This window comes from Flavobacterium davisii, from assembly GCF_042182265.1.
GTDB lineage: Bacteria > Bacteroidota > Bacteroidia > Flavobacteriales > Flavobacteriaceae > Flavobacterium > Flavobacterium davisii.
In genome coordinates, this window is the sequence record NZ_CP097869.1 from 3,168,255 (window position 1) to 3,398,940 (window position 230,686).

Below are 230,686 nucleotides of genomic sequence, written 5' to 3' on the forward strand. Positions count from 1 at the left end.
TTAATTTTTCATCTTCATAAATGTTTTGCTGGGTAGATAAATCAATTATCTTTTTACCATCTACGTAAACGGTATCTTTATCAAAAATACCTATAGCAGGTTTGAATTTTTTAATTTTACCTTCATCATTTGTATATTTCACCTGTAACACCTCTGTTACCTGTAATAAGCTAGGTACATTTCCTTTTACTTCTCCTCTTCTTACCCCATTAGCATACACAATACAAGCAGCACAAATAATACCCATAACTTTTTGAGAATCGGCTCCACCGTGACCTAATGAAAAAGCGGCTGAGGATAATAGTTGTAATTTTTTATACAAATTACCTTCTTTCATTGCCGTATTATTTTTACCTACAACTAATTCAAAAATGATAAAAATCAAGACAAATGAAGATAATAAAACACCTATAATCCAAATCATAATTGGCTTAATATCAAAAATATCTTTATAAGCCCAAGTCATATAAACTGTAAATAGGGTTAATAGGATATAACACGACAATTTTATAAAGAAATTTCTTTGAATTGTCATGAGTGTAATGATAAAAGAGATAACACCACCAATAATAGGTGCTAAAACAATAAACATTAAGGGTTTTGTAATTTCCTCTAATTTTAGCACATCAAAACCAGCATGTGCCACAGCAGCGCCTGCAAATCCACCAATAAGGGTGTGTGATGATGACGAAGGTATTCCTAACCACCAAGTTAGTAAATTCCATACTGTAGCTGCTAATAAGCCTGATAAAATTACCCATAAGTCAATAACTGAGTTATCTACTGTTTTGGCTACTGTATTACCTACACTCATATCAAAAACCCAATAAGCAGCGAAATTAAAAATTGCAGCCCATATTACAGCTTGGGTTGGCGACAATACTTTTGTTGAAACTACTGTAGCTATTGAATTGGCCGCATCATGAAAACCGTTGACCAAGTCGAAGCCCATAGCTACAACAATTATTATAATTAATAAAGCAAATTCCATTTTAAAAATATAATTTAGAGCGCTATTAAGCGTGTTTAACAGAAATTGCTTCTAAAGTTCTAGATACATCCTTACATTTATCTGTTGCTTTATGCAAAGCATATAACACTTCTTTGTATTTAATAATGTTAATAACATCTGTTTCATTTTCAAATAATTCAGCAACAGCTTTGTCAAAAACCAAATCTGCTTTACTTTCTAATTTATTGATTTTTTTAACAGCACTATTAATTTTGTCTAAATTCTTTAAATCTTTCAATTCTAATACAGCACTATTAATATGAGTACACGCTTCTAGAGTTATTTCCGTTAATTTACGAATAGACTTATTTATCTTAATCACATTATACAAATTCATACGATTAGAAGCTGTATAAATATTATTAGCTACCTCTGTAATCGTAGTAATCAACATGTGAATATCTTCACGATCAAAAGGAGTAATAAAATTTCTACTTAACTCTATATTCATTTTATGATTCACATTTTCAATATCCGCTACTAACTGCTCTACTTGTTTGTAGTAATTAGTTCTGTTTTCCATTTCGCTTTTCCCTATATTTACGGCTTCATGTAAATTTTCAGATAAAGCAAGTAAATCAGCTGTTGCTTTATTAAATAAAGGATAAAAAGTTGTGTCCTTTGGTGAAAAGAATTTTAGTACGTCTCTAAATGCCATTTTTAATCAATTTAATTTCAGATGCGAAAATACCCCCTATATGTTAAGTTAATGTTAAGTCAAGATCAATTGCATATTAATTCTGTTAACAGTCCTTTAACGCTTTTTAAAATAGTTAAAACAGATTTTGTAATTTAGCGCACCGAAATTAAACAATACACTATGGATTTAAACTTTAATAAAAACGAAGATCATAACAGACTTTTATTATCTGAATTAAAACAGCGTTTAGCAAAAGTAAAATTAGGAGGAGGAGAAAAGCGTATTGCTAAACTTCATGCTGAAGGCAAAATGACTGCACGAGAAAGAATTGATTATTTATTAGATAAAGAAGCCACATCAATTGAAATAGGAGCTTTTGTTGGGGAAGGTATGTATAAAGAACATGGTGGTTGTCCTTCTGGAGGAGTTATTGTAAAAGTAGGATATATACAAGGAAAACAATGTATCGTGGTGGCTAATGATGCTACTGTAAAAGCAGGTGCTTGGTTTCCTATTACTGCCAAAAAAAACTTACGAGCACAAGAAATAGCAATGGAAAATAGACTTCCTATTATTTATCTTGTAGACTCCGCTGGTGTATATTTACCAATGCAAGATGAAATTTTTCCAGATAAAGAACATTTTGGTCGTATTTTTCGTAACAATGCCTTAATGAGCAGTATGGGAATAACGCAAATAGCTGCCGTAATGGGAAGCTGTGTTGCAGGTGGTGCTTACTTACCTATTATGAGTGACGAAGCCTTAATTGTTGATAAAACAGGTAGTATATTTTTAGCTGGTAGCTATTTAGTAAAAGCAGCAATTGGTGAAACAATTGATAACGAAACATTAGGAGGTGCTACTACCCATTGTGAAATTTCTGGTGTAACCGATTTTAAAGCCAAAGATGATAAAGACGCATTGGATAGAATTAAAAGTATTGTAGGCAAAATGGGCAACTTTGATAAGGCAGGATATAACCGAATCAAACCTGAAAAACCTACTTTAGATCCAAATGAAATTTTTGGCATTCTACCAAAATCACGCGCTGAACAATATGATATGATGGAAATCATTAAACGTTTAGTTGACAACTCTGAATTTGATGAATACAAAGCAGGTTATGGTCAAACCATCATTACGGGGTATGCGCGTATTGATGGCTGGGCAGTAGGCATTGTAGCGAATCAACGCTTAATAGCTAAAACTACAGGAGCCAAGACTAAACCTAGCGAAATGCAATTCGGAGGCGTTATATACTCTGATAGTGCCGATAAAGCAACTCGTTTTATAGCTAATTGCAATCAAAAAAAGATCCCTTTAGTATTCATGCACGATGTAACAGGCTTTATGGTCGGTTCTAAATCTGAACATGGGGGAATTATCAAAGACGGTGCTAAAATGGTAAATGCTGTATCCAACTCTGTAGTACCCAAATTTACTATAGTAGTAGGCAATTCTTATGGCGCTGGTAACTATGCTATGTGTGGAAAAGCTTACGACCCTAGATTAATATTTGCTTGGCCAAGCGCTGAATTAGCTGTTATGGGAGGAGCGCAAGCAGCTAAAGTATTAATGCAAATAGAAGCTGCTTCTTTAAAAGCAAAAGGCGAAGAAATTACGCCTGAAAAAGAAGAAGAATTATTTAATAAAATCAAATCACGTTACGACGAACAAGTTTCTCCTTATTATGCTGCTTCACGTTTATGGACAGATGCTATTGTAGATCCACTTGAAACTCGTACTTGGATTTCTATGGGAATAGAAGCCGCTAATCACGCTCCTATAGAAAAACCTTTTAATTTAGGCGTGATTCAGGTTTAGTTAATAACAACTATTTCTTTAAATCATTTATAGTTTATTTAAAATATTCGATAATAAATTATTTTTTATTAAAGCTCATAAAAATCTACCTTTACGCGGTAGATTTTTTTATTATGAGAAAATACATTTTATTTTTATTCCTTTTTTTAAAAATTCAACCTATATCCGCACAGTTAACTGTAGCCAAAGAGCAATATACTCATCGTGACTCTTTACAAGGAGGATTACGAACAGAACGCATCTGTTTTGATGTACAACGTTATGATCTAAACATCAACATTAATATTGATAAAAAATTAATAATAGGTTATAATGATATTACTTTTAAAGTAGTAAATAATACATCAAAAATTCAAATTGATTTATTTGAAAATATGAAAATAGATAGTATTCTTTATCATAATCAAAGGCTTCATTATACACGGGATGAAATAGCTACTTTCATTCATTTCCCTAATACACTTTCAAAAGGAAGTATTCATAAAATTAAGTTTTACTATTCAGGAAATCCTACTCTTGCTAAAAGAGCTCCTTGGGATGGAGGCTTTACTTTTACCCAAGATCCTAACCACAAACCTTGGGTAGCCGTTAGTTGTCAAGGATTTGGAGCCAGTTCTTGGTATCCTGTAAAAGATTCACAAAGTGATGAACCAGACCTAGGTATATCTATTAAAGTAGCTGTTCCAAACGGATTAATGAATGTATCTAATGGACGATTCATTGGAAGTGAAGATCTAAAAAATGGGTATACTCGCTGGGATTGGGAAGTTAAAAATCCTATTAACACTTATGATATCACTGTTAATATTGGAGATTATGTTTTAATTGAAGATTATCATAAAGGCTTAGACCTAAAATATTATGTACTTCGAAATAATGAAACAAAAGCACGAAAACACTTTGAAGAAGTAAAACCTATGCTAGATTGTTTTCAATCAAAATTTGGTCCATATCCTTTTAAAGAAGACAGTTACAAATTAGTAGAAACTCCTTACTTAGGAATGGAACACCAAAGTGCAATAGCATACGGAAACAAATATAAAAAAGGATATCAAGGGAGGGATTTATCAGGAACTGGTATTGGTCTTTTATTTGACTACATAACAATACATGAAACAGGACATGAATGGTTTGGCAATAGTATAACCAGCAAGGACATAGCTGATATGTGGATACACGAAGCCTTTACTATGTATTCAGAAGTAGCTTTTATAGAGTGTTTATATGGATATGAAAAAGCACTTGATTATTGTGAAGGCCTGCGCATAAATATAGCGCATGATCGCCCTATAATAGGTTCTTTTGGCGTAAATAAGGAAGGGAGTGGCGATATGTACTACAAAGGTGCTAACATGTTAAATACACTCCGCCATGTTATAGGTAAAGACAAATGGTGGGATATTTTATTAAAGTTCTCTACAAAATATAAAAAACAAATTATTGAAGGGAAAACGGTTATTGATTTTTTTAATAACGAATCAAAAATGAATTTAACGCCTATATTCAATCAGTATCTAAAGTACGTAACAATTCCTGTTTTAGAAATTCAAAAAAAAGAAGAAAAATTTGAAATTAGATGGGTTACCGAAGAACCTAATTTTGAAATGCCAATAGAATTGTTTATTAAAAATCAAAAATACACAATGCTTGTTTCCAATAATTGGAAATTAATACCTTTTCATATAAAAGAAATAAATGATATTAAACCTAATAAAAAATCATTTTACATAAAATACACTCCATAAAAACAAAACAATACATTGATTTTTAGTATATTAGCTTAAAATATTTAAATTTATAGCTATGGGAACTGTAAAAAATTTGAATAAGTGGGCAAATGCACACACTTATTACTCATTAGATTTATTGAGAATTTTTATAGGTGTTTTTTTATTTATGAAAGGTGTTTCTTTTATGACAAATACCGTTTATTACACGCAATTAACAGAACCGATTAAAAATTTTGGTGGCGGGATGTTAATTGTGCATTATGTTATGGCTGCTCATATAGTCGGTGGAATTATGATTGTGTTTGGATTGTTAACTCGCTGGTCAATAATGGCACAAGTTCCTATATTAATAGGCGCATTCTTGGTAAACTTTATTGATGAAATGAATTATACAAATCTGATTTTGTCTTTTCTCTTATTATCTATTTGTACTTTCTTTCTTTTTTATGGAAGTGGTAAGCACTCCGCTGATTATTATTTTAAAATGGGACAATGATAACTTAAACCCAGATTCCGCATTAGACTTCGTTGTGAAACAAAATTTTTCAATAAATTCAAGTAGTCACAGAAAATTTAGAAGATGAAATAGTCAACTATTACGATGAATAAAATTGGAGTACGTGCTTAAATTGGAAGAAAAATAAAGTGAAATAGATTTTTAATACGTAATCCGAGTAAAAAAAGGACACTATCTCTTTACATACTCTAAAAAAGTAATTAGTCCTAAATTAGTTCATATAAAAATGGCTTAAGTTTAAAAAATTAAACTTAAGCCACAATTTACTAAATCTCATCACTAGTAAATGTAATAAAACTTTTCTTTTTGTAAGGACGAATAATTAAACGTCCTTCTCGATCAAAACGGATGTAATTATAAACCCAATTTAAAAAAACAACCGCTTTATTTTTAAATCCAATCAATGAAAACAAGTGCACAAACATCCATACAAACCAAGCAAAAACACCATTAAAATGGTATTTAGGCAAGTCTACAACAGCTAAATTCCTACCAATAGTTGCCATAGAGCCTTTATCATCATACACAAAAGCTTTCATAGATTTATTTTGTTGTAAATTAAGTAGATTATCTGCTAATAAATTTCCTTGTTGTATGGCAGGTTGTGCCATCATAGGATGTCCTTGTGGATACAGTTCATTTTCCACAGAAGCAATGTCTCCTATGGCAAAAATATTTTCAAATCCTTTTACTTGATTAAACTCATTCACTCTTATTCGTTTCACTCCTTTGACAACAGATTCTTCGGGCAAACCATGTATACAAGCTCCTTGAACCCCTGCCGTCCAAATAACAGTACCTGCATCTAAAACAAGATCTGTATTTGTAGTAATCGTTCGCCCATCATAATTCGTTACACGTACATTTTTCCAGATTTTAACCCCTAATTCTTTCAAAAATTTTTCAGACGCTACTGATGATTTTTCCGTCATAGTATTCAAAATTCTATCACCACTTTGTATCAAATGAATTTGCATCTTTTGTACATCTAAATCTGGATAATCTTTTTGAAAAATTGCTTTTTTCATCTCAGCTAAAGCTCCCGCTAACTCAACACCTGTAGGTCCTCCCCCTACTAAAACAAAATTCATCAAAGCATTCCTTTCAGTTTCATCCTTTGTTAAAACAGCTTCTTCAAAATTTTCAAGAATTAAACTACGAATATTAAGTGACTGTGGAATGGTTTTCATGGACATTGAATTGCGTTCTATTTCCTTATTTTCAAAATAATTGGTTTTAGATCCAGTAGCAATAACTAAATAATCATAATGTATATCCCCTATTTCTGATAAAACTTTTTGATGTTTAGTATCAATCTCTTTTACGGTAGTTAATCTAAAATAAAAATCTGAACATCCTTGAATAACTTTACGGATAGGATATGCTATGGAACCTGCTTCTAATCCTCCTGTAGCAACCTGATACAATAAAGGTTGGAATGTATGATGATTATGCTTATCAATCAGTACAACTTGAAATTTTTTATTTTTTAGTTTCTTGGCTAAAGCAATACCAGCAAAACCACCTCCAATTATAACAACTCTTTTTTTTGAACTTTGTGGAATATTCATTAGTTAAAGGACTTGACGTTTTAAAGTTTTAAAATTAAGAAATATCTCCATAAAAAAATTATTATTACTATAAAGTGATTTAAACTTTTTCAATTGACTCCAAAAATGATTTTTCTGCCTCCAATTAAAAAAATTAAAACGCTTCTATAATCTCAAATTACACTTTTAAAACAACTTTGAATCTAAAAAAGTACCTCATATTTTGTCCTAATTACAGGAAAATACATCTGCAATAAAAATTTATTATCCTTTTATCTTCTTTCCTTTTTCTTTTTCTTCAAAAAGTCTGTCCCATAATCTGGAATAATCTACTTTTTACGTACTCTAATAACTTTTTAAAGCTCACTTATTTTCTATTTTGTAAAGTATGTAATATTTTAGCCTCTTAAAAAAAAATATTTTGAGAGTCACAAAAAAAATAAATATTGATCCTATAACGATCAAAAAAAAACTATTATACTGGGCAGAAAATTTCCGTGAAGTAGCTTATCTAAAAAGCAATGACTATCCACAACAATATAGTTCTTATGACTTAATTGTTGCTGTAGATGCTTTTACTTCCCTAAAAACAGATTATATTAATGCTTTTGATGATTTAAAACAATATCAACAACAAACCAATGATTGGCTATTTGGTTACTTAGCTTACGACCTAAAAAATGATATTGAATCGCTAGATTCTAAAAATCATGATGGATTAAACTTTTCCGATTTATTTTTTTTTCAGCCTAAAAAAATATTTTTCTTAAAAGGGAACGAACTAGAAATTGCTTATTTAAATATGTGTGATGATGAAATTGATTCCGATCTTGAAGAAATTTTAGAAAAACGAAAAACGAAAAACGAAACTCAAAAATCTGAAATTATAATCCAACAACGTATTTCAAGGGAGCATTATATAAAAAAAGTGAATCAAATGTTGACTCATATCCATAGAGGCGATCTCTATGAAGCTAACTTTTGTATGGAATTTTATGCTGAAAACGGTAAAATCATTCCTTCACAAGTTTTTCAAGAATTAAATAAAATTTCGAAACCGCCTTTTGCTTGTTTTTTTAAAAATCATATCCATTATTTACTATCTGCTTCTCCTGAGCGTTATATAAGGAAAGAAAATCAAAAAGTCATCAGCCAACCTATTAAAGGAACTTCTAAACGATTTGAAGATCTCATTTTAGATACAAATTCTAAAACTGAATTAGAACAAAATCCTAAAGAACGGTCTGAAAATATTATGATAGTAGATTTAGTTCGAAATGATTTAGCTCAAACAGCTATAAAGGGCTCTGTACAAGTAGAAGAATTATGTACCATTTATTCTTTTAAACAAGTACACCAAATGATATCAACAGTTGTTTCTGAAGTAAAAAGCACAACTAATCCAGTTGACATCATAAAAACTACTTTCCCTATGGGAAGTATGACGGGTGCTCCTAAAATTTCAGCTATGCAAATTATAGAGGAATTAGAAGAAACTAAAAGAGGTTTGTACAGTGGAGCTGTAGGCTACTTTACTCCTTCTGGTAATTTTGATTTTAATGTGGTTATTCGTAGTATTTTATACAATTCTGACAATCAGTATCTTTCTTTTTCTGTAGGCAGTGCTATTACCGCATTATCTGACCCTGAACAAGAATATGAAGAATGTTTATTAAAGGCTAAAGCCATGCGTGAGGTATTAAGCTGAGACACAAGATTATTCCAAAAAATTAGATAAAAAATATTTTTAAGTTTCATATCTCATTCTTAAATTACATTCACCTTTATAATTTTTATCATTAAACAATGAATTATATTACTTTCTTATTTCTGTATCGGATCCAACGAAACTTAAAAAAGGTATTTACATCTTAGTTTGGATTTTTTAAATAATTTCAATCCTATGAAAACTCCTTTTTATTACAAATAAAGTTAATTTTACAAGATGCTGACACAATTACGCAATCATATTCATCAAAATCTTTCCTTTTTAAATGGTAAACATTTACTTTTAGCTGTTAGCGGTGGCATTGATAGTATTGTTTTATTAGATTTATTTTCAAAGTTAAACTTACAAATAGCTATTGCACATTGTAATTTCCAATTAAGAGGTGATGAAAGTAATAAGGACGAAGAATTTGTAAAATTTAAGAGTCAAAAATTAAAAATTAAAAGTTTTATTAAAAATTTTGAAACGCAAATATATGCGAACGACAATAAACTCTCTATTCAACAAGCAGCACGTGAATTACGCTATAATTGGTTTTATGAATTATTAAACACGCAAGGATTTGATTATTTACTAACCGCGCATCATTTAGATGATTCATTAGAAACATTTTTAATCAATTTTACCCGTGGAACAGGTATTGAAGGACTAACAGGAATTCCTGAAATAAACGACAAAATTGTACGTCCTTTATTAATTTTTTCTCGTGAAGAAATTGAAAAATACGCAACAGAAAATAAAATTCAATGGAGAGAAGATGCAAGTAATGCTTCCGACAAATATTTCCGAAATAAAATCAGGCATCATGTTGTTCCAATCCTAAAGGAATTAAATACAAATCTATTAGGTTCTTTTCAGAATACGCTTAAAAATTTACATCAAACAGAATCTTTAGCAAATGATTCTATTAAAAAGGAATTCGATAAAATAGCCATTAAAAAGGAAAATAATATTTATTTTGATATTTTAAAATTACAATCTTTATCTAACTATAAGGCTTATTTATACGAATGGCTCAAATTATACGAATTTCAAGATTGGGGTGCTATTTATGATTTAGTAGAAAATCAATCGGGTAAACAAATTTTGTCCGATCATTACCGATTAATAAAAGATAGAAATATTCTTATACTAACTGCAAAACAAACACCCTCAACTTTAGAGTTCCTTATTTCTAATGAAACTGATTACATTGTAAACCCAATAAAATTGCGTTTTTGTAACTCAGGTTACAATACAATACCTACAAAATCTTCTATTTTTGTAGATAGGGAAACGTTAAAGTTTCCTTTAAAAATTAGAAAATGGCAAGAAGGTGATTATTTTTACCCTTCTGGAATGAATGGTAAAAAAAAAGTGAGTAAATACTTTAAAGATGAAAAATTTTCATTAATTGATAAAGAAAACACTTGGCTTTTACTTTCGGACAATAGAATTGTTTGGATCATCAATCATAGAGCAGATAATCGTTTCATAGCCCATTCCGAAACAAAGAATATAGTAAACATAATTTTCACAAAATGAAAAAATTATTAGCCTTTTTATTTTTTTTAAGCTCCTTAGGAGTTCATAGTCAAATACTAAATCCAGTAAGTTGGAAAACGAGTGTACAAAAAAAGTCAGAAACTGAATTTACCATTACTTTTGATGCAAAAATAGAGCCTCATTGGCATCTTTTTTCTCAATTTACACCTGATGGAGGCTCATTACCAACCATTTTTTCCTTTAAAAATGCAAAAGGAAACTACCTATTAGTTGGTAAAACTTCTGAAAGTACTTACAAAAAAGTGTATAGCGAGGTTTTTGAGGTAGATGAATATTTATTTGAAAATAAAGCACAATTCAAACAAACAATAAAACTTACAAATCCCAAAAACAGTAATATAAAAGTATACGTTGAATATCAAGTATGTAAAGAAGCTTGTATACAACAAGACAAAACATTTGATATTCAATTACCCCTAACAAGTACTCCAGAAGAAGTAGCTAATAACGAAGAAGCTAAAAAAGATACTACTTCAAAAGTAATTGCTGTTCCTTTAATTACAAAAGAAAACAAACCTGTAAATATTGATATAAAAAACGATTCGAATACAAAAAATGAAGAACAAGACAAAAGTCTTTGGACTATCTTCTTATTAGCATTTTTAGGTGGATTTGCTGCTCTATTAATGCCTTGTATCTTTCCGATGATACCAATGACGGTAAGTTTTTTTACAAAACAAAGCAAAACAAAAGCAGAGGGTATAAGAAATGCTATTTTATACGGATTATCTATCATCGTTATTTATGTCATCTTAGGCTCACTAATAACCGGTCTTTTTGGTGCTGAAGCCTTAAATGAATTATCAACAAGTGTTTGGTTTAATTTAATATTCTTCGGTTTATTAATTGTATTTGCTCTTTCATTTTTAGGAGCATTTGAAATTGTTTTGCCTAGCTCTTGGGCTACAAAATTAGATTCACAAGCGGATAAAGGAGGAATATTAGGAATTGTATTCATGGCCTTAGCACTTGCTGTTGTTTCTTTTTCTTGTACAGGTCCTATTGTCGGAACCTTATTAGTAGAGTCTGCAACAAAAGGAGGAATAGCTCCTATTATTGGTATGTTTGGTTTTTCCTTAGCTATTGCACTTCCCTTTATGCTTTTTGCTATGTTCCCTGGATGGTTAAATACCTTACCTAAATCAGGAGGATGGTTAAATACCGTAAAAGTTTCTTTAGGCTTTTTAGAATTAGCTTTTGCTTTTAAATTTTTATCTAATGCAGATCTAGTATTACAAAAACATCTATTAGAAAGAGAATTATTTCTAGCTATTTGGATTGCTATTTTTGGCGCTTGGGCTTTATACTTATTTGGAAAATATATGCTTCCGCATGACTATGAAAAAGCTGACAAAATTGGTATTGGAAGACTCATAATGGCTATTGTAGTTACTTCATTTACTTTTTATATGATTCCTGGATTATGGGGAGCTCCTCTTAAAATTTTAAGTGGATTAACACCTCCTTTAAATTATGCCGAAAGTACAAATGGAGTGGGTTCTTCTACCTCTAATACAAAATCAGAACTACCAGAACACGCCCATTATGGTCCACATAATATCATTACTTTTGATGATTATGAAATAGGTTTAGCATACGCAAAACAAGTTAACAAACCTGTTCTTTTAGATTTTACAGGAGATGCTTGTGCTAATTGTAGAAAAATGGAAGATAATGTATGGTCTAATTCTGAAGTATTGTCTATCTTAAAAGAAAAAGTTGTAGTTGTTTCTTTAGTATGTGATAGAAAAATTGAATTACCAAAAGAACAACAATACATTTCAAAAGCTACAGGTAAAGAAATTGTAACAATTGGTAATAAATGGAGTGATTTTCAAATTACCAGATACAAAAGTAATTCCCAACCGCTTTATGTAGTTCTAGATTCAGATGGAAATGATTTATCTAAACCAATTGGTTTTACAGGTATTGATGAATATAAATCTTGGTTAGAAAACGGTATTAAAAATTTCAAATAATATCATTATGAATCCCCAATTAATAGAAAATCATTTAAAGGAGTATTTAAAATCACTCTCTTTTTTAAGTGAAGATGAAATTAATTGGGGATCTTCTTTTTTTAATATTAGGAATCTAAAAAAATCTGATTTTTTTATCCAACAAAACCAACCTTGTTTACTTTTGGGTTTTATTGTCAAAGGAATGGTTAAAGCTTATTCAATAGACATTGAAGGTAAGGAAAATATTTATTGCTTTGGTATCGAAAATGATTTTATAACGATCTTAAATAGTTTTCAAAATAAAACGCTTGCTACAAAAAACATACAAGCAGTAGAAGATAGCTTATTACTTACCATTACTTCTCAAAACTTAAATCTTCTTATTCAAAAAAATCCTAATTGGCAAAAAGTTACGCAACATATAATACAAAAAGAATATCTAGAAAAAGAGCGTTTTTTACAATTATTCCATCATCAATCCGCCAATTTAAAATTTCACAATCTCATTAAATTTTATCCATTCCTTCTTGGCCGGGCTAAAACAGAAGATATTGCTTCTTTTATAGGTATTACTACACGTACATTAAATAGAGCTAAGCATGATTTTTATCAAAAAGAATAAGACAAATGTCTTATTTTACTATTCATCCCTTTTCTATTTTTGTTGTATAAAATAATAGATTTTTTTAAAAAATATTAAAAGTTTACACAATGAAAAAAATAGCACCTGATGTATTTCATATTCCTCTATTACCTAGAAATAGTGTAAATTGCTACTTTATAGAAGGTATTTTAATAGATGCTGGTATAAAAAGTTCTTTTTTAAAAATTAAAAAGGCAACTAAAAAAATACCTATTCATGCCCATGCTTTAACACACGCACATCCAGATCATCAAGGTGCCTCTCAATTAATTTGTGACACATTGAATATCCCGCTATATTGTCATGCTAAGGAAGTACCAAGAGTTGAGTCTGGATTGGTAACCAAAGATTATCCTTCTCCTCAAAATATTATTTCGCTATTACAACAAAAATTCTGGGCTGGAAAAGGGATAAAAGTAAATAAAACACTTCAAGAAGGAGACACTCTAGGAGAATTTAAAGTAATCGAAACACCAGGTCACTCTGAGGGTCATATAGTCTTTTTTAGAGAAAAAGATGGGGTTTTGATTGCTGGCGATATAGCTACTAATATGAATTTAATTACAACAAAAACAGGATTACATTTACCTCCTTCCTTATTTACTGCTAAGCCTAAAGAAAATCTCAATTCTCTAAAAAGAATAGCAGAACTTAATCCTCGTATTTTGTGTTTCGGACATGGTTCTGTACTCTATAATCACAATAAAGAATTTGAAAAATTTGTAACAAAGGAATTTGAAAGACATTTATCTATTTAGGGACTCCTAAAAAACTCACCGAACGTAAATTAGTTTCAATTTTCACCCAAAATCTTCAACTTTAGTAGTTTAAAATCGTGAATTTATCGCCTTCCAAATTTTGGCTAAAATGTAAAAAGGCTTCCAAATGGAAGCTCAATGATCAAACACCATATTATCTCGTATAGAACAATTTTAGCTGAGTTAGATAGAATTACGCATTAGAAAAAATAAATTTTATAATTTACTGAAATAAAAGGGATTATTTTTTTGCTAATTCTAGATGTGTTTTTTGAAAATCTCTAATGCGTAATTTGGATTTAAGTTTTCCGAGAACCTTTTAATTTATTGAAAAAATTGCTTCTAAACGAGGTCTAATACAGAATCTGGAGTTAATATTTACGATATAAATAGTAAAACAATAGGACTATTTTTTCTCTATTGTTTTACTATTATTAGAAACTCTTAAGATGTTAAATTTTGCTTTAAAACCTGTAGCCAATCCCCATTTATCTCCCATAATAATTTTTGATTGAGCATCTGTAAACAAAAATTCGCCTGTATTGGGTGTAAAAACACCTTCGTTTAAAGCTTCTATTTCTATATGATTAATACCTTCTACTAGATAAATTATAATTTTTTTTCTAAATCCTTCTAATTCTAAATAATCGGTCACGCTTTTACCATTTACCCAAACACGAACCTGATCTCCATCAATTTCTCCAAAATCACGATAATTTAAAGTGATTGTTTCTGAATCTATAGTAAAATCGCCAAAATATTGATGCTTTCTAAATTCTTTCGGATCTAGTACGCCTTCTTTAATTTGAGGATTTAATTTATTATTCATTTTTTCTGCATATTGCTTTCCTAAATCTAAATCACTCCCGCCTCCAAGCATTTCCATTTCTTTATCCATTTTAGGTGGATCGTATTTTTTAGGCGGAACTTTAAATAGTTTTGGTTCAAAAGGTTTATTCAGCGAATATTGTGGTGCCATTTCTTCTTGTCCTCTATTCTTATTCGGTTCAGGAATATCTATTCTTGGTATTTTAAGAGAAGGCAATCGTTTACCATCATGCTGTGCTTGCAACTTGAAAGATAAAAAAATTATAATTATAAAGATTTGATATCGCATCATAAGGAGGTCAAAATTATTCTTTTTGAAAATTATACTTTTGAAAATTATACTTTTGAAAATTATACTTTTTAAGCTATTTTATTAAGGTAGCTGTTTGGCTTCTTCCCAAAAAACATCCATTTCTCTTAATGTCATATCTGAAAGGTTTTTACCTAATGATTGCGCTTTTTGCTCTAAATAAGTAAAGCGTTTAATAAATTTTTTATTCGTTCTTTCTAGTGCATCTTCAGGATTTACATTCAAAAATCGTGCATAATTAACCATTGAAAAGATAACATCTCCAAACTCTGCTTCTATTTTATCTTGGTTCTTTTTTTCTATTTCCTCTTGTAGTTCTTGCAATTCTTCTTGTACTTTGTTCCATACTTGATGTGGTTCTTCCCAATCAAAACCAACTCCTTTTACCTTATCTTGTATTCTACTGGCTTTTACCATAGCGGGTAATGATTTAGGAACTCCTTCTAAAACTGATTTTTTTCCTTCTTCTAATTTAAGTTTTTCCCAATTTTTTTTTACTTCTTCTTCATTTGCTACTTGTACGTTTCCATAAATATGAGGATGTCTATGAATTAGTTTGTCACAAATAGCATTCGTTACATCTGCTATATCAAAATGATTGGTTTCGCTTCCTATTTTAGAATAAAAAACGATATGAAGTAATAAATCACCTAGTTCATTTTTAATTTCATTTAAATCATTATCTAATATAGCCTCTCCTAATTCATACGTTTCTTCTATAGTCAAATGACGCAAGCTTTCTAATGTTTGTTTTTTATCCCATGGACATTTTTCTCTAAGTTCATCCATAATATCCAATAAACGATTAAAAGCTTGTAGTTGTTCTGAACGTGTATTCATATCGTTTTTTTATAAAATAATAGGTTTACTAAATAACAAAAAATCCTGCATTTGTAGATCAAATACAGGACTTATATTTTTGTTAAAATTAAAACTGACTATTCTTCAGATTTTGTTTTTTTTGTTGCTCTTGGTTTTTTGGGCTTTTCTTCTTTTTCTCCAGCAGTTTCCTCTTTTTTAGCTTTGGTCGCTCTCGTTTTTTTTGGTTTTTCTTCTACTGTTGTTTCCTCTACTGTTGTTTCCTCTACTGTTGTTTCCTCTACTGTTGTTTCCTCTACTGTTGTTCCTTCTACTGTTGTTTCTTCTACTGTTGTTTCTTCTGCTAAAACCACTAATCCTTTAGCCTGTAATATATTATACCAATTCAATATTTTTTTCACATCAGAAGGGTATACTCTATCTTGGTCATAATCTGGTAAAACTGCGCCAAAATAGGCTAATAAAGCAGCCTTATCATCTTTTAATCGAGGGGCTTCACCACCATTTTCTTTTTTAGCAATGGCACTCATTACATCTACTAACGGTTTTTCTTCCGTGTAAGTGTACACTGAAATTTCAGATAATAGACTTACATTACTTTGCATACCTACTGTTACTTTTTTACCATCGACTAATGATTCTGCTACGAAACCAGTTCTTGTTTGCATTTTTAGAGCATATAAACCTGGTTTTCCTGAAATGGCTAATATTCTTTCTAAATTCATTTTATTAAATTATTTTCATTACTCCACGACTGGGAGAACAATTAATTACTTTTATTTTATTTTGGCAAAACGCATACGGTAATCAGGTCGAGCCTTTCCTTCCATAATGTTTTGTAATTTCTTTTTGATCAAGGTCTTTTTTAAGGTTGAAATTTTATCTGTAAATAAAACGCCTTCTATATGATCGTATTCATGTTGAATTACACGTGCTACTAATCCATCATATATTTCTGTTTTCTTTTCAAAATTTTCATCAAAATATTCAATCGTAATTTTTTCATTTCGATATACATCTTCACGAACATCTGGAATACTTAAACAACCTTCATTAAAGGCCCATTCTTCTCCTTCTTCCTTTAATATTTTGGCATTAATAAAAGTTCTTTTAAATCCTTTTAATAATGTAGCTTCTTCTTTAGATAAGTCTTCAGTATCACTAAATGGTTCTGTATCTACAATAAACAAACGGATGGCTAAACCTACCTGTGGAGCTGCTAATCCTACGCCGTGTGCCTTGTACATGGTTTCGTACATATTAGCTATTATTTCTTTCAAATTAGGATAATCCTTTGAAATATTTTCACCTACTTTTCGTAACACAGGATCTCCGTAACCTACAATTGGATATATCATTCTACTATTTTTTCAAAATAAATTGGGGTATGCAAAAGTACAAATACTTTTAAATATTTAATTTTAAAACTTCATTTGTTTTTTGACGAATTTCTTTTGTCATTTGAGGGTTTTTATTTAGCTCTTGACCATAAGAAGGTATCATCTCTTTCAGCTTTGTTTTCCAAGCATCACTTTTCATTTTTTCAGGAAAGCATTTTTCGAGTAGTTCAATCATAATTGAGGTAGCTGTTGACGCCCCTGGAGAAGCTCCTAACAACACAGACAAAGAACCATCTTGAGCAGCTACTACTTCTGTTCCAAATTCAAGAACTCCATTTCCATTTTTATCTTTTTTTATAACTTGTACTCGCTGTCCTGCGGTTTCTAATACCCAATCTTCTTTTTTTGCAGATGGAACATATTCTTTTAAGGCTTTCATTCTATCATTGGTCGATTGAAAAACTTGTTCGATTAAATATTTCGTTAGGGGTATATTTTTAATTCCTGCTTGTAACATAGGTTTGATATTATCAACCTCTATAGATGAAATTAAATCAAAATAGGAACCGTTTTTTAAAAATTTTGTTGAAAAACCTGCGTACGGACCAAATAATAATTCTTTCTTACCATTTATTACACGTGTATCTATATGAGGAACCGACATAGGCGGTGCTCCTACTGAAGCTTTACCATATACTTTTACATCATGTTTTTTAATTACTTCTTCATTCGTACATTTCAACCATTGTCCACTTACTGGAAAACCTCCATATCCTTGTCCTTCGGGAATATTTGCTTTTTCTAATAATAATAATGAACCTCCTCCAGCTCCAATAAATACGAATGGCGTATAAAGTCTTTTCTTTTCTTTAGAAGTTAGATCTGTTATTTTTAAACGCCATTTACCGTCTTCTTTTTTGCGTAATTTTTTAACTTCATGGTTAAAATGAATACTTACCCCTTGTAAGGTTTCTAAATATTTAAAGATATTTTTTGTTAAGGCACCAAAATTAACATCGGTTCCATACTTCATGGTTGTACAAGCTATATCTGCATTATTTTTTCGTCCTTCCATTACTAATGGAGCCCATTGTTTAATAATTTCTGGATCTTCTGAATATTCCATTTCTTTGAACAGCTCATATTTTTGTAAGGCTTCAAAACGTTTACGTAAGTAAGAAACATTTTCTTTTCCCCACACAAAACTCAAATGAGGAACAGATTTTATAAAAGACTCTGGATTATTAAGAAGTCCTTTTTCAACCAAATAGGCCCATAACTGACGAGACACCTCAAAAGCTTCTGAAATTTTCACTGCTTTTTTTACATCTACCGTTCCATTTTCTAGTTCGGGAGTATAATTAAGCTCGCAAAATGCGGCGTGCCCCGTTCCTGCATTATTCCATGCGTCAGAACTTTCAGCTGCTGCCACATCTAAACGTTCAAAAATTTGAATTCTAATATCAGGTTGTAATTCCTTTAATAACAAACCTAAGGTAGCGCTCATAATTCCAGCGCCAATTAACACTACATCTGTTTCTTGATTTTGAGTTGCTGTTGCCATTTTAGTAATTTGTGATGCAAAGATACATCGTAAAAGTATTATTTTTTACATTTTTTTAGGTAACGAATTAATTCTACAAAAATTGTAAAGAATGTTAAATCATTTTTCTAGTTAAATAATCTTTGAGCATAATTGTTGCTGAAATTTCATCTATTAACGCTTTATTTTGACGTTGCTTTTTTTTGAGTCCACTATCAATCATAGTCTGAAAAGCCATTTTAGAGGTAAAACGTTCATCTACTCGGACTATTTTCATCTCTGGAAATTGGTGACAAAACTTTTGAACAAAAACTTCTACTAATGGCGCACTTTCTGAAGGTTGTCCATTCATTTGTTTGGGATCTCCAATCAAAACTTTTACTACTTTTTCCTTTTCAAAATAAGTTTTCAAAAAATCTAACACTTCTGTAGACGCTACTGTAGTAAGTCCCGACGCTATAATTTGAAAATCATCCGTTACAGCAATACCTGTACGTTTTATCCCGTAATCTATCGCTAAAATTCTTGACATGAATTAAAATTTCAACAAAAATAGCTAAAACTTTGATTTTTGCTTTGCTTCAAATCATTTATCTTTGCTCAAAATAAAAATCAAATGCAAAATTTACAGAATATAATAGAAAAAGCTTGGGAAGATCGTTCTTTATTACAAGAAGAAGCAACACAAACAGCCATTAGAGATGTAGTAAATTTACTTGACGCAGGGACATTAAGAGTGGCTGAACCTATTTCTGACGGATGGCAGGTAAACGAATGGGTAAAAAAAGCCGTTGTAATGTATTTCCCTATTCAAAAAATGGAAACTTTTGAGGTAGGTATTTTTGAATACCATGATAAAATGCCTCTAAAAAAGAATTATGCAGAAAAAGGGATTCGAGTGGTTCCTAATGCTGTTGCAAGACACGGCGCTTATATTTCATCTGGGGTAATTATGATGCCTTCTTATATAAATATAGGAGCGTATGTAGATGCTGGTACAATGGTAGATACGTGGGCTACAGTAGGAAGTTGTGCTCAAATAGGAAAAGATGTTCATCTTAGTGGTGGTGTTGGTATTGGTGGGGTGTTAGAACCTTTACAAGCTGCTCCTGTAATTATTGAAGATGGTGCTTTTATCGGTTCTCGTTGTATTGTCGTAGAAGGTGTTAGAGTAGAAAAAGAAGCTGTTTTAGGCGCTAATGTTTGCCTTACTGCTTCTACTAAAATAATCGATGTAACAGGCTCAGAGCCTGTGGAATACAAAGGAGTTGTTCCTGCCAGAAGTGTTGTTATACCAGGCAGTTATGCTAAAAAATTTGAAGCAGGTGAATATCAAGTCCCTTGTGCATTAATCATCGGAAAACGCAAAGCTTCTACTGATTTAAAAACTTCTTTAAATGACGCTTTAAGAGAATATAACGTAGCGGTATAACTTCTACTAAAAGTTAAAAACATTCAATAAATGAAAATAGGATACGAAGCTAAACGCGTATTTCATAATAGAACAGGTTTAGGAAATTATAGCAGGGATTGTGTTCGAATCCTTGCTACTTTTTTTTCAGAAAATCAGTATTTTTTATATAATCCTAAAAAAGCAAAAACACCTTTATTTAATATTAAAAGGAGTAATGTTCTGGAAAAACTTCCTTCTTCTGGCTTTTATAAAAAATTTTATAACGTATGGAGACAATTTGGAATTATTTCTGATCTTAAAAAAGATAATATCCAATTATTTCATGGTCTTTCGGGTGAGCTACCTAATGGTTTACATAAAAACGGTATTAAAAGTATTGTAACAATACATGACTTAATTTTTGTAAGATATCCTGAATTGTACTCTTTTTTTGATCGAAAAATTCATTTTTACAAATTTAAAAAGGCTGCTGAACAAGCTGATCTTGTCATTGCTATAAGTGAACAAACTAAAAAGGATATTATTCATTTTTTAAACATTCCTGAATCTAAAATTAAAGTAATATATCAGGGATGTCAAGATGTTTTCAAAAAAAAATATACTACTGAATTACAAGAAAAAGTTTTAAATAAATTCAATCTACCTAATCAATTTGTTCTAAATGTAGGTACTTTAGAAACAAGAAAAAATGCACTCAATATTGTAAAGGCTATAAAAGATATAGATACCCATTTAGTACTTATAGGCAAAGAAACTCCTTATACGAAAGAAATTCATCATTATATAAGTAAACACCAAATTCAACATAAAGTTAGTTTTTTAAAAGATGTGAGTAATGAAGAATTAGCTATTCTTTATCAGTTGGCAACTGTTTTTGTATACCCTTCTATTTTTGAAGGATTTGGAATTCCTATTATTGAAGCTCTTTTTTCAAAAACGCCTATCATTACAACTAATTCGGGCGTTTTCCCTGAAGCTGGAGGGCCTAATAGCTTATATATCAATCCTCATGATCCAGAGGAAATAAAAGAAAAAATTCAATGGATATTAAATAATCCTAAGGAAGCAGAATTTATTTCTACAAAAGGTTTTGAATATGTTCAGCAATTTACAGACGAAGTAATCGCAAAGAATTTAATGAATTGTTATCAATCTTTATTTTGATGTAAGTCGTACAGTTTTGTGTACTTTAAAAAACTTCCAAAGGCAGAAAACATGCTCCATACAAAACCTTCGTAACCATTTAAAATATTACATTGAATAAAATACACTCTAATAAATTGAAAAGGGAACAGAATAAAAGGTTTCAACAACGAAGCCTTCTTTCCTTTTTCATAAAGGAGCTCCCCACTTAACAATGAGTACTTTACTTGTTTTTGTACAGCAGTAGAAACATCAAAGACTGTATAATGCAGCATTTCATTAAACAAAATCCCTAACGATCCTTCTACTTTTATAACTTCATGAACTCTATCAGGTGTAAAACTTCCTTTCGATTTATTAAACAATCTTAAAATGGGTTTTTTATTTTCATTTCCATATTGAAATACTTTATTTAAAAAAACATGAGTTCTAGGTATTAAAAATCCGTTTTTAGAAGATTTTTCTAAATCTAATTCTTTAATTTCATTTATTAATTCATCTGAAAGTACTTCATCTGCATCTAATGATAATACCCATGTATGAGTCGTTTGCTCAAGGGCAAATTGTTTTTGTTTTCCAAAATTTTCGAATTTATTATAGATTACTTTAGCCCCATATTCTTTACAAATAGCAACCGTATTATCAGAACTCCCTGAATCTATAACTAATATTTCACTAGCCCAGTATAATTTTTCTAAACATTTAGCTATTATCTTTTCTTCATTAAAAGTTATGATAAAAACAGATATATTCATTACTTATTTAATTGTTGCTACAAATTCTTTAACTGTTCCAAATAATTTATTTTCTTTTTTAAAATAGAAAATAAAATCATCTAATCGTTTTACTAGTGGATCACCACTATTTTTTACAACATAATTTGGAAAGTTAAACTTTTCTGGCTGATTTAAATCTGTAAATTCCCAAGGGTGTAAATAAATATTTAGATAACCATCTTTTTTATAAGTCCAATTAGCTAAAAATTGGTAAAGCCACATTGGTAAGTTATGAAAAGATAACCAAAATAATGGAAATCGCACCCAAGGGCTTACTGAGGCTGGAATTTGCAAAACTTGATCTTGATAAAAATATTTTCTTGGTTTATCTAGATTATTATAACGTCCTGGTAAGAATGTTGGATTTATGGATGAATTATAGATATAACCTGCTTTTTGAATTTCTTTTTCATCCACTGGATACATACGAGGCATCCGAAACCCTATCACTTCTTTACCTGTTAATTCTTCTAATTTATCTTTTGATTCTTTCAGATGCTTTACTTCAAAATCTGTATGATAATAATTATGTGAGGCTATTTCATGTCCTGATTGAATAATACGATTTATAACCGATTTTGCATTCATGGCAAAAGTAGCAGTTGAAAAAAAGGTAGCTTTAATCTGATGTTTGTCTAACAAATCTAAAATTTTATTTGTTCCATCAATAGAAATAGACATTTGTTCTTCAAAAGAAATTTTTTTACCATATTCAAAGGGCATATCAAACTCTTCGATATCAAAACTTAATAAAATCATACTTAATTTTTATAATTGGTATCACGAATTAAATAATTAGGTCTTGCTTTAGACTGCATAAATAATTTACCTACATAAATTCCTATAATTCCTAAAACAATTAGATTTAATCCTCCAAAAAAGACAACTGTACTAATAAGAGAAGCCCAACCAGAAATTACATGTCCGTGATAAATGCTAAACAAGATGTAAACAAGATAGCCTATAAAGGATACTAAAGTGATGAATAGACCTAAAAGCACAGCTAAATACAATGGACGTGTACTAAATGAGGTGATACCTTGTAATGCAAAACGCAACATTTTTTTCACTGTATATTTACTTTCTCCTGCAAATCGTTTTGCTGGTTGAAAAGTAATTCCGTATTGTCTAAAACCAAGCCAATTTATCAAACCTCTAATAAATAATTCATTTTCAGAAAAACTGGAAAAAACTTTTGCTACACGTTGATCCATTAGTCTAAAATCAGCTGTACCTGGTTCAAATTTTACTTCTGAAAGATAATTCATTAAGTTGTAAAATCCACGAGAAGTTTTTTTCTTAAATAAAGACAAATTTTCATCTTCTTCTCTAATGGTATATACCACATCAAATCCCTCCTCCCATTTGGCTAATAACTGAGGTAATAATTCTGGTGGATGTTGCATATCTCCATCCATTGTTATGATAGCATCTACTGTATCTACTACTGTATCTACTCCTGCTTTTAGTGCATTTTGATGTCCGAAATTTTTAGATAATTCAACATAAAACAGTCTACTATCTTGTTCTGCTAACTCTTTTAATGTAGACAATGTTAAATCTTTACTTCCATCATCTACAAAAAGCAAACTATATTGATAATCAAGAGTAGCAAAAACCCTATGTAAAGAATCAATCATAATTTTTATATTTCCCACTTCATTATAAGCGGGAATTACTACGGCTATTTTTTTCTTTTCACTAGTCATTTTCTAAACTTATATGATGATTATTAGTATTTATAACTAACATTTCATAAACAATTTTTAGCCAAACTAGCACACATGGTAGGGCTTTTAAAGCATAAGGGTTAATATACTTTTCTCTAACAAATTTTGGAAATAGATCCGTTGGTGAAAAGCTGGTTAATAGCATAGCCAAAACAAACAAAAAACAATCTGTTTTAGTCATAGTCTTTCCTTTTAATACAAACCAAATTGCGACTCCAAAAAACGCTATAATATAGGTCGGTGATTCTGATCCTGAACTAAATATTACCGTAAATATTAAAACAGAAGCTAATAAAAGTAATTGAAAATTTCGATCTTTAAACATTGACCACCTTAAATAAGGTAATCCAAAAAGCACAATCCCTATTCCTAAAAAAGGCAAATTAGACCATTCAGCATGTCCTGAAATACGTCTAAACATTCCCATTACAGATATATCTTGTCTAGAATTAAACGAGGCATTTTCGCTATTTTTTACCACTAATCTTTCAAACCACTCAATATATGAATGACAAATGAATTGGGGAGATGAAATCAGCATAGGTAATATAAATAAGACCAGACTCCATAAAATAAGTCCTGCTATAAATTTGGGTTTATTTTTTATAAAAAAGAAGAAAGCCAATCCAACAATGCCATAAAGTTTTATAAAAATACCTAGAATTATACAAAAAGCAGCCGAAAGTTCTTTTTTTTCAATAATAAAAACATAAGTAAGAATTATTAATGCTGTCATAATAGGATTAAATTGTAATCCTAAGTTGGATGTAATAAATTCATTTAAACAAATCCATAAAATCAAATTAATTTTTTGTGTTTTTAGTGGTAGTTTAAAAACAGCCCATATAAGTAAAAAAGCATTAAAACAATTCCATAATACAATACCAATAGCATCTGGTAAAACAGCAAATGGGGCTATAAACAAGCTAAATATTGGTCCATAATGATTATGATCAAAATATAAGTTGGGATACTCCGCATATAAAGATTGTTTTTCTAATGTATGCCAAAAAACATTTTTAAAGATTAAATAATTGTTGTAGCTCCCTCTTGCAAATTGTTTTATAGCTGAAACTGCTGAAATAATAATCCAAATGATGGCTATATTTTTTGGATTTTGAAAAAAACTAACTTTGAAAATATTTTTTATCTTTTCAACCATTTTTCTTTGAACTTTTTCTTTGTAATTATCTTTTTTTGAAAGGCAGATGTATGATATACTAATTTTTCAAAAACTTCTTGTTTTGTTTTGCCATAAAGAATAGCGTATTCTTCACTTATGATTTCTAGTTGATCTTGTCTTGGAGTAATTCTCTCCATATTTTTCATTCTTTGATCAAAACTCATATTTGCATGAAATTTCATTCTATTTAAATCTACAAGATAAAAACTATATCCTCCCGTATCATTTTTTTTGATTAATGTATTACCTGGTGAATGATCTAAAAACTCTATTCCTTCGCTATGGAGTAAAAAAGTAAACTTTGTAAATTCTTTTAAAATTCTTACATGATCTGATTCCTCTATTGATAAATCTAACAGATCTCTAAAAAGATAATCATATTTTATATGTTCACAAACATAATAACTATCTTTCAGGGTAAACCACGAAAAATTCTCAAAATAACCTACAGGAAAAGGAGTTCCTATTCCTTTTTGTGCTAAAAGATGAGCATATTCATAGGAACGTCTTGCTTTTGATTTCCTGAAAAACTTATATACAACTCCATTAAACAATGATGGAACTTTAAAAATTTTAACATTCAAGACTTTTCCTTCATGGGAAATAATTTTTATTTGATTTCTTGTTCCTATTGTAAAATCGGTTCCTCTTTCTTTTAACTGCAATAACAGGTCTTGAATTTTTCTTTTCATGAAACAACTTTTATTAAAGGCAAAAATAACTTAAAATAAATATCTTTACACCTTTTATTAGAATAAAATGAATCAAAAAATTTGCGTTATTAGTTTTGATCACTGGAATTATGATCATCATATTGTTACTGAACTAAAAAAATTGGGTCATGAAAGTCATCATATAAAAATTGGAAATTTAAAACACAAAAATTTTTTTGAGCGATTAAAAAACACTTTCTCTAAAGTTTTTTTAGGCAAAAATCCTAAAATAAAAAAACGCCAAGACTATATTATATCCAGATTAGAGGAATTAGGAAAACAGGATCAAATTTTAGTCATAAATCCAGAACTTATAGCTCCTGAATATCATCTAAAAATAAAAAAATTCACTAATCTCTATTTAGCATATCTATATGATAGTATAGAAAGAAATCCTATTAATCATTTATCTCTTGATCTTTTTGATAAAATATATTCTTTTGATAGTACTAATTGCAAAGAATATCGTTTTATCAAAACATCTAATTATATTTATACAACAGAAAAAAACGCAACAAAAAACAAAATTCAAGATTTTATTTATATTGGTTCAATTGACGAACGAATTGATCTATTAAATGAAATAGGTGAAATTTTAAAAAGAAAAAAACTCTCATTTACTTTTTATAGTATTGGTAAAAAATCTTGGTTTTTCAATCTTAAGAAAAAATATAGGGGACATTATTCTAATATTACCTTTAGAAAAAAACGTTTTAGTCAAGCTGAAACGTTAGATTTATACCAAAAAAGTTCTGTTATAGTAGATGTTATCCGAAAAAACCAGAGCGGTTTAAGTTTTAGAATTTTTGAAGCATTAGGACTTGAGAAAAAAATAATTACGAATAACCCTTCTATAGTGAAATATGATTTATTTAAAATCAATAATATCTTTTATTTAAAAAACTTAAATGAACTTGATAATATTGAAGTATTTCTTCATTCGGAAACAAGAATTGATGAATCAATCATGAAAAATTACCAACTAACTAGTTGGGTGCAAAACATTTTTTCTTTGTGATTAGGGTATACTAAAAATCAAACCTTTTTTCTAAGAAATGTTTATACAAAAACTATATTATGATAGTACCTAAATAGTCTAATAAAAAAAGAGGCTGTTAAAAAAGTAAACAGCCTCTTTTTTATTTAATAAATTACCATTTAATAATAACACTTCCCCAAGTAAAACCAGAGCCAAAAGCTGCTAAAACAACTGTATCTCCTTCTTTTATTTTACCTTGTTCCCAAGCTTCTGTTAACGCAATAGGAATAGAAGCGGCTGTCGTATTTCCATACTCCATAATATTATTATATACTTGATCATCCGTCAGTTGAAACTTTTGCTGAATAAACTGAGAAATACGCAAATTAGCTTGATGAGGAATTAACATATCTATATCCGAAACCTCTAAATTATTTGTCTTTAATCCTTCCATGATTACTTCACTAAAACGAACTACTGCATTCTTAAATACAAATTGTCCGTTCATATAAGGAAAATAACTTTCATCATCTGGATTATTATCTGCCATTATATCTGTTACCCAACGTTTTCCCATACCAGGCGCAATAAGAGCTAATTCTTCTGCATATTGCCCCTCAGAATGCAAATGAGTGGATAAGATTCCTTTTGACAGATCTTCTTCACGTGTTAAAATGGCTGCTCCTGCCCCATCTCCAAAAATAACAGATACTCCACGTCCACGAGTAGTCATATCTAAACCTCTGGAATGAACCTCTGAACCAATAACCAATACATTTTTGTACATTCCTGTTTTAATGTATTGATCAGCTATAGAAATAGCGTATACAAAACCTGAACATTGATTTCGTACATCTAATGCTCCGATTGTTTTTAATCCCAAATCACGCTGTACTAGCACTCCTGGTCCTGGAAAATAATAATCTGGACTTAAAGTTGCAAAAATCAGAAAATCTATATCATCTTTACTGATCCCTGCTCTTTCTATTGCTATCTCAGCCGCTTTTACTCCCATTGAAGTAGTTGTTTCTTCAGGACTATTTACATGGCGTCTTCTTTTTATTCCTGTTCTTTCTTGGATCCACTCATCATTGGTATCCATAATTTTAGATAAATCGTCATTGGTTACCACATTTTCTGGAACATAATAACCTAATCCTGAAATTCTAGAATGATACATACTTAAAATTTTAGTTAAAAACCAGTCAACAAAGTTAACTGAACTTACAGTATTAACAAAATTTAGAGCTCTTTTTTTACAAATCAATAATTTTTAGAAAAACCAAACACTCAACATCAAATTAAACAGATTGTCGCATTATTTTTTATTCCATATTTCTCATAAAAATTTATCTTTATTGGATATTTGTATCTGAATATCTTTTCCTTTTTTAAATTATAATTCTATATTTTAAAACATGAACTATATTATAATTTGTGCCATTACATTTGTGGGAGCTGGCTTAACCCTTTTTTCAGGTTTCGGATTGGGAACTATTCTATTTCCTATTTTTGGCTTGTTTTTTCCTGTTGAAATAGCAATAACTTTAACCGCTATTGTTCATCTTTTAAATAATATTTTCAAATTTTTCTTGTTTAGAAAAAATGCAGATAGAGCTATCGTCTTAAAATTTGGTTTACCTGCTTTCATATTTTCTTTTTTGGGTGCCTTTTTATTAAATTTTTTAACAGATCAAAACGATTTATTAGAATATAATTTAGCAAACAAGGTTTTTAAGATTACTTTATTGAAGGTATTGATCGGATTTTTACTTATTTTATTTGCTTTATTTGATGTTATTCCTAAACTAAAAAAAATAGAATTTAATAGAAAATACTTAAGTTTCGGGGGTGCTTTGAGTGGTTTTTTTGGAGGGCTTTCTGGACACCAAGGAGCTTTACGTAGTGCTTTTTTAATTAGAGCAGGTTTAACAAAGGAATCATTTATTGCAACTGGAGTAGTAATAGCTTTTTTTATAGATATATCCAGAATAAGTATTTATCTTTCTAGAATCATAAACGATCCCTCTAATTTAGATTTTAAACTGATTACAATCGCAACTTTATCTGCTTTTGTTGGGGTTTATTTTGGCAATAAAATATTAAAAAAGACTACACTAGTTTTTATTCAACAAGTAGTAGCCTTTCTACTTTTTATTTATGGCATCAGCCTTATAGTAGGTATTATATAAGTACTTCTAAAGCTACATCTAATTGGAGCTCTAAAATATCTCTATGTTCAAAAAAAATAGGTCGCCCATTAAACGCTGCTTTTATTAAATAATACCCTCCTTTATAATAACATTGTTTAACTGTTGCTTTTAGTTGCCCTTCTTCTGAAACTCTTAATTGATGAGGATACAATAGAATGGTTTCTGACAATCCATTTCTATTGATTACTAGCTCATTAACTTCTCCAAATAGAGACGCTACATATTTATTTTTAGGATGGGTATAAATTTCTTTAGACGGAGCCTTTACTACTAACTCGCCTCCTCTTAAAACGAGTGTTTCATCAGCAAAAGCTAATGCGTCTGTACTATCGTGTGTTGCTATAATTACGGTAATACCTTTCGATTTTAAATAAGCAAACAAGTTACGTCTTAATGCGTTTTTCCTAAAATTATCAATATGGCTAAAGGGCTCGTCTAAAAGTAATACTTCGGGTTCTAGAGCTAAAACTCTAGCTAAGGCAACACGCTGTTGTTGCCCCCCACTTAGCTCGCTTACTTTACGTCGTGAAAAATCCCCCATTTCTACTATATCTAATAGTTCTTGAATACGCAAGCGTTTGATTGCTAATAATTGATTAGATAAGAACTTGCCTACGCTTTCAGATACCGTTTCATAAGGCATTAATCCAAAATCTTGAGCCATATATTTCATAAATGGCATCCCTGGAACCAAATTTTGCTTAGGTCCTATAATCGGCTTTTCATTCCAAAAAAGATTTCCTTCATTTACATCATACAATCCGTAGATCAATTTTAATAAAGTACTTTTTCCACAGCCGCTTTCGCCAATTAATGCTATATTTTGTCCTTTTTGAACCTCAAAATTTATGGCCTTAATAATTGGGGTATCCGTATATCCGAATGAAATATTTTTTACTTGAAGCATTTTATCAAATTAGGGTCACAAAAATAACAAGAATATCCAAGAAGCAAATATTTTTTAACCATAAATAATAAGATTCTATTATGATATAAAAAGAAAAATTGATACAAAATAGCTCTTTTTTCAAAATCCTAATGATAAATTTCAAAAAAAAGGATGGAAAGAATTGATTTTAAAAACAATCAAAAGGATATAATTGTTTCAATTATAAATTTTAATAATTCTGATTTTTGGCGTTATATAGTAAATAAAAATTTCTATGGCATTTTTATTTTTGAAAATGACACCCCTTCTTCTATATTATTTGAAAGTGTACAACATGAAATAACTTTAAATTCTATCTTATTTTTTTATCCTTATCAAAAATTAGAGTTTATTTCAAATCTTTCGGGTAAGTTACTTTTATTTCATCCTAATTATTTTTGTTTAGACGTACAGGCGAAAGAATATGGATGCCAGGGAGTTATTTTTCAAAATATATTACAAACTCGTATAATGCAACTTTCCACTCATGATCTTTACAAAATAATTCATCAATTTAGTTTAATTGAAGAAGAAATACAGCATTCTTCTATTGGAACTTATTTTTTAATCTTAAATTATATAAGCATTTTACTTCTTTTATGCCTAAGAATTATTACTTCTCAAAAAAAAACTTTATTAGATACAGATATGAGTCGTCTTAAAATTTTAATGGATGAATATATAACCTCTCAACATCAACCTAATTTTTATGCTCAAAAACTTAATATAACAACTAGAGAATTAAATTTTCTTATAAAATCTAGAACGGGCAAAACGACTCAAAAAGCTATTCATGAAAAATTAATTGCATTAGCTAAGAGCAAACTTTTTAATTCTAATTTGAGTGTTAAAGAAATTGCTTACGAATTAGGTTTTGAAGATCCTTTCTATTTTAGTCGTATTTTCAAACAACATACCCTTGTTTCTCCAAAAGATTTCCGAATAAACTTAAAACAAAATCATATTGATGATTTTCAGATCAAGATTTAGTTTTTTTATCCATATTTATGTTTTTCCATCTATTCTTTGGACATTAGAATGTAAGTAGTTTTGCTTTTAATATGTTAAACCAAATTTAATTAACAATGAAATCAAAACTATTACAATTTGCGCTTTTTAGTAGCTTTGGCATTTTGAGTTTATTCTCTTGTGAAAAAGATAATGCTTCTGCACCAATAGTAAATCCTACAATTCAAAACGAGTTTATAGGAACATGGGACAAACAAGATACCGTAAGAATTTCGTTTACTCAAGACGGAAAATTTACAGCACAACGATGGATTGGCTATGATAAATCTTACGCTAATAACTTTGCCGTAGAAGGAGAGTATATTACTACAAACGGAGAAGTTACAATTAACGTAAAAAAATCAAATCTAGCTCATTTATGGTCAAATCAAAAATTAGAAAAAATTATCTTAAAAACAGAATTAGCTTCAGACAAACAAACAGTAAAAGTTAAATCTGTTACAATATACCCTACCAATTTGGATGTAAAAGATGCCGTAATTAAAAGATTATCTAATTCATTTAAAAAGAATTTAGATCCTAAAACCGCTCTTCCTATTGAATTATTAACATTAACGGATATTGCCACCTACCAACCCATCAACTTACCTAATATCAAACCGTGGACTTACAAAACAGGAGAATTTAATTTTACATTCAATAATTATCAATTAGGCATTCCTACGACCGATCAAACAACCGTTAATTTACCTTTTTCTCCAATGGGACAACACTTACATTTAATTATAGATGATGCGCCTTATTTGGGTGTATCAAGTACCCCTTTTAAATATAATTTAGCCGATGGTGAACATACTATTGCAATTGCTCCAGGGCGTTCCTATCATGAAATATACAAAAATCCAGAAGCAATTATTACAACAAAAAGTACGATTATGAATGGAGATGAAATTTTAAGAGTAAACATTAGCAATCAGCCTCATATTTTTGCTAGTAGACCAAGAGGTACTTATTCTTTAACAGATGCTAAAAAACTTTTGATTGATTATATTTTAACAGAGGCTTCTAAAATAAATATTGATTCTAAAAAATATACTGTTAGAATTACAATTAATCAAACTCCTTTTTTAAATGAAAAATGGGTTCCAAAAGTTTTGGAAGGATTGGCCAGACTAGGAACGCATCAACTAATTTTAGATTTATATGATTTAGAAAATAAAAAAATTATTTCTACTAAAAAATCTGAATTTTTCATTCAGTAAAAAAAGACTGAGGGCGTCTAATAAGATGGTTATCTTACATTTCGACTAGTAGGAGATTTCACATAATTTTGATAATGTGATTTCTTCTATTGTCGAAGCAACAAACTAAACGTTGATTTACTTCTTTTCAGACAACCTCAGCCTTTCCTATCTTTTTACTGTCCTGATTCATTTTTAGCCTCTTGAATCATCTTTTGATTAGCAGTAATAGCAAATTCAACACGACGATTTTGAGCACGACCAGCATCTGTATCATTACTTGCTAATGGATCGGCTTCTCCCATACCTGTTGTAATAAAACGAGCTCCATTTAATCCTTTAGAAGCTAAATAATTCTTTACTGATTTAGCGCGATCATCTGATAATTTAAGATTATATTCATCAGAACCTTTACTATCCGTATAACCATAAATTTTAATATCTGTATCCGCATATTCTTTGAAAACAGGTACTAATTTATCTAAATTTGATTTTGCCTTGGCTGTTAAAGTCGCTTTGTTAAAATCAAAATTAACAGCATTTTCTCCTAAAGTTAATTTAATACCTTCTCCTACTCTTTCTACTTGCGCTCCGGGTAATGATTCACTAATCTTACGTGCTTGTCTGTCCATCTTATTTCCAATAACTCCTCCAGCTACACCTCCAATAACACCACCTAAAACAGCTCCTAAAGCACTATTCCCACCTTTTCCTATATTATTTCCTAAAACACCTCCTAAAACAGCTCCAGCTACAGTTCCGATTGCCGCACCCCTTTGTGTATTATTTGTATTTTTAATTGCCTCACAACTTGTCATCCCACTAATTAAAAAAGCTCCTGACATGGTATATATTGCTATTTTTTTCATCTTTTTATAACTTTTATTTTTTTCTAAAATGGTAAACGACCTTACCTCCACTATTTCCAACTTGTACTTTGCTAGTCAAATCAAATGCGTTTTCTGTTACATTTGAAACAATCAAGATATATCCTGAAGTTACTTTTCTTGGTTTTTCCCCTTCTTTAATAAACTTCAAAACCATTTGGTTCTCATCTGTTACATACCATTTAATATCAGAAGCATAAGAAGAACAACCCGCTTTTTTTAATGTCATGTTTCCCGAATCGTTATTGGACACCAAATGCCACTCACTCCCTTCAAAACATTTTGCATCAGCAATTTCAAAAGAAGTTACTTTAAAATACTCAGAACCTGCATATTCTACTCCACTAACTACCCAATCTCCCTTTAAAGCTACTTGTGTTTTTCTATTTACACTTGTAGTAACCAATGATTGTTTAGGTTTACAGGAAACCATGACCCCTAACATAGCAGCCATTAAAACTAGTTTTTTCATTTTATTTTGATTTTTTACGTTTGCCAACAAGGCAAATTTAATACCAATTTAGTAATTTTTTAGTAGAAAATCTACTACACAAACCGTCAATTTGTCAGATTTTAAGAATTGGTATTCTATTTGAAAAGGAATAAACTATTAAATTTAAATTTCAATAACATTATGACAACAGGAAAAATTAATGTTTCAGTAGAAAACATCTTTCCCTTAATCAAAAAGTTTTTATATAGCGATCACGAAATTTTTTTACGTGAGTTAGTTTCAAATGCTACAGATGCTACTTTAAAACTAAAGCATTTAACCAGCATTGGCGAAGCTAAAGTAGAATACGGCCACCCTATTATAGAAATTAAAATTGATAAAGAGGCTAAAAAGCTTCATATCATTGACCAGGGGTTAGGAATGACTGCTGAAGAAGTAGAAAAATACATTAATCAAATTGCTTTTTCGGGAGCGGAGGAGTTTTTAGAAAAATACAAAGATTCTGCCAAAGAATCAGGTGTAATTGGTCATTTTGGATTAGGTTTTTATTCTGCTTTCATGGTGGCTAATAAGGTAGAAATTATTACCAAATCTTTTAAAGAAGAATCGGCTGCTCATTGGACTTGTGATGGAAGTCCTGAATTTACTTTAGAGCCTCATAATAAAATGGAAAGAGGAACTGAAATTATTCTTCATATTGCGGATGATTCTGTTGAGTTTTTGGAGGAATTCAAAATTCGCGAATTATTAACAAAATACAACAAGTTTATGCCAATTCCCATCAAATTTGGTACTAAACAAGAAGCCTTACCGAAACCCGAAGATGCCCCTGAAGATTACAAAACAGAATACGTAGAAGTTGATAATTTTATTAACAATACGAATCCTGCATGGACAAAACAACCTTCAGAATTAACGGATGAGGATTACAAAAGCTTCTACCGCGAATTATATCCTATGAATTTTGAAGATCCTTTATTCAATATTCATTTAAATGTAGATTACCCGTTTAACTTAACAGGTATTTTATATTTCCCTAAATTATCTTCAGATTTACAAATACAAAAAGACAAAATTCAATTATACCAAAATCAAGTATTTGTAACAGATAATGTAGAGGGTATTGTTCCTGAATTTTTAATGATGCTAAAAGGAGTTGTTGACTCTCCAGACATTCCTCTAAACGTATCACGTTCGTATCTACAAGCCGATGGTAATGTAAAGAAAATTTCAAACTATATTACACGTAAAGTTTCAGATAAATTAAAATCTTTATTTAATGAAAATCGTGAGGATTTTGAAAAAAAATGGAATGACATTAAAGTAGTTTTAGAATACGGAATGTTATCTGAGGCCAAATTTTATGAAAAAGCGGGTGATTTTGTATTATATCCAACAACGGATAATAAATTTTACACATTAACCGAATTAAAAGAAGCATTAAAAGAAACACAAACTGACAAAGATGGTAAATTGGTCGTTCTTTATGCTTCTAACAAAGAAACACAACATAGTTATATTGATATTGCAAAAGAAAAAGGTTATCAAGTGGTATTGTTAGACTCTCCTATTGTTTCTCACTTGATTCAAAAATTAGAGGCTGATAATGAAAATGTAACCTTTACTCGTGTAGATGCGGATCATATAGACAAATTAATTCAAAAAGAAGACACTGCGATTTCAAAATTATCTGATGAAGAAAAGGATAAATTAAAAATCACAATTGAAACGGTGGTTCCTAAAGAAAACTATACTGTTCAAATGGAAGCTCTTGACAGCAATTCGGCTCCTTTTATGATTACACAACCAGAATTCATGCGTCGTATGAAAGAAATGAGTCAAACTGGCGGCGGCGGTATGTTTGGAATGGGTAATTTTCCAGAAATGTATAATTTAGTGGTAAATACCAACTCTGATTTAGCTTCTTCTATATTAAATAGTGATGAAAGCGAACAAAAGGACTTGGTAAAACAAGCTTTAGATATAGCTAAGTTATCACAAGGTTTATTAAAAGGAGAAGAATTAACTTCATTTGTAAAACGAAGTTTTGAAGCTTTAAAATAAATAGCAAGAAAAACAAAAGCCTGATTTCATCAGGCTTTTGTTTTTAATTATTTTCTTTTTACATTAACTGCAGCTAATCCTTTAGGTGTGCGCTCAACCTCAAAAACTACTACATCATTCTCTCTTACACGTTGTGTTAAACCTGTAGTATGAACGAATATTTCTTGTCCATCATTAGAAGTAATAAATCCAAAACCTTTTGTTTCATTAAAAAACTTTACTGTACCTTCTTGCATTTCTATTTATATTTAATTAATAATTACGACATGTGTGGCTCTAAAACCTTTAGGTGTTGTTTCTTTTTTAAAACTTACCCTTATATTCTTTTTAAATTTGGTATTAGTCCCTTCAAAATGAAATAATAAATTATCTCTGGTTTCATCTTCAGTAATAAATCCAAAACCTGTTTCTTTTATAAAAGTAACAAGACCTGTAGAAAAATCTTTTTTTATTCTACTAAAGTCCTTTTCTCCATTTTCATTATTTTTTTCTGTTTCAATAACTTGCAAATGAGGTGGTGTTGAGGTTAAATTTCCATTTTTATCAACATACACAAACATTTCTTCTAAAGATTTTCCTTTATTATTATTGACTTTTCGCTCGTTTCTTCTGAGCTCTTTATCTTGTTGTTTTTTTATTTTTTTCTTATTATTTTCTTTTTTCGAATAAGAATCTGCCATATATATCTAGGTTTACTTGTATTATTAACTATAAATTAATCACACAACAATAATTACACAATGTTATTACTGTAAAAATTATAATTAGTAATTAAAAAATAGGTTTTAAAAAAATGGCAGCTGGAAAGTAATTACTGAGGAAGTTAAAAACTACTAAAACAGAAAATCAAAAAGCAGTAACCTTTAAATTAAAGGGCAAATGTACGATAAAAAAACGATTTTGATCTAAAAAACTAAAAATCAATATATTTTATTTTCTATCTATGATGAAGGTATCCTAACTCGAATAGGCAAAGTAAATCACATGGTACTGATAATGTGACTTTTCCTCTCGTCGAAGTAACAGATTAAACATTGAATTTTGACTTTTCAAACATCTTCATTCCACTATAAGGATATACTCCAATCTACTAAGAAACAATAATCAGAAATCATTCCTTTTTACTTACAATAAGCTGTGGCTTTTTTATGATAATCTGAATAATATTGAAAAATTTTGTTTTACAACGAAGTCTAATCCCGAATCTGGGATAATAACAGATAAATTATTTTCATTTTTGAGAAAAATTAGAATACAAGAAATTGAAAATAAAACAAAAATCTTAACCAGAAAACTACCGCAAAAAATTAAATAGAAAGTTTTTTTTAGTAAATTTGACCGAGTCTATTTTAAAATTAAAATAGATCAATTATTTTTCATTAAAAAATAATTTAATAATACAAAGGAAAATACACGTATTTTAGACTTTCTAATATTGTGTTCTAGTTTTTTACTTTTAAAACTTATCTCTTCGTAATTTCTAATTAAAATTATTAATTGTATTTTCGATAATATTCTCTTAAATATCGTTTTTTAATGATCAATAAGGATTTTTTTAAATTCATTTTACACAATAAACAAAAAAATTAACATGACCCTATCAATTGAAACACCTGCCTTATTATTTTCAGCTAGTTCTTTAATCCTATTAGCCTATACGAATCGCTTTTTAACAATTGCTCAAATTATTAGAAGTTTAAAAAAGAATTATGAGGAGGTTCATAACAAATCTATTATTTTAGAAATTCAAAATCTTAATAACCGTTTAAATCTAATTCGTTTTATGCAACTTATGGGAGTACTCTGCTTATTCTTATCTGTTTTCGCAATGTTATTATTATTTTTTAATTTGCAATACATTGCTATTTATATTTTTGGTTTTAGTTTATTTAGCCTTTTAGTATCCTTAGGAATTTCTTTTTGGGAAATTAGTATTTCTGTTCATGCTTTAAAAGTTCATTTAAGTGATTTAGAGGAATTTTCAAAAAAAAATTAAGTTCTTTTTTTATTCCAGATTACGCGATAAACTTTACCGTGAAGATGAAAAGTGAAAATCAGGATAAAACTGTAAGGATTTTTTTATCGTCAACTTAATTACTATATTGAGTACAAAAATCGTTATTTATCACTTGAATCAAAGAGAGAAATCACATTATCAATATTATGTGATTTCTCCTATTGTATAGATAATAAGATTACGAACTTTTAAGACATCTTATGTCGGACAAAATGTACTTTTTAGATTCAAAAAACATCTTTTTATTTTATTACTTAATTCCCTATTATATTTCCATTATCTTCCTTTTTTTCTTTATTCAACATATTAGGATCTTCTTTTGCCATTTTATTTTTGGTTGGAATCTTATAGTTTAAAGTAATCCCTATTCTACGCGTATCACTTTTATTAGACATATAAAGGGCAGTATTCGAAAAGTTAAATGATGATATATTAAAATTAAATATGTCGTCTACATTTACTGAAACTGTTAATTGATTAGCTAAAAACTTTTTAGAAAAAGTCATATCTAAACTATGATTAAAAGGTCTTTGCGCTACAAAATAAAAATAATTTCCTCCTTTTGTAATATGGCTATAATTAGTTACCCATTTAATTTCTCCTGGTAATACGATTTGTGACATAATATTGAAAATCCAAAATGCTTTCGTATCAACTGTTGGTATTTCATGTTTTTGTCTACCTGCATAAACAAACATGAAATTGATTTTATCTGGATTGAAATTAAATTGAGCCGTTTCTTTTAAGCCTTTGGTGAATAGCATATAAGGAATAGGTAATCCAAAATTGAATGTATGAATTTTTATTGAAGGAATATTTTCATTTGTATTAACCATTCGGTTTCCACTTAAATACATTCGTTGAGCAACTTGATTAAATCCTTCGCTAATATTATAACCAATAAAAGCGTACTCAAAAACGGATAATTTTAATTCATAATTATTAAAAAGTGTGGGTTGTAATTGTGGATTTCCCAAATATCCAATATTTGGATTTTGATAATTTGTGTTATTTGGATTAAGAGAAGATGTACTAGGTAATGTTATCTTTTTATTATAGCTTCCTGATATAACTATTTTGTTTGCTAAGTCATATTGAATGCTTGCATTAGGAAATATTCTATATTGTTTAAAAGGGATTAAAGGTTGTGTTTCTGTTTTTCCTGAAATATCATAATTTTCTCCTCTTAGCCCTATAGTAAATTCAAACTTTTTATATTTAGTTTGTAATTCTGCATAAGTAGAAGCAGTCATTCTTTTGTATTCTAAATTATTATTTTTTTTATTAAAAGTATTAAAATATAATTCTTCATACAAAGTACCTACAGTAATTTTACCTTCGTCTAATAGTTTTATAGGTTGATTATAATCTATTTTAAAGTTATAAAGGCGTTGTACTGATTCGTTACTTAAGGTATTTATATTAAAGTTTCTTGAATACAAGTCAAAATCATTTGATATACTATTAAAATTAAATTTAAAATCAAGTTTTTTATTAGAATCCGAAAAACGCATTTGGTATGTTGCTACTGCATCCTGACGCAATGTTTGTGTTTTACTGTCATCTATGGTTGAAAATATAGTTGAATTAGGTAATAATCCTTTTGCATCTGTAACACTAGAATTGTTATTAGAATAAATATCATAATTCAATAATACTCTATTTTTTCCTATCTCAAATGTAAGTCCTGTTTTTACAAAGAGTGTTCTTAAAATACGATCTGAATCAATAGAATTTAATAACGTAGACTGATCTGTTTCTTTTTTAAGTACTTCTGACCACATGCCTCGTTCTGCATAGTTTTGACCTAGATTTAACTGCCATCCAAATATTTTATTTTTAGAGCTTAAAAGTACACTGTTGTTTGTTCGCCAACGATTTTTATCATAAGAGGTAAAACTACTGCTATTGGTATAGGTGGCTGTTAGAAAATTTTTGGCATTTTTGTTAGTAACAATATTAAGAATGGCGCCTCCTGAGGTGGCTGGAAATTCTGCTCCTGGATTTGTAATGACTTCTATTTTTTCAACGGAATTAGCTGGTAATCCTTCTAAAAAAGCGTTCAACTCATTTGTTGAAATATTAAGAGGTCTTCCGTCTAAAAATACATCTAATTGTTTACCTTGATACATCATACCTGCAACATCAGAAGCTACTAAACCAGGTAATTTTTTCATTCCTTCTAAAACAGATCCTGAATTTAGATGAGCTTGGCTTGCAAATTCAAAAATAGTACGATCTGCTTTTTGTTCAACTGCTTTTTTTTCTTTAACAATTGCTATTTCTTTTAATTCATTCGTTTTTCCTTTATTTTCTTGAGCATGAGTTGCAATAGATAAAAAAGTTAATAACAAAAGACAGGTTTTATTTTTTTTCATGTATTTATAAAATCTTTTATCTTAGTAGACTGTTTTATTGATTTTTGTTACAAGTTTTAACCTTTTTTTAACAAAGAATATTATTTAGTTTTTGAGTATCAACGAAATGTTTTAAACTTTTTTGTTGGAGCAAAAATTAGTTTTTTTGTTTCATATCTTATATTTTTTTGCACTGCAAGGGATTACGGAGTCAAAACACGGATGGAATATGGGGCAAAAAGATCATTTTGTTGCTAATTGGAAAAAAATTAAATCATTTTCAATAGGCAATTAATAAATTATATAGTTTATTTATATCAAAAGGTTTAAAAATAATGCCTGAAAAATATTTTTTAAAATCTTCATCTGTATCAGCCAGAATATCGGCTGTAAGTGCAAAAATAGGTGTTTGTATATTTAAATTTTGAGTTATTTTAATATCTTTTGAAACTTCAAAACCGTTCATTTCGGGCATGTGGATGTCCATTAAAATGAAATCAAATTTTTGATGTTTTACTATTTCTATTGCTTTTTTACCTGTATCCACATACTCAATTTCCATGCTCCATTTTTTTAATAGTTTTGAAAGTAACATTCCGTTCATTTTTGTATCGTCTACAATCAATACTTTTTTCCCTATTAATTGATTTTTTTCATTTATTTTTATCAAAATTTCTTTTGATTTTTCTAACTCGATTTCAAAATAAAAAGAGGTTCCTATATATTGTTTACTTTCTACGATTATACTACTGTTATGTAATTCTATCAATCGTTTTACAATTGCTAATCCTAAACCAGTTCCTCCATGTTTGCGTGTTAAATAAGGTTTTAGCTGTGAAAAACTATCGAATATACGAGGTAAGTTTTCTTCTGATATCCCTTCTCCTGTGTCAGTTATTCGAAAAGAAATTAGATCGGTTTCTTCTCCTGAATTAACTACTTTTATTTCTAATTTTACAGTTCCTTCATCTGTAAATTTAATAGCGTTACTTATTAAATTATTTAAAATTTGTGTTAATTTGGTGGGATCTATTAAATAATGGTTAGAAAAATTTACTGTTGAAAAATAGGCGAGTTCAATGTTTTTACTTTTTGCAAAACGTTCGAACATTTCAATTGTATTTTGACATAAAAAATTAATATTGGTTGAAACTAAATCTAATTTTACATTTTGTCCATCTAACCGATTAAAATCTAGAACATCGTTTACAACACTAATTAGATTATCCGATGCGAATTTTAAATTTCTTACAATTTTTTTCCCTTCATTTACAATTTTATCATCTAATAAAACGAGTGAGGCTACAATAGCATTCAATGGAGTTCTTATTTCATGACTCATTATAGACAAAAACTCTTGTTTTCTTTTATAATTTTCAAGTTCGTCTAAATTTTTCTTTTCTAATATTTTTTGTTTTTCTCTTTGTAAAATGGCTTCATTTTCTATTTTTTCCATTTTAGCTATTAACTCATAACTTTCTATTACTTTTAATGTTTGAGTATTAATAACAGTTTCTTTTTCTAATAAATGGTTTTCAAAATAATATAAGGATTTTTCAAAATCACCTAAACTTTTATATATAAGATAAATGATACGATTTAATTTAATAGTACATATTGAAAACTCTAAGGTTTCACTTAATAATAATCCTTCTTTTGCAAATTGTAATGCTTTATCTATATCTTTCATTTCAAAATAAAGGGCTGCTAATTTTGTCATCGTCATAACAACTCCGATATTTTCCCCCATTTTCTTATGAATATTCAAGGATTTTTCATAGAAATCTTTTGCTTTATCATATTCTTTACAAAAATGATATACTTTGCCTTTACCATACAATGCGTAAGCCATTCCTCTTATATCATTTGTTTGTTTTTTTAGTTCTATGGACTTATTAATCGTTTGTTTTGCAAAATTTATCTTTCCCATTTTAATCAAAATACCTGAAAGATTGTTATACACATTCGATTCTAGATTTAAATCATGAATTTTCTTAGCATTACGAATTGCACTTTTATATACTTTAAATGCACTGGTTATATCGCCTATACATTCAAAAATAGTACCCAAAGACTTTTCAGTACGCGATTGATTACAATAATCATCGTACTTTCTATAAATCTTTAAGGCATCACTAAAATGAATAAGACCTAAATGATACTGATTTGTTTTGTAATAAACACCTGCTAATCCATATTTCGCATCTGCCAAGCCTCGATCATCTCCTAATTCATTAAAAATTTTTATGGCATTTTCGGAATAATATTTAGCTCTTTGCATTTCCCCAACTATCATGTAGTATAAAGCTAGTTGGCTATAACTTTTTCCAATCAAAACTTTATTATCTATAAATAAAGAAGCCTTTAAAGCTTGATTAGCTATTGTTATACTTTTGGTAAGATTATTAATCCTAATAGAATAAGCCTCTACTAGCTTTTGCTCTATAGTCTTAACTGAATTTTGCATAAATTCCCCAATTATTTACACCTTACAAATAAACAGAAACTTTTTCAGATAACCCCTATTAAACCTTTTTATTTTTTCTCAGTCTTATAAACAAACCTATAAATCTAAATAATCATGAAAAAATTTCTCTTTATATTTTTAACCTTTTTCTTTTTGACTCCAAAATATGCTCAAAATATGGAGGTAAAGGAAACAAATCAGGAAAACTTTAATTTAGAAGGCGCTTTAGCCATCTTTAAAAACGCAGCTTCATTAGAGGAGTTTGAGAAAGCTATAAATGAAGAAAATAACAATGTAAACAATCTTGATTTGAATAATGATGGAACAACAGATTACATTACTGTTGAAGATATAATAGACGATTCTGATCATATTATTATTTTAAGTGCATTAGTAGGTGATTCCGAAAAACAAGATATTGCCACTTTAAATATTGAAAAAGTAGGAAATGACGAGGTGTATATTCAAATTATAGGGGATGAAGATTTGTTTGATAAAAATACAATTGTTGAACCTTATGATATATCTGAAAAAATAATGAGCGATAAAGGTCCTTCCGTTGGGGAGAGTATTATAACACGAATCATGATAAATGTTTGGACATGGCCTTGTATTCGATTCATTTATGCTCCAGGTTATCGTGTTTGGGTGTCACCTGTACGCTGGTCATTGTTTCCTCGTTGGTGGAAACCTTGGCGCCCTATCAATCACGCATTATTTATCACTCACATTTATAAACATAGAGGTTATTTTCACCGAATAAAAACACCTGCTAGAAAATTACATGTAAAATATCTTTCTAGAAAAAAAAATAAGGCTTCATTTATGAAACCAAAAAGGATACCATATAATATGGGTAGGAAAAATCATAAACGATAAATTCTTCCATTTTAAGTACTCATTTGGATAATCATTTTTTCTATTAGAGATTCTAAAATTTGTTTTATGCAAGGTGCTTAATTTTAAATTAAATATCAAAAAAACTCAAAGTTTCAATATCTTTAATTTGCTTCAAGGTTTTCTCTAAAACCTTGAAGTTCTTTGCTTTTTACATCTTATTTTTCTTTAGAAATTTTGAAACACCTATTCTATTAGTTTCTAGATTAGCATATAAAGATCCCTCGTTAATCTTGATAATGGAAATTTAAATATTGAAATAGTTTCAAAAGTAGTTGTATCAAAGGTCCGTAATCTTATTATTTCTACTATTCTATAAATGACATAATATTGATAATGTTACTTCTCTCTTTTATCTAAGTAACAAACCACGCATTGAACTATCACTTTTGTCTCCATATCTGCAAGAAAAAATTCCCATGCCTTATTATTTTTTTCGTTTTCATCTTCACAACAAAGTCTAATACGGATATGGGCTAAATAATACAAGTCAAATAGGTATAAGAAACAATGCCTTAACTAACTTTTTCTGCCTAATAGACTTTTTTATTAATCCTACAAAATAAAAACGTTTCACTTCGGCTCTATTTTTTCAAAAAAAACTAATAGATTTTAATATTTAACATTTTAGTTGTTGTATATTTGCCGCCCTTAATTTTTAAAAAAATGTTGAAGAATAGTATTTTAAAAGGAGTCTTTCTAGTAGGATTAGGAGCAACTAGCTACGGAATGTTAGCTACTTTTGTAAAGTTAGCTTATAAAGAAAACTTTACTACAGCAGAGGTTACGTCCTCACAGTTTATATATGGAATTTTAGGTATGCTTTTAATAAATGCTTTCCAAAAATTCAAAAAGAAGGAAGAAGTTATAAAAGCAAGCTCTGCTAATATTTTGCACTTAATGTTAGCGGGGACCTCACTTGGTATGACGAGTGTTTTTTATTACTTAGCTGTAAGATATATTCCCGTTTCTATAGGGATTGTTTTGTTAATGCAAACCGTTTGGATGGGAGTATTACTAGAATGGTTTTTAGATAAAAAAGCCCCTTCTATGCAAAAAATAATTTCCGTTACAATCGTTTTAGTAGGAACAGCTTTAGCTACCAACTTATTTAGTAAATCAATTAATTTAGATTGGAGAGGTATCATGTGGGGACTTTTAGCTGCTGCTTCTTTTACTACTACTATGTTTACAGCCAATAGAATTGCTGTAGGAATATCGTCTGCACAACGTAGCCTATACATGCTTTTAGGAGGTGCTATTATTGTTTTTGGTTTTTCTATAGCTACACAAGTAACACCTTTCAACATGGCTATTTTTACTAAATGGGGTGTCTTTTTAGCTTTATTTGGCACAATTATCCCTCCTATCCTAATGAACGCAGGATTTCCTCATACTGGAATTGGATTAGGAAGTATTGTTTCTTCCTTAGAATTGCCTGTTTCGGTTATGATGGCATTTATTATATTAAACGAAACCGTTGTTTTATCTCAATGGTTAGGAATAGGACTCATCATATTAGCAATTGTAATAATGAATATAAGTAGTAAAAAATGATACTACTTTTCTATATTTAATTTCATTCATTTTAACCTAAATTCAGCATTAGAAATCTATTCCACTTTATTTTTTTTCAAATTTAAGCACGTACTCCAATTTTATTCATCGAAATAGTGGACTATTTCATCTTCTAAAATTTTCCATGAGCACTTGAATTTATTGAAAAATCTTGTTTCACAACGAAATTTAATGCGGAATCTGGGCTTAAAAAGGTTGACGTAAAAGTTCACAATCTTGTCTTTCGACTAATATAGGAGAAATCTCATAAGGAATATTGTGTGATTTCTCCTTTTGTCGGGATGAACTGTCCAAGTTCAAAAGCAGAGAGAGAAAGGAACTAGCTTTGCGAACAGTCTTTTGATCAATGACAAAATTTAGCTTTTATCTTTCTCTTTCTTCTGTTGAAATAAATTTATAAATATTCAAAGAACTTACCTAGACAAACATAGGATGACAAAAGGTAAATTGATTTTTAAATTTCGAACAGTCTTTTTTAATTTTCACCTTAGATTAGCTTTTAAAGCCAAATTCTACATTAGACTCGAACGAAGTGAATTAGCAAAGCAAATCTATTCTTCTTTATTTTTCTTCTAATTCAAGCACATACTTCCATTTTGACCATCAAAATAGTTTTCTATTTCTTCTTCCAAAATTTTACGTGAGCACTTTGAATTTATTGTTTTTTTTGCCTCATAACAAAGTTTAATACTAATTCTATCTAACTTAATTTAAGGAATTGATAAAGAAGTAGTTTCGATTCCGTATTTTTTAATCATTTTTTTAATTTGTATCGTTTTTTTATTCTTCATTTCTTGAATATATTGGTCTGTATTTATTGGTATATAATGTTGTTTTTTGACTATCATATTCCAAATTATAACTGCTATTTTTCTTGCTGTTGCTGTAATTGCAGCACCTCTTCCTTTTTTAAAAGAAATCCTTTTAAAGAACATAACGAGGTAACCTTCTTTTTTTCTTTCAATTGTATTTGCCGCATTTCTTAATGTCAATGCAAATTTATTTTTCCCTTTTGGAGTTCTGCTACTCAAAACCTTACCTCCACTAATTTTATTATTTGGAGCTAACCTGAGCCAATTCACAAATTGCTTGGAGGTCTTGAATTTATATATATCGGTGCCTATTTCGGCTAAAAAACTAGTAACGGTTCCTGAGCAAACTGATTCTATAGCAAAGAGATCTACTCCAAAAAGTTTTAAACTATATTTCTGTACATCAAATTTGGGTTGGTTTTTCCCTTTATTCTGTTTCTTTACCAATTCGATATCTTCTGATAAAACAATTTCTCTGGTTTGATTTTTCAGCACTTGATCAATACGAGTATCGGTGTTTTTTATTTTATCTTGAATAAGTCTGTAAATATCATAACAATCGGAAAGCTCATGTAGGTATTCATTGTTTATTTTACCTTGCAAAGCGTCGGCTATTTCTTCTTTGCTTTTTTTAACTCGTTTGTCGCAATATTCAGCTAATTTTTCACCTGAAGTTTCACCTGATAGTATCATCTCAATTACTCTTATTCCAGAAACTCCTGTGATGTCACTTATCACAACGTCGAGTCTGAAGTTCATTAAACGTAATGCTTTTTGCATTTTGTTTACAAAGCTTGAACTTTGTTCAATCAAACTAGAACGATGTCTATGAAGTGTTCTTATCTGCAAAGTGGTTTCAGAGGGCAAAAAAGAACCTCGTAATAGCCCTAAAGAATGAAGTTTCTGTATCCATTGTGCATCTTTCACATCTGTCTTTGCTTTAAGGTTTTTTGTTTGAGTCCCTTGAACCAAAAGAACTTCAAAACCATTTCCCTGCAAGATCATAAACAATGATTGCCAATAACTCCCTGTGGACTCCAAAGCAACACTACGAATCTTGTTCTCTTGAAGATAAGCTACCAAAGCGCATAATCCTGATTGATAAACATTAAATTCTCTAATTTGATTTTCATCCTGTCCTATGGCTACAAAATGAGAACGTGACCCAACATCAATTCCTGCAGCATTGGGATTTACAATTTGCATTTTTTCGAAACTTTTCATAAAATATCTTTTTATTAAAATGCGAGGAAATGTAATATCTTTGCTTAAATTATTCTATACGAGATAACATGGTGTTTCATCATTGATTGTCTCAAAGGGCTTCCAAATGGAAGCCTTTTTACATTTCAGCCAAAATCTGGGAGGGGATAAATTCACCATTTTATACATAGGCTTTGCTCGCAAGTGCAAGTTAGCTCTCATTTGTCAAAGAACAATACTTTCTTGAAATCTGGGTTAAAGTTTTATCATAGATCAAAATAACTTTGGATCTAAAAATATACATTTTTTCATCTTGTTTCTTCTTTTCATCTTCAACATAAAGTCTATCATCTAACCTGTACTTTATTCAATTTATCTGGTTGTACTATTTAAATAATTCTATAATTTATTTCCGTTTTAATCCATTTTATATAGAATAATAAAGTAATAATTAGATAAAACTTTGTAAATTTATTTTTTGTTTCTATCTTTTAATAAAAACCAACTAACAAAATGCTATTTCCTGATGAAATAATAAAATTTAAGCTTCCTGATGCAGAGCTTATTTATTATCCTGCTTTTTTTTCACTAGAAAAAGCAAATATTCTTTTTCAAAAATTACAATCCGAAATCCCATGGCAACAGGATAAAATAAACGTTTATGGAAAAGAGCATTTTCAGCCACGATTAACAGCTTTATTTGGTAATGAAGGAAAACCCTATGGATATTCTAACATCATAATGCACCCTCATCAATGGACTCCTTTATTAACTCATATTAAAAATGAAATTGAACAAGTTTGTAACACCCATTTTACAACGGTTCTATTAAACAATTATCGGAATGGTCAGGATAGCATGGGATGGCATGCTGATAACGAAAAAGAATTAGGGAGAAACCCTCTTATCGCTTCTGTTAGTTTTGGGGCTGAAAGAAATTTTCAACTTAAACACAATACTATTGAAAGGGCTAAGCAAAATATAAACTTACAACATGGAAGCTTACTAATCATGCAAGGTGCAATACAACATTTTTGGAAACACCAAATACCTAAAACGCAAAGAGACATAGGCCCCAGAATAAATTTAACGTTTAGAGTCATTAAATAATTCTGATTTAAAGAAATCTTTTTTATTTTACATTTTTAGCAATTCTCTTTTTTGATTCAATTTCTACATTAAAACGTTTCATAAACTATTTAAAACAAAATACTTACAAAAAAGCAAAACATTTTTTATTTTTCTTTTTAAATTGCCTTATCACGCACACTATTTAATCCTTATTGATTATTAGCGAAGTCTAACACCTAAAAAATCTAATAAAACTAACGATTTTTACAAAGGAGAAATAGATTTAAACTAAAATTTGTCTGGTAAAATTTTTCCTGGATTCATAATATTATTAGGATCAAAAATATACTTAATTTGTTCCATTAACTCTAAATGCACCTTTGAAAAAGCTATATCCATGTAATTTTTCTGTACCCAGCCAATCCCATGTTCTCCAGACAAGGTTCCTTTTAAAGAAAGAGTTAACTCAAAAATTTCCCGAATTCCTTTTGGCACCTCTTCACTCCATTGTTTATCTGTTAGATTTCCTTTTATAATGTTTACATGCAAATTACCATCTCCAGCATGTCCATAACAAACTGATTGAAAACCGTATCGAGCACCGATTGATTTGATTCCTGTTAATAATTTGGGTAATTCATATCGAGGAACGACAGTATCTTCTTCTTTATAGATTGAATTTGCTTTTACAGCTTCTGCAACACCTCGTCTCATCTTCCACAAGGCACTCTTTTGATCCTCAGTATCGGCGAAAAGAATTTCATCAATTTGAAATTTTTCTAAAACATTCATTATTTTTTCAGCCTCTAACATTAAAATTTCAGGATAATTTCCGTCTACTTCAATCAATAAATGAGCTTGATGATCTGGTTGAACATCAATAGCTATTCCTTCTATATATTTCAAGCTCCAATCAATAGCATCACGTTCCATAAATTCTAAGGCACTAGGTACTACACCTGCTCTAAAAATAGCTGAAACGGCTTCACAAGCTTGATCTGCCTTATAAAAAGGAACTAACATTAAAATATTAAACGATACTTTAGGCAACAATTTTAGCACTGCTTTGGTAACAATCCCTAATGTACCTTCACTACCGATAATTAATTGGGTTAGATTATAACCTGTCGAATTTTTTAGTGTATTGGCTCCTGTCCAAATAATTTCCCCCGTAGGTAAGACTACTTCTAAATTGAGTACATAATCCTTCGTTAATCCATATTTAACAGCTCTAGCTCCTCCTGAATTTTCTGCTATATTCCCTCCTATGAAGCAACTTCCCATGCTACTTGGATCTACAGGATAGAAAAGATCTTTTTCTGCTACCTTTTCACGTAATACTTGTGTTATAACGCCTGGTTCTGTGATAACCTGAAGGTTTTTTTCGTCTATTTCAATAATTTTATTCAATCGTTCTGTAGAAAGTCCGATTCCTTCTAAAACAGACAAAGCCCCTCCACTCAATCCTGTTTGTCCTCCTATAGGCACTACAGCTGTATAAAAATCATTTGCTAATTTAACAACAGCTGCAACTTCTTCTGTACAACCTGGTTTTACCACAACACTTGGAGGAAAACAAAAATCTTCTGTTTCATCATGTCCATAGTTATTTCGTGTTTCAATATCCGTAAAAACATACGATTCACCAACAACAGTTATTAATTTTTGAATTAATTCTTTTGAAACAGACATATCATTTGAGTTTTGTTTATGTAAAATTAAACATATTTAATTCATTTTATCTTTTTTCTTATTAACTATAATTTGTTAAAAACAAAAAGTTCAAATATTTCAAAATCTCAATTTTAAAATTATTTTATAAAATATTTTTTTTATTTGTTTAATAAAATATTTTTTATTAATTTTATTAACCCAAATATAAATTATTATTAGCCTATGAGTACGATGTCAATCTACATTCAAAGAAAGTTAGAAAAAGCAAGTTTAAATCCTGAACAATTTAACAAGGAGTTAAATCAATCTATCAAAATTCTTATTTCATCCGAAATTGATGAATTAGCAAAATGGTTTGTTAACTTCACAAAGGACAAACCACATTTAAAAACCATTAAAAACAATACTGCCTATAACAGAAATCTACTTATCAAATTTTAATTTTAAGCAAAAGGCTGTCCGATAGAATTTACTCTTTATTCTCAATTTTTAACTATCATAAAATAGCTAAAGATTATCTGACCCCTAGAACAAAGTAGCAAATCAGCTGAACAGCCTTTAAAAAACAAAAAATTAACACATTTATTTTTTCCAATAATTATTAGCTTTTGCTATAGTAGCAAATTCTAGCGCTACAGTCTGACCAATCGCTATTAACATAGCTGGATCTTCTGCATAAACTGGTCTTAGTTTTTCGCGAACTGAAGCATCAGGCTGTGTATATTTAATAATTAATCTAGCCATTTTTACAGCCAACAATCTCCCTTCTTCAGGAGTGGCCGTAATCAAAGAATTATTAGGTATTAAAACGTCCATAAAATATTTTTTAAGCAAAAGTATTTTCATAATACTAAACTCGTTGTGATCTAGATCACAACTCAACTTTTTTTAGACATAATTCTTGAAATACTTTCCCTACTAACCCCTAAATCCGTGGCAATTTGCTGATGAGTTAACTTAATACCGTTTGACTCTAATTTCGTGCTATATTTTTTCAAATATCGTTCTAATCGTTTATCTAGATCATCATTTTGCAAGCCTATATATAATTGAAGTATATTTTGAAATTCAAAAGATAATCTATTTACTATATAGTCTATAAATCTTTTATCTTTTTCCAACAATTCTTCTACCACCACTTTTGGCAACAACCAAGCTTCTACTTTCGTTAAAGCTTGAGCGGTGAACAATAACTTATCCATTATATTATAATGAGAAAAACTAACCATACATGCCTCCCCTGCAACTACATAATCTAACAAAACATCTTTCGAAATAGAAGTACAATCCAACCTCACTACTCCTGATTTCACAATAGGCAAATACAAAAAAGAATCTCCTTGAGAAACTAAATAATCTCCTACTTCAAATTTTTTTATCATTATTCTTTTTTGAAATGCTTCCAAACTAAAAAGCATTTCAACTGATTGGCAATCAATATCTAATATTTTTTCATTCATGATAAAATACATTTCAATAAAATAATAGGAATTTTTAAAATCTACATTCTAAAGATAAATCATTATTATTACAAAAAATAATTATCTTTACTAAAAAACCAGATCCATTGAATACTTACAGAAAAAAGTCCGCTCTAAAAGAAAATGAAGGCATCAAACAACCTGAAAGTATTAATCCAGAAGCAATCAAGCAAATAAAAGAGCACAGGAATAAAAACCTTACACCTGAAATAATTACAGAAAGCATCCTTAAAGGAGATAAAACAGCGCTTAGTAGAGCCATAACACTAGTTGAAAGCACAAATAGTATACACCAAGAAAAAGCCAACATAATTATCCAAAATTGTCTACCTCATAGTAATAAATCTATCAGAATTGGCATTACTGGTGTACCTGGAGTAGGTAAAAGTACTTTTATAGAAGCCTTTGGAAAACTATTAACCTCATTAGGAAAAAAAGTAGCTGTATTAGCTATCGATCCAAGTTCTAGTATTAGTCATGGAAGTATTTTAGGTGACAAAACACGTATGGAAGAGTTGGTAAAGGATGAATATGCCTATATTCGGCCTAGTGCTTCAGGGGAAAGCTTGGGAGGTGTAGCTAGAAAAACAAGAGAAAGCATTGTACTATGTGAAGCTTGCGGTTTTAATATAATACTTGTAGAAACAGTTGGAGTAGGACAAAGTGAAACAGCTGTACATAGTATGACTGACTTTTTTTTATTATTGAATTTAGCAGGGGCTGGAGACGAACTACAAGGTATAAAAAGAGGTATTATGGAAATGGCTGATTTATTAGTAATTAATAAAGCGGATGGTGATAATACAACCAAGGCGAAACTTGCTAAAACAGCATTCAACAGAGCCTTACATTTATTTCCTGAAAAAAAATCAGGTTGGATTCCAAAAGTCACAACTTGCAGTGCTCTAGAAAAAAAGGGAATTGACTCTATATGGCAAACTATTGAAGAATATGTTTCAATAACAAAAGAAAATGGTTATTTCGATAGCAAAAGAAACAATCAGAGTGAATACTGGCTTTTAGAAAGTATAAACGAGCAATTAAAAAGTCATTTTTTTAATCACCCTACCATCTCCTCTCTTTTAGAAATTGAAAAAATGGCCATACAAAACAACCAAAGTTCTCCATTTGTTTCTGCACAAAAATTACTAGACAATTACTTTAAAAACAAATAAAAACTATTTCTTTCTTATGACCTGAATCATTTTAAACCTAGATTACATAATAAAATTTGTAATCAAGTACAAAGGCAAAGAAGAAGATATAATAAATTGTTTTTTTTTACAGATACAGACATCTAAAAAACAACAACTTAACATATAGTTTGTTTCTTCGACAGAAGAAGTTAAATTTTCAATGTTATATGATTATATAATTCTACCCATTCACTTTCGAATCTTACTTTGGTCGAAATAAAAATGAACATTTTTTTAGATTCAACGTCATTTTTATATATAATACTATCTTTAAGGTTCAAATTTACTGTAATAATATCGTGTAATATTTCTTGATTCGTGTATTTTGTAGTCCGTTTTGGTTTAGGTAATTTCAAAACTAAAATGGTATAAATTTCATTTTCTTCCAATTCAAGCACGTTTTCTAATTTCTTTCATCAAAAGATAATTCTCTTTTTCTAAAGTTTTATGTGAGAATTTGATTTTATTTTTTTTTTACAACGAAGTTTAATGCGGAATCTGGGTTTAACTTTTTATTTCTTGAAATAGTAGCTATATAAAATGTATTAAAAATATTAACCCTTGTTTTTAGAACAAAATCTTTAAAAACAAGGATTAAATTCAGAAGTGAGAAGGTCTTAAACCTTTATTTTATCAATATCTTTTATTTTTAAATATACCTAGATAAGATTTTTTTCAGCATAATATCGTAGCATATTAAATTATATAAAATACATTATTCTTTAGATTCAGGAAAAACAATTGACAAAAACACAGACAGTACTAAAACAGCGCCTATTATTATGAGTGATATTACAGAATCTACGTGATAAAAAGGAGCTATAATCATTTTTATCCCTATAAAGGTTAAAATAATAGCTAACCCGTAAGGAAGTTTGTGAAATAAATGAATAAAATTATCTAGTAAAAAAAATAGAGCTCGTAATCCCAATATAGCAAAAATATTAGATGTATATAGAACTAACGGATCTCTTGAAATAGCAAAAATAGCGGGGATAGAATCAACGGCAAATAACAGGTCTGTAAATTCAATAACTGTCACTACAACTAACAAAGGCGTTGCTATTTTTTTACCATTTTCAACTGTAAAAAATTTATTTCCATCATAATTATCACTTACATTAAAAATTCTACGTACTAATTTTGCTCCCTTAGTATTGTTGTAATCCTGATCCTGATCTTCATCATTACTAAACCAAGATTTAATTCCTGCATAAATCAGGAATAATCCGAAAAGAGTCATCACTAAGTTAATATCATATTTAAATCCCGAAAAACCTATTAATCCTAAAATTTTATTCAAATAGGTTAATTCTATCAAAAAAGCCCCTGAAAATATAAAAATTGCTCTTAAAACAAGAGCTCCTATAATTCCCCAGAACAGTACTTTATGTTTATTTTCGTTGGCTACTTCAAAAAATTTAAAAACCATAATAAAAACAAAAAGATTATCTACCGAAAGAGCCTTTTCAATCCAATACGCTGACTGGAACTCATAAAATTTAATAGCTCCTGCAAAATGATATAATAATCCACTAAATCCCATTGCTAAAGCAATCCAGACAAATGACCAAGTTGCAGCTTCTTTACTAGAAACTTCGTGACTTTTTTTATTAAAGATTCCTAAATCTAATAACAACATAAACAAAACTATAATTGCAAATGTTAAAATTAACCAAGGATGTTCTTCAAAAATTGGATGTTCATTCATATCTTTTTTTTTACTATCTACTAACTTATTTTAATTCACTAAATGTCATTTTCATAAAACCCAAAAATTAACATCCCGATAAATCATCACTTATCGGGATTAAAGATATAATAGATTATGAATTTTTATTCTTCATATCTTTCCATTTCTCGATCGTAAAATTCTCCTGCTAAAGTAATTAAATATTCCATTTCTCTTTCTATTTCAGATTCATCTTCATCATCTAACTCTTCTATAAATTCAATTGAATCATCTTTTAAATTAATTAAAAAACGAGGAAATTCTAGATGAATAATAAAAATATCATCTGGAAAATCAGAATTATCTGCTAAAACAAATTTTGGTAATGTCATTTTATAATAATTTTTAATATTAATTTGTGCTATTTTGGAAAATCATACGTTTAGACAATTTTTCAAATCTATAAAACAAAAGCAATGCGGCTGCAATAAGTCCTGATAACAATCCAATCCAAACCCCAATAGCTTTTAAGAAAGTAAATAAACCTAAATAAATAGATATAGGAAAACCTATAATCCAGTATGCAACAAATGTAAGATACATTGGTACTTTTACATCTTGTATTCCTCTTAGAGCACCAAGTACGGTAACTTGTATTCCATCAAAAATTTGAAAAACAGCCGCAACTAAAATCAAATTAGATGCTATTGTAGCTACCTCTGTACTATCTCTTAAAGCTAATGTATTTTTGGAATCTATAAATAATTCAGGTAACCAATTATTTGTCACTATAAAAAGAATTGCAAAAATTCCTTGAATTAATATTGCTAATAAAAAAATAGAGCGTGCAATAACTTGTAATTTTTTATAATCTTGTATCCCCTTCTGATTCCCTATACGTATCATACCCGCAACCCCTAAACCAGAAACAAACATAAAGGTAAAAGTTGCTAAAGTTAGAGCTATTTGATTAGCTGCTTGGCTAGTTGTACCAATACTTCCGCACAACCAAATAGCTCCTGTAAACAGCGCTACTTCAAAAAACATTTGCATAGCGGAAGGAAGTCCTAGATCAACTATTTTTTTTGTCATTGATTTCCCTATACTTTTAATAGTAAATCCTTCAAAATAAGGTTTAAATTTTTTTCTTGATCTTAAAGCAAAATGAATATAAATCACCATTATTACCCTTGATAAAACAGTTCCAACTGCTGCTCCTAACATTCCCATTTTTGGAAAAATCCAAATGCCATAAATCAATACTATATTAAAAAACAAGTGTATGACATTACAAAGCAAATTAGCCCACATACCATACTTTGTTTCACTTTTACCATCGGCAAATTGCTTATATCCTTGAAAAATAATTAACGGAATTAATGAAAATGCAACTAAGTCTAAAAATGGTTTGGCTAGTTCAACTACTTCTTCTGGTTGTCCCATATATACAATCAAAGGCTTAGTTAAATATATAATAGCAAATAAGGTAATTCCTAATACTGTACAAAGCAATAATCCGTGATGAAAAACACTACGTCCTTTTATTAAACTATTCTCTCCATCCGCTTCTGCAACTAAGGGTGTTATAGCTGTTGAAAATCCTAATCCTAATGACATTCCTATAAATACAAAACTATTCGCTAAAGAAACTGCCGCAAGTTCCTTTGCTCCCAGTTTTCCTACCATTATGTTATCAACTATAGAAACTAAGGTATGCCCTAACATGCCTAAAACAATTGGATATGCTAATCGTATGTTTTCTTTAAATTCTTGAGTATAAGTCGAAAGCTTCATAGTCTGCAAAGATAATTTATTCAATGACAATTTCAATGACAATTTCAATGACAATTTCAATGACAATTTCAATGACAATTTCAATGACAATTTCAATGACAATTTCAATGACAATTTCAATGACAATTTCAATCGACAATTTCAATCGACAATTTCAATGACAATTTCAATGACAATTTCAATGACAATTTCAATCGACAATTTCAATCGACAATTTCAATCGACAATTTCAATCAACAATTTCAATATAAATAAATGAGGCACATAATTTGCTATAAATAATAAGAAAAAACTTAATTAATAACCGCTATTTACATGAAAAAAACATTTCTAACACTATCCCTACTAGCATTATCTTTTACTGCTTGCAAACAATCTTCTAACACGACTAATGAAGAAATAGCTAACGAGGTAGAAATTAACAATCTAATGCCGGAAAATCCTGAAACAAGCGATCCAGAATACACTAATCAGGAAAGTTATGCAGAAATAGAAGAAAACAAATTTGAAAACACAAATATAACTCCCTTGTCTACATTTTCGATTGATGTTGATAATGCTTCTTATACCAACATCCGTCGTTTTATCAATAACGGTCAAAAGATTCCGAAAGATGCTATACGTCTAGAAGAAATGATCAATTATTTTTCTTATACTTATCCACAACCGAATGATAATCACCCCTTTTCTATTAATACAGAATATAGTGAATGTCCTTGGAATTCCAAACATAAATTATTAAAAATTGGTCTTCAAGGAAAAAAGATGGATAAAAACAATCTTCCTGCTTCTAATATTGTTTTTCTTATAGATGTTTCTGGATCTATGGAAGAAGAAAACAAACTTCCTTTACTAAAAGAATCTATGAAGGTTCTCACAAAGGAATTACGTTCTGAAGACAAAGTTTCTATAGTTGTATATGCAGGAGCAGCAGGTATGATTCTTCCTCCTACTTCAGGAAATGAGAAAAACAAAATAATAGATGCTCTTGATGGCTTAACTGCTGGCGGCAGTACCGCTGGTGGAGAAGGAATAGAATTGGCATATAAAATTGCGGAAGAAAACTTTATCAAAGAAGGTAATAACCGAATTATTTTAGCAACAGATGGAGACTTTAATATCGGGGCTTCAACCGATAAAGAAATGGAACATTTAATAGAACAGAAACGTAAAACTGGCATCTTTTTAACTTGTCTAGGATACGGCATGAACAATTATAAAGATAGTAAAATGGAAACCCTTGCAAACAAAGGCAACGGAAACTATGCTTATATAGACAACATGCAGGAAGCCACTCGATTTTTAGGCAAAGAGTTCAATGGCTCTATGTTTACCATTGCTAAAGATGTTAAAATTCAAATTGAATTTAATCCCTCTCAAGTACAATCCTACCGTTTAATTGGATATGAAAACAGAAAACTAAACGACGAAGATTTTAAAAATGACGCTATTGATGCAGGAGAATTAGGAAGTGGTCATACAGTTACTGCTTTGTATGAAATTATCCCAACAGGAGTTGAAAGTTCTTATTCTCCTACAAAGCTAAAATACACATCAAAAGAATCTCAACACAATTCTACGTCTCTTGAATTAGCTACAATCAAGTTTCGATATAAAAAACCAGAAGGAGAAAGAAGTATTGAAATGATACAAACCATTAAAAATTTAAACAACCCTTTAAAATTTGCTAGTTCTGATTTTAAATTTGCTTCCTCTGTGGCGTGGTTTGGCATGAAATTAAGAGACTCGAAATATATTGAAAACAAAAAGACGGAAGATATTATAGAGCTCGCTAATAAGGGGGTACATAACGACTCAGAAGGTTATAAAACTGAATTTATTCGACTTATTAAAAGTGCTCAATTGTAATCATTTTTGTAAAATACTTATAATTATTTAATATTTAGCATTATGATAAAATGGGTGTTCTAAAAAATAGCTATTTAACTTAAATCCAGATTATGCATTAGACCCGAGCGTAGCGAATAGACGAAGTAAATCTATTCCACTTTATTTTTCTTCAAATTTAAGCACGTACTCAAATTTTAATCATCAAAATAGTTCACTATTTCTTCTTCTAAAATTTTCCGTGAGCACTTGAATTTATTGAAAATTTTTGTTTCACAACGAAGTCTAATGCGTAATCTGGATTAAACAACAGAAAAAATATAATGTTATCAGTACTATATAATTTCTTCCTATGACCAAATTGGTAACTTTAGTACACCTTTTTTTATTAGGATTGGTTTTGGCTCACATAAAAAAAAGGCTCTTTCTAAAATTGAAAAGAGCCTCTTTTTGCTTTATGATCATTTTATTTCTCGATTTCCTTTAGATTTTCCATTTTCTTGAAAGCCAAGAAACCTTTAATATCTTCAAAATGTTCTCGAACTCTTTTATTGCCAAATTCAAACACTTTAGTTACTAAATCATCTAAGAAATCACGATCATGGGAAACTAAAATTAATGTTCCGTCAAATTCTTTTAATGCTTCCTTAATAATATCTTTAGTTTTCATATCCAAATGATTGGTAGGCTCATCCAGAATCAATACATTTACAGGTTCTAACAAAAGTTTAATCATAGCTAAACGTGTTTTTTCTCCACCTGAAAGAACTTTTACTTTCTTCTGAATATCATCTCCTTTAAACATAAAGGCACCTAAAATATTTTTAATTTGGGTACGAATATCTCCTTCTGCAATTCGGTCTATAGTTTCAAAAATGGTTAAATCACCATCTAATAATGCCGCTTGATTTTGAGCAAAATATCCTACTTGTACATTATGTCCTATTTCTAATTTACCACTATCATGATTAATTTCTTTCATAATAGCTTTGATCATTGTTGATTTTCCTTCTCCATTCTTTCCTACAAATGCTACCTTTTGACCACGTTCAATTACCATATTAGCATTATTAAATACCACATGATCATCATATTTTTTCGTAAGTTCTTCCACAACAACAGGATACTGCCCTGAACGTGGCGACGGTGGGAATTTTAGCTTTAAAGCGGATGTATCAACTTCATCTACTTCTACCAAAACTAATTTTTCTAACATACGTACACGGGACTGTACTTGCTCTGTTTTTGAAAAAGTCCCTCTAAAACGCTCTATAAAAGCTTGATTTTCAGCAATAAATTTTTGTTGTTCATCATACGCCTTTTGCTGCTGAATTCTTCTATCCTGACGTAAGACTAAATAATCAGAATATTTTGCTTTGTAATCATAAATTCTACCCATCGTCACTTCAATAGTACGATTAGTAATACTATCTACAAAAGCGCGATCATGGGAAATAACCATTACTGCTTTAGCTTGAGTAACTAAGAAATCTTCTAACCATTGAATACTTTCCATATCCAAGTGGTTGGTCGGTTCGTCTAACAATATTAAGTCCGGTTTTTTTAATAAAATTTTAGCCAACTCAATACGCATACGCCATCCACCAGAAAACTCAGAAGTTTTACGAGTAAAATCTTCACGAACAAAACCTAATCCTTTTAATACTTTTTCAACTTCTGCTTCGTAATTAACTTCTTCTATAGAATAATATTTTTCGGAAAGTTCTGAAACACGTTCAATTAACTTCATGTACTCATCACTTTCATAATCTGTACGAATAGTTAATTGTTCATTAATTTCATCTATCTCCGCTTTCATTCCTAAAACGGAAGCAAAAGCCTTCGAGGTTTCTTCCATTACTGTACTGTCATCATTTAATAACAAATGCTGAGGCAAGTATGCAATTACAGCATCACTAGGTGCTGAAATATTCCCCCGTGTAGGTTTGTTTTCACCTGCAACGATTTTTAACAAAGTGGATTTTCCAGCTCCATTTTTGCCCATTAAGGCAATTTTATCATTTTCATTAATTGCAAAAGTCACATCGCTAAAAAGCGTAGTTCCGCCAAACTCTACGGCAATATCGTTTACTGTAATCATAATTGAAGTTTAAAAGTTTAAGGGGATTTAAAAGAGTTCCTTAAATTTTTGAAGGTGCAAAGATAAAATTAATGACTAAATTAAAGAATTTGAAAATCAAAAATTAATGATTTTTTCCACTAATAATTTTGCTTGCATTACATCTTTTTTATTCACTAGAACATCAACACCCGAATAAGGACTCCAAAATCCAGCCATAGCCGTAGCTTGAATTTCATTTTTTAAAATTACAAAAATCCCATTTATTTCTAATTCTGCCTTTATAGCCAAGGCACTTATTTCATTTCCAGAAAAAACTATAATCAAACTCATTTTTATTTTTTGCTAAAACCCAACAGCCTTATCATCTCCTCTATAATCAGCCCCTCCTTCAAACTTACCGTCTGGTAATACCAAAATAGCATCTACTTTCCCTATAATCTTATTTTGTTTTTCATTAATAATATATCCCTTTTTTCTTAAACTATTAATCAATTCATTCGAAAACTGATAAGGTTCAAAAACAACCTCATCAGGCAACCATTGATGATGAAATCGAGAGGCGTTAACGGCTTCTTGCATAGTCATTTCAAATTCTATAACATTCAAAAAAGTCTGTAATACCGAAGTAATAATAGTCGAACCTCCTGGAGTTCCTACAACCATAAATAATTTACCTCCTTTTTCTATAATTGTTGGAGTCATAGAACTTAACATGCGTTTTTTAGATTGAATTTCATTTGCTTTAGCTCCCACAAGTCCATATAAATTAGGAACTCCAGATTTTATACTAAAATCATCCATTTCATTATTGAAAAAAAATCCTAATTCATCTGAATAATGTTTACTCCCAAAATTATCATTTAAAGTTGTTGTGGCTGCAATTGCATTCCCAAAAGCATCTACTATAGAGTAATGAGTAGTTTCTGTACTTTCATTAGAAAAATGAATTGCTCCGTGTTTTATTTCAATAGAAGGAGTCGCTTTGTCAAAAGAAAAACTACTCATTCTACCTTTTAAATAGTCTTCATTCAATAATTTTTCTTGTGGAATTTTAACAAAATCGGGATCTCCTAAAAAATAATTTCGATCAGCATAAGCCCTTCGTTCCGCTTCAACAATAATCTGAATTGCTTTTTCTGAATTATGTCCAAAATCTTTTAACGAATAAGGTTCTATCATTTTAAGAATTTGTGACAATGTAATCCCTCCACTACTAGGAGGAGCCATCGTTACCAAACTATAATCTTTATACTGAACAATTATAGGTTTTCTCCAAACAGGCGAATATTCCTTTAAATCTTTTAATGAAATAATTCCTCCCCTTTTTTTAACAAAATTTACAATCTTTTTAGCCGTTTCTCCTTCATAAAATTCTTTTTTCCCATTTTTAAGAATTTTTTTAAGAGTTGTTGCTAACTGTGTTTGCTTTATTGTATCACCTTCTTTATACACTTTAGAATATAAACTATGAGCTCCATTTACTTTTATGAAATCATTCCTATAAGAAGCAAAGGTAATTTCATTCTTTTTTGTAACTACAAATCCTTTTTCTGCCAATTCTATAACTGGTGTTAAGATTTCTTTTAACGGCAAAGACCCCATTTTTTTATGTACCTCTAATACCCCCGCAATCGTACCAGGAACCCCTACAGCACTACCAGAACTCGTACTTAATCCTTCTATTACATCTTTGTTTTTATCCAAAAACATATCCTTATAAGCTCTTATTGGTGCTTTTTCTCTATAATCAAGACTTCCTGTATTTCCATTTGCTTTCCTATATACCATAAATCCACCACCACCAATATTCCCTGCTTGCGGATAACAAACAGCCAATGCTAATTCAGTTGCAACCATTGCATCAAAAGCATTACCTCCTTTTTTTAATATTTGAATACCAATATCAGAAGCTTCTTTCCTCGCTGATACTATCATTGCTTGCTCTGAAACCACTCCTTTTACCGTTTGTGCATAAAAACATCCCTCTTTGAATAGAAATAAGAGTATAAAAAGCATTTTATATTTCCACATATCTTTTAACATTTATTATTTTTCAGTACAAGTTATCTATAAAATATAAAATCTCCTAAAAAAAGGAGACTTTACAACAAATTCACAAAAAAACTTTATCATTTTTTATTTCAAAGTTCTTTTTCTCTTTCTATTTTCGATATATTCTTGGATAGCTTTCTTCGTCGTAACCCAATTTTTACCCTCTTTATGTGCATCTATTTTTCCTTGCCTAGCCAATAAACTAACATATTCTTGAGTAAATCCATACGATGATGATGGCTCATTAACAATATTAGCAATTGGCAAATAATCTTCATCATTATTAGGCAAAGCTGTTAAATAAATATTTAATGTACGTTCTACAGCTTGACACATTAGCAAAATAAGTTTTTGATAATTTCCATTATTTGCCTGATTTAAAGCTTCATAATATTTTTTTCTATCGTTTTTTAAAATAATAGCTGGAGGAAAGCCACAACGCATTAATAATAAATTCATACACAAACGAACTGTTCTGCCATTACCATCAAAAAAAGGATGTATCCAAACAAATTTATGATGAAATATAGTAGCTAATTCTATATCATTCAAATCTAAAGGATTTGAATTAACAAACTCTACTAATTCATCTACCAAATCCGAAACTTTATTAGCATTAGGCGGAATAAAATTAGCCCCTGATATACGAACACCTCCATTACGTAAGCGTCCTGCAAAATCATCTTCTATTGATCTTAAAACATATCCATGTAAAGTAAGCATATCTATACTTCTAAAAATATATTCATCACTTACTATTTCGTAAAGATAATCAATCGCTTTTTCATGATTTTTTGCTTCAAAATGTTCTCTTAGAGAAACTCCTTTTATAGTGATTCCCTCTTGAAGAACCATTTGAGTTTCTCTTAAGGTTAGAGTATTCCCTTCAATGCTATTAGAATTATAGGTCCATTCTATAGAAAGTGTTTCTTTTATTTTTTCAATAGCTATCTTAGGTAATGGCCTGGCTTTTACCAGCATTTCCTTTTTTTCATACAGTCTTTCAAAAGTTAACTGAAATTCTTCTCTATATGACAAATCTATATTCCACACAGCACAAATTTATTAATATCGTTTTGATTTTAAAAATTTTTATCCGATATTAACATTTTAAATAAAAAAATAGGCATCAAAACTGACACCTACTTTATTAAGTCTTTAATATTAATCTTCGTCATCGTATTCCAATCCAAAAAGATACGGATCTATCATAATCTTATCTGCTAAAATTTCAACACGTTCTGTTAATTGACTAGTAAAAAACAAACGTTGTGTTTTTTCTACACTTAAAGACAAGCGCTGAACAATTGGTTCTAAACGTTGCTTAAAAAGAATATCTGCATCATCTACTACAAAAATTTTAATCGTATTCATATTAAATCCAGCTCCAGAAAACATAGCATTAATTTTATTAGGAGTACCTATTAAAATATCCATTCCTGCGGAAATAACGTTCTTCTCTTCATCTATATCCGTTTTATCATTCACACCAATCACCCTTAGATTACTATATTTTCCAAACTTTTCAAAATAATCTAACATTTGTAAAACAGACTCTTTATCTTTAACCATAATTAATGCCCGTGTAGATTCGCCTATTGCTTTCTCTAGTTTTTGAATAACTGTATAAGCTATAGTAGAAGACTTTCCTTCTCCTCCATTCATTACCACTACAGCATCTGCACCACTTTTTAAGGTTCCCCAACAATCCAACTGTACTTCAGTTGCTTCAGTAAGACCATTTTCAATTAGGGCATTATGAAGATTTTGATTTATTTTTTTTAAATTCATGTTCTTTGAAACATTAAATAAGAAGAGATAACTCTTTAAAAAATTATCACTTTAAAACTTTTAATTAATTATTTAGATGCAAATAATTTTACATCATTTTCTGAAATTTCATTACCTCCTAGAATAATCAAACGCTCTACGACATTGCGCAACTCGCGAATATTACCTGTCCAGTCATATTCTTGTAACAATTTAATAGCTGAATTTGAAAAAGACTTTATCGCACTACCTTGTTCTATAGCTATTTTGCTAGTAAAATGTTCAATTAATTTAGGAATATCATCTCTTCTATCATTCAAAGCAGGAACCTTTATTAAAATAACAGCCAAACGATGATACAAATCCTCTCTAAAACGACCTTCTTCTATTTCTTTTTTCAAATCTTTATTAGTTGCCGCTACTATACGGACATTGACTTTTATATCTTTGTCAGCTCCTACACGTTGGATTAAATTTTCTTGTAAAGCACGTAATACTTTCGCTTGAGCAGGCAAACTCATATCTCCAATTTCATCTAAAAAAATCGTTCCTCCATTAGCAGCCTCAAATTTACCCGCCCTATCTTTTACAGCGGAAGTAAAAGCTCCTTTTACATGTCCAAACAACTCACTTTCTATTAATTCAGAAGGAATAGCAGCACAATTTACCTCTATCATCGGCCCAGAAGAACGTTCGCTACGCTGATGAATTTGATGAGCCACTAATTCTTTCCCTGTACCATTTGGTCCCGTTATTAGCACACGTGCTTCTGTGGGAGCAACTTTTTCTATCATCTCTTTTATATGCAATATCGGCATACTCTCCCCTATCATTTCGTAATTTTTGGAAACTTTTTTCTTAAGAATTTTATTCTCAACTACCAATTTCTTTTTATCTAAGGCATTACGAACAGTATTCAATAAACGATTTAAATCGGGTGGTTTTGAAATATAATCAAAAGCTCCTAAGCGCATTGTATTAACTGCTGTCTCTAAATCACCATGCCCTGAAATCATAATCATAGGTATCTCAGCCTTTATTTTCTTTATAGCTTCTAATACTTCTACCCCATCCATTTTAGGCATTTTAATATCACAAAGAATTAGATCATAATCTTCATTCTTGGCTTTTTCTAAACCTTGCACTCCATCTTCTGCCTCATCTACTTTATAAGCGTCATTTTCTTCCGCAAGAATTTTTGCTAAAACTCTACGAATTGCTGCTTCGTCTTCTATTATTAATATTTTACTCATTTTATATATTTGAGAATATTTTTTATTATTCGAATTTACAAAATACAACTAAATCAATCACCTAACGATTGGTACATTGCGAAGCGTTCCCAGCCTTAGTTTTTGCCGAAGCGCAACGGGGGTCTATTAAATCTCAAAAGAAATATTTTCAATATACTATTTGTTTCATAAAAAACGTAAAGTCCATTTTTTATAGCAACTTTTTCGTATCAGAATTTTCAAAATTCAAGAATATTTCCATATCTAACAGTTTGATTCTTAAGGCTAACTTTTAATATTTAAGCCATTTATATAATTCTTTCCAAGTAGGCTTTTTACCATACATTAATATTCCTACTCGATAAATTTTGCTAGCAAACCAAACTACCCCTAAAAAAGTTCCGAAAAGTAGCAATATAGATAGTACTAATTGCCAAACGGGAACCCCAAACGGAATACGCATTAACATGACTATTGGTGATGTAAATGGAATCATAGAAAAAATAGTTGCAACAGTTCCGTGTGGATCATTTACTACTGTAAAGAAACCTACATAAATTCCTAACATTAACGGCATAATAATAGGCAATAAAAATTGTTGCGAATCAGTTTCTGAATCAACCGCTGCTCCAATAGCAGCATACAAAGAGCTATATAAAAAATACCCTCCTATGAAATACACTAAAAAGAAAGCAACTGTAGTTAAAACTGGTATCTCGTTATAATAAAGATTAACCTTTTCAATCATAGCTGTTATATTCTCTGCTTGCGAAGGTAATTGCCTCATAGCTTCATGTACTGTTGCTGTATCTGTTGAACTACTCAAAAAAATAGAGGATCCAAAGAACAATAATAATACTAACGCGATCCAGATAACAAATTGCAAAATACCAGCTAATGAATTACCAATAATTTTACCCATCATTAATTGATATGGCTTTACGGATGAAATAATAACTTCAATAATTCTGGATGTTTTTTCCTCTATAACACTTCGCATTACAAAGTTTCCATAAATAATAATAAACATCATTATTAAATAGCCAAAAGCACCTCCAAAAAACACCTTTATTTCATTTAAGTATTTTAAACCTTCTTCACCTGAAAACTTTTCGATATGAAGTGCTGATTCCACCTTCGCTTTTTCAATTTTTTCGGAATCAAATCCTAGTACTTTTAGATTTTCTTTAGTCAGATGTGCATCTACTAATTTTTCAATATCAGAAACAAATTCTAAACTAGGACTTTCATCTGAAATGTATGCTACTTTGTTTATTAATTCTTTTGATTCTACAACTTTTGGAATAAAAATTAAGCCTTCAAAATCTTTTGAAGCTGTTTTTTTTGCTAAATCAAAAGGCATTTGGGATAAATCGGTATACTTTATTTCTTTACTATTTTTGAAATCTTGTTTTAGAACTCCTCCTTCATCATGAATTGCAATTTTCTTAACTTCCCCTTTATTCATATTAGTTAGAACACCAATTAAAACTGACATTCCTAAAAAAAGTAAAGGACTTAGAAAAGTCATTATTATAAATGATTTATTACGAACTTTGGCAATAAATTCTCTTTTTATGATTAAACTCAATATATTCATATTTCGTAAATTTCAATTTTCAAATCACAAAACAAATAAAATAACAAACACTAAATACTAAGGTTTAAAAGTTATTTTTTATTTTGAATTTTATTTTTGATTATTTTTTATTGGTTACTGTTTGAATAAAAATATCATTAATTGATGGAATATTTTCTGTAAAATGGGTGACTTGTCCATTTTTAATCAAAATTTCTAATAATTCATTTTGCGTTTTATTTCCCAGATCAATTTCTAATTTAAGATCATTATTCAATGATTTAAAAGATGTTTGACTAACTGTAAATTTTTGTGTTAAATCATACATTAAACCTTCTACATTATTAGATAGAATACCCACCTGAAATTTATGCGTTCGATATTCTTTCTTAACATCACTTACCTTTCCTTCTATTAATTTATTAGATTTATGAATAAGAGCTATATAATCACACATTTCTTCTACACTTTCCATACGATGAGTTGAGAAAATAATAGAGGTTCCTTGCTTATTTAACTCAATAATCTCATCCTTAATTAAATTAGCATTTACAGGATCAAAGCCAGAAAAAGGCTCATCCAATATTAATAATTTTGGTTGATGTAAAATAGTCACAATGAATTGAATTTTTTGTGCCATTCCCTTTGATAGTTCTTGTATTTTTTTGTTCCACCAACCTTCAATACCAAATTTTTCAAACCAATATTTAAGTTGCTTTTTAGCCTCAGCATGAGGCATCCCTTTTAGTTGTGCCAAATACAAGGCTTGTTCTCCTACTTTCATTGTTTTATACAAACCACGCTCTTCAGGCATATAACCTATATATGATACATGGTGAGGAGCTAACTTTTCGCCATCTAAAAAAACTTCACCACTATCAGGCATTGTGATTTGATTAATAATACGTATCAAGGATGTCTTTCCTGCTCCATTAGGACCTAAAAGTCCATAGATACTCCCTTTAGGAACTTGCAATGAAACCGAATTCAAGGCGGTATAATCACCATATTGTTTCACTACTTTATTTACTTCAAGAATATTATTCATTATGTAAGTTTGAGTCGTTTTCTTTGCTTTCTGTAAAGCTGTAAAAATAAATAATTAGTTGTTGATAAATAAAAAATGTTACAAAAAATCCCAGCCTTTGATATCAAAAGTTGGGATTATATTTCAGATTCTGATGAACAAACTGTTTAAGTCTATAAATTATGAAAACATATCTTTTACTTTTTCAAAAAAAGATTTATCCGTTTTTTCTGGTTTTGGATTAAAATTGGAGTTTTCAAGATTTTCTTCAAAGAATTTCTTTTGTTCTTTTGAAAGATTTTTAGGTGTCCATACATTAATATGCACTAACATATCTCCGTTACCATAACTATTTAAACTCGGAATTCCTTTTCCTTTTAAACGTAAAATTTTTCCAGACTGAATACCTTCTTCTAGTTTGATGCGAACTTTACCTGTAACTGCATCTATATCTTTTGACACACCTAATACAGCTTCTGGATAACTTATATATAAATCATAATGTAGGTTTTCTCCTTCGCGTTTTAAAGTTGGATGTTCAATTTCTTCAATAGCTACAATTAAATCTCCTGCTACTCCATTACCAGGCGCATCGTTTCCTTTACCTGCAACCTTTAATTGCATACCATCTACCACTCCAGCTGGAATTTTGATAGATACCGTATCATCTTCTAAGATCATACCTTGTGAATCAGCATCAGAAGGTTTTTTATCAATCATTTGCCCTAGACCTCCACAAGAAGGACAAGGTGAAGCGGTTTGCATTCTACCTAAAATAGTATTTTGTATTTTAACAACTTGCCCCGAACCATTACATGTCGAACAAGTTTTATAGGTAACTCCTGTTGCTTGTATTTTTCTTTTTACTTTTATCTTTTTTTCAACACCAGTAGCAATTTCTTCTAGTGTTAACTTTACTTTGATACGAAGATTACTTCCTTTTGCACGACGTTGACCTCCGCCTCCGCCAAAACCTCCAAAGCCTCCACCAAAAGCACTTCCAAAAATATCACCAAATTGACTAAATATATCATCCATATTCATGTGATGACCTCCAAAACCTCCTGCTCCATCAAATGCGGCATGACCATACTGATCATATTTTGCTCGTTTATCGGCATCGCTCAACACTTCATAAGCTTCAGCTGCTTCTTTAAATTTTTCTTCAGCTGCTTTATCTCCAGGATTTTTATCTGGGTGAAATTCAATCGCTTTTTTACGATATGCTTTTTTAATTTCTGATTCAGAAGCTCCTTTGCTAACTCCTAATATCTCGTAAAAATCTTTCTTGCTCATAATTTTAATTTAAAATCTGAATATCTGAAATCTCAAATTGCTTACCAATATCAATTTCTAATCTCAAATTATTAATTGCCTATTACCACTTTAGGAAAACGAATAATTTTATCCCCTAGTTTATATCCTTTTTCTACTACATCTACCACTTTTCCTTTTAAATCATCACCTGCTGGAATTTGGGTAATTGCTTCCGCATAATCAGCATCAAACGCATCTCCTTGTTTGATTTCAACTTCATTTAATCCTTTTGATACCAATGTTGATTTTAATTTTTCATGAATTAACTCAACTCCTTTTACCAATGCTTCATCTTCTGATTTTGAAATTTGAACCCAAGCTCTATCAAAATCATCTAAAACTGGCAACATAGCTTGCAATACTTCTTGTCCTGCTGTTTTAAATAATTCAATACGCTCTTTTGAAGTACGTTTTTTATAATTTTCAAACTCTGCAAAAAGACGTAAAAATTTATCCTTTTCACTTGCTAACTCTTCTTGTAATTTTTCCTCAATAGTTAACTCATTAGCTTGAGTTGCTTCTACCTGTTCTTCTTGGGATTTTTCAGTATTGTTTACTTCTAATTCTTTTTCTGTATTTTCAGCACTCATTGTCTTATCAATTTTGAATTGCGATCGCAAAAGTATTGCCAAAAAACAAAAAATGCCAAATTGTCACTTTTTTTCTATTTAAATTGTATCTAAAGGAGACAATTTGTAAATTAGTAACTAATAATCAACACTTTAAAACTTATGAAAAAGTTATTAATTTTCTTCTATTTAATTGTCATTTATTCATTGATTTCTTGCAAAAAAGAAAGCACAACTGCCCATGGTAGTTACTTAACTCACTTACCTGAAATAAAAGGAATAAAATACCAAGTAGATACATTACGCTCTACAATCTATTGGACTGGCTTTAAGCCTTCTGAAAAACATACTGGAACTTTAAAACTTAAAGAAGGTCTTTTTATTTGTAATCAGAATACTATTGCCTTAGGACGTTTTTATATGAATATGAATTCTATAACAGTAACTGATTTAAAAGACAAAAAAGATAAAAACAAGCTAGAAAACCATTTAAAAGGGCTTGCTGACAAAAATATTAAAGATCATTTTTTTAATATATCCAAATATCCTATTTCTGATTTTAGAATTACGCATTCTGAATTAAAGAACAACAAAACTATCATTTATGGGAATTTAACTATTAAAGGCATAACAAAATCTGTTAATTTTCCTGCCAAAATTAATATTAATAATGATCAAATAAGTTTAAAAAGCGATACACTTCAACTAAATAGAACCTATTGGAATGTAAACTATGGATCAAAAAGTATTTTTGATGATCTTAAAGATGAATTTATCAGCGATCAAATTCACATACAAGTGAATTTAATTGCCAAAAAAATTAAAAAATAAAACTTAATTTCTATTTAATAAATCGTTCAACGCGTCTTCCAAATTCACATATTGAAATTGAAATCCTATCTGTTGAATTTTCACAGATGACACACGTTGTGAATCGTAGAGTAGCAGGTATTTTTCGCCTAAAATTAATTTCATCAAAAACTTCGGTAATTGCAAAACAATTAAAGGTTTTTGTTTAAACAAATCTAAAGTCAACATAAATTCTTTATGAGTAACAGGATCTGGCGCTACAGCATTATAAACACCTTGTATTTGATTTTCTAATGCAAAAAGAAATAATCTGGCCAGATCTTTTATATGTATCCAAGATTGCCATTGTTGACCTGATCCAAAAAGAACTCCCAAACCTAATCGTAACGGATTAAGTATTTCGGGTAATACACCTCCTTTTGAAGACAATACTAAACCGATTCGTAACTTACAAACTCTTATATTTAAATCCACAAACTTATCTACACTTTCCTCCCAAGATTTTACTACGTTAGTTAAAAAAGAATCATTAAAATTCATAAAATCTTCTGAATAATATTTTTCAATAGAAGACGGATAAACTCCTACAGCTGAGGCTGAAACTACACTCTGAACTTGATTAGGATTTTTTTGTAATAGTTTGTATAACATTTGTAAGGGAAGCACACGACTCTCTAGTATTTCTTTTTTATACCTAGAAGTCCATCTCTTACTTATAGGAGCTCCAGCTAAATGAATTATAGCACTCACCTCTTCTATACAAGCCGCATCTATTTCTCCTTTTTTAGGATTCCAATAAAAACCTTTTGTTTTGTTTGAGTGCTGCAACTTCTTTTTAGAAGTGGTTAAAAAATGTACGAACATGCCTTTTGCATGCAACATTTTAACAATTTCTTTACCTACTAAACCTGTGGCTCCTGTAACTAAAACTTTCACTTTGTTTTTTTATACAAATTTAGTAACACTAGACTTGCATCGTATGTTATTTAGGATTAGTTTAACTTTATAATATTACTTTTTTACTCGAACTGTCCATTCAAAATCCATAACAGAAACTTGATCTCCTTTTTCATCCATTCCTATGGATTTCATCCAAAAAGTTTGACCTTCTCCAGTAGCAATTGTGTTTTTTATAGCCTCCTCGATTAAACGTCCATCACTACAGGTAAATGTAATTTTCCCTGTGGCTTTTTTTGTAAAAGTTCCTTTATTATTGGCAACTAACATAGAAATATTTTTTCCGCTTTCTTTAATTTGTTTCATAACCAAGGCTCCTGTTGTTAACTCTGCTGCCATGGCCTGAACAGCAAAATACATAGAATTAAAGGGATTTTGATTAAACCATCTATGTTTAACTGTTGCTTGACATTCGTAATCATCTATTCTTTTTACTCGAACACCACTCCAAAAAGCTGAAGGTAGTTTAAAAAAAAGAAAAAGATTTAATTTAGTAGGTGTAAATTTCATATCTATCTAATTTATAACATGATAAAAAAAAATATAAACTCAAACAATACCACAAAAATTATTTTATTTCATGATATATTGGTTTTGCTAAACTACAAAAAATACTATGCGAGCCTAATTTTTAAAAATGTTAATTTTTTGTTAATTTAAACTACTTTGTTTTACATAGTACCTTCTTTTTACATTATCTTTGTATAAAAAATTAATAAGCTTAAAAAAGTATTAGCCTTATAAAACAACTATATTAAACATCATCAATCAAAAAGCTATAGTATTATGAAAACATCACTAATAACAAGACAAGAAAAAAATTACGCTTTTATTACTCATTTAAGTGCTTTTTCAAAATTAATATTCCCTTTAACTAATTATATCATTCCTATCATAATATGGAATACAAAAAAAAAGGAATCTTCTTTTATTGATTTTCATGGCAAACAAATTATTAATTTTCAACTTAGCATTTTATTATACACCATTATAGCCATTGCCATTGCAATTCCTTGTACAATAGGAAATATATTGAGTAATTTTAGTTGGAAAGAAATAGAAAAGGGACATTTTGAGTTAGAAAGTTTAGTATCTTACAATCTATCAGCCATATTTGCAATCGTTTGTTTTGTAATGATTATTCTATTAAAAACGATAGAGTTCTTCTATATTATATATGGAGCAATTAAAGCTCATGAAGGATTTTTTTTTAAATATCCATTGACAATAAATTTCTTAAAATAATGAAAACTAAAATAATTTTCAGTTTATTTTTTTTATTCAATTTCTCCTTTTTTGCTCAATCTGAAACAGAGATAATAAAAAAAATACAAAATTTAGATACCGAATTTTGGAAAGCTTACAATTCTTGTAACACAAAAGATATCGAAAAATATATATATGATGACATAGAATTTTATCATGATAAAGGAGGTATAACATTAGGAAAAGAGAATTTAGTCAATTCAATACAAAATAATTTATGTTCAAATAAAAATTATAAAATAAGAAGAGAATTAATAAAAAGAACAGAACAGTTCTCAATATTATACAGAGAAGGAAAACCTTATGGTCTTATATACAGCGGAGAGCATATTTTTTTATTAACAATAAACAAAAATAAAGAATATCCTGATGGAAAGGCAAAATTCATACATCTTTGGTTACTTGAAAATGAGCTATGGAGAATGAAAAGAATTTACAGTTACAACCATCAAGCTATAAAATAGAGAGTTTCAATCAATCAATCAATCAATCAATCAATCAATCAATCAATCAATCAATCAATCAATCAATCAATCAATCAATCAATCAATCAATCAATCAAAATGAACAGTTTAACAACAAAAAAGAAATCTTATGAACATTGAGAATACAAAAGCTCAGATGCGCAAAGGAGTTTTAGAATTTTGCATTTTATCCGTATTAAAAGAAAAAGATGCTTATACCTCAGAAATTCTTGATACGCTGAAAAATGCAAAATTACTAGTAGTCGAAGGAACCGTATATCCCTTATTAACTAGACTGAAAAATGATGGTTTATTAACTTATCGTTGGGAAGAATCTACTTCTGGTCCTCCCAGAAAATACTATGGTTTAACAGACAATGGAAAAAAATTTTTAAAAGAACTAAGCATAACCTGGAATGAACTTGCAGGAGCGGTAAACACTATAACATCACAAAACTAAGACTTATGAACAAGACAGCAAATATGAATTTAGGTGGTTTCTTTTTCCATATTGATGAAGACGCTTACCAAAAACTAAACAAATATTTTAATGCTATACGTAACTCTCTCTCTATTGAAGGACGAGATGAAATTATGAATGATATTGAAAGTAGAATTGCCGAACTTTTTTCTGAAAAATTAGATAGTGGTAAACAAGTTTTAAACTTAAATGATGTAGATGATGTCATTACTATAATGGGACAACCAGAAGACTATAAAATAGAAGAAGAGCCTACTATAAGTTCTAACTATTCTTACACTCGAAAAACAAAAAAACTTTATAGAGACAAAGAAACTGGTATAATTGCAGGTGTTTGCTCTGGTTTAGGACATTATTTTGGAATAGACCCTGTATGGCTTAGAATTGCATTGGTTTTATTAGTCTTTGCTGGTTTTGGTATTGGTTTATTAGCCTACATTATCTTATGGTTAGTCACTCCTGAGGCTATAACTACCTCTGAAAAATTAGAAATGAAGGGAGAACCCATTACCATTTCAAATATTGAAAAAAAAGTAAAAGAAGAATTTGAATCCGTTTCCGAAAAATTTAAAAATACTGACTATACCCAAATGGGGGAAAACGTAAGGCATGGAGCACAAAGAGTCGGAAGTTCTTTAGGTGATATTATTGTGAATATTATAAACATCTTTATCAAGTTCATTGGCGCTATTATGGTATTTACAGGTGGAATTACCATAATTGGTTTACTCATTGGTTTCTTTACATTAGGTTCTACCTCCTTCATGAAATTACCTTGGATTGAGTTTTTTGAATCATTTAATTATACGGGCACATCCTTATGGATCATTTGTTTAATATCATTTTTTGCTGTGGCTGTCCCTTTCTTCTTCTTGTTAATTTTGGGGTTAAAAATATTAATCCCTACCATTAATTCTATAGGAAATATAGCTAAATTAACCTTATCCGCTATTTGGTTAAGTTCAATCATAAGCCTTATTGCTCTAGGAATTATAACTTCTAGTGAATTAGCTTATGAAAATAAAATTGTTTATAAAAGTTATTTAAACAAAAATTTTAGTTTAAATGACACACTAACTCTTAAATTTAAAAACAATGAATATTTTTCTAAAGATGTAGATGATAGAACAAACTTTGAACTGGTTCAGGACTCCTTAGGTCACGAATACATCTATTCTAATAATGTAGAATTAGAATTAATGCCTACAGATGAAGCCAAACCTTATATCCAAATTGAATATACAGCCAAGGGAAAAACCTTGTCAGAAGCGAGAAAAAATGCAGACAGAATTGGATATAAATTTAGAAATGACGACTCTAATCCTAGTATTTTAAGTCTTGATAATTATTTCTTAATCGATCCTAAATATAAATTTCGTGATCAACAAGTTCGAATTTTCTTATTTGTTCCTAAAGGAATGTATATAAAACCGGATAGTTCTTTAAAATATTATGATATAACAAGTAGTGATTACTTCAGATTTTTTGCCTCTTCAAATGATTATGTATATAAAGTAGAAGAAAATAAAATAAAGTGTAAAAATTGTCCAACCAATCTACTAGAGGATGAGGATCAAGAAGAAGAATCTTCTTATGATGATAACTCATCTATAATCATAAATAAAGATGGTTTACAAATAAAAAAAGACACTACCCTCACAAATACTAAAGATATAAAAGAATTAAAAATTAGCAAAGAGGGTATTATCATTAAAACCGAATAATTTTTAAAAGATAGACTAAAAGTCCTATTCATTTTATTACATACTGTCACTTCGATCTAATTAACCAATAGACCATTAGAATCAAGAAAAAAGAGAATATTTTTTGGATTTTAAATTATTTTTCATTTATCATGATTTTACTTTACTTAGTCTATTTGATAAAGTCGAACGTTTAATTTAAAAACAGAATTATTATATTTATGAAAGGATGTGACAAAAAACTCATTTAACAACAAATAAAAATAACATTATGATAAAATTCATGGTTCATTTGGCTAAAATAATAGTTACCACGATAATAGCTTTCAGTTTTGGTTCTTGTAATTTAAACATAAATAAAGAATCCGCAAAAGGGAATGGTAAAGTTCTAACAAAAGAAAGAGAACTGACTGGATTTAGTAAGATATCTATTGCAAATGATTTAGAGTGTGAAATAACTCAAGGTTCTAACTTTAAAGTAGTTGTAGTAGCTGACGAAAATTTACATGAAGATATATTAACAGAGGTAAAAGATAATACATTAGAAATCAGCTCTCAAAATGGCAATTATACCCATGTCAAATCTAAAAAAATTTATATCACACTCCCTATTATTGAACAACTAGAAGCCTCTGGTTCTTCTCAATTAAAAACCAAAGGTATTCTAAAGAGCAATGATATTAAGTTAATAGCAAATAGTTCAGCTAATTTAGAAGTTTCCATAGAATCAGAAAAAATAACTATAGATGCCAGTAGTAGTAGCGATATAGTTATTTCTGGCAAAGCTATAAAACTTATCATCGAAGCTTCTAGCAGTTGTAATGTAGATGCTCATAATTTACTTGCTAACGATATTTTTGCTAATAGTTCAAGTAGTAGTGAAATTAAAATCCATCCTCTGGTATCATTACATGCAGATGCATCGAGCAGCAGTAGCATTTATTATTCAGGAACTCCTAAAATTAAAAAAATAACCAATTCTTCCGAAGCAACAATTGAAGAACAATAACTTGTATGCTTTTCCTTTTTTTAAAAGTTAAGAATAAGCCTTAAAAATCATTCCTTAAATAAGAATGATTTTTTTTTATATTTGTATTTTACCAAATTCTACAAAAATGAAAAAAATTAGCTTATTATTTATCAGCCTTATGACAACCATTACTTTCTCTCAAAACAAAGAAAGAATAAAAGGAACTAAAATGATAAAAACTGAAAAATATGGAACGGAATCATTTGAAGAAATTGAAATAGAAGACAACTTAGAGGTATATTTAGTAAAAGCTGAAAAAAATGCTATCGAAATTGAAGCAGATGATAATCTACATGATGTAATAGATCGCAAAATTTATGGAAAAACATTACGTCTTAATACCAACAAAGAAATAGCTACCTATAAAAAAATTGATGTTCGCGTGTTTTACACAGATAGTCTAAAATTAATCAACGTTAAACATCACGCAAAACTTAACGCGTTTAATGATTTAAATGTAAAAAAACTTACAATTAAAGCATTTGACTATTCCAAAATATCAATCAATGCTACAATTCCTGATTTCACATTAATTAGTAATGACAAATCTAAAACAGAATTAAATTTGAAAGGGAACAATGCTATCATAGAAATGAGTAAAAATACTGATTTAAAGGCTCTAATGAATACAAATTCTATAAAAATAGATATGTATCAAAAATCCTCGGCAGCTATAGAAGGAGATACAAATGAATTAAAATTACGTCTAGATAATAATACTAAATACGAAGGGAAAAATTTAACTTCAAAAAATACGACACTAACTGTTGAAGGCTACACGGATTGTGATATAGCTACAAATGGAAAATTAGCTATATCCGCATCAGGAAAAAGTAAATTAGCCATTTATGGAGAACCTAAAATTGAAATAATTAAATTTGCCGACGAAGCTGTTTTAATGAAAAAAACAAAATAAGGTTTATACATAATTTCTTTACCTATTTAAATCCAAATTCCGCATTCGAAATCTATTCAGCTTTATTTTCTAATGCGGAATCTGGATTTTATTCAGAAGTAATGAAATCTTGAATCTTGATCTTATTGATAGATTTTTATTTCTGAATATTCCTCTATAATTTCTTTAAAATAGCTTGCACCTCTCATTTATTAAAAAACAAATACATTGTTATTAATTGGTACACTATCTCTTATCAAAATTATTAAGTCATAATTATTTATTTAATAAGTCTTGTTGCAAAAATTTTATTATCAGTATTTATTTTTATTATATAAACACCTTTATCTATATTTTCTGGCAAATCTATTTCTAATTGACTAAGCGTTGAATTAATATTTTGCTGATAAACCATTTTCCCTATTGAATTTAGAATTAAAATATTTTTAAATTCCTTTGGCTCTGAAGTTTCTATATTTATTCTTGAATTTGTTAAGAAAGTAGGATATATTTTAAAAGAGTCATTTTGAAATTCTTGATTAGATAATACTTGTTTTTCTAATTTTTGTTTATAAATTTCTATTTCTCGTTCATATTTATTGACAACCTTGTACTTCAAAAATACTCTGTAATAATCTCCTTCTAAGGTTTTTACATAAAATTTCTTTTTAGACATTGTATAGCCTGGATTATTAAATTGAAAATTAAATTCTTTCCAATCATATCCAATAACATTCATATCTTCTTTGTATGTTAAATTTTCGAAATTAGGATTAATAACTTCATCTTCTTCTAAAACTTCTGCTACAACAAGTCCATCCTTTTGCAAACAACCTGTTACACTATACATATAATCACTAGGGTTTATTTCTGCTTTGTTTAAATTTTGATCATACGTGGTAAATAAGAAATCCCAAGACTGAGGTTCTTCATCTACAATAGAATGAGTATCTAGGTTATAATATACAAATTTATTTCCTAAATTTCTATAATCTAAATCGTTTATTACTTGTGTTTTTTCTGGTTCCCAATCACCTTCATTAAATTTTGAATAGCTGAAAACGTAATTTCTAAAACGAGAATTAATTTTTACTTTATAGTAATCTCCTTTCCAAGTTCCATTTGTAAAAATCGAATGTCGTATAATAAAAACACGGTTTCCGTTAACCTTATGTGTCCTTATATCATAAGCTCCCCAGCCAATATAATATTTATGAGGATTGGTTTGATCATCCCAATGATCATTATTTAATGCCCCTATATTCCAATCTACAGTGCTATTATATAACTCATTATCAGAACCTCTTGCTAAAGAGCTATAATTTTCTTTTGTTACTTGACTTAATTCCGTTTTATCTGTTTTATAAACTGTACATATTGCACTACTCGTATTAGCTCTAATTCCAAAACCTCGATCGTTGTCTATTTGAAACGCAAGGTGCCAATTAATTTCATTTTTAGTATTTTTTACGATTCCTGAGTTAAGCTTATAATATGCTTTATTTTCTCCATCGTTTCCTAAGTTAATTTTTGCAACAATTGGATTATAAACTATTTGAGTATAAGCACACCAATTGAAAATCATCAATAAAAATAGTTTTATTGTTTTCATATATATAGTTTTAAATTATTTTTTTGCGTCAAAAATCGCGCGCTCTTAACTCACGAGATAAAAGAGGTGCGTATTAAAATGATACTTGGTAAAAATTAAGTCTACAATAAAGAGTATTGAATTTTGGTATTACCTCTTTCCCCTTTATCATTAGTCATTGTAAGAAACTTTATTTTATAATAGTTGGATTGAATATCTTTTAGGACATAAAAGCGATCTGTTTTTATACTTGGTAATCCTCCAGCTTGAGACCCTCCTACTCTCCAGTTTGAGCCTATTATTCTTTGATCGGTTTTAGATGGTATAAATTTAGATTCTATTATATTTTCTTTTTTAAAATTTTCATAAGTATATTCGGATATGTTTACTTCATATACCTGCGTTCCTCCTTTCATATTAGAAATAACAAAATCTGCAAATCCATAAGTCACGATGTCTGTTCCCGATGAGATATAATTGGTAAAAGTGGTAAAGCATAAATCCCATAATTCTTTTTTAGGTTCTACCATTACAACATCTTCCTTTAATAAACTAAAAAAAGTAAAATTGTATAACTTATCTTTATCTATTATTTTTTCTTTAAAGTCTTTATCCAATAAATTTGCATATTGAATTTTATATCCTCCATTATTAGTTCTTAATATTCTAATTTTTTTCCAGCCTCTCGCATTTCCTTCCGTACTAACAGAACCTATTGCTGGCGTTTTTGTAGAAACTTCGAAACCTAAATTAAGCAGATATACCTTATTTTCATTATCCAGTGCAGAAATTTCGCCTATTGCAGTTCCTTGTCCTTGTCCTTTCCCATTTAAAATACCCGTAGCGTCATCACAATATCCATTTTGGACTAAATTAAATCCTCCTAATGGTACTACATTTTTATCTGGATTTTGAGCTAAGGTTATATCTATTTGATCTGTTTTTTTAACCGCCATAAATGTAGAACTGTTCAAAACCACTCTAAATTCATCGCCTGAATAAAAACCCAAATCCCATGTTCCTCTATTTACAACTTTAGATTCTCCTTTACTCAAATCTAAAAACACCTGATTAGGCTGATTAGCTCCCCCTATTTCTGGTTTTAATATTTCTTCTTTAGATATTAAGTGCTTTTCTTTTTCGTCTACCGATTCTTTTGAACAAGAAATAAAAGATGTAGCCAAATACAGTAATAATAGTCCTTTTTTCATATATTATAAATAGTTATTGTTATTTTTTATATCATTGAAATATTACGATCATCATTTAAATTTCTCGCTGTGAAATATTGTAATGATTATTCTTATTTTTTCATTTAAATATTTAAATTGTATACTATTTTAGCAAAAAACGAACGCCCATAAGCCAACATGAGTTGAGCATTTCTTACATGTCCTCTAGATTGTTCCAATCCTGACTGACTTATATTCGTTATATCTAAAATATTTCTTGCTCCAATAGTTGTTTCTATCTTTCCTTTAAAAATCTTTTTTTGTAGTGTAAAATCCAGCCAATTTGAAGAGTCTACAGTAGAAATTTCATATTTAGTTGCGCCTTCTACTAGTTGTTGAACTCTCCCATTGTACTTATAATAAAGAGATGCGTTGATTTCTGGTTTTGAAAAAGAATAAGACAGACTACCATTACAATTAAAAGAGTATAAATAATCTTTATTGGAAGAAAAAACTTGATTATCTATTTTTTGAGAAACGCCTACTAAAGAGGCACCTAAACTGACTGAAATTCTTTTAGTTTTTAACTGAGTCAAAGCTGCTATATTGAGCACTTTATATTTACTAATATTAATATATTGGTACTCGGGATTGCCTGTGTCAGGATTAAATCTAAATAAAACCATATCTATTTTATCCTTTAAGTCAATAAAACTAGTTGATAATTGGTTGGAAAAAATGCTATTTTTTTTAAGTTCTTGTACTCGTTTTAAACTAGCTTCATAGGAAGTACTGGTTTCTGGAAGCAATTTTTCATTACCTGAAAAAAAATGTCCATCAAAAATTTGTTTAGAATAAAGTTCAGTAAAATTGGGCGTTCTATAAGAAGTCCCATAAGATAATCGCATCTCAACTCCTTCATTAAATAAATGCCGCAAGGCTAATGAAGAAGCATATTGATTTTGAAACAAAGATTGAATAGAAAATCGTAATCCTGGTTTAATAGAAAATTTATTTGTAATTGATAATTCACTAGAAACATAAAAATCATAATTATTGATTCTTCTTTCAATAGGTTCTAAAATATTATTTTCCTTTTGAATTAAAGAAAATCCTTTACTAGATGCCAATTCATAACCTAATAATAGATCTGCTTTATCAGTATTAAAAAAATTACTCAAAGACCCCGTACTATAATATACCTCCATCGACTGATCTTTAAAAAGATCATGATTCCATTCGTTTTTGTTATATAAATTAAATTTAAAATTTTCTAATTTTCGCTCTTGTTCTTGATAAGAAAAAGAGCCTGTGTATTTTATTTTAGAAAAAAAATGTCCTGAGAGATTTAAACTATGAAATAATCTGTTTACAAAATACCGTTTATCATTAGCATAACGATAATACCCTAAATCATCGTTATATCCTGATTGAACTGTACTATTATAGAATTTAACTAATTCTTTAAATACTTCTAATTTATAATTCAAATCAAAATTTTCAGTATGATAAACAATCGTTGTAGTACCATTTAGTTGTTCTTTAGGCAACCATCGTAATCCTCTATTCCCATCATTTTCGCTATAAAACTTACCTTGTTTAGTATCATAAAACCCCTTAAAATCATTTCTATTAAAACCGAAATCAACATATAAACTCTCCTTATAATTATAGGATAATTTTAAATTTTGTATATGTCTTCCTTTATCAAAAAAACGAAATTCTTTACCTATGGTTTCTTCTTGAACACCCATTTTAAAAGCTAATTTCCCTGAAAACTTCTTTTTTGTAATAATATTCAAAACTCCCGTAACAGCATTAGCTCCATGGGTAACCCCCATAGATCCTTCAACTATTTCAATTCGCTCTACATCATTCAAATTAATTTGTGAAAGATCAATATTATTTCCTAAACCATTTTCATTAATTAATGGCACATTATCTACTAATATTTTAAAATATTGACCATCCAATCCAAACAAAGAAACAGTAGAACGACCATTTATACCACTCGGTTGCAATGAAATATTTAAATACTGATTCAATACATCTGTAAAGTTATTAGCAGATAAATTTTGTATATCTTTAGAGGTTATAACTCTCACATTAAAAACAGATCTTTTTAATGATTGAGGACTAAACTGTCCTGTAATTACTACTTCATCTATTTTTTTTACTCGTAACGAGTCTTTTAAATTAATTTGTCCGTTTACTATATTACTTAAAAAAAGTAGAACAAAAACAAGCGTTTTTATTTTATACATGATAGAAGATGTATTCTTTATTCGAATGCAAATATACTCTTATTTTTATTTATTCTAAATTAAATTAATATATTTGCTAAAATTTTTTAAAACAATCTTTACATGAAAAAAACAACTTTAACGCTTATTCTAATAAGTCTATTTTCGAAAAACTATGGACAAAACAAAAAAGAAGAGGATAGAAAGGCAATCAAATCAATGTGCGGATGCTATGAAGTTGAATTTAATTTTACCGAAACATTTAACTATTCAAAAAACAATGATTATAAACCTTCTCCTACAAAACACGAAAAGGCAATCGAATGGATAGAACTAATTGAAGAGGAATCAAACAAACTATCATTACAACACTTACTTATCACTGGAGAAACAGAAGAATCAATCGTAAAACACTGGAGACAAGATTGGTTGTATGAAAATACTGACTTGTATATTTTCGAAAAAGATCAAACATGGAAATACAAAAAACTAGATAAAAAAGAAGTAGTAGGTCAATGGACTCAAAAAGTATATCAAGTTGACGATAGTCCTCGTTATGAAGGTTCAGCTTCGTGGGTACATATTGACGGAAGACATTTTTGGGAAAATACGACAGCTGCTCCTTTACCACGTAGAGAGCATACAATAAGAAATGACTACAATATTTTAAAAAGAAATAACATACATGAAATAAAAGATTTTGGATGGATTCATAATCAAGATAATAAAAAAATAATACGCGAAAATGAAGATACTTTATTAGCCGAAGAAAAAGGATATGATGTTTACAAAAAGATAGATAATTCTAAATGTACTTTGGCTCAAAATTACTGGAAAAAAAATAGCACTATTTGGAAAAATGTTAGAAATAAATGGTCCACTATTTTCATCAAAAACAAAGACTTAACATTAAAAAAAGAAAAACAACCATTATTCACAAAATTGTTTGAATTAAAATCAGAAGCTACTCCTGAAGAAATAAGCCACATAATTGATTCTTATATAAGTAAATAATTTTTTTAAAACCCCGATATTAAATTTAATACCGGGGTTTTATCATTGAGGTCATTTAAACTTTTTGGGTTAAAGTAAAAAAATTGAACTACTTCTTACAAGGAGATGTTATGAAGTAACAAATGGTAATTTAGTGTCCTTTTGCCGCTAAATATCTTTCCGCATCAAGAGCGGCCATACATCCCGTACCTGCAGCTGTTATAGCTTGACGATATACATGATCTGCGGCATCACCTGCAACAAAAACACCTGGAACATTAGTTTTTGAAGTACCTGGAACATTTACAATATAGCCTGTTTCATCTAAAGCAATATAATCTTTAAATACATCAGTATTAGGTTTATGACCAATAGCTACAAAGAAACCTGTTGCAGGAATTTCTGTTATTTCTCCTGTTGACTTATTCTTTGCTTTAACAGATGTTACAACCTGACCATCTCCTAAGACTTCTTCTGTTTCTGTATGCATTAAAATTTGAATATTTTCAGTTTTACGCACTCGCTCTTCCATAATTTTTGAGGCTCTAAATTGCTCACTACGAACAAGCATTGTTACTTTTTTACACATTTTAGATAAATAATGCGCTTCTTCACACGCACTATCTCCAGCTCCTACAATAACCACTTCTTGATTACGATAAAAGAACCCATCACAAACAGCACAAGCTGAAACTCCTCCTCCCATATTTAAATAATGCTGTTCTGAAGGCAAACCTAAGTATTTAGCGGATGCTCCTGTAGAAATAATCACTGTATCACACAAAAGTTCTTTTCCATCATGAATCCATACCTTATGTAAATCACCAGAAAAATCTACTTTCGTAACCCAACCATTTCGTATATCAGTTCCAAAACGTTTTGCTTGTGTTTCTAACTGCACCATCATCTCTGGCCCTGTAACTCCTTCTGGATATCCTGGAAAATTTTCTACTTCATTAGTCGTTGTCAACTGTCCTCCTGGCTGAGTCCCCTGATATAAAACAGGATTCATATTAGCTCTAGCAGCATAAATAGCAGCCGTATAACCAGCTGGACCAGAACCGATAATTAAACATTTTACTCTTTCTATTGTAGTATCTGACATAATATTAATTTTAGGTGTCAAAAATAATCATTTTAAAGCGGAATAAAAGTAACTAAAATTACAGTTTTCAATACATTTATAAATATAAATGATTTATCAATTTATTATAAAAAAGAAAAGACTATTTTCTATTGATAAAAATGAGGGGAACTAAAAGTAGAACTTAGTTTACACAAACTGTTTATCCCAAATTCCGTATTAGACTTCTTTGTGAAAATGAAAAGAAGAAAAATAAAAATAGATGTTTTTTATCAGAGCTGTGGAGGCAAAAGCCGTAATTTAACGCATGACCTGTCCCTTTAACCAAGGGCATAAATAACATTAATAATATATGATTTATCCTGTTATATAAATGATAAGACCGTAAACTCTTAAAACAATCTAATTAAGGACAAAAAATATACTTTTAAAATTTGAAGCCCTTATTTGTAGTAAATTTCTAACATATAATCTGAATTTATACAAAAACTATCTCCAATAGAGACATAAACACTTTACCTCGGATTCTGGATTAAACTTCATTGTGAAATAAAATTTATCCATAAATTCAAATGCTCACGGGAATTTTTAAAAAACAAGAAACTATTTTGATTATTAAAATCAGCGTACCTACTTGAATTGGAAGAAAATAAGGTGAAATAGTTGGCTTTGCCAATTCACTTCGTTTAAATTTAATAAAAAAAGGCTGATCCAGTGCACACTTTAGGACAGCCTCTTTTTCTATTTTTTTTCTTTATAAAATTTCACCAATGCAGTAATATATAATACCAGAGCTATCGTATAAAACAATAAAGAAATTTTTACATTCTTAGTATATTGAGCTACTAAAAGGGCTGATGTTCCAAAAAGAAAAAAATGAAACGTTTTAAAACTTTGCATATTATTTAAAGAAAGAGTCTACAAACTCATATTTATTAAACACTTGAAGATCATTAATTCCTTCACCTACTCCAATATATTTGACTGGAATTTGAAATTGATCGGAAATACCAATTACGACTCCTCCCTTAGCGGTTCCATCTAATTTTGTTACAGCTAAGCAAGTAACTTCAGTTGCCGCAGTGAATTCTTTTGCTTGTTCAAACGCATTTTGACCTGTAGAACCGTCTAATACTAATAACACATCATGAGGAGCATCTACTACCACTTTTTGCATTACTCTTTTAACTTTTGAAAGTTCGCTCATTAAACCTACTTTATTATGCAAACGTCCTGCTGTATCAATAATTACAACATCTGCTCCTTGTGCCACAGCACTTTGTAAGGTATCAAAAGCTACAGAAGCAGGATCACTACCCATTTGTTGTCTTACAATAGGAACTCCTACTCTATCTGCCCAAATTTGTAATTGATCAATTGCTGCAGCACGAAATGTATCTGCCGCACCTAGCACTACTTTATAACCTGCATTCTTAAATTGATTTGCTAATTTACCAATAGTAGTAGTCTTACCTACTCCATTTACCCCCACAACCATAATAACATACGGTTTTTTATTCGCGGGAATAACAAAGTCTGTTTCATCACCTGAATTAGTTTCTGATAAAAGAGAGCCAATTTCTTCTCTTAATATTTTATTAAGTTCATCTGTACCTAAATACTTATCACGCGCTACACGTGATTCAATACGTTCAATAATTTTTAAGGTGGTATTGACTCCAACATCAGAAGTTACCAACACCTCTTCTAAATTATCTAATACATCATCATCTACTTTTGATTTACCAGCAACTGCTTTAGTTAATTTAGACAAGAAAGAAGTGCTTGACTTTTCTAAACCTTTATCAAGTGTTTCTTTTTTTTCAGAAGAAAAAATTTTTTTAAAGAAATTCATTTATATATGATTTACAATTTACAACTACGATCTATATACTCAATAAATCAAAAAAACGAAAATATACTTTATACAACAAGAAAAGTATTATTTAGGTTATTTTTTTAGCAAATATAAAATAAAAAAGCCACTTCAAAAAAGAAGCAGCTTTGTTATATTGAATAGATAAAATTATTTCTTTTTTAGAAATTCATCAACTTCTTCAGGAGACATGATAGCCTCAACAAAAGTATAAGCACCAGATTTAGGAGATCTTACCATTTTAATAGCTTTAGATAATCTCTTAGATGCTGTCTGTAGGGTTGCAACGGTTTTCTTTGCCATGACTTACATTTTTTAATTGAAATTTTTAGTTATAAAAACTTCTAAATTATTTAATTTCTTTATGAACAGTCACTCTCTTTAGGATAGGATTGAATTTTTTAATTTCTAATCTATCTGGAGTGTTCTTTTTATTTTTAGTAGTAATGTAACGAGAAGTTCCTGGTACACCAGAAGTCTTATGCTCTGTACATTCTAAAATCACTTGAATTCTATTACCTTTCTTTGCCATCTTAAAATATATTTAAATTAGGAATAGATTATTTGATTAATCCATTAGCCTGTGCTTGTTTCAACACAGCTGAAATTCCATTCTTATTAATCGTTTTAATTGTAGAAGCAGCTACTCTTAAAGTAATCCATCTATCTTCTTCAGGAAGGTAAAAACGTTTTTTAATCAAGTTTACAGAGAATTTTCTCTTTGTCTTGTTCATAGCGTGCGAAACGTTGTTTCCTACCATCGCTCTTTTTCCTGTAAGGTCACAAACTCTTGACATTATACTTATGTTTTATCGTTATTCAAAATCAGGGTGCAAAGTAACAAAAAATAAAACGATTAAACAAACTATTTTGCTATTTTTTTAAAATTTCTTTATACAACATTTCAAGCCCCTTATTTACAGCTCTTTCTATTACTTTTTCTCTTGGTTGCCCTAGCTCACATTTTTCCACGACTATCTTTTCAGGTGTTGCTATTGCTATATATACTATCCCCAGATCTGCATCTGATTCTCCTTTAGAAGGCCCTGCATTTCCTGTTGTAGCAATTGCGAAATCTGTTTTCAACAACTCTTTTACATTTTTCACCATCATTTGAGCTACCTGCTCACTTACTACTGAATATTCGTTAATAACAGCACTATCTACGTTTAACAACATTTTTTTTACATCTGTAGCATAACTTACAATCCCTCCTTTAAAATAAGCAGAAGCTCCTGCCGTTGTCGTCAGTAAAGAAGCTATCTTCCCTCCTGTACAACTTTCCGCAACTGATAGAGTCATTTTTTTTTGAGTTAACAACCTTCCTAACATAACTTCAATTGTTTCTCCTTCATCCAACCCCACTAAACAATCTTGTATCAAAGGTTTTATTTTTTCGACTTCCAAAGCCACTCTTTCTTTTAATTCCTGTTCATTAATGCCTCTTGCCGTCAATCTGAGTTTTACCTGAAAAGGACTAGGTAAATAAGCCAATTTAATAAAATCTGGCAGCTTATTTTCCCACTCTTCAATTCGTTCAGCTAACAAACTTTCTCCCACTCCATAAGTCATCAATGTTTGATGATAAATATAAGGACGATCAAACCTATTTACTAATTTTAACACTACCTCATCATCCATCAAATGCTTCATTTCATAGGGAACTCCAGGAAGAGAAATAAAAACTGTCTTTCCTTTTTCCATCCACATTCCAGGTGCTGTTCCTACTTGATTAAATAGTACTTTGCATTTAGAAGGCACTAACGCTTGATCTTTATTTAATTGAGTTATAGGTCTTTTAAAATAATTTTCAATCATTTTGGTTACATGTCTCAGCACTTCTTCATCACAAACTAAAACATCATCTAAATATTCACATAGTGTTTTTTTTGTAATATCGTCCTTTGTAGGACCTAAACCACCTGTTATAACAACAACATCTACTTGATCTTGTAAGTAGGAAAGTGTTTTTAAAATATGTTTTTTATCATCAGAAATAGACAGCATTTCCACTGTCTGAATACCTATTTTATCTAAAGATTTTGCTATATAAGCAGAGTTTGTATCTGTAATTTGGCCAATTAATATTTCATCTCCTATAGTTATGATAGCTGCTTTCATCCTTTTTATTTATTTTCTTTTACAAATATCAAAAAAAAAAACAAGGATCAAAGGATTCTGATCGTTATCAAAACTCCTTTAAATCCTTGTTTTTCAATCAAGTAATTTTTATTAAAATTTGAAATCTTTTTTCACTTCATCTAAAGCCGCATTTATTCTAGCTTTTAAACTTTTATAAATTTCTTTAATTTCCTTCTTTTTTCCTTTATCGCGTGTCCATTGCTCAATTTGAAGAATTTCTTCTTTGGCAGCTTCCATTCCTAACAAATCCAAAGTCGGTTTTGTCTTATGCGCATACCCATAAGCTTTAGCATAATCTTTTTCTTCAATACCTTCTTTTATCTGTCTTACATCTTCTGGAACTTCTTCTATAAAAAGAGTAATTATTTGACGTACAAAATCATCATCATCATCTGAAATTGCATATACTTTTGCTAAATTATAATGAATAGCCATTATTTAACCTGAATCTTAAATAGTTGTTTATTTTCTAAATATCCTTCCAAAATATCATTTGGATTTACTTTAGCAACTCCTGCAGGAGTTCCCGTAAAAATAACATCACCTGTTTTTAAAGTAAAATATTGCGAAACGTAAGCAATGATTTCATCTATCTTCCAAAGCATTTGATTTGTATTGCCTTGTTGAACAATTTGTGAGTTATTTCTTAATTCAAAGTTAATATTTTCTAACGAACTAAAATTTTTTTTCGATAAAAAGTCACCTATTACCGCTGAACCGTCAAATGCTTTTGCTATTTCCCACGGTAAACCTTTCTCTTTTAATTTTGCTTGTAAATCGCGGGCAGTAAAATCAATTCCTAAACCTATTTCCTCATAATATTTATGAGCAAATTTAGCATCAATATACTTTCCTACTTTATTTATTTTCACCAAAACTTCTACTTCATGATGAATATCATCACTAAAATCAGGCAAGACAAAAGGAAACTGTTTGGGCAAAATAGCGGTATCCGGTTTCATAAAAACTACTGGCTCAATCGGACGTTCATTATTAAGTTCAGCAATATGGTCAGTATAATTACGACCTATACAGATTATTTTCATTTCTCAAGTAATTAGTGATAAGTGATCCGTAATTAGCTCCTATTCACTATGCGCTAATCACGCTTCACTTTTTACTGTTTTGTATTTAATTTTCTCAATTTAATCCCTGTTAATACTTTCTTGGTATACAAAGGAAAATCAGCATTTTGAATCCATCCAAAATACCCTGGTTCTTTATCAAAAACCTCTTCAACTAAGGCTCCTTTATGTTTACCAAAAGCAAAGATTTCTTGTCCTTTTTCATTTAAAGCAATAAAACCTGCAAAATCAACTGATTTTTTACGGGTTGTATACTCTGACAATATCTTCATATCGTTTTCTAAATCAGGATAACGATCTAGCTGTGCTTTCAAGATTTCGTAAGTGGCATTGGTATCCGCTTCTGCGCTATGTGCATTTTCCAAAGATTGATTGCAATAGAATTTGTATGCAGCACTCAATGTACGTTCTTCTTTTTTATGAAAAATAGTTTGAACATCAACAGAAACTCTATTTTTCATATCAAAATCAACTCCTGCACGTAGTAATTCTTCTGCTAATAAAGGAATATCAAAACGATCCGAATTAAATCCTGCTAAATCAGAATCTTTTATCATACTATGTACTTGACTAGCTAATTCTGAAAAAGTAGGCTCATTTGCTACTTTTTGATCTGAAATACCATGAATGGCAGCTGCTTGTACTGGAATAGGAATAGTAGGATTTACCAACCATGTTTTACTTTCTTTATTTCCATTTGGAAAAACTTTTATTATTGAAATTTCAACAATTCGATCTTTTGAAATATCTGTCCCTGTAGTTTCTAAGTCAAAAAAACAAATCGGACGATTTAATTTTAACTCCATTAATTTATTATTCGGTTAATAGTACAAAGATATAAATCTGGAAAACAAAAAATCCAAATAAGTTTCCTTATTTGGATTTTTATTTTATTTATATAACAAATTATATTTCTCGATTAAGATCCCAAGCTTCTAATATATCAGCTACTCGTTTTACAAACATACCTCCAAGAGCTCCATCTACCACTCTGTGGTCGTATGAATGTGAAAGGAACATTTTTTGACGAATCCCAATAAAATCTCCTTCTGGCGTTTCAATAACAGCAGGTACTTTACGAATGGCTCCTAAGGCTAAAATACCAACTTGTGGTTGATTTATAATAGGCGTTCCAAATACTGACCCAAAGGATCCTACATTGGTTACAGTATAAGTTCCTCCTTGTGTATCATCAGGTTTTAACTTACCTGCTTTAGCACGGTTACCTAAATCATTTACCGCTTTAGTCATTCCTACTAAATTTAACTGATCTGCATTTTTAATTACAGGCACAATTAGGTTTCCGTTAGGCAATGCAGCCGCCATACCTAAATTAATATTTTTCTTTTTAATGATATAGTCTCCATCTACTGAAATATTCATACCAGGAAAATCGCGTAATGCTTTAGCAACAGCCTCCATAAAGATTGGAGTAAAAGTTAACTTTTCACCTTCTCTTTTTTCGAAAGCATTTTTAACCTTATCTCTCCATTTCACAATATTTGTAACATCTACTTCAATAAATGACTGTACGTGAGCTGAAGTCTGAACGGACTCCACCATGTATTTAGAAATAAGTTTACGCATTCTATCCATTTCTACCATTTCATCCGCACCGTTTACCGATACTGGAACGGCTTGTATAGCAGAAGCTGTAGCAACTGGTGTTGCTTTTACAACTGTAGATACTACTGACTGATCTCCTCTATTTTTGATATAATTTAGAATATCTTCTTTATTTACACGTCCTTCTTTACCTGTACCTTGTATAGACTCTAATTCTACTAAAGAAACACCTTCTTCTTTTGCAATATTTTTCACTAATGGTGAAAAGAATTTATCAGAAGCTGAAAAATCTACTGAAGCAACTGTTTCTTTAGCCACTTCAACCGCTTTAGTTACTTCACTAACTGCTACAGCTACTGGCGCTTCAGTTGCGGTAGTTGTTCCCCCTTGGGAGGTTAGGGGGCTATCTCCTTCAGTTTGAATAATAGCAATGGTTTGACCTACTTGTACCACATCGTCTTTTTGAAATAAAATCTCAACTAACGTTCCTGCTACCTCACTTGGCACTTCACTATCTACTTTATCAGTAGCTATTTCAAGTACCGCTTCATCCATATCAATGTGGTCGCCCACATTTTTTAACCAATTGGTTACAGTTGCTTCTGCAACACTCTCACCCATCTTGGGTAATTTCAATTCAAACTTTGCCATATCTTTAAACTCAAGTTGTGTTTTCTTATCTAAATTGCAAAATTAACAATTATTTTGATTAATAATTTCGTTTAATATAATTTTTACCTCAACAAAAGAACTTCTCCTTTATCGTTACTACTATTACTTCCTAATATAAAATCGGAATTCATTGGAAGAATCTTGAAGGTAAAACCGCTATTCTTATTTTTTTCTAAAAATGTAATAATTTCTTTAAAAGAAAAACTATTATTATCTAGTAAAACTTCTATTTTATTTTTAGTTAGATAGCTATGCGAAAATAAGGGATTTTGTTCAATATCATTAATCTGTGTACATTTTTTTTTTAGTACGTTGGCGATTTTTTCACCTATTTTTTCATTTTTTGTATACAAAATATACTCCGCTATATTGTAAAAAATTTGTTTTTGTTGTTTGCTTTTTAGTAATGCAAAAAATATGGCCCCTACTTTCATTAGAATTTTAAAGAAAAAAGCCCCTCCAAAATGCTTATTATAAAAAAACTGCATCGCATCACTAAAATGTTTGATATATTTTCTGTCTCTCAAAGTACTTTCTCCCTTATAATGTATGATGCTTGTATCATGGTAATAATAATTTTGAAATCCTTCTTTTTGCACCAAATAACTTAAGTCTATGTCATCGGAATACATAAAACAACCTTCATCAAACCCTCCCACTTTTAGATACAATTCTCGCTTCATTACCATAAAAGCACCAACTAAAACATCTATTTTCCCTGATTTATTTTCACTCAAATGTTGGGCATAGTATTGATTAAAGCATTTGTTCTTAGGAAATATTTTATATAATCCTAAAATTTTAGTACTGGCAACCCAAGGAGTAGGCAATCCTCTTTTACTTTCTGGCAAAAAATTCCCCGTCCCATCTATCAACTTGCAGCCTATTATACCTGTATCTGATTTCCAATTTTTAGCGTTTAATATCTTAAAAAAAGTATCTTCTGCCACAACAGTATCGGGATTTAGAATACAAATATATTTTCCTCGTGCTTGTTTTACTGCTATATTATTTCCTTTTGGAAAACCATAATTTTTTTCATTTTGAATAAGCTTTATTCCTGGGAATTTTTCTTTCATCATTTTACAACTATCATCAGAAGAATTATTATCGACTACTATAATTTCACTATCAATATCTTGAAGCGCTTTTTGAACACTTAAGACACATAGCTCTAAAAAATAGCGCACATTATAACTGAGAATGATGACCGAAAGTTGCATAATACAAATATGTAACTTTATATTCTATAAAAAAAGCCGATAAATCGGCTTTTTAATTATTGCATTACAAATTCTATTTTCTTATTATCTTCTGTTAAGGTTCCTTTCCCTCCTGTTTCTTTTGTCATCCAAGATATTTTTCCATCTGAATAAACAGGATTTCCACTATCTTCTCCTTTCTTTTCTAATCGTTTAAATTGCTCCCCTTCTTTTAACTGAATTTCAAGAGATCCTTTCTCTTTTTCAAATTCTGGGGTATAAATAATTTTCAAACTTCTTTTTCCATCTACACTCTTGTAACTTGTAGTGTCAGAATTTTCAATCATTTCAACTTCATCTTTGTTGTATTGATCTACTTTTTCTTGTGTTACTTCATTTTCTTTTGTGTTTGATTCTGATTCTTTTTTGCAACTAATAAAAGCAGACATTAGCAGTACTCCGATAATTACTTTTTTCATATTTATTATTTGATTTTAAATTTTCTATTTTAATCAAGAAGATCATTTTCCGAATAATTCTTTTGAACTATTGATCGTTTTATTTTCTTCTATTTTTCTAACTTTATTTAAGACTCTTTTTTTACTTGAACAAGATCTGACTTTTTTGATATTCTCAAAACAATGTTTATTTCTTACATCAAAATCTATGCTAATTTTAAACTTAACTTTACTCTTTTGTATTATATAAACGAATATTCTTCTTAGGATAGTATAAAATTATTTAATAAAATAATATTTTAATCATGAAAGAAATAAATATTGTGAAAAATATTTTAGTAAAATAGTAAACTGTTAATCTATAATTTTTAGAATATTATATTTTGCAATGTTTTATTTAACATTACTTTTGCTAAAAAAAGTTGTGAATTACCTTTCAGTTGAAAATATATCAAAATCTTACGGCGAACGTGTTTTGTTTAAAGATTTATCATTTGGAATAAATAAAGACCAAAAAATAGCTTTTGTAGCTAAAAATGGAACAGGAAAAACCTCTATTCTTCGTATTATAACCGGAGAAGACACACCTGATAGCGGTCAAATTATAATGCGAAAAGAAATCCGTATGGCCTTTTTATCGCAAGAACCTAACTTACAAAACGAATTGACTATTGAGGAAAGCATTTTTGCTAGTGACAATGAAATTCTGAAAGTTATTGAACAATATGAAAAGGCGATTTTAAATCCTGAAAATGAGGAAGCGTATCAAAAAGCTTTTGACAATATGGACCGCCATAATGCTTGGGATTTTGAAACCCAATACAAACAAATTCTTTTCAAGCTAAAACTAGAGGATTTAAAGCTAAAAGTTAAAAACTTGTCGGGTGGACAAAAAAAGCGTTTAGCATTAGCTATCATTCTAATCAACAAACCCGATTTATTAATTCTGGATGAGCCAACCAACCACTTGGATTTAGAAATGATTGAATGGTTGGAAAATTATTTTGCCAAAGAAAACATTACATTATTCATGGTGACACACGATCGTTTTTTCTTGGAACGTGTGTGTAATGAAATCATTGAGTTAGAAAACGGAAAAATATACCAATACAAAGGAAACTATTCCTATTATTTGCAAAAGAAGGAAGAGCGTATTGCATCTGAAAATGCGAGCATTGATAAGGCTCAAAACCTTTTTGTAAAAGAATTAGAATGGATGCGTCGCCAACCGAAAGCGCGTACTACCAAATCGAAATCACGTCAAGACGATTTTTATGTGATTAAAGAAAAAGCAATGAGTCGCCGTAAGGAGAACGTAGTAGAATTGGAAATCAATATGGAACGTATGGGAAGTAAAATTATCGAACTTCACAAAGTTTCTAAAAAATTCAACGAACGTGTTATCCTAAACGGTTTTGATTATACGTTCAACAAAGGCGAGCGCATTGGAATCATTGGTAAAAATGGTACTGGAAAATCGACTTTCTTAAATATTCTGACCCAAACCATACAACCTGATAACGGTAAAGTGGTTATCGGAGAAACCATAAAAGTGGGTTACTACACACAAGCGGGTATCAATCCTAAGCCTGAACAAAAAGTAATTGATATTATTAAAGAATACGGGGAATATATTCCTTTAACCAAAGGGAGAACGATTTCTGCAGGAGGTTTATTAGAACGCTTTTTGTTTGACCGTAAGAAACAACACGACTACGTAGAAAAATTAAGCGGTGGCGAATTAAAACGTTTATATCTATGTACGGTTTTAATCCAAAATCCGAATTTCTTAATACTAGATGAGCCTACAAACGATTTAGATATCGTAACGCTAAATGTACTTGAAAACTTCTTATTAGACTACCCAGGTTGTTTATTAGTAGTGAGTCACGACCGTTACTTTATGGATAAAATTGTAGACCATTTATTTGTATTTAGAGGACAAGGAGAAATAGAAGATTTCCCTGGAAATTATTCTGATTTTAGAGCGTATGAAGATAGTAGTAGCCCCCCAACCCCCAAAGGGGGAGTTGACGAAACGCAAACTGCGAAGTCTAATTGGAAAGAAAAACAAGTTAAACAAGGCTTAACCTTCCAAGAACAAAAGGAATTCCAAAAAATTGAACGCGAAATCAAAGATTTGGAAGCTAAGAAAAAAGAAATTGAAGATTTATTTTCAAATGGAAGTGTGGCTGATGACCAAATTGAAACAAAAGCAAATGAATTGCAAAAAGTAATTCAGAAATTGGAAGCTAATGAAGAACGTTGGTTTGAACTTTCTATGAAGATGGAAGAATAGTTTCACAAAGTGACACGAAGTCCTCACAAAGTCACACAAAGTTTTTATTTTATATTTACTTTGTGTTTCTTTGTGGCAAACTTTGAGAAAATCTGTGTTACAAATAATAAAATCATATCTAAAATTTCTTTGGAAATCCACCAACCAACACGGAGTCCACTCCCCTTTTGTATTTAGTTTAGTAACCAAATGTTTTTACGACAAAACCCACTATCCTGAATACTCTATTTTAAAAGAATACCGAAAAAACCTTTTACAAAATCACAAAACCATTGAAGTAACTGACTTTGGTACGGGTTCACGTGTTTTTAGATCAAATAAAAGACCAATTTCTGCGATTGCTAAAAATGCTGGAATCTCTCCTAAAAGAGCCGAATTATTATTTCGTGTAGTGCGTTATTTTCAACCTGAAACTATCTTAGAAATTGGCACTTCGTTAGGATTAGCAACCTCAGCCTTGTCATTAGGCAATCCCAAAGCTAAAATTACTACTTTAGAAGGATGCACAAACACAATTGCAATTGCAAAACTTCAATGTCAATTGCAAAACTTCAACAACATTGATTTTGACAATACAGAATTTTCAAATTATCTAAATCAAATTCTCCCTTTGAAGACTAGGGGGCTTGAACTAATCTATTTCGACGGTAACCACTCTAAACAAGCTACACTAGAATATTTCAATTTATTACTCCCAACAATATCTAACGATTCGATTTGGATATTTGACGATATTCATTGGTCTGCTGATATGGAAGAAGCTTGGGAAACAATAAAAAAGCATGAAAAAGTAACCGTTACCATTGATACTTTTCAATGGGGTTTTGTATTTTTTAGAAGGGAACAAGAAAAAGAGCATTTTATCATACGAATATAATTCATGCTCTTTTATTCTTTATTTTATTTAAAAAGCAGTGTTGATATTTAATGATAATCCACTACTTTCAGGAACCATTCTACAAACACCTCCTACACACATTAAACCTCCTCTTTGCCTTCCATAAGCTAATTGAATACGGGTTGATTTTTGTCTAAACACACCACCAAAACTATAATAATGTTGGCGTTTTTCTACATCTTCATTACCATAATTATAAAGATCTGTTAGATATAAAGAAATTTTTTGATTAAAATTAAATTCAAAAGTACCTCCTCCCCAATTCTTTTTATCAGAATCAGCCCAAAGATGTTCTGCTAAAATTCTTAATGACTGATTTTTATTTTTAAACTTATAAGTTCCTTCTAAACCTATGTTATTAGTCTTAACAAGTCCATAAGTTTCTTCAATCAACTTTTTATTATAATACTGATTTATATAAACAAAATTCATTGTGAGATTATCATTAATTTTTTTATCAATTTCTATATTGTAATCAGTAAAATATTTTTGTCCCAAACTAAAAAAATCAGTTTTATAATCTCTAGGATTATAAAAAGAATATTTGCCTGCCAAACCAAACCAACTAGATGCGTTTAAAGCTATTTTTGTTCCATATTTACCTCCTAAACTAGATCCTTTTTTAAAGTTATAAAATATATCTATTTGCCCTCCTATTTCTCCTGCTTTTAAAATTGCTTCATCTGGCATTGAAACATTAGATTGTGCTTGATAAACATAAATATTGGCTAAATTATTATGATGTTGTTTTGTTAAACTAGGAACAAAATTTATTATTTTGTCATTGTACAAATTACCTTTTGCTTTTCTCTCTGAAAAGAAGCTCATATTTTCTAATCTTCTAAACGTTGCATCAATACCAAATCCTTTTTTTGAAAATCCAGTATTTATTAAAAGAGCAGACCCTGATTTTATAAAATCTTCTTCTATTTCCCCAAATTCTACTATAGCATCAGGGGACTTATAATCATATTCTGTAGCAATATAAAAGGCTCCTTTTGAAAAATTTAATCTACCTGAATAAGCATTTGTTAAACTCAAAAATTTAGGGCGAATTACGTCTGTTAATTCATTTCTACCTACATAACTAAAACCAATCTCAAGTGTAAAATAGTCTTTATTAAATAAATTGGTGATATCAATATCTGTATTAAAACCATAAATATCCGAATTTGCTACTTCAAAACCTGTTCGTTGTTTACCATATAATGCCGTTAATGAAATAAAATCAAATGGCTTATAACTTATTTTACCTCCTCTTAAAGCGTTATTAATTCCTAAAGCTCTATCTTCCCAAGTTCTTAGAATCAAACCGCTACCAAATTGTTGATAAAAATAACCTGCTGTTACATCTAATTTATTTGATTTATAATTTAAAAAATAGGTCCCAATATTTGTTTTTTCATATTTGGGATTAAAATTCAACAACGCATTATCAACATAAGATTCTGTTTGAACACCTACAGTAAATCGTTTGTAATTATAATTAAGTCCTAAATAATTATTTGAACGTATTGGATAATCAGGATGATTAATTTTCAACTCTTTATCATTCAAATACCATTGTCCATTTGACTCAAAAAAGCCAAATACTTTTCCATACTCTTTTTTAGGTGCTTCTTCTGTTGTTCCTTCTTGAGCAAATGAGAATATTGAAGGGAATAAACAACAAAATAAAATTATTTTTTTATACATGAGATTTATAAAGTCTTTAATTTGTTATACAATTCTTGTTCACTTCCTGGTGTATATCCATTTTGGATGTAAACAACTTTCCTATTTTTAACAACCATAGTAAAAGGAGGGTTAACAACTCCCATCGCTCTTTTAAAATCTTGATTAGTATCTAATAAAACTTTATATGTCCATTCTTTTCCTTTTACTAAAGGTTTTACTCTCTTTTGTGTTCTTGTATCGTCTATTGATACAGCTATAATTTCAAAATTTAAATTTTGCTTCCATTCTTCTTGAATCTCATTCATTTCTTCTAATTCTTTAATACAAGGACCACACCATGTTGCCCAAAAGGTAAAAACATATAATTTATCCTTTTCTTCAAAATCTTTTTGAATAGAAAATTCTTTACTATCCAAATCTTTTAATACGATATTGGGTATTTTTTGTTGAGCAAGGGCACTACTTGCTATAAAGAAAAAAAACAAATTTTTAAATACTTTTAACATAAGATTTTTTTTACGATTTTTTTTGCTAAAGTATTTTTTTTTATCATCTTCGCAAATATTTATTTTAATTAACTCAAAAATAATATTATGAAATTTTCAAAAATATTATCATTTCTTGCTGTTTTTTCACTATTAGCATGTAGTAAAGAAAATGAAACAAAAGAGTCTACACCCCAAGCTATTGTTGATAATCAAACACCTTCTGCTTCTTCAAAATTCATCAAAAATGTCCTTATTGAGGATTATACAGGTACTTGGTGCGGATGGTGTCCTAGAATAAGTTATAGTACTACAAAAGTAAAAGAAAACACATCCAAAGTTGTAAGCGTAGCAATACATAGAGGCTCTAGTGGCGGCGGATTTGACCCTTATAACTACTCAGGAACTTTACCTGCTGTAATTAAAAGTTTCCCAACTGGTATACTTAACAGAAAAATTGAATGGAAATCACCTCAAAACAATAATATTAATCAAGTAGTTGACTTAACTAATGACAATACTGATTTAGGAATTGCAATGAACTCAACCGTTGATTCAGAAAAAATAAATCTAAGTATAAACATTAAAGCTACTAAAGATTATAGCAATCTTAAACTCGTAGTTTATATTGTTGAAGACGGTCTAATATCCAACCAAGCAAATTACACTAATTTCTACGTAAGCGATTCTGTAATAAAAGATTTTGTTCATAATGATGTTTTAAGAGAATGCTTAACAAATATATACGGTGATCCTGTAGAAACAATAAAAGCAAACAATACCGTAACTAAAAATTTCAACATTCCTTTATCAAGAAATGTACAAAATAGCAAAAAAATGAGATTTGTAGCGATGATTTTAAACAATGATGGTGAATCATTAAATGTTAGAGAGGTTTCTCCTAATGTTAAACAGCTTTTTGAAGTTACTCAATAAGACTACATATCTTTTCAGAAGAGGCTTAAGTAAAAATAACTTAAGCCTCTTTTTTTCATCTACAACTGTAACATATTTTGTTTTTAGATACTAATTGTAAAAAGTATTCACAAAAATGGATAAATCATTAATCAAAATATCAGATATCAAACGTGATTTTCAATTAGGAGACGAAACTATCCATGTTTTAAAAGGAATTGATTTACATATCAAAAAAGGTGAATATGTTGCTTTAATGGGGCCTTCTGGTTCTGGAAAATCAACATTAATGAATATTTTAGGATGTTTAGATACACCTACATCAGGAGAATATATTTTAAACAAAAAAGATGTTTCCAAAATGAAAGATGATGAATTGGCTGAAATCCGCAATAAAGAAATTGGTTTCGTGTTTCAAACTTTTAATCTTTTACCACGAACTACTGCACTAGACAATGTGGCATTACCTATGATTTATGCAGGTTACTCAAAATCAGACAGAACAAAACGAGCAATAGAAGTTCTTAATCAGGTAGGATTAGGCGATCGTATGGATCATCAACCCAATCAACTTTCAGGTGGACAACGCCAACGTGTGGCTGTAGCAAGAGCTTTAGTCAACAAACCTTCTATTATATTAGCTGATGAGCCCACAGGCAATTTAGATAGTAAAACCTCTATTGAAATCATGAAACTATTTGATGCTATTCACGCCAACGGAAACACCGTTATACTAGTAACTCATGAGGAAGATATTGCCCAACACGCCCATAGAATTATCCGCTTAAAAGACGGATCTATTGAAAGTGACAAGAGTAATAAACGTTAATTTTTATTATTCCTTTTTCATCCAAATTATGCTTTAAAAATTTATTATAGATTAAAATGACTTGAAATCTAAAAAAGTATACTTTTTGTCCTCGATGTAATAAAACTGCATCTTCAATAAAAATTTTTCGTACATTTTTATATTCTTTGTCTTTTTCATCTTCATCACAAAATCAATCACGTAGTCTGAATTTAATCTCAAAATAACTATTTCTGATCTTTAAATTAATTTAACTAACAATGCTAAGTAAAATCAAATTTATTTTAATGGCTACTGTTTTTTCAACAGTTGCTTTAGCTCAAAGTCAGCATCAATGGAAAGATGCTTCTGGTAATGGATACCATTACAAATACGTTACAAACGACCCTACTAAAGCTCGTTTTTATACCTTAAAAAATGGTTTGACTGTTATTTTGAGTCCAACCAACAAAGACCCCAGAATTCAATGTTATGTGGCTGTAAAAGCAGGTAGTAAAACAGACCCTGCAACCAATACAGGTTTAGCACACTACTTAGAGCACATGTTATTCAAAGGAACGGATAAATACGGTTCATTAGATTGGGCAAAAGAACAAGTAGAATTAAACAAAATTGATGCTTTATACGAGCAATACAACAAATCAAAAGACGAGGCGCAACGTAAAGCCATTTACAAAAAAATTGACTCGGTTTCTGGTGTGGCGAGCAAGTACGCTATTGCTAATGAGTACGACAAAATGATGTCGGCTATGGGCGCACAAGGCACTAACGCATTTACTTCATTTGAACAAACCGTATATACAGACGATGTACCGAGTAGTTCTATTGATAAATATTTAGCAGTACAAGCCGAGCGTTTCCGTAATCCTGTTTTACGTATTTTCCACACCGAATTGGAAGCCGTTTACGAAGAAAAAAACCGTACTTTGGATAACGACGGACGTAAAGTATTCGAATCTTTGTTTGCGAATTTATTCAAAAACCACAACTACGGTTTACAAACTACTATCGGTACGGTGGAACATTTAAAAAACCCATCATTAGTAGAAATTCGTAATTATTTCAATAAATTTTACGTTCCTAATAATATGGGGATTATCCTTTCAGGCGATTTCAATCCTGATATGATGATTGCTAAAATTGACAAAGCTTTTGGTTATATGCAAAATAAGCCTGTAGCTAAATATACTTTCCAACCCGAAAACCCTATCTCGGCTCCTATAGTAAAAGAAATTGTAGGTCCCGATGCAGAAAGTGTAACATTAGGTTACCGTTTACCAGGTAATAAAGATAAAGATGCCTTATTAGCTGACTTAGTAGGACAAATTTTAACCAATGGAAAAGCCGGTTTATTAGACTTAAACTTAGTTAAAAAACAACGTTTATTAAGAGCTAGTGCTTTTACCTATTCATTAATTGATTACGGAATTTTATATTTCTCTGCTTCGCCAACTAATGGACAATCGCTTGAAGAAGTAAAAACATTGGTTTTAGCTGAAATTGAAAACTTGAAGAAAGGTAATTTTGATGATAACTTAATTCCTTCTATCATCAACAATATCAAAAAATCGAAAATCTACGAAACTGAAAAATATGGTGACAGAGCAAGCACTTTAATGGATGCTTTTACATCTGAATTAGATTGGAGAGACCAAGTGGCTTATGTAAATGATTTATCAAAAATCAAAAAAGAAGACATCGTAGCTTTTGCAAATAAATATTTAGGAGAAAACTACGTGGCGATCTTAAAACGTAAAGGAGAAGCACCAACTAGCAACAAAATTGAAAAACCTGCTATCACCCCAGTAGAAACAAATGCAGATAAACAATCTGATTTTGTTAAAATGGTTAATGATATGCCAAGTACACCTGCACAACCTGTTTTCTTAGATTTTGACAAAGACATCCAAAAATCAAAAATGGGTAAAGCAGAAGTATTATACGTTGCTAACAAAGACAATGATATTTTCCGTTTAAAATACCGTTACAAAATCGGTTCATTAAACGATTTAAAACAAGCTATCGCCTCACAGTATGTTCAGTTTTTAGGAACAGACAAAATGACGGCTGAGGAAATTTCAAAAGAATTTTACAAAATTGCTTGTAGTTTCAGCGTGAGTACTAACGAAGAATACACTATTGTTGCGATTGAAGGATTACAAGAAAACTTCGAAAAAGCAGTAAAACTTTACGAAGACCTTATTACAGGTATCAAGGCGGATGAGAATGCCTTAAAAGCCTTAAAAGCACGTTTAGCAAAATCACGTAAAGATGCTAAAGCAAACAAAGGCGCTATCTTACAAGGTTTAACAAGCTACGCTCAATTTGGTCCAAAAAACAAATTCAACAATACGCTTTCTGACGCAACCTTGGAAACTATGACTGCTCAAGAATTAGTGGACCGCATCAAAAATTTAAACCATTACGAGCAAACTGTAATTTACTACGGCCCACAACCGTTACCAGCTGTTGTAGATAAATTAAAAACAATGCACACCGTACCCGCTACTTTCGCTACAGCTCCTGCTATGAAAGAATTCAAACAAGTTGTACAAACGGCTAACCAAGTTTTATTTACCGATTACGACATGGTGCAAGCGGAAACACGTTGGATTAGAAATACAGACAATTATGATGTAAACAAAACACCAATTGTAAATGTTTTCAATAGCTATTTTGGTGGTGGTATGGGCTCTATCGTGTTCCAAACTATCCGTGAAAGTAAAGCCTTAGCTTACAGTACTTACGGTTATTATGTTGCACCTCAAAAGAAAGACCAAAATTATTACATGATGAGTTATGTGGGGAGTCAAGCGGATAAATTCAATGAAGCTACAACTGCCATGAATGAATTATTAACTAAAATGCCTGAATTACCCGTTAATTTAGATTTAGCTAAAACAGGTGTTAAAAAAGACATTCAAACCGAGCGTATCACGCAAGATAATATCATCTTCACGTATTTAGCCAACAAGCAATTAGGCGAAACCTCTGATATTAGAAAAAGAGTCTACACGGCAGTTGACGCTATCACCATGCAAGATGTTAAAAATTTCCACAGCACTAACTTAGCAGGAAAACCCTATACCTATGCTATCGTAGCTTCTGAGAAAAAAGTTTCTTTAGAAGACATGAAGAAATTAGGTGAAGTGAAAAAGATTTCGTTAGAAGAACTTTTTGGCTACTAAAAAAACTTCAAATATCATTTTTAAAAGACCATTTCGAAAGAGTGGTCTTTTTTTTTCTTAACATCAAAAAAAGAACGATACAGACTAGTATAAATATTGAAATTTGATTTTAAAAAGAAAGGCTTTGGTTTTTAATTCCTATTTTTGATTCGGAAAACATTTAACCGCAAAGGTCGCGAAGAATTACGCGAAGTACGCAAAGAATACTCTGTGAAACTTTGTGCAAAACTCTGTGAAACTCTGTGCAACAAAACCTTTTAAACTCATAAACTTCTAAACCTATAAACTTTTAAACCCAAAATGAAAGTATACACAAAAACAGGCGATAAAGGAACCACAGCCCTATTTGGAGGCACACGCGTTCCCAAACACCATATCCGAATTGAAAGCTATGGCACAGTAGACGAATTAAATTCCTACATTGGACTCATACGCGACCAAGAAATGAATCCGTTGTACAAAGCCGTACTTATAGAAATACAAGACCGTTTGTTTACGTTAGGAGCCATTTTAGCCACTCCACCCGAAAAAGAAGTCCTAAAAAATGGACAAAAGCGTTTACAAAACTTAGGCTTAACCGAAACCGATATCGAATATTTAGAAAACGAAATCGATAAAATGGAAACCGATTTGCCACCTATGACACATTTTGTCCTTCCAGGAGGGCATACCACGGTGTCATATTGTCATATTGCACGCTGTGTATGCCGTCGTGCCGAGCGTTTATCCACCCAATTACACGAAGAAGAACCCACAGATGAACTTGTTTTAAAATACTTAAACCGACTTTCTGACTATCTTTTTGTACTGGCACGAAAGTTGTCACACGATTTGAATGCAAATGAAGTACCTTGGATACCTAGAAAATAATTTTGGATTGAAAATTCACATTCAAAACAAATTTATAAACTAAACGAAAGTTCTTACTTCATAGTCTATTTCAGGTTTAATAAACGATTTTTTTAATGTTAAACTAACACAGAAGCAAACATTAAACTTAAAATTATTAATCTAAATAAGTTCTTAAAAATTAGCTGAAAATAAATCAAAAAAAACTTGATTTTTTGAGTAGAAAAATTATATTTGCACAAATTAAAATTTTACAGAGATGTATTGGACATTAGAATTAGCATCATATTTAAGCGATGCTCCATGGCCTGCTACCAAAGACGAATTAATCGACTACGCCATCAGAACTGGCGCGCCTCTTGAGGTGGTAGAAAATTTACAGTCTATCGAAGATGAAGGAGAAATTTATGAATCGATGGAAGAAATTTGGCCAGATTATCCATCAGACGAAGATTATCTTTGGAACGAGGATGAGTATTAAGCATAAACCTACTAAAAAAGTCTCTTAAGAGGCTTTTTTTTTGGTATTTTTACACACATTTTAAAACAAAACGTATGAGTTTCATTAACAACATATTAAAGGTTTTTGTAGGTGATAAATCACAAAAAGACATCAAAGCCATTCAGCCTATAATTAACAAAATTAGATCTTTTGAAGGTCCACTAAGTTCATTAACAAATGATGAATTACGTGCTAAAACTTTTGAGTTTAAAGAAAAAATAAAACAAGCTCGTGCCGAAAAAGATACTAAAATTTCGCAATTAAAATCAGAAGTAGAAAGCATTGAAGATATAGACGCAAGAGAAGATGTATATACTGAAATTGACAAATTAGAAAAAGAGGCTTATGAAGTGTCTGAAAAAGTGCTAAATGAAATTTTAGCAGAAGCCTTTGCTGTTGTAAGAGAAACTGCTCGTCGTTTTAAAGAAAACACGCAAGTACGTGTAAAAGCTACCTCCAAAGACCGCGAATTATCTGCTAATAAAGCTTATATTACTATTGAAGGAGAAGATGCCTTATGGTCTAACTCTTGGGAAGCCGCAGGAAAAACGGTAACCTGGGACATGATTCACTACGATGTTCAGATGATTGGTGGCGTGGTATTACATCAAGGAAAAATTGCCGAAATGCAAACAGGAGAAGGTAAAACTTTAGTAGCAACACTTCCTCTATACCTAAACGCTCTAACAGGAAATGGTGTACATCTCGTAACGGTTAACGACTATTTAGCAAAACGAGACAGCACTTGGAAAGCTCCATTATTTGAATTTCACGGACTAACAGTAGATTGTATTGACAATCATCAACCCAATACTGAAGCACGTCGTAAAGCTTATGAGGCAGACATTACGTATGGTACCAATAACGAATTTGGCTTTGACTATTTACGCGATAACATGGCTCATACACCTGATGACTTAGTACAACGCAAACACAATTTTGCTATTGTGGATGAGGTAGACTCTGTATTAATAGACGATGCACGTACCCCTCTTATCATTTCGGGTCAGGTAGTAGATGGTGATCGTCACGAATTTAATGAACTAAAACCTTTCATTGATAATCTTGTTGCTATCCAACGTCAATTAGCAAACGGCTTTTTAGCAGAAGCAAAACGTTTATTTAAAGAAGGAAATACTAAAGATGCTGGATTTAATTTATTAAGAGCACATCGTGCATTACCTAAGAACAAAGCCTTAATCAAATTCTTATCAGAAGAAGGAACAAAACAATTACTTCAAAAAACAGAAAATGAGTATATGGCTGATAACAACCGTAAAATGCCTCAAGTAGATGAAGCTTTATACTTTGTTATCGAAGAAAAAAATAATCAAGTTGAATTAACCGAAGGAGGTATTAAAGAATTATCTAAAAATACTGATGACAAATTCTTTGTATTACCTGACATAGGAACCGAAATTGCGGTTATAGAAAAATCAAATCTTTCAAAAGAAGAAGAAGCAGAAAAAAAAGAAGCTTTATTTGCCGATTTTTCAGTAAAGAGCGAACGTATCCACACCTTAACACAATTACTAAAAGCCTACACTCTATTTGAAAAAGATACTGAGTATGTAATTATGGAAGGCGAAATTTTAATTGTAGACGAACAAACAGGTCGTATTATGGATGGTCGTCGTTATTCAGATGGTTTACACCAAGCAATTGAAGCAAAAGAAAACGTTCATATTAAGGAAGCTACCCAAACCTACGCTACGATTACCCTACAAAACTACTTCCGTATGTACAACAAATTAGGAGGTATGACCGGTACTGCCGTAACAGAAGCAGGCGAATTTTGGGAAATTTACAAATTAGATGTAGTCGAAATCCCTACCAATAGACCCATTGCTCGTCAAGATAAAGAAGATTTAATTTACCGCTCAGTTCGTGAAAAATTTAACGCAGTAGCTAATGATGTACAAGAATTAGTAGCACAAGGTCGCCCTGTATTAATTGGTACTACATCCGTTGAAATTTCTGAATTATTAAGTCGTATGCTTAAAATGAAAGGCATTCAACACAATGTATTAAACGCTAAAATGCACAAACAAGAAGCGCAAATTGTAGCAGAAGCAGGTAAGCCTGGCGTTGTTACAATTGCTACCAATATGGCTGGTCGCGGTACAGACATTAAATTAAGCGACGAAGTAAAAGCAGCAGGTGGTTTGGCTATTATTGGTACTGAACGTCATGACTCGCGTCGTGTAGATCGTCAGTTACGCGGTCGTGCAGGTCGTCAAGGAGACGTTGGTAGTTCACAATTCTATGTATCTTTAGAAGACAACTTAATGCGTTTATTTGGTTCTGACCGTGTGGCTAAAATCATGGACAGAATGGGCCTAAAAGAAGGTGAAGTAATTCAACATTCTATGATGACTAAGTCTATCGAAAGAGCTCAGAAAAAAGTAGAAGAAAACAACTTTGGTGTACGTAAACGTTTATTAGAATATGACGATGTAATGAACTCACAACGTGAAGTTGTATACAAACGTCGTCGTCACGCCCTACACGGAGAGCGCTTGAAACTGGATATTGCCAACATGATTTATGATGTATGTGACAGTATTGTAGAGAAAAATAAATTAACAAAAGATTTCAAAAACTTTGAATTTGAATTAGTACGTTATCTATCTATTACATCTCCAGTAACAGAAGCCGATTTTGCCAGTTTAAATGAAACTAAGATAACGGCGCTTGTTTACAAATCAGCTAGTGAATATTATCAAAACAAAAATAATCGCGACGCAAACGAAGCATTTCCTATTATACGAAATGTTTTTGAAAACCCCGATAATCATTTTGAACGTATCGTAGTTCCTTTTACAGATGGAATAAAGGGAATGAATGTTGTAACAGATTTAAACAAAGCATACGAAACACAAGGAAAACAATTAATTGCTGATTTTGAAAAAAGCATCACATTGGCCATTGTAGATGAAGCTTGGAAAAAGCACCTACGTAAAATGGACGAATTAAAACAATCGGTACAATTGGCCGTTCACGAACAAAAAGACCCGTTACTAATTTACAAATTTGAATCCTTCAATTTGTTTAAAACTATGTTGGAAGGTATCAACAAAGAGGTTATTTCATTCTTATTTAAAGCGGATTTACCACAACAAAATACTCAAATCCAAGAGGCAATAGACGAAATACAACAAGATCATTATATAGAAAGCAAAGAAGAGGTATTAAATATGGAGGAACAAGCTGAGCGTCATAGAGATGCAGTACAAAATGTAAATGCTCCTCAACAGCATACAATTACCGAAACTATTGTTCGTGATCAACCAAAGATTAACCGTAACGATGAAGTTACCATCAAAAACGTGTTAAGCGGTCAAACAGAAACCATGAAATTCAAAAAAGCGGAGCATTTATTAGCTTCTGGTCAGTGGGTTTTGGTTCAAAAATAAGCCCTATAAATTACTTACAAAAACCTCCCTAATTACAAAGGTGTAATTAGGGTTTTTTTATGTTTGCAAAATCAAAAATCAATTAACAAGATGAAAAAAATCACTTTCACATTATTATTCTTATTTACAATTCTAAATTTGAATGCTCAATTTAGTATGCAGTCATTAGAAGAATTTGAAAAATTAAAACAAACCAAAACTTACGTAGTACTTCACGACAGTGATGAAGAATTTAACAACAGAATCAAAAAAGCTGTAGAAACAAACTGGAAATTGACTCCCTATGATTTCATTTACTTTAAAAATTTAAATGAATATTCTAAAAGCGAAAAAAATTCATTTATTTTAGTTGGTGATTTTGGAAATACTACACACCCAAAAAATGCCTATAGTTTTTACTATAACTCTTCAATCGTAAAATTAGGGTCAGAATCAAAAATGAAACAAACTATGGTTTTATCTGATGGAGAATGGAAAAGCAAATCTTCACTTGGATCATCACCTGTTTATGGTTCAACGACCTTAAATCTTCAATTAGGTGGTGTAGGTAAATATTTCAATTCATTACCAAATTGGCTTGCATTCACTGGATCTGGTTTAGGAAATGCCTATGTAAATTCATCAAAATTAACTCCGATGATTAAATTATTAGAAAATACGGCGAATCTATTTCTTCAAGGAAAAGTTAAAAAATTGAAAGTTACTTCAGGTGATTCTTATGAAGTTTATAACACAAACGAATCAATTTCTACAAAAACATTAATATTTTTAAAAGATGAAATGCCTTATTTTAATAAAAAAAAGGAAATTGAATTTACAGAAGAGGACATCAAAAAAAGTTATACTGGAAAAGTTGAAATTGTAGATGAAAAAAAACTTTCTGAAAAAATAAATAGTAATGACACTCAAAATCTATATTTTGGTTCATACACTGAAGGAACTTTCTCATTAGTTTTTCTTTACGATTGCACTGGTAAAATTTATCTTTTAGAAAAAATGAATAGAATGTCATTCAATCTACCTGAATCAAAAGGTTGGTTTATCAATGCTCTTGAAAAGTTTGAAAAATTAAATAAGAAGTAAATAATAAAAAAATCCCTAATTACGGTTGTAGTTAGGGATTTTTGATATAAAAGTGAAGTCTAAAAACTTTTGAATTAACGAAGTAGAAAATCGTATCGTATATTTTTTGTAAAATTGCAACAATTTTACAACTAACGACATGCAACCCACCTGCCCACTTTGCCATTCCCACACCTCCCCGTTTCACAACATCAAAAACCGTGAATACTTTCAGTGTTCCAACTGTCAAGCTATACTATTACATCCCGAGCAGTATATGACCGCACAGGAGGAAGAAAAACACTATCGTTTTCACAACAATGATGTAACCGACCTAGGTTATCTCAATTTTGTATCCCCCATAACTAATGGCATATTACACGATTTTACTCCTTCACACAACGGTTTAGATTTTGGCGCAGGAACAGGTTCAGCAGTAAGTAAAGTATTGCAGGACAATGACTACTCCATTACGTCATACGACCCCTTTTTTCACCCTTTCCCAGATGTTTTAACACAACAATATGATTTTGTAGCCTGTTGCGAAGTCGTGGAGCATTTCCACCATCCCGACAAGGAATTTGAATTATTACACCAACTTCTAAAACCTGCTGGCAAATTGTATTGCATGACGCATATGTACAGTCCTGAAATTGATTTCGAAAAATGGTATTATAAAAACGATACGACCCACGTGTTTATGTATCAAAAAGAAACAATTGAATGGATTACAAAAACCTTTGGTTTTTCAAATTTCAATATTACAAACCGATTAATTATCTTTACTAAATAATTTCTTAACATACAAAAAACACTCTTACCCTATAAAACACTATCAAAAGGGCTATTTCTATTACCCCTAAATATTAAAAAAATTATTGATTATATGACACCTTATAATGAAACTTATATACGTTTTTTAGACTTAGTAAAAGAAAGCATTACCCATAAAACCTTTGCTAAACTAACATTAGCTAAAACTATTGGCAACCCTGAATTACAAAATATCTATATCAAAGTAACTCAAATAGAAGATCAACTAAAACTATTAGTGACCCACAAAATATATAAAGAAGGACTTCAAGAAATTGAAAAAATAGTAAATTTAGAGGAATTAGAAATCGAAACGATTCCTTATATTCAAAATCCTTTTATGTCTGCCCTATTATTCACATCGGAAGCTGACATAACTATGAAAATAAACAAGAAAAGAGTGGCTTCCATCATTGAACAACCGCCTACTTTTAAGAATGCAGATCCTCTTTTTTTAACCTTATCATTTAAATAATCTTTAAAACTAAAACACACTATGAACAATCCGTTTATTTACGAAAATGCACCTGCTTATTTTCATTCTTTTTTTGATCTTATAGAGTCCGATCATTTAATGGAAGAATTAGAAAAAAGCAAAAATTTCACTCTTGCTTTAATAGATAGCATAACTCCTGAAATGGAAAATTTTGCTTATGCTCCAGATAAATGGACTACTAAGGAAGTCCTTCTTCATATCATAGATGCTGAAAGAATACTTACTTATAGAGCATTGCGTTTTTCCCGATTTGATGCTACAGAACTAACAGGCTTTGACCAAAACAAATACATCCAAAATCTCAAATCAGTAAATTATAAATTAAGTGACTTACGAGAGGAATATATAAACGTAAGGAATGCTACCATTAGTCTCTATAAAAATATGACAGAAGAAATGTTAGATTTCAAAGGAGTCACAAACCCAATTATTTTGACTGCTCGATCATTAGGATTTATGGTCGTTGGACATAATGTACACCACGCACAAGTAATTCAAGAAAAACACATTTCTTTGTTTTAACCCATAAAACAAGGTTAAACAAACTAATATTGAATCATACAGAATGCCAATTCAATTTAAATAATATTGAAGTAAAAAAAAGTAATAAGTTAAAAAATACTAATATATTGGTTTTCCTAAAATTAAAAGAAAATTTTATCACAAAAAAATCATACCACTTTCACTTCATACATTAGATTTATAATTAAATTTGCGAGCTAATTTTTTAAAAATGAAAAAACTTTTCAACGTATATTTTTTAATATTGTGTTTAGCGGTTAGTGCACAAACCTCTAAAATCAATGCAGAAGTAAAACGACCAAAACTTGTGGTTGGAATTGTAGTCGATCAAATGAAAATGGAATACTTAAACCGTTTTTATAGCGATTTTTCAGAAGGCGGTTTCAAACGTTTATTACGTGATGGCTTTACTTACCACAACATGCACTATAATTACATGCCTACTTTTACAGGCCCTGGACATGCTTCCATTTACACAGGAACCACACCTGCGATACACGGAATTGTAGGAAATGAATGGTTTAATAAAGCCACAGGAAAAAATCTGTACTGTACAGATGATCCAGAAGTATCTACAGTAGGTAATGGCACTGAACAAGAAGGAAAAATGTCTCCCAAAATTTTACAAGCATCAACCATTACAGACGAACTAAAATTAAGTACCAATTTTAAAGGAAAAGTAATTGGCGTAAGCGTTAAAGATCGTGGGGCAATTTTACCTGCTGGACATTTTGCAGACTGGGCTTTTTGGTTTAGTAAAACTGGAAATTTCATTTCTAGTACATTTTATGGCAAATCATTACCTACTTGGGTCACCCAATTTAACAATGAAAAAAATTATGAAAAATACGTTAACCAAAATTGGGACTTACTAAAAGATAAAACAACTTACAATGAAAGTTTACCAGATGATAACCCATACGAAGGAAAACTAAATAAAAAACAAGCTTTTTTTCCTTATTCCCTTTCTGAATTAACAAAACCAGGAGATGTAGGAATTTTAAGAACTACTCCTTTTGGAAATAATTTCTTAGCTGATTTTGCTCAAAAAACAATAGAAAATGAACAACTAGGAAAAGATGAAGACACTGACTTTTTAACTGTTAGTTTTTCAGCTACTGATTATATTGGTCACATGTATGGTCCACGTTCTATTGAATTACAAGATACTTATTTACGCTTAGACCAAACATTAGCAAGCTTTTTACATTATTTAGACCTTAACGTAGGCAAAGACAACTACTTACTTTTTTTAACAGCGGATCACGCAGGTGCTGAAAACGTTATGCACCTAAAAGACAATCGCTATGATGTAGAAGACACCAACGAAAAAAATATAGAACACGCTATAGCGGAATTTACAAAAACACAATTCGGCGAAAACTTATTACTGTTATACGATTCTTTTAATGTATTCTTAGACAAAGCAAAAATTAAAGAAAAAGGCTTAGAACTTAGCAAAGTTAAAAATGCCGTTAAGGAATTTTTATATACACAAAAACATGTTAAAAGAGTATATGATGAAAACGAAATTATAGCAGGTTCTGTAGCTGACAACTATTTAAATTTTATATCTAAAGGTTATGACCCCGTTCAAAATGGTGAATTGATCATTGTAGACAAACCCGCTTATATGCAATACCAAACTACAGGAACTTCTCATGGCTCACCTTATAGTTATGATACACACGTACCTTGCTTATTTTATGGTTGGGGAATAAAAAAGGGAGAAAATTTTGATAAAAAGGACATTACTCAAATAGCTCCTACCCTAGCCCTAAAACTAAAAACAACTTTACCTAATAGCACAGATGCTATACCATTAACCGAAATTCTTCCTAAATAATAAAAAAAGCGTCTTTTGAAAAGACGCTTTTTTTATGTTTTAATCTCCTACTAAACCAATTCGTATAACGAACTCTAAAACTTTCTTATTTTTGTTCCCTATAAAACATTCTAACACACCAACTATTCCCAGTCATGTCTAAATTACCACACATTACAACCAGCATTTTTACCACCATGTCTAAACTAGCTAATGAAAAAAATGCTATCAATTTATCCCAAGGTTTTCCTAATTTTCCAGAAGACAAACGATTAATAGACATAAGCCAACGAATTCTAAAAGACAACATTCACCAATATACTCCTATGGCAGGTTTACCTACCTTAATGGAAAAAATTGCAAAACAAACCCAAGCCCAATACAATCGTTCTGTAGATTTCAATATCGAAATGCTCATTACTGCTGGTGCTACACAAGGAATATACAGCACAATTAATGCCTTAATATCTACAAATGATGAAGTAATAATTTTAGACCCTTGTTATGACAGTTACGAACCTTCTGTTTTAATAGCGGGAGGAAAACCAATACGCGTTCCTTTAAACCCAGACTATACACCCGATTTTAATAATATAGAAAAAGCCATTTCTTCTAAAACGAAAATGATTATTATCAACAATCCTCATAACCCAACGGGCAGAATTTGGGATGAAAAAGATTTTGAATCATTAGAAATCATTTTAGAAAAACATCCACAAATCCTTATTTTAGGAGATGAAGTTTATGAATATATCACTTTCAAGCAAGCTCATATTTCATTTAATACCCGAAAAAAATTAATACATCGTACTATAATAGCTTCGTCATTTGGAAAATCCTTACATGTTACTGGATGGAAAATAGGCTACTTAATAGCGCCTGAATTAATCATGAATGAAATCAAAAAAGTACATCAGTTTTTAGTATTTAGTGTGAATAGCTTTGCTCAATTTGCTATAGCTGAATATTTAGATATCGTAAATTTTGATGCCGTTTCAAAGATGTATCTTCAAAAACGAAATTTATTTCAGGCCTTATTAAAGAACAGCCCTTTTGAATTAATGCCTTGTGATGGAACTTATTTTCAAGTAGTAAATTATCAAAATATCTCAAAAGAAAACGACGTTTTATTTGCCAAAGAATTGATTGAAAAACAAGGCGTAGCTGCCATTCCCATGTCTGTCTTTTACAACGACCTTACAGATAGACAAATGCTACGTTTTTGTTTTGCCAAAACAGATGAAACCTTAATTCAAGCTGCTGAGAAACTTATAAAAATAAAATAGAATCAATTAAAAAAAGCATTATAATATGGAAGATCAATCATTTATTAAATTGTTAACAAAATAGATTTTCAAAACCCATAAATAATTGTATTTTTACGGCTCAAAATTTCGAAGATCAAGATGGGTAAAATAATTGCAATTGCTAATCAAAAAGGTGGTGTAGGTAAAACAACCACTTCTATTAATTTAGCGGCCGCTTTAGGGGCTTTAGAAAAAAAAGTATTACTTATAGATGCTGATCCGCAGGCAAATGCTACCTCAGGATTAGGTATTGATGTAGAGTCAGTTGAACTAGGCACCTACCAAATTTTAGAGCACAGTTGTACGCCTACTGAAGCGTTAATTAACAGTACTGCTCCTAACGTAGATGTAATTCCTGCACATATTGACTTAGTGGCAATTGAAATAGAATTAGTAGACAAAGAAAATCGTGAGTACATGCTTAAAGAAGCATTAAAATCAGTTTCTGATAACTACGATTATATTATTATTGATTGTGCTCCTTCATTAGGCTTGCTAACATTAAATGCTCTAACTGCCGCCAATTCAGTGGTAATACCTATCCAATGTGAATATTTTGCTTTGGAAGGACTTGGAAAATTATTAAATACAATTAAAAGTGTTCAAAAAATTCACAACCCTGATTTAGATATTGAAGGTCTTTTGCTTACTATGTATGATTCTCGTTTACGTTTATCTAATCAAGTAGTAGAAGAAGTACAAAAACACTTCAATAATATGGTATTTGATACTGTTATACAACGTAACATTAAATTAAGCGAAGCACCTAGTTTTGGTGAAAGCATTATAAACTATGATGCTACGAGCAAAGGTGCTACAAATTATTTAGATTTAGCATCAGAAATCATCAAAAAGAATAGTTAATCAATTAAGTTTAGGAGGATTATATGGCATTGGCAAAAAAACAAGCAATGGGAAGAGGATTATCGGCTATACTGAAAGATCCAGATAATGATATCAAATCAGCAACCGATAAAAATGCAGACAAAGTAGTAGGTAATATCCTAGAAGTGGATATTGAGTCTATTGAAATTAATCCTTTTCAACCTCGTACTAATTTTAACGAAGAAGCCTTACAAGAATTAGCTACTTCTATAAGAGAATTAGGCGTTATCCAACCGATTACCGTTCGTAAAATTGACTTTAATAAATACCAATTAATTTCAGGTGAACGTCGTTTACGTGCTTCTAAAATTGTAGGATTAAAAACAGTCCCTGCCTATATTCGTTTAGCAAATGACAATGAGTCACTAACTATGGCGTTAGTAGAAAACATCCAACGCCATGATTTAGATCCCATTGAAATTGCTCTTTCTTATCAACGTTTAATGGACGAAATTCAACTTACACAAGAACAGGTAAGTGATAGAGTAGGTAAAAAACGTTCTACCGTTGCTAATTACCTTCGCTTATTAAAACTAGACCCGATCATTCAAACAGGTATTCGTGATGGTTTTATATCTATGGGGCACGGTCGCGCTATTATTACAATAGACGATCATGATGCACAGGCTTCTATATATCAAAAAATAGTAAGTCAAAACCTTTCTGTTCGCGAAACAGAAGCTTTAGTAAAAGCTTATCACAATGGCGAATTAGACAAACCTACTAACAAACCCACAGAAGCTCCCTTTGATATAGGCCTAGATGAAAAAAGATCTTTTAATGATTACTTTGGAGCAAAAGTAGACATTAAAGTAGCAGGTTCCGGAAAAGGAAAAATTACCATTCCTTTTCATTCAGAAGAAGATTTCAATCGAATTTTAAAACTAATAAACTCTTAGTGAAGTATTGGATACATATAGTTATTGTTAGCTTTAGTTTTGGTCTTTTTACCGCAAATGCACAAAATAAGATAAAACTAATAGCTAACGATACTATAACAAAACAACAAATAGACCCTTTACGTCCTGCAAAAGCAGCTTTTTACTCTGCTTTACTGCCAGGAGCTGGGCAAGCCTACAACAAAAAATACTGGAAAATCCCTGTTGTATACGCTGCAATAGGAACAGGAGCCTATTTTTACTTCTGGAATCAAAAAAGATATGATAGCTTTCGAACAGAATACATCAAACGATTGGCTAAAGATTCTGATTTAAATCCTGATTATACCCGTTTATCAGACGATAAACTAATTCAAGGCCAACAATTTCATCAAAAGAACAGAGATTTGTCGCTACTTATTACAGTAGCTCTTTATGCACTTAATATAATAGATGCTAATGTTGACGCTCATTTACAACAGTTCAATGTAAATAATGGACTAAGTATTCGTCCTGAAATACAAACTAACGATTTTAACACACAGCAAAACATAGGACTTGCTCTAAATTTTAAATTCTAACCAATGAAAATAGCGCTTCTAGGATATGGAAAAATGGGTAAAGTAATTGAAAAAATTGCTTTAGAAAGAGGTCATGATATCATTTTAAAAAAATCAAGCCAAAACAGTTTTGATGGACTTGAAAAAGCAGATGTAGCCATTGATTTTAGTGTTCCAACAAGTGCTGTAACTAATATTACAACTTGTTTTGAAAAAAATATTCCAGTTGTAAGTGGTACAACAGGCTGGCTAGAACAATACCAAACTATGGTTGATCTATGTACTAAAAAAGAAGGAGCCTTTATATATGGTTCTAACTTTAGCTTAGGAGTAAACATTTTTTTTGAATTAAATTGTTATTTGGCTAAAATGATGGCTAATCTAGAACAATACCACGTTTCTATGGAAGAAATTCATCATACGCAAAAATTAGATGCTCCAAGTGGTACTGCAATTACATTAGCCGAAGGAATCATTCAAAATTCAAAATATGATAATTGGACTATGAATCCTCCTACTAATACAGAAATTCATATAGAAGCCAAAAGAATAGAAAACATCCCCGGCACTCATAGTATCTTTTACGATAGCAAAGTAGATCAAATTGAAATAAAACATACCGCACATAACCGAGAAGGTTTTGCTTTAGGATCAATAATAGCAGCAGAATGGCTAGTGAACAAAAAAGGAGTCTTTACAATGAAAGATGTACTTTCATTAAAACAATAAATTATAAATAAATATATTTTAGTCAATCCGAACAAAGTTTAACAGATTTTCAAAATTCAAACATTAAAGATGACAGTAACACAGTGGTTTATTTTTTTCTTGGTCGTACAAATCATTCACGGCTTAGGAACTTGGAAACTTTATCAAAAAGCAGGTAGAAAATCATGGGAAGCCTTTATTCCTGTTTATAATGCTATCGTTTTGATGAAAATTATTAATCGTCCTACTTGGTGGACTGCTTTACTTTTTATCCCCATAATAAACTTAATTATGTTTATTGTTATATGGGTAGAAACATTAAGAAGCTTTGGTTATAATAAAGAAAAAGACACTTTATTAGGTGTTTTAACACTCGGTTTTTATATCTATTACATAAATTACTTTGTAAATATTGACTACAAAAGAGACAGAAGCTTAACTCCTAGTACTAAAGCAGGAGACACTATAGCTTCGCTACTTTATGCTATAGTAGTCGCTACATTAGTACACACTTATGTAATACAACCTTTTAACATACCTACTTCTTCATTAGAAAAATCCTTATTAGTAGGCGATTTTTTATTTGTAAGTAAATTTCATTATGGCGCCAGAACCCCTTCTACCGCAGTGGCAATGCCAATGGTTCATGATAGCATGATGATAGTAAAAGCAAAGTCGTATTTAAGCAAACCCCAACTTCCTTCTTTCCGTTTACCAGGATTGCAAAAAATACAACATAATGATATTGTTTGTTTTAATTGGCCTGCCGATACTGTTTATCAATTTTTTGATCGTTCAGGAAGACATATTGACAAGCCAAAAGACAAACGCTCTAACTATGTAAAACGTTGTGTTGGCTTACCAGGAGACAATCTATCTATAAAAGATGGATATGTATACATTAATAATAAAAAATTAATTTTACCTGAAAGAGCAAAACCTCAATATTCTTACTATATAACAACAGACGGTAGTGATTTAGCTCCTTATGCTAGTTTATTAATAGAAGAATTAAAAATAACGGATGGTATTTATCCAACAAATAAGCCAAATGAATACTTCTTAAGCGCTGTTACAGATGAAAATATAGCGCGCATTAAGAATATTCCAATTGTAAAATCAATCACTAAAAACTTAACTCCTGCCCCTAAAGAAATTGACAAATCTATCTTTCCTCATAACCAAAAATGGTCTTTGGATAATTTAGGTCCTATTTATATTCCTGAAGCAAACAAAACAATTGCCTTAAATAAAGAAACACTTCCTTTTTACAAAAGAATTATTACTGTATATGAAGATAATACGCTAGAAGAAAGAGGAGGCAAAATATATATTAATGGCAAAGAGGCTACTAACTATACTTTTCAACAAGATTACTATTGGATGATGGGAGACAATCGTCACCGCTCAGAAGATAGTCGTTATTGGGGGTTTGTTCCTATGGATCATGTGGTCGGCAAACCCATATTTATTTGGTGGAGTATAGACCCTAATATTCCTTGGAGTAAAGCCCTTGATAAAATTAGATGGGAACGATTGTTCTGTACAGTAGGAGGAGATGGACAACCAACTTCTTATTTTAAATATTTCTTAATAGCACTTGTAGCCTGGTTTGGTTTTGATTGGTATAGAAATAAAAAGAAAAAAGCATAGTTTAAAAACAATAAATTTATCTCCAGGTTTCAGATTTCAGTTTAAAACACTCGAAAACTGAAACCTGTAATTTTTAATATAATATGAATCTATTAATTCTTCCCACTTATTTTCCTTCTATAAGTCATTTTGTAGCTATTGCTCAAGCAGAAAAGATAACTTTTGAAATGGATGATAATTTCCAAAAACAGACTAATAGAAATAGGATGTACATTTACAGCCCTAATGGGATTCAATTATTAAACATCCCTGTAAAGCATTCTAAAGAAGGACATCAAAAGACAAAAGACATTCGATTGGAAACTGCTTTTGACTGGCAGAAGCAACATTTTAAATCATTAGAAGCTGCTTACAGGACATCTCCTTTTTTTGAATATTATGAAGATGCTATTGCTCCCATATTTACAAAAAAACAGGATTTCTTAATGGATCTGAATTACCAAACTATTGAAATCGTATCAAAATGTTTGGGAATAAATTTTGAATATAACAAAACCCAAGAATACTTTAAAGAAGCTCCCGACTTTAATGATTTACGTTCGTTAGCTAACGGAAAAAAAGATACTGCTTTACTAACTCCATACACACAAGTTTTTGAGGAAAAACATGGCTTTATAAACAATTTGAGTATCTTAGATTTACTCTTTAACGAAGGACGTTATGCGAAAGAATATTTATTAAATCAAACCTTATAATTAATATAAAGAAAGCCTAGTTAAAATGGGTAAATGATCTGAATTAACAAAATTAGGAAAGTTTTTAAAACTTTTAACATTCATCTTAGGATCTGCAAAGATATAGTCAATTCGGGCAGGATAATACTTAAAGTTATAAGTCTGTCCGAATCCTTTTCCAGCTTCCTCAAAAGTATCTTGCATACTCCCTTTAACAGTTCTATATACATACGAAAAAGCACTATTATTCATGTCTCCACAAACTACTAAGGGATAAGAACAATCTTTCTTATGATCTACAAATATTTCTGCTTGTTGTTGTTGTTTTTTAAAAGCTTTTCCTATACGTTTGAAAATCATTTCAGATTTAGCTTGGCTAAAACCTTCTGTTTTTTCTGATATTTCATTTACATCAGGTGATATTTTTATGGATTCTAAATGTAAATTATAAACTCTTATAATATCTTTCCCTATTTTAATATCAGCAAAAATAGCAATATTATTAGATTCTGGAAATCCTACTTCTCCTTCATTTACTATAGGAAATTTTGAGAATATAGCATTCCCTGTTTTGATTAAATTTCCTTTAGTAAAAATAGCACGATATGGATATAATTTAAAATCTACCTTAGCAGATGCAGAAGTGGAATACTCTTGAATACAAAGTAGATCTGGATTGTTTTCGTTTATAAATTCCAAAATTTGATCCGCTACATCTTCTCTTGGTATCCATTTAAATAAATTGAACAGTCGAACATTGTAATTCATTATTACAAAATCTTTATCTGAGGTGACTAATTCTTTAGAAGAAAATTTATAAAATTTATTTACAAAAGTAATCCCTAACAATAAAATCAAACCTGAATAAATCATCTGTCTCTTCAATAGTAAAAGCCAGTACAAAAAGAATAGAGCATTTACAATTAAAAAAAAGGGTAAGACTAAAGTGAGGACAGACAAAAACGAAAACCATTTAGGTGCTAAAAAAGGCAGTGCATACGCTAAAAATGTTAATAGCGTAAGCATCAGATTAGCAACAAAAACGAGTTTATTAAACCACGTAAGGTTTTTCATTTTATCTTATTTAAAAATTGTTACAAAGAAACATTATTTTCACGAATTTTTTTTACTTTATTTACCTGCTCTAAAAAGAAACTCTTTCTCTTCTTTAGTCAAGCTTTCATAACCTGATTGACTAATTTTATCTAATATTTCATCTATTTGTTGCTGCGTTTTATCTTTTCTAATTACTCTACTTTTTACTTCATTTGATGATAATGTAACATTTTTATGAATCGTTTTAAAGGGTGTTGCTTTCTTTTTAGTAAAAACAGCATCTATTCTATCTAAAAATTCATTTATTACTCTACCTAGATCAATTCCTTTTTGTAATAATTTTACATAAAAAAAACCAAAAAAAGCACCTCCTAAATGCGAAATATGCCCTCCTGTATTTTCTAAAGGTAATTGTATTAAATCTACAACTAGAAAAACTAATGCAATTTGCCAAACATAAACATTGCCAAATAAAGCTAATCGAAGGTTCATATAAGGTTGATAAGTAGCAGTAGCAAATACTATAGCCATAATAGAAGCTGAGGCACCAACTAATAAAACCGCCTGATTAGATAGAAAAGGGAATAACAGATAGATTAAAATATAAATTAAGCCTGCAAATAATCCTCCTAAAACATATACTGACAAAAGTTGTTTTTGTGTAAAATAGGTCGTAAAAATTCGCCCTGCAAAATGCAGCATCAGCATATTGAAAATTAAATGAACTAAATTACTGTGAAAAAAACAGTAACTAACTAAAGTCCAAGGTTTGTAAAAAAAATTCTGTAAATTACTAGATAACGCAATCCATTCATAAAAGTTCAACTCTTTTCCTGTTATTTTCAATAGAGTAATAATAAGAGTTGAAAAAACAAACAATATGACATTCCAAAAAATTAATTTTATAGTTAAATCACCTACTTTATATTGCTGTTTTAGGTCATATAAAATATTCATATTGTATAATTTAGTTTGCGTTTGTTGTTATGATTCTTTTATTAATTCCAACGATTATCGTTGAATGAGTTCTTTTTCCAATACCACATCATTATAAAACCTATCAAAGCTCCTCCTACATGTGCAAAATGCGCAATATTTCCTCCAAAAATAGAAGCCCCTGTTACACCTGAAAATAAATCCATGCCAACTAGTATTGGAACAAAGTACTTGGCTTTTATTGGAACTGGAATAAACATCATCATTAACTCAGCATTAGGAAACATGAATGCAAACGCTGTTAAAAGCCCATAAATAGCACCTGAAGCCCCTACTGCTCGTGAAACATAGGCTGATAAAAAAGAAGTAAACCCTTGTGGTGATAAAATTTGTTCCCAAGCTATATTATATTTACCTTCTTTAAGAATTTTAAATATTTCGATTTTCTTTTCACCGTTTTCGACTAATAAATTCAATCCTTCTTGAAAATGGATATAATTTACTCCTGAATGTATGAATCCAGCACCTATACCACATGAAATATAAAAAAACAAAAATTTCTTAGCTCCCCAAAAATGTTCTAATGCGGTTCCAAAAGAATACAAAGCAAACATATTAAATAAAATATGCGTAAAGCTACCATGCATGAACATATAGGTTAATAATTGCCATAGTCTAAAATTTGTATTTTCAAAATAATACAAAGCTAACACATCATTAGATTGCTTCACTAGCTGAGCCCCAATGAAACAAATAACATTAATAATTAAAAGTTGCTTAACTGTGGGAGTAATTTGCATCATATATTAAATTTTTTATCTATATCCTCTACACTTAAAGTAATAAATGTAGGACGATTAAATGGTGAAACTGATTGTTCTTTACAAGCAAAAAGATTATTAACTATATTTTCTTGTTCAAATTCTGTTAAAATGGTACCTGTTTTAACAGCCAAACTTCGCGCCATAGATTTGGCCATACTATCCATTTGACTAAAACTACTATCGGGTATTTCTTGTTGCAAATCTGCTATTAATTGTTCTAAAACTCTTGCTACTTCGCTTTCTGTCATAGTAACAGGAATACCAGATATAATGACCGTACCTGAGACAGCTGATTCAAATACAAATCCAGCATTTTCTAATGATGCTTTTAATTCTAGAAACAAAACCATTTCAGTTCCTGAAAAATATAAATTCAAAGGAAATAACAGTTGCTGACTATTTGCTTGTTGAACGGTTATATTTTTCAACAATTGTTCGTATAAAATACGTTGATGTGCTCTTTGTTGATCTATTATTAACATCCCCGATTTTATAGGACTTATTATATATTTTTTCTGTAGTTGATAGGTTATCGATTTTGCTTTTTCAATTTCAGTATCATTAAATAAGGATTCTGTAACAGATTCTGATTCAATATGTATTTCTTCTGGTTCAAATGCGTCTTTTAATCCCACATATAAACTTTCCCAACTCTGACTTTCTTTTTTAGGGTGATAATTAAAGCTATTATTATTTGAAATTCCTCCTGAACTGTTATTGGATATTTTTTTTACAATAGGTTCTTCTTCTGCAAAAGGATTAAAAGTTGCACTTACTTGTATAGTAGGCATTTCAGCCTCTTTTCCTACATAACTATAAGGTGTATCTAGGTTAGCATCTCGTTCAAAATCTAAAATAGGAGCTACATTAAATTGTCCTAAACTATGTTTTACAGCTGAACGAATAATAGCATATAGGGCTTGCTCATCATCAAATTTTATTTCTGTTTTAGTTGGATGAATATTAATATCGATTGTATGAGGAGGCACATCTAAATAAAGAAAGTAACTAGGTTGCATTCCTTCTTTTAATAAGCCTTCATAGGCTGCCATAATAGCATGATGCAAGTATCCACTTTTTATAAAACGATCATTTACAAAGAAAAACTGTTCCCCTCTACTCTTTTTAGCAAACTCGGGTTTACCTATAAAGCCTTTTAACTTTACAATTTCTGTTTCTTCTGTTACTGGTACTAACTTTTCATTTGTCTTAGCTGCAAATATATTTACAATACGTTGACGTAAATTAGATTGTGGCAAATTAAATACTTCACTTCCATTGTGATAAAAAGTAAAATGTATATTTTCATGCGCTAAAGCTACTCGCTGAAATTCGTCTATTATATGACGTAATTCAACTGTATCTGATTTTAAAAAATTTCTACGTGCTGGTATATTAAAAAATAAATTTTTGATGGAAAAAGAAGTCCCCTTAGGTAACACAGATGGCTCCTGTGAAATAAATTTACTCCCTTCTATAATTAAATGAGTTCCTAGTTCTTCTTGATCTTGTTTGGTTTTGAGTTCTACATGAGCTATTGCAGCTATAGAGGCTAAAGCTTCTCCACGAAAACCTTTGGTGTGTAAATCAAATAAGTCTTCTGCTTTTCTAATTTTAGAAGTAGCATGACGCTCAAAACATAAGCGTGCGTCTGTTATACTCATCCCCTTACCATTATCTATAACTTGTATGAGTGTTTTACCTGCATCTTTACAAATAAGTTTAATATCGGTTGATCCTGCATCAATTGCATTTTCTACCAATTCCTTCACTACCGAAGCAGGCCTTTGTACTACCTCTCCTGCTGCTATTTGATTAGCCACATGATCGGGTAGTAATTGTATTATACTTGACATTAAATGAGTTACTAAATTAATTTCTTAAATGGGTTGGAAAACAAATTTAAAGAAAAGGAATGGGTTTTTATCTCTCATTCTTTTTATTTTTTCATAAAAAAAGCCATTCTATTACATCGAAATTAGAATGGCTTTTCATGATTATTTTTTATTACTTAGAAAAAAATCCTGCAGAAAGTGCGTTTTATTTTCATTCTAAAACTTATTCTTTAAATCTACCATTTTAATAGCAGCTATTGCAGCCTCTGTTCCTTTATTCCCATGTGCTCCTCCACTTCTAGCTATAGACTGTTCTTCTGTATTATCAGTTAACACACAAAAAATAGTGGGTGCATCGTATATAACATTCATATCTTTAATTCCTTGGGTAACCCCTTCACATACAAATTCAAAGTGCATAGTTTCGCCTTTAATAACGCAACCAATTACGATAACGGCATCTAAATCTAAATTTTTGTGCATTTGACTTGCTCCGTAAATGAGCTCAAAACTACCTGGAACATTCCAACGAATGATATTTTCGGGCAAAGCACCACAATCAAGTAACGCTTCTTCTGCTCCTTTAAAAAGACCTTCGGTGATTTTATCATTCCATTCAGAAACGACTATCCCAAATCGAAAGTCTTTCGCATTTGGGATAGTATTTTTATTATATTCTGATAAATTTTTGTTTGCTGTAGCCATATTTTTCGTTTACAGTTTCAGTACAGCATTATAATTCATATATGCTTAACACTGCAATTATTTTCTACTCTATCTATTATTTATTGAGCCATTCCTATTAAAGCATCAATATTTTGAGCTTCTGGAGTGTCTTCATATTTTTCTTTAATTTGAGTAAAATATTTCAATGCGGTTGCTTTATCTCCTTTAGCAAAAGCCAATTGTCCTGCCTTTAACAAGAAACGAGGTGTTGTTAATTCGTTTTCATTGCTTTCAGCCGCTTTTACATAGTATTCTAAAGCTTCATCTGTTTTATTTAATTCTGCTTTTGCATCACCAATAGCTCCTAAAGCTAAAGCCTTCGTATAAGCATCATCTGATTTATAATCACTTAAATACTCTACTGCTTTATCAAACTGCTTAGTATGCAAATAAGCCATACCAGCATAATAATTCGCTAAATTACCTGCATCTGTACCGCTATGATTTTTAGCAATATCTATAAAACCTTGTTTACCCTCACCTCCATTTAGAGCTAACTTAAACAAAGAATCATTAGCTTGTGTTGCATCAACAGCTTGTTGAAAATATTTCTGAGCTTGATACATATCACTAGCGGCTTCATTTTCCGCTGGAGCTGATACAAATTTGCTATACATCAAATACCCCACTACAACTAAAGCTACTCCGCCTAAAACAGATAAAATTATATTTTGATTTTTTGCAACAAACTCTTCCGTTTTACTTGCTGTTTCATCTAAAGTGTTAAAAACGCTAGCAGTAGTACTATCACTTTCTTCAACCGTAACAGTTTGTTCTAAATCAGCTACGTTTTCAAGCGTACCCTCTTCGGTATTCTCAACTTGTGGTTTTGGAGCTTTGTATCCTCTTTTATTATAAGTTGCCATTATAATTTTAAATTAGTGAGGTGCAAAAATAAAATTTTTATTGAAAAACAAAATAAGTTTTCACTTTATTTTTAATAATTTGCGAACGTTTTTTAACAATCATTTCCTAAAAATTAGAATCTGTACGATTTATGCATCTAAAAAAAATTTCTTTGTTTAACTTTAAAAATTTTGAAGAAGCAAATTTCGACTTTGAACACAAAATCAATTGTTTTGTAGGTAAAAACGGTATTGGCAAAACCAATATTTTAGACGCTATTTATCATTTAGCTTTCGGAAAAAGCTATTTTAACACTCTAGCTGTACAGAACATCAGACATGGACGTGACTTTTTTGTAATAGATGGTGAATTTATGAAACAAGATCGTCCTGAAAACATCGTTTGTAGCTTAAAAAAAGGACAAAAGAAAATATTAAAACGCAACGGAAAACTGTATGAAAAATTTTCCGACCATTTAGGTTTAATTCCAATGGTTATCATTTCACCAACCGATGCCGATTTAATTCGAGAAGGAAGCGAAGTTAGGAGAAAATTCATAGACAGTGTTATTTCGCAATTAGACAGCCGTTATTTACACCAACTGATTCAATATCAAAAAGTATTGACTCAGCGTAACGCTTTACTAAAATATTTTGCCCTAAATCGCATTTTCGAACAAGACACCTTAGAAATTTACAATGACCAACTTGCTAATTTAGGCACCGAAATTTTTAAAAAAAGGGAACAATTCTTAACTGAATTTATTCCTATTTTCAATCACTATTACAAACTTATTTCTAATTCCGCTGAACGTGTTTATTTAATGTACGAAAGTCAGCTAAAACATACTCCTTTAGCCCAATTATTACTAGATAATATACAAAAAGATAGAACATTACAATACACTAGTGTTGGCATACACAAAGACGACTTAGCTTTTTTAATAGAAGACCATCCTATTAAAAAATTTGGTTCCCAAGGGCAACAAAAATCTTATTTAATTGCTTTAAAATTAGCTCAATTTGAATTTGTAAAAAAACAAAGTGGCGAAAAACCTATTCTCTTATTTGATGATATTTTTGACAAATTAGACGAGGATCGTGTTAGCCAAATCATTTCAATGGTTAATAAGGAAGAATTCGGACAGCTTTTTATTTCAGACACCCATCCTGAACGAACGGAAAATATTGTAAAACAAACCCATCAGCTTTATAAAATTTTTAACATATAATTTTTATAACTTAGCTTAAAATTTTAAAAAATGAAAAACTTACTATTCAGCACTCTTTGTGCTACTATAATTGCTTTTACAAGCTGTAAAGGCCAAAATAATTCTATAACAGACAATTTAGAACCTAAAGTATTTGCTGAAAAAACAGCAAATGCAGATGTGTACATCCTAGACGTAAGAACCCCACAAGAATACAATTCTCAACACCTAGACAAAGCCGTAAATATTGATTATAATGCTACTGATTTCGAAACTCAATTATCTAAATTAGACAAAAACAAACCCGTTTATTTGTACTGTTTAAGTGGAGGAAGAAGCGGAAAAGCAATGACTAAAATGAGCCGTATGGGTTTTAAAGAAATTCATAATATGACGGGGGGAATTATGAAATGGAATGCGGAAGGATTATCTAAACCTACTACATCTTCAAGTATGACTCTTATTGAATTTCAAAAATTAATACAATCCGATAAAAAAGTATTAATTGATTTTTATGCTGAATGGTGCGGTCCTTGTAAAAAAATGGCCCCTTATCTTGAAAAGATGAAGGAAGAAATGAAAGATAATATTAAAATTATAAAAATAGATGCCGATAAAAACCAACAATTAGCGCAAGATTTACTAATTGAAGGATTACCAACTTTGATCTATTATAATAATGGTAAAGAAGTTTGGAAAAATTTAGGATTTATAAAAGAAGAGGATTTAAGAAAGAAGTTATAATCTTCAAAAAAACAAACCAGGAGAAGGTATTCAAAAAGCACCAATTAAATATTGATTTTATTTCCCCTTTCAGTAAAAAAATCAGAAGCCACACTGTTGTTTTATTTCCTCTATGTGTCCTTGATTAACTAGTGCAAAGCGATTAAATTGAAGCAAAACAAAATCAATAACTTTTGGAAAACCTTCTTCTTCACAACACAGTCTTTTCAAATACCCAAATGATGCACTCTCACCCCTTACTTCATTACAATCTCTTTACATTCCTTACGGATTAAAAAATAAAAATAACTCCGTATATTTACCTCAACATACAATCAGATAATAATGTTTACAAAAGAAGCTATCAATTTCTTAGATGATCTAAAAGCGAATAATAACACGGAATGGATGCACGCTAACAAAAAACGTTATGAAGCATATAAAAAAGATTACCATAATTTAATCCATACCATTTTAGAAGAAATAAAACCCTTGGATCCTTCTTTAGAACCACTTGAAATAAAAAATTGCACTTTCAGAATTAACCGTGATATCCGTTTTTCTAAAGACAAATCCCCTTATAAAACCAATATGGGAGTTTGGATGTCTACCAATAGACTGCGTAAAAACAGCCCTGGTTATTACATTCACTTTGAAAAAGACAAATGTTTTATAGCTGGTGGTGTATGGTGTCCTGAATCTGAAGAATTAAAAAAAATACGTCGTGAAATTGCGTTCTTTCATGAAGATTTAGAAGAAATCGTAAACAATACTGCTTTTCAGAAAGAATTTGGAACTATAGACAAAGAGGAAGGTTATGTATTAAAATCTGCCCCAAAAGGATACGACATAAATCATCCTGCAATAGAATTTTTAAAACTTAAAAGCTTTACCATTTCACAACCTATTGATGAAAAATGGTTTACAGATAAAGATTTTGCAAAAAAGGTAGCCTCTAAACTTATTTTGATAAAACCTTTTAATGAGTTTTTAAATAGAGCACTAGAAACGGAAGAATAAAAAGCTCATTCCCTTTTTTTCTTTATGTTCTTTGCAAAATCTTTGCGTACTTTGTAATCAAAATATTTTAGTACAATGAATATCCAACATAATTATTCTCTTAAAAAACACAACACCTTTGGTATTGAAGCAAAAGCTTCTGAATTTATAGCTGTACATAGTATAACAGAATTAGATGAAGTTTTAAAAAACAATATAACCAAAACGAAATTTATCTTAGGTGGGGGTAGCAATATGCTTTTAACAAAAGATATAAATGCTTTGGTCATTCACATAGACTTAAAGGGAAAAAAAATTGTAAAAGAAGACGAAAATTATGTTTGGGTTGAAGCCCAAGCAGGGGAAAACTGGCATGAATTTGTTTTATGGAATATAAAACAAAACTATGGTGGTATAGAAAACATGTCTTTAATACCAGGTAATGTAGGTACTACTCCCGTTCAAAACATAGGTGCTTACGGTGCTGAAATTAAAGACACATTTGTATCATGTCAAGCTCTCAACATTCTCACGCAAGAAATAAGGACTTTCACAAATGAAGAATGTAATTTTGGCTACCGCGAAAGCATTTTTAAACAAGCTATCAAAAATCAATACATCATTACCTCTGTTGTTTTTAAGCTAACAAAACACCATCATAAAATCAACACAGGCTATGGCGATATTTTAAAAGAATTAGAAAATAAAAATATTTCAACACCAACCATAAAAGATGTAAGCAATGCTGTAATTGCTATCCGTCAAAGTAAATTACCTGACCCAAAATCGTTAGGAAACAGCGGTAGTTTCTTTAAAAATCCTATTCTATCAAGAGAACAATTCAACGAAGCCAAAACATTATATCCTGAAATAAAATATTATGAGGTTTCAGAAAATCAAATAAAAGTTCCTGCTGGTTGGATGATTGAACAAGCAGGATTAAAAGGTTATCGCAATGGTGATGCAGGCGTACATGCAAGACAAGCTCTAGTATTAGTAAACTACGGAAATGCTACAGGACAAGATATTCTAAATTTATCTCAATTTGTACAAAAAACAGTTTTAGACAAATTCGGCATTGCCATTGAAGCTGAAGTTAATATAATTTAAATCATTTCTACTAGTTTTCATAGAAAAGAGTTCTAAATAGTTACAAATCTAGTATTTTTTGTAACTATTTATTTTCTAAAAAAAACGGTAAACGATATAATAAAAAAACGTATATTACTAATAAGCTTATTAAAAACCATACTAAATCATCCCCTATTTTAAATTTTAAACCATTCATTACGATCCAACTTTCAATACTTTGTAAAATAATCATCTTTGGCTTTTTAAAATTCTCTAAGAACTAAAAAACTACGAATACAAAACAAATTCACAAAGATCCAGCAAGTAAATTTCTTAACATCTCCCTTAATTACATTACAATGAATACATCATTCAACAAGAATGGCTTTCACATTCTAAACAACATTTACACTCATGAAGAAATAGAAACCATTATTCATTTAATCGAATCAAGCGAAAAATCAAATACAAATTTTAGAAAAGATAAAGAATTATTTGCAATTCGTGCTATTTTAAAAGAAATTCCTAAACTAAAAAACCATATTTTCAACAAGAACCTTATTAAGATTATCGAAGAAATTGGCAATAACACATATTTTGTAATCAAATCAATTTATTTTGATAAGCCCAAAACTTCTAATTGGGTAGTCCCTTATCATCAAGATTTAACAATTAATCTTTCTGAAAAAATTGAAACTGATAACTTTATCAATTGGACTAAAAAGAATGAACAAATAACAGTACAACCGCCAACTCCAATTTTAGAAAATATTTTCACAATTCGAATTCATTTAGACAATACTACAGTAGAAAATGGTGCTGTAAAAGTAATTCCTAAATCACATAAAAAAGGTATTATTCAATTAACTGACCACGAAATAAACAAAAACAAAGAATACATTTGTGATGTACCTAAAGGAGGTGTAATGCTAATGAAACCTTTAACACTACATGCCTCAACACGCACAACAAACAACCAGAGAAGACGTGTTATACATATTGAATTTTCAAACATAATATTAGATAATGGATTAAAATGGAACGAGTATTTAGCATTTTAATATCTGAGTTCTATTTTTTCTCTTTGATCAAGATAAAAGTTCAAGGTTTTTTAATCCATTTCGTTAACATAATCAAAGAACAAATACGATTACTTTCTTATGTTAAGTCCTCTTATTTTTATTTCCCCTAAAAATTGAAACAACTATAAAAAAAGTCAAAAAATAAAATCATAAAAAAATCTACATTACCTCAAAAAACATTAAAACAAAGAACCTTAAAAAGGCATAAAATAGAAAAAATTTAATCTACAATTGATTATTCTTATTTGGCATTTGATTTTTAAACCGCTACCTTTGCACTTCATTTTTTGAAAGAATATATGGAGCTATTTTTACTCATCTTATTTTATTTTTTCCTTACCGTAGTAACCATTCAAATAATATATTATTTGTTTATTTTTGGTAAATTTTCTTTTGCAAAACCACAGGAAAGCAAGGAAAAACATATTTCTGTTTCCGTTATAGTATGTGCAAAAAATGAAGAAGAAAATCTAAAAGAACTAATTCCATTATTAGCAAAACAAAATTATTCAAATTACGAAATTGTCATCATTGACGATGCTTCTTATGATAACACGCGTTTTTTAGTAGAAGACTTTCAAAAGGAAATCCCTAATTTAAAGTTAGTAAAGGTAGAAAACAATGAAGCTTTTTGGGGAAACAAGAAGTTTGCTCTTACTCTAGGTATCAAAGCCGCATCCAAAGAGTATTTACTTTTTACAGATGCTGATTGTATTCCTAATTCAGAAAACTGGATAAAAGAAATGACCTCTCATTTCACTATGCACAAAACAATTATTTTAGGATACGGTGCTTATAAAAAAGAATCTGGTTTTTTAAATAAATTAATACGATTTGAAACATTGTTAACAGCTACACAATATTTTTCTTGGAGTAAACTAGGAAAACCTTATATGGGTGTAGGAAGAAATTTAGCTTATAAGAGAGAGGAGTTCTTTAAAACAAATGGTTTTATTAATCATATAAAAATACGGTCAGGCGATGATGATTTATTTATTAATGAAGCCTCTAATAATAGTAATACAACTATCTGTTTTTCACCAGATAGCTTTACTTATTCTATTCCTAAACAAACATTTGGAGCGTGGTTTACTCAAAAAAGACGCCATGCTTCAACCGCTAAATTATACAAAGCTTTTGACAAAAATCAATTGGCTTTATTCTATCTAAGTCAATTTTTCTTCTTTATTACACCAATTACACTATTAGCTATGCAATATCAATGGATCATTGTATTAAGTGCAATTGGAATACGCTATTTAAGTAGTTGGATAGCATTAGGTTTTTCAGCTGGGAAATTAGAAGAAAAAGACGTTATGTATTGGTATCCTATTCTTGAAATAGTTCTCATACTAACACAATTCAATGTATTCATTAGAAATCTAATTTCAAAACCTACTACTTGGAAATAAAAAAACACATAGAAAAAGCTATAAAAGGAGATCAAATAGCCTTTACATATTTATTAGACAAATACTGGAATGAGGTCTATGCCTTTATGCTACAACGCACCGAAAATGAAACCGATGCGGAAGACATTACCATAGAAACTTTCTCGAAGGCATTTGATAAAATAAACAGCTACAATTCTGAATTCCAATTTAACACATGGCTCATTGCAATAGCCAAAAACGTACACATTGATTTATTAAGAAAAAAGAAATCCTCTCTTTTTATAGACATTACTGATGAAGAAGATCACATTGCTTATGCCATAGCAGACAACTCACCTTCAGCAGAAGACCAACTTATTACCGAACAAAACCTCAATCGTTTACTTCAATTCATCAAGCAATTAAAACCAGCTTATCAAGAGGTCATTCAAATGCGCTATTTTCAGGAAATGAGCTATCAAGAAATTGCAAATGACCTTAATGAACCTTTAAATAATGTAAAAATAAAACTCCTTCGTGCCAAAAAATTATTAGCCGATATAATCAAAAAGGGATAATTTATTTCAACTAGAATTAAAATAAACTAATAAAAAAGGCGATTATTTCTCTTTTTTATTTTAACCTAAATCCTAGATTAGACTCGAAGTAAATTGAAATTACAGAAACAGAAAACCAAACTGCACGTAGAAATCTCTTTCCGCTGAAAATTAATACCGTCTAAACTCTGATTAAAAACATTGAAAAAGTTACACGCAATAGCTTCTAATTTAAAATTAGCCGTTGAATATTCCGAAACAACTATGAAATTGTTTGATAATATTAAAAATAAATTTAACCCTGATTACGCGGATTATCCAATCAATTTTGCCTTCTAAACTCGACAGATGTAACTTATTACGGGAGATTCCTTGAATATGTTCCCCTGCTAAAAATAGAAAAATCACGACATTTTATGAAAATATTTCAGCTATATTTGAAGATCTTCTGAGATTTTTTCACAGACTGACCTTATGCACCATTCTAAAAGACCGTGCTACAACAAAATGACTGTAAACAAAAACAGACAACTTTCATTCGAACGACCTGTTATTTTAACTAAATTTGAAACGCCTTTTAATTGAATTTGAAAATGGAAATATTAGGAAACGAACAACATAAAATTATTCACGGAGACGCTTTGGAAGCATTAAAAACACTTCCTGACGACTCTGTTGACTTAATTTTTGCTGACCCACCTTACAACATTGGCAAAAACTTCAACGGACACATTGAAAAGTGGAAAACTGAAGAAGCCTACCTTGACTGGTGTTACGAATGGCTAGACTTGTGCATACAAAAACTTAAACCAAACGGTAGTTTTTATGTAATGACAGCGACACAGTTTATGCCATTTTTCGACATTTATCTTCGCAAAAAGTTAGACATACTTTCCCGACTTGTTTGGTATTACGACAGTTCCGGTGTTCAAGCTAAAAAATACTACGGTTCGATGTATGAGCCAATCTTGTTTTGCGTAAAAGACAAAAACAACTACACCTTTAACACGAATGACATTTTAGTAGAAGCCAAAACAGGAGCAAAACGTAAACTTATTGACTATCGCAAAGCAGTTCCAACAGTTTACAATTCAGAGAAAGTTCCAGGTAATGTTTGGGAGTTTGCAAGGGTTCGTTATCGTATGGATGAATACGAAAATCACCCGACACAAAAACCAATCGCTTTACTCGAAAGAATTATCAAAGCAAGTTCAAACGAAGGAGATTTAGTTATAGACCCATTCTCGGGAACATTTACCACTTGCTTCGTTGCAAAAGAACTTGGTAGAAATTCCATTGGTATAGAACTTCAAGACGAGTATGTAAAAATCGGTTTGCGGAGATTACAGTTAGCTAATGAGTTTAAAGGCGAAAAATTAGAAAAAGAAATTCGCTCCTTTGAAACACAAAAGATTGCAAACATTAATCAACAAACATTATTTGAACCTAATGGAACACATATTCACGCAAAACATTAAACAAGTTTTACAAAGTCACTTCGGAGATTTAGCTGAAGATGTATTCAATAATAGCTATTTGATTCGCTACATAAATTTAAAAACGAGATCGGCAAATAAAGGATCAAAATCAAGGGGGAGTTTTCACCCTCTTGCAGTTTTATATGTTCTTATTGAAGATTACATTTTAAAAGAATTCGATATAAATGACAGTTATAAAGATTATGATGGGGCGACTTTCACAGTAATAAAATCGAGAGCTACCGAATTGCCATTTTGCAAAAAAATTCAAAACCACTCTTTCAACAATAGAGTAAACTCAGAATTTGAGAAGTTTTTTAAGGAAGAAATTGAACTCATTCCAGTTATTAGAAATCTTGAAACAAAAAAATATTGGATTAATGAGAACTTACTTCGAGTAAAAGAACAGAATATTGCAAAAGCGGTAATTGAGATAATCAACTCCTATTTTGCGGCAAAGCAAGAAGCTTTTATGAGTTTTATTAAAGCTTGTGAAGAACTTCAAAAGTTTGAAGAAGATAAAACTAAGAACATTGAAAATTTTATTATTGGTTTATTAGCCCCAAATGTTGATGCTAGACTATTTGAAATCGTGAGCTATTCGATTTTAAAATTCCATTATCACAACCAAAACATTATTTGGGGATTTGAGATGGATAATTTAACAACTGAATCCTTACAGTTATATAAAACAGGTAGAACAAATGCAAACGATGGTGGAATTGATTTTGTAATGAAGCCATTAGGTAGATTTTTTCAAGTCACTGAAACAATAGACTTTAAAAAGTATTTCCTTGACATTGACAAAATTCAAAAATATCCGATTTCATTTGTAATCAAATCAGAAGAAAGCACAGAAAATTTACTTCAAAAAATAAAAGACAATGCAAACAAAACCTACTCAATAAAATCTATCGTCGAGAAATATATGAGTTGCATTGAAGAAGTAATCAATATACAAACTTTACGTGAGAGATTTAATATCGCAAATCAACAAGGGTATCTAAAACCTATACTTGACGAAATAATTTTACAAAGTAAGGTTGAATTTAATTATGACGACTCGGACACAGACGATGACGAAGAATAGAAGAACGGCACATAACAGCTAAGATTTCCATTGGGCATCGAAGAAGCCAACAATGAAACTTTTGTTGAATCTTTTGCAAGCTCTGGACAGGCTCCCAATTATATTACGTTCACTATAGGAATTACGAAGTAAAAATATAAAGCTATACAAGAGGCAATTAAGGTCTCTTTTTTTTAAGTCTATTTTTAATTGATTTTTATGGTCATTAAAGAAAATTACGTTTTTATCATACTTTAAAGGTCTAGTAAAAGCTTAATCTGGGTTTAAAACATAAATATTTTAAAAAAAACATAAAATTCAAACAAATAAATGTTTTTTTGGCATAATTATTTCATATAAAAAAATAATTTCTGCAGAAATTATTTTTTCCATATTATTAAAACCAAAAAATTATGTCAAAATTAAATATAAACAACAGTGAGTGGCTAGAACTTGTTTTTGAAGGTAAAAACAAAGCATACGGAGCTTATCAATTACGTAAACAAGATAACAGTACTAGTACTAAAGCTTTTTTAAGTGGCCTCTTCCTTCTTACAGGCATTGCCATTTTACCTATCATTTTAAGTTCGTTTAAGGAGAAACCTCCCATCATCTGCCCTTCTAATGATTTAGGTAACATCATCATTACAGAGGTTCATCTACCTAAAAAAGAAGAACAAAAAAAAATTGAAAAACAACTCAAACAAATTAGAAAAGCAGACATTATAGCTCCTAAAACTTATGATTTAATCAATCCAAAAGTTGTTAAATCTACAGAAACAACTGAAAACAATTTAACAAAACCTGATGATGTAGGCAAAAACATTTCAGAAAATTCGTTGGCGTTACAGGGAAATATAGCTGGTGATCCGAAAGGAAATACTAACGAGTCTACTCCTTCTTTTATTAGTGCTATTCCTCCAATTCCAGAAACACCATTAACTCCTGGTATTTTAGAGAAAAGTCCCGAATTTCCAGGAGGCATAAATGCTTTTATAAAAATTGTAAGTAGCCGTTTTCAGACACCTGAAATAGAAGAAAGCAATACTATTAAAATATTGGTTTATTTTGTAGTAGAACCAGATGGAAGCATTACCAATATATCGGTTCCTAGAAGTCCTGGTTTTGATTTAGACAAGGAAGCTATACGTGTTCTTAAATCAATTAAAACAAAATGGGAACCTGGTATTTATCAAGGTCAAGCCGTTAGAACTCAATACTCACTACCTATTACCATTCAGATTAATTAATAATGTTAAAAGGCTGTCCAAAAAGATGGTAGGCTTATCATTTCAACCAGCGTAAGAATCTAGAGCTCTGCTCGAACAAGCGAATCAAATCAAATAATATTGATTATAAGACCTTCTCCTTACGCTGGAGTAACAACGTTGCCTTGATTTTATTTTTCGGACAGCCTCTTTTTCATACATTTTAAAAGATGAATAGAAAAGGTTCTTGTAGTTTTATAAATAAGACTCCATAACCCTATAATATAATTGATAAAAAATATTGTTATAGCAAAATCAATGAGGTAATTTATTTTTTAACAACCCATATAGAAAAGTTCCTAACAAAGCTCCTAAAAGAACTATAAAAATAGCAGGAATTCCAGTTCCTAATAATATAAAAATAGGACCAGGACAAGCCCCTACTAAAGCCCAACCTAATCCAAATATAATCCCTCCTAATAGATAACGGGTTATAGAAATATTTTTATCTGGAATTAAAATAGGTTGCCCTTCAATATCTGCCATTTCTTTTTTCTTAATAAATTGTATACCCAATACACCTACTAAAATAGCTACTGAAATAATACCATACATGTGGAATGATTGAAACATAAACATTTCATAAATACGATACCATGACACCGCTTCTGCTTTTGTTAAAACTATTCCGAAAAGCAATCCAACTGCAAAAAAACGTAGTAATTTCATATATTTAAAAAAGTAAAGGTAAAACAAAATGAGCCATGATAAGCCCTCCTAAAAAAAAGCCAATTACAGCTATTAGAGAAGGTAACTGTAAATTACTCAATCCTGATATAGCATGACCTGAAGTACACCCTCCTGCATAAGGTGTTCCAAATCCAATCAAAAAACCACCTAGTAATAGCAAAAAGAATCCTTTATAAGTTAATACAGAATCTAAGCTGAATAGTAAATCTGGTAAATATTTACCATTAGGGGCATCAATCCCCATTTTTTGTAATTGTACAATAGTTTCAGGATTGATTTCTACATTATGTGTTCCTCCTAAAAAATGAAAAGCTATATAACCTCCAACGATAGATCCTAATACCACCGCCAAATTCCATTTTTGTTCTTTCCAATCAAAATTAAAATATTCCGCAGTCTTTTTGGCTCCCGTTATTGAACATATTGTTCTTAAATTTGAAGACATTCCAAAAGTCTTTCCTAAATAAGTCAACAATAACATAACCAGACCAATTAACATACCTGAAATTGCCCAATGCCAAGTTTGTGTCAAAATTTCCATTGATTCTATTTTTATGCAAAAATAACAGAAATGACAAATTAACAAAGAAGAAGTTGCAAAAATCAAAAAGCACCCTTTTGAGGTGCTCTTTATGAAATTTAAGATAACTCTTTTATTAACCCAACCAATATAATGAAAAAGAAATATCTATACTCAAGCAATTAAGCTTGAATTAAAATTTCGGTACAAAATTAAGCTTATTTTTTTCAAAAAAACAAAGCTTTTAAATAAAAAGAGCGCTTTTGTTATGCGCTTTTGTTTTTATATTTGTATAAAAATTCAAATAATGAAAAAACTATATTTTTTATTCCTGACAAGCTTTTTGTTCCTAAACAGTTGTATTAGCACACGAAATACTATTCGTAATATAGATAATAATGTGGCAGGTCCTTCATTAAATGAAAAACAGAACAGTTTTATTATAACGAAAAATGCCACAGACAAAAAATATGCTTTTACTGAGTTTTATCCTGTAAATGTAGGATTTACCTCAATAGAAGATGGGGAAAACAACCAAAAACGTTTTTTAAATGCTTTAGCAGGTCCAAAAGGAGAAAATATTTCATATAAACTTATAGAGTCTTGCTGCCCTTTCCCTACTAACAGGGCAGATATAGGAGCTGGTATGTTAGATATTTATGAAATTACATATCCTGGACAGTCAAAACCTGTGAATTTATATTTAAATAAATTTGAAAGAGGTGAATTAATGATTCCTGTAGGTTTTTCAGCTAAGAAATAACATTTTTATTCTATTAAAAAAGCTGTTTTAAAAATATTGTATTGATTTTATAATATAATCAACCTCAAGTAAAAAAATGGAGAACCAACATTCTGTATTTTTTATTTATCTAAATAAATTATAGGATTTTTCTGAAGTTGATTAAACTAAGTGAATATTTCATAAACAGCTTTTCCTTTATAGTTTTAACAATCTAACACACTACATCCCGTAAGTTAGATAATTATAAACTAGTGTTTTTTGTGCTTCTGTAATTTTAGCTTTTGGAGCCATTCTGTCTACTGTTTTAACCCAACCTGCTTTATCATGCTTTGACACAGGAAATAGCTTATGGCATTTAGCACAATTATTTTCATATAAAGATTTTCCTTCTGCAATTTCTGACGGAAGCTCTATCTTAGCTGTTTCTATATTATTTTGCACAGTAGAAGAAGTTGATATTACTTTTTTGGAGCACGAAAAAAGGATTCCGCCTAAACAAATAAATCCTATTATTTTTTTATTAAACATATTTACTTTTTTTTTAGTTTGGGTAAATATAAAAAATCCCACCTGTTTTCAAGGTAGGATTTTTAAAATATATCTATGTAAATATATTTTTTACTTAATATCCATTAATTCTACATCAAAAATTAAAGTAGCGTTTGGTGGAATTACCCCTCCTGCCCCTTTATCTCCATAACCTAAATAAGAAGGAATTACAAAACGCGCTTTATCGCCCACTTGCAACAAAGCAATCCCTTCATCCCAACCTTCTATTACGTAGCCTTTTCCTAATGGAAATTCTATAGGTTGTTTTCTTTTATAAGAAGAATCAAACACCTGACCATTTTCTAAAGAGCCTTGATAATGCACTGATACTGTACGCCCTTTTTCTGCTTTTTTACCTTCTCCTTTTTGGATAATTTTATAACGTAAACCACTTTCTGTCTTTTCAAAACCAGCTGATAACTTATCTACTGATTCTTCAGCTAAACGTTTGGCTTCTGCTATTCTTTTTTCACGAGCTCCTTCAAAAGTACGAAAAGCTTCAATAGCATTCCATTCTTTCGCTTCAGTTCCTACACGAACAATCTCAATCGATTCCATTACATCATCTTGTACAACTAGATCCACGACATCTTGCCCTTCTACAACATGACCAAAAACAGTATGTTTACCATCTAACCAAGGCGTTGCAACATGTGTAATAAAAAACTGAGAACCATTAGTACCTGGACCTGCATTAGCCATAGACAACACACCAGGAGCATCATGTTTTAATGAAGGATGAAATTCATCATCAAATTTATAACCTGCATCACCTGTTCCTGTACCCAGAGGACATCCTCCTTGTATCATAAAATCAGGAATAACACGATGAAACTTTAATCCATCATAATATTTCTGACCTTGCGATTTAACTGAGTTTTCTAGATTCCCTTCTGCTAAACCAACAAAGTTACCTACAGTTCCTGGAGTTAAGTCATGTGTTAATTTCACTAGAATAGCTCCTTTGGAAGTATTAAATTTTGCGTAAATACCGTCTTGCATCACTTTATTTTATTAAATTTGAGAAACAAAATTACAATTTTATATTCAAATGGACATCAAAATAATTAGCTATGATTCAAAATATAAAGAAGATTTTATTCGACTTAATAAAGCGTGGCTAGAAGAATATTTTTACATAGAACCACACGATATTGCTACGTTTGAAAACATAGAGCGAGATATTATTGAAAAAGACGGCACTATCTTTTTTTGTTTGGTTAACAATCAAGTTGTAGGCACCGTAGCAATGATTAAAACGGATCCTATTACTTACGAACTAGCAAAGATGGCTGTGGATAAAAATTTTCAAGGAATGAAATTAAGTTCTTCATTAATGCGTACTTGCATTGATTATGCTATTTCTCAAAAAGCAAAAAAAATATTTCTTTTATCAAGTACGAAACTAATTCCTGCTCTTAATTTATACCGAAATTTTAATTTTATTGAAGTTCCTTTAGAAGAAACTGATTACACAAGAGCTGATATACAAATGGAACTTAACTTATAACTATGACAAAATTAAACTATTTAGAAATAAACAGAAAAACTTGGAACGAAAAAACAATTATTCATATTAATTCTGATTTTTATAAAAACAGTTCCTTTTTAAGTGGTAAATCCACATTAAATGATATCGAATTAATGCTTTTAGGAAACATTCAAAATAAAAGTATTTTACATCTACAATGCCATTTTGGTCAAGATTCTATGTCTTTACAACGAATGGGAGCCCAAGTAACAGGCATTGATTTATCTGATAAGGCAATAGAAGCGGCTCAAAGTTTTAATTCCCAATTGGGATTAAATACTAAATTCATTTGTTGTGATGTGTATGAAACACCCAATTATATTAATGAAAAATTTGATATTATTTTTTCTAGTTATGGAACCATTGGTTGGTTACCTGATCTAGATAAATGGGCTAAAATAATTTCTGATTTCCTAAAACCTAATGGTCAATTTATTTTTGTAGAATTTCATCCTTTTGTTTGGATGTTTGACAATAACTTTAAAGAAATAGCATATAATTACTTTAATACAGAAACTATAATTGAAGAAGAAAAAGGAACTTATGGTGATCGCAATTCAGAAATAGAGACTAAAACCATATCATGGAATCATCCAACATCAGAGGTACTAAATGCACTAATTAAAAATGGCCTCCAAGTCAATTCTTTTGATGAATACGATTACTCTCCATACAATTGTTTTAACCAAACCGAAGAATTTGAAAAAGGTAAATTTAGAATTAGGCACCTAGAAAACAAAATTCCAATGCTATTTAGCCTAACTGCTACCAAAATATAAGTTTTTAGATTACAAAATAACCTATCATACAAACATTATAAAAAACTATAGTTAATGAAAAATATATTCATTCCTTCAGACAATGAAGAATTAATAAGTCGTATTGAAAAACTAACTCCTGAAAAACAACCTTTATGGGGCAAAATGACAGTAGATCAGATGATGAAACATTGCATTGCTCCAATAGATGTTGCTACAGGCGATTTAGTTTTAAAAATCCCTTTTTTTATGGGTTTATTAGGCCGATTAATAAAAAAAAGAGTGTTAACAAACGAATTTAAAAAGAATAGTCCTACCGCTCCTTCTTTTATTTTTAAAGAAAAATATGATTTTGAAAAAACAAAATTAGAATTAATTCAAAAAACAAGAAATTTTCAAAAAGGAACTAAGATTATCCAACTCAGACAGCATCCTTTTTGGGGTAAATTATCAAATGAAGATTGGAATAAACTTCAATGGAATCATCTAGACCATCACCTAAAACAATTTGGAGTATAATGCAATAAGAAAGTACCTTCTAAAGTTAATAGAAACTTTGTAACTTTGCTGTTTTTAACTTTTTGAATTACAAAATGCGTATTGACATTATAACTGTTCTACCAGAACTTATGCAAAGTCCTTTTGAAGGATCTATCATGAAAAGAGCCATCCAAAAAGGATTAGTAGAGGTTTATTTTCATAACTTGAGAGATTACACTACGGATAAACGTCGTAGTGTAGACGATTATCAATTTGGAGGTGGTGCTGGTATGGTAATGATGATAGAACCGATTGATAAATGTATTTCCAAATTAAAAGAGGAGCGAACTTATGATGAAGTTATTTACATGACGCCTGACGGAGAAACGCTACGTCAACCTTTAGCCAACAAAATGTCTATGTATGAAAACATTATGATTCTTTGTGGTCATTATAAAGGAGTCGATCAACGTGTACGCGATTTACATATTACAAAGGAAATTTCTATAGGAGATTATGTTTTGAGTGGTGGTGAAATTGGCGCTATTGTCTTATGTGATGCTCTTATTCGTTTAATCCCAGGAGTTTTAAGCAATGAAACTTCCGCTTTAACAGATAGCTTTCAAGATAATTTACTTTCTCCTCCTATCTATACGCGTCCTGCTGAATATAACGGAATGAAGGTACCGGATGTTTTACTTAGTGGACATCAAGCTAATATAGACAGATGGCGAGAAGAAAAAGCATACGAACATACTAAAAACAGAAGACCTGATCTTTTAGAAGATTAATAACAATAAATGCTTTGTGAACTCTTTTTATTTTTAAGTTTCACAAAGCATTATTTATCTATTTTTTCCCTTTAAAATCATTCATAGCATCATAAATTCCAAATATCTTCCCCATAATCCACTCATAGATAGATAATGGAAAAAGACCTTGAGCTAAACGAATAAACCAATAAGGCAATGGCATTGCTAGCATTCGCGTTCTTTTTTCTATAGCTAGTATAATTTTTTCAGCAACTCTTTCTGGCTCTAATATAGGTAATAACCTAGATCGAACTCCATCAAACATACCTGTATTAATATAATATGGCATGATAGTCGTTACCGCAACTTCTTTTTTTTGTTGTAATAATTCTAACCGAATACTATCACTCCATCCAACAATTGCCCACTTAGAAGCTACATAAACGGACATTTTAGGACTTGACACCAATCCTGCTGATGAAGCTATGTTACAAATAGCTCCAAAATTTTGAGCCAACATACCTGGCAAGAATGTTAAGGTAATCTGCATAAGTGCCTCCGTATTAACCAATAAAGTACGAGATATTTCATTAGCCGTATGATCTAAAAAATACTTACCAACTATGATCCCTGCATTATTAATTAATATATCTATTACACCTATTTCTTGTTTTATCTGATCCGCCAATACCATTAACTCTTGTATATTAGATAAATCAATGGTATAAACTTTTAATCTAGCCTCAAAGGTTATTAGGTCTTTTTTTAAAGTTTTTAATCCTTCTTCATTTATATCCCACACGATTAATTCGGATGCACCACGCTCTAACGCTTTTCTAACCATTATCTTACCTATACCAGAGGCTCCTCCTGTAATAAGCACTTTCTTGTTTTTAAATGATATTTTTGACATTACTATTTCTTTATTATGAATTAACCTCAGATTGCACGTTAGAAATTTATTTCAAATAAAAGATCTTTGAATCTAAAAAAGCACATCTTATCCTCAATTAGCTTATCTTAAAAGTTCACAATCTTATCATGTATATGACAAGAGAAATAACACAATATTGATAATCTGACTCCTTCCTTTCATCGAAGTGACAAACAAGATGCTAAATTAAAGTTTTTGGCAGCCTCGTCTGCAAGAAAAATTTCTGCGCATATTTTTTTGCCTTTTCATCTTATTCCGAAATATAATTAAGAAGAAAATTATTACTTTGAGTGATTTACAAATTTCCTTTAAGAAAAGAGTCTAACAAAATCACTCAAAGTATTAATAGGTATAAAAACAGGTACGTATTTTTCTTTAAAAAGCTCTGTACCACTTATCTATTCCTAATGCAAAACCAACCGAAGTATTTGGTGCTAAACTAAGTACACTTGAAAGATTCGTATTCGTAGTTCCTATGACTACATTATAAGCAGATCCTCTATGAATTACTACTACATCACCATATTTATGTCCTGCTGTAATAGCATTAGCAACTGTTGGAAGTATAAAATCGGCTAAAGTCGTATTAGATTGACTATTTCCTGACCAATTTGCATCGTACTCTTCATAAGTTGTTAAATCAGCAGGCAAAGTGTATGGAAATGCGCCTGCACACGTACATGTATTAGGCGTATATCTTTTTTCATTTACTTTTGTAACTAAATCTCCATTATTATCAACTACCAAATTTTTTGTTCCATCACCTGTTGTAGATGTTGCCGAAACACTGGCTCTTTGCTGTGTTAAGCGAATTGGAGGAGTCATTAAAGCACCTGAATTAAGTTCTAATCTTCTGGAAGGTGTTGCTGTCCCTATTCCTACATTTCCTGCATTTGTAATCCTCATTCTTTCATTAAAAAAAGGGGTTGAAGCTGTTCCTGTAGAAAAAATTATAGATTTTGTATTGTTTGCATTGGCTATGTGCATATCTTGTCCACTTCCTATATAAGACACGTCATTTGCTCCTCCGATGTTATAAGCCGTAGGAAAATTAAATCCTGAATTATTAATCCCCATCCAGACAAAACCCGTAGTAGCCGTACCATTATTAGCTGTGGCAGAATACCCACTCTGAGCCTGAGTACCTGTACTGGTATTTTGAACATTATATTGTAAAAAATCATTAATATTACCTGTAGCATTTACGACTGTTTGAACTCCTGTAACACCCGCCGAAACATCAAGTTTAGTTGTAGGAGAAGCTGTTCCGATTCCTAGATTCCCATTATTCAACAATCGCATTCGTTCTGTATAAGCATTGGACAAATAATCTCCTGATGCCGTTGAATTGGTTCTAAAAGCAAGGCCGTTTTCAACACCCGCAGCGTTAATATAACCTGTATTCCCATCATGAGAGATAGAAACAGCGTCCCAATCAGCTAAAGCTCTTACCGAAATTCCACTTACTGTCGCTCCTCCATTGTTAACTTGAAGTTTACTTAATGGACTATTAGACCCAATCCCTACATTGCCTGCACTTGTAACTCTCATACTTTCTGTATTATTAGTACGGGTTACAAAATCAACAGCATCTGTAGTACCCACAAAATTAGTTGACGCAGAGGTACCTGCATTACCTGTTAATGTCCACTGAGAAGAACCTGAAGTAGCCTGACTTGTTAACAACAACCAACTGGATCCATTCCAGTAATAAAAACCTGGCACCACATTATTAGGAGCTGTCCCTGTGGTTGCTGTATTATATACAATAGTACCTGCTACAGGTGCACCTCCTCCTTGCGGATTAACTACTGGAGCTGATAAATTTGAAGAGGTTAAAGCTACTTGAGGAGGTAAAAAACCATTCGTAGAAGAGCTTATATCTAATGCCCCTCTAGGAAACTCTGTTCCTATTCCTACTTGACCGAAAGAATAAGCTGAAACAAACAAACAAAACAACGTTTTAAACAATCTTATGCCCATACATTTATTTTTTTTAATATTTCACAAAAATAACCATTAAAAATTATGACATATACATATTTCAATAAAAACACATCAAATCATTTTAATTTTAACCTTATAAAACACAAAAAACTATCAATGAACACATTACATAAGTAAAGTATTACAAAAAAAGAACCTATTCTTTATTTTCAACATCTCTTTCGCTTTAATTCAGTTCAACTTTTATTTCCTTTTTCAAGAAAAGTAACAACTTGTTTATTTTAAATAACTATATAAAAACAGCCAATAAAGCTGTTTTTATAATTTAATTCATAACCATAACATCAAAATAAAACTGACCTGCCCAGCAAGATACTGCTCCATTTCCAAGGGTGTCATTTCTTGTTATATTAACCGTAATAGAAGATTGCGATTTTGCCGCATAATTTAAAGAAAACGTATCGGGATATCCACTATTATTAAGCGCGTTAAATATAATTCCTTTTGGAACAAATGGTAATTGTGGCGAAAAATTATATCTAACCTGCAATCTTTCTGCATATATCGGAAAGCTTGCACTAGAAGTTTGCTTTGACAAAACAGTCCAAGTTACAGTAGTATTTACTCCACTTATAGTTGTTGTAAAAGAACCCGTTGAATTAACAGATACATTAGCACATATAGGTATTACCATACCTTGAAATGCGGAAATTAAAGGCAGATTACTTGATTGCCAAGTTGCATTACCATTTGCATCTGAAACAAGCATTTTGCCACTTCCTTCAGTTCCATCCGCGATTCTTAATGCTGGAGAAGTAGTACTACTGATATGTAATTTTGTTGTAGGATTATTAGTTCCTATTCCTACATTTCCTGCATTTGTAATCCTCATTCTTTCATTAAAAAAAGGAGTTGAAGCTGTTCCTGTAGAAAAAATTATAGATTTTGTATTGTTTGCATTGGCTATGTGCATATCTTGTCCACTTCCTATATAAGACACATCATTTGCTCCTCCGATGTTATAAGCCGTAGGAAAATTAAATCCTGAATTATTAATCCCCATCCAAGCAAAACCTGTAGTAGCCGTACCATTATTAGCTGTAGCAGAATACCCACTCTGAGCCTTATTACCAGTACTGGTATTTTGAACATTATATTGGAAAAAATCATTAATATTACCCGTCGTATTCAAAACGGTTTGAACTCCTGTAACCCCCGCCGAAACATCGAGTCTAGCTGCTGGAGAATCCGTTCCGATTCCTAGATTCCCATTATTCAACAATCGCATTCGTTCTGTATAAGCATTGGACAAATAATCTCCTGATGCCGTTGAATTGGTTCTAAAAGCAAGACCGTTTTCAACACCCGCAGCGTTAATATAACCTGTATTCCCATCATGAGAGATAGAAACAGCGTCCCAATCAGCTAAAGCTCTTACCGAAATTCCACTTACTGCCGCTCCTCCATTGTTAACTTGAAGTTTACTTAATGGGCTATTAGACCCAATCCCTACATTGCCTGCACTTGTAACTCTCATACTTTCGGTATTATTAGTACGGGTTACAAAATCAACAGCATCTGTAGTACCCACAAAATTAGTTGACGCAGAGGTACCTGCATTACCTGTTAATGTCCACTGAGAAGAACCTGAAGTAGCCTGACTTGTTAACAACAACCAACTGGATCCATTCCAGTAATAAAAACCTGGTACCACATTATTAGGAGCTGTTCCTGTCGTTGCCGTATTATATACAATAGTACCTGCTACAGGTGCGCCTCCTCCTTGCGGATTAACTACTGGAGCTGATAAATTTGAAGAAGTTAAAGCTACTTGAGGAGGTAAAAAACCATTGGTTGGAGAATTTATCTCCAATGCTCCTCTAGGAGACTCTGTTCCTATTCCTACTTGACCGAAAGAACAGATTGAAATAAACAATAATAATGTTTTAAGTAATTTTGTATACATATAGCAATTTTTAAATTATACCACAAAAATACTTTTTCATATCATAAAACACGTAAAAAAAAACAATATTTAACAACATATCAACCTATCTATCAATAATATATAAAAAAAACCACAATTTAATTGGTTAGATCCGTAAATTTTAGCCCCCTTTTTTTCAACTCAAATTCTGTATCAAACCTGGATTATTCATTAAGAATTTATTACAAATAATAAAGACCTTTGAATCTAAAAATATCCTTTTTTACTCTCAATTAGATTGTCTTAAAAATACATAATCTATCCTGTATACAACGAGAAAAGACATAAATAATTATGGATAATATGACTTCTCCCTCTGATCGAAGAGACAAAGAACAGATTAAATTATACCTTTTCTTCCACATCTACAGTAAAAAATTGCCGTATATCTTTATTTCCTTTGCCTTTTCATCTTCAGCACAAAGTTTAATACGGGATCTGCGTTAGACCCAACGTTATCTTTATCAGTAAGTAAAAATAGAAGGTCTAATTGGACTTTAATCATTAAATTAATCAACCTCACATCAATACATTTCAAAATATATTGAAAACAAATTCTTTATAAATAGAATTGTCATTTTAAAACATAATAATTATCTTTGCGCTCTAATTTGACCAACCTCTGGCGAGAATCGTGCATGTTGCTCAGGTTTTAACTTATAATTTCTATAAAAATGTCAAGTTTATTAGATTTCGTAAACAACGAATTAGTTGCAAAAAATGATTTTCCTTCATTCAAGGCAGGTGATACTATCACTGTGTACTATGAAATTAAAGAGGGTGAAAAAACAAGAACTCAGTTCTTCAAAGGAGTAGTAATCCAAAGAAGAGGTACTGGTGCAACTGAGACTTTTACAATCCGTAAAATGTCAGGAGCTGTAGGTGTTGAGCGTATCTTCCCTATCAACATGCCAGCGTTACAAAAAATCGAAGTTAACCAAAAAGGTAAAGTTCGTAGAGCTCGTATCTTCTACTTCAGAAACCTTACTGGTAAGAAAGCTAAAATCAAAGAAAGCCGTAAATAATCTTTCTTTAACCAATAGAAAGCTCCGAAATTCGGGGCTTTTTTATTTTTAGGAAAACCTAGAACTAAACACAGATGAGCATTGTGCTATTACGAATTGTTATCAAATCTGTGAGTCTGTGGCTAAAAAAAATTGCAATTGCAAGTATCAATAACAATTTCAAAACCCACATAAATACCTAAAACTTTCTTTATTAGGATTGTCCCCTTGAGGGGACTATAGGGGTGTAAAACTTTCAACTAACACAAATTACACCCAATACAGAACAATTTAATTTTAAAATAAAACACAGAGGATCACTGATGACACAGATAAACATTGTGATTAGAAGAATTTCATGAATGGGCACGAATTGTTATCAAAGCTGTGGTAAAAAAACAGCTACCGAATGACATAGATACTTAAAACCAACTACCGCTAAACAAATTTTCAACCATTATCCTCCCAGTATGTCACGCTGAGGTACGAAGCGTCTAAAACAAGATTAAAACGTTAAGCTATTTTATTGAAAACATGGTATTCTGTGAATTTTTATAATTCATTTTTTCGTTATTAGTAATGATAAACTAAAAAGAATCTCCTTTATTTTGAAATTATTACAAAGCCATAGTTTATAGATAAAACTATTTATACAAATAAAAATGTGTTGCGTATATTTGTGAGTTGTATGCCATTAGCAAAAAAAACTTAAAAATAAATTAAACTAATATGAAAAACCTAAATCGCATTTTAGCAATTGTTATTCTTTCCATTTCTTTAATTTAGTTGTGGAAATTCCAAAAATGAAGCAGAAAACACAGAAAAAGTTGAAAACACATTATCAAAAGATGCAAATCTTGAAAAATTAGAAACCGAATCTTCAAGATTGAGAGCTGGCGGAAGTATAAAAAGTGTGGAACTAAATGATGGAAAAGCAATAATTAACTATGTTAAAAATTTTGCTGAATATAAAGAATTGAATCCGCAATCTGGTTTAACTGAAAATGATTTAGATGCTTATTGGGAGAGTGGAAATGCAATTGAAAAAGCATTAATTGATGGTTCAGTAAAAATTATGACTAAACTTGATTACATAAATGCTGTCAAAATTATTTTACCTTACAAATCAAAAACATATTCAATTAATGTGAACAAAAACGATTTAGAAAAATTTACTGGCTCAAATTTCAATAAATTAAAAGGCGATTTAGAAAATAATTTTTCCAATTTATATGTTTATAATGACAAAGGAAGAAATGATTTTTTTAAAAAATTTGGAAAAATAGAGTAACGGCATACAACTGGCAGTTTGGCAATATGGCGGTTAAAGGCTTATTTAAAGTTTGTTTTGTACTTGTAAACTATTATCTTTAACTAATATTCAACACCCCTATAGTCCCTTCAAGGGGACGATCCTAAAAACATACTTTTGGTAACAACAAGAGAAATTAGCACAAAGGCATTAGGGAATTGTACTAAGTATTCACCCAAACCACAACTTGAATTTAGAATTCAGAAAAGAGTGAAGAGTGAAGAGCCATTAGGCAATAGCTCCGAAAAGCACCCTTTAACCGCTACTTGAAACCTGAAACAAATAAACTCATAAACTTATAAACATACAAACTCCTAAACTCTCCCCTATAATTTTCCCAAAATCACATTTTACCCCTCCCCTAATTTTCAAATTCATAAAAATCAACCTTAGCCCCTAATTTCAAAAAAGATTTCGGGCTGATTTTCTTATATTTGTGTTCGAAAATAAAACATACCATATAATGTCTAATAAATCAACGATTCATTACACCTTAACGGATGAAGCTCCTATGCTGGCTACCCATTCGTTTTTACCTATAGTACAAGCGTTTACCAAATCGGCTAATATTGATATCCAAATTCGCGATATCTCTTTGGCAGGACGTATTTTAGCTAATTTCCCTGAGTTTTTAACAGCCGAGCAACGCATTGCTGATACTTTGACAGAACTAGGAGAATTGGCTACTACACCTGAGGCAAACATCATTAAGCTACCCAACATTTCGGCTTCTATCGTACAATTAAAAGAAGCGATTGCTGAGTTACAAGCGCATGGTTTTGCTGTGCCTAACTTCCCAGAAGAGCCACAAAACGACGAAGAAAAAAACATCAAAGCTAAATATGCTAAAGTATTAGGTTCGGCGGTGAATCCTGTGTTACGTGAAGGAAACTCGGACCGTCGTGCTCCTAAAGCAGTTAAAAACTATGCGAAAGCTAATCCGCACCGTATGGGCGTTTGGGCATCAGATAGCAAAACTTCGGTGGCGCACATGAATGCTGGCGACTTCTACGGAACGGAAACTTCAACTACAATAGAAAATGCAGGTAAATTCCGTATCGTTTTCAATGGTGCTGATGGTGCATCAAAAGTTTTAAAAGATTTTTCTCCTTTAAAAGCAGGTGAAGTTATCGACTCTTCGGTAATGAATCTTTCGGCTTTGAAAGCTTTTGTAAAAGAAGCTATTGCCGAAGCGAAAGAGAAAAACGTATTGTTATCGGCGCACTTAAAAGCGACGATGATGAAGGTTTCCGACCCCATTATTTTTGGTGCTATCGTAGAAACTTTCTTCGCCGATGTTTTTGCCACTTATGCGGATACATTCAAATCATTAGATATTAATCCTAACAACGGTTTACAAGATTTATACGCTAAAATTGCGGGTCACGCTCAAGAAGCTGAAATCAAATCGGCTATTGATACGGCATTAGCAAACGGACCGCGTGTCGCTATGGTAAACTCGGATAAAGGTATCACGAACTTCCACGTTTCTTCAGATGTGATTGTAGATGCTTCGATGGCAGCATTAGCGCGTAGTGGCGGTAAAATGTGGAACAAGGAAGGTAAAGAAGAAGATACGGTTTGTATTATCCCAGACCGTACCTATGCAGGTTTTTACCAAGCGGTTGTAGATGATATGATTGCTAACGGTGCTTTAGACCCAAAAACAATGGGAACTGTTCCTAACGTTGGTTTAATGGCGCAAAAAGCGGAAGAATACGGTTCGCACGATAAAACATTCCAAATCGATGCTAACGGTATTGTAAATGTAGAAGATGAAAACGGAAACGTTTTATTGACTCAAAAAGTAGAAGCTGGCGACATTTTCAGAATGTGTCAAACCAAAGATGCTCCTATTCAAGATTGGGTTAAGTTAGCCGTAACAAGAGCGCGTTTATCTGACACTCCAGCTATTTTCTGGTTAGATAAAGGTCGTGCTCACGATAGCCAAATGATTCAAAAGGTAGAGAAATATTTACAAAACCACGATACGACAGGTCTTGACATTCGTATTATGGATGTAAAAGACGCCATGACAGAAACGTTAAGAAGAATCCGTGAAGGAAAAGACACTATCTCTGTTTCAGGTAACGTATTACGTGACTATTTAACCGATTTGTTCCCTATTTTAGAATTAGGAACTTCGGCTAAAATGTTATCTATCGTGCCTTTAATGAATGGCGGTGGTTTATTTGAAACTGGTGCAGGAGGTTCGGCTCCTAAACACGTAGAGCAATTCGTGGAAGAAGGTTATTTACGTTGGGATTCTTTAGGAGAATTCTTAGCGTTACAAGCTTCTTTAGAGCATTTAGCACAAACACAAAACAACGCAAAAGCACAAATTTTAGCCGATACTTTAGATGAAGCAAATGCTTTATTCTTAGCTAACGACAAATCGCCTGCACGTAAAGTGGGTGAAATTGACAACAGAGGATCACACTTCTACCTGTCGTTATACTGGGCACAAGCTTTAGCAAATCAATCGAAAGATGCTGATTTAAAAGCTACTTTTGCTCCAATTGCAGCGGAAATGACTGCCAACGAAGCTAAAATTGACGCGGAGTTAATTGCTTCTCAAGGAAAAGCACAAGAGATTAAAGGTTACTACCAACCTTCTTTTGAATTGACTGACAAGGCAATGCGTCCGAGTGAGACTTTAAATAGTATTTTAGCTAAATTAAATTAATATAGAGCGACCTTTGGGTCGCTTTTTTTAATTATTCACTCCACGAATTAACAAAGTGATTTCTCTTGCATTGCTACTATTTTTCGAACCAGATTACGCGTTAAAATTTTATTACAAATAAAAACGACTTTAAATCTAAAAAGTAGGCTGTTTTGTGTCCTCGATTAGGTTGTCCTAAAAGGACGTAATCATTTGAATTTAGTTTTTATATTAGAATTCATTGTGAAACAAAATTTTAGAAGAAGCCGTTTTCTCTTGTTATCAAAATAACAAACTATAAATAGGTTAATTTACTGCCTTTAGACACCTTTGTCATAATTTATATACAGAATGAGGAAATATTGGCAAGATTATTGGATAATAAAAATTAAATATCTTAATCAAATTATGAAAAAAATCGCTTTAATCCTTTTATCTACTGGATTTGTATTATTTACTAACTGTAAAAAAAATGAAACAGGAGCTACTCCAGCTCCACAAGAACAAACAAACGATGTTAGCAACAACTTTACGGGTATGTACAGCGGCACAACGCCTTGCGCTGATTGCCCTGGTATTTACACCCACATTACTTTCAAAAACGATGGTAAAGTTGCTAAAAGTACTATGTATTTGGATAGTGATGATACTTCATTAAATGAATACGGTACTTGGACAAAAAACAATGATATCATTGAAGTCAAAATCGAAAATTCTTCTAATGAGTATTATGCTGTAAAACCAAATAATACATTGGTAATGCTAAATAAGGATAAAAAAGAAGTAACTGGTGAGTTAAGTAAAAATTATATCTTCGAAAAAACAGCAGTATACACTACGGCAGAATTAAACGGGATTTATCATACTGAACAATCAGGCAAAGGTTACAACCAAATTTTAGAATTAAAAGCCGATAACGACAGCATTTACAATGTAAAAGTTTCCTTTACTGGAGCTCCTAAAGGTTGTACTTTTGAAGGAAAAGGCCAATTAATTAACAATCAAATTGATTTGGAATTAAACAAAATCAATAAAGATTTAAAAGGTACTATGACTATTTTATTTAAAGATAAAACATCTGCTGAAATTTTTACATCTAAATTTGATGATCGTCTAGCGTTGAATTTCTTCTGTGGTGGCGGTGGAAGTTTAGCAGGTGAATATTGGAAGAAATAAGCCATCGGCTAAAACAAATACTAGAGAGAGGAGTTAATCATTTAGCTATAAAGTAATACGCTTTATCGTTCGCTCCTCTCTTTCCTATTGGATTAAACCCCATTTTTTCATTAGACCCGAGCGTAGCGAATAGACGAAGTAAATCTATTCCACTTTATTTTTCTTCAAATTTAAGCACGTACTCTAATCTTATTCATCGAAATAGTTGACTATTTGATCTTCTAAAATTTTCCGTGAGCATTTGAATTTATCATTTTTTTTGTTTCACAACGAAGTCTAATATGGAATATGGGTTAAACTTTTTTTGTCTGAAGCGAAAATTTTTCATTCCAAATTTTAGTTCTTTTTGATTTTAAAAGAGTTCTCTATTATTCTATTTTTTCAATATGCTCTGGGCAATCCATTCGAATTTCTACTGATTCTAAAATTTTAGACATCAAGTTACAATGGTGTCCTTCTTCTTTTTTAGTATAAAATTGACAGCTAAAACACATGCGATTAACAGATATAATATCTATTTTTTTTAATTGAAAAAGTAAATTTGATAATAATTCCCATACTTGTTCTTTTTTGTTTGGTTCTTCAAGTCTTAAAATATTTTGTAAGGGACGTGTAAAACTTTCTGTTTCTTGAACAATGATTTCTCCTTCTTCTGTGATTTTTAAAGCATAACTACGAGCATCTGTAGCATTCTCTTTTTTAACAACTAACTTTTTTTGAAATAGTATCTTTACTGCGTCACTAATTGTAGGTTTCGTTACATGAAATTCTTTTGCTAGATAACTTACTGTTGCTTGTTCAGATCTGTGATGTTTTAAAAAAATTAGCAATTGAATTTGAATAGGGCTCAATCCTTTCTTTTTTGATTGTTCCCAAATTAAATAACGCTGTATGGATGCCAATTTATCTAAAGCTGCCATAATTTTTCCATCGACACCTAAATTCTGATTATTTAAATCAAAAATGCTCTTCATAATTAAGTAATTCAGGGATTTTTGACAAAATTAACAATACTATTTTTTTAATTCTCACATAAAATCATAAAATTAACTAGGAACTTTTTTTATGAATATTAAATAGGGTATTTTGTTTAATTTCATATTCTTTCTTATAAATCCAAATGCTATATTAAACTCAAATAAATTAAACATAAGATGTATATCTATTACAGATGAAATATAAAAGAAGTATTTTTTTGATATTTAACATAATAGGACTGCATCTATAAAAAAATCCTATGTCTTTTCATCTTATTTATCCTTTTATCTATATTATATAGCTTATTATTTATATTAACTATCTCTCTTTAAAAAAGATAATTAATATAAAACGGAACGAAATCTTTGTTTTTTTTAAAACTAATTTAAATCATAGTGGAATGGTAATATTTTGGTAAATTTGATCTAAAAAAAGAGTCTAACTATTTAAAAATTAAAAAACAAACATACAATGAATTTAAAAAGCATATTCCTCTTATTTCTTATTCTGCACAGTCCATTTCTTTTTAGTCAACAAAAATTTACCATCAGCGGTGTTATATCTGAAGCTAAAACGAATGAAACTATAATTGGTGTAAACTTACAGGTTGAAGGGACTTCTATAACTTCTTTTACTAATGAATATGGTTTTTTTTCTATTACATTACCAGAAGGAACTTATAATTTGATTGTCAGTTCTGTTGGTTTTAAAGCAGAACGCCAAAAATTTGAGTTAAAGGGCGATTTAAAACTAAATTTTCAATTGGAAGAAGAAAACAAACAATTAAAGGAAATTCTAATAACTGACACTAAGCAAAAAGCCAATATACGCAAACCTGAAATGAGTGTTAATAAGTTAAACATTCAAACGATTAAACAGATGCCTGCTGTATTAGGGGAAGTAGATGTAATCAAATCTCTTTTATCATTACCTGGTGTTACAAATGCAGGAGAAGGGCAGTCTGGTTTTAATGTTCGAGGTGGTGGAGCTGACCAAAACTTAGTTTTATTAGATGAAGCTACTGTATATAATGCTTCTCATGTTTTTGGGTTCTTTTCTGTATTTAATCCAGATGCAATTAAGGATTTAAAACTTTACAAGGGAGGGATTCCTGCAAAATATGGCGGCAGAGCATCTTCTGTATTGGATATTTATCAAAAAGATGGTAATAGTAATCGTTTTTCGGTCAATGGTGGTATTGGACTTATTACGAGTCGTCTTTTGGCGGAAGGTCCTATTGTAAAAGAACGCGGTTCTTTTTTAGTGGGTGGAAGGTCTTCTTATGCACATTTATTTCTAAAGTTAAGCGATAATAAAAATGCTGCTTATTTTTATGATTTAAATGCTAAATTAAACTACAAGCTTAACAGTAACAACAATTTATTTTTATCTAGTTATTTTGGTCGTGATGTATTTGAATTCAACAATACTTTTTATAACACTTACGGTAACACGACATTGAATTTAAGATGGAATCATTTATATTCCGATAAATTATTTTCTAATCTTTCTTTAATTTATAGTGATTATTATTATGGTCTCCGATTGGATTTTATTAGTTTTAATTGGACTTCTGGGATCAAAAATTACAACATAAAGTATGATTTCAAACATTATATCTCGGATAAATTAAAATTAAATTATGGATTAAATGCCATTTATAGCGATTTTAATCCTGGGGTTATTGAACCTACAGATGAAAAATCTCCTATAACATATAAGAAACTGGATAAAAAGTACGCTTTTGAACCTGCTCTGTATTTAGATGTTGAACAAAAAATAAGTTCTAAAATAAACGTTTCTTACGGGTTACGTTATAGTCAATTTTATCGTTTAGGTAATTCTACCATCCGTTATTATAAAAATGATAATCCTGTCATTTTTGATCCAGAATTAAAAATTTATGAAAAAGCAACTCCTATTGACCAAAAAACTTTTGGTTCATTTCAAAAAATAGCATTTCATAATTATTTAGAACCTCGTTTTGCCATGGCATACGAATTAACTCCTGAACAGTCATTAAAACTGAGCTATAATCGTATGGTACAATACTTACAACTGGTTTCTAATACGACTTCTCCTACTCCTCTTGATGTTTGGACACCTAGTGATCATTATATTAAACCTCAAATTGCTGATCAAGTAGCTATGGGTTATTTTAATAATTTTAAAAATGATGTCTATACTTTAGAGATTGAAACTTTTTATAAAAAAATTCAGAATAGAATGGATTATATTGATGGGGCCGATTTGATAGCAAATGAGGCTATTGAACAGGTTATTTTAAACGGGCAAATGCGTTCGTATGGTTTAGAGTTTTTAATTCGAAAAAACAGTGGTAATTTAACAGGCTGGCTATCTTATACTTTGTCTAAATCGGAACAACAGACACCTGGAAGAAATAACCAAGAAACGGGGATTAATAACGGAAACTGGTATCGTTCTGCTTATGATAAAACTCATAATATAGTATTTACAGGAGCTTATAAATTAAATGAAAAGTGGCGTTTTGGGGCTAATTTCACGCTTCAATCAGGACAACCTATTACATATCCTAATGGACAATATGTATACCAAGGTCTCGTGGTTCCTAGTTACGGATTAAGAAATGAAAACAGACTACCTACTTATCATCGTTTGGACATATCTGCTACTCTAAAGCCTAGAAAAAATTTAAATAAAAAATGGCAATCAGAATGGGTTTTTAGTATCTATAATCTATACAGCAGAAGAAATGCGGCTTCAATTAGTTTTAGACAAAATAAAGATACGGGTATTAACGAGGCTGTTCGATTATCTATTTTTGGGATTATTCCATCGGTATCATATAATTTCAAATTTTAAAGTAAACAATATATCTTCCACAGTATAAAATAATTTCTTTTTTTATTAAAAGAAATCTTTTATGGAAGATCTAAAATCTTATACAACATGAAAAATATATTTTTATATAGCTGCATCATCATTTTATTCTTTACAAATTGTGAGGATGTGATAAATGTTCCATTAGAAACTGCTAATCCAAAATTAGTAATTGATGCTAATTTAAAATGGTTACCTAACACTACAGGACAAAATCAAACGATTAAACTTAGTCTTACCAATCATTTTTATTCTAATGATGTTTTACCTGCTAACAATGCCATTGTTACAATACAAAATGGAAGTAACGAAGTTTACAATTTTAATCAGGTGACAGGTACTACTGATTATGTTTGTAATAACTTTGTTCCTTTAATAGGTGAAACCTATACGCTAAAAATAATTTACCAAGGAGATATTTATACTGCTCGTAATACGTTACTTTCTACACCTAAGATTACTGAAATCAATCAAGAAAATGAAAAAGGTATAAATGGCAAAGACCAGATACGCATTAAAGGATTTTTTCAAGATAATGGAAATGAGAAGAATTATTACTTATTTAAAATAGATAATAACAGAATTCCTTTTCCTGAATATAGATTACTCGATGATAAATTTTCACAAGGAAAGCTCATGTTTGGTCTTTTTTATAACAAGATAGAAGCTAATGATAAAATAAAAATCAGTATCCAAAGTATTACAGAACAGCATTTTTATTATATGAATAAACTGCTTAGTATTTCAGGACAAAATGGAGGTGGTCCTTTTAGCACTCCTCCTGTCAGTCTACGTGGAAATATCATTAATGAAACTCAGAATGAACGTTATCCTTTTGGCTATTTTAATTTAAGCGTACTATCGTCTGAAGATTATATAGTAAAATAAGGATTATTAAGAGACTGTTCAAAAAATCACAATTGCTTCATAAAGTTTTGTTTCGTAAACTTAAAAGGAAAACTGTTAATCTTAATTGAATCATAATGTTATTCCTTTTACTTTAGTAAACGTAAAACACTAAATGTTAATGTGTTATTTTTTGAACAGTTTTAAAAATAATAGAAAAGTTAATAAAATAAAAAGGTTTTTCTTTTTTACCTTATCTACTATTCTCTATTTTACAATAGTATTACCTATCTCCTTTCTGTGGTAACTTTTTTATTCTTTTATTTGTAATTATGATCCTAAAATATGGACATTTCCCATTAATTGATAAATCTTTTTCATCATTCCCTTTTCTAAATTTGATTATTTCAAATTGGTCAGGATTAAATTTATGCAAAAATGTTATAGGTACTCCCATAAATCCATCGTAGTCCATTGGAATGTTCTGGGTTTTATCTACATTAATTCCATCATAGTTATCATATTTAGGATAATCCGATTCGTAACCATAATATTTTTTTACAAGTTCAATGTCTTCATGTCGCTTGGAGGTATCCAAATTTGTTAGCCATAAACAATTATTTGGCGAAACTATTCGATTACCTAAATTATCTACTTGAGTTTCTGTTCCATAAAGTTCATAATGTTTTGGCACTATAAAACCTGAAACCCCCCTACCTAAATTTATTCCCAACCACGCTTTATTTTCCTTGATTAATCTAAATATTTCTTTATATGTAATAGCATTAATATTACCTATTATTAAAAAATCTTTTTTATATTTAACTAATTGAGCTACAAACTCTCTAAATAAAGAAAATGGAGGATTAGTCACAACTATATCGGATTGTTTTAGTAATTCAATACTTTCTGAACTACGAAAATCTCCATCCCCGTTAAAATAGACAATATCTTTTGAAGTTGGCATGCTATTTTCTTTATCATCTCCTGTATATTCATAAAAAAAACCGTTTTCTGTTTTATAAGAATTGAACAAATTTATTTTTTGTTCTTTATAGCAAGATGCGATTAATTTTTTAAGTCCTAATTCCTTAAAATTTAAAGCAAAGTACTTAAAAAAATTACTAATTGTAGGGTCATCACAATTACAGTAAACGACTTTATTTTTAAAATGATTTCTATAGTGTTGTAATTCACTTTCTATATCGGAAAGCTGGGTATAAAACTCATCACTTTTTGTTTTTTTTGCTTTTTGAAGTAATTTATTTGTTGCATTTCGTGCCATTTGTCAATCTCTCTATTTATTTTCGGTTATCTGCTTAAACAAATCGCTACCTAAAACCTGAAGAGAAGTTTTAGAAATCTCAATCATAATAGCTAACATCATTTTAGCATTCCATTTTTCTCCTTTTCCTTGTGCATAGATTGAAGTTGCTTGAAGCATAATCGTTTTATCTTTATGTTTAACAAATCTATTTTTACATAAATTCATGTTAATAGGCATTCCATAATTTGCTGAAGTTAGCCTGTCTAATCTATTCAATTTCCCAGAATTATATTCTAAAGTCACAATTCTTCCATCAGGTCTTTCTATCGAAATTGTTTCTGTTAGAAAATTAGAACCTTCCAAAAATAAAACATAAGGAAAATGAGATTCAGATAACATAAAATTCCCTATTTCAGATATATTTTTATAGGATCTTTCTATTGCATTCCCAGCAGACATTAGGTCTTGATTGTTCAATTTTCCAACTAACTTTCCAGCTATAATGTTTTCTATATCTTTTCCTTGATGTTTCGCTTCCGAAACCAAAACAATTCTCCAATTGCCATTATCGTCTTTTACTTCAATTATACCTCCATCGGGTTTTATACTTGAATTTGATACAAAAAGGGTCTGGCCTAAATCTTTATCTACTTTTTTTAGGGCCTCATTTATTTCTTCTTTTTTGACGCTCTTTCTATAACGAAAAGTTAATTGAGGATATTCCTCTTTTAGCTGTTTCGTAACAATATGTGATATTTGACCAACCTTAATATCGTGTAATTTTGCTTCGTTTCCAAATATACCAACTACACCTTGAGATCGTTTGTGTTGATCGGTCAATCTCTTTGATTGGTTTTTTTTTGCCATTTTCTAATTTTACTTCAAGTATTTCTAGTCACAAAGGTAATAATTTATAGTTAATACTTATTTTTTAGCTAGTAGTTGCCCTATTATTAAACCCTCTTTTTTATTTTTACACAAAAAAAATGTCTTCACATCATATCGTCCGAGACGACCAAGAACCTGCTCTAATCATTGCCAATGGAGCAGAATGCTCACGTGTATTATTAGATCAACTATTGGAATGGTCCCCTTTTGTAATTGTATTGGATTCAGCTATAGAAAGGGTTTTAAATTTGGACATAAAAGTAGATGTTTTATTAGGTGATTTTGACAGAAATTTTAACGCTGATTCTTATAAAGAGAAACAATATCCTCTTGAAATTATTCATACTCCTGATCAAAATAAAACAGATTTGGAAAAAGCGTTTGATTATTTGATAAGTAAAGGACATCAAGCGGTCAATGTCGTTTGGGCTACAGGTAAACGAGCAGACCATACCTTCACTAATATTACGAGTATTGCTCGTTATAAAGAGGAATTGAAAATTGTAATTTTAGATGATTATTCAAAAATACATTTACTTCCTCCAAAATTTGAAAAATGGTACACTAAAGGAAGTATCATTTCATTAATTCCAATAGGAGAAGTTAAGGGGATTTCTTCTAAAAATTTATTTTACGCTCTAAATGATGACACCTTAACATTAGGTTTACGAACGGGCAGTAGTAATTTTGTGACACAAGATGGCATCGTATCAATTGAACATAAGGAAGGCCATTTATTATTAATAGAATCTTTTGACTAGCATATCGCCATAAGCATAAAAATAGACGCTATTTATGTAGTTAATAGCATAAATAAAAATTTTAACTTTACGCTCTTAAATTTTAGTATTAAATGAAATTTCAAGTTGTATCTAATTTTGCTCCCATGGGAGATCAACCTCAAGCTATAAAAAAATTAGCCGAGGGAATTCAAAATGATGAAAAATATCAAACTTTATTAGGTGTAACAGGATCGGGTAAAACTTTTACAGTAGCCAATGTAGTACAAGAAGTACAACGCCCTACGTTGGTACTAGCTCATAATAAAACATTAGCCGCTCAATTATATTCAGAGTTTAAACAATTTTTTCCGAATAATTCGGTACAATACTTTGTTTCTTACTATGATTATTATCAACCAGAAGCTTATATTCCTGTAACGGGTACTTATATAGAAAAAGATTTATCAATTAATGACGAATTAGAAAAACTTCGTTTAAGCACTACTTCTGCATTACTTTCGGGACGTAGAGATGTTTTAGTGGTAGCATCTGTTTCCTGTTTATATGGTATAGGCAATCCTGTTGAATTTCAAAAAAATGTCATTTCAATAGAAAGAAACCAAGAAATATCAAGGACTAAATTTTTACATCGTTTAGTTCAAAGTTTATACGCTCGTACCGAGGCTGATTTTAATCCTGGTAATTTTAGAATAAAAGGGGATACTGTTGAGGTCTTTCCTGGGTATGCCGATGATCCTTTTAGAATTCATTTTTTTGGCGATGAAATAGAGGAAATAGAAGCTTTTGATGTAAAAACATCTAAAGTAATAGAGCGTTATGAAAAACTAAACATTTACCCTGCTAACATGTTTGTAACTTCACCAGATGTATTACAAAACGCCATTTGGAATATCCAACAAGATTTAGTTAAACAAGTAGACTATTTTAAAGAAATAGGAAAACATTTAGAAGCAAAACGTTTAGAAGAACGAACTAATTTTGATCTTGAAATGATACGTGAGTTAGGTTATTGTTCAGGAATTGAAAATTATTCTAGATATTTAGACGGTCGTGAAGCGGGTACTCGTCCATTTTGCTTATTAGACTATTTCCCAGATGATTTCTTAATGGTGGTAGATGAAAGTCACGTAACTATTTCACAAGTACATGCTATGTATGGAGGAGATAGAAGTAGAAAAGAAAACTTAGTTGAATATGGTTTTAGATTACCTGCTGCATTAGATAATCGTCCGCTTAAATTTGAAGAATTTGAAGCATTACAAAATCAGGTAATTTATGTATCAGCTACACCCGCTGATTATGAATTACAAAAATCAGAAGGAATTTACGTAGAACAGGTTATTCGCCCAACTGGCTTATTAGATCCTATCATCGAAGTGCGTCCTAGTGCCAATCAAATAGACGATTTAATTGAGGAAATACAGCAACGTTGTGAAGCAGATGAACGTGTTTTAGTTACGACTTTAACCAAACGTATGGCGGAAGAATTAACCAAATATTTAACCAAAGTTTCGATACGTTGTCGCTATATACATTCAGATGTAGATACATTAGAACGAGTAGAAATCATGCAGGACTTACGTAAAGGTTTATTTGATGTGCTCATTGGTGTTAACTTACTTCGTGAAGGTTTGGATTTACCAGAGGTTTCTTTAGTGGCCATTTTAGATGCAGATAAAGAAGGATTCCTACGCAGCCGTCGTTCTTTAACACAAACTGTAGGACGTGCTGCTCGTAATATTAATGGCAAAGCCATTATGTATGCTGATAAGATAACCGATTCTATGCAACGTACAATTGACGAAACGAATTATCGTCGTGAAAAACAAATTAATTTTAACACGACTCACAATTTAGTTCCAAAAGCATTGAATAAGTCTATTGAAAATCACTTATCAAAAAATCTTGAAAACAATTATCATTATAACAATTCTATTTCTAAAGCCGCAGAACCTGAGACAGAATATTTGGCTAAACCTGCAATAGAAAAACGTATTCGTGAAAAACGAAAAGCTATGGAAAAAGCCGCTAAGGATTTAGATTTTATGCAAGCTGCTAAATTACGTGACGAAATAAAAGCTTTACAAGAAAAGTTAAACTGATTTTTTATTTATTTACAATTTAATGGTTATATTACGTTTCTTTTTTGCGTATTATCTGTTTTTTAAACAATATTTATTAATTTAATACCGTTAACTAACTAAAAATTATGAAATGAAAAAAAAAAATTTAACATTCATCACCTTATTGGGCATTACGGCTACAGGCATAGCTCAAGATAATGCTATAGGGATACGTCTTAATGAGAACAATGGTTTTGGAGCTGAAGTTACTTTTCAAAGAGACCTATCTAAAGAGAATAGAATAGAGGCTAATTTGGGATTCAAAAATCAAGGATACTCAAGATATGGAGGATATAGTTATGATCAACGTGAAATAAAACTAACAGCATTGTACCATTGGGTTTTTGACATACAAAATGGATTTAAATGGTTTGTTGGACCTGGAGCAGGAATAGGTTCTTGGAACACTTCTTCCTATTACAGCGTAAATAATGGTCGATATGAGGACAAAAGTGGCGTGTATTTAATTGTAGCGGCCAACGGAGGAGTTGAATACAACTTTGATTTTCCATTAAGAGTGGCAGTAGATATAAGACCCGAGCTTTATATAAGTTCTGAATACAAAGACATAACCGATAGAGGATTTGGACCTAATATAGGCGTAAGTGCTCGTTATCGTTTTTAAAAAATAGGCGGTTCTAAAAATTTAAAAGAGCCGCCTACTTTTTTTATTACATTCTTTCAGGCACTTGGATTCCTAACAGACTAAATGCTAATCGAATTATATCTCCTACCAATTTAGCTAGCTGGACTCTAAAAACTTTTTTATCTACGTTTTCTTCCCCTAAAATAGATACATTCTGATAAAAAGAATTAAATTCTTTAACTAAATCATACGTATAATTAGCTACTAATGCTGGACTATGATTAATGGCAGCATTTTGAATGATTTCTGGAAATAAAGCAATTTGTTTGATTAATTCTTTTTCTTTTTCTTGTAATTCTTCTAGATTAACATTGGCTGAGTAATCAAAATCTGCCTTTCTTAGGATAGATTGTATACGTGCATAGGTATACTGAATAAATGGCCCTGTATTTCCATTAAAATCAACAGATTCTTCAGGATTAAACATCATTGTTTTTTTAGGATCTACCTTTAACATATAGTATTTAAGAGCTCCTAGACCTATTACTTTGTATAAATCTGTCTTTTCCTGATCCGTATAACCTTCTAATTTCCCTAATTCTTCTGAAATAGATTGGGCTGTAGATGTCATTTCTGCCATTAAATCATCTGCGTCTACTACGGTTCCTTCACGTGATTTCATTTTGCCTGAAGGTAATTCTACCATACCGTAAGAAAGATGATATAACTGCTCTGCCCAATCAAATCCTAATTTTTTAAGAATTAAAAACAGCACTTTAAAATGATAATCTTGTTCATTTCCTACAGTATAAACCATTCCTCCTACATCTGGATTATCTTTTACACGTTGAATAGCTGTTCCTATATCTTGTGTTATATAAACAGATGTCCCATCGGCACGTAAAACTAATTTTTCGTCTAATCCTTCAGCCGTTAAATCAATCCAAACAGATCCGTCTTCTTTTTTATAGAAAACCCCTTTTTGTAATCCTTCTTCTATAACATCTTTACCTAATAGATAGGTATTACTTTCATAATAATACGAATCAAAATCAACTCCTAAATTTTTATAGGTAACACTAAAACCATCGTATACCCATTGATTCATTTTTTTCCAAAGGGCAACTACCTCGGCATCACCCGCTTCCCATTTGCGAAGCATTTCCTGTGCTTCTAAAATAGATGGTGCTATTTTTTTTGCTTCTTCTTCAGTATGCCCCGCTGCTATTAGCTCTTTTATTTCATTTTTATATTGTTTATCAAATTCAACATAAAAATGTCCCACTAATTTATCGCCTTTTAAGCCTGTTGATTCTGGTGTTTGATCCTTCCCTTCTTTTTGCCACGCTAGCATAGATTTGCAAATATGAATACCGCGATCGTTTATAATTTGTGTTTTATAAACTTTTTTTCCTGATGCTTTTATTATTTCGGCTACTGCATATCCTAATAAATTATTACGAATATGTCCTAAATGCAAAGGTTTGTTGGTATTAGGCGAAGAATACTCTACCATCATAGCCCTGTCTCCTTCTATAGGTGTTTTAAAACCAAATTGTTCAATTGTTCTAGCTGTATTAAAAAAATCTACATAATAACGATCGGTAACGACTAGGTTTAAGAACCCTTGTACCACATTAAATTTTTCAATCTCGGCTACGTTTTGAACTAAATAATCACCTATCTTACTTCCTATTTCCACAGGATTCCCTTTTATTAATTTTAATATAGGAAAAACGACCATGGTGATATCTCCTTCAAATTCCCTACGGGTAGCCTGAAATTCTACTTTATCAAGTGAAACCTCAAACAATTGCATAACCGCAATCTTTATTTTTTCCGTAAGAATTTGTTGTAATGTCATAATTAATCATTTTTTAAAGTATACAAAGATACTATTTAAATAGAAATTCACTAAATTTATATAACAAGTAGTATTTCGAAGTATTTAAAAAAATAGTCTCTAAGTAAATTGAAGGTTATAAAATGAATTTATGTTCATTTTAATCAGTTTTTTCCTATATTTAATATAAGTTTGTCGTCTCATTTTTTAAAAACTGCACCATGATTAAAAGATACCTACTTTTATTGGTCTTTTTTATAGACTTTTACTCTCATGCACAATTTATTTCAGTTGAAACAAATCGAACTCCTGATGATTTAGTACGTAACACATTAACCCAATCAGTCTGTATAAATGTTTCTAATGTCAAGAGTTCTACAGGAACGAACTACGGATCCACAAATGGCATTGGTTATTTTAAAAACACAAATCCTGCTTTTCCTATTAGCGAAGGTATCATTTTGAGTACAGGAAATGCCTTAAAATCTATAGGTCCCAACACATCAAGATTACAAGATGGAATCGATACATGGCCAGGTGATAGTGATTTGACTTCTGTATTTACAACTGACCCTGCTTTTCCTGCTATCTTTCTTAATGCTACAAAATTAGAATTTGACTTTACCTCATTAAGCTCTCATATTCAGCTTCCTTTTATATTCAGCTCTGAAGAATATGGTACTTATCAATGCAATACGTATGATGGAATTGCTATACTACTAACCCATCCTGATGGAACGGTAGAAAATCTAGCTCTAGTACCTAACACAAAACTTCCTATTTCGGTAGAAACTATACGTGATAATTTGTATAATTCTAGTTGTAGCTCAGCTAATCCAACTTTTTTTGGTAGTTTTAATGGGGGAATCAGTACAAATATTTCTCCTACTAATTATAATGGCCAAACGGTCTTATTAACAGCTAGTAAAAACAACTTGATAAAAGGGGCTACTTATCATCTTAAAATTGTTATTGCTGATCGAAATGTAACCAGTGATGATTCAGCTATTTTTTTAGGTCGAGCAAATTTTGTTCTGAATACTTCTCCTTTAGGCCCTGATCTAACCTTATGTACTAATAATGGTATTAACGAGCCCTATATATTACAATCAGGATTAGATAGCTCACTATATGATTTTGAATGGAGAGATCGCAACAATAATCTTATGGGATCTAACTCACCCAACTTACCCCTCAATCAAGCTGGAACTTACCGTCTGATTTATTATATAAAGTCAACTCCTTGTATTGCTGGACAGGATGAAATTAAAATTAGTTATCAAAACGCTCCCTCTAGTGTAAATCCTAAAGACTTATATAAATGCAATACGAATTCAAATCGTTATGATTTTGATCTCAGCTTTAATCAATCTTTATTAAATCCAACAGGAGCTCTATCCATTAGTTTTCATGAAACATTAGTAGATGCTCAACAAAACACTAATTCTATTAGTACTAATTACAATGTTATAGCTAATACATTTCCCAAAACTATTTGGACAAGAGTTCAAAATACAAACGGTTGTTATAATACAAAATCTTTTGATTTACAACTGACTCCCACTCCTTCGTTAATCAAACCTGCCGATATTACAAAATGTGAAAACACTTCTGGAAGTGGACAAACATCTATTTCAGCACAAGAGTTCAAAACTCTTACAAATAGCTTACTTAATGGACTACCTAACGCTATTTACCAAATAGATTATCACTTACAACCTGACTTTAGCGATGCTCCAATAGATCCTAACGTATCATTTACAACTAGTAATAACACTATTTACATTAAATTATTTGTAAAAACAGACACAACTTGTTTTGTTTCTGAATCATTTAAAATAATCGTCATTCCACGACCTACATTAGAAATCATAAAAGATCAATATGTTTGTATCCAATACACTTTACCAGAGCAGCCTAACGGAGCTCAATATTGGTCTGGTCCTAATCAAACAGGTATTAATTGGCCTGCAGGAACTAACATAACAGTAGATGGAACCTTAGTATATCAGTATATTAGCAGCGGTAACCTGAGCGATTGTTATGTAGAAAGTTCTTTTACTGTACATGTTGTAAAATCTAATCAATTAGTACCTAAAACATTAACAAGTTGCGATAATTATATTATACCTAATCCTCGTATTCCTGGATCAAACTATTTTTTAGATAGTGCATTAACACAACAAATACTCCCTGGCACTAGTATTACCACAATTGGAGAAACGACTTTATATGTAAATTATGTATTTTCAAATCCTAATTGTCCTCCTATTACAACCAGTTTTAAAATTAATATTTCAAAAAGCCCAACAATCAACAATACCTTTACAAACTTATTTAGTTGCCTCCCCATTACCAACTTACCTGTCTTAATTACAGATGTTGGAACAGCAGATTACTACACGTATGACAGCTCAACTGGTACATATAGTTCACTTATTTTTCCTATTAATAAAACAACTCATGTATATACTTACGCTATCAATAATAATTGCCGTTCAAACATTACTGATTTTTGGGTTTTTATAGGAGATATTGGACTAAAAAATATTGATTCTTGTAATAGTTTTTATACTCTAACCCCACCTATTATGGGTGAATTTAGGGATGCTCCTAATGGAGGTGGAAACCTGATAAAAACGCCAAAAACAATCACTCAAAATACAACTATTTATCATTATATTGAAGGGGCTAGTTGTACTTATAATACTTCTTTCTCTATAAATTTTCATCAACCTTCTTTAACAAGTCCTGAAGAAGCAAAATCTTGTATAAGTTATATTTTACCAATCGAAAGTCAGGGCGGAAGGTATTTTACCTTACAAGGCGGACCTAATACACTAGGTAACACTGAATTATTCCCTAATAATGAAATAAAAGCCTCTACCACTCTTTGGATTTACAAAGAATCTACCACAGCTCCTAATACTCTAACGCCTAAATGTTTTAACGAAGTTCCTTGGATAATAACCATTTTTAATAAACCTACCATTGATGTACGAGGGGATCAAATTACTTGTTTTAAATATGATTTAACCCCCTTAACCAATGGTCGTTATTATGAAGATCCTAATGGTCAAAATCTTATAACTAGTTTAACTATAGATAGTGGCGATCTTAGACCTGGAATAGAACAGACAACTCGAATAAAAACCATCTATATATATGCGCAAAATCCTGTAGTATCTAATTGTTATAGCCAAAGTTCTTTTACTATAACTTTTGACAGTTTAGAAGTTCCTACACAAAAGGATCTACTGGTTTGTAATTCATATACCCTTCCTTCCCTTCCCTTGAATATGTTATATTATGATAGTCCAATGGATCCTGCTCATCCTGAATTACCTCATCCTGGTAAAATTATTCCAGCAGGAACAACCTATACCTCTTCAAATTTTATAAGTCCTATATATGTATATACCAGTACAAATAACAAGCTTAAATGTATAGATGAAAAGAGTTTTAAACTAACGATAATACCTCAACCTGTCGCCCCTAAAAACATTACGACTCCTTCTATTTGTGATGATTTCCAAGATCCTTTTGATGGTATCTATCAATTTGATTTAAGCACAATTAATAGCTCCGTTTTAGGAAATGTAACTTCAACCCATGATTTAAAAGTAGATTATTTTAGAAGTTTCAATGAAGCAAATGATTTAAATGCAACACCTCTTAATATAAAATATATCAATGACACCCCTTTTAACCAATCCATTTGGGCCAGATTATCAAGTAGTAAACTTAACTCTTGTTTTGATGTAAGTAATGAAATAAAATTAATTATAGAACCATTACCCAAATCTAGTTTACAACCAGAATATATTATTTGTGAGGATTATGCAACGGGTACTTTATACAACCAAGCAGTTTTAAATACAGGTTTATCTTTAAACAATCATCAATTTAAATGGTTTTATAACAATACTCCTTTAACAGCTAAAACTCCTTCTATCACAGTTTCGCAAGACGGCAATTATTCTGTAATGATAACCAATACTACTACTAATTGTACAAAAAATTACATAACAAAAGTAACTAAATACAAACCTTATCTTGTTTTAGAGTATAGCGATGCTTTTGAGATACCTTCGTTTATTAAAGTTACTGTTTTAGGTAATGGTTCAAATAATTATAGTTATCAATTAGACAATGGCAATTATCAAGATAGTAATATTTTTTATAATGTAAGCTCAGGGGAACATTCTATTGCGTCTAAAGACAATTTAGGACATTGTAGCCCTGCTCCTATTATAATATCAATTATAAATCATCCAAAATTTTTCACTCCCAATGGTGATGGTTATAATGATTATTGGAACATTCCTGATTTACTAAAAAGCAACCCTACCGCCTCTATTCAAATTTTTGATCGTTATGAAAAATTAATCCAACGTTTTTCACCCAATTCAAAAGGATGGGACGGAACATCTGAAGGCATTCCTCTACCTGCTGATGATTATTGGTTTACAGTTGAATATAATGAAAAGAATAGTACAAAAATTTTCAAATCTCATTTTAGTTTAAAAAGATAATATTTCAATCCCGAAAAATTTTTCGGGATTTTTTTATCTAAAGTGTAACAAAAAAAACATATCACGTCTTATTCTACAAAATCAAATTTAATTCTAAAAGTACCTTGTATTACAATATCACTTTTACTTTAAATTGATTCAATCATCATCAATCAAAATTATCAATCAAAATGAAAAGAAAAGCAATTTTAGTTTGCCTACTAGCTGCTATGGGCACTATACAAGCACAAACTCCTGTAACTCCTAGTAACAATAATTACAACAGCCTTTATTCAAATACTACAGGATCCCTAACTGGAAAAGTAATTGATAAAAAAAACAATTCTCCCCTTCCTTATGTTTCCATAACTGTAAAAAGCGAAGGTAAAACAATATCCGGAGCCATAACAAAAGATAATGGGGCTTTTTCAATATCAAGTCTACCACTTAAAAATTTAGTTATAGAAGTTGTTTTTATGGGCTATAAAAAATACGTAAATACAGTAACATTAACTTCTGAAAACAAAAATATCAATCTAAAAAATATTGTATTAGAAGATGAATCAAAACAACTAAATGAAGTCAGTATTACAAAAGAGAAATCATCAGTTGAACAAAAAATTGATAGAAAAGTAATTACAATCGGCAAAGATTTACAAACAGCAGGCGCTACTGCTGCTGAATTAATGAATAACATTCCTACCGTAAGTGTAGATGTACAGAACAACACTGTAAGTTTAAGAGGCAATGAAAATGTACGAATTTTTATAGATGGTAAACCCTCTAATCTATCTGCTGCTCAAGCCTTACAACAAATCCCTTCAACTGCCATAAAACAGGTAGAACTCATTACGAATCCATCGGCTAAATACAACCCTGAAGGAATGAGTGGTATTATAAATATTGTACTTAATAAAAATTCTAATTTAGGGTTTAATGGCAATATAACCACGGCTGTTAATTTTGGGATTACACCTAAATTCAATGGCTCTATAGACTTAAACTACCGATTTAATAAATTTAATTTTTACACCAATTATTCATTAAATCATGGAAAAAACACAAATCATGGTCTTATAAAATGGAATAAATACGACAGTACAAAAGATTATGATCTTAATTTTGACATCGTTCATTTCCGAAAAAATAATTTCTCTAAAATCGGAACCGATTTTTATATAAATGATAAGAATACACTTTCATTTTATACCATTCAAAATTTTGACAACCCTACTATTGAATTTAAAAATGGTATTCATTATTTAGATAGTAACCTTAAAGATTTACAAATACAAGAAGCTAGTGGTTTAAACAAAAACCAAACCTATAATCTTGCTTATAAACACCTATTTGACAATGAAAATAGGACACTGGATATTGAATTAAGTTATAATACAAATGATGAACCTGAAAATAGTATTTTTAAAGATCGCAACTATACTATAAAATCTACCAATACAATTCAAAAAAAAGGCAGCAACTTCATTGGTAATATTGATTTTGTAAACCCTATAAACGAAACATCTAAAATAGAACTCGGATTAGAAAGCAGATTAGATGATACAAATAACAAAATCCAAATTAACTCAACCTTTGACGCTCTTTTTAATTTTAGAAGAAATATTTATTCTGCCTATAGTAATTATAGTAAAGAATTAGGAAAATGGAACTATCAACTAGGTATTCGATTTGAGAGTTATGAAGCAAAAGGTTCTTTTCAAAAAACAGGAAATACAGATAAAACATTTTCCGATTATATTTTCACGGTATATCCTTCGGCTTTTTTAACCTATAATTTATCTGAAAACAATTCATTTAACCTTAACTATTCTAGAAGAGTTGACAGACCTAATATGGAGCAAGTAAATGAAATTAGACAATGGAATGGTCTTACAATCCAACAAGTAGGAAACTCTAAATTAAGACCTCAATTTACCAATTCTATTGAATTAAATTACACTCGAAAATTAAAAATAGGATCTATTACATCGGGAGCTTTTGTACGTTTTATTCAAAATGAAATTGATCAAATTATTACAACAAATCCTAACGAGCCAACAAAACAACAATTAACCTTTACTAATTTTGATCGTAATACAGAATACGGTATTGAATTATCTGGTAATTTAGATTTTAGAAAATGGTGGAGCGTAAATTTTGGTTTTGATAGCTATTTCACCAATTCAACAGGTATCATAGAAAAAAGAGATAGTAACTTATACACACAAAATATTAACGCAGTTCTGTTTAATAGCAGAATGAATCATACTTTTAAACTAACTAAAGATTTTCGATTAATTTGGTTTACCATGTATAGAGCGGGTCAAAATGGTCTACAATTTTCTAATAAAGATATGTGGAAAACCGATTTAGGAGCTCGACTAAACCTATTAAACGGAAAAGGTTCTTTAAGCATTCGATACAACGATATTTTCAACAAAATGAGAGCACGCTTTTATAGTGATGAGCCTGCCCAAATTAATGGAATTTTTAGATGGGAGAGCCAATCTATAAATATCAATTTTAATTATCGTTTTGGTAGTGGCAAAAATAAAGCTTTAGATAGAAAACAAAGAAGTCAAAATGAATCACAAGGAGGAGGATTATTCTAAAAAATTGAAATTTGAATTAGATTAAACTCCGATCGCCTTATACTTCGTTGTAAAATATTTTTTTCAATAAATCCAAATGCTCAAGAGATTTTTTAGAAGATGAAATAGTCAACTATTTCGATGAATAAAATTTGAGTACGTGCTTGAATTTGAAGAAAATAAAGTGGAATAGATTTACTTCGTCTATTCGCTACGCTCGGGTCTAATGCGTAATCTGGGTTTAATTTGGTCTTCTCTAAATAAAATATTAAAATCCCATTTTGTAGTTATTCAAAATGGGATTTTTGATAGAATCATTCTATTATCCTATTTTATATAAAATTAAAGAATGATTTTTTAGTTATTTATAGTTTATCTTTTTATCCTATTATTTTTTATAGACTGTAATACTTTGATTATCGACTTTTAACCAATATGTCCCTCTTAATAATTTAGACATATCTACTGTGTTGCTATTAATTATAACTAAATGAGTTAAATCTTGTCCTTGTAAATTATATAGCTTAGTATTTGTTGAGTTCATTTGAACATTATCAACCCGTATGATCGTATTTGTTGGATTAGGGTAAGCTAAAATTGCCTTTACAGCGTTTCCATTATTTACAAACGAACCTATTCTTGGGCTTGTTGAAGTTATATTTTTTTTAAAAGTAGCTTCAATAGGCAAGCCCTGAGAAGTTAAAAACCTGAAGACAGTACCCGTTGAACCTGAAGACACGGATTGAATATCTTTATGAGGTTGTGATAATTCCCACTCTCCATCAAATGTAATCTCTATAGGCTGAACTTTGAATGAATCAAAACTTCTTTTATCTGGAAGACCTAGATCTGGATTGGATAAACTCAATGTCATTTCTGAATTAGAGTTTAACGGTCCGTACATTATTAAACAAGGTTTATCATTTGAAATAATACTTGTATTCCCTGGAAGTGTTGTATTCGGTTCAAAAAGAGCAAAAGCATGTATTCCTGATGCTGTATGTTTGATAATATGTGCTTTACTATCTTTATTTAGCACCGTATATGGTCGTGTGCTGGTATTTTGGAATGAATTGGCTAAATTTTGCATATCGGAAGCATTCGTATTAGGAACTACTACATATTCGTATTGAGCATTATTAGGCGCTTTACCGTGATCTATAAATCCTATAGCTGCTTCTGTAATGGGATTTAAAATTGTTGGATTGTTCTGATTATGTGATGGTGTTTGTTGATTCTTACGTTGAATCTTTAAATCATTATTTCCATTAACTAAGTAAAAGCCTGTATTAAAGTTATCCAAAACCCAATTTGGATTTGTTCCTGAATAAGTAGATGTTGTACCTGTTGAGTTATATGTATTGTTATTTATTATCACATTGTTAGGAGTTGTTGCATTTTGATATAAAGTGGTAACGGTTGAATTATTAACATCGCTATTGCTTATATCAGAACCTAAACAAATGATCATATCATTAAAGAAAAACGAAGATTTCTTAAAGGTAAAAGAAATGTCATGCGTATTTGATCCTGTTGGGGTTCCTCCCCATCCTATATTTTCTGCCTCTTGAAAATCCATAGCAAACATACCAAGTGTTCCAAAAACGTTACTTAAATATTCTTTATTTTGTAAATTATACTGTAAAGACCCTGAAAATTTTTTACTTGAATATTCATCTACTCTTTGCCAAGGTACAATTAAATCTTGCCATGATAATACTTTAGTCGTAGCTCCTGGATTATAATTCCAATCCCATTTTGTATTATTAAAACCGTTAGCATCAGCAGTTCCTGGATATAGGATATTCATAGCTCCATAACTTTGATATCTACCATATCTGTTACTATTACTAAAGGTTTCTGCTCCCCAAAGTTGATTGCTAAATCCTTTATTTAGTATCACCGTGTTCTTGGTTCTAAATATGCCTGCACTTGCGTGATTGTTTTGATAAAAGCCATCGTAAAAAGGAGCAATTGTACTATAATTAAAGGACGGTTCTACGCCATATCTTTTATTATAAATACCCGCTAAGAGAGGATCTGCTGTGCTTAAACCCAAAATACGGCCTCCTACAAGAGCTAAATTTTTTATAGAATTTTGATCTACTGATATTGTTTCCCAGTTACCACTTCTACCTGTCATAGATAGGGGGATCCATCCAGCATCATTAGAAATTAATAATTTGTGCATAACAGCATCTCTAAAAACTTTATACGCTGGAGCTTTTATTTGAAAACGAGTAGTATCAAATACATCTAAGCAATAAATAAGAGTATTATAAGCATACATATACGTTTCGTAATTGTTCCAATGATGATATCCACTGCCATCTGGTTTTATTCCATCTCGGGTACCATCTGTGTATACAGAGGCAAATCGGGTAACAAATCGGCTTAAGGTTAACATATAACGATACTGTTCATCATCTGTTGGAAAACATTTTACTAAAGGCACAAGTGCATCTAATTTATTATAAACATCATCTGTATTAATAACGCCTTCTGTTACTTGGGATTTATAATCATAAGTTGGTTTCCAAAAAACATTCCAGTTGGCAAATTCTTTTTCCATAATATACAAAATCCTTTGCTTATTTTGACGGGTTAAATACTCTGCACAGAAGAAGCCTTTTCTTGAAAAGTTCTTAAATATGTAACCGTGTGTATCAACTGATAGGGTATTATTACAAAGGTTTTCTGAAACCCACCATATTAAATTATTGACCTTTTCAATTACGGCGGTATCATTAGGACTAAATTTTAGGTGGTCAACAAACGTATTTAAAAAGGTAAGTTTATTATAATCGGTTATAGGATTACCAGTAATCGTATTGCCGTTTACAACGATATTGAAATTATTATAGAGTCCAATAGCTGTATTTAGACTTGAGCTGGATGGTTGGGTAGCAGCTAATCTTGTATTTTTAGCTTTATCATAAATATTTTGGATTTCCGATTTAATAGTTGCGTCACTTGATTGTAATGCTAAATCAGGAACAAAAGTAGGCGTACACTGAGCGTCTATTCCTAAGACACTTGTCAAGAATAGTGCTGTTATTAAAAAAAATACTTGTTTCATTAGTCTTTTATTTTTATTAATACTATGGCTTTGCTTAAAAGTATATTAATAAGCAATAACCGTGACAAGATGTTTTTTAATCTAATTTTCACAAAGTTTAAAATTTGACTCAATAGCAATCGTAGCAACTAGTATATTTGCTATAAAAGGGAACAATAATAAAAATTAGATTAATTAAAAAAATTAATATAATACACCTATCAAAAAAATAAAATGGTAGAATAATGATAATTTCTAATCATCCGGCTCATTAGATTATCATCAATATCATTTTTGATAAATTTCTACTGAAGCGATAGGTTTTAAGTCTGACAGAAGTATAAAATATTACCTGTCTTATATCAAATTTAATAATTTATTTTGAAACAAAGTCTAATTCATTAAAAAAATATTTTAAGGGTTTGCCATTTTTTAGGAATTTTATTTACCCAAATTCCGCATTAGACTTCGTTTTGAAACAAAATTTTTCAATAAATTCAAGTGCTCACGGAAAATTTTAGAAGAAGAAATAGTGAATTATTTTGATGATTAAAATTTGAGTACGTGCTTGAATTTGAAAAAAATAAAGTGGAATAGATTTACTTCGTCTATTCGCTACGCTCGGGTCTAATGCGTAATCTGGGTTTATAAAAGATGTTTTAGAACAAACCTTTTTATAGAATAAATGAGGTTTCCCATTTTCAAATTAGTTCTCTAAAGTATATAGCACATGCTTTGCTAAATCAAAAATGCTATGTTATTCACTTTATAGGATGACAAGAATCCGAAGCTAAATGCCTTTTGTTTGTCACTCCGAAGTAAGAAGGAATCACATAATAAAAAAACATTTCATGAACTTAATCCCAGATTTCTGACTTGATTCTTCTTTTGAAATTTTTGAAAACGAAAATAACCAAAAAATAAAAATTGGTCATTTTTTTATTTTCACAAAAGTAAGGTTACTTTTGATATACTTTTTTAAATAAAAAAAGAGAAATCGATTTGATTTCTCTTTTTGAGCCGATGGAGGGACTCGAACCCACGACCTGCTGATTACAAATCAGCTGCTCTAGCCAGCTGAGCTACACCGGCAAGGTGTATTTTATAAATTTATTTTCTAATTTATCTTTTGATAAACTTTGAGCCGATGGAGGGACTCGAACCCACGACCTGCTGATTACAAATCAGCTGCTCTAGCCAGCTGAGCTACACCGGCAAAGTGTATTTTCCAATAAATTTATTTTCTAATTTATCTTTCGATAAATTTTGAGCCGATGGAGGGACTCGAACCCACGACCTGCTGATTACAAATCAGCTGCTCTAGCCAGCTGAGCTACACCGGCGACTCATTTACGGGTGCAAATATAGGATAGTTTTTTTATTTTCCAAAGCTTTGCACCCTACTTTTTTATACTTTTTTTAATTACAAAGCATTAATTTTATCAACTAATTGGTTTGCAGCATTTTCCAATTCTGCGTTTATTTGTTTAAAGTGTGCTTTTTTATTTTCAACGTTCTTTTGATTTAATTTTTCAATCAAATTATCAAAAATAACAAAAGCTTCTTCAATAATAGCATTAGTTGTATCAGTTGGTTTCCCTGTTGAAGTCATTTCATATAAATAAACCGCTTCAATAATCTGACTAATTACATAATTGATACTCTTTTTTAAATTTCTTACACTTGCCATTAGTATGTATTTTAAATTACGTTTGCAAAATTACAATTATTCTTTCGATATCTGTTAAGAAATTACAATTTCTAACAGCTTTGAAGTTCCTATTAATTGATAGTCTTTTAGAGCTGCTGGAATTAAAAAAGTATCGCCTTTACTAAACTCATAAATTTGTTCTTTTATTTTAACTCCTAAATCCCCTTCTATACACATATAAACCACAAAACTATCTACTTCGTTTTGTTTTTTATATTTTTTTTTCAATTCTATAACTTTTACTGTAAAATAGGGACTATCGACTACATTTACGGCTTGATCATCCGATAAGGTATAATCAACTTTTACTTTTTTCTTTTGATAATCTATAGCATCTAAAGCTAAATCTATATGTAATTCTCTTAGATTACCTTGTGCGTCTTTACGATCAAAATCATAAATTCGATACGTGATATCAGAGGTTTGTTGTATCTCTGCTACAACGGTACCTGCTCCAATCGCATGTACAGTGCCTGTTTCTAAATAAAAAACGTCTCCTTCTTTTACGTGATATGCGTCTAAGATAGAGGATAGATTTTTATTTCTCAAATGTTCCAAATAAGCTTCTTTCGAAGCATTTTCTTTAAATCCTACTATTAATTTTGCTTCTGGTTCGGCTTCTACTACATACCACATTTCGGTTTTACCAAAAGAATTGTGACGTTCTTTTGCTAACGCATCATTGGGATGGACTTGAATAGAGAGATCTTCTCTAGCATCTAAAAATTTAAACAGTAAAGGAAATTGCGTCCCAAACCGTTGATATACTTTATGACCGAGTACTTCTAATGGGTATTTTTCTATCAAATCGTTTAAAAAAATCCCTTTATAAACACCTTCAGTTACTTGACTAACATCTTGGTCTATAGCAGCCAATTCCCAACTCTCTCCTGTTTTTTCGGAAGGAATTGATTTATTTAGAAGTGTTTTTAAACGTGTACCTCCCCAAATTCTATCTTTAAAAATAGGTTTAAATTGCAAAGGGTATAATTCCATCGGCATTAAATCAAACTTTTTACTTTTTCAACTGTACGATCTAAATGATTAGTAGCATTCATGTCCTCAAAAATCATTTGAACTATTCCTTCTTTATCAACTACATAGGTTACTCTTCCTGGAATTAACCCTAACATATTTGATTTTACCCCAAACAGGTTACGTAATGTTTTATCAGGATCGGAAAGTAATATGTAAGGTAGATCATATTTACTTGCAAATTTTTTATGTGCCGCAATACTATCTCCACTAATACCTATAACTTCTGCTCCTATGGTTTTAAATTCTTCATATTGATCTCTTAAAAAACAAGCTTGTTTGGTACAACCGGGAGTATCATCTTTTGGATAAAAATAAATGACTAATACTTTTTTACCAAGAACAGAATTAATATAAAAATCATTTCCGTTTTGATCTTTTGCTCCAAAAAGAGGCAGTTTATCCCCTACTTTCAAACCTTTCTGCATAATTTAATTATCCTTTATATGTAACAAAATTACGTGGTGTTTCAAACAACGTAACCTCTAAATCGCTTTCTATTTGTATTCTTTTTCTAATTTTATTCCAGATAATGACTGCTATATTTTCCGCTGTAGGTATTAAATTTTCGAATTCTGGAACATCTAAATTTAAATTTTTATGATCAAACGGAATTTCTATTTCTTCATAAATTATATCTGCCAAATCTTTAATATCAATCACATAACCAGTTTCTGGATTGATAATCCCTGTAACACTCACTATCAACTCGTAATTATGACCATGAAAATTAGGATTATTACATTTTCCAAAAACTTTTTGATTCTGTTCGTCTGTCCAATCTTTTCTATATAGGCGATGGGCTGCGTTAAAATGAGCTTTTCTAGATACTGTTACTCTCATATTGTGTGCGCTTCTAAATAATGATAAAATTCATCAAAAATAATTTTGAACCAAACGGTATATTGCCCCGGATAAAGCCTTATATTTTCTTTTACGGCTTCAATAGACATCCATTTCCAATTTTCCACTTCTTCCGGATTTATAAGCGGTGCTTCATTAAAATATCCTATCATCACATGATCTAATTCATGTTCTGTCAATCCATTGTCAAAGGGGGCTTTGTAAATAAAGTGAAAAAGTTCTTTTAGCTCTGTTGTAAATCCCATTTCTTCTTGTAAACGTCTTTTCCCAGCTTCTATATTAGATTCTCCTTCCCGCTGATGACTACAACAGGTATTGGTCCATAATAATGGTGAATGATATTTGTGATGTGCTCTTTGCTGAAGCATTATTTCTCGTTTATCATTCAATATAAATACAGAAAAAGCTCTATGCAACAGCGCCTTTTCATGTGCTTCTAGTTTGGGCATTAATCCTATTACCTCATCTGCTTCATTTACCAATATTACTTTTTCTTCAATCATAGTTTTGTATTACGGGGTAAAAGTACGAAAAGTCTATCAATTACTGCGCTCTCCTTTTTATTGCCTCTTAAATGATTTTTACACAGATTTTAAACAGGTTAACACAAGAGTGATTCGACTGCTTTTATAGCGCATTTTTCTCCATCTATAGCAGCTGAAATAATACCTCCTGCGTATCCGGCTCCTTCTCCGCAAGGATACAAGCCTTTTATTTGCAAATGTTCCAATGTAAAATTATCACGAGGAATTCTAACAGGTGATGAGGTTCTACTTTCGGGAGCGTGTAAAATAGCTTCGTTGGTAAAATATCCTTTCATTGATTTTCCAAATTGAACAAATCCTTCGCGCATAATTTGGGTTAAAAAAGAAGGAAAAACAGTTCCTAATTCTACACTAGTAGTACCTGGCACATAGGATGTTTTAGGTATACTTTGTGAAACTTTTTTTTGAGAAAAATCAACCATTCTTTGAGCGGGTACTTTTTGTGTTTTACCTGCTAATTCCCATGCTTTTTGTTCAATTGCTTTTTGAAATTCCATACCTGCTAAGGCTCCAAATTTAGCATACGGTTTAAAATCTTCTATTTTTAGTTCTACTACAATTCCTGAATTAGCGGTGGCTTGATCTCTTTTTGATGGCGACCAACCATTTGTAACTACTTCTCCAGGGCTTGTTGCGCAAGGAGCTACAACTCCTCCTGGACACATACAAAAGGAGTACATTCCTCTTCCGTTTACCTGTTTAACAACAGAGTAAGGAGCTGGAGGCAAAAATTCTCCTCTAAAATCACAAGAATATTGTATTGAATCTATCAAGCTTTGCGGATGTTCTGCTCGCACTCCTAAGGCAAAAGGCTTTGCTTCTATCAATACTTTTTTTCGATCTAACAATTCAAATATGTCACGAGCTGAATGTCCTGTAGCCAAAATTATTTTTTTAGCTTCTATGATATCGCCTGATTGAGTAACCACGCCTTCTACTTCATTATTTTTTATTAGAATATCTGTTACTCGTGTTTCAAATAAGACTTGTCCTCCATATTCTTTTATCTTTTCTCTAATATCTTGGATAATTTCTGGGAGTTTATTCGTTCCTATATGAGGATGTGCTTCTATTAATATTTCAGGAGAGGCTCCAAATGCTACCAATAATCTTAAAATACGGTCTACATCGCCACGTTTTTTTGAACGAGTATATAATTTACCATCAGAATAAGTACCTGCTCCTCCTTCTCCAAAGCAATAATTAGAATCTTCATTGACTATATGATCTCTATTAATTGCTTTTAAATCTCTTCTTCTTCCTCTTACCTCTTTTCCTCTTTCTAACAGGATTGGCTTAACACCTAACTCTATTAATTGTAAAGCAGCAAACAAACCAGCTGGCCCTGCTCCTACAACAATAACTTCAGGTGCATTCTTCACATCCTGATAGTTTGGCAAAGTCATTTTATCTTCTATAATTTTTTCTCCTTGAAAATAGAGAATGACTTTTAAATTTATTTTAATTGCTTTTTGTCGAGCATCTATTGATTTTTTAAGAATTACAATATGTTGTATTTCTACAATGGATACTTGTATTAATTTTGCAATATGATTCTTTAGCATTACTTCATTAGAAGCTACCTCAGGTGACACTTGAATTTGAAGTTCTTTTGGCATTATCAATTTTTTACAATGCAAAAATACTACTTATTTTTAAGTGATTCGTTGTAAATTTGCATTTCAAAATTAACAGACGATGCCAAAACAAATAAAACTTATTTGGGATTTTAGAGGTTCTACAGCTGCTAAAATAGCTGAACATCATGAAATTCATCTAAAAGAGTATATCGATAGAGAGGGACTTCCTATTAAAATTACAGGTTTTACTGTACTAAACGATATGTACGCTATAGCTTGGATGGTTGTAAATAACGAAAATATGATTCAGGTTAGAGATGCTTTAAAACCTCACAGAGGTGAATTATTTGAATAAAAAAAACAATCTTGCTTCATTCATAACAAATAGTTTACTATTTTTGATTTTAGACTAAAAACTATGATTCACGAGATTATTAATTATTTTGAGACGATACCTTCATCCCATAGGTCTTTAATATTGTTTGGAGGCATTGCTTTTTTTTGGATTTTAGAAAGCGGTTTTCCTCGTTTTCAATTTCAATACAATAAAAGCGAACATGCTTTACTTAATCTTTTTTTTACTTTTACTACTATTATTGTTAATTTTCTTTTGGCAATACTTTTATTTAAAAGCAGCATTTGGAATACTCAAAATCATTTTGGAATTTTACATTGGTTTTCTATTACAAACTTGGGATTACAATGTATAATTGGACTTTTAGTAATGGATTTTATAGGTGCTTATCTTCCTCATTATTTACAGCATAAAATAAAATTTTTATGGCGATTTCATCTGATTCATCATACTGACACTTGGCTTGACACAACTAGCGCTAACCGTCATCACCCTGGCGAAAGTATTTTTCGGTTTTTATTTACTGCTTTAGCCGTTTTATTCACTGGAGCTCCTATTTGGCTTTTTTTCATGTATCAATCTTGTTCTGTCATATTATCTCAGTTTAATCATTCTAATATACAATTTCCTAATTGGTTAAATTCTTTACTAGCACTTGTCTTGATTACCCCTAAAATGCACCGAATACATCATCATTACCAGTTACCTTACACGAATAGCAATTATGGTAATATTTTTAGTATATGGGACCGTTTTTTAAGAACTTATACAAAATTAGCAGACGATAAAATCATCTTTGGCATAGATACTTATATGGCTAAAGAAGAGCATAATAATCTTAAAAATTTATTATCAATTCCTTTTCAAAAATATAGAGATCCTAAAACATAAAAAAATTTTAAAAAGTCATTCCTTTTTATTAATATTGGAATAAGTATTGCATAAAGTTTAATACAATTTTGTTTTTATAATTTAAAATGAGAAAAAGTAAAATCGCTGAATTAGACAGAGAAAATTTAGAAAGACTAATCAGCATGGCAAAAGAAGAGCGTAAACCCCTTGAATCAATTAAAGAAGAATTTGGAGTGGGCGAAAGTGACGTAACAGAGTTAATGCGTAAACATTTATCAAAAGATCAATTTGAACTTTGGAAGAAAAAAATAACAGCTTCCAAACCCAAACCTAAACCTATTAAAAATAATGACTTTGATGATGATCTAGACGGGAAGTATTACCTTAAAAATAAATTTGATTAATTTTAGGCTCCTGTTTTACAGGAGTTTTTTTGTTAATTTTTTCATAAAGATTACATTAAAAATTAGTAAACTAATATCTTTAACCTCAAATTACGTTTTAGAAATTTATTAGAGATAAAAGTGCCCTTGAATCTAAAAAGTACTTCATTTTTTGTACCTAATGTAGTAAAACTACGTCTACGGTAAAAAATTTCCGTGCATTTTTATCTTCTTTGTCTTTTTATCTTCATCACAAAATCTATCTCGCAATCCAGATTAACAACCCTTTTTTCCAATCTTATTATTCATCAATGAAAAAAATATTTTTATCATCTTTATTAGCATTTCTTTCTTTTAATTCTAAAGCAACTCCTTTAAAAGATTCTAAAAATCCAGAAGTAAATGTTACAATTGATTTAAACACAATACAAGACGACAAAGTCATGGTTACAGTAGTTCCTACACCGTCTAAAGAAGATGTTATTATTTTTAGCATCCCTAAAACAGTACCCGGAACCTACTCATTAGACAACTATGGTCGTTTTATTGAAAAAATAAAAGCCTATACTAATAAAGGGGAAAATTTACCTTTAGCTAAACTAGATGAAAACACATACCGCATTACAGGTGCTAAAAAATTAGCTAAAATAACTTACTGGGTAAATGACACCTACGATACAGAACAAGTTGGCGGTATAGGAGGTGACGATGTTTTTTCGCCAGCAGGAACAAACATAGACTCTAACTGCTTTGTTTTAAATACACATGGTTTTATTGGGTATTTTAGTGATAAAAAAGAAGTTCCTTATACGCTCACGGTTCTACACCCTGAGCATCTATATGGCGCTACTTCACTCACAGATAACAACTCTAGCAATCAAATAGATGTTTTCAAAACAAATAGATATGCTACTCTTATAGATCATCCCATAATGTATACAAAACCAGACATTGTTACTTTTAAGGTAGATGATATGGATATTCTCATTAGCCTCTATTCTCCAACAGGAAAATACAAAGCAGCTGATTTAGCTCCTAATATGGAGAAAATGATGAAAGCCCAAAAAAAGTTTTTAGGTCCTATAAATAATACAAAAAAATATTCTGTATTAATCTACCTTACTGATGTACAAAAACAGGATGCAAAAGGTTTTGGCGCTTTAGAACACACTACTTCTACAACAGTTGTAATGCCTGAAATGATGCCTTCTGACCAAATGGATGAACAATTAAAAGACATTGTTTCTCATGAATTTTTCCATATCGTAAGTCCATTGGGCATTCATGCTGAAGAAATTCATTATTTTGATTTTAATGAGCCTAAAATGTCTAAACATTTGTGGATGTATGAAGGTATAACGGAATATTTTGCGAATCTTTTTCAAATTAACCAAGGATTAATTAATGAGGAGGAGTTCTACAACCGTATGACTGACAAGATTAGACAAGCAGCCAATATGGATGATACAATTCCTTTTACTAAAATGAGTGCCAATGTATTAACAAAACCTTACAAAGATCAGTATCTTAATGTATATCAAAAGGGTGCTTTAATAGGCATGTGTTTAGATATTCTTATTCGCGAAAAAAGCAATGGTCAGCGTGGTGTATTAGATCTAATGCAAAAATTAAATAATGAATATGGTATTAATAAGCCATTTAAAGATGAAGCTCTTTTTGATAAGATTATAGCACTTACTTATCCAGAAGTGGGTGATTTCTTAAAAACTTACGTAGATGGACCAACTCCTATACCTTATGATAAGTTTTTTGCCAAAATGGGCATTACACAGGCACAAACTAAAGTACCTGGAAATGTTTTTATAAAAGACCAAACACCTTATATAACAGTTAACCAAGAAACGAAAGAAATAGTTATTATTCCTGGAATAGAACTTCCTGAATTTTATTCAAATTTAGGACTAAAAGGAGGTGATTACATCTTGGCTATAAATGATAAAAACTACAACTTAGACAATATTTATGATATGATCATGACAAGTCAGAGTTGGAAGGAAAATGAGAAAATTTCTATTAAAATAAAGAGAGATCAAAAAGAAATAATTTTAAAAGGAAATATAAAACTTCCTTTTGAAGATGTAACAACTTATAAAGCCACAGACGATAATAAAAAAGCTTTAAAAGAAGCTTGGCTAAAAGGATAAATCATATTTATTTTTCGTTTAAATCCTCAAAATACAGTTGAATTTTGAGGATTTTTTTTATTACATTGCGAGAAATTTATAATAAATATGTATAAAAAAATCATCATAGCAGTTTCATTTATATTTTTTTCTTCATGTACAGACAAAACACCTGTAAAAGATGAGGTAATAGTAACAGGAAATATAAGGGGATTAAAAAAAGGAAAATTATACATTCAAAAAGTAGAGGACAGTACTTTAGTTGCTTTAGATACTATTGAATTAAATGGCTCGTCTAATTTTGAAAGTTCTATTAAATTAGATTCTCCCGAAATGCTATATTTATTTGTAGATAGAGGACAAACTAACTCATTAGATAATAATCTATTATTTTTTGCTGAACCTGGAAAAATAAATATTGACACAGACCTTGAATTCTTTTTTGCTAATGCCAAAATTACAGGCTCTAAAAATCATGATCTTTATAAAGAATATAAAGACATCATTTCTAAATTTAACGAACAACAACTTCAATTACTCCAAGCTAAAATATTGGGTAATAAAGGCAATAAAAACTATAGCGCATCAGATAATCAAAACAAGCAAGACCAACTATTAAAAAGGAAATATTTATATTCTGCTAATTTTGCACTTACCCATGCGGATCATGAAATTGCTCCCTATATAGCTCTTACGGATATTTATGATATGCAGCCCAAATTTTTAGTAGAAATACAAAAAAAGATGTCACCAGATGTAGCCAATTCTAAATACGGCAAAAAATTCACCAACTACTTAAAGAAATAAAAATAATACGAACGACAATTAACTCCTTTAATTGTCGTTTTTCATTTAGATTCTTATTATCAAATGCTACTTAATGAATACACAACCCGTTAATTTACCCTTTGATCTTTTTCAGGATAACCATTTTGACTGTGCCGTTTATTTTTATAATGCGCAACAATCCAGCAAAAACATACCTGTTACCTTTACCCATAATGTTCTTTGTCTTTTATTAAGTGGCCATAAGGAAGTCATTAGTAATCAAAACAACATTTCTATACAAAACAATCAATTTTTTTTGTTGCAATCTGGAAATAGTTTAATGACGGAACGTCTGATAGGAGAATCGGGGTATAATAGTATTCTTTTTTTCTTTTCTGATCATTTTTTAAATGATTTTTTATCAAAAAAACAAATTCATTTAAAAAAAACAAATGATTTAAGCCAAACGGTACTAGATCTTCACAAAGATCCTTATGTTAGTTTATTTGAAAAATCAGTTCTTTTATTAAAAAATGATTTTAATCAATCATCCCTCCTTACCTATATAAAACTGGAAGAAATTCTATTATATTTATTACATAAAGAATCTGACCGAATTATTAATTTTTTCCAAAACACATTAAGTCGCAATAAAAATAAATCAATAAAAGATATTGTTCAGCAGTATGAGAATAATCATTTAACTGTTGAGGAACTTGCTTTTTTATCTAATATGAGTATTTCTAGTTTTAAAAGAAAGTTTGCAGAAATTTATCAAATTTCTCCAAAAAAGTACTTTATTTCAAAAAGAATGGAAAAAGCACGTAACGAATTAATTCTAAACAAAAGGCCTTCTGACATTTACCATGAATTAGGCTATGAAAATTTATCGGCATTTAGCAATGAGTTCAAAAAATATTATGGTGTATCACCTAAAAATTTTAAAGATTAAATCTGGATTACACGATAGACTTTGTAATGAAGGTGAGAAGAACTAAGAAAATAAGCACACCCATTTTTCACAGGAAATATAGACGCATTAATTTCAACAACTTAATACGGAATCTATTACTTCAATATTTCCTTTTATTCGTAATAAAATTCTAACGCGGAATCTGGATTAAAATGAACTAACAAAACATCTTTTTGAACTTTTAGCGTAATGATAGTACCCAACTTCGTTATAAATTTGCATTATAAAATAGTCTAAAAATGAAAAGAATTTTAACTCTACTTGCTTTTATTTCAGTTTTTACAGCAAGTGCACAAACTTTTACTTTAAAAAGTAATGATTTAGGTGGTCAAGCAACTATGAAACAAGTTTTTAATGGTTTTGGTTGTACAGGCGAAAATATGTCTCCTCAATTATTTTGGGAAAATGCACCAAAGGACACTAAAAGCTTTGCCATTACAATACACGATGAAAATGCACCTACAGGAAGTGGATGGTGGCATTGGCTTGCGTTTGACATTCCTGCTACGACTAAAGAATTAAAAACGGGAGCTGGAGATGTTACTAAAAACTTAATGCCTACTGGTACAATACAGAGTATTACTGATTTTGGAAAATCTGGTTACGGAGGTCCTTGTCCTCCTGAAGGTCATGGTTTTCATAAATACACTATTACTGTTTACGCATTAAAAACAGATAAATTAGGTTTAGACAAAAATGCTAGTCCTGCACTAGTGGGTTATTACTTAAATGGTAATACTCTTGAAAAAGCTTCTATTATTATGTATTACAAAAGATAATTCAAAAATACGATTCTTAAAAAAAGTGGTTGTCCAAACCATACTTCAACCAAAAGTAGACTGATTTTTTATTCAGACGATAAAAATTACATGATGCTGGATTTTATTTTTCCACAGAAAAAAGGCTACTAATATTATGATATTTCTTTTTGGGCAACCTCTTTTTATTTCTTAGTAGCTTTATTCAATTCTTCACCTCCTGGTAAATTCATTCGTTTAGTTAAAAGCGAAATTTCACTTAATGAAAAATTTCCCGTTAAAAACATCAAAACGGTTTCTTTTCCTTCCATAAAAAGTAATAACTCTGACACATTGGTACTTCCTGAAATCATTTTGGCATATATTTTGGCATTTCTCCCATTTTCATTTATACGTATCAACTCTTCTAATTTATCTCCATATTGATCTACACTAGTACGCATATCAGAAGTTGTTTTAGGATGCGTTGTTTTGAATACTTTTAAATAATCTAATTTTTTAATTAAATTTAAATAAGCTTGATCTTCTTTTGTTTCCATCTTGACTTTACTCATTAACTCAAACATCTTGTCATTTACAACAACAGAAGAGACATTGCTATTGCCTTCAAATCTATCAAAAGGGGTTTGCGCTATACTCACATAAGACGAAAGCATTCCTAAAAGGAACATTATTATTTTTTTCATTTTTATTGCTTTATTTTTTTTGAATAGTTTGCTTATGTTCTTTTAATCTCTGAGCATTTTTCATGCCAGAGTTCAATTGAATTGACATCAAATACAAGGCTTTTTGTGTTTCCTTATAAGCTTCTTCAGGGGATTGATAGGTTCCTAAGAAAGTTTTTTCCTTCTTTATATTCTGTGTTTTAAACCAATAATAGTAACTCCCAAACGCTACCGAACCAACTATAAATGTTAAAAACCAAAATAAATTTCGATTTTTTATTTTTTCTTTACGCATTTGATCTAATTTTAAGCTCATAAATTTACATCATATCTTTTTATAAATGAAAAAAAATATAATCCAGCTTTTCATCATTCTAACAGTTGGCACACTGTTTAGCTGTAATGATTTAGATGATCAACCTCAATATAGTGAGTTAGATGCTCATAATTTTATTTGGAAGGGTTTGAACAAATATTATTATTATCAAGAAAATGTAGCAAATTTGCGTGATGATCGTTTTGGTTCTCAAAACGATCTTAATTCTTTTTTGAATACTTTTTCAAAACCTGAAGCTTTATTTGAAAATTTAATTTACGATCGAAAAAACGTCGATAAATTTAGTTTTATATCTTCTAATTATACTATATTAGAACAGCTTCTTTCTGGAACGAATGATAGTAATGGTATGGAGTATGGGATTAGTCCTAAGAATGGTAGTAAAACTGAAGTTTTTGGCTGGGTAAAATACATCATGTCTAATAGTGATGCTAGTACAAAAGATCTAAAACGAGGAGATCTTTTTTATGCCGTTAATGATATACCCCTTACTCGTAGTAATTATCGTGAATTGTTATCTAAAACAAATTACACTTTAAATTTAGCATCGTATGATGGAGGTGCTATTACATCTAATGGAAAAACAGTAGCATTAACTAAAAAGGCGTATTCTGAAAATCCTGTTTATATTACCAATATAATAGAGGAAGGAAATAAAAAAGTGGGCTATTTAATGTATAATGGTTTTTATACATATTATGAACCGCAATTAAATGAAGCATTTGGTAAATTAAAAGCAGCTGGAATAACTGATTTAGTACTAGATTTACGTTATAATTCAGGAGGATCGGTAGCAACCGCTACTCGTTTAGCCAGTATGATTACAGGACAATTTGAAGATCAAATTTTTGCTAAAGAACAATGGAACTCTAAGATCAATAGTAAAATAGATCCTAATAGGTTATTAAATAAATTTACCTCACAATTAAAAAATGGTACTTCTATTAATTCATTAAATTTAAATAAAGTATATATCTTAACAACGGGCAATACCGCCTCTGCTAGTGAATTAATCATTAACTGTCTAAAGCCTTACATTCAGGTAATTCAAATAGGGACTACTACTACAGGCAAAAATGTGGGGTCTATTACAATGTATGACTCACCAGACTACACAAAACGAAATTTGAATCCAACGCATAGATATGCTATGCAATTAATTGTTTTAAAAATTGTTAATAAAGTAGGTTTTGGAGATTATGAAGCGGGTATTACGCCCGATGCGACTAATATATTAATGGAAGACATAAGTAATCTAGGTATTTTAGGGAACAGCTCTGAACCTTATTTAGCTAAGGTAATGAGCTTAATTAAATCTGGTAATAGAATTGGTATTCAAAAACCTCAATTTAAAATTGGCAATGAAATTATGGATCTTTCTAAACGTGATTTAAAATATGAAATGTATATAGATTAAACAACGCTCTATAACTACAAAATTATTTTTTATTCAAAAGTAAGGAGAAATCACAAAATAACGATAATGTGATTTCTCCTATTTATTGAAGTAATGAACTTATGAATATTATTATTTCTTAAGCCTTGACCGTTTTAATTAAAACTGAAAATTCATTCCGATTTTAAAGTTTCTTCCTCTTGTATTATATCCCATTGCTTCTATAAACTCCTCATTTAATAAGTTTTGAACGGATCCAAAAACATTCAAATGGTTTGATAATTTTACTTTTAAATTAGTGTGAAATAATTTATAAGCAGCAACAGATGTATCTGTTGCTTTAAAGGTAAAGGAGTTGTAATATGACACATTTCTAAAGTCTACAAACTGGAATTGAGCATCCCATGTGATAGATTTCGTAAACTCAACTGATACCCCCGCATTTACTCTATGTTTTGCAACGGATTTTGCAATGGCTTCATCATTTTCTACAAAAGTATAATTACCTGTTAGGCTTACTTTTTCTATAGGTTTTATCATTATATTGGATTCAATCCCTTTTGACTTATTGATTCCTTCTATATTTTCATATTGCCATCCTACATTTGAGGCCTTCTTTTTAAAACCAATTGAATTATTTTCTTCTCTATAAAATCCAACTGCTGAAATTTTTAATTTTTGATTTAAAAAACTTTTTTCAAAACCAGTTTCAATAGTAGCATTTTCTTGTGGGCTTAAATCTTTATTTCCATACTCAGAATATACTTGATATAATGTTGGTGCTACTACTGCTCCTCCTATTGATCCATATAATTTTAAATTGATTTTTTCAAAATTAAAGCTTGGATTAATATTAAGGATGATATAATCTTTATAGACACTGTGTTTTAAATAACGAGCTCCTGCATTTACATTTAATCCAAACTTGGTATTTAATACTGCTGTAATATAAGGATCTAACATAGTGTATTTAGCGTCTTGATTATAAATATTAACATAAGGAGTAGCTTGAAGCATATCAAAATATTGAAATTGAACCCCTGTAATAAAAGCTAAAGAGTTTCCTATATTGTATTTATTAAAAACGTCAACATTTATATTTCGTGATTTAGAAAAAGATTCAGTATAATTATTTAATGAAACTCCTGATAATCTTTTTTGTTCATAAAAGCCGAAAGAAGAATTTATTTTCAACTCTCCTTTTTCATATTTCATTGAAGGAGAAAAGCCTCCTCTAAACTGTTCTCCTATTAAAGTATTTACTTCATTATCTACAAAGGCACCTGTATCATAGGCAAATCTTAAGCGATCATAGTTAGCAAAAAAATTCAGCTTAATTTCTTTATTTATAACTACTCCTAATTGCTGATTAAGATTAACTCTTGAAAATTTGTCTTTTTCAAAATTATCTCCTTTTGCTTCACTAATGCCCGTTATTTCTGTACTATTTAGAGCGGTTAAAAAAGACATTTTTCCTTTTGTTCCGTTCAATGAAAAACCTTGATTATATTCTTCTGGTTTATATTTTTTAGTGGTTGCTAAGTTTTGCGTTCCTACATTAAAATAAGCTGTTCCTATAACTCCTTTGTCAGTTGCTTTTTTTAATGTAATATTAATAACTGCTGTGGCTGCATTAGCACCGTATAATACAGAGGAAGCTCCTTTAAGTACTTCTATGCTTTCAACTTGTTCTACTGGTAATAATCGTAAATCATACGTTGTTGAAATACTGGATGCGTCTACTACGGGATTGCCATCTATTAGGATTAAAACTTGTTTTGTGGTTCCTCCCCTAACGAACAATTCTAAATTTTTACCTACTCCACTCTGATTTCCTACAACTTCAAATCCGGCTAACTGGCTTAATATGGTAGCAACACTTTGTCCTTTTCTTTGTTCTAAATCTTTTGATGTAATTTTTTCAATCGTTCTTCCTGTTTTTGTTTTGTTTTGCTGAAATTTAGTCTCTGATACGACTATTTCTTCTATTTTTTTTGATTCTTGCTTTTGTGCAAAAGCAGTACCACCATACATACACGTTAAAACGCTTGCTAATAAAATGTTTTTTTTCATTTTAATTCTTTAAATGCGGAAAAAAAGACAGAATTTACCCATTCCCAAACTTTTTTTCCCGAAAGTTTGTTAATAAAATAAACTTAGGCAGGTCTCCTGGCTTGCGTCTTGTAATTAACCTTCCCGTATTAAATTATCAACAGTGGTTGTAGATTCTTACAAGCTTAATAGCTTACAGTTGCGGGTACAGCTCAGGTTTTGATCTTTGATTTTTTATTTTAGAGATTAGACTTCAGGAATATGATTCCTTTTCTGTTAATCTTCAAATAATACTTCTATAATCTCACTCTGATTCCCTTTTAAGCTGACTTTACACAAAAGTCGAGCACCATAAATTCACGGGCAAATTTAGTACATCTTTTGAAAAAAATAAAAAAAACACACACAAACAGATTCTTTTATTAAAAATTTCTCAACACAAAGATTCATAATCTCTAGATATTTCAAAGTTCAGTATATGATATTAGATTTATTTCATATCAAATTATGCGTTATACTTTGTAATGAGGATGAAAAGGGGAAAGAGGATAAAAATACAAGGATTTTTTTAAGCTCAACCTAATATGTTTATCCATAATCAATTTGTAATACTTAATCTGTTTTGAACAAATTTGAATAAAAAAAGCCACAACTATTATGTTGCAGCTTTTTTATTACTTAAAACAAAGATCTTATTATAAAACTTTTAAAATTATTTTTTCTTTGACCAATCTAAGTTCGTTATATAAGAAATCCTTAGCGTGGGATTATTTTCTTGTATGGTGTTGGGTACATTCCATAAATTTTGATGAATGTAACTTAATTGAATTTGATGTTGAGGGTTTAAATTATATCCTAAACCTGCAATTACTCTATTTTGTTGTACAAATGTTTTTGCTGCTTTTACTCCTATATTCATAAATATTTCGTCACCTAAAAAAGCAAACAATTGAGGTTTATCTTCTTTTTTAGTTAAGGTATAATTTACTAAATACATGTATCGTAAACGATTTCTATAATCTCTGCTCGTTATAGCAAAATCTCCTGCTTCATTTTTAGTAGCAACTCCTACCCAACGGCTTTCATCACGTAAACGATGGGTAAATCTAAAATTATCTTTAGCGCAACTATAAACACCTTGAATCCAAACATTATCTTCTGGTGTTACTACTCTATTTAAAGGAACATCTCCGTAGACAAAAAATTCATGGTGTGTATAACCTACACTAGCACTCATTTCTTTTGTAAACTGATAATCTACCGATGGACGGATGAAATACTGTTGTTTTTGATCAAAACCATTTGCAAATATCAAAGATCCTTCAAGTGTTAAAGAAAGGTTTTTATTTAGTTTGTTCTTTCCTAAATAATGTAACCAAATATCATTATTATGATTTATTACCTGACCTAATATGTTATTATAAAAAGACAATAACACAACTAAAAACAACGGGAATTTAATACTCTTTTTCATTTTTCTTGTTTAAGGGAGCGCAAAGGTACAATAAAAAACAAGAAAACAAATAAATCTCACATGTTTTTAAATATTTATCAGTCTGTGTTTAAAAAAAACAAAAAAAATGCTTCTCAAAGCAATTAACTAATTATTAACTTATTCATTTAAATCATCCTTCCTTATACTCTTTTTTAATGAAAGTATTTTTACTTCTCCAAAATCTACTTTGTTTGAAAAAGCTTCTGTAAGAGGTTTATTTTCTAAATAACAAATTAAGCTTCTTATGACACCTGCATGCGTAAAAATAACTAATGGTTGTTCTAATGATTGCTTATTTAGGTTTTCCCAAAATTCAATTACTCTTTCATACAAAATTTGAAAAGATTCCCCCATAGGAACTGAAATATTTACAAAATCTGACATCCAAGGAGTTCGTTCTTCTTCAGGTATTACATCCCAATTTTGTAGCTCCCATTTTCCAAAATTCATTTCTTTTAATCGGTCGTCTAATGTTATCTCTTCTTTTAAAAAACAATATTCAGCCAATTCTACACAGCGTGTTAAAGGACTACTATACACCAATGCTTTTACTGGTAATTGTTTTTTTATTTCCTGAAATTGCTCTAAAAAATTAGGTGCTAAGTTTACATCACTTTGTCCATAACAAACTCCTTTAGGACAAATGGTTTCTGTATGACGTACTAAATAAATTTGCATATTGTGAGAAAAGATAAAAGGGTTACTACTTCACTTATCTGCTCTAAAGCTCCTAAACAATCGCCTGTGTATCCTCCAATCCATTTAGTAAAATAGCGTCCCATATACAAGCGTGTGAGAAGCAAAAGGGGAAGTGTTAATAAAAAAAATGGATTGTATATAAAAGACATACATGCTAATGGTAATATCCCAAATAAAAGGACTCCTATTACTTCATATTGACTAAATGTTTTGGCTATAGGTTTACTTTTACTTAATTCATCTTCTCTTACATACGGTAACGTAAAGGAAAGTGAAATGGCATTCGCTCTGCTTATACTATGGTAGGTAATGAATAAAAGACTTGCATAAATATAAGGGTTCCAAGAAGCATCAGGTATTTTATTTATTATTTCAAAGAGGAGTAAAAATTTGGTTAGTAATAATAGTACAACACCTATGGTACCATAGGCTCCTATTGCACTATCTTTCATTATTTTTAATATTTTTTCTTTGGTCCAACCTCCTCCAAAACCATCGCAAACATCAGCAAACCCATCTTCATGAAAGGCTCCGGTAGTTAACACTCCAGCTATCATTGAAAAAATAATAGCAATGAATGATGAAAAAAGATAATGAGCTCCTAAAAATACTAAATAAGAAATACTTCCTACTAGCCAGCCTATTAATGGAAAATAACGTGTTGCTTTATTTAAATAAGTAGAATCATGATTAATATGTTTTGGACACGGAATACGTGTATAAAACATTAATGCTGTAAAAAATATATCCCGTTGTTTTTTCATTTTTATAAAAATTCTAGGTTGTAAATGATAAACGAATCTCATTTAAATACTCTCACTCACGCCTGCTTCTTCAAAACTTGCCATCTGATTTAAGAAATTTACAGCACTTTGTATAATAGGAAAAGCAAGTGCTACTCCTGTTCCTTCCCCTAGTCGTAATTCTAAATCCAATAATGCTTTTACATTCAAATGGTTTAATAAAGCTTTATGTGCTTTTTCTTGTGAACAATGACAAAATAGGGTATTCTTAAGTATTTTGGGTTGGTAGGTATAGGCGACTAAAAAAGCTACTGAACTAATAAATCCGTCTACTAAAATTAGCATATTGTTTTCAAAGGCTTGGAGTATTCCTCCTGCCATTTGATAAATTTCAAACCCCCCAAAATGGGCTAATTTTTCATCTAATACTTCTGATGTTTTATATTTTTCTAAAGCTGATTTTAAAATACTTATTTTTTTATCTAAAGCTTCATTAACTACTCCTGTACCACTGCCTACACAATCTTGAATTGGGATTTTTGTTAAAATACTCATTAATATAGAAGAAGTGGCTGTATTTCCTATTCCCATTTCTCCAAAGCCAACACAATTAGAGCCTTTTTCGTATATTTCTTGTACAATTTGTTTTCCTTTTTGTAAGCAGTCTTTAAGCTGATCTACTGACATAGCGGCTTGTTCTAAAAAGGATTTCGTTCCTTTTCCTACTTTTTGATGTATTATGGGTAATGAATCATCAAAATCAAAATTAACTCCTGCGTCAATTACTTTTAAGGTTAGTCCATTTTGTTTTGAAAACACGTTAATTGCGGCTCCACCATTTACAAAATTCAAAACCATTTGAGGGGTTACTTCTGCTGGATAAGCACTTACTCCTTCTTTTGCTATACCATGATCCGCTGCAAAGACTAAAATATGTGGGTTTCGTATTTCAGGTGTAAGCGTATTAAAAACTTGTCCTATTTGCAACGCTATTTTTTCTAATTGACCTAAAGATCCTAAAGGTTTTGTTTTAAAATCAATTTTGTGTTGTAATTTTTCTATTAAACTCATTATTTCTTATATTATTCTTCCCAAACTAAAAAACAATAGTTTTGGTAAATTTCTTTTTTATATTTAGGCAATATAATGGGGGTATCAAACAGCGGACAATTGATTACGACGGTATGAAATTCTCCATTTTCACCACATGGATCAATATTTAAATCTATTAATTGTTGAACTGTTTCCTTTGTTAAAATTTTCCCTAAAAATTCTACTCCCATAGTCGTATTACAGGAAACAATCATACATACAATATTTTCTTCTATAATTTCTTTTACTAATTCTAAACGATCTTTTTGCCAAAGGGGTAAGATCGCTTCGAGTTTTGCTTGTTGACAGACTTTTTGTTCCCATTCACGATGGGGCTCTAAATCAATATCTCCAAAAACAACACTTTCTACACCATAATCTTTTTTTAATTGACAAAGTGTTTCTATATATTTTTTTTCATAATCTGCCCAAGTAGTTGGTATGCCTACTAAGGGAATTTTTAGTGCATTGGCATGCTGTTTTAAAATATTTTGTGTGAGTCCATGCGAACGAGAAACCTTCCCATTTTCATTCATCATGTTTAAAAGCACGATAGGCTTGTATCCTAATTCTAGCGCTTTTATGGTTGCTAAACAACTGTCTTTACCTCCACTCCAGGAAAGAATTGATTTCATCCTTTTGTTTTTTATAACGCATTATTTACTTAATATTTACAGGTATTCCTGAGATCATCAAAATTACCTTATCTGCTTTTTGAGCTAAATATTGATTCATCCAACCTTGTAATTCAGTAAATTTTCTTCCTATTTCGGTATGTGCATGAACTCCCATACCAATTTCGTTTGTAATAATGATAATTTGGCTATTTTGTTGAAGTAGTATTTTTTCAATTTCTAATTTTGCTAATTCTAATGATCTTTCAACATTATTTTGAGTATCTACAAAAAAATTAGTCAACCATAAAGTTACACAATCAATCATGGTAACTCTTCCTGAGAAATCAAAATTACTTATATTTTTTTCTTCTTCAATATTGGTCCAACGATGATCACGATCTTTTTGATGTCGATCAATTCTTTTTTGAAAATCTCCATCCCATTTACGAGCGGTAGCCATATAAACGGGGTTAGAGGTTAATTCGAGAGCTAAATTTTGGGCATACGCGCTTTTACCTGAACGTTCCCCCCCTGTTATAAGATACAACATACTATCTTTTTTGGTTGTAAAGATATTTAAAACTTTATCTTTGCTTGTTAAATCGTAAAAAAACATTGTAACGAACTTAATTCTATTTATGAAATAAGTTTATTAAGATATTATAGTTATGGATACTTATCAGATTCAAATTTTAGAAACGGTGGCATCGTTAGTAATATATTTTTTTCTTTTTTTCTTCACTAAAAACTTCATTAATAATACATTAAAAAAAACATATATTGAGAGAACGAGGAGAAAAATATCTATCAAAATATTACATCTTTTAATAACTATTGTATTTATTGTTTTAATTTCTGGTATTTGGGGTTTAGAACAAAATAAAATTGCAGTATTTGCTAGTAGTATATTAACTGCTTTAGGAGTTGCTTTTTTTGCTCAGTGGTCTTTGTTATCGAATATCACATCTAGTTTAATACTTTTTTTTAATCATCCTCTTAAATTGGGGGACACTATCAAAATACTTGATAAAGACTTTCCTTTAGAGGGCGAAATAATTGAACTTACTTATTTTTTTGTCTATCTAAAGACTAAAGATGAGCAAACTATCACAATACCCAATTCTTTATTTTTGCAAAAATCCGTTTCTATAACCGAAAAACAAATTCCATCTATTTAAAAAAGTTATTAAATATTAAAAACAAGTTTGTTTCTTTGCTTTTTATCTAAGAAAAGAACCTTAAAAAATTATTGATGAACGTTATTACAAACAAACCTTTACTTATGCTAACATAGCATTCAAATAGTCCTAAATAAATTAGTATTAAACAAAATTTTTCTTAGCCATTAAGATAATATAATGACTCGTATTTAAAATATAATCTTATGATAAAATTCTTCCAATACACAATATTTGTTTTTATTTTTTTGATGACCATACAATGCAAAAAAAACAATCATCAACCTGCTATTAAGAATCAAACAAATAATAGTATAACAGATGCCAAGGCTTTTTGCTTATATGAATATAAAGATTATTCTATCCTGAGAGTTACTACTCCATGGCCTGATGCCCAAAAATCATTTACTTATATTCTCAAAAAAAACAACAAAAACATCCCTGATAGTTTAAAACAATACACTCAAATCAACGTTCCTATTAAAAGTCTTGTGGTTACCTCAACTACTAATATTCCTTTTTTAGAAATCTTGGGTGCAGAAAGCAAGTTAATAGGATTTCCACATACTGATTATATTTCTTCTCATAAAACGCGGCAATTAATTGAATTAGGAAAAATCAAAAATTTAGGTGAGAATGAAAAAATTAATGTAGAACAATTAATTGATTTATCACCAAATGCTTTCGTTACTTTTGAAGTAACTGGAAACAATCCTAGTTTAGATATTATCAAAAAAACAGGAATTCCTGTTCTAATTCAAGCCGATTGGATGGAGCAAACACCTCTGGGAAAAGCAGAGTGGATTAAATTTTTTGGTGCTTTAGTTGGAAAAGAAAAAGAGGCTAAAAACTATTTTGAACTAGTTAAAAAGAATTATTTAAAAACATTAGAAATCACAAAAACTACCCAACAAAACCCAACTGTTCTTTATGGTAAAATATATCAAGATCAATGGTATGTTCCCAAAGGTAATAGTTGGACAAGTGCTTATATACAAGATGCTGGAGGCTCCTATCTATGGAAAAATCTAGAAGGTACAGGAAGCAAACCTCTTAGTTTTGAAGAAGTATTTGAAAAAGGGCAAAATGCTTCAATATGGATTACTACAGAAGATGTTACGGATTGGATAAAGTTAAAAAAAATAAATACTCATTATGCTCAATTTAATGCTTATCAAAATAAAAAAGTTTTCACTTTTGAAGGTAAAAAAGGGAAAACGGGAGGTACAATTTTCTTTGAGCTTTCACCTAGCCAACCTGACAAGGTTTTAAAAGATTATATTAAAATAATACATCCTGAATTATTACCTGATTATCATTTTACCTTCGTAACTCCTATACAATAAAAGTTTTGAAAAATAAGAAGCTACTTTCTGGTTTTATTCTCCTAGGTATAATTCTTTTTGTATTAGATATATGCCTAGGTGTCGTTCAAATCCCTATACGTGATACGTTTCAAGTTTTAATTGGAAATAATGCTTCAAAACTTACTTGGCAGTACATTATTTTTAATTTTAGACTTCCAAAAGCTTTGGTAGCTATAACAGTAGGTGCAGCGTTACCTATATGCGGATTACTTATGCAAACTCTTTTTAAAAATCCATTGGCTGGCCCTTATATTTTAGGATTAAGTTCTGGTTCGAGTCTGATGGTAGCCTTCGTTATCATGGGAAGTAGTTACCTCCCTTCTTTTCTTATTCCTTTTTTTATCTCAACCTACGGAATTGCCATTGCCTCTATTATAGGATCCTTAATTGTTTTGATAGCCGTAATTTTAACCGCCCAAAAAATTAAAAATACAATGTCTATTCTTGTCATTGGATTAATGTTTAGTCATTTCACAAGTTCTATCATCAATATCTTAAGTTATTTCTCATCAGCTGAACAATTACAAAAATTTACTATTTGGTCTATGGGAAGTCTGGGAAATGTTAGTTGGCATAATCTTTATTTCATCCTTATCATTTGTGGTTTTACTTTACTTTACACAATAAAACTTCTTAAAAATTTAGATGCTCTTTTGTTAGGAGAAAATTACGCTAAAAGTTTGGGTATCCCTTATAAAAAAACAGTATATAAAACTATTTTAATAACAAGCATACTAACAGGTGTTCTTACGGCTTTTATCGGTCCTATAGCTTTTATCGGCTTTGCTATTCCACATATTTCAAAAATTATTTTTCAAGACAATCAACATCTTAGTTTGTTTACAACTACTATTTTAACAGGAATTTGTATTATGCTACTTTGTGATATTCTTTCACATAACTTTGAAGTAGCCATTCCTATCAATGCTATTACCTCTATAATAGGTGCTCCAATAGTCGTATGGCTTTTGGTAAAAAAACGTACTTTTAACTAATGGAAAATTCAATTATTATACAAACAAAACAGCTTAGTATTGGTTATACAATCAAAAATATCCAAAATTGTATTGCTCAAAATTTGAATTTAAATTTTCAAAAAGGAAAACTAATTACACTTATAGGGGCTAATGGAGTAGGTAAATCTACTCTTTTAAAAACACTCACTTCTATTCAAAAACCTCTTTATGGAGAAGTTATTTTAAATAATTTAAATATCCATCGATATACAGATCTTGAATTAGCTAAAAATTTGAGTGTCGTTCTTACTGAAAAATTACCTCCTAGTAACTTAACTATTTATGAATTAGTTGCTCTAGGTCGTCAACCTTATACCAATTGGCTAGGAACACTTACTGAAGAAGATCATACCAAAATAAAAGAAGCTCTAATATTGACCGAAATCACATCTATTCAACACAAAAAACATTATGAGATAAGTGATGGTCAATTACAAAAAGCATTAATAGCAAGAGCATTAGCTCAGGATACCTCTTTAATTATTTTAGACGAACCTACAACACATTTAGACTTACATCATAAAGTTTCTGTTTTTAAATTATTAAAGAAATTAGCCCATGAAACCCAAAAGTGTATTTTATTTTCTACTCACGATCTTGATTTAGCTATTCAAATAAGTGACGAAATGGTGGTTATGACTCCCGATTTTATTATACAGAATGAACCTTGTTTACTAATTGAAAAAGGAATTTTTAATCTCTTATTCAAAGATCATGATATTACTTTTGATAATGAAAAGGGAAAATTCTTATTTAAATAATTAAGATTTTATTCACATATTTCTGTTTCCAAAAGACTATATTTATTCTTCAAAATTTGAATTATGAAAAGCATCGTTTATTCTATATTTTTAATTATAAATTCTTTATTCATAAATGCTCAATTAAAACCAGTTGCTTATGCTGATGGCGATCAAAAACTTGAAGGCCTATTAGCACAACCCAAAAAAGAAGTGAAAAATAAAGCAGGTGTATTATTACTTCCTGCATGGATGGGCATTGATAACAATGCCAAAGAAAATGCAATGGAACTAGCCAAAATGGGCTATATTACTTTTGTTGCAGACATTTATGGTGTAGACAAAAGACCTCAAAACACAAAAGAAGCTGGACAACAAGCTGGATACTATAAAAACAATTATCAAGACTATCACAAACGCATTCAATTAGCCTTAGACCAACTTATACAAGCAGGTGCTAATCCAGACAAAATAGCAGTAATAGGCTATTGTTTTGGTGGTACTGGCGCTATTGAAGCTGCAAGAACAAACTTAAAAGTAAAAGGAGTGGTTTCATTTCATGGGGGCTTAGGACGAAATCCTGATAGATATATCGAACCTATAGTTCCAAAAGTCTTAGTATTACATGGTGCAGATGATTTTTTTGTTCCAGAAGCGGAAATCAAAGCGTTTCATGATGAAATGAACAAAGCTAAAGCGGACTGGCAAATGATTTATTATGCAGATGCAGTGCATGCTTTTACGCACAAAGATGCTGGTAACGACAAAAGTAAAGGCGTAGCCTATAATGAAAAAGCCGCAAAGAGATCTTGGGAGGCTATGAAACAATTCTTTACTGAAATCCTTAATTAGAAAAAATACGGTATTTTTTTGTTAATTTTATCCAAAATCCACCAAAACAATATCGCCGTAAAAGAAACCAAAAAATATTTCACGACTATAAAACCGAAGGTTTTTTGAGGAAACATTTCATATACTAGTCGCATTGCATAAGGATGGGTTAAGTAAATCCCTAAGGAAAATGTACTATTAATTGAAGCATCTGAAAAGGATGCTTTTTCTTTTACGATACTAAAAGTCAACATACTCAATAAAGGTAAAACCAATAAAAAATCCATAGCTTTTACTTGCAGTTTATAATATACACCTGCCTCTATTAGCAATACAAGCCAAAATAAAGAATAATACTTTTTAAATTTTGAAATAACTCCTCTCCATTGATCATATAAAGTTCCCAAAAGCATCATTGGAAAACCAAAAAACAAAAAATTACGAGTAGTTCCTATACTTTCATATAAAAACTGAACTTCTAAATTGTGTATGTTTCCTGATTGCATTCCTATTTGATATCCATAACCAATCCCTAAAAGCAGTACTAGCAAAAGAAACTTAACGTTTAGCGAATAATTACGACTTAAATACAACAGACCTACAGCAATAGCTGTAGCTAATAAATACCACAAATGCCAATAGCCATAAATCAATTTTAAAATCATATTCCTATTAGAAAACCAACCCAAATTATAAAAGCGATATAAATCTGGCAGATAAATAATTTGCCAAACCACGTACAATAACAGTATTCGCTTAATATATTTCCATAAATAAGCTGTATCATTTAGTTTGTTTCGCAAAAAATAACCTGAGATTAAAAAAAATGTGGGAACGGCAATTCTGGTAATACCACTGGCTATTTCATAAGAAATCAAACCTTGGATACCTCCTATTCTAGAAACAGGAAAAATATGCAAGGCAATAACAAGAAATGCCATTAGTATTTTAAGGATGTCGAGGTTATTGTTGCGCATTACTTAATCTATATTTACGGATTTCAACATATTAAGTCCAGCTTTTGCCAATTCACTTTTCGGAAATTCCCTAATAGCTTTTTCATAGTATTCAATAGATTCGACTCCTTTTTGAATTTGACTATAACAAAATGCGATATTACAAAGTGTCTTTTCCCTGTAAGATATTTTTGAAGAGCTTAAAAGAAATAAAACCCTATAATCATCTAGCCATTTATTTTTTAAAAAAAAATCATAGTTTTTTTTAAATTCTGGAATTGCTTTTTGAAAATCTTTTTTCTTTACAAAAGTTATTCCGTTTCTATGATTTTTAGCAATACCAAAACGTAATACAAATGCAATTACTAAATACGTTAGAATCGCATATAAAATAGGATCAGATATTTCTATCTTTTCATAGATATACAGAAAACTAAACATCAATAGAGCTTGCGGTATTAATGACAACCAGTTTACCTGTCTAATAATTGGCAAATTTGATGACATATTATTTCAATATTTTATTTATTCAAAATTTCTCTACTTCCACTACCTCCCCAGCTTTCAATCCATCTAACCCAATACTTCCTACACGTACACGAACCAATCTTAATGTAGGAAATCCAACAGCTGCGGTCATTTTACGTACTTGTCTAAATTTTCCTTCGGTGAGCGTAATAGAGAGCCAACTGGTAGGTCCGTGGCGTTCGTCACGTATACGCCTACCTTCACCTATATACTCAGGCAACACATCTATGATTCTGGCATCACAAGGCTTTGTGCTATAACGAACCCCTTTAACACCTATTTCTACTCCATTTTTCAGTTTTTCAATAGCATCAGGCGTTACAACACCATCTACTTGTGCATAGTATTCTTTTTCAACCGTTTTACTTCGCACCATTTCGCTCATCATTCCATCTGTGGTGAGCAATAAAACCCCTTCTGAATCTTCATCTAACCTACCTATTGCCATTGTACCTTCTGGGAAATCAAATAATTCGCCTAACTTTTTCTTATTTCGTTTTTTCTCGTAAATAAATTGGCTTAAATAACCATGCGGTTTGTGCAATATAAAATGACGGTGTTTACTCATAAGACAAAAATACATTAAAAGTTTGAAGGTTTTTAACACAAATAATTTTCAGACTAAAATTAAGAGCATCAATGATTACATCGATTGTTTTTCTATTACTTACCTCTATCCTTCAAGGTATTCCCTTTTTACCTCAACCAACTTTTTAAACAATCAATAAAAAAACTTCCAAAATCATTCTTTTTTATCAAATTTTCAAAACAAAAAGCTCCTGCCAATGGTTTGAGCAAAATGTTTGGAGATAAAAGCCTCTCGCTATAGTTTTTAGAAATTATCTTCTTAAATTCCATTACATAATTAAAACCTACTTTTCATTTCAAAATAAAAACTATCTTTGCACCACGATTACGACATAATTTTTAATCTTTTTAATACCATTTACCGTGTAATACTTTTTATATAACCCATTGACTAGACCTCAAATACCTTGAGGAAACCCGTTATGGCTATTCTTAATATAAAAATTACACGTATGAGTTTATCAAAAAAATATAACAGAACGTATCATTTTCCCTTTTCTCCTGGCACCACCAGCGACGACCGTATAAGTCACGAATATTGGGATTATATACAACAAATACCCGAGTTGTTAATTACAGAAAAATTAGATGGTGAAAACACCTGTTTAAATCAGTATGGTGTTTTTGCACGATCACACGCAGCTCCTACCACACATCCTTGGGCTAATTACCTAAAAGAGTATTGGCATTTAATTAAAAATGAATTGAAGGATTTAGAAATTTTTGGCGAAAATTTATACGCCACCCATTCTATTACCTATCAAAATATTGAAAGTCATTTTTATGTCTTTGCGGCTCGGTATAAAGACCATTGGTTATCGTGGGAAGAAGTCGTTTTTTATGCTTCGTTATTAGATTTAAAAACCGTACCCGTTTTAGATCTATTTATACCAAAGGAAGAAATAGAATTAACACTAAAAGAAAAAGTATTAGAAATTATTGCGCGCCCAAGTGTTTTTGATTCGTATGACGTACATACCCAAGAACCGTGTACCATGGAAGGTATTGTAGCACGAAACACAAAAGGTTATTTAGTAGATGATTTTTACAAAAACGTTTTTAAATACGTAAGAAAAAATCATGTAAAAACCGATGAACATTGGACAAGAAACTGGAAAAGAGCGCAATTAAATTGGGAAAAAAATGTGGACATTAACAAATAATTACAGCGACTGGTCTGCCCTTGAAAACGAATTTTCTTGGGTAGCCGATATGAAAAACGTACCTCAGGATGCCATTCATCACGCCGAAGGTGATGTAGCTATTCATACCCAAATGGTACTGCAAGAAATGCAAAATTTAGCCGAATTTAAGGCACTTGACTCACAGGAACAAGCCTTTCTTTTAGCTGCTGCCCTTGCCCACGATATAGAAAAGCGAAGCACAACGATTACTGAAAACGGTCGAATTCAATCGCCAGGTCATGCTAAAAAAGGGGCTTTTACCTTTAGACAAATTGTATTTGAAAAAGGTGGTTTGTCGCTTTTTGAAAGAGAACAATTGGTAGGACTAGTTCGTTACCACGGATTTCCTATTTGGCTGATGGAGAAACAAAATCCCGAAAAGGAATTGCTAAAAGTAGCTTTGGAAACCAATACCCAATGGCTTTATATTTTAGCCAAAGCCGATATCTTAGGTAGAATTTGCAACGACCAACAAGAAATGCTCGACCGTATCTCACTTTTTAAAATGATGTGCGAAGAACAAGATTGCTGGGGCAAACCTCGGGGTTTTATAAGTAGCGAAGGTAGGTTTCATTATTTTAACACCACCGAAATGTATCCAGACTACCAACCTTTTGATGCTTATAAATGTACCGTACATGTGATGTCTGCTTTGCCTGGAATGGGGAAAGACTATTTTATTAAAAACCAATTCGATTTGCCAGTCATTTCGTTAGATGCCTTACGCATTAAGCATAAAATAGCCCCCACAGACACGGCGGGCAACGGCCGAATTGTCCAAGAAGCAAAAAAAATGGCAAAGGCATATTTAGCATCGGGGCAGGATTTTGTTTGGAATGCAACCAATACGTCGCAATTAATGCGTATGCAACTTATTGAGTTGTTTATAGATTATAAAGCTAAAGTAATCCTGCATTATATTGAGAAACCGTATAAAAAATGGCTACATCAAAATCATAACCGAGAGGCAAAAGTACCTGAACAGGTTTTATTTAAAATGTTAAGTAAATGGCAACCGCCAAGTGTTTATGAAGGACACGAAGTGTATTATTATGAGGGGTAACCTTCTATTTATAAGTAACTTTTTTAACTGAAGCACCCCTTTTAGTAATTGAAGGGGTGTTTTTTTGAGTTATTTTTAAGAACTAAAACTACTTATTTATGCTTAGTAAGTTAATTTTTTGATAATAGATTTTCGTCTTTTAATTCCTTTTGCATTTCATCTCCTATTTCTGCCCCTGTCCTTGCAACATTATTTAGAAAATCTTCATTTCTAAATCCAAAAAATTTCTCAACAAAAAACTCTTTCGGTAAATATTGCTCGCTAAATTTTTGCTGATAATGATTAAACCACATTACCTTAAATAAAACATTTGAAACTTTTCTCTTGATATTACCATTTGAATAGAATAAATCTTTATTATTTTCTTCTTTTATTCCAGACAAAACAAAATCAGGAGTTTGAAATGAAATATTTGAAATTTTCTCATTATTGTCTTGATATGATTTTCGATGTTCTAATTTTTTTGTTTTAAATTGAACTACTTCACCATAATTATAATCTGCTAAAACATAACTCTTAACTTCATCAATTAAAGTTAAATCAATATTTTCATTATTTTCTTTGACCTTCCTGTAATATTTTAAATCATTATATTTCTTTAACAAATCACTATAAATAGTAACTTCAACAAACTCACTTTTATTGGCATTAAAATAAACACAAGTACATTTTTCTAAACTAGCTATTTTATTCCCAGACTCTTCACTATGTGTTTTTTTCTTATGCTCATCTTCATAAAAAATTTCCTTCACCAACATTAAGGGTGATGTTTGAGCGGGAAACTCAATTATTTTATTATGATCTCTAAATAAAGGATGCGATTTAATTGCAACTATATCTCCTATTTCAAAATCCTCATCTTTTTTATTAACAATTTCTTTTTTATTAGCTTTCATTTATTTGATTTTTTACAAAAGTAAAAATAACTATTTTTACAAAAGTAAAGTAAGGAAGTTCTTTAGTTATTGAAATAAAACATTTGTTGAACTATTGTGTTTCTTTTGAAACCACTTAATCAAACCTCTTCTGAGGGTTAATAAATATGTAGATTAAGAGAAGTGTAATTGATTGATTGAATACCTCTCCCAATATTGGGTTCAGTATTAAATCAATCAGGTCTGTACAAATTTCGTGCCACTTTGCTTTCTTATATATTAGTCTGCAAAGTACTTGAATTGTTACAGTCGCAAGTAATTCTAAAGGATTTAATGTAATCATAATTTCTAATGGATTATTCATTGACGTAAAATGACAACGGGAGTCGAGAACTCGGCTAATGGTTCAGTTTCATTGAAATGTTACGTTTTATTTTTTAAAATCCGTGCGAGAACTTCTTTACTACTTTTAAACAAACTATGAACAAAACTAAAGATTGGTTTAAAGACAGAGGATACCCTCACTTTACAAACAAGACTCCGTTATCGATCAAAAAGGATATTGAGAGATATATTTCTAATTCAGAAAAAATTGCTAAACACTCATTTTCACCTCTAATTTTCAAAGAAATCAATCAAAGACGTTATAAACTAAGTGATTTTAATGGAATTGAAAGACGTTCTCATAAAAAACTAGATAAAAATGGAAATATTATTTCCAATACAAAAGTTAGAGAAATTCTCTACGCAACACACATAGACGCACATATTTACTCCTATTATACTCAAAAAATTATAAGTCCAAAATATGAAGAATATTTAAAAAACAACGTTCAACTTTCTAATTCTATTTCTGCATATAGACAAATCTTGACAGAAGATGAGTCAAAATTCAAAAACAATGTACATTTTGCAAAAGACATTTTTGATGAAATCAACAAAAGAGAAAATTGTGTTGTTTTAGCTTTTGATGTAGAAAACTTCTTTCCTACACTAAATCATAAAAAATTAAAATTAATTTGGGCTAAAATTTTAGGTTGTAAAGCATTACCAAAAGATCATTACAATGTTTTTAAAGCTGCTACAAAATTCACATATATTAAACTAAATGATTTAAAAATCAAGAATAAACATTTCGACGAAAAAAAGTTAGCACAACTAAGAAAAGAAGGAAAACATACTTTTTTTAATAATATCAAAGAACTAATTGATTCTGATATAATTATTCATAAAAATCAGAAACATAAAAAAGGTAAAATCATTGGGATTCCACAAGGATTGCCAATTAGTGCCCTTTTAGCTAATATTTATATGCTTCCTTTTGACGAAGCAATTGTAAATGAACTTACAGTTAAAAAAAATGTCTATTACAGACGATATTCTGATGATATTATTGTAATCTGTAAAGAAAGTGAGGTTGAAACAATTGAAAACTTTGTGTTAAATAAGATAAAGGAAATAGACTTAATTATTTCGGAAGAAAAAACAGAAAAAACTTTGTTCAAAAAAGATAATGAGAAATTACAATCATTTCAAATAAAGGGTGATAAATTAATAAAAGATATGCCTCTTAACTATTTAGGTTTCGAATTTTATGGTTATAAAACATTAGTCAAATCTAAAAACTTAGCAAGTTTTTATAGACAAATGAAACAAGCTATAAAAAGAAAATCAAAGAGAATTGAAAAACTCAATGAGAAAAAACTTTTAGATGAATCTCCAATTTTCAAAAGAAAGATTCATAGACTTTATAGCTATAAAGGAGTAAAAACAAGAACTTTACCTTCAAAAAAAAGCGAGTTTAAAAATGGAAGACTCATTGTTAAAACTTTTAATCGTAAATTTAGAGGTAATTATATTAAATACATTTATAATGCTTCAAATGAAATGGACGCTCCAGAAATAAAAAAACAAATACGAAATCATTGGAGGATTATGCAAAAAACGTTGAAAAAATATAATTTTTCAAATGTTAAAAATGAATCATAAATTTACAAACAAAAATACAAGCATATGTCAAACACCCTTATTGTACTAGCCACATTCATCATTGCCTTAGGAATAGGAATTTACTTAGGAAAAATCATCTTTTCGGCTTCAGCAAAAACTACTACTGCTACTTTTGAGGAAAAAATTAACGGATTGCTTTCCCAAATCGAACAATTAAAATCACAATTTCAGTCGGAAAAAGGGACTTGGGAAAAACAATTATCTCATCTTAATCAAGAAAAAGATGGTATTCGCAATGAAAAAGAAGCCTTAGCTATTCAATTATCAAAAAAAGAAGTTGATTTTGATAATTTGTTGGAACGAAATAAAGAACAAAAGCAAGAAGTAGAACAGTTGCAAGAAAAATTCACTAAAGAATTTGAAAACCTTGCCAACAAGATATTAGAAGAAAAATCGACCAAGTTTACTGAGCAAAACAAGGAGAATATAAAAAATCTCCTTTCGCCATTACACGACAAAATCCAAAACTTTGAGAAAAAAGTCGAAGATACCCACAAAGAAAGTATTGATTATCACGCTGCCTTACGCCAACAAATTTTAGGGCTACGCGAAATGAATGCACAAATGAGCAAAGAAACCCTTAACTTGACCAAAGCTCTAAAAGGCGATAGCAAAATGCAAGGAAATTGGGGCGAACTAGTATTGGAACGCGTACTCGAAAAATCAGGCTTAGAAAAAGGTAGGGAGTACGAAGTACAACAAAGTTTTACAAACGACGAAGGGCAACGCCTACAACCCGATGTCGTTATCAACCTGCCTGATGGCAAAAAAATGATTGTCGATTCGAAAGTTACCTTAACAGCTTATGAACGTTTTGTAAACGAGGAAAACGAAACCTTAAAAGAACAATACCTAAAAGAGCACGTACTTTCTTTAAAACGACACGTAGAGCAACTGGGCGAAAAAAACTACCACGATTTATACAAAATAGAAAGTCCAGATTTTGTATTGCTTTTCGTACCCATAGAACCCGCATTTGCACTAGCCTTACAAGAAGATGCCACCTTATACAACAAAGCGTTTGAACGCAATATTGTTATAGTAACTCCATCTACCCTACTGGCTACTTTGCGAACTATTGACAGTATGTGGACCAACCAAAAACAACAGGAAAACGCTTATGAAATTGCGCGTCAGGCGGGAGCCTTATACGATAAATTTGAAGGATTTGTTCAAGATTTAATCAAAATAGGCAAACGAATGGATGAAGCTAAAAATGAATATTCAGGCGCTATGAACAAACTAATAGAAGGTAAAGGAAACCTCATTACCAGTGTAGAAAAACTAAAAAAAATGGGGGCTAAGGCTAAAAAATCACTTCCTGAAGCCATCATCAATAGAGCAGAACAAAATGAAAACAACTAAATAAAAAATAGTATATGCTAAAAAAAATTCTTTGGATAAGTCTAAGCACTTTTACTCTTTGCTTTGCTTTTTACTTTACCATTTTATACTATGCCTCTTATAGTGAAGGTACACGTACAGGTGAACTAATTAAATTTAGTAGGAAAGGTTATATCTTTAAAACTTGGGAGGGCGAATTAAGTCAAGGTCTTTCAGGTAATAAAATTTTTTCTTTTTCTATATTAGATAATGAAGACAACACGATTCAAAATTTAAAAAATCTAGAAGGTCGTTACGTAAAAATAACTTATATAGAACGTTACAAAACGTTTCCTTGGTGGGGAGATACCACTTATTTTGTAACGAATGTACAAGAAGAAAAATCACCTATTTTTAACCGATAGCATAGTACCCCTGTCTACCCTATCAAACAAACCTAGTAACCTATATAATATGCTTTTTTCAAAAAAACACGTGATGATGGGTATATCTTTTTCTATCTTCTTACTTACAAGTTGTAGTAAAGTAGAAGATGAACAAGCTATACAAACAACTGTAAAAGAGAATATAAGTAACGAATCAAAAGTAAAGCTCAAATTTTTAGATGAATACATTTATCCATTAAATGAAAACTTTAAAAATTTACCAATTGGAGGATTATCCGGTATTGATTATGATTTTGAAAACGATTTATATTATATCGTTTCTGATGATCCTAACAATCCTAGATATTACACAGCAAATATTGATATCAAAAATAATAAAATCAACAAACCTATTTTTACAGACATGTTTGTTTTTGATAAAAAGGCTCCTTTTTACTCTTCTACATTTTTAGATTTAGAAAGTATCTTATACCTAAACAATCAAATAATTATATCATCTGAAGGTAATATTTACGGACATCAAAAACCTAGCATATTTAGCTCTGATAAAAAAGGAAATTTTTTATCAGAATTTACAGTTCCTAATATTTTTTTACAAGAAACACGCAATAATGGCTCATTTGAATCATTAACGAAGAGTTTTGATAAACAAGGAATATGGAGTGCTAATGAATTGCCTCTAAAAACAGATGGATCAGAACCTGATTTCCCTCAGACGAATTCTCCTGTTCGATTTACTTATTATGATCAAAACACAAGACAAGCCACAAAAGAATTTATTTACGAATTATCAGCTCTTACTCAACCAAGAATAAATGGTAATGATATGAACGGCGTATCGGATATTTTAGAGTATAAAAAAGATCATTTTTTAGTAATAGAACGAGCTTTTCAAAATGAAAATATTGTAAAAATATTTGACGCATCTATCACAACTAACTCTACCAATTCATTTGGCACAAAAAGTTTGAAATCAGAAAAATATATTCCTATGAAAAAAGAATTAGTTTTGGATTTTAATGATATAAAAAAGTTTTTAAAGCAGACTAAAATAGATAATATTGAAGGGATTACTTTTGGCAAAAATCTACCTAACGGCAATAGAACTATCATCGTTATATCAGATGATAATTTTCAACAATTTGGTCCCCAACTGAATCAATTTATTTTATTTGAATTAATTGAAAAATGATTATTAAGATATTTTTTTGTAATGAATAACACTTTTAAAACCGTAAATGATTCTAGAATAGTCATTTCAGAACTTATGCTCCCATCACATAGTAATTTTAGTGGTAAAATACATGGCGGTTATATTTTATCATTATTAGATCAAATTGCCTTTGCCTGTGCTTCTAAATTTTCAGGTCATTACTGTGTAACAGCATCAGTAGATACTGTAGATTTTTTAGCTCCAATAGAAGTGGGTGAATTAGTAACCCTTAAGGCTTCTGTAAATTATGTAGGTAAAACTTCTATGATTGTTGGCATACGTGTAGAGGCTGAAAACATACAAACAGGAGTAGTCAAACATTGTAATTCTTCTTACTTTACAATGGTTGCAAGAGATAAAACAGGGCAATCAACACCCGTTCCAGGGCTTATTTTGAGCAACTTTGAAGATGTTAGACGCTTTTATAACTGCATTAAAAGTATTTCTAACAGAAAGGAAAAGCAACAACATGAGGACTATTTTAATTATAAAAGCCCAGAAGCTTTGACTCATTTATCAGCATACAACGTAAGGGTTAATTTTTAATCAATAAAGAGACTATTCTAAAAAGTATTAATTTTGTACTAAATCGCCAATCTAGTAGAAAGAAAACGAAACAAAATTAAGCAGCAGAATAAATACAAAACTTTTAGAAAAGTCTCTTTATTTCAGAATAATCTTAAAACACTCTTACTAAATTAAAACCAAAACTGATTTCTCCTTTGCTCCAATCACCTGCTGTTCTACCTAAATAACCTGTATCGTGCATGGCATTAGCATTGGTAAAAAACATTTGAAATATATGGCCTCCTGTTTCTAAATCTACTCCTACAGAAAGAGGGTTTTTGAAATTTGAATTTTTAACCCTATTTAAGTGCGCAGCATAATCTACGTTTAAAGAAAATCGCTTACTTAACTTATAACGGCCTCCCATACCTACTGCAAATTGTGCATTTTTTTGCTCGGGATTAAGAACAACATTTTCATAGAAGAAAGTAGGAGCCAATTGTAATGTTAATTGATCATTAAACTTTCTTGACACTAATAATTGGGAATTATAAGAAAGTCTGTGCTTAAACTCTAGTAATGGATATGCTTCTTTTTTCATAGCTGAATTAATCGCTAAAGCATTATATCCTACTATCGTAAAAGGAAACCCCTCTTTCTTTTGATTCATAATTTTGTACTTAATTCCCGCATCATAAGTCTTACCAAAAGTACTTCTTGAAAAATGTATAGTAACATCATCTACTAATCCATAAACCATTTTTAATTGAGTAGTTGCACCATCTAATCCAAAAAAGTTTTCAAATCCTGAATTTAAAAATCCAAAACGATGGGAAACTATAAAATACAAATCTCCTTTTGATGCCAATTTTGTTGACTCTAAATTTACAATCTTTAAAGATTTAAATGCTGATTCAACAACTTGTGAATCGTTATTTTCTACTCCTTTTAACAAATCATCTTGTGCTTGTAAATTATTACTTAACACAATTGAAAGTCCTAATAAAATTTTTTTTAACATACTTTTTAGTTTTTTAACATCTAAACATCAAATAAATAAATTACATTTGCTGTCATTTGTATAGACAAATATATAAAATTAATCACTAAAATTATTTATTATGAAAAAAACATTTTTGTTTTTAAGCTTTTTAACAATCGGTTTAGCAAGTTGCTCTAAGGACAATGAACCTGCTATTTCAACCCCTACCCCTACCACCACTACCACGACTACTACTGGAGCAAAAGTAACTTATGAAGCAAACGCTAAAGCCGTTTTTACAAATAACTGTATACGTTGTCATGCTGCTTTTGATTCGTATAATGTTGTAAAAACAAACATCGATAAAATCTTAGATAGAATACAAAGAGATGGAGCTGGAGTTATGCCTAGTTCAGGAAAAATGCCTCAAGTTAATATTGATATTATAAAAAAGTGGCAAGCTGATGGCTTATTAGAAAAATAATTTTTTTTAAAAAAAAGCTAAAGAAGCACACTTACCCCTAAAGTGTGCTTGTTAAAAAAAATCAATTAATAATTCACTACTATTAAAACTATATATAAATTATGAAAATACTGTTTTACGCATTAATTCTATTTAGTAGTTTACATTCTTTGGCTCAAGAAAAAAGTATAGCAAAAAATGGGATTGTAACATTTGAGGCATCTGTTGCTACTTTTGAAGAAATAAAAGCGACTAGTTCCTCTGCTGTATGTGTCTTAAACTCTAAAACTGGGGATATAGCTTCTATAATAAACATTAAAACTTTTAAATTTAAAAACAGTTTAATGCAAGAGCATTTTAATGAAAACTATATGGAAAGTGACAAATTTCCTAAAGCTATTTTCAAAGGAAAAATAGAAAACTATAATACTTATAATTTTGATAACCAAACAAAGGTTCAAATAAATGGGACTTTTGAGATTCATGGAAAATCAAAAAACATGCTAGTTCCTGCTATATTAAAAAAAGAGGGAAATAATTATATTCTCAGTGCTAATTTTATTTTAAAACCAGAGGAGTTTAATATTGACATACCAAGTGTTGTTGGTTATAAAATTGCAAAATCAATAGAGGTGTCTACTACCTTTAAGTTAGTAGCCCAATAATTTCAAAAGAGGATTCTATTTTGGTTTTATTTTCTGTTTCTTAATCTATATTTCAGTATTTTCAAATTGATTTAAACGATCTATATGCAGAATTGTTGAGGTAAAATTATTGTTATGCTCATACATGGGTTTAAATTTAGCTCCATATATTATTTCATCAAATGTATAAGAAGTTCTTTTTACCACATTATTACTGAACATATCATCAAAAGCTTTTAAAAAAACCAATACTTCTCCTTTTTTAAATTTAAAATCATTTTCGGAAAAACCATAAAGTGGGCTATTTTCATCAATTATATGTACTAAAGTCCAACTTAGAGTCAATACATTTACATGATCATACTCAAGTTCTAATGGATAAAACTTATTTACCCACTTTTCTTTTTCCTTTACTTTTAAACCCAATGTTATTTTTGCTACTGCGTCTGTTAAAGTTGTATTTTTAAAGGGAGCTACTCTCATCATTAAAGCCAGACCTCCTTGAAAAGGCGTAACTAGTGCATTATGAGAAAATTTCAAATAAGCCCTAGGTTTACTAAATCTACCATACAGCAAACCAGTTGCTAATGCAAAAGCTAACAATCCCATAAGAGCTTCAATAGAGGCTATTGCACTTGTTAGAAAACCCTCTGGATTTATATGGCCATATCCTACTGTTGTAAAAGTTTGTGCACTGAAAAAATATGCTTGTCCAAATTTTTCTAATTCACTTACGGCCGTAATTCCATTCAAATGTTCAATCCCAATAACGTAATATATAGAAGCAAATAAAAAATTAATGATAACAAATACAGTTAAGATTATAAGATGAAATTTCCAAATAGGCAATTGTAATAACGTATGAAACCAACTAATTTGGTCAAATAAGGGGATTCCTGTTTTTACAACATTTGCCGATCCATCCTTACTAACAAAACGACCTCCATAATTTTCAGGATCAGAACCAAAACCTGTATGTTCATCAGTTGTTAGCTTCCTTGTTTTCCTTCCAAATACTGCCATCATTTTTTTTTTCGTAAATTTACCATATTTTTATAAAAAACATTAACTGTGAAATTAACTAAATTATTCCAATCCTTTTTTGAAAGTGAAAAAGCCAGTGGTATCATCTTAATATTCTGCACCATATTTTCTATAACTATAACCAATTCAACTTTTGGAGAAAATTATTCTCATTTATGGCATACTAAAATAGGTGGTTTTTCAATAGAGCATATTATTAATGATGGTTTCATGACTATTTTCTTCTTAATGATAGGCCTAGAACTAGAGCGTGAAATTTATATAGGAGAATTATCTAAAATTAAAAATGCCTTATTACCTATTTTAGGAGCCTTAGGAGGTATGATTGTTCCAGCAGGAATTTACTACCTCACCAATCAAAATACGCCATATACAAATGGAATAGGAATTCCTATGGCTACCGATATCGCTTTTGCCATTGGAATATTATCTTTATTAGGCAATCGAGTTCCTGTTTCTTTAAAAATATTTTTAACAGCTCTTGCCGTTATTGATGATTTAGGAGCTATAGTGGTCATTGCTTTATTTTATTCAACTGATCTGAACTGGATAAATTTAGGAATTGCTATGGGGATTTTTGGAATACTCTTAGTAATGAATAGAATGAAATTTTATAAACTTTGGCCTTATTTAATTTTAGGTATTATCATGTGGTATTTCATGTTGCATTCAGGAGTACATGCAACTATTACGGGTGTTTTACTAGCTTTTGCTATTCCATTTGAAGATGGAACGGAAAATACTATTTCGTACAAATTAGAACATGTATTACACAAACCTGTCGCTTTTTTAATACTTCCTATTTTTGCTCTAGCCAATACAGCCATTACACTATCTTTTGATAACAATGAAGGTCTATTGCCCAGTTATGGTTTAGGAATTATTCTGGGATTATCATTAGGCAAGCCATTAGGTATCACTTTTCTTTCTTGGCTATCTGTTAAGCTAAAATGGGCAAAACTACCAATAGATTTAAATTGGCCTACCATTTTAGGAGCTGGTATATTAGGAGGAATAGGATTTACTATGTCCATTTTTATAGCTCTATTAGCTTTTACAGATGCTACTATAATCAATAATTCTAAATTATATATTATTATTGGTTCTTTATTAGCTGGCATTACTGGTTTATTTTACTTAAAAGCCATTTTAAAAGAAAAAAAATAAGATTTTATATAATAAAACTTAAATCTATCCAAAAAGATTTAGATACCTCTCTCAACACAAGAACCTTATTTATACAAAATCAAGTACTCTAAAAATAAAACAATAGATTTCTAAAATAATTCTATAAATTAAAACACGATAAAGTTATTCTTACTAAATAACCTTATCGTGTTTTATACATTATACTATTTTTATAAAAAAGAGCACTTGAATCCAAATTCGGTATTATACCATTTAAGCTTCAAATTTACTATAATAAGATAGTGTAATTTCTCTTGATCGTGTATTCTGTAGTAAGTTTTGGTTTAAGTAATTTCAAAACTAAAATGATATTAGATATTGAACTTTGCAATGAAGATAAAATAGTAAAGAAATAAAAATATAGGGATTTTTTTCTTGTAGCATGCGGGCAAAGACCGTAATTTAAACCAGATTACGCATTAGACTCGAACGAAATAAATTGGTAAAACAAATCTATTCAACTTTACTTCTCTTCAAATCCGAATAAGTACTCAATTTTTAATCATTAAAATAGTTTATTATTTTTCTTCTAAAATTCTCCGTGAGCACCTAGATTTATTACTAAATTTTGTTTCTCAACGAAGCCTAATATGAAATCTGGGGTAAGCCGTATTAACCAATAAAAAGGAAATCTTTAAAAAAAATAAAAAGGTTGTCCAAAGGTAAAAAATCGAAACGTAATAGATTAAAAGTAAGTATCTAAAAGCAACTATTATACTTTTAATTCACCTCCTTTAATAATAGAAAAACAACATTATTATTTCATCATAATAAATTTAACTTTATCCTACTATTTCCAGAGCACCACCGCTCTTAAAAACTCTCCCTTAACTAAAAACAGCTAAATGGAGTTAAGTAACTTTTTAGACAACCTCTTTAAAGTTGGAGTTAACTAATAAATAGGTCTTTCTTATAGACTATTCATTTTTCTTATTTCTATAGTGTCTTCATAAAAAAAACAAAATGGAAGGTTTTCCAGATTAGTAACAAGCAACTAACAAAGTCAGTTACAAAAACAAAACAACTATATATATAACCCAAACTCGTAATAATTGTAACGGGAAAACCTAACCATTTTGACATTCAAATTATAAAAACAGAAAAACTCTTTTTAAAATTAATTATCATGCACCATTTTCAGATCTTTTAAAATAGTTTCATAAGCTAAAATTGCATTTATAATATTATTTTTATCAGCAAAAGGGGTTATAGATTTTTGACAGCTTTCTGTCTCTGATATAAAATTTTTAATTGCTTCATGTTGTTTATCTAAAAATTTATTATATCCTGAATTTTCAGGTATCCCTACATCTTGCATAGATATACCTGCCTTATTAGTTAGAGCTATAAAAGGGATTCTGTTTGTTAAAACCCGAATACGCTCTAAGTATAGTTCTACCAAGCCCCCTTTTTGCATTTGTTCTAATTCCTTCTTTTCGTGAAATCTAGTAACACGTGCCGTCGGATCAATTATACTTTTTGAAACATTTTTATTTTGAGCGCTTAGATTGTTAAAAAATGTTAAAACAAAAAAAGCCAGAGTTAAAATCTTCTTCATTTTATTAATACTTTTACATATCACAAAAATAAATAACCTTTATTTTAACAAAGTTGACCGCCGTCAATATTTTAAAGAAACTATTTTTTCATGAGCTTTGATATAACGAAATATACTTTTAGAAGTCACGAACTTCTTAAAAACGTAAAACCAAAATTTTTACAAGAATTAAATGCTAACAAAACAATTGAAAGTTATCATAAAGGGCATATTCTTTATGAAGAAGCCACGGAAGCTAAAGCTGTATATAAATTAATAAAAGGAAAAGTAAAAATTGAGCAACTAAATCAAGATGGAAAAACCAGAATTGTGTACATTTTTGTTGAAGGCGAATTTTTTGGCTTTAGACCTTTATTGAGTAACGAGAAACATCCTGTAACAGCCATTTTATTAGAAGATAGTAAAGTGGAAATTTACGAAGGAAACAAGTTTATCGAAGTAACTAAAAAATCGCCCAATTTATCATTTAACTTAGTTCAAATTTTAAGTTTCGAATTCAATGTTTGGATCAATTTAATCACCTCTCTCTCTCATAAATCCGCAAAAGAAAAAATTGCTTTAATTTTACTTATTCTAGATGAGAAATATAAATTGGAAAAAGAAGAATATGAAATATCCATGACAAAATCAGATATAGCTAAATACTCTGAAACTTCTGAAGAAACAGTCGTTAGGGTAATTAGTTTTTTCGAATCAGAAGGACTTTTAGTCAATCATAGTAGAAGTATAAAAATTGTTAATATCAAATTACTTTCTATTATTTCTGAAGGGTTTTAACTTTTAAAAATCAGTTAATTAATAGATTTTTAAAAGTTAATCTGTAATTTTCTAAAATTTTAATCTTATCTAAAACGCCATAGAATTTATTATTTTTAAGAACAACCAAATGATTCGTTTTTACAGTGTCGAATTTGTTCATTATATCATCAATATCTTCATTAATATTAACGACTAAAAAAGTTTTTGACATAACCTCTTCTACTTTTGTAAACTTAGCTTGAAAAGGATTAAACAAAAGTTTTTTCACTGTATCATAATATACCACACCTAATACTTCTTGTTCTTTATTTAATACCGGAAAAATGGTTTGTTCACTATCTACTATTACCTCTATAATCTTATCTAACAGATCTTCTGGAGATACCGTTTGAACACGAAGATCTATCAATTTTGCTACTTCTATACTTTGTAATACATTTTTATCTTTATTACTTGTAAAGACATCACCAGAATCGGCTAATACTTTTACATCCATAGAATGTTCTTCAAATCGTTTAGAAACTGCATAACTTACAGATGATACGATCATGAGGGGGATCATTAAATCATATCCTCCTGTTATTTCACCAATCAAAAAAATAGCCGTCAAAGGAGCATGAAACAAACCGCTTAATATACCTGCCATTCCGACTATGGTAAAATTCGTTACAGGCAACTGCGAAATATCTAGTACATTAATTATTTTTGCTACTACAAAACCTAAGTAAGACCCTACAAATAAAGATGGTGCAAAATTACCTCCATTACCTCCACTACCTAAAGTAATTCCTGTTGCTATAGATTTCACAAAAACAATAACTCCTACAAAAAAAATAAGAATCCATTTCTCATTTTTCACACACTCTAACAATGTGTTTTCTAAAATTTTTTCTGGATGCGCTGTCGATAAAATTTTAATACTTTCATAACCTTCTCCAAATAAAGTTGGAAAAAAGAAAATTAGAACAGCTAAAACTAGGGCGCCAAAAATGGCTTTTGCATAAACTCGTTCCGAAAAATGATTAAAAAAATGCTCTATTTTTCTAAATGTACGAGCGTGATAAACAGAAACTAAACCAGCTAAAACGCCTAATAGGATATAAAAAAAAGTATTGGAAAAATTAAATGGTTGTACTTTTTGAAAACTCAAAATAACCTCGCCACTAATTATTATTTTACTTACTAAAGCGCCTGTTGCAGCAGAAATCATAATAGGGATAAACGCAGAAATAGATATATCAGCTAATATAACTTCAATAGTAAAGAGAACTCCTGCAATAGGTGCATTAAATGCTGCTCCTATACCAGCAGCTACTCCACAAGCTAATAATAATATTCTATTTTTTTTAGATAATGAATAACTTTGCGCGTAATTGGAGCCGAATGCTGCTCCTGTAATAACAATTGGGCTTTCTAATCCTGCTGAACCACCTAAACCGACCGTTAAAGAGCTGGTCATAATTTGGGCATACATTTGTTTTCTGGGTACAATTCCTCCTTTTTTAGCAATAGAATGCAAAATTTTTGCGCTTCCCTTTTCTATACTTCCTCCTAAAAATCGTTTGATTACAAAAACTGTTAAAATCAAACCAACAATTGGTAGTATACTATTAGGATAAGGCAACTTTAAGTATTTATTGAGTAAATTAGCCCAAATAAAAACTTTATGAGCAAACGTTTTAAGGAAGATTACAGCAAAGGATACTGAAATAGCAATTGCTACACTAGATAAATACAAAAAATTCCGCTCTGAAAGCATTTCTTTTGCTTTAAAAAAGAAATACTCTAAACGAGCAAAAAGGGTTCTAAAAAAAAGTTGGATTTTAGCTGAAACTCTCCTAGGCATAATTTAGTTTATAGTATGCCAAATATAAATAATAATAAAAGAAAATTTTGATAAAAAAAGAGGTTCTACAAAAAGAGTGAGTTTGTTTCAACTCTCTTTGTTGTTCTCAAAATAAAAACAAGTCACATTATAATAGTAATAGTGTGACTTGTTTGGGTTAAAGGTATCTATAAAACATTGAAAATACTTCTTTTAAGATATTTCTTTGTTATACATTATTTTGTTAGATACATTTTTCTTCTAGAATATAGCTCATAGAATTGATCGTCTTTTAAATCGTCAATAAATAAAATACTTTCCCCTGTTGATTTCATCTCTGGTCCTAATGCTTTATTAACTCCTGGGAATTTATTGAATGAAAATACGGGTTGTTTGATAGCAAAACCGTTTAATACTGGGTTAAAATTAAAATCAGTAACTTTTTTCTCTCCTAGCATTACTTTAGTAGCATAATTTACATAAGGTTCGCCATAAGCTTTTGCAATAAATGGCACGGTACGGGATGCTCTTGGATTGGCTTCTATTATATAAACTGTGTCTTCTTTAATGGCAAATTGAATATTAATTAAGCCTACTGTTTTTAATGCTTTTGCAATTTTTTTGGTATGATCTTTTATTTGTTGCATTACAAACTCTCCTAAGTTAAATGGAGGCAATGTAGCATTACTGTCACCAGAGTGTACACCACAAGGCTCAATATGCTCCATAATTCCTATTATATACACATTCCCTTCTGCATCACAAATAGCATCTGCTTCTGCCTCAATAGCCCCATCTAAATAATGGTCTAACAATAATTTGTTATTTGGTATATGTTTTAATATTTCAATTACGTGTTCTTCTAGTTCTTGTTTGTTGATTACAATTTTCATTCCTTGACCTCCTAATACATACGAAGGACGCACTAATAATGGAAAGTCTAATTCATCGGCTAATCGTACTGCTTCTTCAGCATTTTCAGCTACTCCAAATTTAGGAAATGGTATATCTAATTCTGTTAATAATTCTGAAAAACGTCCTCTATCTTCGGCTAAATCTAAAGCATCAAAACTTGTTCCGATTATTTTGATACCATATTTACTTAATTTTTCAGCTAATTTTAAGGCGGTTTGACCTCCTAATTGTACAATAACGCCTTCTGGTTTTTCATGACGAATGATATCGTAAATATGTTCCCAAAATACGGGTTCAAAATATAATTTATCAGCGGTATCAAAATCAGTCGAAACTGTTTCTGGATTACAGTTAATCATGATTGTTTCATAACCACATTCTTTGGCTGCTAAAACACCATGAACGCAAGAGTAATCGAATTCAATTCCTTGACCAATACGGTTGGGGCCAGATCCTAAAACTACTATTTTCTTTTTATCTGAAACAACACTTTCATTTGCTACATAATGAGAGCCATCTGCTTTTTCAATTTCTGCTTCAAAGGTGGAATAATAATAAGGTGTTTGTGCTTTAAATTCAGCTGCACAGGTATCTACTAGTTTATAGACTCTCTGAACATTCATTTCCTCTCTTAGAGTGTGTATCTGACTTTCTAAACAGCCTAACATGTGTGCTATTTGACGATCACCGTATCCTTTTTGCTTAGCTTCTAGCAAAAGTTCTTTTGGCAAAGTATCTAATTTGTATTTAGATATTTCTTTTTCTAATAGATAAAGGGCTTCATATTCTTTCAAAAACCACATATCTATTTTTGTAATTTCATGAATTCTTGATAATGGAATACCCATTGCAATTGCATCATAAATCACGAAAACGCGATCCCAACTTGCATGTGTTAACTTATCGATGATTTGTTCATAATTTTTATATCCTTTACCATCAGCACCTAACCCATTTCGCTTAATTTCTAAAGATTGAGTAGCTTTATGTAATGCTTCTTGAAAAGAACGTCCAATTCCCATTACTTCACCTACCGATTTCATTTGAAGTCCCAATGTTCTATCAGAACCTTCAAATTTATCAAAATTCCAACGCGGTATTTTTACAATGACATAATCTAATGTAGGTTCAAATAGGGCCGAAGTTGATTTTGTAATTTGGTTTTGTAATTCGTCTAATGTATAACCTAAGGCTAACTTGGTTGCTATTTTAGCAATTGGATACCCTGTAGCTTTAGATGCCAATGCTGATGAACGTGACACGCGAGGATTAATTTCAATTGCTACGATATCTTCTTTATCATCTGGAGAAACAGCAAACTGAACATTACAACCACCAGCAAAGTTTCCTATACTTCGCATCATGTGCATAGCCATATCGCGCATTTTTTGAAAAGTAGTATCGGATAAGGTCATAGCAGGTGCTACTGTAATACTATCGCCAGTATGAATTCCCATAGGATCCATATTTTCAATCGTACAGATAATTACTACATTATCATTTTTATCACGTAATAACTCTAATTCATATTCTTTCCATCCTAAAAGTGCTTTATCTATTAATACTTCATGTATGGGGGAAGCCTCTAAACCACGAGTTAACAAGGCATCAAAATCTTCTTTTTTATGAACAAAAGCAGCTCCTGTTCCTCCTAATGTAAAAGAGGGACGAATTACTAATGGAAAACCAAATTCTTGTGCAATTTCTTTACCTTTTAAAAAAGAATTAGCTGTTTTAGCGGGTGCTTGAGGAATGCCTATTTTGTTTAATAGATCTTTAAACTGATCTCGGTCTTCTGTAATATTAATTGCATTTACATCAACTCCTATTAATTTAACATTAAAATCTTTCCAAATTCCTTTATCTTCCGCTTCCAAGCATAAATTTAAAGCTGTTTGCCCTCCCATTGTTGGTAAAACCGCATCAATTTGTGGATGCGCTTTAAGGATTTCGATAATAGATTTTGTAGTTAATGGCTTTAGATAAATATGATCTGCCATAGAAGGATCCGTCATAATGGTAGCGGGATTGGAATTGATTAAGATTACTTCAATTCCTTCTTCTCTTAATGAACGAGCAGATTGAGAACCTGAGTAATCAAATTCGCAAGCTTGACCAATAATAATAGGTCCTGATCCAATAATTAAAACCGATTTAATAGAGTTGTCTTTAGGCATTTTGTGTGTTGTTTGGCGCTGTTAACCAGCAATATTAGTTGTATGAAATATTGATTTGTAATAAAATTAAAAAAATATTATCAGAATTAAATTTTTAAAAAAAAGGCGTTACCAATAAAAGTAACGCCTTTGTATAGATTGTCAAACAATCATTATTTTTTGTGTCTTGGTTCAGAAGAAACGGTTAACTTATGTCTTCCCTTAGCACGACGACGAGCAAGAACTTTTCTTCCGTTTGCAGAAGCCATTCTTTCCATAAATCCGTGTTTATTTCTTCTTTTTCTTTTCGATGGTTGAAATGTTCTCTTACTCATAGCTTTTTATCTTTAAAATCCTGTATATTTATCTAGTTATTTGGTTTTCTCAAAACCGAGTGCAAATATACAATCATTTTTTATTCCTGCAAATGCTTTTTCAAAATAATATCAAAAAAACATACAATTTTTGCCAAATGACTTAAAAAGTTCACTTTATTTCTTAATATAACTTTTCTATATTTGCAGCATATTAAAAAGCAATTAACATGTTTCACAGAAATATTAAATTAGTATTAGCAGCTTTGCTAATTGTTACAGGAATCTGGCAATTTACAGAAAATAATATCGGTAATGGTATCTTCCTATTTTTACTGTCTATAATCCCTATATTTTTATATTTTCGTAATGAGTATATTTTACTTGCATTCTTAAAATTAAGAAATCAAGATTTTGCAGGAGCTAAAAATTGGTTAGACAAAATCAAGAATCCTGAAACAGCTTTAATCCAAAAGCAACAAGGTTATTACAACTATCTGAATGGATTGATGGTTTCTCAAACCAACCTAAATCAAGCTGAAAAGTTTTTCAAAAAAGCTATTTCATTAGGTTTGTCTATGGATCAGGATTTAGCATTAGCCAAATTAAATCTAGCAGGAATAGCATTATCTAGGAGAAGAAAAATGGAAGCTACTACATTTTTGAATGAAGCCAAAAAATTAGACAAACATAATATGTTAAAAGATCAGATAAGTATGATGAAAGAGCAATTGAAAAGAATTTAACTACAAAATATGTTAAAGTTTAAAAACCGCACCTAACAAATGCGGTTTTTTTAGTATATTTAGGGTAGATAATCGAAAAAAAATACTGTTAATCGAATATTTTATTCCATTAAAAGTGAGCGGTTTATCTTCGCAGCAAATAATAAACATGAAAAAGTTATATTTCTTAATAGTTGCGTTATATTCCCTTTTTAGTTTTTGCCAAGATAAGGTAATAACTATAAGTTTTCCTGACGCATTAAGAGCTCATTTAGCCAAGTATAATGAAAAAGTTAACTATGCTTACGAAAAAAATGATATCAAAACTTCTAAAATGTTATTTGATTCATTAGTTAAGTTTCATCTAAAAGGAACGCATTTTGAAGACTATACATTCAAAACATTCGAAAAAAGAACAATCCAGCTAAGTAGCATTCAAAAACCTATCTTTATTTTAACCTATGCCTCTTGGTGTGTTCCTAGCAAAGGAGAATTTCAAGCTTTAAATAAATTAGCAGAAAAACATGCCAAGGATATTAAGTTTATTTTATTATTTTGGGACAAACGAGAAAATATTAAAAAAATAGCTCGAAATTTTAACCATAACATTGAAGTTTGCTATGCTAATGAGTCTTATAAAAATGATGCTCCTATAGTAGCTCATTTAAAACATACATTAGGATTTCCTACTTCCTATTTTTTAGATGAAAAACTAAAAGTAGTTGATATTAAACGAGGAGGAGCACACCCTCAGTCTAATATCAGTTTTTCAAATGCTTTAACAATGAACTACGACACGTTTAATCTTGGTTTAAAATCTATCTTTACTGAAAAAAGAATGATCGAAACTCAAATTTCTGATTCTAACTAGTTATTTTTCTAAAAACATTTTACTTCCTATAAGAATTAATATAATGCTGAAAACTTTTTTCAGCATTTTTTGATCTAAACTAACGGCTAACTTGCTCCCTACATAACTTCCTACAACAAAAAACAAAGCAATAACAGCAGCATATTTCCAATTTATATAGCCTTCTTTATAATAATTAAAAACAGCTAAAGCTGTAACAGGCACGACCAACACCGCCAAACTAGTTCCTTGTGCTTGATGTTGTGAAAAACCTAAAACAAAAACCATCATAGGCACCATTATTATACCTCCTCCTACTCCTACCAAACCACTCAACACACCTGCTAATAAACCTGTAATTACTAAAACAATTATCGTTATTATATTCATACGCTCAAAATCTTATTTACACCCATTCTTTTTTATTTATTAGTCTTTCTTTCTGACAAACCTTTTCTGATAATACTCTACTATTTTCATTTCATTGGCAAATCTAAAACATACTTTTTCTTATTTGGATTATCCAGCTTTACATCTCGTAACCATGGATTCATTAATTTCAATTCTTTGTAATTAACACCTTGACTTTTAGCAAATTTAGCTAAATCTGTAATAGTACTGTCGATTTCTATCTTTTTTATCTTTAATGGCTTATATAGATCATTTTCATTTAAGCTAAATCCGTAATGTTTAGAATTTTCCATAATTTCTTTGAGTGCTAAAATTCTAAAAACATATCGAAATGTTTCATCTGTAAGTAGCAAATCGTAATAATTAGTAACCAATTGTTGATTAATAGCCTTTTGTAAACCATTCATACCTCCATTATATGAAGCTGCTGCTAAAGTCCATGAACCAAATTTTTCTTTTGCTTTCAATAGATATTCACAAGCAGCCTGCGTTGCTTTTTCTAAATGATAACGTTCATCAACTCCTTCTGTAATTTCCATGCCTTTTTCTTTAGCAGTTTGAGGCATAAATTGCCAAAATCCTTTTGCACCTGAAGGAGAGGTTGCATTTGTTAAAGAACTTTCTATTACGGCTAAATATTTAAAATCATCTGGCACATTATTTTTAGCTAAAATAGGCTCTATAATTGGAAAAAAACGGTACGCTCGTTTAATAATCATGATAGTAGAACCGTGCATATATTCATTAATAACCAATTCACGATCTAATCTTTCACGAACATCAGGTATATCTAGGGGCACTTCTTCTCCACAGAAATCAATTTTTACAGGAAAAAAATGGTTATTCTTCCAGCTTACTAATCCAAGACCAATACACAAAACAAAAAAAACAATAATTTTAATCTTCATTTTATTCTACTATTAATTTAGGTAAATTTTCATTTAACCATTTATATTTATTTAAAATCATAATATGAGTACCTCCTCTAACATTTATCCATTTTTCTATATTTTTTACAGGAAAGACTTCATCCGCATCCCCTTGAATATGAATTACTTTTAAATCAGGTTGATCTCTTTCCCAACAAACAACTTGTTCTATAGCCCAATCTAGATATTCTTTTTCTGTACGTGTCATAAATTTTTTGTACAACTCAATTCTTTGCTTTACAATTCCTTTTCCAAAAACATATTTAGCTAATGTTTCTATATTTTTTGCTAACCCAGTAGGCAATAACTTATATAATTTCGTTGCCTTTGCAATTTTCATTCTTTTAGGCAATTCTTGATTACTTTTTACACTTGAAATAATGATTACTTTTTTAGGCTGAACAAATTGGGCCATTTCTTGTACTAGAATACCTCCAAACGAAACGCCTATCAAAATAATATTTTCTCCTACTATTTTTTCTGATATTCTTTGAGCATAATGTACAAGAGGTTCTTGAAAATGTGGCATTTCCCATTCTAAAAAATGCACATCAAAAAAATCTTCTGGTAATTGAATTCGTTCAAAAATTTTTGAACTGGCTGCCATTCCTGGCATAAAATATACTTGAAACTTAGACATTACTGTATTTTATTAAATTTTGACTAAATTATTTATTCTAGCGATAAAACAGTAGCTTTAAAAAAACTTTTTCTTTAAAATTGCAAAAAAAATAAAATGAAAAATTTAGTTCTTAAGTGGAAAATAGCTTTTAAAATTTTCCCTATTATTTTGATTGTTGGAATTTTTAAATTAATGAGTCATTACTACAATTTTGAACTAATGGAACTCAATGCGCTTTTTACTAGTTTAGTAGCTGGAACTATTTTTTTAATTGGTTTCTTGATTAGTGGTGTATTATCCGACTATAAAGAAAGCGAAAAGTTGCCTACAGAACTAGTTGTTTCTATGCGTACTTTACAAGATGATACACTTACCATTATTAAATCTAAAAATTCTGAAGCAGCGAAATTTTTTTTACAATACCAAAAAGAGCTCCCATTTTTAATTAAAAAATGGCTTTACAGAACAGAAAAAACTTCCGCTATTTTAGCATTTATCAGCAATATTAATGAATATTTAGTTCATCTTGAAGAAGAAAATATTCAAGTTAACTATATCATAAAAATAAAGAATGAACAAAATCAATTACGCAAGACCATTATGAGGATGGATACGATACGAGATACGGATTTTGCTGTATCTGCTTATGCTATTGTTGAGGCCATGGCTTTATTAACTTCTATTGGATTAATCATTATAAATATAGAACCTTTTTTAGCTGCAATGTTTCTTACTTTATTGATTACTTTCTTAATTTGGTATATGCTTTTTTTAATCAAAGATTTAGACAATCCATTTGACTATGTTGAAAATGGCGAAACAGGAACTGAAATTTCACTTACTCCTTTACATGATTTCATTGCTGAAATTTAAATTCATTACAAGGAGTACGTCATCCAAAAAGCACTTTACAGATAAGAACGCTACATAGGCATCATGCTAGCTTTATAAACAAAATTCAAAAAGTATTGCGTTTAATGAATTCAGCAACAATGAACATTCATTTTTTAATGTTAAATTTTACTAAATTTAACAAATTTTTTTATGAAATATTTTATATGTGCATTAATGCTTGCGCTAAGTACAGGAATGCAAGCCAAATTTTTAAAAGCAAAAGTATATTATACTAACGGAACGCAAACGGAAGGTTTTGCCAAACTTGTTGAATGTCCTGATAGGAAAGTATCCTTTAGAAAGGAATTAGATGGTGATACTGAAAAAATAAAATCAGATGAACTAGATAAAATAGAGTATACTACAGAAGATGGCGACAAATATGTAGCTGAAAGAATGAAACATTGGTCTTTTGATCTTTTAAGTTTTGGGTTTGATTACTCAAAATCAAAAAAATGGTTTTATTTTATTTATGAAAAAGCAAACATTAAGGTTTATACTATCGAAACCATGACTAGGTCAACTTTTATAAATAGCGGATATGTTACCTCATTTGGCGATGTTACTTTCTTTTTTAAAAAGAAAGGGGACGAAGTAATATATTGGGGCTTAAAAGAATCTAAAGCTGCCGCAACTGTACATATAGGCAGAGGGGGTATGATTAAAAAAATGTTAGCAGAAATGTTTAAAGGCAAATGTAAAAGTGCTGATGAAGATGTTGATAAAATAGAATATAATTATAGATCACACAAAGATTACTTAAAGATTGTTGATATAATTATAAAGTACAAATGCAAATAAAACACTATAAACTAGTAGTATAACTAGCGTTTTTAGTACAGCAGCTATTAAAGTATATAGCTGCTGTTTCTATTTTAACCCAAATTCCGCATTGGAAATCTATTCCACTTTGTTTTTCTTCAAATTCAAGCACATCCCCCATTTTTATTCATCGAAATAGTTGCCTATTTCATCTTATAAAATTTTCCGTGAACACTTGAAGTTATTGAAAAACTTTGTTTTACAACGAAGTTTAATGCGCAATCTGGGTTTAAGAAACTATTTTTATACGAACTCCATTCTTACACTTCCGTCCTCATCTATTTTTGATAGTTTTACCTGACGCAAAGTATTTACTAATTCTGGATTCCACGGTGTTTTTACCTTTACATAATTTTCTGTAAAGCCGTGAATATAGCCTTCTTTATTTTCTCCTTCAAAAAGTACTGTTTTATTGGTACCGATTTGAGTTTCATAAAAGGCACGACGTTTTTTTACAGATAAACCACGCAACATTTTTGAACGTTTGGCACGTACATTTCCCGGAACTACCCCTTCCATTTGAGCAGCTTCTGTATTATCTCTTTCTGAATAAGTAAATACATGAAGATATGATATATCCAAAGTATGTAAAAAGTTATAGGTTTCTAAAAACAATTCATCTGTTTCGCCTGGAAAGCCTACAATTACATCTACACCTATACACGCATGAGGCATTACTTCTCGTATTTTAGCAACACGATCTGAATATAATTCTCGTAAATAACGACGCTTCATTTTCTTTAAAATAGTATTAGACCCTGATTGTAATGGAATATGAAAATGAGGAACGAAAGTTCTACTTTGCGAAACAAAATCAATTGTTTCATTCTTTAACAAATTAGGTTCTATTGACGATATACGTAATCTTTCGATACCATCTACTTTATCTAATGCTTGAACTAGTTCTAAAAAAGTATGTTCGTGTTTTTTATTACCAAACTCGCCTTTCCCATAATCTCCAATATTAACACCGGTTAAAACGATTTCTTTAATTCCTCTTCCAGAAATTTCTTCTGCGTTTTTTAAAACATTTCCCATTGTATCACTACGAGAAATTCCTCGAGCTAAAGGGATGGTACAATAG

General features: G+C 30.4%; 212 protein-coding genes, 3 tRNA genes and 1 riboswitch (2 of these 216 only partly in view). Of the genes, 105 read left to right on the forward strand and 110 right to left on the reverse strand.

What is annotated here, in order from left to right; translation table 11 throughout:
• Together NAB20_RS13530 and NAB20_RS13535 are read right to left on the reverse strand one after the other, a co-directional pair.
• Window positions 1–991 carry the 5' portion of an inorganic phosphate transporter gene (locus NAB20_RS13530; protein WP_105196594.1) on the reverse strand. The gene continues 635 nt to the left of window position 1, outside the view, so only the first 991 of its 1,626 coding nucleotides appear in the window; the start codon lies at window positions 989–991; the stop codon falls past the left edge of the window.
• A gap of 25 nt (window positions 992–1,016) precedes the next feature.
• Window positions 1,017–1,670 (reverse strand): DUF47 domain-containing protein, encoded by a 654-nt coding sequence (locus NAB20_RS13535; protein ID WP_088393078.1) that lies wholly within the window; start codon window positions 1,668–1,670, stop codon window positions 1,017–1,019.
• A gap of 162 nt (window positions 1,671–1,832) precedes the next feature.
• Between NAB20_RS13535 and NAB20_RS13540 the strand changes: the two genes are divergently transcribed.
• The 3 genes from NAB20_RS13540 (at window position 1,833) to NAB20_RS13550 (ending at window position 5,702) form a co-directional block, all read left to right on the forward strand.
• Entirely contained in the window at window positions 1,833–3,476 is a 1,644-nt protein-coding gene (locus tag NAB20_RS13540; RefSeq protein ID WP_105196595.1) for an acyl-CoA carboxylase subunit beta, read from the forward strand.
• Between the two features lie 113 nt (window positions 3,477–3,589).
• Complete coding sequence (locus NAB20_RS13545; protein ID WP_235877668.1) at window positions 3,590–5,221, forward strand: M1 family metallopeptidase; 1,632 nt, start codon at window positions 3,590–3,592, stop codon at window positions 5,219–5,221.
• A 58-nt stretch (window positions 5,222–5,279) separates the two neighbouring features.
• Window positions 5,280–5,702, forward strand: a complete 423-nt coding sequence (locus NAB20_RS13550) for a DoxX family protein (RefSeq protein ID WP_088393071.1) — start codon at window positions 5,280–5,282, stop codon at window positions 5,700–5,702.
• 287 nt (window positions 5,703–5,989) lie between these two features.
• Here the strand turns inward: NAB20_RS13550 and NAB20_RS13555 are convergent, their stop codons facing one another.
• Window positions 5,990–7,294, reverse strand: a complete 1,305-nt coding sequence (locus NAB20_RS13555) for an NAD(P)/FAD-dependent oxidoreductase (protein ID WP_088393069.1) — start codon at window positions 7,292–7,294, stop codon at window positions 5,990–5,992.
• A 400-nt stretch (window positions 7,295–7,694) separates the two neighbouring features.
• Here NAB20_RS13555 and NAB20_RS13560 point away from each other — a divergent pair, with 400 nt between their 5' ends.
• From NAB20_RS13560 to NAB20_RS13580, 5 genes are all read left to right on the forward strand, one after another.
• Window positions 7,695–8,981 carry an anthranilate synthase component I family protein gene (locus NAB20_RS13560; RefSeq protein WP_105196597.1) on the forward strand — a complete coding sequence of 429 codons (1,287 nt, stop codon included), beginning with the start codon at window positions 7,695–7,697 and terminating at the stop codon, window positions 8,979–8,981.
• Window positions 8,982–9,218: 237 nt separating this feature from the next.
• Window positions 9,219–10,526, forward strand: coding sequence for a tRNA lysidine(34) synthetase TilS (gene tilS / locus NAB20_RS13565; RefSeq protein ID WP_105196598.1), 1,308 nt, complete (start codon window positions 9,219–9,221; stop codon window positions 10,524–10,526).
• On the forward strand, window positions 10,523–12,526 hold the full coding sequence (locus NAB20_RS13570) for a cytochrome c biogenesis protein CcdA (RefSeq protein ID WP_375605252.1): 2,004 nt from the start codon (window positions 10,523–10,525) through the stop codon (window positions 12,524–12,526). Before tilS ends, NAB20_RS13570 begins: the two co-directional genes overlap by 4 nt.
• Before the next feature lie 7 nt (window positions 12,527–12,533).
• Window positions 12,534–13,130 carry a Crp/Fnr family transcriptional regulator gene (locus NAB20_RS13575; RefSeq protein WP_105196600.1) on the forward strand — a complete coding sequence of 199 codons (597 nt, stop codon included), beginning with the start codon at window positions 12,534–12,536 and terminating at the stop codon, window positions 13,128–13,130.
• Window positions 13,131–13,219: 89 nt separating this feature from the next.
• Window positions 13,220–13,909, forward strand: coding sequence for an MBL fold metallo-hydrolase (locus NAB20_RS13580; protein ID WP_105196601.1), 690 nt, complete (start codon window positions 13,220–13,222; stop codon window positions 13,907–13,909).
• 406 nt (window positions 13,910–14,315) lie between these two features.
• Here the strand turns inward: NAB20_RS13580 and NAB20_RS13585 are convergent, their stop codons facing one another.
• The 6 genes from NAB20_RS13585 to ruvX form a co-directional block, all read right to left on the reverse strand.
• Entirely contained in the window at window positions 14,316–15,029 is a 714-nt protein-coding gene (locus tag NAB20_RS13585; RefSeq protein ID WP_105196602.1) for a hypothetical protein, read from the reverse strand.
• A gap of 81 nt (window positions 15,030–15,110) precedes the next feature.
• Entirely contained in the window at window positions 15,111–15,887 is a 777-nt protein-coding gene (mazG, locus tag NAB20_RS13590; protein ID WP_105196603.1) for a nucleoside triphosphate pyrophosphohydrolase, read from the reverse strand.
• A 98-nt stretch (window positions 15,888–15,985) separates the two neighbouring features.
• Window positions 15,986–16,591, reverse strand: coding sequence for a DUF5606 domain-containing protein (locus NAB20_RS13595; protein WP_375605253.1), 606 nt, complete (start codon window positions 16,589–16,591; stop codon window positions 15,986–15,988).
• A 51-nt stretch (window positions 16,592–16,642) separates the two neighbouring features.
• Window positions 16,643–17,224 (reverse strand): peptide deformylase, encoded by a 582-nt coding sequence (def, locus tag NAB20_RS13600; protein ID WP_088392717.1) that lies wholly within the window; start codon window positions 17,222–17,224, stop codon window positions 16,643–16,645.
• Between the two features lie 49 nt (window positions 17,225–17,273).
• Window positions 17,274–18,770: a malate:quinone oxidoreductase gene (locus NAB20_RS13605; protein WP_105196605.1), complete on the reverse strand. Its 1,497-nt coding sequence runs from the start codon at window positions 18,768–18,770 to the stop codon at window positions 17,274–17,276.
• A 94-nt stretch (window positions 18,771–18,864) separates the two neighbouring features.
• Entirely contained in the window at window positions 18,865–19,281 is a 417-nt protein-coding gene (gene ruvX, locus NAB20_RS13610) for a Holliday junction resolvase RuvX (RefSeq protein WP_105196606.1), read from the reverse strand.
• 84 nt (window positions 19,282–19,365) lie between these two features.
• Between ruvX and NAB20_RS13615 the strand changes: the two genes are divergently transcribed.
• Together NAB20_RS13615 and NAB20_RS13620 are read left to right on the forward strand one after the other, a co-directional pair.
• A complete protein-coding gene (locus NAB20_RS13615) occupies window positions 19,366–20,181 on the forward strand; it encodes a 2,3,4,5-tetrahydropyridine-2,6-dicarboxylate N-succinyltransferase (RefSeq protein WP_088392723.1) in 816 nt (271 codons plus the stop codon).
• A 30-nt stretch (window positions 20,182–20,211) separates the two neighbouring features.
• Window positions 20,212–21,327 (forward strand): glycosyltransferase family 1 protein, encoded by a 1,116-nt coding sequence (locus tag NAB20_RS13620; RefSeq protein WP_127822814.1) that lies wholly within the window; start codon window positions 20,212–20,214, stop codon window positions 21,325–21,327.
• Here NAB20_RS13620 and NAB20_RS13625 read toward each other — a convergent pair.
• The 5 genes from NAB20_RS13625 to NAB20_RS13645 are packed head-to-tail and all read right to left on the reverse strand — an operon-like array spanning window position 21,312 to window position 25,687.
• Window positions 21,312–22,061 (reverse strand): glycosyltransferase family 2 protein, encoded by a 750-nt coding sequence (locus NAB20_RS13625; protein ID WP_105196608.1) that lies wholly within the window; start codon window positions 22,059–22,061, stop codon window positions 21,312–21,314. The two genes, NAB20_RS13620 and NAB20_RS13625, sit on opposite strands and share 16 nt — an antisense overlap.
• 3 nt (window positions 22,062–22,064) lie before the next feature.
• Window positions 22,065–22,841 carry a polysaccharide deacetylase family protein gene (locus tag NAB20_RS13630; protein ID WP_375605254.1) on the reverse strand — a complete coding sequence of 259 codons (777 nt, stop codon included), beginning with the start codon at window positions 22,839–22,841 and terminating at the stop codon, window positions 22,065–22,067.
• Between the two features lie 2 nt (window positions 22,842–22,843).
• On the reverse strand, window positions 22,844–23,791 hold the full coding sequence (locus tag NAB20_RS13635; RefSeq protein ID WP_375605255.1) for a glycosyltransferase family 2 protein: 948 nt from the start codon (window positions 23,789–23,791) through the stop codon (window positions 22,844–22,846).
• Complete coding sequence (locus NAB20_RS13640; RefSeq protein WP_127822812.1) at window positions 23,784–24,974, reverse strand: glycosyltransferase family 87 protein; 1,191 nt, start codon at window positions 24,972–24,974, stop codon at window positions 23,784–23,786. The genes NAB20_RS13635 and NAB20_RS13640 overlap by 8 nt, the downstream gene beginning before the upstream one ends.
• Window positions 24,959–25,687: a Kdo domain containing protein gene (locus NAB20_RS13645; RefSeq protein WP_105196612.1), complete on the reverse strand. Its 729-nt coding sequence runs from the start codon at window positions 25,685–25,687 to the stop codon at window positions 24,959–24,961. Before NAB20_RS13645 ends, NAB20_RS13640 begins: the two co-directional genes overlap by 16 nt.
• 67 nt (window positions 25,688–25,754) lie before the next feature.
• Between NAB20_RS13645 and NAB20_RS13650 the strand changes: the two genes are divergently transcribed.
• Window positions 25,755–26,726 carry a hypothetical protein gene (locus NAB20_RS13650; protein WP_105196613.1) on the forward strand — a complete coding sequence of 324 codons (972 nt, stop codon included), beginning with the start codon at window positions 25,755–25,757 and terminating at the stop codon, window positions 26,724–26,726.
• Between the two features lie 133 nt (window positions 26,727–26,859).
• Here NAB20_RS13650 and NAB20_RS13655 read toward each other — a convergent pair whose 3' ends face one another.
• On the reverse strand, window positions 26,860–27,867 hold the full coding sequence (locus tag NAB20_RS13655) for a 3-oxoacyl-ACP synthase III family protein (protein WP_105196621.1): 1,008 nt from the start codon (window positions 27,865–27,867) through the stop codon (window positions 26,860–26,862).
• 238 nt (window positions 27,868–28,105) lie between these two features.
• On the opposite strand from NAB20_RS13655, the gene NAB20_RS13660 reads away from it, so the two are divergent.
• Entirely contained in the window at window positions 28,106–28,879 is a 774-nt protein-coding gene (locus NAB20_RS13660) for a sulfite exporter TauE/SafE family protein (RefSeq protein WP_127822811.1), read from the forward strand.
• On the opposite strand, the gene NAB20_RS13665 is transcribed toward NAB20_RS13660, so the two are convergent.
• A complete protein-coding gene (locus NAB20_RS13665) occupies window positions 28,872–29,807 on the reverse strand; it encodes an ABC transporter ATP-binding protein (protein ID WP_105196615.1) in 936 nt (311 codons plus the stop codon). The two genes, NAB20_RS13660 and NAB20_RS13665, sit on opposite strands and share 8 nt — an antisense overlap.
• A gap of 153 nt (window positions 29,808–29,960) precedes the next feature.
• On the opposite strand from NAB20_RS13665, the gene NAB20_RS13670 reads away from it, so the two are divergent.
• Window positions 29,961–30,818: an AraC family transcriptional regulator gene (locus NAB20_RS13670; protein WP_105196616.1), complete on the forward strand. Its 858-nt coding sequence runs from the start codon at window positions 29,961–29,963 to the stop codon at window positions 30,816–30,818.
• A 95-nt stretch (window positions 30,819–30,913) separates the two neighbouring features.
• Window positions 30,914–32,059 carry a hypothetical protein gene (locus NAB20_RS13675; RefSeq protein WP_235877655.1) on the forward strand — a complete coding sequence of 382 codons (1,146 nt, stop codon included), beginning with the start codon at window positions 30,914–30,916 and terminating at the stop codon, window positions 32,057–32,059.
• A 155-nt stretch (window positions 32,060–32,214) separates the two neighbouring features.
• Here NAB20_RS13675 and NAB20_RS13680 read toward each other — a convergent pair whose 3' ends face one another.
• Window positions 32,215–32,907: an OmpA family protein gene (locus NAB20_RS13680; protein WP_105196618.1), complete on the reverse strand. Its 693-nt coding sequence runs from the start codon at window positions 32,905–32,907 to the stop codon at window positions 32,215–32,217.
• A gap of 13 nt (window positions 32,908–32,920) precedes the next feature.
• Window positions 32,921–33,397, reverse strand: coding sequence for a hypothetical protein (locus NAB20_RS13685; protein ID WP_240668919.1), 477 nt, complete (start codon window positions 33,395–33,397; stop codon window positions 32,921–32,923).
• 162 nt (window positions 33,398–33,559) lie between these two features.
• Between NAB20_RS13685 and htpG the strand changes: the two genes are divergently transcribed.
• Window positions 33,560–35,443, forward strand: coding sequence for a molecular chaperone HtpG (gene htpG, locus NAB20_RS13690; protein ID WP_088394288.1), 1,884 nt, complete (start codon window positions 33,560–33,562; stop codon window positions 35,441–35,443).
• Window positions 35,444–35,490: 47 nt separating this feature from the next.
• Here the strand turns inward: htpG and NAB20_RS13695 are convergent, their stop codons facing one another.
• Window positions 35,491–35,679: a cold-shock protein gene (locus NAB20_RS13695; protein WP_088394286.1), complete on the reverse strand. Its 189-nt coding sequence runs from the start codon at window positions 35,677–35,679 to the stop codon at window positions 35,491–35,493.
• A gap of 12 nt (window positions 35,680–35,691) precedes the next feature.
• Complete coding sequence (locus tag NAB20_RS13700; RefSeq protein ID WP_088394284.1) at window positions 35,692–36,123, reverse strand: cold-shock protein; 432 nt, start codon at window positions 36,121–36,123, stop codon at window positions 35,692–35,694.
• 911 nt (window positions 36,124–37,034) lie between these two features.
• On the opposite strand from NAB20_RS13700, the gene NAB20_RS13705 reads away from it, so the two are divergent.
• Window positions 37,035–37,439 carry a DUF2721 domain-containing protein gene (locus tag NAB20_RS13705; protein WP_105196944.1) on the forward strand — a complete coding sequence of 135 codons (405 nt, stop codon included), beginning with the start codon at window positions 37,035–37,037 and terminating at the stop codon, window positions 37,437–37,439.
• A 275-nt stretch (window positions 37,440–37,714) separates the two neighbouring features.
• Here NAB20_RS13705 and NAB20_RS13710 read toward each other — a convergent pair whose 3' ends face one another.
• Together NAB20_RS13710 and NAB20_RS13715 are read right to left on the reverse strand one after the other, a co-directional pair.
• Window positions 37,715–39,838, reverse strand: coding sequence for an outer membrane beta-barrel protein (locus NAB20_RS13710; RefSeq protein ID WP_375605256.1), 2,124 nt, complete (start codon window positions 39,836–39,838; stop codon window positions 37,715–37,717).
• A gap of 259 nt (window positions 39,839–40,097) precedes the next feature.
• Window positions 40,098–42,284 (reverse strand): tetratricopeptide repeat protein, encoded by a 2,187-nt coding sequence (locus NAB20_RS13715; RefSeq protein ID WP_127822808.1) that lies wholly within the window; start codon window positions 42,282–42,284, stop codon window positions 40,098–40,100.
• 114 nt (window positions 42,285–42,398) lie between these two features.
• On the opposite strand from NAB20_RS13715, the gene NAB20_RS13720 reads away from it, so the two are divergent.
• Window positions 42,399–43,163: a hypothetical protein gene (locus tag NAB20_RS13720; protein WP_127822807.1), complete on the forward strand. Its 765-nt coding sequence runs from the start codon at window positions 42,399–42,401 to the stop codon at window positions 43,161–43,163.
• Between the two features lie 684 nt (window positions 43,164–43,847).
• On the forward strand, window positions 43,848–44,738 hold the full coding sequence (locus NAB20_RS13725; protein WP_088393937.1) for a DMT family transporter: 891 nt from the start codon (window positions 43,848–43,850) through the stop codon (window positions 44,736–44,738).
• A 731-nt stretch (window positions 44,739–45,469) separates the two neighbouring features.
• Here the strand turns inward: NAB20_RS13725 and NAB20_RS13730 are convergent.
• Window positions 45,470–46,795, reverse strand: coding sequence for an IS110 family transposase (locus NAB20_RS13730; protein ID WP_127823170.1), 1,326 nt, complete (start codon window positions 46,793–46,795; stop codon window positions 45,470–45,472).
• A gap of 492 nt (window positions 46,796–47,287) precedes the next feature.
• On the opposite strand from NAB20_RS13730, the gene NAB20_RS13735 reads away from it, so the two are divergent.
• Window positions 47,288–47,884, forward strand: a complete 597-nt coding sequence (locus NAB20_RS13735; RefSeq protein WP_127822806.1) for an alpha-ketoglutarate-dependent dioxygenase AlkB — start codon at window positions 47,288–47,290, stop codon at window positions 47,882–47,884.
• Between the two features lie 249 nt (window positions 47,885–48,133).
• On the opposite strand, the gene NAB20_RS13740 is transcribed toward NAB20_RS13735, so the two are convergent.
• Window positions 48,134–49,537, reverse strand: coding sequence for an FAD-binding oxidoreductase (locus NAB20_RS13740; protein ID WP_105196950.1), 1,404 nt, complete (start codon window positions 49,535–49,537; stop codon window positions 48,134–48,136).
• A gap of 213 nt (window positions 49,538–49,750) precedes the next feature.
• Between NAB20_RS13740 and NAB20_RS13745 the strand changes: the two genes are divergently transcribed.
• Window positions 49,751–49,960 carry a hypothetical protein gene (locus NAB20_RS13745; RefSeq protein ID WP_240668918.1) on the forward strand — a complete coding sequence of 70 codons (210 nt, stop codon included), beginning with the start codon at window positions 49,751–49,753 and terminating at the stop codon, window positions 49,958–49,960.
• Between the two features lie 141 nt (window positions 49,961–50,101).
• On the opposite strand, the gene NAB20_RS13750 is transcribed toward NAB20_RS13745, so the two are convergent.
• The gene (locus NAB20_RS13750) at window positions 50,102–50,335 is read right to left on the reverse strand and encodes a hexameric tyrosine-coordinated heme protein (RefSeq protein WP_127822804.1); all 234 of its coding nucleotides are present in this window, start codon (window positions 50,333–50,335) and stop codon (window positions 50,102–50,104) included.
• A 62-nt stretch (window positions 50,336–50,397) separates the two neighbouring features.
• Window positions 50,398–50,979, reverse strand: a complete 582-nt coding sequence (locus NAB20_RS13755) for a Crp/Fnr family transcriptional regulator (protein ID WP_164849043.1) — start codon at window positions 50,977–50,979, stop codon at window positions 50,398–50,400.
• A 107-nt stretch (window positions 50,980–51,086) separates the two neighbouring features.
• On the opposite strand from NAB20_RS13755, the gene meaB reads away from it, so the two are divergent.
• Window positions 51,087–52,175, forward strand: a complete 1,089-nt coding sequence (gene meaB, locus NAB20_RS13760; RefSeq protein WP_105196954.1) for a methylmalonyl Co-A mutase-associated GTPase MeaB — start codon at window positions 51,087–51,089, stop codon at window positions 52,173–52,175.
• 736 nt (window positions 52,176–52,911) lie between these two features.
• Here meaB and NAB20_RS13765 read toward each other — a convergent pair.
• From NAB20_RS13765 to NAB20_RS13775, 3 genes are all read right to left on the reverse strand, one after another.
• Window positions 52,912–53,907 (reverse strand): TerC/Alx family metal homeostasis membrane protein, encoded by a 996-nt coding sequence (locus NAB20_RS13765; protein WP_088394399.1) that lies wholly within the window; start codon window positions 53,905–53,907, stop codon window positions 52,912–52,914.
• Between the two features lie 125 nt (window positions 53,908–54,032).
• On the reverse strand, window positions 54,033–54,260 hold the full coding sequence (locus tag NAB20_RS13770) for a hypothetical protein (RefSeq protein WP_088394401.1): 228 nt from the start codon (window positions 54,258–54,260) through the stop codon (window positions 54,033–54,035).
• 19 nt (window positions 54,261–54,279) lie between these two features.
• Complete coding sequence (locus NAB20_RS13775; RefSeq protein ID WP_088394403.1) at window positions 54,280–55,662, reverse strand: MATE family efflux transporter; 1,383 nt, start codon at window positions 55,660–55,662, stop codon at window positions 54,280–54,282.
• Window positions 55,663–55,977: 315 nt separating this feature from the next.
• On the opposite strand from NAB20_RS13775, the gene NAB20_RS13780 reads away from it, so the two are divergent.
• Complete coding sequence (locus NAB20_RS13780; RefSeq protein WP_127822801.1) at window positions 55,978–57,531, forward strand: VWA domain-containing protein; 1,554 nt, start codon at window positions 55,978–55,980, stop codon at window positions 57,529–57,531.
• A gap of 445 nt (window positions 57,532–57,976) precedes the next feature.
• On the opposite strand, the gene NAB20_RS13785 is transcribed toward NAB20_RS13780, so the two are convergent.
• From NAB20_RS13785 to NAB20_RS13830, 10 genes are all read right to left on the reverse strand, one after another.
• Window positions 57,977–59,611, reverse strand: a complete 1,635-nt coding sequence (locus tag NAB20_RS13785) for an ABC-F family ATP-binding cassette domain-containing protein (RefSeq protein ID WP_127822800.1) — start codon at window positions 59,609–59,611, stop codon at window positions 57,977–57,979.
• Between the two features lie 96 nt (window positions 59,612–59,707).
• Window positions 59,708–59,923 carry a putative signal transducing protein gene (locus tag NAB20_RS13790; protein WP_088392217.1) on the reverse strand — a complete coding sequence of 72 codons (216 nt, stop codon included), beginning with the start codon at window positions 59,921–59,923 and terminating at the stop codon, window positions 59,708–59,710.
• A 12-nt stretch (window positions 59,924–59,935) separates the two neighbouring features.
• Window positions 59,936–61,624: a gamma-glutamyltransferase gene (gene ggt / locus NAB20_RS13795; protein WP_375605257.1), complete on the reverse strand. Its 1,689-nt coding sequence runs from the start codon at window positions 61,622–61,624 to the stop codon at window positions 59,936–59,938.
• Between the two features lie 105 nt (window positions 61,625–61,729).
• Complete coding sequence (locus NAB20_RS13800; RefSeq protein WP_088392219.1) at window positions 61,730–62,698, reverse strand: Fic family protein; 969 nt, start codon at window positions 62,696–62,698, stop codon at window positions 61,730–61,732.
• A 111-nt stretch (window positions 62,699–62,809) separates the two neighbouring features.
• Complete coding sequence (locus tag NAB20_RS13805; RefSeq protein ID WP_127822798.1) at window positions 62,810–63,436, reverse strand: DEAD/DEAH box helicase; 627 nt, start codon at window positions 63,434–63,436, stop codon at window positions 62,810–62,812.
• Window positions 63,437–63,504: 68 nt separating this feature from the next.
• The gene (locus tag NAB20_RS13810) at window positions 63,505–64,668 is read right to left on the reverse strand and encodes a sigma-54-dependent transcriptional regulator (protein WP_375605258.1); all 1,164 of its coding nucleotides are present in this window, start codon (window positions 64,666–64,668) and stop codon (window positions 63,505–63,507) included.
• A 271-nt stretch (window positions 64,669–64,939) separates the two neighbouring features.
• A complete protein-coding gene (locus tag NAB20_RS13815; protein WP_088392225.1) occupies window positions 64,940–66,247 on the reverse strand; it encodes an ABC transporter permease in 1,308 nt (435 codons plus the stop codon).
• Between the two features lie 100 nt (window positions 66,248–66,347).
• Window positions 66,348–67,274: an ABC transporter ATP-binding protein gene (locus tag NAB20_RS13820; protein ID WP_088392227.1), complete on the reverse strand. Its 927-nt coding sequence runs from the start codon at window positions 67,272–67,274 to the stop codon at window positions 66,348–66,350.
• 159 nt (window positions 67,275–67,433) lie between these two features.
• Window positions 67,434–68,549, reverse strand: coding sequence for a molecular chaperone DnaJ (gene dnaJ / locus NAB20_RS13825; RefSeq protein WP_105196753.1), 1,116 nt, complete (start codon window positions 68,547–68,549; stop codon window positions 67,434–67,436).
• 71 nt (window positions 68,550–68,620) lie between these two features.
• Window positions 68,621–69,160 (reverse strand): nucleotide exchange factor GrpE, encoded by a 540-nt coding sequence (locus tag NAB20_RS13830; RefSeq protein WP_088392231.1) that lies wholly within the window; start codon window positions 69,158–69,160, stop codon window positions 68,621–68,623.
• A 141-nt stretch (window positions 69,161–69,301) separates the two neighbouring features.
• Between NAB20_RS13830 and NAB20_RS13835 the strand changes: the two genes are divergently transcribed.
• Complete coding sequence (locus NAB20_RS13835) at window positions 69,302–69,970, forward strand: YceI family protein (protein WP_127822794.1); 669 nt, start codon at window positions 69,302–69,304, stop codon at window positions 69,968–69,970.
• A gap of 3 nt (window positions 69,971–69,973) precedes the next feature.
• On the opposite strand, the gene NAB20_RS13840 is transcribed toward NAB20_RS13835, so the two are convergent.
• Together NAB20_RS13840 and NAB20_RS13845 are read right to left on the reverse strand one after the other, a co-directional pair.
• Window positions 69,974–70,885 (reverse strand): TIGR01777 family oxidoreductase, encoded by a 912-nt coding sequence (locus NAB20_RS13840; RefSeq protein WP_105196755.1) that lies wholly within the window; start codon window positions 70,883–70,885, stop codon window positions 69,974–69,976.
• 75 nt (window positions 70,886–70,960) lie between these two features.
• Entirely contained in the window at window positions 70,961–71,416 is a 456-nt protein-coding gene (locus NAB20_RS13845) for a DUF4442 domain-containing protein (RefSeq protein WP_375605259.1), read from the reverse strand.
• 276 nt (window positions 71,417–71,692) lie between these two features.
• Here NAB20_RS13845 and NAB20_RS13850 point away from each other — a divergent pair, with 276 nt between their 5' ends.
• From NAB20_RS13850 to NAB20_RS13875, 6 genes are all read left to right on the forward strand, one after another.
• A complete protein-coding gene (locus tag NAB20_RS13850; protein ID WP_105196756.1) occupies window positions 71,693–72,151 on the forward strand; it encodes a DUF4870 domain-containing protein in 459 nt (152 codons plus the stop codon).
• Window positions 72,151–72,636, forward strand: coding sequence for a nuclear transport factor 2 family protein (locus NAB20_RS13855; RefSeq protein ID WP_105196757.1), 486 nt, complete (start codon window positions 72,151–72,153; stop codon window positions 72,634–72,636). Before NAB20_RS13850 ends, NAB20_RS13855 begins: the two co-directional genes overlap by 1 nt.
• A 130-nt stretch (window positions 72,637–72,766) precedes the next feature.
• Window positions 72,767–73,096: a PadR family transcriptional regulator gene (locus tag NAB20_RS13860; RefSeq protein ID WP_088392241.1), complete on the forward strand. Its 330-nt coding sequence runs from the start codon at window positions 72,767–72,769 to the stop codon at window positions 73,094–73,096.
• 5 nt (window positions 73,097–73,101) lie between these two features.
• Window positions 73,102–74,841 carry a PspC domain-containing protein gene (locus tag NAB20_RS13865; protein ID WP_375605260.1) on the forward strand — a complete coding sequence of 580 codons (1,740 nt, stop codon included), beginning with the start codon at window positions 73,102–73,104 and terminating at the stop codon, window positions 74,839–74,841.
• Window positions 74,842–75,091: 250 nt separating this feature from the next.
• Window positions 75,092–75,829 (forward strand): head GIN domain-containing protein, encoded by a 738-nt coding sequence (locus NAB20_RS13870; protein WP_105196759.1) that lies wholly within the window; start codon window positions 75,092–75,094, stop codon window positions 75,827–75,829.
• A gap of 106 nt (window positions 75,830–75,935) precedes the next feature.
• Window positions 75,936–76,766, forward strand: a complete 831-nt coding sequence (locus NAB20_RS13875) for a GIN domain-containing protein (RefSeq protein ID WP_235819744.1) — start codon at window positions 75,936–75,938, stop codon at window positions 76,764–76,766.
• A 259-nt stretch (window positions 76,767–77,025) separates the two neighbouring features.
• Here the strand turns inward: NAB20_RS13875 and NAB20_RS13880 are convergent, their stop codons facing one another.
• The 3 genes from NAB20_RS13880 to NAB20_RS13890 all read right to left on the reverse strand — a co-directional run bounded on the left by NAB20_RS13880 (window position 77,026) and on the right by NAB20_RS13890 (window position 81,772).
• Window positions 77,026–78,357, reverse strand: a complete 1,332-nt coding sequence (locus NAB20_RS13880) for a T9SS type A sorting domain-containing protein (protein WP_375605261.1) — start codon at window positions 78,355–78,357, stop codon at window positions 77,026–77,028.
• A gap of 101 nt (window positions 78,358–78,458) precedes the next feature.
• Window positions 78,459–79,547, reverse strand: coding sequence for an HmuY family protein (locus tag NAB20_RS13885; RefSeq protein WP_105196017.1), 1,089 nt, complete (start codon window positions 79,545–79,547; stop codon window positions 78,459–78,461).
• A 104-nt stretch (window positions 79,548–79,651) separates the two neighbouring features.
• Window positions 79,652–81,772: a TonB-dependent receptor plug domain-containing protein gene (locus NAB20_RS13890; RefSeq protein WP_375605262.1), complete on the reverse strand. Its 2,121-nt coding sequence runs from the start codon at window positions 81,770–81,772 to the stop codon at window positions 79,652–79,654.
• A gap of 102 nt (window positions 81,773–81,874) precedes the next feature.
• Between NAB20_RS13890 and NAB20_RS13895 the strand changes: the two genes are divergently transcribed.
• Window positions 81,875–82,765 carry a DUF6607 family protein gene (locus NAB20_RS13895; protein ID WP_105196019.1) on the forward strand — a complete coding sequence of 297 codons (891 nt, stop codon included), beginning with the start codon at window positions 81,875–81,877 and terminating at the stop codon, window positions 82,763–82,765.
• Between the two features lie 130 nt (window positions 82,766–82,895).
• On the opposite strand, the gene trxB is transcribed toward NAB20_RS13895, so the two are convergent.
• The 12 genes from trxB to NAB20_RS13955 all read right to left on the reverse strand — a co-directional run bounded on the left by trxB (window position 82,896) and on the right by NAB20_RS13955 (window position 92,850).
• Window positions 82,896–83,849 carry a thioredoxin-disulfide reductase gene (gene trxB / locus NAB20_RS13900; RefSeq protein WP_088395036.1) on the reverse strand — a complete coding sequence of 318 codons (954 nt, stop codon included), beginning with the start codon at window positions 83,847–83,849 and terminating at the stop codon, window positions 82,896–82,898.
• 880 nt (window positions 83,850–84,729) lie between these two features.
• Window positions 84,730–85,683: a signal recognition particle-docking protein FtsY gene (ftsY, locus tag NAB20_RS13905; RefSeq protein WP_105196020.1), complete on the reverse strand. Its 954-nt coding sequence runs from the start codon at window positions 85,681–85,683 to the stop codon at window positions 84,730–84,732.
• 171 nt (window positions 85,684–85,854) lie between these two features.
• Window positions 85,855–86,007, reverse strand: coding sequence for a DUF4295 domain-containing protein (locus NAB20_RS13910; RefSeq protein WP_088393331.1), 153 nt, complete (start codon window positions 86,005–86,007; stop codon window positions 85,855–85,857).
• 46 nt (window positions 86,008–86,053) lie between these two features.
• Complete coding sequence (gene rpmG / locus NAB20_RS13915; protein ID WP_008253902.1) at window positions 86,054–86,236, reverse strand: 50S ribosomal protein L33; 183 nt, start codon at window positions 86,234–86,236, stop codon at window positions 86,054–86,056.
• Between the two features lie 28 nt (window positions 86,237–86,264).
• The gene (gene rpmB / locus NAB20_RS13920; protein WP_014166479.1) at window positions 86,265–86,501 is read right to left on the reverse strand and encodes a 50S ribosomal protein L28; all 237 of its coding nucleotides are present in this window, start codon (window positions 86,499–86,501) and stop codon (window positions 86,265–86,267) included.
• A gap of 76 nt (window positions 86,502–86,577) precedes the next feature.
• Window positions 86,578–87,825, reverse strand: a complete 1,248-nt coding sequence (locus tag NAB20_RS13925; protein ID WP_375605263.1) for a CinA family nicotinamide mononucleotide deamidase-related protein — start codon at window positions 87,823–87,825, stop codon at window positions 86,578–86,580.
• Between the two features lie 111 nt (window positions 87,826–87,936).
• The gene (locus tag NAB20_RS13930) at window positions 87,937–88,281 is read right to left on the reverse strand and encodes an Hpt domain-containing protein (protein ID WP_088393335.1); all 345 of its coding nucleotides are present in this window, start codon (window positions 88,279–88,281) and stop codon (window positions 87,937–87,939) included.
• Window positions 88,281–88,892, reverse strand: coding sequence for a fumarylacetoacetate hydrolase family protein (locus NAB20_RS13935; RefSeq protein WP_088393337.1), 612 nt, complete (start codon window positions 88,890–88,892; stop codon window positions 88,281–88,283). The genes NAB20_RS13930 and NAB20_RS13935 overlap by 1 nt, the downstream gene beginning before the upstream one ends.
• Window positions 88,893–88,963: 71 nt before the next feature.
• Complete coding sequence (locus tag NAB20_RS13940) at window positions 88,964–89,737, reverse strand: 3'-5' exonuclease (RefSeq protein ID WP_088393339.1); 774 nt, start codon at window positions 89,735–89,737, stop codon at window positions 88,964–88,966.
• Between the two features lie 100 nt (window positions 89,738–89,837).
• On the reverse strand, window positions 89,838–91,148 hold the full coding sequence (locus tag NAB20_RS13945) for a dihydrolipoamide acetyltransferase family protein (protein ID WP_127822788.1): 1,311 nt from the start codon (window positions 91,146–91,148) through the stop codon (window positions 89,838–89,840).
• A gap of 83 nt (window positions 91,149–91,231) precedes the next feature.
• Complete coding sequence (locus NAB20_RS13950) at window positions 91,232–92,392, reverse strand: glycosyltransferase family 2 protein (protein ID WP_127822787.1); 1,161 nt, start codon at window positions 92,390–92,392, stop codon at window positions 91,232–91,234.
• 56 nt (window positions 92,393–92,448) lie between these two features.
• Window positions 92,449–92,850: a hypothetical protein gene (locus NAB20_RS13955; RefSeq protein ID WP_105196025.1), complete on the reverse strand. Its 402-nt coding sequence runs from the start codon at window positions 92,848–92,850 to the stop codon at window positions 92,449–92,451.
• A gap of 403 nt (window positions 92,851–93,253) precedes the next feature.
• Here NAB20_RS13955 and NAB20_RS13960 point away from each other — a divergent pair, with 403 nt between their 5' ends.
• A complete protein-coding gene (locus tag NAB20_RS13960; protein ID WP_375605264.1) occupies window positions 93,254–95,128 on the forward strand; it encodes an ABC-F family ATP-binding cassette domain-containing protein in 1,875 nt (624 codons plus the stop codon).
• 94 nt (window positions 95,129–95,222) lie between these two features.
• A complete protein-coding gene (locus NAB20_RS13965) occupies window positions 95,223–96,005 on the forward strand; it encodes an O-methyltransferase (protein WP_375605265.1) in 783 nt (260 codons plus the stop codon).
• Window positions 96,006–96,032: 27 nt separating this feature from the next.
• Here NAB20_RS13965 and NAB20_RS13970 read toward each other — a convergent pair whose 3' ends face one another.
• Together NAB20_RS13970 and NAB20_RS13975 are read right to left on the reverse strand one after the other, a co-directional pair.
• Window positions 96,033–97,721 (reverse strand): DUF6029 family protein, encoded by a 1,689-nt coding sequence (locus NAB20_RS13970; RefSeq protein ID WP_375605266.1) that lies wholly within the window; start codon window positions 97,719–97,721, stop codon window positions 96,033–96,035.
• A 5-nt stretch (window positions 97,722–97,726) separates the two neighbouring features.
• Window positions 97,727–98,209, reverse strand: coding sequence for a TlpA disulfide reductase family protein (locus NAB20_RS13975; protein WP_088394798.1), 483 nt, complete (start codon window positions 98,207–98,209; stop codon window positions 97,727–97,729).
• An 87-nt stretch (window positions 98,210–98,296) separates the two neighbouring features.
• Here NAB20_RS13975 and NAB20_RS13980 point away from each other — a divergent pair, with 87 nt between their 5' ends.
• The 18 genes from NAB20_RS13980 to NAB20_RS14065 all read left to right on the forward strand — a co-directional run bounded on the left by NAB20_RS13980 (window position 98,297) and on the right by NAB20_RS14065 (window position 119,270).
• Complete coding sequence (locus NAB20_RS13980; RefSeq protein ID WP_235877617.1) at window positions 98,297–99,124, forward strand: Omp28-related outer membrane protein; 828 nt, start codon at window positions 98,297–98,299, stop codon at window positions 99,122–99,124.
• A gap of 115 nt (window positions 99,125–99,239) precedes the next feature.
• On the forward strand, window positions 99,240–99,932 hold the full coding sequence (locus NAB20_RS13985) for an ABC transporter ATP-binding protein (protein WP_105196028.1): 693 nt from the start codon (window positions 99,240–99,242) through the stop codon (window positions 99,930–99,932).
• A 239-nt stretch (window positions 99,933–100,171) separates the two neighbouring features.
• A complete protein-coding gene (locus NAB20_RS13990; protein ID WP_375605267.1) occupies window positions 100,172–103,099 on the forward strand; it encodes a M16 family metallopeptidase in 2,928 nt (975 codons plus the stop codon).
• Between the two features lie 300 nt (window positions 103,100–103,399).
• Window positions 103,400–103,969: a cob(I)yrinic acid a,c-diamide adenosyltransferase gene (locus NAB20_RS13995; protein WP_127822781.1), complete on the forward strand. Its 570-nt coding sequence runs from the start codon at window positions 103,400–103,402 to the stop codon at window positions 103,967–103,969.
• 238 nt (window positions 103,970–104,207) lie between these two features.
• The gene (locus NAB20_RS14000) at window positions 104,208–104,429 is read left to right on the forward strand and encodes a DUF2795 domain-containing protein (protein WP_014166495.1); all 222 of its coding nucleotides are present in this window, start codon (window positions 104,208–104,210) and stop codon (window positions 104,427–104,429) included.
• A 74-nt stretch (window positions 104,430–104,503) separates the two neighbouring features.
• The gene (gene secA / locus NAB20_RS14005; protein ID WP_105196032.1) at window positions 104,504–107,866 is read left to right on the forward strand and encodes a preprotein translocase subunit SecA; all 3,363 of its coding nucleotides are present in this window, start codon (window positions 104,504–104,506) and stop codon (window positions 107,864–107,866) included.
• A gap of 90 nt (window positions 107,867–107,956) precedes the next feature.
• Window positions 107,957–108,949, forward strand: coding sequence for a hypothetical protein (locus NAB20_RS14010; RefSeq protein WP_105196033.1), 993 nt, complete (start codon window positions 107,957–107,959; stop codon window positions 108,947–108,949).
• 256 nt (window positions 108,950–109,205) lie between these two features.
• Window positions 109,206–109,721, forward strand: a complete 516-nt coding sequence (locus tag NAB20_RS14015; RefSeq protein WP_375605268.1) for a class I SAM-dependent methyltransferase — start codon at window positions 109,206–109,208, stop codon at window positions 109,719–109,721.
• Window positions 109,722–109,814: 93 nt separating this feature from the next.
• Window positions 109,815–110,216: a hypothetical protein gene (locus tag NAB20_RS14020; RefSeq protein WP_088393295.1), complete on the forward strand. Its 402-nt coding sequence runs from the start codon at window positions 109,815–109,817 to the stop codon at window positions 110,214–110,216.
• Between the two features lie 21 nt (window positions 110,217–110,237).
• Window positions 110,238–110,759: a DinB family protein gene (locus NAB20_RS14025; RefSeq protein ID WP_088393293.1), complete on the forward strand. Its 522-nt coding sequence runs from the start codon at window positions 110,238–110,240 to the stop codon at window positions 110,757–110,759.
• Window positions 110,760–110,970: 211 nt separating this feature from the next.
• Window positions 110,971–112,605, forward strand: coding sequence for an alkaline phosphatase PafA (pafA, locus tag NAB20_RS14030; protein WP_375605269.1), 1,635 nt, complete (start codon window positions 110,971–110,973; stop codon window positions 112,603–112,605).
• 134 nt (window positions 112,606–112,739) lie between these two features.
• Window positions 112,740–113,870 (forward strand): methionine aminotransferase, encoded by a 1,131-nt coding sequence (locus NAB20_RS14035; RefSeq protein WP_105196036.1) that lies wholly within the window; start codon window positions 112,740–112,742, stop codon window positions 113,868–113,870.
• A 120-nt stretch (window positions 113,871–113,990) separates the two neighbouring features.
• Window positions 113,991–114,755 carry a ParA family protein gene (locus NAB20_RS14040; protein WP_060382726.1) on the forward strand — a complete coding sequence of 255 codons (765 nt, stop codon included), beginning with the start codon at window positions 113,991–113,993 and terminating at the stop codon, window positions 114,753–114,755.
• A gap of 23 nt (window positions 114,756–114,778) precedes the next feature.
• Window positions 114,779–115,675 (forward strand): ParB/RepB/Spo0J family partition protein, encoded by an 897-nt coding sequence (locus NAB20_RS14045; protein WP_088393287.1) that lies wholly within the window; start codon window positions 114,779–114,781, stop codon window positions 115,673–115,675.
• The gene (locus NAB20_RS14050) at window positions 115,675–116,235 is read left to right on the forward strand and encodes a DUF5683 domain-containing protein (protein WP_105196037.1); all 561 of its coding nucleotides are present in this window, start codon (window positions 115,675–115,677) and stop codon (window positions 116,233–116,235) included. Before NAB20_RS14045 ends, NAB20_RS14050 begins: the two co-directional genes overlap by 1 nt.
• Window positions 116,236–116,238: 3 nt before the next feature.
• On the forward strand, window positions 116,239–116,943 hold the full coding sequence (gene dapB, locus NAB20_RS14055; protein WP_105196038.1) for a 4-hydroxy-tetrahydrodipicolinate reductase: 705 nt from the start codon (window positions 116,239–116,241) through the stop codon (window positions 116,941–116,943).
• A 69-nt stretch (window positions 116,944–117,012) separates the two neighbouring features.
• Complete coding sequence (gene lepB / locus NAB20_RS14060) at window positions 117,013–118,575, forward strand: signal peptidase I (RefSeq protein WP_088393281.1); 1,563 nt, start codon at window positions 117,013–117,015, stop codon at window positions 118,573–118,575.
• 83 nt (window positions 118,576–118,658) lie between these two features.
• The gene (locus NAB20_RS14065) at window positions 118,659–119,270 is read left to right on the forward strand and encodes a WbqC family protein (RefSeq protein WP_105196039.1); all 612 of its coding nucleotides are present in this window, start codon (window positions 118,659–118,661) and stop codon (window positions 119,268–119,270) included.
• Here NAB20_RS14065 and NAB20_RS14070 read toward each other — a convergent pair whose 3' ends face one another.
• The 6 genes from NAB20_RS14070 to NAB20_RS14095 all read right to left on the reverse strand — a co-directional run bounded on the left by NAB20_RS14070 (window position 119,271) and on the right by NAB20_RS14095 (window position 125,492).
• The gene (locus tag NAB20_RS14070) at window positions 119,271–120,323 is read right to left on the reverse strand and encodes an endonuclease/exonuclease/phosphatase family protein (RefSeq protein ID WP_105196040.1); all 1,053 of its coding nucleotides are present in this window, start codon (window positions 120,321–120,323) and stop codon (window positions 119,271–119,273) included.
• Window positions 120,324–120,380: 57 nt separating this feature from the next.
• On the reverse strand, window positions 120,381–121,262 hold the full coding sequence (locus NAB20_RS14075; RefSeq protein WP_105196041.1) for a rhomboid family intramembrane serine protease: 882 nt from the start codon (window positions 121,260–121,262) through the stop codon (window positions 120,381–120,383).
• A gap of 41 nt (window positions 121,263–121,303) precedes the next feature.
• Window positions 121,304–122,044 (reverse strand): rhomboid family intramembrane serine protease, encoded by a 741-nt coding sequence (locus NAB20_RS14080; RefSeq protein ID WP_127822777.1) that lies wholly within the window; start codon window positions 122,042–122,044, stop codon window positions 121,304–121,306.
• Window positions 122,041–123,921: a DNA mismatch repair endonuclease MutL gene (gene mutL, locus NAB20_RS14085; RefSeq protein ID WP_105196043.1), complete on the reverse strand. Its 1,881-nt coding sequence runs from the start codon at window positions 123,919–123,921 to the stop codon at window positions 122,041–122,043. Before mutL ends, NAB20_RS14080 begins: the two co-directional genes overlap by 4 nt.
• A 195-nt stretch (window positions 123,922–124,116) precedes the next feature.
• Window positions 124,117–124,605, reverse strand: coding sequence for a 6,7-dimethyl-8-ribityllumazine synthase (ribH, locus tag NAB20_RS14090; protein WP_088393580.1), 489 nt, complete (start codon window positions 124,603–124,605; stop codon window positions 124,117–124,119).
• An 80-nt stretch (window positions 124,606–124,685) separates the two neighbouring features.
• A complete protein-coding gene (locus NAB20_RS14095; RefSeq protein ID WP_105196044.1) occupies window positions 124,686–125,492 on the reverse strand; it encodes a tol-pal system YbgF family protein in 807 nt (268 codons plus the stop codon).
• Between the two features lie 131 nt (window positions 125,493–125,623).
• On the opposite strand from NAB20_RS14095, the gene recF reads away from it, so the two are divergent.
• The 4 genes from recF (at window position 125,624) to murB (ending at window position 129,514) form a co-directional block, all read left to right on the forward strand.
• Window positions 125,624–126,703 carry a DNA replication/repair protein RecF gene (gene recF, locus NAB20_RS14100; RefSeq protein ID WP_088393576.1) on the forward strand — a complete coding sequence of 360 codons (1,080 nt, stop codon included), beginning with the start codon at window positions 125,624–125,626 and terminating at the stop codon, window positions 126,701–126,703.
• A 30-nt stretch (window positions 126,704–126,733) separates the two neighbouring features.
• A complete protein-coding gene (gene trxA / locus NAB20_RS14105; protein ID WP_088393574.1) occupies window positions 126,734–127,426 on the forward strand; it encodes a thioredoxin in 693 nt (230 codons plus the stop codon).
• A 324-nt stretch (window positions 127,427–127,750) separates the two neighbouring features.
• Window positions 127,751–128,425 carry a DUF2461 domain-containing protein gene (locus NAB20_RS14110; RefSeq protein ID WP_105196045.1) on the forward strand — a complete coding sequence of 225 codons (675 nt, stop codon included), beginning with the start codon at window positions 127,751–127,753 and terminating at the stop codon, window positions 128,423–128,425.
• Window positions 128,426–128,500: 75 nt separating this feature from the next.
• On the forward strand, window positions 128,501–129,514 hold the full coding sequence (gene murB / locus NAB20_RS14115) for a UDP-N-acetylmuramate dehydrogenase (RefSeq protein ID WP_375605270.1): 1,014 nt from the start codon (window positions 128,501–128,503) through the stop codon (window positions 129,512–129,514).
• A 64-nt stretch (window positions 129,515–129,578) separates the two neighbouring features.
• Here the strand turns inward: murB and NAB20_RS14120 are convergent, their stop codons facing one another.
• A complete protein-coding gene (locus NAB20_RS14120; RefSeq protein WP_375605271.1) occupies window positions 129,579–129,728 on the reverse strand; it encodes a hypothetical protein in 150 nt (49 codons plus the stop codon).
• Window positions 129,729–129,834: 106 nt separating this feature from the next.
• On the opposite strand from NAB20_RS14120, the gene NAB20_RS14125 reads away from it, so the two are divergent.
• The 7 genes from NAB20_RS14125 (at window position 129,835) to NAB20_RS14155 (ending at window position 136,284) form a co-directional block, all read left to right on the forward strand.
• The gene (locus NAB20_RS14125) at window positions 129,835–130,536 is read left to right on the forward strand and encodes a phytanoyl-CoA dioxygenase family protein (protein WP_375605272.1); all 702 of its coding nucleotides are present in this window, start codon (window positions 129,835–129,837) and stop codon (window positions 130,534–130,536) included.
• Window positions 130,537–130,856: 320 nt separating this feature from the next.
• Window positions 130,857–131,969 carry a glycosyltransferase gene (locus NAB20_RS14130; RefSeq protein WP_088394317.1) on the forward strand — a complete coding sequence of 371 codons (1,113 nt, stop codon included), beginning with the start codon at window positions 130,857–130,859 and terminating at the stop codon, window positions 131,967–131,969.
• Entirely contained in the window at window positions 131,960–132,508 is a 549-nt protein-coding gene (locus NAB20_RS14135) for an RNA polymerase sigma factor (RefSeq protein WP_088394315.1), read from the forward strand. Before NAB20_RS14130 ends, NAB20_RS14135 begins: the two co-directional genes overlap by 10 nt.
• Window positions 132,509–132,688: 180 nt before the next feature.
• Window positions 132,689–132,826 (forward strand): hypothetical protein, encoded by a 138-nt coding sequence (locus NAB20_RS14140; RefSeq protein WP_164849042.1) that lies wholly within the window; start codon window positions 132,689–132,691, stop codon window positions 132,824–132,826.
• A 254-nt stretch (window positions 132,827–133,080) separates the two neighbouring features.
• On the forward strand, window positions 133,081–133,965 hold the full coding sequence (gene yhdJ, locus NAB20_RS14145) for an adenine-specific DNA-methyltransferase (RefSeq protein WP_105196048.1): 885 nt from the start codon (window positions 133,081–133,083) through the stop codon (window positions 133,963–133,965).
• Window positions 133,937–135,055, forward strand: coding sequence for a hypothetical protein (locus NAB20_RS14150; protein WP_375605273.1), 1,119 nt, complete (start codon window positions 133,937–133,939; stop codon window positions 135,053–135,055). The genes yhdJ and NAB20_RS14150 overlap by 29 nt, the downstream gene beginning before the upstream one ends.
• Before the next feature lie 392 nt (window positions 135,056–135,447).
• Window positions 135,448–136,284 (forward strand): energy transducer TonB, encoded by an 837-nt coding sequence (locus NAB20_RS14155; protein ID WP_127822774.1) that lies wholly within the window; start codon window positions 135,448–135,450, stop codon window positions 136,282–136,284.
• Window positions 136,285–136,557: 273 nt separating this feature from the next.
• Here the strand turns inward: NAB20_RS14155 and NAB20_RS14160 are convergent, their stop codons facing one another.
• Together NAB20_RS14160 and NAB20_RS14165 are read right to left on the reverse strand one after the other, a co-directional pair.
• Window positions 136,558–136,971: a DUF6691 family protein gene (locus NAB20_RS14160; protein WP_105196051.1), complete on the reverse strand. Its 414-nt coding sequence runs from the start codon at window positions 136,969–136,971 to the stop codon at window positions 136,558–136,560.
• Window positions 136,972–136,975: 4 nt separating this feature from the next.
• Window positions 136,976–137,533 carry a YeeE/YedE family protein gene (locus NAB20_RS14165; RefSeq protein WP_088392923.1) on the reverse strand — a complete coding sequence of 186 codons (558 nt, stop codon included), beginning with the start codon at window positions 137,531–137,533 and terminating at the stop codon, window positions 136,976–136,978.
• Between the two features lie 286 nt (window positions 137,534–137,819).
• Here NAB20_RS14165 and NAB20_RS14170 point away from each other — a divergent pair, with 286 nt between their 5' ends.
• Window positions 137,820–138,275 (forward strand): 2-dehydro-3-deoxyphosphooctonate aldolase, encoded by a 456-nt coding sequence (locus NAB20_RS14170; protein ID WP_088392925.1) that lies wholly within the window; start codon window positions 137,820–137,822, stop codon window positions 138,273–138,275.
• 201 nt (window positions 138,276–138,476) lie between these two features.
• Here the strand turns inward: NAB20_RS14170 and NAB20_RS14175 are convergent, their stop codons facing one another.
• Window positions 138,477–138,785, reverse strand: a complete 309-nt coding sequence (locus NAB20_RS14175; RefSeq protein WP_127822773.1) for a cytochrome c — start codon at window positions 138,783–138,785, stop codon at window positions 138,477–138,479.
• Between the two features lie 90 nt (window positions 138,786–138,875).
• Window positions 138,876–139,808: a peptidylprolyl isomerase gene (locus tag NAB20_RS14180; RefSeq protein ID WP_105196053.1), complete on the reverse strand. Its 933-nt coding sequence runs from the start codon at window positions 139,806–139,808 to the stop codon at window positions 138,876–138,878.
• Between the two features lie 49 nt (window positions 139,809–139,857).
• On the opposite strand from NAB20_RS14180, the gene NAB20_RS14185 reads away from it, so the two are divergent.
• The 4 genes from NAB20_RS14185 to trmD all read left to right on the forward strand — a co-directional run bounded on the left by NAB20_RS14185 (window position 139,858) and on the right by trmD (window position 142,366).
• A complete protein-coding gene (locus NAB20_RS14185) occupies window positions 139,858–140,316 on the forward strand; it encodes a GNAT family N-acetyltransferase (RefSeq protein WP_105196054.1) in 459 nt (152 codons plus the stop codon).
• A gap of 2 nt (window positions 140,317–140,318) precedes the next feature.
• Window positions 140,319–141,116, forward strand: coding sequence for a bifunctional 2-polyprenyl-6-hydroxyphenol methylase/3-demethylubiquinol 3-O-methyltransferase UbiG (locus NAB20_RS14190; protein ID WP_235877596.1), 798 nt, complete (start codon window positions 140,319–140,321; stop codon window positions 141,114–141,116).
• Between the two features lie 54 nt (window positions 141,117–141,170).
• Window positions 141,171–141,614, forward strand: coding sequence for a DUF1569 domain-containing protein (locus NAB20_RS14195; protein WP_105196056.1), 444 nt, complete (start codon window positions 141,171–141,173; stop codon window positions 141,612–141,614).
• 74 nt (window positions 141,615–141,688) lie between these two features.
• Entirely contained in the window at window positions 141,689–142,366 is a 678-nt protein-coding gene (trmD, locus tag NAB20_RS14200) for a tRNA (guanosine(37)-N1)-methyltransferase TrmD (RefSeq protein WP_088392937.1), read from the forward strand.
• Between the two features lie 58 nt (window positions 142,367–142,424).
• On the opposite strand, the gene NAB20_RS14205 is transcribed toward trmD, so the two are convergent.
• The 3 genes from NAB20_RS14205 to NAB20_RS14215 form a co-directional block, all read right to left on the reverse strand.
• Window positions 142,425–143,240, reverse strand: a complete 816-nt coding sequence (locus NAB20_RS14205) for an SDR family oxidoreductase (RefSeq protein ID WP_088392939.1) — start codon at window positions 143,238–143,240, stop codon at window positions 142,425–142,427.
• Window positions 143,241–143,636: 396 nt separating this feature from the next.
• A complete protein-coding gene (locus tag NAB20_RS14210) occupies window positions 143,637–145,244 on the reverse strand; it encodes a hypothetical protein (RefSeq protein WP_105196058.1) in 1,608 nt (535 codons plus the stop codon).
• Window positions 145,245–145,533: 289 nt separating this feature from the next.
• Window positions 145,534–147,174: a hypothetical protein gene (locus tag NAB20_RS14215; protein WP_127822769.1), complete on the reverse strand. Its 1,641-nt coding sequence runs from the start codon at window positions 147,172–147,174 to the stop codon at window positions 145,534–145,536.
• A gap of 695 nt (window positions 147,175–147,869) precedes the next feature.
• Here NAB20_RS14215 and rplS point away from each other — a divergent pair.
• The 4 genes from rplS (at window position 147,870) to NAB20_RS14235 (ending at window position 153,352) form a co-directional block, all read left to right on the forward strand.
• The gene (gene rplS, locus NAB20_RS14220) at window positions 147,870–148,220 is read left to right on the forward strand and encodes a 50S ribosomal protein L19 (protein WP_014166550.1); all 351 of its coding nucleotides are present in this window, start codon (window positions 147,870–147,872) and stop codon (window positions 148,218–148,220) included.
• An 892-nt stretch (window positions 148,221–149,112) separates the two neighbouring features.
• Complete coding sequence (locus NAB20_RS14225; protein ID WP_375605274.1) at window positions 149,113–149,490, forward strand: hypothetical protein; 378 nt, start codon at window positions 149,113–149,115, stop codon at window positions 149,488–149,490.
• A gap of 484 nt (window positions 149,491–149,974) precedes the next feature.
• Window positions 149,975–152,197, forward strand: coding sequence for an NADP-dependent isocitrate dehydrogenase (locus tag NAB20_RS14230; RefSeq protein WP_375605275.1), 2,223 nt, complete (start codon window positions 149,975–149,977; stop codon window positions 152,195–152,197).
• 387 nt (window positions 152,198–152,584) lie between these two features.
• Window positions 152,585–153,352 carry a copper resistance protein NlpE gene (locus tag NAB20_RS14235; RefSeq protein WP_164849041.1) on the forward strand — a complete coding sequence of 256 codons (768 nt, stop codon included), beginning with the start codon at window positions 152,585–152,587 and terminating at the stop codon, window positions 153,350–153,352.
• A 368-nt stretch (window positions 153,353–153,720) separates the two neighbouring features.
• On the opposite strand, the gene NAB20_RS14240 is transcribed toward NAB20_RS14235, so the two are convergent.
• Window positions 153,721–154,326, reverse strand: coding sequence for a MarR family winged helix-turn-helix transcriptional regulator (locus tag NAB20_RS14240; protein WP_105196064.1), 606 nt, complete (start codon window positions 154,324–154,326; stop codon window positions 153,721–153,723).
• A 475-nt stretch (window positions 154,327–154,801) separates the two neighbouring features.
• On the opposite strand from NAB20_RS14240, the gene NAB20_RS14245 reads away from it, so the two are divergent.
• Window positions 154,802–157,174, forward strand: a complete 2,373-nt coding sequence (locus NAB20_RS14245) for a TonB-dependent receptor (protein WP_105196065.1) — start codon at window positions 154,802–154,804, stop codon at window positions 157,172–157,174.
• Window positions 157,175–157,261: 87 nt separating this feature from the next.
• Complete coding sequence (locus tag NAB20_RS14250) at window positions 157,262–158,080, forward strand: DUF4249 domain-containing protein (protein ID WP_105196066.1); 819 nt, start codon at window positions 157,262–157,264, stop codon at window positions 158,078–158,080.
• Between the two features lie 241 nt (window positions 158,081–158,321).
• On the opposite strand, the gene NAB20_RS14255 is transcribed toward NAB20_RS14250, so the two are convergent.
• Together NAB20_RS14255 and NAB20_RS14260 are read right to left on the reverse strand one after the other, a co-directional pair.
• Complete coding sequence (locus NAB20_RS14255) at window positions 158,322–159,323, reverse strand: adenine-specific methyltransferase EcoRI family protein (protein ID WP_375605276.1); 1,002 nt, start codon at window positions 159,321–159,323, stop codon at window positions 158,322–158,324.
• Between the two features lie 12 nt (window positions 159,324–159,335).
• Complete coding sequence (locus NAB20_RS14260) at window positions 159,336–160,172, reverse strand: EcoRI family type II restriction endonuclease (RefSeq protein WP_375605277.1); 837 nt, start codon at window positions 160,170–160,172, stop codon at window positions 159,336–159,338.
• Between the two features lie 119 nt (window positions 160,173–160,291).
• Between NAB20_RS14260 and NAB20_RS14265 the strand changes: the two genes are divergently transcribed.
• The 3 genes from NAB20_RS14265 to NAB20_RS14275 all read left to right on the forward strand — a co-directional run bounded on the left by NAB20_RS14265 (window position 160,292) and on the right by NAB20_RS14275 (window position 163,684).
• Window positions 160,292–160,954, forward strand: coding sequence for a thiamine diphosphokinase (locus tag NAB20_RS14265; protein ID WP_375605278.1), 663 nt, complete (start codon window positions 160,292–160,294; stop codon window positions 160,952–160,954).
• Between the two features lie 92 nt (window positions 160,955–161,046).
• Window positions 161,047–163,038, forward strand: coding sequence for an excinuclease ABC subunit UvrB (gene uvrB, locus NAB20_RS14270; RefSeq protein WP_088393929.1), 1,992 nt, complete (start codon window positions 161,047–161,049; stop codon window positions 163,036–163,038).
• Window positions 163,039–163,150: 112 nt separating this feature from the next.
• On the forward strand, window positions 163,151–163,684 hold the full coding sequence (locus NAB20_RS14275; RefSeq protein ID WP_375605279.1) for a hypothetical protein: 534 nt from the start codon (window positions 163,151–163,153) through the stop codon (window positions 163,682–163,684).
• 46 nt (window positions 163,685–163,730) lie between these two features.
• Here the strand turns inward: NAB20_RS14275 and argS are convergent, their stop codons facing one another.
• Window positions 163,731–165,509, reverse strand: coding sequence for an arginine--tRNA ligase (gene argS, locus NAB20_RS14280; protein ID WP_105196068.1), 1,779 nt, complete (start codon window positions 165,507–165,509; stop codon window positions 163,731–163,733).
• A 200-nt stretch (window positions 165,510–165,709) separates the two neighbouring features.
• On the opposite strand from argS, the gene NAB20_RS14285 reads away from it, so the two are divergent.
• Window positions 165,710–170,023 carry a choice-of-anchor L domain-containing protein gene (locus tag NAB20_RS14285; protein ID WP_375605280.1) on the forward strand — a complete coding sequence of 1,438 codons (4,314 nt, stop codon included), beginning with the start codon at window positions 165,710–165,712 and terminating at the stop codon, window positions 170,021–170,023.
• A 170-nt stretch (window positions 170,024–170,193) separates the two neighbouring features.
• On the forward strand, window positions 170,194–172,614 hold the full coding sequence (locus NAB20_RS14290; protein WP_127822761.1) for an outer membrane beta-barrel family protein: 2,421 nt from the start codon (window positions 170,194–170,196) through the stop codon (window positions 172,612–172,614).
• 367 nt (window positions 172,615–172,981) lie between these two features.
• On the opposite strand, the gene NAB20_RS14295 is transcribed toward NAB20_RS14290, so the two are convergent.
• The 10 genes from NAB20_RS14295 to NAB20_RS14340 form a co-directional block, all read right to left on the reverse strand.
• Complete coding sequence (locus NAB20_RS14295) at window positions 172,982–175,672, reverse strand: polysaccharide lyase family 8 super-sandwich domain-containing protein (RefSeq protein ID WP_375605281.1); 2,691 nt, start codon at window positions 175,670–175,672, stop codon at window positions 172,982–172,984.
• Between the two features lie 997 nt (window positions 175,673–176,669).
• Window positions 176,670–176,743, reverse strand: a tRNA-Thr gene (locus NAB20_RS14300).
• A 50-nt stretch (window positions 176,744–176,793) separates the two neighbouring features.
• Window positions 176,794–176,867: transfer RNA gene (locus NAB20_RS14305), tRNA-Thr, on the reverse strand.
• 53 nt (window positions 176,868–176,920) lie between these two features.
• Window positions 176,921–176,994, reverse strand: a tRNA-Thr gene (locus NAB20_RS14310).
• An 80-nt stretch (window positions 176,995–177,074) separates the two neighbouring features.
• Window positions 177,075–177,341, reverse strand: coding sequence for a hypothetical protein (locus tag NAB20_RS14315; protein ID WP_088391535.1), 267 nt, complete (start codon window positions 177,339–177,341; stop codon window positions 177,075–177,077).
• 54 nt (window positions 177,342–177,395) lie between these two features.
• Window positions 177,396–178,364: a type I phosphomannose isomerase catalytic subunit gene (locus NAB20_RS14320; protein ID WP_105195916.1), complete on the reverse strand. Its 969-nt coding sequence runs from the start codon at window positions 178,362–178,364 to the stop codon at window positions 177,396–177,398.
• The gene (locus tag NAB20_RS14325; RefSeq protein WP_088391539.1) at window positions 178,364–178,825 is read right to left on the reverse strand and encodes a peroxiredoxin; all 462 of its coding nucleotides are present in this window, start codon (window positions 178,823–178,825) and stop codon (window positions 178,364–178,366) included. Before NAB20_RS14325 ends, NAB20_RS14320 begins: the two co-directional genes overlap by 1 nt.
• A 7-nt stretch (window positions 178,826–178,832) precedes the next feature.
• Window positions 178,833–179,240 (reverse strand): 6-carboxytetrahydropterin synthase, encoded by a 408-nt coding sequence (locus NAB20_RS14330; protein WP_088391541.1) that lies wholly within the window; start codon window positions 179,238–179,240, stop codon window positions 178,833–178,835.
• Entirely contained in the window at window positions 179,237–179,764 is a 528-nt protein-coding gene (gene idi, locus NAB20_RS14335) for an isopentenyl-diphosphate Delta-isomerase (RefSeq protein WP_375605282.1), read from the reverse strand. Before idi ends, NAB20_RS14330 begins: the two co-directional genes overlap by 4 nt.
• A 98-nt stretch (window positions 179,765–179,862) precedes the next feature.
• Window positions 179,863–181,425 carry an NAD(P)/FAD-dependent oxidoreductase gene (locus tag NAB20_RS14340; protein ID WP_088391545.1) on the reverse strand — a complete coding sequence of 521 codons (1,563 nt, stop codon included), beginning with the start codon at window positions 181,423–181,425 and terminating at the stop codon, window positions 179,863–179,865.
• A 79-nt stretch (window positions 181,426–181,504) separates the two neighbouring features.
• Here NAB20_RS14340 and NAB20_RS14345 point away from each other — a divergent pair, with 79 nt between their 5' ends.
• The 7 genes from NAB20_RS14345 to NAB20_RS14375 all read left to right on the forward strand — a co-directional run bounded on the left by NAB20_RS14345 (window position 181,505) and on the right by NAB20_RS14375 (window position 187,640).
• Window positions 181,505–181,741 carry a hypothetical protein gene (locus NAB20_RS14345; RefSeq protein ID WP_088391547.1) on the forward strand — a complete coding sequence of 79 codons (237 nt, stop codon included), beginning with the start codon at window positions 181,505–181,507 and terminating at the stop codon, window positions 181,739–181,741.
• A 66-nt stretch (window positions 181,742–181,807) separates the two neighbouring features.
• Window positions 181,808–182,632 (forward strand): sterol desaturase family protein, encoded by an 825-nt coding sequence (locus NAB20_RS14350; protein WP_164849048.1) that lies wholly within the window; start codon window positions 181,808–181,810, stop codon window positions 182,630–182,632.
• 86 nt (window positions 182,633–182,718) lie between these two features.
• Entirely contained in the window at window positions 182,719–182,997 is a 279-nt protein-coding gene (locus NAB20_RS14355; protein WP_088391551.1) for a TIGR03643 family protein, read from the forward strand.
• A gap of 290 nt (window positions 182,998–183,287) precedes the next feature.
• Window positions 183,288–185,141, forward strand: coding sequence for a peptidase M61 (locus NAB20_RS14360; protein ID WP_127822755.1), 1,854 nt, complete (start codon window positions 183,288–183,290; stop codon window positions 185,139–185,141).
• Between the two features lie 87 nt (window positions 185,142–185,228).
• Window positions 185,229–185,927, forward strand: a complete 699-nt coding sequence (locus NAB20_RS14365; protein ID WP_105195912.1) for a DUF4369 domain-containing protein — start codon at window positions 185,229–185,231, stop codon at window positions 185,925–185,927.
• A gap of 73 nt (window positions 185,928–186,000) precedes the next feature.
• Window positions 186,001–186,840, forward strand: a complete 840-nt coding sequence (locus tag NAB20_RS14370; RefSeq protein ID WP_105195911.1) for an AraC family transcriptional regulator — start codon at window positions 186,001–186,003, stop codon at window positions 186,838–186,840.
• A gap of 260 nt (window positions 186,841–187,100) precedes the next feature.
• The gene (locus NAB20_RS14375; protein ID WP_127822754.1) at window positions 187,101–187,640 is read left to right on the forward strand and encodes a YbhB/YbcL family Raf kinase inhibitor-like protein; all 540 of its coding nucleotides are present in this window, start codon (window positions 187,101–187,103) and stop codon (window positions 187,638–187,640) included.
• A gap of 164 nt (window positions 187,641–187,804) precedes the next feature.
• Here the strand turns inward: NAB20_RS14375 and NAB20_RS14380 are convergent, their stop codons facing one another.
• Both NAB20_RS14380 and NAB20_RS14385 read right to left on the reverse strand, forming a co-directional pair.
• Window positions 187,805–188,305, reverse strand: coding sequence for a DUF4252 domain-containing protein (locus tag NAB20_RS14380; RefSeq protein ID WP_375605283.1), 501 nt, complete (start codon window positions 188,303–188,305; stop codon window positions 187,805–187,807).
• Window positions 188,306–188,315: 10 nt separating this feature from the next.
• Window positions 188,316–188,600, reverse strand: coding sequence for a hypothetical protein (locus NAB20_RS14385; protein WP_235877550.1), 285 nt, complete (start codon window positions 188,598–188,600; stop codon window positions 188,316–188,318).
• A gap of 25 nt (window positions 188,601–188,625) precedes the next feature.
• Here NAB20_RS14385 and NAB20_RS14390 point away from each other — a divergent pair, with 25 nt between their 5' ends.
• Window positions 188,626–190,038 (forward strand): S41 family peptidase, encoded by a 1,413-nt coding sequence (locus NAB20_RS14390; RefSeq protein WP_375605284.1) that lies wholly within the window; start codon window positions 188,626–188,628, stop codon window positions 190,036–190,038.
• A gap of 138 nt (window positions 190,039–190,176) precedes the next feature.
• On the opposite strand, the gene NAB20_RS14395 is transcribed toward NAB20_RS14390, so the two are convergent.
• The 7 genes from NAB20_RS14395 to NAB20_RS14425 all read right to left on the reverse strand — a co-directional run bounded on the left by NAB20_RS14395 (window position 190,177) and on the right by NAB20_RS14425 (window position 197,265).
• Window positions 190,177–192,090 carry a TonB-dependent siderophore receptor gene (locus tag NAB20_RS14395; protein WP_127822751.1) on the reverse strand — a complete coding sequence of 638 codons (1,914 nt, stop codon included), beginning with the start codon at window positions 192,088–192,090 and terminating at the stop codon, window positions 190,177–190,179.
• 68 nt (window positions 192,091–192,158) lie between these two features.
• Window positions 192,159–192,438, reverse strand: a riboswitch (cobalamin riboswitch).
• A 343-nt stretch (window positions 192,439–192,781) separates the two neighbouring features.
• Window positions 192,782–193,543 (reverse strand): DUF2490 domain-containing protein, encoded by a 762-nt coding sequence (locus tag NAB20_RS14400; protein WP_105195905.1) that lies wholly within the window; start codon window positions 193,541–193,543, stop codon window positions 192,782–192,784.
• Between the two features lie 138 nt (window positions 193,544–193,681).
• Complete coding sequence (gene cobC / locus NAB20_RS14405) at window positions 193,682–194,242, reverse strand: alpha-ribazole phosphatase (protein ID WP_127822750.1); 561 nt, start codon at window positions 194,240–194,242, stop codon at window positions 193,682–193,684.
• The gene (locus tag NAB20_RS14410; protein ID WP_127822749.1) at window positions 194,227–195,027 is read right to left on the reverse strand and encodes an adenosylcobinamide-GDP ribazoletransferase; all 801 of its coding nucleotides are present in this window, start codon (window positions 195,025–195,027) and stop codon (window positions 194,227–194,229) included. Before NAB20_RS14410 ends, cobC begins: the two co-directional genes overlap by 16 nt.
• Before the next feature lie 42 nt (window positions 195,028–195,069).
• On the reverse strand, window positions 195,070–196,077 hold the full coding sequence (cobT, locus tag NAB20_RS14415) for a nicotinate-nucleotide--dimethylbenzimidazole phosphoribosyltransferase (RefSeq protein ID WP_105195903.1): 1,008 nt from the start codon (window positions 196,075–196,077) through the stop codon (window positions 195,070–195,072).
• A gap of 11 nt (window positions 196,078–196,088) precedes the next feature.
• Window positions 196,089–196,733, reverse strand: a complete 645-nt coding sequence (locus NAB20_RS14420; RefSeq protein ID WP_088391575.1) for a diphthine--ammonia ligase — start codon at window positions 196,731–196,733, stop codon at window positions 196,089–196,091.
• Between the two features lie 25 nt (window positions 196,734–196,758).
• On the reverse strand, window positions 196,759–197,265 hold the full coding sequence (locus tag NAB20_RS14425) for a bifunctional adenosylcobinamide kinase/adenosylcobinamide-phosphate guanylyltransferase (protein WP_088391577.1): 507 nt from the start codon (window positions 197,263–197,265) through the stop codon (window positions 196,759–196,761).
• Between the two features lie 118 nt (window positions 197,266–197,383).
• Between NAB20_RS14425 and NAB20_RS14430 the strand changes: the two genes are divergently transcribed.
• From NAB20_RS14430 to NAB20_RS14450, 5 genes are all read left to right on the forward strand, one after another.
• Entirely contained in the window at window positions 197,384–197,893 is a 510-nt protein-coding gene (locus tag NAB20_RS14430; RefSeq protein WP_105195902.1) for a mechanosensitive ion channel domain-containing protein, read from the forward strand.
• A 206-nt stretch (window positions 197,894–198,099) separates the two neighbouring features.
• Complete coding sequence (locus tag NAB20_RS14435; protein WP_127822747.1) at window positions 198,100–199,239, forward strand: ABC transporter substrate-binding protein; 1,140 nt, start codon at window positions 198,100–198,102, stop codon at window positions 199,237–199,239.
• Between the two features lie 5 nt (window positions 199,240–199,244).
• A complete protein-coding gene (locus NAB20_RS14440) occupies window positions 199,245–200,255 on the forward strand; it encodes an iron ABC transporter permease (RefSeq protein ID WP_088391583.1) in 1,011 nt (336 codons plus the stop codon).
• Window positions 200,255–201,037, forward strand: a complete 783-nt coding sequence (locus NAB20_RS14445) for an ABC transporter ATP-binding protein (protein WP_105195900.1) — start codon at window positions 200,255–200,257, stop codon at window positions 201,035–201,037. Before NAB20_RS14440 ends, NAB20_RS14445 begins: the two co-directional genes overlap by 1 nt.
• 63 nt (window positions 201,038–201,100) lie before the next feature.
• A complete protein-coding gene (locus tag NAB20_RS14450; protein WP_375605285.1) occupies window positions 201,101–201,868 on the forward strand; it encodes a dienelactone hydrolase family protein in 768 nt (255 codons plus the stop codon).
• Here the strand turns inward: NAB20_RS14450 and NAB20_RS14455 are convergent.
• From NAB20_RS14455 to NAB20_RS14465, 3 genes are read right to left on the reverse strand one after another with little or no spacing between them, the layout of a single operon-like run.
• Entirely contained in the window at window positions 201,865–202,788 is a 924-nt protein-coding gene (locus tag NAB20_RS14455) for an acyltransferase family protein (protein ID WP_375605286.1), read from the reverse strand. The genes NAB20_RS14450 and NAB20_RS14455 overlap by 4 nt on opposite strands.
• Window positions 202,789–202,827: 39 nt before the next feature.
• Window positions 202,828–203,310, reverse strand: coding sequence for a tol-pal system YbgF family protein (locus NAB20_RS14460; RefSeq protein ID WP_127822746.1), 483 nt, complete (start codon window positions 203,308–203,310; stop codon window positions 202,828–202,830).
• Window positions 203,311–203,332: 22 nt separating this feature from the next.
• Window positions 203,333–203,914 (reverse strand): pseudouridine synthase, encoded by a 582-nt coding sequence (locus NAB20_RS14465; protein ID WP_375605287.1) that lies wholly within the window; start codon window positions 203,912–203,914, stop codon window positions 203,333–203,335.
• Between the two features lie 457 nt (window positions 203,915–204,371).
• Here NAB20_RS14465 and NAB20_RS14470 point away from each other — a divergent pair, with 457 nt between their 5' ends.
• Complete coding sequence (locus tag NAB20_RS14470; RefSeq protein ID WP_105195924.1) at window positions 204,372–205,082, forward strand: RNA ligase family protein; 711 nt, start codon at window positions 204,372–204,374, stop codon at window positions 205,080–205,082.
• On the forward strand, window positions 205,063–206,166 hold the full coding sequence (locus tag NAB20_RS14475) for an AAA family ATPase (RefSeq protein WP_105195896.1): 1,104 nt from the start codon (window positions 205,063–205,065) through the stop codon (window positions 206,164–206,166). Before NAB20_RS14470 ends, NAB20_RS14475 begins: the two co-directional genes overlap by 20 nt.
• A gap of 110 nt (window positions 206,167–206,276) precedes the next feature.
• Here NAB20_RS14475 and NAB20_RS14480 read toward each other — a convergent pair whose 3' ends face one another.
• On the reverse strand, window positions 206,277–207,062 hold the full coding sequence (locus tag NAB20_RS14480) for a hypothetical protein (protein WP_105195895.1): 786 nt from the start codon (window positions 207,060–207,062) through the stop codon (window positions 206,277–206,279).
• Window positions 207,063–207,521: 459 nt separating this feature from the next.
• Between NAB20_RS14480 and NAB20_RS14485 the strand changes: the two genes are divergently transcribed.
• The 5 genes from NAB20_RS14485 (at window position 207,522) to NAB20_RS14505 (ending at window position 212,540) form a co-directional block, all read left to right on the forward strand.
• Window positions 207,522–209,030 (forward strand): reverse transcriptase domain-containing protein, encoded by a 1,509-nt coding sequence (locus NAB20_RS14485; protein WP_105195893.1) that lies wholly within the window; start codon window positions 207,522–207,524, stop codon window positions 209,028–209,030.
• Between the two features lie 24 nt (window positions 209,031–209,054).
• Window positions 209,055–210,416: a DNA recombination protein RmuC gene (gene rmuC / locus NAB20_RS14490; RefSeq protein WP_105195892.1), complete on the forward strand. Its 1,362-nt coding sequence runs from the start codon at window positions 209,055–209,057 to the stop codon at window positions 210,414–210,416.
• A gap of 14 nt (window positions 210,417–210,430) precedes the next feature.
• Window positions 210,431–210,799 carry a 6-phosphogluconate dehydrogenase gene (locus tag NAB20_RS14495; RefSeq protein ID WP_105195891.1) on the forward strand — a complete coding sequence of 123 codons (369 nt, stop codon included), beginning with the start codon at window positions 210,431–210,433 and terminating at the stop codon, window positions 210,797–210,799.
• Between the two features lie 73 nt (window positions 210,800–210,872).
• Window positions 210,873–211,973, forward strand: coding sequence for an esterase-like activity of phytase family protein (locus tag NAB20_RS14500; protein ID WP_375605288.1), 1,101 nt, complete (start codon window positions 210,873–210,875; stop codon window positions 211,971–211,973).
• Window positions 211,974–211,994: 21 nt separating this feature from the next.
• A complete protein-coding gene (locus tag NAB20_RS14505; RefSeq protein ID WP_105195889.1) occupies window positions 211,995–212,540 on the forward strand; it encodes an acyl-CoA thioesterase in 546 nt (181 codons plus the stop codon).
• Between the two features lie 133 nt (window positions 212,541–212,673).
• Here the strand turns inward: NAB20_RS14505 and NAB20_RS14510 are convergent, their stop codons facing one another.
• Window positions 212,674–213,522 carry a DUF5777 family beta-barrel protein gene (locus NAB20_RS14510; protein WP_105195888.1) on the reverse strand — a complete coding sequence of 283 codons (849 nt, stop codon included), beginning with the start codon at window positions 213,520–213,522 and terminating at the stop codon, window positions 212,674–212,676.
• 100 nt (window positions 213,523–213,622) lie between these two features.
• Here NAB20_RS14510 and NAB20_RS14515 point away from each other — a divergent pair, with 100 nt between their 5' ends.
• Together NAB20_RS14515 and NAB20_RS14520 are read left to right on the forward strand one after the other, a co-directional pair.
• Entirely contained in the window at window positions 213,623–213,967 is a 345-nt protein-coding gene (locus NAB20_RS14515) for a cytochrome c (RefSeq protein ID WP_127822742.1), read from the forward strand.
• 101 nt (window positions 213,968–214,068) lie between these two features.
• Entirely contained in the window at window positions 214,069–214,611 is a 543-nt protein-coding gene (locus NAB20_RS14520; protein WP_105195887.1) for a YceI family protein, read from the forward strand.
• A gap of 45 nt (window positions 214,612–214,656) precedes the next feature.
• Here NAB20_RS14520 and NAB20_RS14525 read toward each other — a convergent pair whose 3' ends face one another.
• Complete coding sequence (locus NAB20_RS14525; protein ID WP_308726909.1) at window positions 214,657–215,616, reverse strand: ion channel; 960 nt, start codon at window positions 215,614–215,616, stop codon at window positions 214,657–214,659.
• A 45-nt stretch (window positions 215,617–215,661) separates the two neighbouring features.
• Between NAB20_RS14525 and nhaA the strand changes: the two genes are divergently transcribed.
• Window positions 215,662–216,801 (forward strand): Na+/H+ antiporter NhaA, encoded by a 1,140-nt coding sequence (gene nhaA / locus NAB20_RS14530; RefSeq protein ID WP_088392695.1) that lies wholly within the window; start codon window positions 215,662–215,664, stop codon window positions 216,799–216,801.
• Between the two features lie 1,138 nt (window positions 216,802–217,939).
• On the opposite strand, the gene NAB20_RS14535 is transcribed toward nhaA, so the two are convergent.
• Window positions 217,940–218,380, reverse strand: a complete 441-nt coding sequence (locus tag NAB20_RS14535) for a hypothetical protein (protein WP_127822740.1) — start codon at window positions 218,378–218,380, stop codon at window positions 217,940–217,942.
• A 90-nt stretch (window positions 218,381–218,470) separates the two neighbouring features.
• Here NAB20_RS14535 and NAB20_RS14540 point away from each other — a divergent pair, with 90 nt between their 5' ends.
• Window positions 218,471–219,157, forward strand: a complete 687-nt coding sequence (locus NAB20_RS14540) for a Crp/Fnr family transcriptional regulator (RefSeq protein ID WP_088392691.1) — start codon at window positions 218,471–218,473, stop codon at window positions 219,155–219,157.
• Between the two features lie 10 nt (window positions 219,158–219,167).
• On the opposite strand, the gene NAB20_RS14545 is transcribed toward NAB20_RS14540, so the two are convergent.
• The 3 genes from NAB20_RS14545 to rpmH all read right to left on the reverse strand — a co-directional run bounded on the left by NAB20_RS14545 (window position 219,168) and on the right by rpmH (window position 224,370).
• Window positions 219,168–220,985 (reverse strand): chloride channel protein, encoded by a 1,818-nt coding sequence (locus tag NAB20_RS14545; RefSeq protein ID WP_105195885.1) that lies wholly within the window; start codon window positions 220,983–220,985, stop codon window positions 219,168–219,170.
• 215 nt (window positions 220,986–221,200) lie between these two features.
• Entirely contained in the window at window positions 221,201–224,056 is a 2,856-nt protein-coding gene (gene carB, locus NAB20_RS14550) for a carbamoyl-phosphate synthase large subunit (RefSeq protein ID WP_375605289.1), read from the reverse strand.
• Window positions 224,057–224,208: 152 nt separating this feature from the next.
• The gene (gene rpmH, locus NAB20_RS14555; RefSeq protein ID WP_026979292.1) at window positions 224,209–224,370 is read right to left on the reverse strand and encodes a 50S ribosomal protein L34; all 162 of its coding nucleotides are present in this window, start codon (window positions 224,368–224,370) and stop codon (window positions 224,209–224,211) included.
• Between the two features lie 209 nt (window positions 224,371–224,579).
• On the opposite strand from rpmH, the gene NAB20_RS14560 reads away from it, so the two are divergent.
• A complete protein-coding gene (locus tag NAB20_RS14560; RefSeq protein ID WP_088392685.1) occupies window positions 224,580–225,095 on the forward strand; it encodes a hypothetical protein in 516 nt (171 codons plus the stop codon).
• 148 nt (window positions 225,096–225,243) lie between these two features.
• Window positions 225,244–225,945 carry a redoxin domain-containing protein gene (locus tag NAB20_RS14565; protein WP_105195883.1) on the forward strand — a complete coding sequence of 234 codons (702 nt, stop codon included), beginning with the start codon at window positions 225,244–225,246 and terminating at the stop codon, window positions 225,943–225,945.
• Here the strand turns inward: NAB20_RS14565 and NAB20_RS14570 are convergent, their stop codons facing one another.
• The 3 genes from NAB20_RS14570 to NAB20_RS14580 form a co-directional block, all read right to left on the reverse strand.
• Window positions 225,946–226,314 (reverse strand): sulfite exporter TauE/SafE family protein, encoded by a 369-nt coding sequence (locus NAB20_RS14570; RefSeq protein ID WP_105195882.1) that lies wholly within the window; start codon window positions 226,312–226,314, stop codon window positions 225,946–225,948.
• 86 nt (window positions 226,315–226,400) lie between these two features.
• Window positions 226,401–227,243 carry a lytic transglycosylase domain-containing protein gene (locus tag NAB20_RS14575; protein WP_105195881.1) on the reverse strand — a complete coding sequence of 281 codons (843 nt, stop codon included), beginning with the start codon at window positions 227,241–227,243 and terminating at the stop codon, window positions 226,401–226,403.
• 1 nt (window position 227,244) lies between these two features.
• Window positions 227,245–227,904, reverse strand: coding sequence for a YqiA/YcfP family alpha/beta fold hydrolase (locus NAB20_RS14580; protein WP_164849037.1), 660 nt, complete (start codon window positions 227,902–227,904; stop codon window positions 227,245–227,247).
• 96 nt (window positions 227,905–228,000) lie between these two features.
• On the opposite strand from NAB20_RS14580, the gene NAB20_RS14585 reads away from it, so the two are divergent.
• Together NAB20_RS14585 and NAB20_RS14590 are read left to right on the forward strand one after the other, a co-directional pair.
• A complete protein-coding gene (locus NAB20_RS14585; protein ID WP_375605290.1) occupies window positions 228,001–228,759 on the forward strand; it encodes a hypothetical protein in 759 nt (252 codons plus the stop codon).
• Between the two features lie 171 nt (window positions 228,760–228,930).
• A complete protein-coding gene (locus tag NAB20_RS14590) occupies window positions 228,931–229,581 on the forward strand; it encodes a hypothetical protein (RefSeq protein WP_123901281.1) in 651 nt (216 codons plus the stop codon).
• 4 nt (window positions 229,582–229,585) lie between these two features.
• Here NAB20_RS14590 and NAB20_RS14595 read toward each other — a convergent pair whose 3' ends face one another.
• Together NAB20_RS14595 and mtaB are read right to left on the reverse strand one after the other, a co-directional pair.
• Window positions 229,586–229,723, reverse strand: coding sequence for a hypothetical protein (locus NAB20_RS14595; protein ID WP_164849036.1), 138 nt, complete (start codon window positions 229,721–229,723; stop codon window positions 229,586–229,588).
• A gap of 122 nt (window positions 229,724–229,845) precedes the next feature.
• On the reverse strand, window positions 229,846–230,686 hold the 3' portion of the coding sequence (gene mtaB, locus NAB20_RS14600) for a tRNA (N(6)-L-threonylcarbamoyladenosine(37)-C(2))-methylthiotransferase MtaB (protein WP_105195840.1). 476 nt of this gene lie beyond the right edge of the window; only the last 841 of its 1,317 coding nucleotides appear in the window; the start codon falls outside the window, past its right edge; the stop codon is at window positions 229,846–229,848.

What these genes read in the sequence shown, in the direction of transcription:
- NAB20_RS13535 (WP_088393078.1), bottom strand. Translation starts at nt 1,670, where the DNA reads ATGGCATTTAGAGACGTACTAAAATTCTTTTCACCAAAGGACACAACT.
- NAB20_RS13540 (WP_105196595.1), top strand. Translation starts at nt 1,833, where the DNA reads ATGGATTTAAACTTTAATAAAAACGAAGATCATAACAGACTTTTATTA.
- NAB20_RS13545 (WP_235877668.1), top strand. Translation starts at nt 3,590, where the DNA reads ATGAGAAAATACATTTTATTTTTATTCCTTTTTTTAAAAATTCAACCT.
- NAB20_RS13550 (WP_088393071.1), top strand. Translation starts at nt 5,280, where the DNA reads ATGGGAACTGTAAAAAATTTGAATAAGTGGGCAAATGCACACACTTAT.
- NAB20_RS13555 (WP_088393069.1), bottom strand. Translation starts at nt 7,294, where the DNA reads ATGAATATTCCACAAAGTTCAAAAAAAAGAGTTGTTATAATTGGAGGT.
- tilS (WP_105196598.1), top strand. Translation starts at nt 9,219, where the DNA reads ATGCTGACACAATTACGCAATCATATTCATCAAAATCTTTCCTTTTTA.
- NAB20_RS13570 (WP_375605252.1), top strand. Translation starts at nt 10,523, where the DNA reads ATGAAAAAATTATTAGCCTTTTTATTTTTTTTAAGCTCCTTAGGAGTT.
- NAB20_RS13575 (WP_105196600.1), top strand. Translation starts at nt 12,534, where the DNA reads ATGAATCCCCAATTAATAGAAAATCATTTAAAGGAGTATTTAAAATCA.
- NAB20_RS13580 (WP_105196601.1), top strand. Translation starts at nt 13,220, where the DNA reads ATGAAAAAAATAGCACCTGATGTATTTCATATTCCTCTATTACCTAGA.
- NAB20_RS13585 (WP_105196602.1), bottom strand. Translation starts at nt 15,029, where the DNA reads ATGATGCGATATCAAATCTTTATAATTATAATTTTTTTATCTTTCAAG.
- mazG (WP_105196603.1), bottom strand. Translation starts at nt 15,887, where the DNA reads ATGAATACACGTTCAGAACAACTACAAGCTTTTAATCGTTTATTGGAT.
- NAB20_RS13595 (WP_375605253.1), bottom strand. Translation starts at nt 16,591, where the DNA reads ATGAATTTAGAAAGAATATTAGCCATTTCAGGAAAACCAGGTTTATAT.
- def (WP_088392717.1), bottom strand. Translation starts at nt 17,224, where the DNA reads ATGATATATCCAATTGTAGGTTACGGAGATCCTGTGTTACGAAAAGTA.
- NAB20_RS13605 (WP_105196605.1), bottom strand. Translation starts at nt 18,770, where the DNA reads ATGGCAACAGCAACTCAAAATCAAGAAACAGATGTAGTGTTAATTGGC.
- ruvX (WP_105196606.1), bottom strand. Translation starts at nt 19,281, where the DNA reads ATGTCAAGAATTTTAGCGATAGATTACGGGATAAAACGTACAGGTATT.
- NAB20_RS13615 (WP_088392723.1), top strand. Translation starts at nt 19,366, where the DNA reads ATGCAAAATTTACAGAATATAATAGAAAAAGCTTGGGAAGATCGTTCT.
- NAB20_RS13620 (WP_127822814.1), top strand. Translation starts at nt 20,212, where the DNA reads ATGAAAATAGGATACGAAGCTAAACGCGTATTTCATAATAGAACAGGT.
- NAB20_RS13625 (WP_105196608.1), bottom strand. Translation starts at nt 22,061, where the DNA reads ATGAATATATCTGTTTTTATCATAACTTTTAATGAAGAAAAGATAATA.
- NAB20_RS13630 (WP_375605254.1), bottom strand. Translation starts at nt 22,841, where the DNA reads ATGATTTTATTAAGTTTTGATATCGAAGAGTTTGATATGCCCTTTGAA.
- NAB20_RS13635 (WP_375605255.1), bottom strand. Translation starts at nt 23,791, where the DNA reads ATGACTAGTGAAAAGAAAAAAATAGCCGTAGTAATTCCCGCTTATAAT.
- NAB20_RS13640 (WP_127822812.1), bottom strand. Translation starts at nt 24,974, where the DNA reads ATGGTTGAAAAGATAAAAAATATTTTCAAAGTTAGTTTTTTTCAAAAT.
- NAB20_RS13645 (WP_105196612.1), bottom strand. Translation starts at nt 25,687, where the DNA reads ATGAAAAGAAAAATTCAAGACCTGTTATTGCAGTTAAAAGAAAGAGGA.
- NAB20_RS13650 (WP_105196613.1), top strand. Translation starts at nt 25,755, where the DNA reads ATGAATCAAAAAATTTGCGTTATTAGTTTTGATCACTGGAATTATGAT.
- NAB20_RS13655 (WP_105196621.1), bottom strand. Translation starts at nt 27,867, where the DNA reads ATGTATCATTCTAGAATTTCAGGATTAGGTTATTATGTTCCAGAAAAT.
- NAB20_RS13660 (WP_127822811.1), top strand. Translation starts at nt 28,106, where the DNA reads ATGAACTATATTATAATTTGTGCCATTACATTTGTGGGAGCTGGCTTA.
- NAB20_RS13665 (WP_105196615.1), bottom strand. Translation starts at nt 29,807, where the DNA reads ATGCTTCAAGTAAAAAATATTTCATTCGGATATACGGATACCCCAATT.
- NAB20_RS13670 (WP_105196616.1), top strand. Translation starts at nt 29,961, where the DNA reads ATGGAAAGAATTGATTTTAAAAACAATCAAAAGGATATAATTGTTTCA.
- NAB20_RS13675 (WP_235877655.1), top strand. Translation starts at nt 30,914, where the DNA reads ATGAAATCAAAACTATTACAATTTGCGCTTTTTAGTAGCTTTGGCATT.
- NAB20_RS13680 (WP_105196618.1), bottom strand. Translation starts at nt 32,907, where the DNA reads ATGAAAAAAATAGCAATATATACCATGTCAGGAGCTTTTTTAATTAGT.
- NAB20_RS13685 (WP_240668919.1), bottom strand. Translation starts at nt 33,397, where the DNA reads ATGAAAAAACTAGTTTTAATGGCTGCTATGTTAGGGGTCATGGTTTCC.
- htpG (WP_088394288.1), top strand. Translation starts at nt 33,560, where the DNA reads ATGACAACAGGAAAAATTAATGTTTCAGTAGAAAACATCTTTCCCTTA.
- NAB20_RS13695 (WP_088394286.1), bottom strand. Translation starts at nt 35,679, where the DNA reads ATGCAAGAAGGTACAGTAAAGTTTTTTAATGAAACAAAAGGTTTTGGA.
- NAB20_RS13700 (WP_088394284.1), bottom strand. Translation starts at nt 36,123, where the DNA reads ATGGCAGATTCTTATTCGAAAAAAGAAAATAATAAGAAAAAAATAAAA.
- NAB20_RS13705 (WP_105196944.1), top strand. Translation starts at nt 37,035, where the DNA reads ATGACCCTATCAATTGAAACACCTGCCTTATTATTTTCAGCTAGTTCT.
- NAB20_RS13710 (WP_375605256.1), bottom strand. Translation starts at nt 39,838, where the DNA reads ATGAAAAAAAATAAAACCTGTCTTTTGTTATTAACTTTTTTATCTATT.
- NAB20_RS13715 (WP_127822808.1), bottom strand. Translation starts at nt 42,284, where the DNA reads ATGCAAAATTCAGTTAAGACTATAGAGCAAAAGCTAGTAGAGGCTTAT.
- NAB20_RS13720 (WP_127822807.1), top strand. Translation starts at nt 42,399, where the DNA reads ATGAAAAAATTTCTCTTTATATTTTTAACCTTTTTCTTTTTGACTCCA.
- NAB20_RS13725 (WP_088393937.1), top strand. Translation starts at nt 43,848, where the DNA reads ATGTTGAAGAATAGTATTTTAAAAGGAGTCTTTCTAGTAGGATTAGGA.
- NAB20_RS13730 (WP_127823170.1), bottom strand. Translation starts at nt 46,795, where the DNA reads ATGAAAAGTTTCGAAAAAATGCAAATTGTAAATCCCAATGCTGCAGGA.
- NAB20_RS13735 (WP_127822806.1), top strand. Translation starts at nt 47,288, where the DNA reads ATGCTATTTCCTGATGAAATAATAAAATTTAAGCTTCCTGATGCAGAG.
- NAB20_RS13740 (WP_105196950.1), bottom strand. Translation starts at nt 49,537, where the DNA reads ATGTCTGTTTCAAAAGAATTAATTCAAAAATTAATAACTGTTGTTGGT.
- NAB20_RS13745 (WP_240668918.1), top strand. Translation starts at nt 49,751, where the DNA reads ATGTCAATCTACATTCAAAGAAAGTTAGAAAAAGCAAGTTTAAATCCT.
- NAB20_RS13750 (WP_127822804.1), bottom strand. Translation starts at nt 50,335, where the DNA reads ATGGACGTTTTAATACCTAATAATTCTTTGATTACGGCCACTCCTGAA.
- NAB20_RS13755 (WP_164849043.1), bottom strand. Translation starts at nt 50,979, where the DNA reads ATGAATGAAAAAATATTAGATATTGATTGCCAATCAGTTGAAATGCTT.
- NAB20_RS13765 (WP_088394399.1), bottom strand. Translation starts at nt 53,907, where the DNA reads ATGAATGAACATCCAATTTTTGAAGAACATCCTTGGTTAATTTTAACA.
- NAB20_RS13770 (WP_088394401.1), bottom strand. Translation starts at nt 54,260, where the DNA reads ATGACATTACCAAAATTTGTTTTAGCAGATAATTCTGATTTTCCAGAT.
- NAB20_RS13775 (WP_088394403.1), bottom strand. Translation starts at nt 55,662, where the DNA reads ATGAAGCTTTCGACTTATACTCAAGAATTTAAAGAAAACATACGATTA.
- NAB20_RS13780 (WP_127822801.1), top strand. Translation starts at nt 55,978, where the DNA reads ATGAAAAAAACATTTCTAACACTATCCCTACTAGCATTATCTTTTACT.
- NAB20_RS13785 (WP_127822800.1), bottom strand. Translation starts at nt 59,611, where the DNA reads ATGATTACAGTAAACGATATTGCCGTAGAGTTTGGCGGAACTACGCTT.
- NAB20_RS13790 (WP_088392217.1), bottom strand. Translation starts at nt 59,923, where the DNA reads ATGAGTTTGATTATAGTTTTTTCTGGAAATGAAATAAGTGCCTTGGCT.
- ggt (WP_375605257.1), bottom strand. Translation starts at nt 61,624, where the DNA reads ATGTGGAAATATAAAATGCTTTTTATACTCTTATTTCTATTCAAAGAG.
- NAB20_RS13805 (WP_127822798.1), bottom strand. Translation starts at nt 63,436, where the DNA reads ATGAATTTAAAAAAAATAAATCAAAATCTTCATAATGCCCTAATTGAA.
- NAB20_RS13810 (WP_375605258.1), bottom strand. Translation starts at nt 64,668, where the DNA reads ATGAGTAAAATATTAATAATAGAAGACGAAGCAGCAATTCGTAGAGTT.
- NAB20_RS13815 (WP_088392225.1), bottom strand. Translation starts at nt 66,247, where the DNA reads ATGAATATATTGAGTTTAATCATAAAAAGAGAATTTATTGCCAAAGTT.
- NAB20_RS13820 (WP_088392227.1), bottom strand. Translation starts at nt 67,274, where the DNA reads ATGAATAATATTCTTGAAGTAAATAAAGTAGTGAAACAATATGGTGAT.
- dnaJ (WP_105196753.1), bottom strand. Translation starts at nt 68,549, where the DNA reads ATGAGCAAGAAAGATTTTTACGAGATATTAGGAGTTAGCAAAGGAGCT.
- NAB20_RS13830 (WP_088392231.1), bottom strand. Translation starts at nt 69,160, where the DNA reads ATGAGTGCTGAAAATACAGAAAAAGAATTAGAAGTAAACAATACTGAA.
- NAB20_RS13835 (WP_127822794.1), top strand. Translation starts at nt 69,302, where the DNA reads ATGAAAAAGTTATTAATTTTCTTCTATTTAATTGTCATTTATTCATTG.
- NAB20_RS13845 (WP_375605259.1), bottom strand. Translation starts at nt 71,416, where the DNA reads ATGAAATTTACACCTACTAAATTAAATCTTTTTCTTTTTTTTAAACTA.
- NAB20_RS13850 (WP_105196756.1), top strand. Translation starts at nt 71,693, where the DNA reads ATGAAAACATCACTAATAACAAGACAAGAAAAAAATTACGCTTTTATT.
- NAB20_RS13855 (WP_105196757.1), top strand. Translation starts at nt 72,151, where the DNA reads ATGAAAACTAAAATAATTTTCAGTTTATTTTTTTTATTCAATTTCTCC.
- NAB20_RS13860 (WP_088392241.1), top strand. Translation starts at nt 72,767, where the DNA reads ATGAACATTGAGAATACAAAAGCTCAGATGCGCAAAGGAGTTTTAGAA.
- NAB20_RS13865 (WP_375605260.1), top strand. Translation starts at nt 73,102, where the DNA reads ATGAACAAGACAGCAAATATGAATTTAGGTGGTTTCTTTTTCCATATT.
- NAB20_RS13870 (WP_105196759.1), top strand. Translation starts at nt 75,092, where the DNA reads ATGATAAAATTCATGGTTCATTTGGCTAAAATAATAGTTACCACGATA.
- NAB20_RS13875 (WP_235819744.1), top strand. Translation starts at nt 75,936, where the DNA reads ATGAAAAAAATTAGCTTATTATTTATCAGCCTTATGACAACCATTACT.
- NAB20_RS13880 (WP_375605261.1), bottom strand. Translation starts at nt 78,357, where the DNA reads ATGAAAACAATAAAACTATTTTTATTGATGATTTTCAATTGGTGTGCT.
- NAB20_RS13885 (WP_105196017.1), bottom strand. Translation starts at nt 79,547, where the DNA reads ATGAAAAAAGGACTATTATTACTGTATTTGGCTACATCTTTTATTTCT.
- NAB20_RS13890 (WP_375605262.1), bottom strand. Translation starts at nt 81,772, where the DNA reads ATGTATAAAATAAAAACGCTTGTTTTTGTTCTACTTTTTTTAAGTAAT.
- NAB20_RS13895 (WP_105196019.1), top strand. Translation starts at nt 81,875, where the DNA reads ATGAAAAAAACAACTTTAACGCTTATTCTAATAAGTCTATTTTCGAAA.
- trxB (WP_088395036.1), bottom strand. Translation starts at nt 83,849, where the DNA reads ATGTCAGATACTACAATAGAAAGAGTAAAATGTTTAATTATCGGTTCT.
- ftsY (WP_105196020.1), bottom strand. Translation starts at nt 85,683, where the DNA reads ATGAATTTCTTTAAAAAAATTTTTTCTTCTGAAAAAAAAGAAACACTT.
- NAB20_RS13910 (WP_088393331.1), bottom strand. Translation starts at nt 86,007, where the DNA reads ATGGCAAAGAAAACCGTTGCAACCCTACAGACAGCATCTAAGAGATTA.
- rpmG (WP_008253902.1), bottom strand. Translation starts at nt 86,236, where the DNA reads ATGGCAAAGAAAGGTAATAGAATTCAAGTGATTTTAGAATGTACAGAG.
- rpmB (WP_014166479.1), bottom strand. Translation starts at nt 86,501, where the DNA reads ATGTCAAGAGTTTGTGACCTTACAGGAAAAAGAGCGATGGTAGGAAAC.
- NAB20_RS13925 (WP_375605263.1), bottom strand. Translation starts at nt 87,825, where the DNA reads ATGAAAGCAGCTATCATAACTATAGGAGATGAAATATTAATTGGCCAA.
- NAB20_RS13930 (WP_088393335.1), bottom strand. Translation starts at nt 88,281, where the DNA reads ATGGCTATTCATTATAATTTAGCAAAAGTATATGCAATTTCAGATGAT.
- NAB20_RS13935 (WP_088393337.1), bottom strand. Translation starts at nt 88,892, where the DNA reads ATGAAAATAATCTGTATAGGTCGTAATTATACTGACCATATTGCTGAA.
- NAB20_RS13940 (WP_088393339.1), bottom strand. Translation starts at nt 89,737, where the DNA reads ATGGAGTTAAAATTAAATCGTCCGATTTGTTTTTTTGACTTAGAAACT.
- NAB20_RS13945 (WP_127822788.1), bottom strand. Translation starts at nt 91,148, where the DNA reads ATGGCAAAGTTTGAATTGAAATTACCCAAGATGGGTGAGAGTGTTGCA.
- NAB20_RS13950 (WP_127822787.1), bottom strand. Translation starts at nt 92,392, where the DNA reads ATGCAACTTTCGGTCATCATTCTCAGTTATAATGTGCGCTATTTTTTA.
- NAB20_RS13955 (WP_105196025.1), bottom strand. Translation starts at nt 92,850, where the DNA reads ATGAAAAAAGTAATTATCGGAGTACTGCTAATGTCTGCTTTTATTAGT.
- NAB20_RS13970 (WP_375605266.1), bottom strand. Translation starts at nt 97,721, where the DNA reads ATGTATAAAAAAATAATTTTATTTTGTTGTTTATTCCCTTCAATATTC.
- NAB20_RS13975 (WP_088394798.1), bottom strand. Translation starts at nt 98,209, where the DNA reads ATGTTAAAAGTATTTAAAAATTTGTTTTTTTTCTTTATAGCAAGTAGT.
- NAB20_RS13980 (WP_235877617.1), top strand. Translation starts at nt 98,297, where the DNA reads ATGAAATTTTCAAAAATATTATCATTTCTTGCTGTTTTTTCACTATTA.
- NAB20_RS13985 (WP_105196028.1), top strand. Translation starts at nt 99,240, where the DNA reads ATGGATAAATCATTAATCAAAATATCAGATATCAAACGTGATTTTCAA.
- NAB20_RS13990 (WP_375605267.1), top strand. Translation starts at nt 100,172, where the DNA reads ATGCTAAGTAAAATCAAATTTATTTTAATGGCTACTGTTTTTTCAACA.
- NAB20_RS13995 (WP_127822781.1), top strand. Translation starts at nt 103,400, where the DNA reads ATGAAAGTATACACAAAAACAGGCGATAAAGGAACCACAGCCCTATTT.
- NAB20_RS14000 (WP_014166495.1), top strand. Translation starts at nt 104,208, where the DNA reads ATGTATTGGACATTAGAATTAGCATCATATTTAAGCGATGCTCCATGG.
- secA (WP_105196032.1), top strand. Translation starts at nt 104,504, where the DNA reads ATGAGTTTCATTAACAACATATTAAAGGTTTTTGTAGGTGATAAATCA.
- NAB20_RS14010 (WP_105196033.1), top strand. Translation starts at nt 107,957, where the DNA reads ATGAAAAAAATCACTTTCACATTATTATTCTTATTTACAATTCTAAAT.
- NAB20_RS14015 (WP_375605268.1), top strand. Translation starts at nt 109,206, where the DNA reads ATGACCGCACAGGAGGAAGAAAAACACTATCGTTTTCACAACAATGAT.
- NAB20_RS14020 (WP_088393295.1), top strand. Translation starts at nt 109,815, where the DNA reads ATGACACCTTATAATGAAACTTATATACGTTTTTTAGACTTAGTAAAA.
- NAB20_RS14025 (WP_088393293.1), top strand. Translation starts at nt 110,238, where the DNA reads ATGAACAATCCGTTTATTTACGAAAATGCACCTGCTTATTTTCATTCT.
- pafA (WP_375605269.1), top strand. Translation starts at nt 110,971, where the DNA reads ATGAAAAAACTTTTCAACGTATATTTTTTAATATTGTGTTTAGCGGTT.
- NAB20_RS14035 (WP_105196036.1), top strand. Translation starts at nt 112,740, where the DNA reads ATGTCTAAATTACCACACATTACAACCAGCATTTTTACCACCATGTCT.
- NAB20_RS14040 (WP_060382726.1), top strand. Translation starts at nt 113,991, where the DNA reads ATGGGTAAAATAATTGCAATTGCTAATCAAAAAGGTGGTGTAGGTAAA.
- NAB20_RS14045 (WP_088393287.1), top strand. Translation starts at nt 114,779, where the DNA reads ATGGCATTGGCAAAAAAACAAGCAATGGGAAGAGGATTATCGGCTATA.
- dapB (WP_105196038.1), top strand. Translation starts at nt 116,239, where the DNA reads ATGAAAATAGCGCTTCTAGGATATGGAAAAATGGGTAAAGTAATTGAA.
- lepB (WP_088393281.1), top strand. Translation starts at nt 117,013, where the DNA reads ATGACAGTAACACAGTGGTTTATTTTTTTCTTGGTCGTACAAATCATT.
- NAB20_RS14065 (WP_105196039.1), top strand. Translation starts at nt 118,659, where the DNA reads ATGAATCTATTAATTCTTCCCACTTATTTTCCTTCTATAAGTCATTTT.
- NAB20_RS14070 (WP_105196040.1), bottom strand. Translation starts at nt 120,323, where the DNA reads ATGAAAAACCTTACGTGGTTTAATAAACTCGTTTTTGTTGCTAATCTG.
- NAB20_RS14075 (WP_105196041.1), bottom strand. Translation starts at nt 121,262, where the DNA reads ATGAATATTTTATATGACCTAAAACAGCAATATAAAGTAGGTGATTTA.
- NAB20_RS14080 (WP_127822777.1), bottom strand. Translation starts at nt 122,044, where the DNA reads ATGATGCAAATTACTCCCACAGTTAAGCAACTTTTAATTATTAATGTT.
- mutL (WP_105196043.1), bottom strand. Translation starts at nt 123,921, where the DNA reads ATGTCAAGTATAATACAATTACTACCCGATCATGTGGCTAATCAAATA.
- ribH (WP_088393580.1), bottom strand. Translation starts at nt 124,605, where the DNA reads ATGGCTACAGCAAACAAAAATTTATCAGAATATAATAAAAATACTATC.
- NAB20_RS14095 (WP_105196044.1), bottom strand. Translation starts at nt 125,492, where the DNA reads ATGGCAACTTATAATAAAAGAGGATACAAAGCTCCAAAACCACAAGTT.
- recF (WP_088393576.1), top strand. Translation starts at nt 125,624, where the DNA reads ATGCATCTAAAAAAAATTTCTTTGTTTAACTTTAAAAATTTTGAAGAA.
- trxA (WP_088393574.1), top strand. Translation starts at nt 126,734, where the DNA reads ATGAAAAACTTACTATTCAGCACTCTTTGTGCTACTATAATTGCTTTT.
- NAB20_RS14110 (WP_105196045.1), top strand. Translation starts at nt 127,751, where the DNA reads ATGTTTACAAAAGAAGCTATCAATTTCTTAGATGATCTAAAAGCGAAT.
- murB (WP_375605270.1), top strand. Translation starts at nt 128,501, where the DNA reads ATGAATATCCAACATAATTATTCTCTTAAAAAACACAACACCTTTGGT.
- NAB20_RS14120 (WP_375605271.1), bottom strand. Translation starts at nt 129,728, where the DNA reads ATGATTATTTTACAAAGTATTGAAAGTTGGATCGTAATGAATGGTTTA.
- NAB20_RS14125 (WP_375605272.1), top strand. Translation starts at nt 129,835, where the DNA reads ATGAATACATCATTCAACAAGAATGGCTTTCACATTCTAAACAACATT.
- NAB20_RS14130 (WP_088394317.1), top strand. Translation starts at nt 130,857, where the DNA reads ATGGAGCTATTTTTACTCATCTTATTTTATTTTTTCCTTACCGTAGTA.
- yhdJ (WP_105196048.1), top strand. Translation starts at nt 133,081, where the DNA reads ATGGAAATATTAGGAAACGAACAACATAAAATTATTCACGGAGACGCT.
- NAB20_RS14150 (WP_375605273.1), top strand. Translation starts at nt 133,937, where the DNA reads ATGGAACACATATTCACGCAAAACATTAAACAAGTTTTACAAAGTCAC.
- NAB20_RS14155 (WP_127822774.1), top strand. Translation starts at nt 135,448, where the DNA reads ATGTCAAAATTAAATATAAACAACAGTGAGTGGCTAGAACTTGTTTTT.
- NAB20_RS14160 (WP_105196051.1), bottom strand. Translation starts at nt 136,971, where the DNA reads ATGAAATTACTACGTTTTTTTGCAGTTGGATTGCTTTTCGGAATAGTT.
- NAB20_RS14165 (WP_088392923.1), bottom strand. Translation starts at nt 137,533, where the DNA reads ATGGAAATTTTGACACAAACTTGGCATTGGGCAATTTCAGGTATGTTA.
- NAB20_RS14170 (WP_088392925.1), top strand. Translation starts at nt 137,820, where the DNA reads ATGAAAAAACTATATTTTTTATTCCTGACAAGCTTTTTGTTCCTAAAC.
- NAB20_RS14175 (WP_127822773.1), bottom strand. Translation starts at nt 138,785, where the DNA reads ATGTTTAATAAAAAAATAATAGGATTTATTTGTTTAGGCGGAATCCTT.
- NAB20_RS14180 (WP_105196053.1), bottom strand. Translation starts at nt 139,808, where the DNA reads ATGCAAGACGGTATTTACGCAAAATTTAATACTTCCAAAGGAGCTATT.
- NAB20_RS14185 (WP_105196054.1), top strand. Translation starts at nt 139,858, where the DNA reads ATGGACATCAAAATAATTAGCTATGATTCAAAATATAAAGAAGATTTT.
- NAB20_RS14190 (WP_235877596.1), top strand. Translation starts at nt 140,319, where the DNA reads ATGACAAAATTAAACTATTTAGAAATAAACAGAAAAACTTGGAACGAA.
- NAB20_RS14195 (WP_105196056.1), top strand. Translation starts at nt 141,171, where the DNA reads ATGAAAAATATATTCATTCCTTCAGACAATGAAGAATTAATAAGTCGT.
- trmD (WP_088392937.1), top strand. Translation starts at nt 141,689, where the DNA reads ATGCGTATTGACATTATAACTGTTCTACCAGAACTTATGCAAAGTCCT.
- NAB20_RS14205 (WP_088392939.1), bottom strand. Translation starts at nt 143,240, where the DNA reads ATGTCAAAAATATCATTTAAAAACAAGAAAGTGCTTATTACAGGAGGA.
- NAB20_RS14210 (WP_105196058.1), bottom strand. Translation starts at nt 145,244, where the DNA reads ATGGGCATAAGATTGTTTAAAACGTTGTTTTGTTTGTTTGTTTCAGCT.
- NAB20_RS14215 (WP_127822769.1), bottom strand. Translation starts at nt 147,174, where the DNA reads ATGTATACAAAATTACTTAAAACATTATTATTGTTTATTTCAATCTGT.
- rplS (WP_014166550.1), top strand. Translation starts at nt 147,870, where the DNA reads ATGTCAAGTTTATTAGATTTCGTAAACAACGAATTAGTTGCAAAAAAT.
- NAB20_RS14230 (WP_375605275.1), top strand. Translation starts at nt 149,975, where the DNA reads ATGTCTAATAAATCAACGATTCATTACACCTTAACGGATGAAGCTCCT.
- NAB20_RS14235 (WP_164849041.1), top strand. Translation starts at nt 152,585, where the DNA reads ATGAAAAAAATCGCTTTAATCCTTTTATCTACTGGATTTGTATTATTT.
- NAB20_RS14240 (WP_105196064.1), bottom strand. Translation starts at nt 154,326, where the DNA reads ATGAAGAGCATTTTTGATTTAAATAATCAGAATTTAGGTGTCGATGGA.
- NAB20_RS14245 (WP_105196065.1), top strand. Translation starts at nt 154,802, where the DNA reads ATGAATTTAAAAAGCATATTCCTCTTATTTCTTATTCTGCACAGTCCA.
- NAB20_RS14250 (WP_105196066.1), top strand. Translation starts at nt 157,262, where the DNA reads ATGAAAAATATATTTTTATATAGCTGCATCATCATTTTATTCTTTACA.
- NAB20_RS14255 (WP_375605276.1), bottom strand. Translation starts at nt 159,323, where the DNA reads ATGGCACGAAATGCAACAAATAAATTACTTCAAAAAGCAAAAAAAACA.
- NAB20_RS14260 (WP_375605277.1), bottom strand. Translation starts at nt 160,172, where the DNA reads ATGGCAAAAAAAAACCAATCAAAGAGATTGACCGATCAACACAAACGA.
- NAB20_RS14265 (WP_375605278.1), top strand. Translation starts at nt 160,292, where the DNA reads ATGTCTTCACATCATATCGTCCGAGACGACCAAGAACCTGCTCTAATC.
- uvrB (WP_088393929.1), top strand. Translation starts at nt 161,047, where the DNA reads ATGAAATTTCAAGTTGTATCTAATTTTGCTCCCATGGGAGATCAACCT.
- NAB20_RS14275 (WP_375605279.1), top strand. Translation starts at nt 163,151, where the DNA reads ATGAAAAAAAAAAATTTAACATTCATCACCTTATTGGGCATTACGGCT.
- argS (WP_105196068.1), bottom strand. Translation starts at nt 165,509, where the DNA reads ATGACATTACAACAAATTCTTACGGAAAAAATAAAGATTGCGGTTATG.
- NAB20_RS14285 (WP_375605280.1), top strand. Translation starts at nt 165,710, where the DNA reads ATGATTAAAAGATACCTACTTTTATTGGTCTTTTTTATAGACTTTTAC.
- NAB20_RS14290 (WP_127822761.1), top strand. Translation starts at nt 170,194, where the DNA reads ATGAAAAGAAAAGCAATTTTAGTTTGCCTACTAGCTGCTATGGGCACT.
- NAB20_RS14295 (WP_375605281.1), bottom strand. Translation starts at nt 175,672, where the DNA reads ATGAAACAAGTATTTTTTTTAATAACAGCACTATTCTTGACAAGTGTC.
- NAB20_RS14315 (WP_088391535.1), bottom strand. Translation starts at nt 177,341, where the DNA reads ATGGCAAGTGTAAGAAATTTAAAAAAGAGTATCAATTATGTAATTAGT.
- NAB20_RS14320 (WP_105195916.1), bottom strand. Translation starts at nt 178,364, where the DNA reads ATGCCGATGGAATTATACCCTTTGCAATTTAAACCTATTTTTAAAGAT.
- NAB20_RS14325 (WP_088391539.1), bottom strand. Translation starts at nt 178,825, where the DNA reads ATGCAGAAAGGTTTGAAAGTAGGGGATAAACTGCCTCTTTTTGGAGCA.
- NAB20_RS14330 (WP_088391541.1), bottom strand. Translation starts at nt 179,240, where the DNA reads ATGAGAGTAACAGTATCTAGAAAAGCTCATTTTAACGCAGCCCATCGC.
- idi (WP_375605282.1), bottom strand. Translation starts at nt 179,764, where the DNA reads ATGATTGAAGAAAAAGTAATATTGGTAAATGAAGCAGATGAGGTAATA.
- NAB20_RS14340 (WP_088391545.1), bottom strand. Translation starts at nt 181,425, where the DNA reads ATGCCAAAAGAACTTCAAATTCAAGTGTCACCTGAGGTAGCTTCTAAT.
- NAB20_RS14345 (WP_088391547.1), top strand. Translation starts at nt 181,505, where the DNA reads ATGCCAAAACAAATAAAACTTATTTGGGATTTTAGAGGTTCTACAGCT.
- NAB20_RS14355 (WP_088391551.1), top strand. Translation starts at nt 182,719, where the DNA reads ATGAGAAAAAGTAAAATCGCTGAATTAGACAGAGAAAATTTAGAAAGA.
- NAB20_RS14360 (WP_127822755.1), top strand. Translation starts at nt 183,288, where the DNA reads ATGAAAAAAATATTTTTATCATCTTTATTAGCATTTCTTTCTTTTAAT.
- NAB20_RS14365 (WP_105195912.1), top strand. Translation starts at nt 185,229, where the DNA reads ATGTATAAAAAAATCATCATAGCAGTTTCATTTATATTTTTTTCTTCA.
- NAB20_RS14370 (WP_105195911.1), top strand. Translation starts at nt 186,001, where the DNA reads ATGAATACACAACCCGTTAATTTACCCTTTGATCTTTTTCAGGATAAC.
- NAB20_RS14375 (WP_127822754.1), top strand. Translation starts at nt 187,101, where the DNA reads ATGAAAAGAATTTTAACTCTACTTGCTTTTATTTCAGTTTTTACAGCA.
- NAB20_RS14380 (WP_375605283.1), bottom strand. Translation starts at nt 188,305, where the DNA reads ATGAAAAAAATAATAATGTTCCTTTTAGGAATGCTTTCGTCTTATGTG.
- NAB20_RS14385 (WP_235877550.1), bottom strand. Translation starts at nt 188,600, where the DNA reads ATGAGCTTAAAATTAGATCAAATGCGTAAAGAAAAAATAAAAAATCGA.
- NAB20_RS14390 (WP_375605284.1), top strand. Translation starts at nt 188,626, where the DNA reads ATGAAAAAAAATATAATCCAGCTTTTCATCATTCTAACAGTTGGCACA.
- NAB20_RS14395 (WP_127822751.1), bottom strand. Translation starts at nt 192,090, where the DNA reads ATGAAAAAAAACATTTTATTAGCAAGCGTTTTAACGTGTATGTATGGT.
- NAB20_RS14400 (WP_105195905.1), bottom strand. Translation starts at nt 193,543, where the DNA reads ATGAAAAAGAGTATTAAATTCCCGTTGTTTTTAGTTGTGTTATTGTCT.
- cobC (WP_127822750.1), bottom strand. Translation starts at nt 194,242, where the DNA reads ATGCAAATTTATTTAGTACGTCATACAGAAACCATTTGTCCTAAAGGA.
- NAB20_RS14410 (WP_127822749.1), bottom strand. Translation starts at nt 195,027, where the DNA reads ATGAAAAAACAACGGGATATATTTTTTACAGCATTAATGTTTTATACA.
- cobT (WP_105195903.1), bottom strand. Translation starts at nt 196,077, where the DNA reads ATGAGTTTAATAGAAAAATTACAACACAAAATTGATTTTAAAACAAAA.
- NAB20_RS14420 (WP_088391575.1), bottom strand. Translation starts at nt 196,733, where the DNA reads ATGAAATCAATTCTTTCCTGGAGTGGAGGTAAAGACAGTTGTTTAGCA.
- NAB20_RS14425 (WP_088391577.1), bottom strand. Translation starts at nt 197,265, where the DNA reads ATGTTGTATCTTATAACAGGGGGGGAACGTTCAGGTAAAAGCGCGTAT.
- NAB20_RS14430 (WP_105195902.1), top strand. Translation starts at nt 197,384, where the DNA reads ATGGATACTTATCAGATTCAAATTTTAGAAACGGTGGCATCGTTAGTA.
- NAB20_RS14435 (WP_127822747.1), top strand. Translation starts at nt 198,100, where the DNA reads ATGATAAAATTCTTCCAATACACAATATTTGTTTTTATTTTTTTGATG.
- NAB20_RS14445 (WP_105195900.1), top strand. Translation starts at nt 200,255, where the DNA reads ATGGAAAATTCAATTATTATACAAACAAAACAGCTTAGTATTGGTTAT.
- NAB20_RS14450 (WP_375605285.1), top strand. Translation starts at nt 201,101, where the DNA reads ATGAAAAGCATCGTTTATTCTATATTTTTAATTATAAATTCTTTATTC.
- NAB20_RS14455 (WP_375605286.1), bottom strand. Translation starts at nt 202,788, where the DNA reads ATGGCATTTCTTGTTATTGCCTTGCATATTTTTCCTGTTTCTAGAATA.
- NAB20_RS14460 (WP_127822746.1), bottom strand. Translation starts at nt 203,310, where the DNA reads ATGTCATCAAATTTGCCAATTATTAGACAGGTAAACTGGTTGTCATTA.
- NAB20_RS14465 (WP_375605287.1), bottom strand. Translation starts at nt 203,914, where the DNA reads ATGTATTTTTGTCTTATGAGTAAACACCGTCATTTTATATTGCACAAA.
- NAB20_RS14470 (WP_105195924.1), top strand. Translation starts at nt 204,372, where the DNA reads ATGAGTTTATCAAAAAAATATAACAGAACGTATCATTTTCCCTTTTCT.
- NAB20_RS14475 (WP_105195896.1), top strand. Translation starts at nt 205,063, where the DNA reads ATGTGGACATTAACAAATAATTACAGCGACTGGTCTGCCCTTGAAAAC.
- NAB20_RS14480 (WP_105195895.1), bottom strand. Translation starts at nt 207,062, where the DNA reads ATGAAAGCTAATAAAAAAGAAATTGTTAATAAAAAAGATGAGGATTTT.
- NAB20_RS14485 (WP_105195893.1), top strand. Translation starts at nt 207,522, where the DNA reads ATGAACAAAACTAAAGATTGGTTTAAAGACAGAGGATACCCTCACTTT.
- rmuC (WP_105195892.1), top strand. Translation starts at nt 209,055, where the DNA reads ATGTCAAACACCCTTATTGTACTAGCCACATTCATCATTGCCTTAGGA.
- NAB20_RS14495 (WP_105195891.1), top strand. Translation starts at nt 210,431, where the DNA reads ATGCTAAAAAAAATTCTTTGGATAAGTCTAAGCACTTTTACTCTTTGC.
- NAB20_RS14500 (WP_375605288.1), top strand. Translation starts at nt 210,873, where the DNA reads ATGATGGGTATATCTTTTTCTATCTTCTTACTTACAAGTTGTAGTAAA.
- NAB20_RS14505 (WP_105195889.1), top strand. Translation starts at nt 211,995, where the DNA reads ATGAATAACACTTTTAAAACCGTAAATGATTCTAGAATAGTCATTTCA.
- NAB20_RS14510 (WP_105195888.1), bottom strand. Translation starts at nt 213,522, where the DNA reads ATGTTAAAAAAAATTTTATTAGGACTTTCAATTGTGTTAAGTAATAAT.
- NAB20_RS14515 (WP_127822742.1), top strand. Translation starts at nt 213,623, where the DNA reads ATGAAAAAAACATTTTTGTTTTTAAGCTTTTTAACAATCGGTTTAGCA.
- NAB20_RS14520 (WP_105195887.1), top strand. Translation starts at nt 214,069, where the DNA reads ATGAAAATACTGTTTTACGCATTAATTCTATTTAGTAGTTTACATTCT.
- NAB20_RS14525 (WP_308726909.1), bottom strand. Translation starts at nt 215,616, where the DNA reads ATGATGGCAGTATTTGGAAGGAAAACAAGGAAGCTAACAACTGATGAA.
- NAB20_RS14535 (WP_127822740.1), bottom strand. Translation starts at nt 218,380, where the DNA reads ATGAAGAAGATTTTAACTCTGGCTTTTTTTGTTTTAACATTTTTTAAC.
- NAB20_RS14540 (WP_088392691.1), top strand. Translation starts at nt 218,471, where the DNA reads ATGAGCTTTGATATAACGAAATATACTTTTAGAAGTCACGAACTTCTT.
- NAB20_RS14545 (WP_105195885.1), bottom strand. Translation starts at nt 220,985, where the DNA reads ATGCCTAGGAGAGTTTCAGCTAAAATCCAACTTTTTTTTAGAACCCTT.
- carB (WP_375605289.1), bottom strand. Translation starts at nt 224,056, where the DNA reads ATGCCTAAAGACAACTCTATTAAATCGGTTTTAATTATTGGATCAGGA.
- rpmH (WP_026979292.1), bottom strand. Translation starts at nt 224,370, where the DNA reads ATGAGTAAGAGAACATTTCAACCATCGAAAAGAAAAAGAAGAAATAAA.
- NAB20_RS14560 (WP_088392685.1), top strand. Translation starts at nt 224,580, where the DNA reads ATGTTTCACAGAAATATTAAATTAGTATTAGCAGCTTTGCTAATTGTT.
- NAB20_RS14565 (WP_105195883.1), top strand. Translation starts at nt 225,244, where the DNA reads ATGAAAAAGTTATATTTCTTAATAGTTGCGTTATATTCCCTTTTTAGT.
- NAB20_RS14570 (WP_105195882.1), bottom strand. Translation starts at nt 226,314, where the DNA reads ATGAATATAATAACGATAATTGTTTTAGTAATTACAGGTTTATTAGCA.
- NAB20_RS14575 (WP_105195881.1), bottom strand. Translation starts at nt 227,243, where the DNA reads ATGAAGATTAAAATTATTGTTTTTTTTGTTTTGTGTATTGGTCTTGGA.
- NAB20_RS14580 (WP_164849037.1), bottom strand. Translation starts at nt 227,904, where the DNA reads ATGTCTAAGTTTCAAGTATATTTTATGCCAGGAATGGCAGCCAGTTCA.
- NAB20_RS14585 (WP_375605290.1), top strand. Translation starts at nt 228,001, where the DNA reads ATGAAAAATTTAGTTCTTAAGTGGAAAATAGCTTTTAAAATTTTCCCT.
- NAB20_RS14590 (WP_123901281.1), top strand. Translation starts at nt 228,931, where the DNA reads ATGAAATATTTTATATGTGCATTAATGCTTGCGCTAAGTACAGGAATG.
- NAB20_RS14595 (WP_164849036.1), bottom strand. Translation starts at nt 229,723, where the DNA reads ATGGGGGATGTGCTTGAATTTGAAGAAAAACAAAGTGGAATAGATTTC.